The 230,686-nt window shown below is 64.5% G+C and carries 183 protein-coding genes, 1 tRNA gene, 3 pseudogenes and 1 riboswitch (2 of these 188 only partly in view); of the genes and pseudogenes, 104 read left to right on the plus strand and 83 right to left on the minus strand.

The window, feature by feature from the left end; genetic code table 11:
* Nucleotides 1-2,684, plus strand: the 3' portion of a protein-coding gene (gene ppc, locus CCUG20998_RS10760; protein ID WP_036455557.1) for a phosphoenolpyruvate carboxylase. The gene continues 124 nt to the left of window position 1, outside the view; 2,684 of the gene's 2,808 nt are visible here — the last part of the coding sequence; its start codon lies beyond the left edge, outside the window; the stop codon is at nucleotides 2,682-2,684.
* A gap of 23 nt (nucleotides 2,685-2,707) precedes the next feature.
* Here ppc and CCUG20998_RS10765 read toward each other — a convergent pair whose 3' ends face one another.
* From CCUG20998_RS10765 to tkt, 7 genes are all read right to left on the minus strand, one after another.
* A complete protein-coding gene (locus CCUG20998_RS10765; RefSeq protein ID WP_103653762.1) occupies nucleotides 2,708-4,024 on the minus strand; it encodes a PE family protein in 1,317 nt (438 codons plus the stop codon).
* Nucleotides 4,025-4,119: 95 nt separating this feature from the next.
* The gene (locus CCUG20998_RS10770; RefSeq protein ID WP_011739930.1) at nucleotides 4,120-4,518 is read right to left on the minus strand and encodes a hypothetical protein; all 399 of its coding nucleotides are present in this window, start codon (nucleotides 4,516-4,518) and stop codon (nucleotides 4,120-4,122) included.
* A gap of 49 nt (nucleotides 4,519-4,567) precedes the next feature.
* Entirely contained in the window at nucleotides 4,568-5,311 is a 744-nt protein-coding gene (gene pgl, locus CCUG20998_RS10775) for a 6-phosphogluconolactonase (protein ID WP_020728585.1), read from the minus strand.
* Entirely contained in the window at nucleotides 5,308-6,219 is a 912-nt protein-coding gene (gene opcA / locus CCUG20998_RS10780; RefSeq protein ID WP_020728586.1) for a glucose-6-phosphate dehydrogenase assembly protein OpcA, read from the minus strand. Before opcA ends, pgl begins: the two co-directional genes overlap by 4 nt.
* 49 nt (nucleotides 6,220-6,268) lie before the next feature.
* Nucleotides 6,269-7,822, minus strand: coding sequence for a glucose-6-phosphate dehydrogenase (zwf, locus tag CCUG20998_RS10785; protein ID WP_036455561.1), 1,554 nt, complete (start codon nucleotides 7,820-7,822; stop codon nucleotides 6,269-6,271).
* Complete coding sequence (tal, locus tag CCUG20998_RS10790) at nucleotides 7,819-8,940, minus strand: transaldolase (protein WP_036455563.1); 1,122 nt, start codon at nucleotides 8,938-8,940, stop codon at nucleotides 7,819-7,821. Before tal ends, zwf begins: the two co-directional genes overlap by 4 nt.
* Nucleotides 8,941-8,955: 15 nt before the next feature.
* Nucleotides 8,956-11,058, minus strand: coding sequence for a transketolase (tkt, locus tag CCUG20998_RS10795; protein WP_020728589.1), 2,103 nt, complete (start codon nucleotides 11,056-11,058; stop codon nucleotides 8,956-8,958).
* A gap of 287 nt (nucleotides 11,059-11,345) precedes the next feature.
* Between tkt and CCUG20998_RS10800 the strand changes: the two genes are divergently transcribed.
* Complete coding sequence (locus CCUG20998_RS10800; protein WP_081650998.1) at nucleotides 11,346-12,320, plus strand: heme o synthase; 975 nt, start codon at nucleotides 11,346-11,348, stop codon at nucleotides 12,318-12,320.
* A 78-nt stretch (nucleotides 12,321-12,398) separates the two neighbouring features.
* Here CCUG20998_RS10800 and CCUG20998_RS10805 read toward each other — a convergent pair whose 3' ends face one another.
* Nucleotides 12,399-13,766, minus strand: coding sequence for an FAD-dependent oxidoreductase (locus CCUG20998_RS10805; RefSeq protein ID WP_020728591.1), 1,368 nt, complete (start codon nucleotides 13,764-13,766; stop codon nucleotides 12,399-12,401).
* Nucleotides 13,767-14,175: 409 nt separating this feature from the next.
* Here CCUG20998_RS10805 and otsB point away from each other — a divergent pair, with 409 nt between their 5' ends.
* Together otsB and CCUG20998_RS10815 are read left to right on the plus strand one after the other, a co-directional pair.
* Nucleotides 14,176-17,832 (plus strand): trehalose-phosphatase, encoded by a 3,657-nt coding sequence (gene otsB, locus CCUG20998_RS10810; protein ID WP_020728592.1) that lies wholly within the window; start codon nucleotides 14,176-14,178, stop codon nucleotides 17,830-17,832.
* Nucleotides 17,833-18,024: 192 nt separating this feature from the next.
* The gene (locus CCUG20998_RS10815; RefSeq protein WP_036455566.1) at nucleotides 18,025-19,308 is read left to right on the plus strand and encodes an Rv1453 family transcriptional regulator; all 1,284 of its coding nucleotides are present in this window, start codon (nucleotides 18,025-18,027) and stop codon (nucleotides 19,306-19,308) included.
* Between the two features lie 54 nt (nucleotides 19,309-19,362).
* Here CCUG20998_RS10815 and CCUG20998_RS10820 read toward each other — a convergent pair whose 3' ends face one another.
* Nucleotides 19,363-20,352, minus strand: a complete 990-nt coding sequence (locus tag CCUG20998_RS10820; RefSeq protein ID WP_036455848.1) for a quinone oxidoreductase family protein — start codon at nucleotides 20,350-20,352, stop codon at nucleotides 19,363-19,365.
* A gap of 19 nt (nucleotides 20,353-20,371) precedes the next feature.
* Here CCUG20998_RS10820 and CCUG20998_RS10825 point away from each other — a divergent pair, with 19 nt between their 5' ends.
* Complete coding sequence (locus CCUG20998_RS10825; protein WP_036455569.1) at nucleotides 20,372-21,226, plus strand: ATP-grasp domain-containing protein; 855 nt, start codon at nucleotides 20,372-20,374, stop codon at nucleotides 21,224-21,226.
* On the opposite strand, the gene CCUG20998_RS10830 is transcribed toward CCUG20998_RS10825, so the two are convergent.
* The 4 genes from CCUG20998_RS10830 to mptB form a co-directional block, all read right to left on the minus strand.
* On the minus strand, nucleotides 21,176-22,105 hold the full coding sequence (locus CCUG20998_RS10830; RefSeq protein ID WP_172607276.1) for a COX15/CtaA family protein: 930 nt from the start codon (nucleotides 22,103-22,105) through the stop codon (nucleotides 21,176-21,178). The two genes, CCUG20998_RS10825 and CCUG20998_RS10830, sit on opposite strands and share 51 nt — an antisense overlap.
* Before the next feature lie 70 nt (nucleotides 22,106-22,175).
* On the minus strand, nucleotides 22,176-22,964 hold the full coding sequence (locus tag CCUG20998_RS10835; RefSeq protein ID WP_020728597.1) for an ABC transporter permease: 789 nt from the start codon (nucleotides 22,962-22,964) through the stop codon (nucleotides 22,176-22,178).
* A complete protein-coding gene (locus tag CCUG20998_RS10840) occupies nucleotides 22,961-23,920 on the minus strand; it encodes an ABC transporter ATP-binding protein (protein ID WP_020728598.1) in 960 nt (319 codons plus the stop codon). The genes CCUG20998_RS10835 and CCUG20998_RS10840 overlap by 4 nt, the downstream gene beginning before the upstream one ends.
* On the minus strand, nucleotides 23,917-25,734 hold the full coding sequence (gene mptB / locus CCUG20998_RS10845) for a polyprenol phosphomannose-dependent alpha 1,6 mannosyltransferase MptB (protein WP_020728599.1): 1,818 nt from the start codon (nucleotides 25,732-25,734) through the stop codon (nucleotides 23,917-23,919). The genes CCUG20998_RS10840 and mptB overlap by 4 nt, the downstream gene beginning before the upstream one ends.
* 79 nt (nucleotides 25,735-25,813) lie before the next feature.
* On the opposite strand from mptB, the gene CCUG20998_RS10850 reads away from it, so the two are divergent.
* The 8 genes from CCUG20998_RS10850 (at nucleotide 25,814) to CCUG20998_RS28915 (ending at nucleotide 33,759) form a co-directional block, all read left to right on the plus strand.
* Nucleotides 25,814-26,599 (plus strand): helix-turn-helix transcriptional regulator, encoded by a 786-nt coding sequence (locus tag CCUG20998_RS10850; protein WP_099052634.1) that lies wholly within the window; start codon nucleotides 25,814-25,816, stop codon nucleotides 26,597-26,599.
* Nucleotides 26,596-28,041 carry a Fe-S cluster assembly protein SufB gene (gene sufB, locus CCUG20998_RS10855; protein WP_020728601.1) on the plus strand — a complete coding sequence of 482 codons (1,446 nt, stop codon included), beginning with the start codon at nucleotides 26,596-26,598 and terminating at the stop codon, nucleotides 28,039-28,041. Before CCUG20998_RS10850 ends, sufB begins: the two co-directional genes overlap by 4 nt.
* Complete coding sequence (gene sufD / locus CCUG20998_RS10860) at nucleotides 28,038-29,237, plus strand: Fe-S cluster assembly protein SufD (protein ID WP_020728602.1); 1,200 nt, start codon at nucleotides 28,038-28,040, stop codon at nucleotides 29,235-29,237. The genes sufB and sufD overlap by 4 nt, the downstream gene beginning before the upstream one ends.
* Nucleotides 29,234-30,016, plus strand: coding sequence for a Fe-S cluster assembly ATPase SufC (sufC, locus tag CCUG20998_RS10865; protein ID WP_012394024.1), 783 nt, complete (start codon nucleotides 29,234-29,236; stop codon nucleotides 30,014-30,016). Before sufD ends, sufC begins: the two co-directional genes overlap by 4 nt.
* A 2-nt stretch (nucleotides 30,017-30,018) precedes the next feature.
* Entirely contained in the window at nucleotides 30,019-31,272 is a 1,254-nt protein-coding gene (locus tag CCUG20998_RS10870; RefSeq protein WP_036455571.1) for a cysteine desulfurase, read from the plus strand.
* Nucleotides 31,269-31,766 carry a Fe-S cluster assembly sulfur transfer protein SufU gene (gene sufU, locus CCUG20998_RS10875; RefSeq protein WP_085979812.1) on the plus strand — a complete coding sequence of 166 codons (498 nt, stop codon included), beginning with the start codon at nucleotides 31,269-31,271 and terminating at the stop codon, nucleotides 31,764-31,766. The genes CCUG20998_RS10870 and sufU overlap by 4 nt, the downstream gene beginning before the upstream one ends.
* Complete coding sequence (locus CCUG20998_RS10880) at nucleotides 31,759-32,106, plus strand: metal-sulfur cluster assembly factor (RefSeq protein ID WP_011739953.1); 348 nt, start codon at nucleotides 31,759-31,761, stop codon at nucleotides 32,104-32,106. The genes sufU and CCUG20998_RS10880 overlap by 8 nt, the downstream gene beginning before the upstream one ends.
* Before the next feature lie 183 nt (nucleotides 32,107-32,289).
* Nucleotides 32,290-33,759 carry a PecA family PE domain-processing aspartic protease gene (locus CCUG20998_RS28915; RefSeq protein ID WP_020728604.1) on the plus strand — a complete coding sequence of 490 codons (1,470 nt, stop codon included), beginning with the start codon at nucleotides 32,290-32,292 and terminating at the stop codon, nucleotides 33,757-33,759.
* Nucleotides 33,760-33,770: 11 nt separating this feature from the next.
* On the opposite strand, the gene CCUG20998_RS10890 is transcribed toward CCUG20998_RS28915, so the two are convergent.
* The gene (locus CCUG20998_RS10890) at nucleotides 33,771-35,600 is read right to left on the minus strand and encodes an acyl-CoA dehydrogenase (RefSeq protein WP_020728605.1); all 1,830 of its coding nucleotides are present in this window, start codon (nucleotides 35,598-35,600) and stop codon (nucleotides 33,771-33,773) included.
* Between the two features lie 105 nt (nucleotides 35,601-35,705).
* Nucleotides 35,706-36,803, minus strand: a complete 1,098-nt coding sequence (locus CCUG20998_RS10895) for a PE family protein (RefSeq protein WP_020728606.1) — start codon at nucleotides 36,801-36,803, stop codon at nucleotides 35,706-35,708.
* 348 nt (nucleotides 36,804-37,151) lie between these two features.
* Here CCUG20998_RS10895 and CCUG20998_RS10900 point away from each other — a divergent pair, with 348 nt between their 5' ends.
* The 6 genes and pseudogenes from CCUG20998_RS10900 to CCUG20998_RS10925 all read left to right on the plus strand — a co-directional run bounded on the left by CCUG20998_RS10900 (nucleotide 37,152) and on the right by CCUG20998_RS10925 (nucleotide 42,800).
* The gene (locus CCUG20998_RS10900) at nucleotides 37,152-39,131 is read left to right on the plus strand and encodes a heavy metal translocating P-type ATPase (RefSeq protein ID WP_020728607.1); all 1,980 of its coding nucleotides are present in this window, start codon (nucleotides 37,152-37,154) and stop codon (nucleotides 39,129-39,131) included.
* Between the two features lie 94 nt (nucleotides 39,132-39,225).
* Entirely contained in the window at nucleotides 39,226-39,582 is a 357-nt protein-coding gene (locus tag CCUG20998_RS10905; RefSeq protein WP_020728608.1) for a thioredoxin family protein, read from the plus strand.
* 65 nt (nucleotides 39,583-39,647) lie between these two features.
* A complete protein-coding gene (gene trxA, locus CCUG20998_RS10910) occupies nucleotides 39,648-39,977 on the plus strand; it encodes a thioredoxin (protein WP_020724990.1) in 330 nt (109 codons plus the stop codon).
* Between the two features lie 72 nt (nucleotides 39,978-40,049).
* Nucleotides 40,050-40,871: pseudogene (locus CCUG20998_RS10915) on the plus strand (enoyl-CoA hydratase); the annotation flags it as partial.
* Between the two features lie 24 nt (nucleotides 40,872-40,895).
* The gene (locus CCUG20998_RS10920) at nucleotides 40,896-42,524 is read left to right on the plus strand and encodes an ABC-F family ATP-binding cassette domain-containing protein (RefSeq protein WP_020728610.1); all 1,629 of its coding nucleotides are present in this window, start codon (nucleotides 40,896-40,898) and stop codon (nucleotides 42,522-42,524) included.
* 84 nt (nucleotides 42,525-42,608) lie between these two features.
* Complete coding sequence (locus CCUG20998_RS10925) at nucleotides 42,609-42,800, plus strand: helix-turn-helix domain-containing protein (RefSeq protein ID WP_011739624.1); 192 nt, start codon at nucleotides 42,609-42,611, stop codon at nucleotides 42,798-42,800.
* A gap of 1 nt (nucleotide 42,801) precedes the next feature.
* Here the strand turns inward: CCUG20998_RS10925 and CCUG20998_RS10930 are convergent, their stop codons facing one another.
* Both CCUG20998_RS10930 and CCUG20998_RS10935 read right to left on the minus strand, forming a co-directional pair.
* On the minus strand, nucleotides 42,802-43,365 hold the full coding sequence (locus CCUG20998_RS10930; RefSeq protein ID WP_011739625.1) for a TetR/AcrR family transcriptional regulator: 564 nt from the start codon (nucleotides 43,363-43,365) through the stop codon (nucleotides 42,802-42,804).
* Between the two features lie 9 nt (nucleotides 43,366-43,374).
* Nucleotides 43,375-46,194 (minus strand): aconitate hydratase, encoded by a 2,820-nt coding sequence (locus CCUG20998_RS10935; RefSeq protein WP_099052635.1) that lies wholly within the window; start codon nucleotides 46,192-46,194, stop codon nucleotides 43,375-43,377.
* A 302-nt stretch (nucleotides 46,195-46,496) separates the two neighbouring features.
* Between CCUG20998_RS10935 and CCUG20998_RS10940 the strand changes: the two genes are divergently transcribed.
* The 9 genes from CCUG20998_RS10940 to CCUG20998_RS10980 all read left to right on the plus strand — a co-directional run bounded on the left by CCUG20998_RS10940 (nucleotide 46,497) and on the right by CCUG20998_RS10980 (nucleotide 55,560).
* A complete protein-coding gene (locus CCUG20998_RS10940) occupies nucleotides 46,497-47,048 on the plus strand; it encodes an Rv1476 family membrane protein (RefSeq protein WP_020728612.1) in 552 nt (183 codons plus the stop codon).
* Nucleotides 47,049-47,279: 231 nt separating this feature from the next.
* Complete coding sequence (gene ripA, locus CCUG20998_RS10945) at nucleotides 47,280-48,689, plus strand: NlpC/P60 family peptidoglycan endopeptidase RipA (RefSeq protein WP_036455576.1); 1,410 nt, start codon at nucleotides 47,280-47,282, stop codon at nucleotides 48,687-48,689.
* A 25-nt stretch (nucleotides 48,690-48,714) separates the two neighbouring features.
* Nucleotides 48,715-49,434, plus strand: coding sequence for an NlpC/P60 family peptidoglycan endopeptidase RipB (ripB, locus tag CCUG20998_RS10950; protein ID WP_011739629.1), 720 nt, complete (start codon nucleotides 48,715-48,717; stop codon nucleotides 49,432-49,434).
* 198 nt (nucleotides 49,435-49,632) lie between these two features.
* On the plus strand, nucleotides 49,633-50,748 hold the full coding sequence (gene moxR1 / locus CCUG20998_RS10955) for a chaperone MoxR1 (protein WP_011739630.1): 1,116 nt from the start codon (nucleotides 49,633-49,635) through the stop codon (nucleotides 50,746-50,748).
* A gap of 59 nt (nucleotides 50,749-50,807) precedes the next feature.
* On the plus strand, nucleotides 50,808-51,719 hold the full coding sequence (locus CCUG20998_RS10960; protein ID WP_049785293.1) for a DUF58 domain-containing protein: 912 nt from the start codon (nucleotides 50,808-50,810) through the stop codon (nucleotides 51,717-51,719).
* A gap of 34 nt (nucleotides 51,720-51,753) precedes the next feature.
* On the plus strand, nucleotides 51,754-52,761 hold the full coding sequence (locus CCUG20998_RS10965; RefSeq protein WP_020728615.1) for a VWA domain-containing protein: 1,008 nt from the start codon (nucleotides 51,754-51,756) through the stop codon (nucleotides 52,759-52,761).
* Nucleotides 52,762-52,875: 114 nt separating this feature from the next.
* Nucleotides 52,876-53,643 (plus strand): 3-oxoacyl-ACP reductase FabG1, encoded by a 768-nt coding sequence (fabG1, locus tag CCUG20998_RS10970; protein WP_012394041.1) that lies wholly within the window; start codon nucleotides 52,876-52,878, stop codon nucleotides 53,641-53,643.
* Nucleotides 53,644-53,721: 78 nt separating this feature from the next.
* Complete coding sequence (inhA, locus tag CCUG20998_RS10975) at nucleotides 53,722-54,531, plus strand: NADH-dependent enoyl-ACP reductase InhA (RefSeq protein ID WP_020728616.1); 810 nt, start codon at nucleotides 53,722-53,724, stop codon at nucleotides 54,529-54,531.
* Nucleotides 54,532-54,537: 6 nt separating this feature from the next.
* On the plus strand, nucleotides 54,538-55,560 hold the full coding sequence (locus CCUG20998_RS10980) for a ferrochelatase (protein ID WP_020728617.1): 1,023 nt from the start codon (nucleotides 54,538-54,540) through the stop codon (nucleotides 55,558-55,560).
* Between the two features lie 6 nt (nucleotides 55,561-55,566).
* Here the strand turns inward: CCUG20998_RS10980 and CCUG20998_RS10985 are convergent, their stop codons facing one another.
* On the minus strand, nucleotides 55,567-56,517 hold the full coding sequence (locus tag CCUG20998_RS10985; RefSeq protein WP_020728618.1) for a hypothetical protein: 951 nt from the start codon (nucleotides 56,515-56,517) through the stop codon (nucleotides 55,567-55,569).
* 57 nt (nucleotides 56,518-56,574) lie between these two features.
* Between CCUG20998_RS10985 and CCUG20998_RS10990 the strand changes: the two genes are divergently transcribed.
* From CCUG20998_RS10990 to CCUG20998_RS11000, 3 genes are read left to right on the plus strand one after another with little or no spacing between them, the layout of a single operon-like run.
* A complete protein-coding gene (locus CCUG20998_RS10990; RefSeq protein WP_036427387.1) occupies nucleotides 56,575-57,009 on the plus strand; it encodes an NfeD family protein in 435 nt (144 codons plus the stop codon).
* A gap of 21 nt (nucleotides 57,010-57,030) precedes the next feature.
* Complete coding sequence (locus CCUG20998_RS10995; RefSeq protein ID WP_020724999.1) at nucleotides 57,031-58,185, plus strand: SPFH domain-containing protein; 1,155 nt, start codon at nucleotides 57,031-57,033, stop codon at nucleotides 58,183-58,185.
* Complete coding sequence (locus tag CCUG20998_RS11000; protein WP_020728619.1) at nucleotides 58,182-58,538, plus strand: DoxX family protein; 357 nt, start codon at nucleotides 58,182-58,184, stop codon at nucleotides 58,536-58,538. Before CCUG20998_RS10995 ends, CCUG20998_RS11000 begins: the two co-directional genes overlap by 4 nt.
* On the opposite strand, the gene CCUG20998_RS11005 is transcribed toward CCUG20998_RS11000, so the two are convergent.
* The 3 genes from CCUG20998_RS11005 to CCUG20998_RS11015 form a co-directional block, all read right to left on the minus strand.
* Nucleotides 58,535-59,002, minus strand: a complete 468-nt coding sequence (locus CCUG20998_RS11005) for a nitroreductase family deazaflavin-dependent oxidoreductase (protein ID WP_020725001.1) — start codon at nucleotides 59,000-59,002, stop codon at nucleotides 58,535-58,537. The two genes, CCUG20998_RS11000 and CCUG20998_RS11005, sit on opposite strands and share 4 nt — an antisense overlap.
* Before the next feature lie 32 nt (nucleotides 59,003-59,034).
* Nucleotides 59,035-59,649, minus strand: a complete 615-nt coding sequence (locus CCUG20998_RS11010) for a TetR/AcrR family transcriptional regulator (protein ID WP_020728620.1) — start codon at nucleotides 59,647-59,649, stop codon at nucleotides 59,035-59,037.
* 153 nt (nucleotides 59,650-59,802) lie between these two features.
* Nucleotides 59,803-60,525: a hypothetical protein gene (locus CCUG20998_RS11015; protein WP_116269105.1), complete on the minus strand. Its 723-nt coding sequence runs from the start codon at nucleotides 60,523-60,525 to the stop codon at nucleotides 59,803-59,805.
* Here CCUG20998_RS11015 and CCUG20998_RS11020 point away from each other — a divergent pair.
* Both CCUG20998_RS11020 and CCUG20998_RS11025 read left to right on the plus strand, forming a co-directional pair.
* Nucleotides 60,524-61,267, plus strand: coding sequence for a response regulator transcription factor (locus CCUG20998_RS11020; RefSeq protein WP_050674517.1), 744 nt, complete (start codon nucleotides 60,524-60,526; stop codon nucleotides 61,265-61,267). The genes CCUG20998_RS11015 and CCUG20998_RS11020 overlap by 2 nt on opposite strands.
* Nucleotides 61,267-62,787: a sensor histidine kinase gene (locus tag CCUG20998_RS11025; RefSeq protein WP_196809702.1), complete on the plus strand. Its 1,521-nt coding sequence runs from the start codon at nucleotides 61,267-61,269 to the stop codon at nucleotides 62,785-62,787. The genes CCUG20998_RS11020 and CCUG20998_RS11025 overlap by 1 nt, the downstream gene beginning before the upstream one ends.
* Before the next feature lie 4 nt (nucleotides 62,788-62,791).
* Here CCUG20998_RS11025 and CCUG20998_RS11030 read toward each other — a convergent pair whose 3' ends face one another.
* On the minus strand, nucleotides 62,792-63,763 hold the full coding sequence (locus CCUG20998_RS11030) for a S1 family peptidase (protein ID WP_020728622.1): 972 nt from the start codon (nucleotides 63,761-63,763) through the stop codon (nucleotides 62,792-62,794).
* Nucleotides 63,764-63,827: 64 nt separating this feature from the next.
* Nucleotides 63,828-64,601 carry a TVP38/TMEM64 family protein gene (locus tag CCUG20998_RS11035; protein WP_012394052.1) on the minus strand — a complete coding sequence of 258 codons (774 nt, stop codon included), beginning with the start codon at nucleotides 64,599-64,601 and terminating at the stop codon, nucleotides 63,828-63,830.
* A gap of 192 nt (nucleotides 64,602-64,793) precedes the next feature.
* Between CCUG20998_RS11035 and mutA the strand changes: the two genes are divergently transcribed.
* The 4 genes from mutA (at nucleotide 64,794) to lipL (ending at nucleotide 71,366) form a co-directional block, all read left to right on the plus strand.
* Nucleotides 64,794-66,671, plus strand: coding sequence for a methylmalonyl-CoA mutase small subunit (gene mutA, locus CCUG20998_RS11040; RefSeq protein ID WP_020728623.1), 1,878 nt, complete (start codon nucleotides 64,794-64,796; stop codon nucleotides 66,669-66,671).
* A 5-nt stretch (nucleotides 66,672-66,676) separates the two neighbouring features.
* A complete protein-coding gene (gene scpA / locus CCUG20998_RS11045) occupies nucleotides 66,677-68,938 on the plus strand; it encodes a methylmalonyl-CoA mutase (protein WP_020728624.1) in 2,262 nt (753 codons plus the stop codon).
* Nucleotides 68,939-69,026: 88 nt separating this feature from the next.
* Complete coding sequence (gene meaB, locus CCUG20998_RS11050) at nucleotides 69,027-70,016, plus strand: methylmalonyl Co-A mutase-associated GTPase MeaB (protein ID WP_036455852.1); 990 nt, start codon at nucleotides 69,027-69,029, stop codon at nucleotides 70,014-70,016.
* 63 nt (nucleotides 70,017-70,079) lie between these two features.
* A complete protein-coding gene (gene lipL, locus CCUG20998_RS11055; RefSeq protein ID WP_036455578.1) occupies nucleotides 70,080-71,366 on the plus strand; it encodes an esterase/beta-lactamase LipL in 1,287 nt (428 codons plus the stop codon).
* 19 nt (nucleotides 71,367-71,385) lie between these two features.
* Here the strand turns inward: lipL and CCUG20998_RS11060 are convergent, their stop codons facing one another.
* The 3 genes from CCUG20998_RS11060 to CCUG20998_RS11070 form a co-directional block, all read right to left on the minus strand.
* Entirely contained in the window at nucleotides 71,386-71,598 is a 213-nt protein-coding gene (locus tag CCUG20998_RS11060; protein WP_011739649.1) for a dodecin, read from the minus strand.
* Nucleotides 71,599-71,725: 127 nt separating this feature from the next.
* Complete coding sequence (locus CCUG20998_RS11065) at nucleotides 71,726-73,630, minus strand: hypothetical protein (RefSeq protein WP_020728626.1); 1,905 nt, start codon at nucleotides 73,628-73,630, stop codon at nucleotides 71,726-71,728.
* A gap of 19 nt (nucleotides 73,631-73,649) precedes the next feature.
* Nucleotides 73,650-74,174: a GtrA family protein gene (locus tag CCUG20998_RS11070; RefSeq protein ID WP_231389654.1), complete on the minus strand. Its 525-nt coding sequence runs from the start codon at nucleotides 74,172-74,174 to the stop codon at nucleotides 73,650-73,652.
* Nucleotides 74,175-74,464: 290 nt separating this feature from the next.
* Here CCUG20998_RS11070 and CCUG20998_RS11075 point away from each other — a divergent pair, with 290 nt between their 5' ends.
* The 10 genes from CCUG20998_RS11075 (at nucleotide 74,465) to CCUG20998_RS11120 (ending at nucleotide 85,297) form a co-directional block, all read left to right on the plus strand.
* On the plus strand, nucleotides 74,465-75,721 hold the full coding sequence (locus CCUG20998_RS11075) for a nucleotide sugar dehydrogenase (RefSeq protein WP_012394059.1): 1,257 nt from the start codon (nucleotides 74,465-74,467) through the stop codon (nucleotides 75,719-75,721).
* Nucleotides 75,718-76,737 (plus strand): NAD-dependent epimerase/dehydratase family protein, encoded by a 1,020-nt coding sequence (locus CCUG20998_RS11080; protein ID WP_012394060.1) that lies wholly within the window; start codon nucleotides 75,718-75,720, stop codon nucleotides 76,735-76,737. The genes CCUG20998_RS11075 and CCUG20998_RS11080 overlap by 4 nt, the downstream gene beginning before the upstream one ends.
* A gap of 29 nt (nucleotides 76,738-76,766) precedes the next feature.
* The gene (locus tag CCUG20998_RS11085; protein WP_020728628.1) at nucleotides 76,767-78,260 is read left to right on the plus strand and encodes a glycosyltransferase; all 1,494 of its coding nucleotides are present in this window, start codon (nucleotides 76,767-76,769) and stop codon (nucleotides 78,258-78,260) included.
* 85 nt (nucleotides 78,261-78,345) lie between these two features.
* Nucleotides 78,346-79,278: an NAD-dependent epimerase/dehydratase family protein gene (locus CCUG20998_RS11090; protein WP_020728629.1), complete on the plus strand. Its 933-nt coding sequence runs from the start codon at nucleotides 78,346-78,348 to the stop codon at nucleotides 79,276-79,278.
* 293 nt (nucleotides 79,279-79,571) lie between these two features.
* Nucleotides 79,572-80,606, plus strand: coding sequence for a glycosyltransferase LosA (gene losA, locus CCUG20998_RS11095; RefSeq protein WP_020728631.1), 1,035 nt, complete (start codon nucleotides 79,572-79,574; stop codon nucleotides 80,604-80,606).
* Nucleotides 80,603-81,424: a phytanoyl-CoA dioxygenase family protein gene (locus tag CCUG20998_RS11100; protein ID WP_020728632.1), complete on the plus strand. Its 822-nt coding sequence runs from the start codon at nucleotides 80,603-80,605 to the stop codon at nucleotides 81,422-81,424. Before losA ends, CCUG20998_RS11100 begins: the two co-directional genes overlap by 4 nt.
* Nucleotides 81,425-81,644: 220 nt before the next feature.
* Nucleotides 81,645-82,517, plus strand: coding sequence for a class I SAM-dependent methyltransferase (locus tag CCUG20998_RS11105; protein ID WP_020728634.1), 873 nt, complete (start codon nucleotides 81,645-81,647; stop codon nucleotides 82,515-82,517).
* 104 nt (nucleotides 82,518-82,621) lie between these two features.
* Complete coding sequence (locus CCUG20998_RS11110; protein ID WP_272893404.1) at nucleotides 82,622-83,278, plus strand: TetR/AcrR family transcriptional regulator; 657 nt, start codon at nucleotides 82,622-82,624, stop codon at nucleotides 83,276-83,278.
* 5 nt (nucleotides 83,279-83,283) lie between these two features.
* On the plus strand, nucleotides 83,284-84,129 hold the full coding sequence (locus CCUG20998_RS11115) for a class I SAM-dependent methyltransferase (protein WP_020728636.1): 846 nt from the start codon (nucleotides 83,284-83,286) through the stop codon (nucleotides 84,127-84,129).
* A 259-nt stretch (nucleotides 84,130-84,388) separates the two neighbouring features.
* Complete coding sequence (locus CCUG20998_RS11120; protein WP_012394068.1) at nucleotides 84,389-85,297, plus strand: mmar_2318 family lipooligosaccharide biosynthesis protein; 909 nt, start codon at nucleotides 84,389-84,391, stop codon at nucleotides 85,295-85,297.
* Nucleotides 85,298-85,329: 32 nt separating this feature from the next.
* On the opposite strand, the gene CCUG20998_RS11125 is transcribed toward CCUG20998_RS11120, so the two are convergent.
* From CCUG20998_RS11125 to CCUG20998_RS11145, 5 genes are all read right to left on the minus strand, one after another.
* On the minus strand, nucleotides 85,330-86,979 hold the full coding sequence (locus CCUG20998_RS11125) for a mmar_2319 family lipooligosaccharide biosynthesis protein (protein WP_020728637.1): 1,650 nt from the start codon (nucleotides 86,977-86,979) through the stop codon (nucleotides 85,330-85,332).
* Nucleotides 86,980-88,128 carry a dTDP-4-amino-4,6-dideoxygalactose transaminase gene (gene rffA, locus CCUG20998_RS11130; protein WP_012394070.1) on the minus strand — a complete coding sequence of 383 codons (1,149 nt, stop codon included), beginning with the start codon at nucleotides 88,126-88,128 and terminating at the stop codon, nucleotides 86,980-86,982.
* A gap of 141 nt (nucleotides 88,129-88,269) precedes the next feature.
* The gene (locus CCUG20998_RS11135; protein WP_012394071.1) at nucleotides 88,270-88,935 is read right to left on the minus strand and encodes an acetyltransferase; all 666 of its coding nucleotides are present in this window, start codon (nucleotides 88,933-88,935) and stop codon (nucleotides 88,270-88,272) included.
* A complete protein-coding gene (locus CCUG20998_RS11140; RefSeq protein ID WP_036455583.1) occupies nucleotides 88,932-89,567 on the minus strand; it encodes a class I SAM-dependent methyltransferase in 636 nt (211 codons plus the stop codon). The genes CCUG20998_RS11135 and CCUG20998_RS11140 overlap by 4 nt, the downstream gene beginning before the upstream one ends.
* A gap of 331 nt (nucleotides 89,568-89,898) precedes the next feature.
* On the minus strand, nucleotides 89,899-91,785 hold the full coding sequence (locus CCUG20998_RS11145; RefSeq protein ID WP_020728639.1) for a DCC1-like thiol-disulfide oxidoreductase family protein: 1,887 nt from the start codon (nucleotides 91,783-91,785) through the stop codon (nucleotides 89,899-89,901).
* Between the two features lie 219 nt (nucleotides 91,786-92,004).
* On the opposite strand from CCUG20998_RS11145, the pseudogene CCUG20998_RS11150 reads away from it, so the two are divergent.
* A pseudogene (locus CCUG20998_RS11150) lies at nucleotides 92,005-92,298 on the plus strand (antibiotic biosynthesis monooxygenase family protein).
* A 105-nt stretch (nucleotides 92,299-92,403) separates the two neighbouring features.
* Here CCUG20998_RS11150 and CCUG20998_RS11155 read toward each other — a convergent pair.
* On the minus strand, nucleotides 92,404-93,099 hold the full coding sequence (locus CCUG20998_RS11155) for a WbqC family protein (protein WP_036450817.1): 696 nt from the start codon (nucleotides 93,097-93,099) through the stop codon (nucleotides 92,404-92,406).
* A 521-nt stretch (nucleotides 93,100-93,620) separates the two neighbouring features.
* Here CCUG20998_RS11155 and CCUG20998_RS11160 point away from each other — a divergent pair.
* Nucleotides 93,621-95,189: a glycosyltransferase family 87 protein gene (locus tag CCUG20998_RS11160; RefSeq protein WP_036455585.1), complete on the plus strand. Its 1,569-nt coding sequence runs from the start codon at nucleotides 93,621-93,623 to the stop codon at nucleotides 95,187-95,189.
* Nucleotides 95,190-95,241: 52 nt separating this feature from the next.
* On the opposite strand, the gene CCUG20998_RS11165 is transcribed toward CCUG20998_RS11160, so the two are convergent.
* The 7 genes from CCUG20998_RS11165 to rfbF all read right to left on the minus strand — a co-directional run bounded on the left by CCUG20998_RS11165 (nucleotide 95,242) and on the right by rfbF (nucleotide 102,912).
* Nucleotides 95,242-96,519 carry an FGGY family carbohydrate kinase gene (locus CCUG20998_RS11165; protein WP_020728644.1) on the minus strand — a complete coding sequence of 426 codons (1,278 nt, stop codon included), beginning with the start codon at nucleotides 96,517-96,519 and terminating at the stop codon, nucleotides 95,242-95,244.
* Complete coding sequence (locus CCUG20998_RS11170) at nucleotides 96,491-97,579, minus strand: 3-dehydroquinate synthase (RefSeq protein ID WP_231389655.1); 1,089 nt, start codon at nucleotides 97,577-97,579, stop codon at nucleotides 96,491-96,493. Before CCUG20998_RS11170 ends, CCUG20998_RS11165 begins: the two co-directional genes overlap by 29 nt.
* Nucleotides 97,570-98,259: an SDR family NAD(P)-dependent oxidoreductase gene (locus CCUG20998_RS11175; RefSeq protein ID WP_020728646.1), complete on the minus strand. Its 690-nt coding sequence runs from the start codon at nucleotides 98,257-98,259 to the stop codon at nucleotides 97,570-97,572. The genes CCUG20998_RS11170 and CCUG20998_RS11175 overlap by 10 nt, the downstream gene beginning before the upstream one ends.
* Nucleotides 98,260-98,396: 137 nt before the next feature.
* Nucleotides 98,397-99,200, minus strand: coding sequence for an aldolase/citrate lyase family protein (locus CCUG20998_RS11180; RefSeq protein WP_223161481.1), 804 nt, complete (start codon nucleotides 99,198-99,200; stop codon nucleotides 98,397-98,399).
* Nucleotides 99,201-99,365: 165 nt separating this feature from the next.
* On the minus strand, nucleotides 99,366-101,186 hold the full coding sequence (locus CCUG20998_RS11185; RefSeq protein ID WP_020728647.1) for a thiamine pyrophosphate-binding protein: 1,821 nt from the start codon (nucleotides 101,184-101,186) through the stop codon (nucleotides 99,366-99,368).
* Complete coding sequence (locus CCUG20998_RS11190) at nucleotides 101,183-102,127, minus strand: glycosyltransferase family 2 protein (protein WP_020725027.1); 945 nt, start codon at nucleotides 102,125-102,127, stop codon at nucleotides 101,183-101,185. The genes CCUG20998_RS11185 and CCUG20998_RS11190 overlap by 4 nt, the downstream gene beginning before the upstream one ends.
* A gap of 8 nt (nucleotides 102,128-102,135) precedes the next feature.
* The gene (rfbF, locus tag CCUG20998_RS11195; RefSeq protein ID WP_015356050.1) at nucleotides 102,136-102,912 is read right to left on the minus strand and encodes a glucose-1-phosphate cytidylyltransferase; all 777 of its coding nucleotides are present in this window, start codon (nucleotides 102,910-102,912) and stop codon (nucleotides 102,136-102,138) included.
* 177 nt (nucleotides 102,913-103,089) lie between these two features.
* Here rfbF and rfbH point away from each other — a divergent pair, with 177 nt between their 5' ends.
* The 3 genes from rfbH to CCUG20998_RS11210 are packed head-to-tail and all read left to right on the plus strand — an operon-like array spanning nucleotide 103,090 to nucleotide 105,949.
* Nucleotides 103,090-104,433: a lipopolysaccharide biosynthesis protein RfbH gene (gene rfbH, locus CCUG20998_RS11200; RefSeq protein WP_012394085.1), complete on the plus strand. Its 1,344-nt coding sequence runs from the start codon at nucleotides 103,090-103,092 to the stop codon at nucleotides 104,431-104,433.
* 2 nt (nucleotides 104,434-104,435) lie between these two features.
* Nucleotides 104,436-105,452, plus strand: a complete 1,017-nt coding sequence (gene rfbG / locus CCUG20998_RS11205; RefSeq protein ID WP_020728649.1) for a CDP-glucose 4,6-dehydratase — start codon at nucleotides 104,436-104,438, stop codon at nucleotides 105,450-105,452.
* A complete protein-coding gene (locus CCUG20998_RS11210) occupies nucleotides 105,449-105,949 on the plus strand; it encodes a GtrA family protein (protein ID WP_020725029.1) in 501 nt (166 codons plus the stop codon). Before rfbG ends, CCUG20998_RS11210 begins: the two co-directional genes overlap by 4 nt.
* Here the strand turns inward: CCUG20998_RS11210 and CCUG20998_RS11215 are convergent.
* The 3 genes from CCUG20998_RS11215 to pks2 (CCUG20998_RS11225) all read right to left on the minus strand — a co-directional run bounded on the left by CCUG20998_RS11215 (nucleotide 105,916) and on the right by pks2 (CCUG20998_RS11225) (nucleotide 114,857).
* The gene (locus CCUG20998_RS11215; RefSeq protein ID WP_036455588.1) at nucleotides 105,916-107,535 is read right to left on the minus strand and encodes a hypothetical protein; all 1,620 of its coding nucleotides are present in this window, start codon (nucleotides 107,533-107,535) and stop codon (nucleotides 105,916-105,918) included. The genes CCUG20998_RS11210 and CCUG20998_RS11215 overlap by 34 nt on opposite strands.
* A gap of 339 nt (nucleotides 107,536-107,874) precedes the next feature.
* On the minus strand, nucleotides 107,875-108,531 hold the full coding sequence (locus tag CCUG20998_RS11220) for a class I SAM-dependent methyltransferase (protein WP_012394089.1): 657 nt from the start codon (nucleotides 108,529-108,531) through the stop codon (nucleotides 107,875-107,877).
* 53 nt (nucleotides 108,532-108,584) lie between these two features.
* On the minus strand, nucleotides 108,585-114,857 hold the full coding sequence (pks2, locus tag CCUG20998_RS11225; RefSeq protein ID WP_050674518.1) for a sulfolipid-1 biosynthesis phthioceranic/hydroxyphthioceranic acid synthase: 6,273 nt from the start codon (nucleotides 114,855-114,857) through the stop codon (nucleotides 108,585-108,587).
* Nucleotides 114,858-115,318: 461 nt separating this feature from the next.
* Between pks2 (CCUG20998_RS11225) and CCUG20998_RS11230 the strand changes: the two genes are divergently transcribed.
* The gene (locus CCUG20998_RS11230) at nucleotides 115,319-117,076 is read left to right on the plus strand and encodes an AMP-binding protein (protein ID WP_020728653.1); all 1,758 of its coding nucleotides are present in this window, start codon (nucleotides 115,319-115,321) and stop codon (nucleotides 117,074-117,076) included.
* 268 nt (nucleotides 117,077-117,344) lie between these two features.
* On the opposite strand, the gene CCUG20998_RS11235 is transcribed toward CCUG20998_RS11230, so the two are convergent.
* The 3 genes from CCUG20998_RS11235 to pks2 (CCUG20998_RS11245) all read right to left on the minus strand — a co-directional run bounded on the left by CCUG20998_RS11235 (nucleotide 117,345) and on the right by pks2 (CCUG20998_RS11245) (nucleotide 129,688).
* A complete protein-coding gene (locus CCUG20998_RS11235) occupies nucleotides 117,345-121,559 on the minus strand; it encodes an MMPL/RND family transporter (protein ID WP_020728654.1) in 4,215 nt (1,404 codons plus the stop codon).
* 385 nt (nucleotides 121,560-121,944) lie between these two features.
* Nucleotides 121,945-123,249, minus strand: coding sequence for a condensation domain-containing protein (locus CCUG20998_RS11240; protein WP_020728655.1), 1,305 nt, complete (start codon nucleotides 123,247-123,249; stop codon nucleotides 121,945-121,947).
* A 184-nt stretch (nucleotides 123,250-123,433) separates the two neighbouring features.
* Nucleotides 123,434-129,688: a sulfolipid-1 biosynthesis phthioceranic/hydroxyphthioceranic acid synthase gene (gene pks2, locus CCUG20998_RS11245; protein WP_038579497.1), complete on the minus strand. Its 6,255-nt coding sequence runs from the start codon at nucleotides 129,686-129,688 to the stop codon at nucleotides 123,434-123,436.
* 265 nt (nucleotides 129,689-129,953) lie between these two features.
* Here pks2 (CCUG20998_RS11245) and CCUG20998_RS11250 point away from each other — a divergent pair, with 265 nt between their 5' ends.
* The 4 genes from CCUG20998_RS11250 (at nucleotide 129,954) to CCUG20998_RS11265 (ending at nucleotide 133,675) form a co-directional block, all read left to right on the plus strand.
* Nucleotides 129,954-130,517 (plus strand): carboxymuconolactone decarboxylase family protein, encoded by a 564-nt coding sequence (locus CCUG20998_RS11250; RefSeq protein WP_020728657.1) that lies wholly within the window; start codon nucleotides 129,954-129,956, stop codon nucleotides 130,515-130,517.
* Nucleotides 130,518-130,649: 132 nt separating this feature from the next.
* Nucleotides 130,650-131,783 carry a nitronate monooxygenase gene (locus tag CCUG20998_RS11255; protein ID WP_036455590.1) on the plus strand — a complete coding sequence of 378 codons (1,134 nt, stop codon included), beginning with the start codon at nucleotides 130,650-130,652 and terminating at the stop codon, nucleotides 131,781-131,783.
* 177 nt (nucleotides 131,784-131,960) lie between these two features.
* A riboswitch (M-box (ykoK) riboswitch) is annotated at nucleotides 131,961-132,130 on the plus strand.
* A gap of 285 nt (nucleotides 132,131-132,415) precedes the next feature.
* The gene (locus CCUG20998_RS11260) at nucleotides 132,416-132,649 is read left to right on the plus strand and encodes an Rv1535 family protein (RefSeq protein WP_020728659.1); all 234 of its coding nucleotides are present in this window, start codon (nucleotides 132,416-132,418) and stop codon (nucleotides 132,647-132,649) included.
* A gap of 243 nt (nucleotides 132,650-132,892) precedes the next feature.
* On the plus strand, nucleotides 132,893-133,675 hold the full coding sequence (locus CCUG20998_RS11265) for a glycosyltransferase family protein (RefSeq protein ID WP_231389656.1): 783 nt from the start codon (nucleotides 132,893-132,895) through the stop codon (nucleotides 133,673-133,675).
* 45 nt (nucleotides 133,676-133,720) lie between these two features.
* Here CCUG20998_RS11265 and CCUG20998_RS11270 read toward each other — a convergent pair whose 3' ends face one another.
* Complete coding sequence (locus CCUG20998_RS11270; protein ID WP_020728661.1) at nucleotides 133,721-134,392, minus strand: class I SAM-dependent methyltransferase; 672 nt, start codon at nucleotides 134,390-134,392, stop codon at nucleotides 133,721-133,723.
* A 101-nt stretch (nucleotides 134,393-134,493) separates the two neighbouring features.
* On the opposite strand from CCUG20998_RS11270, the gene CCUG20998_RS11275 reads away from it, so the two are divergent.
* Nucleotides 134,494-135,243 (plus strand): glycosyltransferase family 2 protein, encoded by a 750-nt coding sequence (locus tag CCUG20998_RS11275; RefSeq protein ID WP_231389657.1) that lies wholly within the window; start codon nucleotides 134,494-134,496, stop codon nucleotides 135,241-135,243.
* 118 nt (nucleotides 135,244-135,361) lie between these two features.
* On the opposite strand, the gene CCUG20998_RS11280 is transcribed toward CCUG20998_RS11275, so the two are convergent.
* From CCUG20998_RS11280 to CCUG20998_RS11300, 5 genes are all read right to left on the minus strand, one after another.
* The gene (locus CCUG20998_RS11280; protein ID WP_012394101.1) at nucleotides 135,362-136,096 is read right to left on the minus strand and encodes a GAP family protein; all 735 of its coding nucleotides are present in this window, start codon (nucleotides 136,094-136,096) and stop codon (nucleotides 135,362-135,364) included.
* Nucleotides 136,097-136,120: 24 nt separating this feature from the next.
* A complete protein-coding gene (locus tag CCUG20998_RS11285; protein WP_020728663.1) occupies nucleotides 136,121-137,365 on the minus strand; it encodes a glycosyltransferase in 1,245 nt (414 codons plus the stop codon).
* 63 nt (nucleotides 137,366-137,428) lie between these two features.
* On the minus strand, nucleotides 137,429-138,802 hold the full coding sequence (locus CCUG20998_RS11290; RefSeq protein WP_020728664.1) for a hypothetical protein: 1,374 nt from the start codon (nucleotides 138,800-138,802) through the stop codon (nucleotides 137,429-137,431).
* A gap of 14 nt (nucleotides 138,803-138,816) precedes the next feature.
* Nucleotides 138,817-140,325, minus strand: a complete 1,509-nt coding sequence (locus tag CCUG20998_RS11295; RefSeq protein ID WP_036455592.1) for a condensation domain-containing protein — start codon at nucleotides 140,323-140,325, stop codon at nucleotides 138,817-138,819.
* A complete protein-coding gene (locus CCUG20998_RS11300; protein ID WP_015356035.1) occupies nucleotides 140,313-140,579 on the minus strand; it encodes a hypothetical protein in 267 nt (88 codons plus the stop codon). Before CCUG20998_RS11300 ends, CCUG20998_RS11295 begins: the two co-directional genes overlap by 13 nt.
* A 444-nt stretch (nucleotides 140,580-141,023) precedes the next feature.
* On the opposite strand from CCUG20998_RS11300, the gene ileS reads away from it, so the two are divergent.
* Nucleotides 141,024-144,224, plus strand: coding sequence for an isoleucine--tRNA ligase (gene ileS / locus CCUG20998_RS11305; RefSeq protein WP_020728666.1), 3,201 nt, complete (start codon nucleotides 141,024-141,026; stop codon nucleotides 144,222-144,224).
* A gap of 4 nt (nucleotides 144,225-144,228) precedes the next feature.
* On the opposite strand, the gene CCUG20998_RS11310 is transcribed toward ileS, so the two are convergent.
* Both CCUG20998_RS11310 and CCUG20998_RS11315 read right to left on the minus strand, forming a co-directional pair.
* On the minus strand, nucleotides 144,229-145,281 hold the full coding sequence (locus tag CCUG20998_RS11310) for a hypothetical protein (RefSeq protein ID WP_051173355.1): 1,053 nt from the start codon (nucleotides 145,279-145,281) through the stop codon (nucleotides 144,229-144,231).
* Between the two features lie 55 nt (nucleotides 145,282-145,336).
* Complete coding sequence (locus CCUG20998_RS11315) at nucleotides 145,337-145,909, minus strand: class I SAM-dependent methyltransferase (RefSeq protein WP_036455594.1); 573 nt, start codon at nucleotides 145,907-145,909, stop codon at nucleotides 145,337-145,339.
* Between the two features lie 66 nt (nucleotides 145,910-145,975).
* Between CCUG20998_RS11315 and CCUG20998_RS11320 the strand changes: the two genes are divergently transcribed.
* Nucleotides 145,976-147,388, plus strand: coding sequence for a DNA polymerase IV (locus tag CCUG20998_RS11320; protein WP_094360242.1), 1,413 nt, complete (start codon nucleotides 145,976-145,978; stop codon nucleotides 147,386-147,388).
* Here the strand turns inward: CCUG20998_RS11320 and CCUG20998_RS11325 are convergent.
* On the minus strand, nucleotides 147,353-148,309 hold the full coding sequence (locus CCUG20998_RS11325; RefSeq protein WP_036455857.1) for an asparaginase: 957 nt from the start codon (nucleotides 148,307-148,309) through the stop codon (nucleotides 147,353-147,355). The genes CCUG20998_RS11320 and CCUG20998_RS11325 overlap by 36 nt on opposite strands.
* A gap of 75 nt (nucleotides 148,310-148,384) precedes the next feature.
* Here CCUG20998_RS11325 and lspA point away from each other — a divergent pair, with 75 nt between their 5' ends.
* A complete protein-coding gene (gene lspA / locus CCUG20998_RS11330; RefSeq protein WP_012394110.1) occupies nucleotides 148,385-148,975 on the plus strand; it encodes a signal peptidase II in 591 nt (196 codons plus the stop codon).
* Nucleotides 148,976-148,989: 14 nt separating this feature from the next.
* Complete coding sequence (locus CCUG20998_RS11335; protein WP_020728671.1) at nucleotides 148,990-149,901, plus strand: RluA family pseudouridine synthase; 912 nt, start codon at nucleotides 148,990-148,992, stop codon at nucleotides 149,899-149,901.
* 8 nt (nucleotides 149,902-149,909) lie between these two features.
* On the opposite strand, the gene CCUG20998_RS11340 is transcribed toward CCUG20998_RS11335, so the two are convergent.
* The 3 genes from CCUG20998_RS11340 to CCUG20998_RS11350 all read right to left on the minus strand — a co-directional run bounded on the left by CCUG20998_RS11340 (nucleotide 149,910) and on the right by CCUG20998_RS11350 (nucleotide 152,103).
* Nucleotides 149,910-150,635 carry a class I SAM-dependent methyltransferase gene (locus CCUG20998_RS11340; RefSeq protein ID WP_050674681.1) on the minus strand — a complete coding sequence of 242 codons (726 nt, stop codon included), beginning with the start codon at nucleotides 150,633-150,635 and terminating at the stop codon, nucleotides 149,910-149,912.
* 338 nt (nucleotides 150,636-150,973) lie between these two features.
* Nucleotides 150,974-151,609 (minus strand): lysozyme inhibitor LprI family protein, encoded by a 636-nt coding sequence (locus CCUG20998_RS11345; RefSeq protein ID WP_020728673.1) that lies wholly within the window; start codon nucleotides 151,607-151,609, stop codon nucleotides 150,974-150,976.
* An 83-nt stretch (nucleotides 151,610-151,692) separates the two neighbouring features.
* Entirely contained in the window at nucleotides 151,693-152,103 is a 411-nt protein-coding gene (locus CCUG20998_RS11350; protein ID WP_012394114.1) for a group I truncated hemoglobin, read from the minus strand.
* Between the two features lie 238 nt (nucleotides 152,104-152,341).
* On the opposite strand from CCUG20998_RS11350, the gene CCUG20998_RS11355 reads away from it, so the two are divergent.
* The 6 genes from CCUG20998_RS11355 to CCUG20998_RS11380 all read left to right on the plus strand — a co-directional run bounded on the left by CCUG20998_RS11355 (nucleotide 152,342) and on the right by CCUG20998_RS11380 (nucleotide 162,169).
* Entirely contained in the window at nucleotides 152,342-153,358 is a 1,017-nt protein-coding gene (locus CCUG20998_RS11355; protein WP_020728674.1) for an SDR family NAD(P)-dependent oxidoreductase, read from the plus strand.
* Between the two features lie 4 nt (nucleotides 153,359-153,362).
* A complete protein-coding gene (locus tag CCUG20998_RS11360; RefSeq protein ID WP_020728675.1) occupies nucleotides 153,363-154,166 on the plus strand; it encodes an SDR family NAD(P)-dependent oxidoreductase in 804 nt (267 codons plus the stop codon).
* A 119-nt stretch (nucleotides 154,167-154,285) separates the two neighbouring features.
* The gene (locus CCUG20998_RS11365; protein WP_012394117.1) at nucleotides 154,286-154,717 is read left to right on the plus strand and encodes a type II toxin-antitoxin system Rv0910 family toxin; all 432 of its coding nucleotides are present in this window, start codon (nucleotides 154,286-154,288) and stop codon (nucleotides 154,715-154,717) included.
* Nucleotides 154,718-154,784: 67 nt separating this feature from the next.
* Entirely contained in the window at nucleotides 154,785-158,327 is a 3,543-nt protein-coding gene (gene dnaE / locus CCUG20998_RS11370) for a DNA polymerase III subunit alpha (RefSeq protein ID WP_020728676.1), read from the plus strand.
* Between the two features lie 126 nt (nucleotides 158,328-158,453).
* Nucleotides 158,454-160,280, plus strand: coding sequence for a fatty acid--CoA ligase FadD11 (fadD11, locus tag CCUG20998_RS11375; protein ID WP_020728677.1), 1,827 nt, complete (start codon nucleotides 158,454-158,456; stop codon nucleotides 160,278-160,280).
* A 14-nt stretch (nucleotides 160,281-160,294) separates the two neighbouring features.
* Nucleotides 160,295-162,169 carry a lysophospholipid acyltransferase gene (locus tag CCUG20998_RS11380; RefSeq protein WP_012394120.1) on the plus strand — a complete coding sequence of 625 codons (1,875 nt, stop codon included), beginning with the start codon at nucleotides 160,295-160,297 and terminating at the stop codon, nucleotides 162,167-162,169.
* Nucleotides 162,170-162,176: 7 nt separating this feature from the next.
* Here the strand turns inward: CCUG20998_RS11380 and CCUG20998_RS11385 are convergent, their stop codons facing one another.
* Nucleotides 162,177-162,407 (minus strand): hypothetical protein, encoded by a 231-nt coding sequence (locus tag CCUG20998_RS11385; protein ID WP_020728679.1) that lies wholly within the window; start codon nucleotides 162,405-162,407, stop codon nucleotides 162,177-162,179.
* A gap of 102 nt (nucleotides 162,408-162,509) precedes the next feature.
* On the opposite strand from CCUG20998_RS11385, the gene CCUG20998_RS11390 reads away from it, so the two are divergent.
* Together CCUG20998_RS11390 and ilvA are read left to right on the plus strand one after the other, a co-directional pair.
* Entirely contained in the window at nucleotides 162,510-162,947 is a 438-nt protein-coding gene (locus tag CCUG20998_RS11390) for a nitroreductase family deazaflavin-dependent oxidoreductase (RefSeq protein WP_036455597.1), read from the plus strand.
* Nucleotides 162,948-162,980: 33 nt separating this feature from the next.
* A complete protein-coding gene (gene ilvA, locus CCUG20998_RS11395) occupies nucleotides 162,981-164,261 on the plus strand; it encodes a threonine ammonia-lyase (RefSeq protein ID WP_020728681.1) in 1,281 nt (426 codons plus the stop codon).
* A 27-nt stretch (nucleotides 164,262-164,288) separates the two neighbouring features.
* On the opposite strand, the gene CCUG20998_RS11400 is transcribed toward ilvA, so the two are convergent.
* The gene (locus CCUG20998_RS11400) at nucleotides 164,289-164,933 is read right to left on the minus strand and encodes a pyridoxamine 5'-phosphate oxidase family protein (RefSeq protein WP_020725054.1); all 645 of its coding nucleotides are present in this window, start codon (nucleotides 164,931-164,933) and stop codon (nucleotides 164,289-164,291) included.
* A gap of 41 nt (nucleotides 164,934-164,974) precedes the next feature.
* On the opposite strand from CCUG20998_RS11400, the gene CCUG20998_RS11405 reads away from it, so the two are divergent.
* On the plus strand, nucleotides 164,975-166,300 hold the full coding sequence (locus CCUG20998_RS11405; RefSeq protein WP_020728682.1) for an aminotransferase class I/II-fold pyridoxal phosphate-dependent enzyme: 1,326 nt from the start codon (nucleotides 164,975-164,977) through the stop codon (nucleotides 166,298-166,300).
* A 12-nt stretch (nucleotides 166,301-166,312) separates the two neighbouring features.
* Here CCUG20998_RS11405 and treZ read toward each other — a convergent pair whose 3' ends face one another.
* From treZ to CCUG20998_RS28095, 6 genes are all read right to left on the minus strand, one after another.
* Nucleotides 166,313-168,076 (minus strand): malto-oligosyltrehalose trehalohydrolase, encoded by a 1,764-nt coding sequence (treZ, locus tag CCUG20998_RS11410; RefSeq protein WP_020728683.1) that lies wholly within the window; start codon nucleotides 168,074-168,076, stop codon nucleotides 166,313-166,315.
* Nucleotides 168,073-170,376 carry a malto-oligosyltrehalose synthase gene (gene treY, locus CCUG20998_RS11415; RefSeq protein WP_020728684.1) on the minus strand — a complete coding sequence of 768 codons (2,304 nt, stop codon included), beginning with the start codon at nucleotides 170,374-170,376 and terminating at the stop codon, nucleotides 168,073-168,075. The genes treZ and treY overlap by 4 nt, the downstream gene beginning before the upstream one ends.
* 3 nt (nucleotides 170,377-170,379) lie before the next feature.
* Nucleotides 170,380-172,557: a glycogen debranching protein GlgX gene (glgX, locus tag CCUG20998_RS11420; protein WP_020728685.1), complete on the minus strand. Its 2,178-nt coding sequence runs from the start codon at nucleotides 172,555-172,557 to the stop codon at nucleotides 170,380-170,382.
* 99 nt (nucleotides 172,558-172,656) lie between these two features.
* Nucleotides 172,657-174,822 (minus strand): acyltransferase family protein, encoded by a 2,166-nt coding sequence (locus tag CCUG20998_RS11425; protein WP_020728686.1) that lies wholly within the window; start codon nucleotides 174,820-174,822, stop codon nucleotides 172,657-172,659.
* A gap of 107 nt (nucleotides 174,823-174,929) precedes the next feature.
* Nucleotides 174,930-175,709 carry an NlpC/P60 family peptidoglycan-binding protein RipD gene (ripD, locus tag CCUG20998_RS11430; RefSeq protein WP_020728687.1) on the minus strand — a complete coding sequence of 260 codons (780 nt, stop codon included), beginning with the start codon at nucleotides 175,707-175,709 and terminating at the stop codon, nucleotides 174,930-174,932.
* A 345-nt stretch (nucleotides 175,710-176,054) separates the two neighbouring features.
* On the minus strand, nucleotides 176,055-176,498 hold the full coding sequence (locus tag CCUG20998_RS28095; protein WP_012394130.1) for a hypothetical protein: 444 nt from the start codon (nucleotides 176,496-176,498) through the stop codon (nucleotides 176,055-176,057).
* Nucleotides 176,499-176,591: 93 nt separating this feature from the next.
* Here CCUG20998_RS28095 and CCUG20998_RS11440 point away from each other — a divergent pair, with 93 nt between their 5' ends.
* The 7 genes from CCUG20998_RS11440 (at nucleotide 176,592) to CCUG20998_RS11470 (ending at nucleotide 182,409) form a co-directional block, all read left to right on the plus strand.
* The gene (locus tag CCUG20998_RS11440) at nucleotides 176,592-177,905 is read left to right on the plus strand and encodes an adenosylmethionine--8-amino-7-oxononanoate transaminase (RefSeq protein ID WP_012394131.1); all 1,314 of its coding nucleotides are present in this window, start codon (nucleotides 176,592-176,594) and stop codon (nucleotides 177,903-177,905) included.
* 6 nt (nucleotides 177,906-177,911) lie between these two features.
* Nucleotides 177,912-179,081 (plus strand): 8-amino-7-oxononanoate synthase, encoded by a 1,170-nt coding sequence (locus tag CCUG20998_RS11445; RefSeq protein WP_020728688.1) that lies wholly within the window; start codon nucleotides 177,912-177,914, stop codon nucleotides 179,079-179,081.
* A complete protein-coding gene (bioD, locus tag CCUG20998_RS11450; RefSeq protein WP_011739692.1) occupies nucleotides 179,078-179,758 on the plus strand; it encodes a dethiobiotin synthase in 681 nt (226 codons plus the stop codon). The genes CCUG20998_RS11445 and bioD overlap by 4 nt, the downstream gene beginning before the upstream one ends.
* Before the next feature lies 1 nt (nucleotide 179,759).
* The gene (locus CCUG20998_RS11455; protein WP_020728689.1) at nucleotides 179,760-180,269 is read left to right on the plus strand and encodes a 2'-5' RNA ligase family protein; all 510 of its coding nucleotides are present in this window, start codon (nucleotides 179,760-179,762) and stop codon (nucleotides 180,267-180,269) included.
* Between the two features lie 152 nt (nucleotides 180,270-180,421).
* Entirely contained in the window at nucleotides 180,422-181,471 is a 1,050-nt protein-coding gene (gene bioB / locus CCUG20998_RS11460; protein ID WP_012394135.1) for a biotin synthase BioB, read from the plus strand.
* Between the two features lie 3 nt (nucleotides 181,472-181,474).
* Entirely contained in the window at nucleotides 181,475-181,714 is a 240-nt protein-coding gene (bsaP, locus tag CCUG20998_RS11465) for a biotin synthase auxiliary protein BsaP (protein ID WP_085979814.1), read from the plus strand.
* A 122-nt stretch (nucleotides 181,715-181,836) separates the two neighbouring features.
* Complete coding sequence (locus CCUG20998_RS11470) at nucleotides 181,837-182,409, plus strand: DUF2567 domain-containing protein (protein ID WP_231389703.1); 573 nt, start codon at nucleotides 181,837-181,839, stop codon at nucleotides 182,407-182,409.
* A 45-nt stretch (nucleotides 182,410-182,454) separates the two neighbouring features.
* Here the strand turns inward: CCUG20998_RS11470 and CCUG20998_RS11475 are convergent, their stop codons facing one another.
* The gene (locus tag CCUG20998_RS11475; RefSeq protein WP_020728691.1) at nucleotides 182,455-183,795 is read right to left on the minus strand and encodes a lipase family protein; all 1,341 of its coding nucleotides are present in this window, start codon (nucleotides 183,793-183,795) and stop codon (nucleotides 182,455-182,457) included.
* A 356-nt stretch (nucleotides 183,796-184,151) separates the two neighbouring features.
* Nucleotides 184,152-184,859: an NUDIX hydrolase gene (locus CCUG20998_RS11480; protein WP_036455601.1), complete on the minus strand. Its 708-nt coding sequence runs from the start codon at nucleotides 184,857-184,859 to the stop codon at nucleotides 184,152-184,154.
* A gap of 47 nt (nucleotides 184,860-184,906) precedes the next feature.
* Here CCUG20998_RS11480 and nadA point away from each other — a divergent pair, with 47 nt between their 5' ends.
* The 3 genes from nadA to nadC are packed head-to-tail and all read left to right on the plus strand — an operon-like array spanning nucleotide 184,907 to nucleotide 188,393.
* Nucleotides 184,907-185,965 (plus strand): quinolinate synthase NadA, encoded by a 1,059-nt coding sequence (nadA, locus tag CCUG20998_RS11485; protein WP_036455859.1) that lies wholly within the window; start codon nucleotides 184,907-184,909, stop codon nucleotides 185,963-185,965.
* The gene (locus CCUG20998_RS11490) at nucleotides 185,962-187,536 is read left to right on the plus strand and encodes an L-aspartate oxidase (protein WP_020728694.1); all 1,575 of its coding nucleotides are present in this window, start codon (nucleotides 185,962-185,964) and stop codon (nucleotides 187,534-187,536) included. Before nadA ends, CCUG20998_RS11490 begins: the two co-directional genes overlap by 4 nt.
* The gene (gene nadC / locus CCUG20998_RS11495; protein ID WP_020728695.1) at nucleotides 187,536-188,393 is read left to right on the plus strand and encodes a carboxylating nicotinate-nucleotide diphosphorylase; all 858 of its coding nucleotides are present in this window, start codon (nucleotides 187,536-187,538) and stop codon (nucleotides 188,391-188,393) included. The genes CCUG20998_RS11490 and nadC overlap by 1 nt, the downstream gene beginning before the upstream one ends.
* A 61-nt stretch (nucleotides 188,394-188,454) precedes the next feature.
* On the opposite strand, the gene CCUG20998_RS11500 is transcribed toward nadC, so the two are convergent.
* Nucleotides 188,455-188,865, minus strand: coding sequence for a nitroreductase family deazaflavin-dependent oxidoreductase (locus CCUG20998_RS11500; protein ID WP_020725063.1), 411 nt, complete (start codon nucleotides 188,863-188,865; stop codon nucleotides 188,455-188,457).
* Between the two features lie 111 nt (nucleotides 188,866-188,976).
* On the opposite strand from CCUG20998_RS11500, the gene hisD reads away from it, so the two are divergent.
* The 8 genes from hisD to hisI are packed head-to-tail and all read left to right on the plus strand — an operon-like array spanning nucleotide 188,977 to nucleotide 195,380.
* A complete protein-coding gene (gene hisD, locus CCUG20998_RS11505) occupies nucleotides 188,977-190,293 on the plus strand; it encodes a histidinol dehydrogenase (RefSeq protein WP_103653972.1) in 1,317 nt (438 codons plus the stop codon).
* Entirely contained in the window at nucleotides 190,290-191,438 is a 1,149-nt protein-coding gene (locus CCUG20998_RS11510; RefSeq protein ID WP_020728697.1) for a histidinol-phosphate transaminase, read from the plus strand. The genes hisD and CCUG20998_RS11510 overlap by 4 nt, the downstream gene beginning before the upstream one ends.
* Nucleotides 191,435-192,067, plus strand: a complete 633-nt coding sequence (gene hisB, locus CCUG20998_RS11515; RefSeq protein ID WP_011739705.1) for an imidazoleglycerol-phosphate dehydratase HisB — start codon at nucleotides 191,435-191,437, stop codon at nucleotides 192,065-192,067. Before CCUG20998_RS11510 ends, hisB begins: the two co-directional genes overlap by 4 nt.
* Nucleotides 192,064-192,696 carry an imidazole glycerol phosphate synthase subunit HisH gene (gene hisH / locus CCUG20998_RS11520; RefSeq protein WP_012394145.1) on the plus strand — a complete coding sequence of 211 codons (633 nt, stop codon included), beginning with the start codon at nucleotides 192,064-192,066 and terminating at the stop codon, nucleotides 192,694-192,696. The genes hisB and hisH overlap by 4 nt, the downstream gene beginning before the upstream one ends.
* Before the next feature lie 11 nt (nucleotides 192,697-192,707).
* On the plus strand, nucleotides 192,708-193,442 hold the full coding sequence (gene priA / locus CCUG20998_RS11525) for a bifunctional 1-(5-phosphoribosyl)-5-((5-phosphoribosylamino)methylideneamino)imidazole-4-carboxamide isomerase/phosphoribosylanthranilate isomerase PriA (RefSeq protein ID WP_015356001.1): 735 nt from the start codon (nucleotides 192,708-192,710) through the stop codon (nucleotides 193,440-193,442).
* A 6-nt stretch (nucleotides 193,443-193,448) separates the two neighbouring features.
* Entirely contained in the window at nucleotides 193,449-194,261 is an 813-nt protein-coding gene (locus CCUG20998_RS11530) for an inositol monophosphatase family protein (protein WP_020728698.1), read from the plus strand.
* A 1-nt stretch (nucleotide 194,262) separates the two neighbouring features.
* On the plus strand, nucleotides 194,263-195,048 hold the full coding sequence (hisF, locus tag CCUG20998_RS11535; RefSeq protein ID WP_020728699.1) for an imidazole glycerol phosphate synthase subunit HisF: 786 nt from the start codon (nucleotides 194,263-194,265) through the stop codon (nucleotides 195,046-195,048).
* Nucleotides 195,045-195,380, plus strand: coding sequence for a phosphoribosyl-AMP cyclohydrolase (gene hisI / locus CCUG20998_RS11540; protein ID WP_011739710.1), 336 nt, complete (start codon nucleotides 195,045-195,047; stop codon nucleotides 195,378-195,380). The genes hisF and hisI overlap by 4 nt, the downstream gene beginning before the upstream one ends.
* A 122-nt stretch (nucleotides 195,381-195,502) precedes the next feature.
* Here hisI and CCUG20998_RS11545 read toward each other — a convergent pair whose 3' ends face one another.
* Genes CCUG20998_RS11545 through cphA form a run of 4 tightly spaced genes read right to left on the minus strand, consistent with a single transcriptional unit; the run spans nucleotide 195,503 to nucleotide 201,901 of the window.
* The gene (locus CCUG20998_RS11545; protein WP_020728700.1) at nucleotides 195,503-196,594 is read right to left on the minus strand and encodes a succinylglutamate desuccinylase/aspartoacylase family protein; all 1,092 of its coding nucleotides are present in this window, start codon (nucleotides 196,592-196,594) and stop codon (nucleotides 195,503-195,505) included.
* A gap of 4 nt (nucleotides 196,595-196,598) precedes the next feature.
* Nucleotides 196,599-196,943: a hypothetical protein gene (locus tag CCUG20998_RS11550; protein WP_012394151.1), complete on the minus strand. Its 345-nt coding sequence runs from the start codon at nucleotides 196,941-196,943 to the stop codon at nucleotides 196,599-196,601.
* Between the two features lie 21 nt (nucleotides 196,944-196,964).
* A complete protein-coding gene (locus tag CCUG20998_RS11555) occupies nucleotides 196,965-199,169 on the minus strand; it encodes a cyanophycinase (RefSeq protein WP_020728701.1) in 2,205 nt (734 codons plus the stop codon).
* Entirely contained in the window at nucleotides 199,166-201,901 is a 2,736-nt protein-coding gene (gene cphA, locus CCUG20998_RS11560) for a cyanophycin synthetase (RefSeq protein ID WP_036455605.1), read from the minus strand. The genes CCUG20998_RS11555 and cphA overlap by 4 nt, the downstream gene beginning before the upstream one ends.
* Nucleotides 201,902-202,494: 593 nt before the next feature.
* On the opposite strand from cphA, the gene CCUG20998_RS11565 reads away from it, so the two are divergent.
* Both CCUG20998_RS11565 and CCUG20998_RS11570 read left to right on the plus strand, forming a co-directional pair.
* Entirely contained in the window at nucleotides 202,495-203,988 is a 1,494-nt protein-coding gene (locus tag CCUG20998_RS11565; protein ID WP_103653973.1) for an amino acid permease, read from the plus strand.
* A gap of 121 nt (nucleotides 203,989-204,109) precedes the next feature.
* Nucleotides 204,110-204,294: pseudogene (locus CCUG20998_RS11570) on the plus strand (IS30 family transposase); the annotation flags it as partial.
* Nucleotides 204,295-204,299: 5 nt separating this feature from the next.
* On the opposite strand, the gene CCUG20998_RS11575 reads toward CCUG20998_RS11570, so the two are convergent.
* The gene (locus CCUG20998_RS11575; RefSeq protein ID WP_020725070.1) at nucleotides 204,300-205,814 is read right to left on the minus strand and encodes a serine/threonine-protein kinase; all 1,515 of its coding nucleotides are present in this window, start codon (nucleotides 205,812-205,814) and stop codon (nucleotides 204,300-204,302) included.
* A 243-nt stretch (nucleotides 205,815-206,057) separates the two neighbouring features.
* Between CCUG20998_RS11575 and CCUG20998_RS11580 the strand changes: the two genes are divergently transcribed.
* A complete protein-coding gene (locus tag CCUG20998_RS11580) occupies nucleotides 206,058-207,140 on the plus strand; it encodes a calcium:cation antiporter (protein ID WP_012394156.1) in 1,083 nt (360 codons plus the stop codon).
* Between the two features lie 26 nt (nucleotides 207,141-207,166).
* Here the strand turns inward: CCUG20998_RS11580 and CCUG20998_RS11585 are convergent, their stop codons facing one another.
* Nucleotides 207,167-207,625: a peroxiredoxin gene (locus CCUG20998_RS11585; RefSeq protein ID WP_011739714.1), complete on the minus strand. Its 459-nt coding sequence runs from the start codon at nucleotides 207,623-207,625 to the stop codon at nucleotides 207,167-207,169.
* A gap of 50 nt (nucleotides 207,626-207,675) precedes the next feature.
* On the opposite strand from CCUG20998_RS11585, the gene CCUG20998_RS11590 reads away from it, so the two are divergent.
* From CCUG20998_RS11590 to CCUG20998_RS11625, 8 genes are all read left to right on the plus strand, one after another.
* Complete coding sequence (locus CCUG20998_RS11590) at nucleotides 207,676-209,214, plus strand: anthranilate synthase component I (protein ID WP_036455607.1); 1,539 nt, start codon at nucleotides 207,676-207,678, stop codon at nucleotides 209,212-209,214.
* A 40-nt stretch (nucleotides 209,215-209,254) separates the two neighbouring features.
* Nucleotides 209,255-209,902 (plus strand): TIGR02234 family membrane protein, encoded by a 648-nt coding sequence (locus CCUG20998_RS11595; protein ID WP_020728707.1) that lies wholly within the window; start codon nucleotides 209,255-209,257, stop codon nucleotides 209,900-209,902.
* Between the two features lie 89 nt (nucleotides 209,903-209,991).
* Nucleotides 209,992-210,810 (plus strand): indole-3-glycerol phosphate synthase TrpC, encoded by an 819-nt coding sequence (gene trpC, locus CCUG20998_RS11600; protein ID WP_012394159.1) that lies wholly within the window; start codon nucleotides 209,992-209,994, stop codon nucleotides 210,808-210,810.
* A gap of 35 nt (nucleotides 210,811-210,845) precedes the next feature.
* The gene (gene trpB, locus CCUG20998_RS11605; protein ID WP_036455609.1) at nucleotides 210,846-212,123 is read left to right on the plus strand and encodes a tryptophan synthase subunit beta; all 1,278 of its coding nucleotides are present in this window, start codon (nucleotides 210,846-210,848) and stop codon (nucleotides 212,121-212,123) included.
* The gene (gene trpA / locus CCUG20998_RS11610; protein WP_036427377.1) at nucleotides 212,123-212,935 is read left to right on the plus strand and encodes a tryptophan synthase subunit alpha; all 813 of its coding nucleotides are present in this window, start codon (nucleotides 212,123-212,125) and stop codon (nucleotides 212,933-212,935) included. Before trpB ends, trpA begins: the two co-directional genes overlap by 1 nt.
* Nucleotides 212,932-215,157 carry a prolipoprotein diacylglyceryl transferase gene (locus CCUG20998_RS11615; protein ID WP_020728710.1) on the plus strand — a complete coding sequence of 742 codons (2,226 nt, stop codon included), beginning with the start codon at nucleotides 212,932-212,934 and terminating at the stop codon, nucleotides 215,155-215,157. Before trpA ends, CCUG20998_RS11615 begins: the two co-directional genes overlap by 4 nt.
* Before the next feature lie 63 nt (nucleotides 215,158-215,220).
* Complete coding sequence (locus CCUG20998_RS11620; protein WP_012394163.1) at nucleotides 215,221-215,616, plus strand: NINE protein; 396 nt, start codon at nucleotides 215,221-215,223, stop codon at nucleotides 215,614-215,616.
* Nucleotides 215,606-216,046, plus strand: a complete 441-nt coding sequence (locus CCUG20998_RS11625) for a DUF2752 domain-containing protein (RefSeq protein ID WP_231389659.1) — start codon at nucleotides 215,606-215,608, stop codon at nucleotides 216,044-216,046. Before CCUG20998_RS11620 ends, CCUG20998_RS11625 begins: the two co-directional genes overlap by 11 nt.
* A 21-nt stretch (nucleotides 216,047-216,067) precedes the next feature.
* Here CCUG20998_RS11625 and CCUG20998_RS11630 read toward each other — a convergent pair whose 3' ends face one another.
* Nucleotides 216,068-216,823, minus strand: coding sequence for a cutinase family protein (locus CCUG20998_RS11630; protein WP_020728714.1), 756 nt, complete (start codon nucleotides 216,821-216,823; stop codon nucleotides 216,068-216,070).
* Between the two features lie 404 nt (nucleotides 216,824-217,227).
* Between CCUG20998_RS11630 and pyk the strand changes: the two genes are divergently transcribed.
* The 3 genes from pyk to CCUG20998_RS11645 all read left to right on the plus strand — a co-directional run bounded on the left by pyk (nucleotide 217,228) and on the right by CCUG20998_RS11645 (nucleotide 221,183).
* Complete coding sequence (pyk, locus tag CCUG20998_RS11635) at nucleotides 217,228-218,646, plus strand: pyruvate kinase (RefSeq protein WP_036455864.1); 1,419 nt, start codon at nucleotides 217,228-217,230, stop codon at nucleotides 218,644-218,646.
* 99 nt (nucleotides 218,647-218,745) lie between these two features.
* Nucleotides 218,746-219,651 carry an acyl-CoA thioesterase II gene (locus tag CCUG20998_RS11640; protein ID WP_020728716.1) on the plus strand — a complete coding sequence of 302 codons (906 nt, stop codon included), beginning with the start codon at nucleotides 218,746-218,748 and terminating at the stop codon, nucleotides 219,649-219,651.
* Between the two features lie 131 nt (nucleotides 219,652-219,782).
* Complete coding sequence (locus CCUG20998_RS11645; RefSeq protein WP_020728717.1) at nucleotides 219,783-221,183, plus strand: bifunctional lysylphosphatidylglycerol flippase/synthetase MprF; 1,401 nt, start codon at nucleotides 219,783-219,785, stop codon at nucleotides 221,181-221,183.
* Here CCUG20998_RS11645 and cydC read toward each other — a convergent pair.
* The 7 genes from cydC to CCUG20998_RS11680 all read right to left on the minus strand — a co-directional run bounded on the left by cydC (nucleotide 221,145) and on the right by CCUG20998_RS11680 (nucleotide 229,316).
* Nucleotides 221,145-222,839, minus strand: coding sequence for a thiol reductant ABC exporter subunit CydC (cydC, locus tag CCUG20998_RS11650; RefSeq protein ID WP_050674522.1), 1,695 nt, complete (start codon nucleotides 222,837-222,839; stop codon nucleotides 221,145-221,147). The two genes, CCUG20998_RS11645 and cydC, sit on opposite strands and share 39 nt — an antisense overlap.
* Nucleotides 222,826-224,448, minus strand: a complete 1,623-nt coding sequence (gene cydD, locus CCUG20998_RS11655; RefSeq protein WP_020728719.1) for a thiol reductant ABC exporter subunit CydD — start codon at nucleotides 224,446-224,448, stop codon at nucleotides 222,826-222,828. Before cydD ends, cydC begins: the two co-directional genes overlap by 14 nt.
* A 62-nt stretch (nucleotides 224,449-224,510) precedes the next feature.
* On the minus strand, nucleotides 224,511-225,551 hold the full coding sequence (cydB, locus tag CCUG20998_RS11660; RefSeq protein WP_020728720.1) for a cytochrome d ubiquinol oxidase subunit II: 1,041 nt from the start codon (nucleotides 225,549-225,551) through the stop codon (nucleotides 224,511-224,513).
* Between the two features lie 47 nt (nucleotides 225,552-225,598).
* Nucleotides 225,599-227,056, minus strand: a complete 1,458-nt coding sequence (locus CCUG20998_RS11665) for a cytochrome ubiquinol oxidase subunit I (protein ID WP_012394172.1) — start codon at nucleotides 227,054-227,056, stop codon at nucleotides 225,599-225,601.
* Nucleotides 227,057-227,159: 103 nt separating this feature from the next.
* The gene (locus tag CCUG20998_RS11670) at nucleotides 227,160-227,738 is read right to left on the minus strand and encodes an HdeD family acid-resistance protein (RefSeq protein WP_011739729.1); all 579 of its coding nucleotides are present in this window, start codon (nucleotides 227,736-227,738) and stop codon (nucleotides 227,160-227,162) included.
* Between the two features lie 62 nt (nucleotides 227,739-227,800).
* Nucleotides 227,801-229,141, minus strand: a complete 1,341-nt coding sequence (locus tag CCUG20998_RS11675) for an adenylate/guanylate cyclase domain-containing protein (protein WP_020728721.1) — start codon at nucleotides 229,139-229,141, stop codon at nucleotides 227,801-227,803.
* Nucleotides 229,142-229,239: 98 nt separating this feature from the next.
* Nucleotides 229,240-229,316: transfer RNA gene (locus CCUG20998_RS11680), tRNA-Leu, on the minus strand.
* A 126-nt stretch (nucleotides 229,317-229,442) separates the two neighbouring features.
* Between CCUG20998_RS11680 and CCUG20998_RS11685 the strand changes: the two genes are divergently transcribed.
* Nucleotides 229,443-230,060, plus strand: coding sequence for an ANTAR domain-containing response regulator (locus CCUG20998_RS11685; RefSeq protein WP_036455613.1), 618 nt, complete (start codon nucleotides 229,443-229,445; stop codon nucleotides 230,058-230,060).
* A 44-nt stretch (nucleotides 230,061-230,104) separates the two neighbouring features.
* Here the strand turns inward: CCUG20998_RS11685 and CCUG20998_RS11690 are convergent, their stop codons facing one another.
* Nucleotides 230,105-230,686, minus strand: the end of a protein-coding gene (locus tag CCUG20998_RS11690; protein ID WP_012394175.1) for a lipid-transfer protein. Its footprint extends 621 nt past the window's final position; 582 of the gene's 1,203 nt are visible here — the last part of the coding sequence; its start codon lies beyond the right edge, outside the window; the stop codon is at nucleotides 230,105-230,107.

The raw sequence follows: 230,686 nt of genomic DNA on the forward strand, positions 1-230,686 counted from the left end.
CCGTGCGTGAGCAAAATGGTGACGAGGTCTTCGAGTTGGTGGAGCGGGCGCGGGTGGAGGCCTTTCGGGTGCGGCACTCCGAGATCGACCGCGCCGAGATGGCGCGCATGTTCGAGGGCATCGACATCCACCACGCCATCCCGATCATCCGCGCGTTCAGTCACTTCGCGTTGCTGGCCAATGTGGCCGAAGACATCCACCGGGAGCGCCGTCGCAGCATTCACGTCGCCGCCGGTGAGCCGCCGCAGGACAGCAGTCTGGCCGCCACGTATATGAAACTTGACGCGGCCCAGTTGGATTCGGCAACCATCGCCGAAGCGCTGAAGGGCGCACTAGTGTCTCCGGTCATCACCGCCCATCCGACCGAGACCCGGCGGCGCACCATTTTCGAGACCCAGCACCGGATCACCCAGTTGATGCGGTTGCACGCGGAAGGACACACCGAAACCGACGACGGGCGCGGCATCGAAGTCGAATTGCGTCGGCAGGTCTTGAGGCTGTGGCAGACCGCGCTGATCCGGCTGTTTCGGTTACAGATCTCCGACGAGATCGAGGTCGGGTTGCGGTACTACCCGGCGGCGCTCTTCGAGGTGATTCCGCAGGTGAACGCCGAGGTGCGGGATGCGTTGCGAGCCCGCTGGCCCGATGCCGACCTGCTTTCCGAACCCATTTTGCGGCCGGGCTCGTGGATCGGCGGGGACCGGGACGGAAACCCGAACGTCACCGCCGAGGTGGTTCGGCTGGCCACCGGCAGTGCCGCTTTCACCGCGCTGGCGCACTACCTGGCCGAACTGACGGCACTCGCGCAGGAGCTTTCGATGTCGGCGCGACTGATCACCGTCACCCCCGAATTGGCCACGCTGGCCGATGCCTGTCCGGCGGGTGCCCGCCCCGACGAGCCGTACCGGCGCGCCTTGCAGGTCGTGCGCGGCCGGCTCAGCGCCACCGCGGCCGAAATCCTGGACCAGCAACCGCAGCACACGCTGGAGTTGGGCTTGCCGCCATATGCCACCGCGGCCGAGCTGCGGGCCGATCTGGACACCATCGATGCCTCACTGCATAACCACGGCGCCGGGTTGTTGGCCGACGACCGGCTGGCCCGGCTGCGTGAAGCGGTGCGGGTCTTCGGATTTCATCTCTCCGGCCTGGACATGCGACAGAACTCCGACGTCCACGAGCAGGTGGTCGGAGAGCTGCTCGCGTGGGCGGGCGTGCACCCGGACTACACCTCGCTGGCCGAAGGGGAGCGGGTCGAGCTGTTGGCGGCCGAACTGAGCACCCGCCGGCCGCTGATCCGCGATGGTGCGCAGCTTTCCGATTTGGCTCGCAGCGAACTGGGCGTTCTGGCGGCCGCCGCCCACGCCGTCTGGACCTTTGGTCCCGCCGCGGTGCCCAACTACATCATCTCGATGTGCCGGTCGGTATCGGACATGCTGGAAGCCGCGGTCCTGCTCAAAGAGGTCGGCCTACTGGACGCTTCCGAGTCGGAACCCTATTGCCCGGTGGGTATCTCGCCGCTGTTCGAGACGATCGAGGACCTGCACAACGGGGCGGCCATTCTGCAGGCGATGTTGGATCTTCCGCTCTATCGCGCTTTGGTGACGGCCCGGGGCGGTTGCCAGGAGGTGATGCTCGGCTACTCGGACTCGAACAAGGACGGCGGGTATCTGGCCGCCAACTGGGCGGTGTATAGAGCCGAACTCGCGCTGGTGGAGACGGCGCGCAAGACCGGAATCCGGCTGCGGCTCTTCCATGGGCGTGGCGGCACGGTCGGCCGCGGTGGCGGACCCAGCTACCAGGCCATCCTGGCGCAGCCGCCGGGTGCGGTAAGCGGATCGTTGCGGCTCACCGAACAGGGTGAAGTGATCGCCGCCAAGTACGCCGAACCGCAGATGGCCCGACGCAATCTGGAGAGCCTGCTGGCCGCCACCCTGGAGTCGACGCTGCTGGACGTCGAGGGGTTGGGCGATACGGCGGCGCCGGCCTATGCGGTGCTCGACGAGGTGGCGGCATTGGCGCAACGTGCCTACGCCGAATTGGTGCACGAGACACCGGGTTTCGTCGAGTACTTCAAGGCTTCCACCCCAGTCAGCGAAATCGGGGCGCTGAACATCGGCAGCCGGCCGACCTCGCGCAAACCCACCGCTTCCATCGCCGACCTGCGGGCCATCCCGTGGGTGCTGGCTTGGAGCCAGTCGCGGGTGATGCTGCCCGGCTGGTACGGCACGGGCTCGGCATTCGAGCAATGGCTAGCGGCGGGTCCCGAAAGTGAGGCCGACCGGCTGCAGGTGCTGCACGACCTGTATCAGCGGTGGCCGTTTTTCCGCAGCGTGCTGTCCAACATGGCGCAGGTGATGGCCAAGAGCGACCTGGAACTGGCGGCCCGCTACTCCGAACTGGTGGCCGACGAAACGCTGCGGCGCCGGGTGTTCGACAAAATCGCCGACGAGCACCACCGCACCATCGCCATGTACAAGCGAATCACCGGACAAGACGACTTGCTTGCCGACAACCCGGCCCTGGCGCGCTCGGTGTTCAACCGGTTCCCCTACTTGGAACCGCTCAACCACCTTCAAGTCGAACTGCTCCGCCGTTACCGCAGCGGTGAGGACGACGAATCCGTGCAGCGCGGCATTCTGCTGACGATGAATGGGCTGGCCAGCGCGCTAAGAAACAGCGGCTGATCGCGGCTGGCCGCCCTGGACGGCTACCCGTGCATCCCGGGTGTGCCGAAGAGCAGTCCGCCGGTGCCGCCGTTGCCGCCGGTTCCGTCCGGTAAGCCGGTGCCACCGGCTCCGCCATTGCCCCCGTTCCCGATCAGCAGCGCGCTACCGCCGTCGCCGCCACCGCCACCCGCGCCGCGGCTGCTGTGGGGGCCAACGGACAAGCCGCCATCTCCGCCACCGCCGCCGTCGCCGGCGCTGCCGAGCAGGCGACCGCCGGTGCCGCCGGCTCCGCCGTTGCCGCCGTTGCCGCCGTCGGCATTGCCGCTGGACTGGCCACCGGAGCCCGCGGTGCCGCCGTGGCCACCTTCGCCGGCAATGCCGCCGTTGCCGACCAGCCAGCCGCCATTGCCGCCCGCGCCTGCATCGCCCCCGGCGCCGCCGTCGCCGCCGATGCCGCCGATGCCCAAGCCCTGACCGCCCGTGCCGCCTTTGCCGCCAGCACCGCCCGCCCCGCCGTCGCCGTACATCCACCCGCCGTCACCACCGGCGCCGCCGCTGCCCCCGATCCCGCCGAGGCTAGCGGTCGCGCCTGACGACCCGCCTTTGCCGCCGACACCACCGGAGCCGCCGTCGCCGCCGCTGCCGCATAGCCCGGTTCCGCCGCCGCTGCCGCCGTTGCCGCCCGCGCCGGCGCTTTGGCCGCCAGGGCTGGTGCCGCCAGCGCCGGCACCGCCGTCGCCGCCGTCGCCGCCACTGCCGAAGAGAGAGCCGCCGCGCCCGCCGATGCCGCCGGCTCCGCCGTTGGCGCCGGTGCCTGTGGCCGGGCTGTAGCCGGCGCCGCCGGCTCCGCCGTTGCCGATCAGTCCGGCGTTGCCGCCGTTGCCGCCGGCCGGGTGGGTGGCGTCGCCGGTTCCGCCGTTGCCGCCGTTGCCCCACAGCAGTCCGCCGTCGGCGCCGTTTTGGCCGGGCGCCCCGTTGGCGCCGTTGCCGATCAGGGGGCGGCCCAGCAGGGTTTGGGTGGGTGCGTTGATCGCGGCGAGTAGTTGCTGTTCGAGGGCTTGTAGTGGGTTGGCGTTGGCGGCTTCGGCGGCCGTGTAGGAGTTTGCGCTGCCGGTGAGGGCCTGCAGGAACTGCTGGTGAAAGCTGGCCACCTGGGTGCTGAGGTGTTGGTAGTCGCGGGCGTAGCCGCAGAACAGGGTTGCGATGGCCCCCGAGACCTCGTCGGTGCCGGCGGCCAGCACCGTGGTGGTCGGGGGCGCCGCGGCCGCGTTGGCCGCACCCAGTGACGAACCGATTCCCGCTATGTTCGCTGCCGCCGCGGTCAACGCCTCCGGGGCCACCGCTAGTGCTGCCGACATCGCCGCAGTGTATGCGGTTTTTCCCGGCCAAATGCCGAATTGTCGTGACCGGTCCGCACTAATTTGCCGGAACGGCCCAAACCTGGACGGTCGTTCTAGTACGCTGTTCTATTCCGCAGCTTGTCCAGGAATCCACGAACGGTGTGCTCGGTGATCGACAGCGGGGACATCACCGTTTCACCCAGGCTGACGATGTAGTCGATCCGATCGACGATGGCCTCCACCGGTTCCACCAGCACGATGAGGCGCTTGGCCAGCTCGTCCAGGCTGGACAGCGTGCCCTCCAGGTGATCCAGGCCGCCCTCCAGGCGTTCGACCGTGGCGTTGAGGGCCGATAACGAGCTGTTCAGCTCGTTCATGGTCTTACCCAATCCGTCGAGTACGTCTTCGACCTGTTCCACCGTCTTGTCGGCGTTCAACGCCGCCTGGGTAAGGGTCTTCATCCGCTGTCGAGCTGGCGTCGGGCGGCCGCCTCTGTCTGCCATAACGGTCATTATCACCCCTTGACAAGGGATAACTCACCGTGCGGCGACAGCCCTGATGCTAGCCAGGCAGCCTGGCCGCGGCATCGCGGTCCAGCAGCCAGCGCGTGCTTTCGCGCCCGATGGCACCCGCCGCCGGCAACAACACCGGGTCCGCACCGCCGATGGCAGCGGCCACCGCCTCCGCTTTGGTCCCACCGGAAACCATCAACCAGACTTCGCGTGAACGCTGAATTGCCGGAAGCGTCAGGGTGATTCGTTGTGGCGGTGGTTTGGGGGAGTCGCCGACCGGGACCACCAGACGGGTGGTCTCACGTACGGCCTGAGTGCCCGGGAAAAGCGAATTGATATGGCCCTCTGGCCCCATGCCCAAAAGGTGCACATCGAAGTCCGGCGCCCGGTTTCCGGGGACTGCACTGGCCGCCAGTACCTGTTCGTAGGCCAGGGCCGCGGCGTCCAGGTCGGCGCCGAACTCGCCGTCGCTGGCGGCCATCGGGTGCACCTGGCTCGCCGGTATGTCAACGTGATCGAGCAATGCCTCGCGCGCCTGCTTGTCGTTGCGCTCGTCGTCATCCTCGGGAACGTAGCGGTCGTCGCCCCAGAACAGATGAACCTTGGACCAGTCGATCTGCGAGCCTTGACTGCCCAGATACCGCAGCAGCCCAATACCGTTGCCGCCGCCGGTCAGCACGATCAGGGCTTGTCCACGCTCGGCTACCGCGCTGCCGATGGTCTGGATCAGGCGTTGTCCAGCGGCTCCGATCAGCATGTCGCTGTCAGGGAAGATCTCGACGTCCAGGCTCACACGTATTGCACTTTCTTGATGCCCTCCAGGGCGGCGAAGTAGATCTCGTCGGCGTCGAGCCGGCGCAGATCTTCGGCCAGACATTCCCCGACGACCCTGCGCGCCAACGGAACCAGGGCATCGGGCTTGGCGGTGCGGCTCAGGGTTGCGGTGATCCCTTCTTGCGGCCGGCTGAGCACGATGTTTTCGCTGGGGCGCTCCAACTCCACTCGGAGCTCGCCCACCGCGCGGCGCACCGGACCGTCGATCCGGCTGGCCAGCCAGCCGGCCAGGATGTCGAGCGCCGGCTCGGTCCGCAATCCGGAAACCAGCGCGGACACGATCGGCTCGTGCGGCGGCTGATCGACGGCCGAGGTCAACAGCGCCCGCCAATAGGTGATCCGACTCCAGGCCAGATCGGTGTCGCCCGCGGTGTATCCGGGCAACCGGCTCTTGATCGCCGACAGTGGGTCGATCCCGTTGGTCGCATCGGTGATGCGCCGAATCGCCAACTTGCCCAGTGGATCTTGCGCGGGCACGGCCGGGGCGATGTCAGGCCACCAGGCAACCACCGGGATGTCGGGCAGCAGGAACGGGATGACGACGCTTTCGGCATGGCCGGCCAGCGGCCCGGACAGCCGCAGCACCACGACCTCGCCGGACCCGGCGTCCCCACCCGCGCGCAATTGTGCGTCCAGACGCGGTTCGTCGGCGTATGGGTCGCCTCTCATCGTCACGATGATGCGGCTGGGATGCTCATGGCTGGCATCGTTGGCCGCGTCGATGGACTCTTCGACCATGGTCTCGCTGTCCGGCACGATGATCAGCGTCAAGACCCGCCCCATCGTGACGGCACCGATTTTTTCGCGAAGCTCATCGAGCTTCTTGTTGACCGCGGTGGTGGTGGTGTCGGGCAGGTCGACGATCATCTGCGCCGCTCCTTCTCATCGCTTCGCTCTGCATCGTCGCTGGCGCGGATCACGGCCGTCGCCATTCCCGGCCGGTGCGTCGCAGCATCTCGAATGCCGATTCCGGGCCCCAGGTGCCGGCTTCGTAGGGGTCGGGCTTGCCGCTGGAAGCCCAATTGTCCAGTGCCGGATCCAGGATCTCCCAGGCCAATTCGACCTCCGCGTTGACCGGGAAAAGGGACGGTTCGCCGAGCAGCACATCAAGGATCAGCCGTTCGTAGGCCTCCGGCGAGTCCTCGGCGAACGCTGAACCATAGGAGAAGTCCATATTGACGTCGCGGACTTCCATCGCGCTTCCCGGCACCTTCGAACCGAACCGCAGCGTCATTCCCTCATCCGGCTGCACGCGGATCACCAGCGCGTTGGTGCCCAACTCGTCGGTCATGGTGGCATCGAACGGTAGATGCGGAGCCCGCTTGAATACCAGTGCGATCTCGGTTACCCTGCGGCCCAGCCGTTTTCCGGTGCGAAGATAGAACGGAACGCCGGCCCAGCGGCGACTGTTCACCTCGAGCGTGATGGCGGCGAAGGTCTCGGTGGTCGAGGTCTTGGAAAACCCCTCCTCGTCGAGCAAACCGACCACCTTCTCGCCGCCCTGCCAACCGGCCGTGTATTGGCCGCGGCTGGTGGTCTCGTCGAGCGGCTCGGCAAGTTGAGTGGCGGAGAGCACCTTGATTTTCTCGGTCTGCAGGGCGATCGGATTGAAGCTGACCGGTTCTTCCATTGCGGTCAGCGCCAACAACTGCATCAGGTGGTTCTGAATGACATCGCGGGCGGCGCCGATGCCGTCGTAGTAACCGGCGCGTCCGCCCAGTCCGATGTCCTCGGCCATGGTGATTTGCACGTGGTCGACGTAGTGCGCGTTCCAGATCGGATCAAACAGCTGGTTGGCGAACCGCAGCGCCAAGATGTTCTGAACCGTCTCCTTGCCCAGGTAGTGGTCGATGCGGAAGACCGATTCCTCCGGGAACACCGCATTGACCGCCCTGTTCAGGTCGCGCGCGCTTTGCAGATCGTGGCCGAACGGCTTTTCGATGACGACCCGGCTCCACCTGTCGCCCTGTGGGCGCGCCAGCCCGGATTTGTGCAGTTGGCCGCAGACCACGGGAAAGGACTTGGGCGGAATCGCGAGGTAAAAGGCGTGATTGCCGCCGGTGCCGCGCTCGGTGTCGAGCTTCTCCAAGGTCTCGGCCAACCGGCCGAACGCTTCGTCGTCGTCGAAAGATCCTGAGACGAAACGGAATCCCTCGGCCAGCCGGTCCCAGTTTGCCTGCCGGAACGGGGTTCGGCAGTGCTCCTTGACCGCTTGGTAGACCACCTGGCCGAAATCTTCGGTATCCCAGTCCCGGCGGGCGAAGCCGACCAGTGCAAACGTGGGTGGTAGCAGCCCGCGGTTGGCCAGATCGTAGATGGCCGGCATCACCTTCTTGCGGGCCAGGTCGCCGGTGACACCGAAAATCACCATGCCGCAAGTGCCGGCGATGCGAGGCAGACGCTTATCCAGCTTGTCGCGCAATGGGTTCTGCCATTGCGCGACCCCGGGCTCAGAGTGGGGCGGGCTCATTTGGCGAGCGCGTCGAGCTGCGCCTGCGTTGCATCAAGCAGCTCTTTCCACGACGCCTCGAACTTCTCCACGCCTTCGCTCTCCAACACGTCAAACACGTCGGACAGATCGATGCCGATCGCCTCGAGCTTGTCGAATATCTGTTGGGCATCGCCGGCAGTGCCAGTGATCGAGTCTCCCTTGACCACACCATGATCGGCGACGGCGTCGAGGGTCTTCTCCGGCATCGTGTTGACCGTGTGCGGTGCAACCAACTCGGTGACATAGAGCGTGTCGGAGTAGTCGGGGTTCTTCACGCCGGTGGACGCCCACAGGGGGCGCTGAACCCGGGCACCACGTTCCTCGAGCGCTTGGTAGCGCGCATCGCCTTCGAACACCTCTTGGTAGGCCGCGTAGGCGAGTCGGGCGTTGGCAACACCGGCCTGACCGCGCAACGCGAGAGCCTCCGCGGAGCCGATCTGTTCCAGTCGGTTATCGATTTCGGTATCCACGCGGGAGACGAAAAACGATGCCACCGAATGAATCTTGGATAGATCGTGTCCGGCTTGGGCGGCCTTCTCCATGCCGGTCAAGTAGGCATCCATCACCCCGCGGTGGCGGTCGACGGAGAAGATGAGCGTGACGTTGACCGAGATCCCTTCGGCCAGAACGGCGGCAATAGCAGGCAAGCCGGCCTTGGTCGCCGGGATCTTGATGAGCAAGTTGGGCCGGTCAACGATCTTCCACAGCTCGACAGCCTGCTGGATTGTCTTGTCGGTCTCGTGCGCCAGCCGCGGGTCGACCTCGATCGACACCCGCCCGTCGACCCCCCCGGAAGCCTCCCACCGGGGGGCCAGCACATCGCAGGCGTTGCGTACGTCGTCGGTGGTGACGGTGCGGATGGTGGCGTCGACATCGGCGCCGCGCTCGGCGAGCTCGGCAACCTGGGCGTCGTAGTCGTGTCCTTCGGACAACGCCTTCTGGAAGATGGACGGGTTGGTGGTGACGCCGACGACACTCTTGGTGTCGATCAGCTCTTGCAGGTTGCCGGAGCGCAACCGGTCGCGGGACAAGTCATCGAGCCACACTGATACGCCCGCGGCACTGAGTGCGGCGAGGTTTGGGTTCTGACTGGCCATCTGAACCACCCTTTCTCAATTTTCCAATGCTCGTTCCGCGGCAGCGGCAACAGCTTCGGCGGTAAAGCCGTACTCGCGGAACAATGTCTTGTAGTCGGCCGACTCTCCGTAGTGCTCGATTGAAACGATTTCGCCGGTGTCACCGACCAGCTTGTGCCAGCACTGTGCGATGCCGGCCTCGACGGCCACTCGGGCCGAAACCGAGGGCGGCAGCACACTGTCGCGGTATTCCTCAGGCTGGGACTCAAACCACTCCACGCACGGCATCGATACCACTCGCGCGATGATGTCGTTATCCGCCAACAACTTCCGTGCTTCGACCGCAAGCTGCACCTCGGAACCGGTGGCGATCAAAACGACGTCGGGGCCTTCGGACGAGTCACCATCGGCGCCATCGCTGAGCACGTAGCCGCCGCGGGCAACGCCCTCGGCGTTGGTGCCCGCTAGCACCGGCAGTCCCTGCCGGGTCAGGATCAGCCCGACCGGACCGCTGGTGGCGCCCCGGGCCAGGATCGTGCTCCAGGCGTACGCCGTCTCATTGGCGTCGGCCGGGCGCACCACCGAGAGCCGGGGGATCGCGCGCAGCGCCGAAAGGTGCTCGATCGGCTGGTGGGTCGGGCCGTCTTCACCAAGTCCGATCGAATCGTGGGTCCAGACGTAGATGGGGTCGATGTCCATCAGTGCCGCCAGCCGCACTGCCGGGCGCATGTAATCGGAGAACTGCAGGAACGTGCCGCCGTAGGCGCGGGTGGGTCCGTGTAGCGCGATCCCGGAGAGGATGGCACCCATCGCGTGCTCGCGAACACCGAAGTGCAGCGTGCGGCCGTACCAGTGCGCGGTGTAGTCATCGGTAGAGATCGCTGGCGGGCCGAACGAGTCCGCGCCCTTGATGGTGGTGTTGTTGCTGCCGGCAAGGTCAGCCGAACCGCCCCACAACTCGGGGAGTTTGGGTCCGATCGCGGCCAGCACCTGTCCGGACGCTGCCCGGGTGGCCAGCGCTTTGGAACCGGGCTCCCAGCGCGGCATGTCGGCATCCCAGCCGTCGGGCAGCTGCTGGGCCGTCAGACGGTCTAGCAAGGCCTTGCGCTGCGGTTCTCGCTGTGCCCAAGCCTCAAAGTCGGCCTGCCAGCTTTCGTGCGCCTCCTTGCCGCGCGCCACCAACCCGCGGGTGTGGGTGATGACGTCTTCGCGCACTTCGAACGTCTTGTTGGGATCGAATCCGAGGACTGTCTTGACGGCCGCCACTTCCTCGTCGCCAAGCGCCGCACCATGCACCTTGCCCGTGTTCATCATGTTCGGCGCCGGGTAGCCGATGATGGTGCGCAGCGAGATGAACGATGGCCGATCGGTGACTGCCTTCGCGTTGGCGATCGCCTCCTCGATGCCGGTGACGTTTTCGCCGCCCTCCACCTCTTGCACGTGCCAGCCGTAGGCGCGGTAGCGAGCAGCGGTGTCTTCGCACAGTGCGATGTTGGTGTCGTCCTCGATCGAGATCTTGTTGTGGTCGTAGAAGACGATGAGGTTGCCGAGCTGCTGAACGGCCGCAAGGGACGACGCCTCGGAGGTGACTCCTTCTTCGATGTCACCGTCGGAGGCGATCACGTAAATGTGATGGTCGAAGGGGCTGGTTCCGGGTTCGGCGTCGGGGTCGAACAGGCCACGCTCATAGCGCGCCGCCATCGCCATGCCCACCGCTGAGGCCAGGCCCTGGCCCAGCGGACCGGTGGTGATCTCCACCCCGGCGGTGTGGCGGAACTCGGGATGGCCGGGAGTCTTGGATCCCCAGGTGCGCAGCGACTCGATGTCGGACAATTCAAGTCCGAAGCCGCCCAGGTAGAGCTGTATGTAGAGGGTCAGGCTGCTGTGCCCGCAGGACAGGACGAACCGGTCCCGGCCCAACCAAGTGGTGTCGCTGGGGTCGTGGCGCATCGCGCGCTGAAACAACGTGTAGGCCAGCGGGGCCAGGCTCATCGCCGTTCCCGGGTGCCCATTGCCGACCTTTTGCACGGCGTCGGCTGCCAGCACTCGGGCCGTGTCAACCGCAGCCGAATCGATCTCGGTCCAGTCGTCGGGATGGCGCGGTTGGGTGAGCGCAGAGATCTCTTCGAGAGTGGTCACAAATACAGTCCTCAGTTCTCAGGGTCATCAAACTGATCAACCCCACCCTAGTGTGGGATTGCAGGTGGTTGCAGGCCTCGATCCGGAGTACCCATCGGGCCTGTCGGGAAAAGCTCGGATAAGCACAGTGAAAATATCCTGCCGGCCACACCGGCGTTACAGACAGTGCCGTTCTGGCGGGGAAATTACTGTGAATCGACCCTGAGGCAGTGCTGCTGTGGTGGTGCCGTCTACCATCGTGCGTAGTAGAAGCTGTGCGCGGCTGCGAATCCTCGAGGAGTTATTGCGTGAGCGTTCACGGGCGCGTCGCGCCGGGCCAGGCATCTGGCACCGCCCGGCAGCGTAGCGAGCCGGGTACTGGCACGTGGAGGAGCCGCGTGCTCGGTACGGTGCTGGCCTATCTGGCGTTGACCAAGCCGCGGGTCATCGAACTGTTGTTGGTTACCGCGATCCCGGCGATGCTGCTGGCCGACCGCGGTGCCGTTCATCCGCTGATCATTGCGAACACGCTGATCGGCGGCATGATGGCTGCCGCTGGCGCCAACACGCTCAACTGTGTGGCCGACGCCGATATCGACAAGGTGATGAAGCGAACGGCGCGCCGCCCGCTCGCGCGAGCCGCGGTGCCGACCAGAAGCGCGCTGATCTTCGGTTTGGCGCTGACCGTGGTTTCGTTCTTCTGGCTGTGGTTGAATGCCAATCTGCTGTCCGGGCTGTTGGCCCTGGCCACCGTGGCGTTCTATGTGTTCGTCTACACGCTGTTGCTCAAGCGCCGCACGTCGCAAAACGTGGTGTGGGGCGGGGCCGCCGGGTGCATGCCGGTGATGATCGGTTGGTCCGCGGTCACGGGCACCCTGGCCTGGCCGGCGCTGGCGATGTTCGCGATCATCTTCTTCTGGACGCCGCCGCATACCTGGGCGTTGGCGATGCGGTACAAGGACGACTACAAAGAGGCCGGCGTGCCGATGCTGCCGGCTGTGGCGACCGAACGTCAGGTAACCAAGCAGATCCTGATCTATACCTGGCTGACCGTGTTGGCAACGTTGGCGCTGACGCCGGCGGCTGGGTGGCTTTATGCGGCGGTTGCCGTGGTGGCGGGGGCGTGGTTCTTGACCATGGCGCATCAGCTCTACGCCGGAGTGCGCGCCGGCGAGGCGGTCAAGCCGCTGCGGTTGTTCCTGCAATCCAACAATTACCTGGCGTTGGTGTTCTGCGCGCTGGCTGTCGACTCGGCGATCGGGCTGCCCACGCTGCTCGGCTAACCGTGCAGCGCGCCGGCGGCACCGGCCGGGCGCGGTGAATCTCAACCGGTATTTCCCGCCGCCTTCGGGGATCGATCGCTAGTTGCCCGAGCGGATTGCCGGGAAATGCTGGTCGGCCAGCCCGTAGCTGTAGGTGATCGTGTGCTCGAGACTCTCGAAACCCAGGGCGCCGCCGAGGTAGAAAATGTCGCCCTGGCCTTGCAGCGACTCCAGATCGTCGTAGAAGCCGTTCGCGATCGCGGATTGCGACACATGGGGGAAAAACTTCGGCCAGGCCTTCGTCAGAACGGTGGTCTTCAGTGTCACACCAACTTTTTCGAGTTGGGTATGTAATTCCTCCAGGGCCGCTTCCTGGCATCCCGGCTGCTCAGGTGATCCGTGGTAATAAAACACCCACCATGGGCTCTGTGGCCAGGGGCGCAACCCGATGTGTCCACCCGCAAGGCCAAGGTGTTGAGAGCCGAGCGACACGTAGCCGGACGCGTCGGGAAGGCCATCACCGTCGGCGATTGTCACGTAGTAGTCGGCGTAGCGGATCTCGCGCTTGACCCGTGCGCCGGTCTTCGTGATCGCGTTGTTGAGGGCGCTGCTTGCGCCGCTCGCATCGAGCAGATCGAACGCGTCATCCAACGGGGTTGCCAGCAGGACCGCATCGAAAGTCCCGAGTTCGCGCCCGTCGCCGGCGTAGATCCAGAGTCCTTCCTGCTTGCGTACGACCCGACTGACCGGAACTTCAGTGCGGACATGGCAATCCTTGGCCATCGCGATCGCCAGCGACTGGGCGCCCAGAGTGAAACTCAGCCGCTCGGCGCCGCCCTGCAATTTCTGCATGAGAAGGGAGCGAATGCCGTGGCGGGGAGTACACAACCGAAAGTAAATAAAATAGAGTGCAGCAACTTCGCTATATGGACCGTACCCCATATCCACAACCGGTTCCCACATGGACGCCAAAGGAGCTAACCGCAGTTTCTTTACCCATTGTTCCAAGGGCAGAGACAGTTCATCGCGTAGCCAGCCGAGTTCGGGGCAATGATTGAATGAGAATCCTGGTTTGTCGAAATATTTCCGATATCGCTTGATGTAACGCCGCACCTTGATTGCTGAGCCCAGGTAGGCGCGCGTTGAGTGCGCCGCCGCTATCGCGGCTTCCAGTCCGGTCCACTCGGCCGTGTCGAGGTCGACGGCCAGCATCGGCTCGCGCAGGAAGGTCTGCAGCCCGTATCGGCGGGCAAGAGCCCAAGTATTCGGGTATCGCTGCGGCACGACCACAACCCCGCCCAGGTCGTAGTAGCGCCCATCGACCTCCACCGAACACGCTTTGCCGCCAACCTGTGCGGAGCCCTCGAAGACCGTGACGTCGTCGTAGCCGCGCTCGCGCAGGCGCAGCGCCGCGCTCAACCCGGCAGTGCCGCCACCAACAATTGCGATGCGCTTGGGTTGATTCATGTGGCTGTGTTCCCTTCACGTTGCCATTCGGTGTCGGTCCGCGGTACTGTCTAAATTCATGGGGTGATGAATTATCAATGATTTCCCGGGATGTCCTCGCCGGGGCCAAACTGGCATCTGGCAATGCGGTAAAGATTCGATCATCTGACACGATAGTGGCTTGGCAAATTTTGTCAGGCAAAAAGATGGAATCTAGTTCTCGGCCCGCTGTCGACGGTACTTCGGAATCGCATCCCGGCGAGCCAACTAGCGGGTTAGAGGTAGCGCGCTCACCAGGATGAGGTCAGCGGCCGGGACTTTTGTCACCAATCCGTGGCCGAAGTGCTCCGATGGGTGCGAAGACGTTCATTTCGCTGCGGGAGCGCGCGACCATGGGGCGACAACATACTCGGGCTAGGGGATCGCCAAGATGAAGTCGTTCACGATCGATCCGCGTCGCCACGATGGAGTGATCTTCGTCCTCGACGGCGACGGACCCGAACAGTCGATCTGGGAGCCGACCGTCGCACTGGCCCGAAAGCTCTGGCAGGTCGGAGTGGGAACCGCCGTCTATTCGCCCGCCGATGAGAGCGTGAGAGTGCTCGAGGCGGCAGGGTTGTCCGAACCAGAGCGAGCCAGTGCACCGCCACAAGCCTCGCAGGCGAAGCCCTATTGCATCGGCCTCTCGGCTGCCGCCGCCAAGTTGGGGGCCGCTGTCGAACGGTTGGCAGTCGTGGCCGGCATGGATGGCGGGGTGGAGGCCGCCCGAGAGTGCGGCTTCGCCTTCGTCATCGGATTTGACCGGGACGGACGGGCCGAGGAACTCCTGCGCCGCGGCGCGGACGTCGTCGCTGCCGATCTTGCCGAAGTCACCGTGCGTACCGGCGACGAGCGCCTATCTCAATGCCCCAACGCGCTGGATTCCTACGGTCAGGTGATCGGGATGGTCGCCGGTCGGCAATTGTTCGTCTGTATGGACTACGACGGCACGCTGTCCGAAATCGTGTCGGATCCCGATGCCGCCACCCTGGTCGATGGCGCCGCCGAGGCGCTGGCGCACTTGTCGACGCAATGCCCGGTCGCAATTCTGTCCGGCCGCGATTTAACCGACATCCGTGACCGGGTAGGGGTACCGGGCATCTGGTACGCCGGCAGCCACGGCTTCGAACTGATCGCGCCCGACGGTACTCACCACCAGCATGAGGCGGCCGCCGCCGCGGTTGACGTGCTGGCGAGCGCGGCCGAGGACCTTCGCCACGAGTTGGCCCAGATCCCGGGCGCGAGTGTCGAACACAAGCGTTTTGCCGTCGCGGTGCACTATCGCAATGTCGCCCGTGAGCACGTGGCCCAGGTGATCGCGACCACCCACCGATACCGCCGCGAATATGGCCTTCGGGTGACCAGTGGCCGCAAGGTCGTCGAGCTGCGACCCGACATCGACTGGGACAAGGGTGCCGCGCTGGCCTGGATTCGCTCACTCATCTTCGAAAACTCGCGGGTACTGCCGATGTACGTGGGTGATGACCTCACCGATGAGGACGCGTTCGATGCGCTGCGGTTCAGCGGCGTGGGGATCGTGGTCCGTCACGACGAGGACGGTGACCGACCCACCGCCGCCAACTTCACGCTGCGCAACCCAAACGAAGTCCGTGACTTCGTTCGACGCGGCGCCGGGTGGCTGGCGCATGCGCACGAGACGCAATCGCGCGGTTGGACTTTCACATTCGAAGGCTACGATCCGCCCAACGAAAAGCTGCGCGAAGCGCTGTGCACCGTCGGCAACGGTTACTTCGCCACCCGTGGTGCCGCACCCGAATCGACGGCGGGGCAGGTCCACTATCCGGGAACATATGCCGGCGGCGTGTTCAACCGGCTGGACGACCTGATCGGGGGTACCAGGACAGCTCACGAAAGCCTGGTGAACCTACCCAACTGGCTGCCACTAACCTTCCGGATCGACGGCGGCGACTGGTTTGACGTCGACGCGGTGACGTTGTTGTCCTACCGTCAGACGCTTGACCTGCGTGGTGCGGTGCTGACCCGGGAACTGACCTTCCGTGACGACGCCGGGCGCACCACCTCGGTAACCCAGCACCGCTTCGTTTCGATGAACCAGGCGCATGTGGCGGCGCTGCAAACCACCATCGTCGGCCACGACTGGTCGGGGACGATCGAAATCCGGTCCACCATCGACGGCAACGTCCGCAATTCCGGGGTGGAGCGGTACCGAAATCTGGCCAGCAATCATCTGCAGGGTCTGGAAAAGGCTGTGCTGTCCGAGAATTCGGTGTCGATGGCCGTGGAGACCACGCAGTCGAAGATCCCGGTCGCGGTGGCAGCCAGGACCAGCCTATGGCGCGGGGACGAGCCGGTCGCGGCAACGTACCGGTTGCTCGACGAGGAATTCGAAGTCGGCCACAAGATCTTCACCGAGGCCAAACTGGGCCAGCCGTTGACCGTGGAGAAGATTGTCACCCTGGTGAGCGGGCTTGATGTGGCCACCTCACACCCGGCCATCGGAGCGGAGCGCCGACTCGGTCGCCAGGGACGGTTTGCCGAGATTTGTGACGCCCACCGGATTGCCTGGTCGCATCTGTGGGAACGGTTGTCGATCGAATTCTCCAACCACACCGAAGAGCTGCGCGTATTGCGCCTGCACCTGCTGCACCTGCTGCAGACGGTGTCCTACAACAGTGCGGATCTCGATGTCGGGGTCCCAGCCCGCGGGCTGCACGGTGAGGCCTACCGGGGACATATTTTCTGGGACGAGCTGTTCATCTTCCCGGTGCTGAACCTGCGCCTTCCCGCGGTGACCCGATCGCTGCTGCTGTATCGCTACCGGCGCCTGCTCGAGGCCCAGCGCGCGGCCAAACTGGCCGGCTATCGCGGTGCGATGTATCCGTGGCAGTCCGGCAGCGACGGGCGAGAGGAAAGCCCCGAGCAGCACCTGAACCCGCGGTCGGGCCGATGGATACCCGATGCCAGCCACCGTGCGCACCATATCGGCATCGCCGTCGCATACAACGTCTGGCAGTTTTACCAAGTCACCGGCGATCTCGCGTTCATGATCGATTACGGGACCGAGATGATGGCCGAGATAGCCCGGTTCTGGGTGAGTAGGGCGACTTATGACGCCGAGGGTGATCGGTACCACATCAAGGGCGTCATCGGACCCGATGAATTCCATTCCGGTTACCCCGACCGGCCCTACGACGGCGTGGACGACAACGCGTACACCAACGTGATGGCGGCCTGGGTGATCCTGCGGGCGATCGATGCGTTGCTGCTGATGCCGCTGCCGAACCGGTTGGACTTGTACGAAAAGCTGGCACTGACCGAAGCGGAGCTGGCTCAGTGGGACCACGTCAGCCGGCGCATGTTCGTCCCGTTCCACGACGGCGTGATCAGTCAGTTTGACGGATATGAGCAGTTGGCAGAACTGGATTGGGACGCCTACCGGCATCGATACGGCAACATCCAGCGGCTCGACCGCATCCTTGAAGCCGAGGACGACGATGTCAATCGCTATCGGGCGTCCAAGCAGGCCGACGCGCTGATGTTGCTCTATCTGTTGTCTGCGGACGAACTGGGGGAGCTGCTGGACCGGCTCGGCTACCACATGGAACGGGACCAGATCCCGGAGATGGTGGACTATTACATGGCGCGTACTTCCCATGGGTCGACGCTGAGCGCCGCGGTTCACGGATGGGTGCTGGCCCGCGCCAATCGGGATCGCGCCCTGGAGTTCTTTCAGCAGGTGCTCGAGTCCGACGTTGCCGACATCCAGGGCGGTACCACCGCGGAGGGTGTCCACCTGGCCGCGATGGCCGGCAGCGTGGACTTCGTGCAACGCTGCTTCACCGGACTGGAGATCCGTGCCGATCGAATCGTGTTGTCCCCGCACTGGCCGGAATACCTTGGTGCACTTGGATTTCCGATTCACTACCGCGGTAACCACCTACACCTGAGGGTAAGTGGGAAGGGCGCGGAGATCAGCGTCGAGCCGCGTGATGTGCCGCCCGTCGAAGTGGAATGCCATGGACGGGTGGAGCGGCTGTTGCCGGGAAGCACCGTTCGATTCAGCTAGCGGGCTGGCTAGGCCGGTATCGCCGTTACCGCTTCGGCACTGCCGCCGTTACCGAACAGCAGGGCGGTTACCGTCAACCCCGGCAGCGCCGTAATTCTTGTTCCGTTGCCGCCGTCGCGCCGGTGTCCCGCGAGTTGCTCTGTGCAGCACAAATAGCCGATGAATTTGACCCAAGTGACTTAATATCGTCCTGTGAAGTCACGCGAGTTATCGCCGCGGGTGCGTGACCTGATCCGTGAAGCGGCGCGGGTTGCGCTCAACCCCAGTCAACAATGGCTCGAAGAATTCGACCGTGCGACGCTGGCTGCAGCGCCGCCAATCGCCGAGAACCCGGATTTGGCGACCGTCATCAGCCGGGCAAATCGCGCCAATCTACGCCACTTCGCGGCGTCCAACCTGCGAAATCCGGGCGACCCGGTACCGGCGAACCTGGGTGCCGAGCCGCTGCGAATGGCCAGGGATTTGGTACGTCTCGGCCTTGACACGCTGGCTCTCGATGTCTACCGCGTCGGGCAAAACGTGGCCTGGCAGCGGTGGACCGACATTGTGTTCGGCCTCACCACCGACCCCCAGGAGCTGCGCGAACTGCTCGATGTGCCGTTTCGGTCGGCTGCGGCGTTCATCGACACCACGCTTGCGGGCATCGCCGCGCAAATGGAGCTCGAGCACCACGAGCTGTCGCGCAATATCTGCGCCGAGCGCCGCCGCATTGTCGAGCTTCTTCTCAATGGCGCACCCATCAGCCGCGATTCCGCCGAATCCCGGTTGGGTTACCCCCTGGATCGGTCGCATACCGCCGCCATCATTTGGAGTGACCGCTCCGACGGTGACCACCGCGACCTGGACCGAGCCGTGGACGCGTTCTGCAATGCCGTTGGGTGCGCAAGCTCGCTGGCCATCATGTCTGCCGCCACGACACGCTGGGTCTGGGTGCGTGACGTAGATGTCTTCGACTGCAGTCAGATTCGTCAGGTGATGCGCGAATTGCCGCACGTGCGCATCGCCATCGGAACCACCGAACCGGGAGTTGACGGGTTCCGTCGTAGCCACCGCGATGCGCTTACCGCCGCACGCATGTTGATCCGGCTGCGCTCACCCCAGCAAGTTGCCTTCTTCGGCGACGTCGAGATGATTGCCCTGCTCACCGAGAACCCGGACGGTGCGGATGAATTCATCAAGAACACGCTCGGCGACTTCGAGGAAGCCTCCCCGGCTCTGCAACACACCCTGCTGACCTTTATCAGCCAACAGTGCAATGCATCTCGTGCCGCGCGGCTGCTGTACACCCATCGCAACACGTTGATGCACCGACTCGAAACCGCGCAGCGCCTGCTTCCCAAGCCTCTCGAGGACACCACGGTTCGCGTTGCCGTCGCTCTCGAGGTTTTGCAGTGGCGCAGCAAGCAACCCGGCAATCCCGCCGCGAGTGGGGCAGGCAAACCAGACGACCGCACCCCGCCGGAACAGCGGCCCTGAGCCTGGGGGGCGTCCGGCGCTTCGGCAGTTGCTGCCCGAGTTGCCCCGAAATGGCTAGGGCAACAACACGACCGACCCAATAGTCTTGCGGGCTTCCAGATCTTGATGGGCCTTCATCGCATCGGCCAGCCGATACCGCCCGCCAACCTCGATGGTGATTACCGCGCTGCTGATCGCGTCGAAAAGTTCGCTGGCCCGCCAGCTGAATTCCTCGGCGGTGCGGATGAAGTGGAACAGCGACGGACGGGTGAGATACACCGAGCCGGCCGCATTGAGCCGTTGCGGATCGACTGGAGGAACGGGACCACTGGCGGCGCCGAACAATGCGAGCGTCCCGCGTACGGCCAGGCTGGCCAGGCTGGCGTCGAACGTCGTTGCCCCGACTCCGTCGTAGACGGCGGCCACACCGGCACCATCAGTCAGGGCGCGCACCTGTCCGCCAAACTGCCAAGCGTCGGTGGGGTAGTCCAGCACTTCGGCCGCGCCGGCATCCCTGGAGAGCTTGGCCTTTTCCGGAGTTGAGACGGTGCTGATCACCCGTGCCCCCAGGTGAGTAGCCCATTGCGTCAGAATCAGCCCGACGCCGCCGGCGCCGGCATGCACCAAGATGGCGTCGCCGTCGGCAACCGGGTACACCGACTTCAGGAGATAGTGCGCGGTGAGGCCCTTCAGCAGTGCCGATGCGGCCACTTCGGCGCTGACACCGTCGGGCACCTTGGCGGTCAGAGCCGCCGGTGCAGTGCAGAATTCGGCATAGCCGCCGTTCGCGGAGGCGCTGACCACGCGGTCGCCCACAGCAATCCCGCCGGCATCGGCCGCCGTGGCACCCGGGCCGAGGGCTACCACGGTTCCGCATACCTCCGAGCCGATGACGAACGGCAGCTCCCGTGGATAACTTCCCGACCGGAAGTAGGTGTCGATGAAGTTGACACCGATCGCCTCGGCCTTGATCACCAGCTCGCCATGACCGGGCTCGGGTTGCGGCCTCTCGACGTAGCTGAGGACTTCGGGACCGCCTGTTTGGCTGACTTCAATTGCGTGCACGCCGCTATCATGCCCGACCATGAAGTTGGCCCGGCCGGAAGTCTTCCATCCGCGCGTCGCCTTGGCGGGTTGGCCGCACCAACCCGCCGGTGATGGCGACGACGCCGGGCTGGTTGCGGCCCTGCGCCGCCGCGGGCTGCATGCGCATTGGTTGTCGTGGGACGATCCCGACGTCAGTCGGGCGGACCTGGTGATCCTGCGGGCTACCCGCGACTACGCCCGTCGGCTCGACGAGTTTGTGGCCTGGACCGGCGGCGTCCGCAATCTGCTCAACCCGCCCGCGGTGGTGGCCTGGAATGCACACCGGCGCTACTTGGACGACCTGGCGAACAGGGGCGTGCCGACGCTACCCAGCCATACGTGCCGGCCGGGGGAGCGGTTGCGGTCGCTGCCGGCTCCTCGGGTGTTCGTCGGCCCCGGCGTGGGTAGCGGCACTCGGCGTTTCAGTGATCACGCCAAGGCCGCGGAATATGTCGATGAACTCCACGCGGCAGGGCAGTCGGCGCTGGTGCAGATCGGTGATCCGGTTCCCGAGGCGGTGCTGATTTTTGTGGGTGGGCGGCCCTCGCACGCGTTCACCACCCAGGAACACGCGCTACGTCAGGGCGAGCCGGACTTCGAGATCTGGGATATCGGTGCTGCGGCGATGCGGGCCGCGGCCGCTGCGGCCGGCGTGCGGGTGGGGGAGCTGCTCTGCGCTCGGGCCCACCTGGTCGGTACTCGGCTGCTGGAACTGCAATTGATCGACCCGTCGTTGGGCTGGCGGCGCTTGGACACCGCCACCCGAGACCGGGCCCAGCGTGAGTTCGCGCTGAGCGTCCAGTCAGCTCTGGGGGGCCTCGGCCTGGGTCCGTTCTCGCATCGACGCCCATAGCGCCGCGGTCGCTGCGGTACAGGCCGCGGCCCCCGCCACGTGGACGGCAACCAGAGCGGCGGGCACTCCCGTGTAGTACTGCACGGTGCCCACACCGGCTTGGGCGAAAACCAACACCACCAGGACGGTCAGCCGCCGCAGGATCGCGTGGGTGGCGCCGACGGCCAGGAGCCCGAACCCCAGCCCGACCAATAACGCGAGGTAGGAAACCAGCAGCGATGAGTGCAGGTGCACCAGGTCGGTGATCTCGATTTTCAGTCGCGGCACCGTCCGGCTGGGGCTCTTGTCGCCCGCATGCGGGCCGGCGGCCGTCACCAGCGTGCCCGTTACCAGGACCGCGGCCAGATTCACCGCGCTGAGCACGGTGAGGGCGCGCAGCGGACTGGCCACCAGTTCGTGCGTAACGCCTTCGTCGGGCTGGCCGACTTTGACATAGAGCAACACCGACAGCCAGACCATCGTCATCGATGCCAGCAGATGGATGGCTACCGTCCACCACAGCAACCCGGTGCGCACCGTGATGCCACCGATCACGGCCTGCACCACCGTGGAGGCCGGCATCAGCCACGCGTAGACCAGTACCTCGGTGCGCCGCCGTGCCCGGGTGACGGCCAACACGGCCAGCGCCGCGGTGATGACCACCGCGAAGGTGATCATCCGATTACCGAACTCGACGGCCTGATGGATTCGGGGCACCTCGGCGACCGCCACCGGGGTGAAGCTGCCGGGAAAGCACTGTGGCCAGGTCGGACAACCCAGGCCCGAGGCCGTGACGCGGACGATTGCGCCGGTGACGGCGATACCGCCCTGGGTCAGGATGACGGCCGCGGCGATGATCCGCTGAACGCGCAGGCTCGGGTCGGGGAGCAGGTCAACCAACCGCAGCAAGACTCGTCCGAGGGCCACCGCCCGATCGTAGCGACAACTACGTCGCGTAGTAGAACGGGTATCAGGTGAAGCGGAACCAGCGTCGCGCCGCCAGCGCCGCCAGCGTTCCCCACGCGGCCAGCACAACCAGGCCGAACCAGTCCACCGACAGGACCATCGCCCGCGACAGCGCCTCGGTGAGCGCGCCCGACGGAGTGAGCCGCGCCGCCCACTTGACCGCGGTGGGAATCACATCGGTTTCGACCGTCAGCGCGCCGAAGCCGGCGAACACGAACCACATCAGGTTGGCGACCGCCAGCACGATCTCGGCCCGTAACGTGCCGCCGAGCAGCAGGCCGAGAGCCGCGAAACCGGCGGTACCCAGGGCAATCACCGCGCCACCCAGCGCCAGCGCGGCCAGCGCCGGGCGCCAGCCCAGGGCGAAGCCGATGGCGCCCAGCACGATTGCCTGCAGGAACACCACGGCGACGACGGCCAGCGACTTGCCGGCGATGATCCCCCAGACCGGCAGCGGGGTTGCTCCGAGCCGTTTGAGTGCCCCGTATCGGCGGTCGAATGCCACCGCGATGGCCTGCCCGGTGAATGCGGTGGAGATCACGGCCAGCGCCATGATCACCGGCACGAAGGTGGCGGCTCGGTGCTGGCCGAAAGAGCCGAGGGGCAGCAGTGTCAGACCAATCAGCAGGGTGATCGGGATGAACATGGTCAGTAGCAGCTGCTCACCGTTGCGCAGCAGCAGCTTCAGCTCCAGACCGAACTGAGCGGCCAGCATCCGGGGCACGGCACTCGGCCGTGGGTCCGGGGTGAAGGTGCCTACGGGAAAGGTGCCTTCGGTGTTGGTCTGCGTCACGATCGCAACTTTCTACCGGTGAGATCGAGGAACACGTCCTCGAGGCTGCGTTGCTCGACCCGCATGTCGGTGGCCAGCACGTCGATGCGCGCGCACCACGCCGTGACCGCTGCCAGCACCTGCGGATCGACGCTGCCTTCGACCAGGTATTCGCCCGGAGTTACCTCGGTGACCCGGTAATCCTCCGGCAGCGCCGACACCAACAACGACAGGTCTAGCCGCGGTGGCGCGGTGAACCTCAATTGGTCTTTGGCGCCGCTGCGCATCAACTCGCTTGGGGTTCCGGCAGCCACCGTGACGCCATGATCGATGATGACCAGCCGGTCGGCGAGTTCCTCGGCCTCCTTGAGTTGGTGGGTGGTCAGCACCACCGTCACCCCGTCGCGGCGCAGGGCGTCGATCAATTCCCACACCAACAGCCGGGCATGAGCGTCCATACCGGCGGTCGGCTCGTCCAGAAACACCAGCTCGGGCCGCCCCACCAGGGCGCAGGCCAGGGCGAGGCGCTGCTGTTGTCCCCCGGACAGGCGCCGGTAGGTGGTCCGCGCCGCATCGGTCAGTCCGAGGGTGTCCAACAACCAGCGTGGATCTAGCGGGTCGGCGGCGTAGGAAGCGACCAGGTTGAGCATCTCGCCGGCGCGTGCCGCCGGATAGCCGCCCCCGCCCTGCAGCATCACACCGATACGGGGCCGCAGACGTGCGTTATCGGCGATCGGGTCCAGCCCCAGCACCTCGATGCTGCCGGCATCCGGGCGCACGAAGCCCTCACACATCTCGACGGTTGTGGTCTTCCCGGCTCCGTTAGGCCCCAGCAGGGCCATCACCTCTGCGGCGCGCACCTCCAAGTCGAGGTTGGAGACCGCCGTCACAGAGCCGTACTGTTTGCCGACCCCGCGCAGCCTCACCACGATTTCGGTGCCCCGGCCTGCCGCGGGGTATTTGGGGTCCGAGCTCACGTCGAGTCAGCGTAGGCGTCGGTTGCCGACGTCGGTCGCCGGGTCACCGGAGTCTCGGCGGCCGGGTCCGCGGTCTCCTGCTGATCCGATTCGCCCTGTTGGTTTGGTTCGGCCTGCTGAGTCGCTTCCGCCGGTTGGGTCGCCTCTGCTGGTGGGGTCGAGTCGACCGGCAGTGCCCTCCATGGCAACCGGTGGTAGGTGAGGGCCATCAGCACCAGCACGATGATGGCGCTGGCCAGGGTGGCATCAACGATCTGGAATAGCGCGAAGCGATCGCCGTTGGCGGTGGGGCCGAAGATGCCGACGATGAGGGTGATGATGATGGTCGCCACCCGGAATCCGGTGCGGGTGGCCCAGGCGGCCATCGGAATGATCGCCCAGAGTAGGTACCAGGGCTGCACCACCGGAAACAACAGCACCGTGAGGCCCAGCGCGACGCCAAGCCCTCCGATCGGGTGCAGGCGGCCGCGGAACACGGCGAGCAGCAGCCAGCTGACCATCACCATGATGATCAAGACGCCCATGGCGCGCGTCAGCGACAGCACCGCGGTGGTGTGATCACCCAGCCGCAGCAGGATCCCGACCTGCCCGGTGCCCAGTGCCAGTAGCGTTGGCGGCGACATCCAGCTGCGCACCACGTTGGCGGTTCCCAGGGTGAACATCCAGCCGAACCCCAGCCCACTGGCCCAGCCGACCACGGCCATTACCGACACCGTCAACGCCGACATCGCGCTGCCACACACCAGCAGCGCCTTGATCGTGCCGCCATAGCGGTATGCCAATGCCATCGTGATAAAGCCCAGCGCCAGCAGCGACGGCAACTTCACCTGCGACGACAGCGCGATCAGGATCGCTCCGCCCGCCAGCATGCCCAGCGGTTCCCATGCGGTGGCACGAGCCTTGATTGCCCGGCTTCGCTCCGCGCTGCCGGCGCGCCTGAGCGCCGGACGGGGCCGACCGGAAAGTGGTATCAGCCGCGGCGCATCAAGACCTCGCAGCGCGAACTCGGCGCCGGTCAGCATCAGTCCGAGCATCAGCGCCTCGTTGTGGATACCGGCAACCAGATGCATGAACAGCAGCGGATTGGCTGCGCCCAGCCATAGCGCGCTGACCTCGGCCACCCCGCAGCGTTGGGCCAATCGTGGGGTAGCCCACACGATCAACGCCACGCCGATCAACACCACCAGTCGGTGGAAGAGCACCGCGGCGACGATGTTCTCGCCGGTCAAATCCGAGATTCCGCGGCCGATCCACAAGAACAGAGGGCCGTAGGGTGCCGGCGTTTCCCGCCACAAGCTGGGGACCGACAGCGTAAAGACGTGGCCCAGTCCCAGACCCGATGCCGGTCCCACCCGGTAGGGGTCCAGCCCGTCCCTCGAGATCTGGCTTTGGGCCAGGTAGGAGTAGACGTCCTTGCTGTACATCGGTGGTGCGATCAGCAGCGGCAGCATCCACAACACCAGCGTGCGGTCCAGTTCCCCGCGCGACATCCGCCGCTTGCCCAGCGCGAACCGGCCGAGCATCAGCCAAGCCAGCGTCATCATGACCGCACCGGTGGTCGTCATGGTCAATGACACCGTCTGTATTCGCGACGGAAGATTGAGTAACCGCACTCCGAACGTGGGGTCCTGGACTACTGGCCTGGCGCCGGCACCCAGCGCGCCGATGCTCATCAGGACGGTTCCGGTAGCTCCGAACAGGCGAGTTCGCGCCAGTGCGGTGAGTTCGGCGGCGTTTAGCGGCGAGCCCACCGCCTGCTCGTCGCCGTGCAAGCTGGCGATCGATGAGCTCAGCGTGTGGTGGCGGGCTGCCATCAGAGCAGCGTAGCGGCACACCAGGCGGTGCCGTCGCGTCACTCGGGTGTGACCAGCGCAACCCCTAGCCAGGGCATCCTTGCTAGACCGATGCCCGGAATTGCGTCACACTGGTGTTGTGAAAATCCAACCGGAGTTCAGTGCTGCGCACAGCGCAGCTCTCGTGGCCGGGTCGGATGGTCACACCCGCAGGGCCATCGTCCGGTTGCTCCTGGAATCCGGATCCATCACGGCCAGCGAGATCGGTGACCGGCTCGGGCTCTCGGCTGCCGGCGTACGTCGCCATCTCGATGCCTTGATCGACGCGGGTGACGCCGAATCCGCGCCTGCCGCCCCGTGGCAGCAGGCGGGACGTGGACGGCCCGCCAAGCGCTACCGCCTGACACCGGGAGGCCGGGCCAAGCTCGAGCACTCCTACGATGATCTGGCGGCGGCGGCGATACGCCAACTCCGTGAAATCGGTGGTGATGACGCGGTGCGCACGTTCGCCCGGCGCCGGATCGACGCCATTCTGGCCGGTGTGCCGGCCGCTGCCAGCCCAGACGACGCCGCGGTCGAAGCGGCGGCCGAGCGCGTCGCCAGCGCGCTGACCAAGGCGGGCTACGTCGCCACAACCACCCGGGTGGGCGGGCCCATCCACGGTGTGCAAATCTGCCAGCACCACTGCCCGGTGTCCCATGTAGCCGAGGAATTCCCGGAGTTGTGTGAAGCCGAGCAGCAGGCCATCGCGGAGGTGCTCGGCACTCACGTGCAGCGGTTGGCGACCATCGTCAACGGAGACTGTGCCTGCACCACCCACGTGCCCCTAACCCCGGCGCCCAGCCCGCGCCAACACCTGACGAGCACCGGAGGAGCGTCCGCATGACACTCACACCAGAAGCGAAGACCGCGGTCGAACCGCTGACCCAGGATGAGGCCATCGCCTCACTGGGCAACTATGGCTACGGCTGGTCGGACTCCGACGCGGCCGGCGCGGCCGCGCAGCGCGGGTTGTCCGAGGCCGTGGTCCGCGATATCTCCGCCAAGAAAAACGAGCCCGAATGGATGCTGCAAACTCGGCTCAAGGCGCTGCGCATCTTCGAGCGCAAGCCCATGCCGAATTGGGGTTCCAACCTCGGGGGCATCGACTTCGACAACATCAAGTACTTCGTGCGCTCTACCGAGAAGCAGGCTGCCAGCTGGGACGATCTGCCCGAAGACATTCGCAACACCTACGATCGCCTGGGCATTCCGGAAGCCGAGAAGCAGCGCCTGGTCGCCGGTGTGGCGGCCCAGTATGAGTCAGAGGTGGTCTACCACCAGATCCGCGAGGATCTGGAGGCCCAAGGCGTCATCTTCTTGGACACCGACACCGGTCTGCGCGAACACCCGGAGATCTTCAAGCAGTACTTCGGCACCGTGATCCCGGCCGGGGACAACAAGTTCTCCGCGCTGAACACCGCGGTGTGGTCGGGCGGAAGTTTCATCTACGTCCCGCCGGGCGTGCACGTCGATATCCCGCTGCAGGCCTACTTCCGGATCAACACCGAGAACATGGGTCAGTTCGAGCGGACGCTGATCATTGCCGACGAGGGTTCCTACGTGCACTACGTCGAGGGCTGCACCGCGCCGATCTACAAGTCGGACTCGCTGCACTCGGCCGTCGTCGAGATCATCGTGAAACCGCATGCGCGGGTGCGCTACACCACCATTCAGAACTGGTCGAACAACGTCTACAACCTGGTCACCAAGCGGGCCCGCGCCGAGGCCGGCGCCACCATGGAGTGGATCGACGGCAACATCGGATCCAAGGTCACCATGAAGTACCCGGCGGTGTGGATGACCGGCGAACACGCCAAGGGCGAAGTGCTGTCGGTGGCGTTCGCGGGCGAGGATCAGCACCAGGACACCGGCGCCAAGATGCTGCACCTGGCGCCGAACACGTCGAGCAACATCGTGTCCAAATCGGTCGCGCGCGGTGGCGGTCGCACCTCCTACCGGGGCCTGGTCCAGGTCAACAAGGGTGCGCACGGGTCACGGTCCAGTGTGAAATGTGATGCGCTGCTGGTCGATACGATCAGCCGCAGCGACACCTACCCCTACGTTGACATCCGCGAGGACGACGTCACGATGGGCCACGAGGCCACCGTGTCCAAGGTCAGCGAAAACCAGCTGTTCTATCTGATGAGCCGTGGGTTGACCGAGGACGAGGCGATGGCGATGGTGGTGCGCGGCTTTGTCGAGCCGATCGCCAAGGAACTGCCGATGGAGTACGCGCTCGAGCTCAACCGGCTAATCGAGCTGCAGATGGAGGGTGCGGTCGGATGACCGTTGAAAATCTGACGACGGCCGCTGCACTGAACAAGGGTGAGCTATTCGCATCTTTCGACGTCGACGCCTTCGAGGTTCCGCACGGCCGCGACGAGATTTGGCGGTTCACTCCGCTGAAGCGGTTGCGCGGTCTGCACGACGGCTCCGCACCTGCCTCGGGCAGCGCCCAGCTCACCGTCGGTGAACAGGCCGGTCTGCGGGTAGAGACGGTACGCCGCGGCGACGAGCGGTTGGGCCAGGGCGGTGTTCCCGCTGATCGTGTTGCCGCCCAGGCCTTCTCATCGTTCAACTCGGCAACGTTGGTCACCGTCGGGCGAGACACCCAGCTGGGCGAGCCGGTGAACATCACCGTCACCGGGCCGGGTGAAGGCGCGGTTGCCTACGGGCACCTGCAGATCAGGGTCGAGGAGCTGGGTGAAGCCGTCGTGGTGGTCGACCACCGGGGTGGTGGAACCTACGCCGACAATGTCGAGTTCGTCGTCGGCGACTGTGCCCGGCTCACCGTGGTGTGGATCGCGGACTGGGCTGACGACACCGTTCACCTGAGCGCGCATCACGCCAAGCTGGGTAAGGACGCGGTATTGCGGCACGTGACCGTGACATTGGGCGGCGAAGTGGTGCGGATGTCGGCCAACGTGCGCTTCACCGCACCCGGGGGCGATGCCGACCTGCTGGGCCTGTACTTCGCTGACGACGGCCAGCACCTGGAGTCGCGGCTGCTGGTGGATCACGCTCAGCCGGACTGCAAGTCCAACGTGCTGTACAAGGGTGCACTGCAAGGCGATCCGGAGTCGGCCCTGCCGGACGCGCACACCGTGTGGGTGGGCGACGTGCTGATCCGTGCCGCGGCCACCGGCACCGACACCTTCGAGGTGAACCGCAACCTGGTGCTCACCGACGGTGCGCGTGCGGACTCGGTGCCCAATCTGGAGATCGAGACCGGCGAGATTGCCGGCGCCGGCCACGCCAGTGCGACCGGGCGTTTCGACGACGAGCAACTGTTCTACCTGCGCTCTCGGGGCATCCCCGAAGAGCAGGCCCGCCGGTTGGTGATCCGTGGTTTCTTCGGCGAGATCATCTCCAAGATCGCGCTTCCCGAGGTGCGGGAACGCTTGACCGGCGCCATTGAACACGAACTGGAAATCACCGAATCACAGGCAACAGAGAAGACGGAAAATACAGCAGCCTCATGACCACATTGATTATCAAGGACCTGCACGTCAGCGTCGAGAATCCCAACGCAGCCGAGGGTGAGCGCGAGATTCCCATCCTCAAGGGCGTCGATCTCACCGTGAAATCCGGTGAGACACACGCTTTGATGGGCCCCAACGGCTCCGGCAAGTCCACGTTGTCCTATGCCATCGCCGGTCACCCCAAGTACCAGGTGACATCGGGGTCCATCACGCTAGACGGCGCCGACGTGCTGGAGATGAGTGTCGACGAGCGTGCCCGAGCCGGACTGTTTTTGGCCATGCAGTACCCCGTCGAGGTGCCCGGTGTCTCGGTGTCGAACTTCCTGCGTTCGGCTGCGACGGCCATCCGCGGCGAGGCGCCGAAGCTGCGGCACTGGGTCAAAGAGGTCAAGGCCGCGATGGCCGCCCTCGAGATCGACCCCGTGTTCGCCGAGCGCAGCGTCAACGAAGGCTTTTCCGGCGGCGAGAAGAAGCGCCATGAGATTCTGCAGCTGGAACTGCTCAAGCCCAAGATCGCCATTCTCGACGAGACCGACTCTGGCCTCGACGTTGACGCGTTGCGCGTGGTCAGCGAGGGGGTCAACCGCTACGCGGAGGCAGAACACGGCGGCATCTTGTTGATCACCCACTACACCCGCATTCTGCGCTACATCCGTCCAGAGTTTGTGCACGTGTTCGTCGGCGGACGTATCGCCGAATCCGGTGGGCCCGAGCTGGCCGACGAACTCGAGCAGAACGGGTACGTCCGCTTTACCCAAGCGGCGGCCGCAGGGGCCTGAAAATGACTGTCTCGGTGGCGCGTCTGGACCTCGCGGCGATCCGGGCCGACTTCCCGATCCTGCAGCGCGTCATGCGTAGCGGAAATCAGTTGGCCTACCTGGATTCCGGTGCCACATCGCAGCGTCCGCTGCAGGTGCTCGATGCGGAGCGGGAATTTCTCACCACGTGCAACGGCGCGGTGCATCGCGGGGCCCATCAGCTGATGGAAGAAGCCACCGACGCCTACGAGCAGGGCCGAGCCGACATTGCGGCTTTCGTTGGAGCCGAGCCCGACGAACTGGTGTTCACCAAGAATGCCACCGAGTCACTCAATCTGGTGTCATACGTGCTGGGGGACAGCCGGTTCGACCGAGCCATCGGCCCGGGTGACGTCATCGTCACCACCGAACTCGAACACCACGCCAACCTGATTCCGTGGCAGGAACTCGCCCGGCGTACCGGGGCAACGTTGCGTTGGTACTCGGTGACCGACGAGGGGCGTATCGACCTCGATTCACTGCAGCTCGATGAGCGCGTCAAAGTTGTTACCTTCACTCATCATTCGAATGTGACCGGTGCGTTGGCGCCGGTGGCCGAATTGGTGTCTCGCGCCAAGGCGGTGGGGGCGCTGACGGTTTTGGATGCCTGCCAGTCGGTGCCGCATCAGCCGGTCGACTTTCACAAACTTGATGTGGATTTCGCCGCCTTCTCTGGACACAAAATGCTGGGTCCCAACGGAATCGGTGTGCTCTATGGCCGTCGTGAGCTGTTGGCGGCGATGCCGCCGTTCCTGACCGGCGGTTCGATGATCGAAACGGTGACCATGGAGGCCAGCACGTACGCGCCCGCGCCCCAGCGCTTCGAGGCGGGCACCCCGATGACCTCCCAGGTGGTCGGATTGGCGGCAGCGGCGCGCTATCTGGATGCAATCGGTATGGATGTCATCGAAGCCCACGAGCGTGACCTGGTTGCCGCGGCCGTCGAGGGGCTGTCGGCCATCGGCGGCGTCCGCATCATCGGACCCACGTCGATGGAGAACCGCGGGTCGCCGGTGTCGTTCGTCGTTGATGGGGTGCACGCCCACGATGTCGGTCAGGTGCTCGATGACGAAGGCGTCGCGGTCCGGGTCGGGCATCACTGCGCATTGCCGCTGCACCGCAAGTTCGGCGTAGCCGCAACCGCGCGCGCGTCGTTCGCGGTGTACAACACCCGCGACGAGGTGAGCCGGCTGTTGGCCGGTGTGCAGCGGTCGCTGAATTTCTTTGGGAGAGGCTGAAGTTGCGACTGGAGCAGATGTATCAGGACGTGATCCTCGATCACTACAAGCACCCGCAGCACCGCGGATTGCGGGAGCCGTTCGCCACCCAGGTCAGCCACGTCAACCCGGTCTGCGGCGACGAAGTCACCCTGCGGGTCACACTGTCCAATGACGGGGCGACGATTGCAGACGTTTCCTATGACGGGCAAGGTTGTTCCATCAGCCAAGCCGCTACCTCGGTGCTCACCCAGCAGGTGATCGGGCAAACGGTGCCAGAGGCGCTCGAGACCGTCGACGCCTTCAGTCAAATGGTGTCCTCGCGCGGAACCGTGCAGGGCGACGAGGATGTCCTGGGCGACGGAGTTGCGTTTGCCGGCGTCGCGAAGTATCCGGCTCGGGTGAAGTGTGCCTTGCTCGGCTGGATGGCATTCAAAGACGCACTGGCCCAGGCTATTACCGCAAATGCGCTAGCCGAAGGCGGCGAACACGTGGAGGAGGTCAGCGATGAGTGAAACCACCGCTCCCAATGAAGAGATGCTCGCCGACATCGAGGAGGCGATGCGCGACGTCGTCGACCCCGAACTGGGCATCAATGTTGTCGATCTGGGGCTGGTCTACGGACTGAACCTGGCCGAAGGAGAGGACGGTACCGTCGCGCTGATCGACATGACGTTGACCTCGCCGGCCTGTCCGCTGACCGATGTCATCGAGGATCAGTCGCGCAGCGCGTTGGTCGGCAGCGGGCTGGTCAACGAGATGCAGATCAACTGGGTGTGGAACCCGCCGTGGGGGCCGGACAAGATCACCGAGGACGGGCGGGAGCAGCTGCGCGCCCTTGGTTTTACCGTCTGACTCGACGCTGCGTCGGCCCGCGCCGGCCGACGATCTGTCGCCATACAGTTGATCATTGACCTGTATGGTTTCTAGCCTATGCTCGGCCGCGGCCAACATCTAGACTGTGACTTCGACCACACTGTTCCAAGTCGAGTTACCGGCTAGGTGCGGCATCCGTCGCTGGCGAGTGAGGGGGCTTACGTGTCTCTTCTGGTGGTGGCGCCCGAGCTGGTGACTTCGGCGGCGGCCGACTTGCAGGGCATCGGTTCTTCGGTCAACGCGGCAAACGCGGCGGCGGCGATTTCGACCACCGAACTTACCGCCGCGGCCGCCGATGAGGTCTCTGCGGCCGCGGCAACACTGCTAGGGGGCTTCGGTCAGCAGTACCAAGCGCTGGCAGGTCAGTTGGCAACCGCCTATGACCAGTTGGCCAGCAAGCTCGCGACCGACGCGGCCGCATATCTCGGCGCCGAATCCGCCAACGCAAATCAGCTGCTCTCGAACGCAGTCAATGCATCGACCGCCCTGGTCAACGGGCCATTTCTGGAGTTGACTGGGCGTCCGCTGATCGGCAACGGTGCCAACGGCTATACCACCGCCCAAGGCATAGGGACACCCGGCGGAGCCGGTGGGTGGTTGTATGGCAACGGCGGAAGCGGTGGCAACAGCACGCATGCCGGCGTGGCTGGGGGCGCGGGCGGAAACGCGGGTCTGATCGGCAACGGCGGAATGGGCGGGGCCGGCCTGCGCGGCGGCGATGGCGGCACCGGTGGCCTGGGGGGCTGGCTGTGGGGCCAGGCCGGGGCCGCGGGCACCGGCACCCCGCTGCCCGCGAACGAAATCCTGATGCGGGTGGACCAATACGGCAACCCAGTGGTGACCATCTCGGTCGGCGGGGGCCCCGGCATCGCTGTGACGGTCGATACCGGAGCCAGTGGCCTGTTGGTCCGGCCGCAAGACGTCAATCTGCAATCTCTGGGCACCCCCACCGGTTCGGGCGCCGTCACCTACGGCAATAGCAGCTACGCGTTCAACACCGTGCAATATCAGACATATCAGACAACGGTGAATTTCGGGAATGGCATCGTCACCGATCCGACCAATGTTGCGGTCGCCACGTCGGCGACTCAGACAATCAATGGCGTCACCACTTCTATTCCGCTCTCGTCGCTACCCCTTTATTTGGGAATTGGGCCCAACAACGATTTCCCGCTGCCTGACCAGGTGACCGCCGCGCTGCCGGGTGACCTCAATCAAGGCGTGCTGATAAACACGAATCTGGGTTACCTGCAGTTTGGTGCCAACCCGCTGACCCCGGTCGCATCGGTCACCGGCTCGCCGGTCACTGACCTGCAGATACAGATCAACAACGGTCCGCTGCAGCCCGCTACCGGCTCGTTCATCGATTCGGGCGGATTATACGGCACCATTCCTTCCAGCCTCATTCCCGGCGTTCCGGTTGGCTATTCGGTGCCGGTGGGAACCACTATTACGGTCTATACCACCGACGGTGTGCAGTTGTACTCCCAGACGGTTACTGGTAGCACCAACGCGCCATTGGTCGTGCCGTCGAACAACCCATTCAATACCGGCAATTATCCCTTCCTGCTGGGGCCGATATACATCTCGAACAGCCCAACCGGGGGTGGGCAGACAATTTTTGACTTCTGACGTCAGGGGCCTCAGAAGGCTTCTTCGGAAATGCGCATGATCTCGTCGTCGATGGATTCGATGACGGCCCGCACTCCGGTCAGCTTCGGCAGCATGTTCTTGGCGAAAAAGGTCGCCACGGCGATCTTGCCTGTGTAGAAGGCCTCGTCGTCCTTGCTGGGGGAGTCGGCCAGCGCAGCGTGTGCGACGCCGGCCTGCACCAGCAGCCGCCAACCGATGATCAAGTCTCCGACCGCGAGCAGGTAGCGCACCGACCCGAGCCCCACCTTGTAGATGTCGGTCGGATGCTGGGCGGCCGACATCAGGTAGGTGGTCAGTGTGCCCGTCATCGCGGTGACGTCGTCGAGCGCGGTCTGTAGCAGCTCGGCTTGCGGTTTCAGCGACGGATCGACGTTGTCGATGGTCTGCGTGATCTGAGCCGTCACGAACTGCAGCGCCTGACCGTGGTCACGGACGATCTTGCGGAAGAAGAAGTCCAGTGACTGGATGGCGGTGGTGCCTTCGTAGAGGGAATCGATCTTGGCGTCGCGGATGTACTGCTCGATCGGATAGTCGGACAGGAAGCCGGAACCGCCCAGGGTCTGCAGCGACTCGGTGAGGATTTCGTAGGCCCGTTCCGACCCGACACCCTTGACCACCGGCAGCAGCAGATCGTCGACGCGGTGCGCCATGTCGTGGTCCGCGCCCGAAACCCGTTGCGCAACAGCGTCGTCCTGGTGCGCTGCGGCATACAGATACAGCGCCCGCAGCCCCTCGGCGTAGGCCTTCTGGGTCATCAGGCTACGGCGCACATCGGGGTGATGCATGATCGTGACCCGTGGCGCGGTCTTATCGGTCATCTGGGTCAGATCCGCGCCCTGCACCCGCTCCTTGGCATAGGCGAGTGCGTTGAGGTAGCCGGTGGACAGCGTCCCGGAGGACTTCACCCCGATCGTCATTCGCGCGTGCTCGATCACGGTGAACATCTGCGCGATCCCGTTGTGCACCCCGCCGACCAGGTAACCCACCGCGGGTACGTCGGTGGCGCCGAACGTCACCTCGCAGGTGGGGGAGGACTTCAGGCCCATCTTGTGCTCCAGGCCGGTCACGTAGACGCCGTTGCGCGGCCCGAGTTCCCCGGTGTCGGGATCGAACAAGTAGTTCGGGACGTAGAACAGACTCAGCCCTTTGGTGCCTGGACCGGCGCCCTCGGGACGGGCCAACACCAGATGGAAGATGTTCTCGCTCGTGTCGCCTACGTCACCACCGGAAATGAACCGCTTGACGCCTTCGATGTGCCAGGTGCCATCGGGTTGTTCGATGGCCTTGGCGCGGCCGGCGCCGACGTCAGAGCCCGCGTCGGGTTCGGTGAGCACCATGGTGGCCTGCCACCCACGCTCGATTCCCATTGCCGCCCATCGCCGTTGCTCCTCGTTGCCCTCGGCGTAGAGCGATTGCGCCATCGTCGGGCCCAGGATGAAGAAGCCCGCAGACGGGTTGGCACAGAAGATCATTTCGTTGACGGCCCAGGTCAGTGGCGGAGGGGCGGGCATCCCGCCGATCTCCTCGGCCAAGCCCAGGCGCCACCACTCGGCGTCTTTGATGGCCTGGACGGTCTTGACTAGCTCATCGGGCACGCTGATGGAGTGGGTGGCCGGGTCAAATACCGGTGGGTTGCGGTCCGCGGCGGCAAAGGTTTCGGCGACCGGGCCCTCGGCCAAGCGCGCCGCTTCGGACAGGATCGTACGAACGGTGTCGGCATCGAGTTCGCTGTACTTTCCGGTGCCGAGGACGGCGCCGACATCGAGAACCTCGAATAGGTTGAACTCGAGATCACGGACGTTGGCGATGTAGTGCCCCAATGCAGTTCCCTTCGACTCGGCTGATCGGCGCTTTCCGGGGCTTAGTCTCTCCGAGCGGGCAAAACGTACGCAACCGTAACCAGCCGCGGGCGGACTGACCTGCCACTAGCCGTTGGTGCCGTCCTGGCCGAACAGCAGCCCACGGGTTCCGCCGAGACCGTCGGTGCCGGTGCCACCGCCGGTGCCACCGTCGCCGCCATTGCCGATCAGCAGCGCGTTGCCACCGTTGCCGCCGTTGCCGCTGACTCCGCCGCCATCGCCACCGGCCCCGCCGTTGCCGATGAGCCCGGCCTGGCCGCCCACCCCGCCGTTGGCGTTCGAGCCGCCGGTGCCGCCAATACCGCCGTTGCCGACGAAGAAGCCGGCGTTGCCGCCATTGCCGGAGTTGCCCATGGAACTCGAGTCCCCGCCCGCGCCCCCGTTGCCCAGCAGCCAGGCCCTGCCACCGTTACCACCGCCGAAGACGCCGTTGCCGCCATCACCGGCGTTGCCGAACAGCAGCCCGCCATTGCCGCCGAGGCCACCGATCCCCGCCAGACCGCTGGTACCGCCGGCGCCGCCCATACCGATTAGCAAGGCAGAGCCGCCGGATCCGGCGGTACTACCGGTGCCGCCCATGCCGCCGGCCCCGCCGTTGCCGAGCAGCAGCCCTCCCGTGCCGCCGTTGCCGCCGAGCGCGCCCCCTCCGCCGGTTCCTCCGGCGCCACCACTGCCGAACAGGCCCGCGGCTCCACCGGATCCACCGGCCACCCCGGCGGTAGCTGACGAGAAGCCCTTGCCGCCATCGCCGATGAGCAGTCCGCCGGCCCCGCCGTTCGGGTTGGCGGCTGTCCCATCGGTGCCGTTACCGATCAGGGGACGGTTCAACAGCAACTGGGTGGGTGCGTTGATCACATCGAGCAGCGGCTGCAGAGGGTTGACGCTGGCAGCCTCCGCGGCGGTGTACGCCGCCGCGCCGCCGAACAGCGTTTGCACGAATCGCTCGTGAAACGCCGCAGCTTGCAGGCTCACGGCCTGGAAGCTCTGGCCGTGCGCACCGAACAAAGACGCGACCGCGGATGACACCTCATCGGCCGCCGCGGCCGTCACGGCGGTGGTTTGAGTCGCCGCCGCCGAGTTCGCCGTCTCGATCAGTGATCCGATGCGAGCCAGGCTCCCGGCTGCCTCCGACACCCACTGAGTATCTGCAATCACGAATGACATCGCGCACCTCCAGTATGAAGCGTCAGCGGCCGAAGAATTCTACCGCAGTTCTGCCGGGTTTGTTTGCCCATTGCGCATCCTTTCCTGACTGAAATTGCATGAACAAGGGCGCAATTCAGGCGGCATCTGAGGCCAGGAAGATGGGCGCGCGAGGTTGCCCTGAGTCCCCGGTTTCGGGCGCACGAAGGACGCCGGACATAAGCCGGCTTCGTTTACATTGCGGCTTGCCTTGTCGCAGTGACCAATTCAATCGCATACCGCAATGCAATCGAGATTTTCCCGGGTTCTCGGCGTCCCTAGACTCGGTTCATCCTGACGAACTCCCACCCCCTCTGTGAGGCCGCCGGAATGACTTTGACCGCGTTTGAAGTGAGTGCTGCCGAGGCTTCGTCAGATCGGTTGGATCGCATTCCAAGTACCAGCGTTCGACCGTTGACTTGGCGTGCCGCGCTGTGGTCGGTCATGTCGGTGCGTTGGGCGGGATTCGCGCTGGCGCTGTTCTTGACCGGGCTGGTGGCCCAGCTCAACGGCGCTGCGCAGCCGGTCTGGTGGACGCTGTATCTGGCCTGTTATCTGGCCGGTGGGTGGGGTTCGGCCTGGGCTGGCGCTCAGGCGCTGCGGAATCGGGCCCTGGACGTGGATCTGCTGATGATCGTGGCCGCGATCGGAGCCGTGGCAATCGGGCAGATCTTCGATGGGGCGCTGTTGATCGTGATCTTCGCGACCTCCGGCGCACTCGATGATGTCGCGACCAAGCACACCGCTGACTCGGTCAAAGGGTTGTTAGACCTGGCGCCGGAGCAGGCAACGGTCTTCGATGTCGATGGCAACGAGCAGGTGGTGGCGGCCAGTGAGTTGGTGGTCGGCGATCGGGTCGTGGTGCGTCCGGGCGAGCGCATACCGGCCGACGGTGCGGTGCTGTCGGGATGCTCCGAAGTCGACCAACGCTCTATCACCGGCGAGTCTATGCCGGCTGCCAAGGGCCGTGGTGATGAGGTGTTCGCCGGCACCGTCAACGGCTCGGGGGTCTTGCAGTTGCTGGTCACCCGCGATCCGTCGCAAACGGTAGTAGCCCGCATCGTCGAGCTGGTGTCCGAAGCTTCGGCGACCAAGGCCAAAACTCAACTGTTCATTGAAAAGATCGAACAGCGCTACTCCATAGGTGTAGTCATCGCCACCCTTGCGCTAATCGCCATTCCGCTGATGTTGGGTGTCCCGGTGCAGGTGGTTTTGTTGCGCGCGATGACATTTATGATCGTTGCCTCCCCGTGCGCAGTTGTGCTGGCGACCATGCCGCCGTTGCTTTCGGCGATCGCCAATGCCGGCCGGCACGGAGTGCTGGTCAAATCCGCGATTGTCGTGGAGCACCTTGCCGACACCGGAGTGGTCGCTTTGGACAAGACCGGAACATTGACATTTGGGCTGCCGCAATTGGCCATCGTCGAGCCGCTTAGTGCCGATGTCGGTATCAAGAAACTGCTTCAATTGGCAGCTGCCGCAGAACAATCCAGCGAGCATCCGTTGGGACGGGCGATCGTGGAGGAGGTGCGTCGGCGCGGTGTCACCATCCCGGGGGCCGAGGACTTCCGCGCCCTGCCCGGTCGCGGAGTCCGGGCCAGCGTCGGCCGTGATTTTGTCGAGGTGTGCAGCCCGCACAGCTATCGGGGCGCCCCGCTGCCCGAACTCGCCCCGATCCTGGAGGCTGGTGCCACCGCGGCCATCGTCTTGCGTAACGGCGTCGCCATCGGGGTGCTCGGACTCACCGACCAGGTTCGTGCGGATGCGGCACCGTCGGTTGCGGCCCTGACTGCCTTGACCTCGGCTCCGCCGGTGCTACTCACCGGCGACAACCCATGCGCGGCCCAACGAGTCGCACAGCACGCCGGGATCACCGATGTCCGCGCCGCACTGCTGCCCGAGCAGAAGGTCGAAGCCGTTCAGGCGCTGCAGGCCGGCGGTCATCGGGTGCTCGTTGTCGGCGACGGTGTCAACGACGCGCCCGCCATGGCTGCGGCGCACACATCGGTCGCCATGGGTGCCGGCGCGGATCTGACGTTGCAGACGGCCGACGGCGTCACGGTGCGCGACGAACTGCACACCATTCCGACCCTCATCGGACTGGCTCGTCAAGCCCGCCGTGTTGTCATCGCCAATCTGTTCATTGCGGGAACCTTCATCAGTGTGCTGGTGTTGTGGGATCTGTTCGGGCAGTTGCCGCTACCGCTGGGGGTAGCGGGTCACGAAGGGTCCACCGTGCTGGTGGCGCTGAACGGCATGCGGCTGCTGACCAACCGGTCCTGGCGAGCTGCGGCATCGCCGGTGCGTTAGGCGCTGGTGAGCCAAGCGGTCAAAGCGGACAAATCCGCGGTTGCCCGCGACGTAGGCTCGATGCCGGACCGACGCGCGATGGGTTAGGAAGCCAGTGGCCACCGAAGATCTGACGGCAGCGAACTTCAAGCGGACCGTCCACGGAAACGACAGTGTGTTGGTCTATGTGTGGGCGCCGCTGTGCGCACCGTGCGACGTTTTCGCTCCGACCTACGAGGGGTCCTCGGACAAGCACCCCGACATCGTGCACGGCAAGGTCAACTTTGAGACCGAGCAGGAGCTGGTCTCCGCCGCGGCGGTCAAACACCTGCCCACGCTGATGGCGTTCAAGAAGGGCAAGCTGGTGTTCAAACAAGCCGGCATAGCCAACCCCGCGGTCATGGACGATCTGGTGCGGCACCTACGGGAGTACCGGATCGAGCCGGCGGTAGCCCAGAAGGGCCTGCTCTAGCCCCGCTTGCGTTCGCCGCAGGCTCGACCGGAACAAACCCGCCTCACCGCGGCGTTGTGGCTGATATGGCTACCCAAGACTTGACAGCTGCAAAGTTCAGCGAAACCGTCAACGACAACGACATGGTGCTCGTCGACTTCTGGGCTTCCTGGTGCGGCCCGTGTCGCGCGTTCGCACCCACGTTCCAGGCGTCCTCGGAGGCTCACCCCGACGTCGTGTATGCCAAGGTTGACACCGAGGCCGAGCAGGAGCTGGCCGCGGCCGCTCAGATCCGGTCCATTCCTACGCTGATGGCCTTCAAGAAGGGCAAGCTGCTGTTCAACCAACCCGGCGCGCTGCCCGCGGCGGCTCTCGAGGACCTGGTGCAACAGCTCAAGTCCTACGAAGTCGTCTAACGGTGGTTTAACAGCCGGCCAGCCCCGGTGCGCTGATGGCGGCATTACGCGCGGTGCTATGGCCCTACGCGATACCGTTCACGGGTGTCTTTGGTCCTGTTAGAGCACCCGCGTCCAGACATTGCGCTGGTTACCCTCAACCGGCCCGAGCGGATGAACTCCATGGCCTTCGACGTCATGGTGCCGCTCAAGGAGGTGCTCGAGGAGGTCAGCTACGACAACTCGGTGCGGGTGGTGGTGCTGACCGGGGCTGGCCGGGGTTTCTCGTCTGGCGCTGATCACAAGTCAGCGGGCGCCGTTCCGAACGTTGGGGGATTGACCCGGCCGACATACGCGCTGCGGTCGATGGAGCTGCTCGACGAAGTCATCCTGATGCTCCGGCGTTTGCATCAGCCGGTGATCGCCGCGGTCAACGGGCCGGCCATCGGTGGGGGACTGTGCCTGGCGTTGGCCGCCGATGTCCGGGTGGCCGCGGCCAGCGCGTACTTCCGGGCCGCCGGCATCAACAATGGGCTGACCGCCAGCGAGCTGGGCCTGAGTTACTTGTTGCCCAGGGCCATCGGGTCCTCGCGCGCCTTCGAGATCATGTTGACCGGCCGCGATGTCACCGCGGAGGAAGCCGAGCGAATTGGTCTGGTGTCCTGCCGGGTGCCCGATGGCCAGCTACTGGACACCTGTTACGCGATCGCGGCACGAATGGCGGCCTTCTCCAGGCCGGGAATTGAGTTGACCAAACGCACACTGTGGAGTGGACTAGACGCCGCTAGCCTGGAGGGGCACATGCAGGCCGAGGGGCTGGGCCAGCTCTTCGTCCGCCTGCTGACCGCAAACTTTGAAGAAGCGGTGGCCGCACGCGCCGAGAAGCGGCCGGCGGTTTTCACCGATGACAAGTAACACCACAACGCAGGGAGAGAGATCGTGATCACGGCCACGGACCTGGAGGTCCGCGCTGGCGCGCGTATCCTGCTCTCGCCTGACGGCCCGGACTTGCGGGTGCAACCTGGCGATCGGATCGGTCTGGTCGGCCGCAACGGAGCGGGCAAGACGACAACCTTGCGCATCCTGGCGGGCGAGAGCGAACCGTACGCCGGTTCGGTCACCCGATCCGGTGAAATCGGATACCTGCCACAGGATCCGAAAGAGGGCGACCTCGAAGTGCTGGCTCGCGATCGAGTGCTGTCGGCCCGCGGCCTGGACGTGTTGCTCACCGACCTGGAGAAACAGCAGGCACTGATGGCCGAGGTGGCCGATGACGCTGCCCGCGACCGCGCCATCCGCCGCTACGGCCAGCTCGAGGAGCGGTTCGTGGCGCTGGGCGGTTACGGCGCCGAAAGCGAAGCCAGCCGCATCTGCGCCAGTCTCGGCCTGCCCGAACGGGTGCTCACCCAGCAGCTACGTACCTTGTCCGGGGGCCAGCGCCGCCGGGTGGAGCTGGCCCGCATCTTGTTCGCGGCATCGGACACCGGCGCGGGTTCGTCCACCGTTTTGCTGCTCGATGAGCCGACCAACCATCTCGACGCGGATTCGGTTGGCTGGCTCCGCGATTTCCTGCGAGCGCATACCGGTGGGCTGATCATCATCAGCCACAATGTGGAGCTGCTCGCCGATGTCGTCAACCGGGTGTGGTTCCTGGACGCCGTTCGGGGCGAGGTCGACGTCTACAACATGGGCTGGCACAAGTACCTCGATGCCCGCGCTACCGACGAGCAACGTCGCCGCCGGGAACGCGCCAACGCCGAACGTAAGGCCACCGCGCTGCGGACCCAGGCTGCCAAGATGGGCGCCAAGGCGACCAAAGCTGTTGCCGCCCAGAACATGTTGCGCCGGGCGGACCGGATGATGGCCGCGCTCGATGAGGAACGTGTGGCCGACAAGGTGGCCCGAATCAAGTTCCCCACTCCGGCCGCCTGCGGCCGGGTGCCGCTGGTGGTCAAGGGGCTGAGCAAGACCTACGGGTCGCTGGAAGTGTTCACCGGCGTCGACTTGGCGATCGACCGGGGGTCGCGGGTGGTCGTGCTCGGTCTCAACGGTGCCGGTAAGACCACGCTGCTGCGCTTGTTGGCCGGTGTGGAGCACCCCGATACCGGCGGGCTGGAACCTGGACATGGTTTGCGGATCGGCTATTTCGCGCAGGAGCATGACACGCTCGACAACGACGCGACTGTTTGGGAGAACATTCGCCACGCCGCACCCGAATCCGGCGAGCAGGAGTTGCGCGGGCTATTGGGTGCGTTCATGTTCACCGGTCCGCAGCTCGACCAACCGGCCGGCACGCTCTCCGGTGGGGAAAAGACCCGGTTGGCGCTGGCCGGCCTGGTGGCCTCCACCGCGAACGTCCTGCTGCTCGACGAACCGACCAACAATCTCGATCCCGCCTCGCGCGAGCAGGTCCTCGATGCGCTGCGCAGCTATCAGGGCGCGGTGGTGCTGGTGACACACGACCCCGGTGCGGCCGAGGCGCTCGACCCCCAGCGCGTGGTGCTGCTGCCCGACGCGACCGAGGACTACTGGTCCGACGAGTACCGGGACCTCATCGAGCTGGCCTGAATAGCCCCAGGCGATTTCGTCCAAAGTCGCCCTTTGGCGGCAGCGGGTTTCTACGCTAGGTGCCGGGGAGCGATGGAGGTGCCCATGCGAAAGTCAAAGAAGACGCGCGATCAGCTGCTGGATGAGTTGCGCCACGCCTACGAAGCCGGTGCCAGCATTCGCAATCTGGCTGCCAACACCGGCCGCTCGTACGGATCCGTTCACAGCATGCTGCGGGAATCCGGTACCACGATGCGCAGCCGCGGCGGGCCCAATCACCGTTCCCGGCCGCGCTAAATCAGCTGCGGCGCAACGAGTTCTCCACCAAGTCGAGAACGTCGGTGAGCCGTTGCGGATCCTCCCCGGATGCCAGTCGTGCAACCAGCCCGTCGAGAACCAGGTCCAGGTAGCACTGCAACACTTCGTTGGGAACGTCGTCGCGCACCCTGTTGGCCTGCTTCTGGCGACGTAGCCGATCGGTGGTCGCGGCCGCCAGCTCGGCGGAGCGCTCCGCCCACCCGCGGCTGAACTCCGGGTCGTTGCGCAGCTTGCGGGCGATCTCTAGCCGGGTGGCCAGCCAGTCGAACTGCTCTGGCGCGGCCAGCATGTCACGCATCACCTGGATGAGGCCTTCGCGGGATGCGACATCGGCCATCCGCTCGGCATCCTCATGTGCCAGCGCGAAAAACAGTGCGTCCTTGTCCCGGAAGTGGTGGAAGATCGCACCGCGCGACATGCCGATCGCCTGTTCCAGACGCCGGACCGTGGCCTTGTCGTAGCCGTACTCGGCAAAGCAACGGCGAGCGCCGTCGAGGATCTGGCGGCGGCGGGCCGCCAGATGGTCCTCGCTGACCTTGGGCACGGTTCGGGGCTAGCCCGACTTCAGCATGTTGCGCAGCACGTACTGCAGGATGCCGCCGTTGCGGTAGTAGTCGGCCTCACCCGGAGTGTCAATGCGCACCACCGCGTCGAACTCGATCGGGTCGGCACCGTCCTTGGTGGCCTTCACATGCACCGTCTTGGGCGTCTTGCCGGAGTTGAGCTCTTCAATACCGGTGACGTCGAAGGTCTCGGTGCCATCCAGGCCGAGCGACGATGCCGACTGCCCCGTGGGGAACTGCAGCGGAATGACGCCCATGCCGATCAAGTTGGAGCGGTGGATGCGCTCGAACGACTCGGCGATCACCACCCGCACGCCCAGCAGCAGCGTTCCCTTGGCCGCCCAGTCGCGAGACGAACCGGAACCATATTCCTTGCCGCCCAGCACCACCAGCGGAATGTTCTGTGCCGCATAGTTTTGCGCCGCGTCGTAGATGAAGGCCTGCGGCGCGCCATCCTGGGTGAAGTCGCGGGTGTAGCCGCCGGAGACATCGTCGAGCAACTGGTTGCGCAACCGGATGTTGGCGAACGTGCCGCGAATCATCACCTCGTGGTTTCCGCGTCGTGACCCGAAGGAGTTGTAGTCCTTGCGCGCCACGCCGTGCTCGTCGAGGTACTGGGCGGCCGGGGTGCCCGGCTTGATCGCGCCGGCGGGGGAGATGTGGTCGGTGGTCACCGAGTCGCCAAGCAACGCGAGCACCCGCGCGCCGGTGATGTCACTGACCGGAGCGGGGGCAGCGGCCATCCCCTCGAAGTACGGTGGCTTGCGCACGTAGGTCGAGCTCTGGTCCCAGTCAAAGGTGTTGCCGCTGGGGGTGGGCAGGTTGCGCCAGCGCTCGTCACCTTTGAACACGTCGGCGTAGTTCTTGGTGAACATCTCCTGGTTGATCGCCGAGGCGATGGTGTCGGCGACGTCTTGCTGTGACGGCCAGATGTCACGCAAGAAGACGTCTTTGTCTTCCTTGTCGGTGCCCAGCGGCTGGTTCTCGAAGTCGAAGTCCATGGTGCCGGCCAGCGCATAGGCGACGACCAACGGCGGCGAGGCCAGGTAGTTCATCTTGACGTCGGGGTTGATCCGGCCCTCGAAGTTCCGGTTGCCCGACAGCACCGCGGCCACCGAGAGGTCGTTGTCGTTGACGGCCTTCGAGATCTCTTCGGGCAGCGGCCCGGAGTTGCCGATGCACGTGGTGCAGCCGTAGCCGACCAGGTAGAAGCCCAACTTCTCCAGGTACGGCCACAACCCGGCCTTGTCGTAGTAGTCGTTGACCACCTGAGATCCGGGCGCCATGGTGGTCTTCACCCATGGCTTGGAGGTCAGCCCCTTGTCGACGGCGTTGCGGGCCAGCAGCGCGGCGCCCAGCATCACCTCGGGATTGGAGGTGTTGGTGCAGGAGGTGATTGCGGCGATCACCACCGCGCCGTGGTCGAGCACGAACTCGCCGAGTTCGTCGGAGCGCACCCGCACGGGCTTGCTCACCCGGCCATCGGCGTGCGCGGCCGCGGAGTGGACGGCGGCGACATCGTCGTTGGCGAAGGTCAGTTGCCCGGGGTCGCTGGCCGGGAAGGTTTCCTCTACTACCTCGTCTAGTTTCGAGTGTTGGTCGTGTGCGGAGGAGTCGTCGCTGACGTAGTGAGTGATCTGTTCGCGGAAGGTGCCTTTGGCCTCGGACAAGACGATTCGGTCTTGCGGGCGCTTGGGCCCGGCGATGGACGGCACCACGTCGGACAGGTTGAGTTCGAGGTACTCGGAGAACACCGGCTCGTGCTTGGGGTCGTGCCACATGCCCTGTTCCTTGGCGTAGGCCGCAACCAGCGCCACCTGCTCAGCGGAGCGACCGGTCAACTCGAGGTATTTGATGGTCTCCTCGTCGATCGGGAAAATTGCTGCGGTGGAACCGAATTCGGGGCTCATGTTGCCCAGCGTGGCGCGGTTGGCCAATGGCACCGCGGCCACGCCCTCGCCGTAGAACTCGACGAACTTGCCGACGACGCCGTGCTTGCGCAGCATCTCGGTGACGGTGAGCACCACGTCGGTGGCCGTGACGCCGGGCTGGATCTCGCCGGTCAGCTTGAACCCGACCACCCGCGGGATCAGCATCGACACCGGCTGGCCGAGCATCGCCGCCTCGGCTTCGATGCCGCCCACGCCCCAGCCCAGCACGCCGAGGCCGTTGACCATGGTGGTGTGCGAGTCGGTGCCCACGCAGGTGTCGGGATATGCCACGCCGTCACGGTCCATCACCACGCTGGCCAAGTATTCGATGTTGACCTGGTGCACGATGCCGGTGCCGGGAGGTACCACTTTGAAGTCGTCGAAAGAGCCTTGCCCCCAGCGCAAGAACTGGTAGCGCTCGCCGTTGCGCTGGTATTCGATCTCGACGTTGCGCTCGAAGGCGTCGGCCCGACCGAACAGGTCGGCGATCACTGAGTGGTCGATCACCAGGTCGGCGGGGGCCAGCGGGTTGACCTTGTCGGGCTGGCCGCCGAGATCTCCGATGGCTTCACGCATGGTTGCCAGGTCGACGATGCACGGCACCCCGGTGAAGTCCTGCATCACAACGCGGGCGGGGGTGTACTGGATTTCGATGCTGGGTTCCGCTTGCGGGTCCCAGTTCGCAATGGCCTCGATGTGATCCTTGGTGATGTTGCTGCCGTCCTCGTTGCGCAGCAGGTTCTCGGCGAGCACTTTGAGGCTGTAGGGAAGCTTTTTGGTGTTTGGGACGGCGTCGAGACGATAGATCTGGTAACTCTTGTCGCCGACCTCGAGGGTGTTGCGGGCTCCGAACGAGTTCACAGAATCTTTGCTGGTCACATCAACTCCCAAGGATTAAATTCTCCCGCCAACGGGCCGTGTCGACGGGGCTTCAAATGCGCAAAGCAACATTAACAGTACGCTTGTCCTGCATTGCGTTGGCACTCGCACTGTCAGTCTTGTCGCGCGGGGCGCGTGGCGGAACCCCATTTTTCGACTCGACCGCGGGAGGTGGCCCCACGACCTGCCTACTGTCAGGCTAGGGTGGCCGCGGTAGCCGGAATTCACCCGGGTGTGACGGCATCATCCGGCCGTCCGGCGCGCGAGCCGAACCCGTGGGCCAACGCGGCAGAAAGGACGTCATGAGCGGACCAGAAACTATCCCGTTTCTGCCGGCCTACATCCCGCAGGACGTCGACATGGCGGCGGTCAAGGCCGAGGTCGCCGCGATCGGCGTCAGCGCTCCACCCGAGGCACTGCCCGGACTGGTCGAGGTGGTCAGCCAAGCGCAGCACGACGGAATAAATCTCAAGATCGTGCTGATCGACCACAACCCTCCCAACGACACCCCGCTGCGGGACATCGCGACCGTCGTCGGCGCCGACTACCCGGATGTGACGGTGCTGGCGCTGAGCCCGAGCTATGTCGGCAGCTACAGCAAGGAGTTCCCTCGCGTCACCCTGGAGGCGGGGGAGGACCATTCCAAGACGGGCAACGCCGTCCAGTCCGCACAGAACTTTTTGAACGAGCTCGATACACCCGAGTTTCCCTGGACCGGGTTGACAATCTTTTTGCTGATTGGGGTGCTCGCGGCAGCGGTCGGAACCCGGTTCATGCAGCTGCGCGCCAGGCGATCAGCAACCTCCCCCGAGGTTGCCCAAGCGGTGGCCGAGCCGGCTGACCCAGGGGTTTAGCCAGCTAGAAGGGCATTTCTGGCATTTGCGCGGATCTACTCCGTCTGCCGGTGGCAAACGCGCTAGATAACCGTTCGGTCACATTAAATGCACGTAGCGGGCGCACTTTGTGACATACGTTTCCTTTGCGTCAAGTGTGACGTACGGTGCGAATGGTGATTGTGATGTTTTTGGCGCTTTCCGTACCAACAGGCGCCGTCCGTCCGGTTTAAGCCATAGGAGACCTGACCAATGAGACGGACCCGCCGTAGCTCAGCTTCGAGATCGGCAGCAAGACTTGTCCGACCGGCCATTCCCTCGGTGGTCAGTGTTGCCCTGCTGGTAACGGTTCCAGCGGTGGCCAATGCTGATTCCCGAACCGACTCCATCGCCGCGCTGATCGCCGACGTCGCACGGGCGAACCAGCGGCTGGACGACCTGAGCGCCACCGTTGAGCTCGAGCAGGAGGGCGTCAACAAGGCGATGGTCGCCGTGGAGACGGCCCGGGATGAGGCCGCCGCCGCCGAGCACGAACTCGAGGCCAGTCAGCAAGCGGTCAAAGATGCCAATGCGGCCATCGCCGCGGCCCAGCACCGGTTCGATAGGTTCGCGGCCGCCACCTATATGAATGGCCCGTCGGACAGCTACCTGACCGCGACCAGTCCCGACGAAATCATCGCGGCGGCGACCGCCGCCAAGACCCTGGCCGCGAGTGCGCAGACCGTCATGGCGAATCTGGAGCGGGCACGGACCCGGCAGGTCAACAAGGAATCGGCCTCGCGGCTGGCCAAGCAGAAGGCCGACAAGGCCGCCGAGGACGCCAAGACCAGCCAGGACGCGGCCGTGACGGCGCTCACCGATACCCAACGCAAGTTCGACCAACAGCGCGAGGAAGTCAATCGCCTGGCCGCCGAACGCGATGAAGCGGAAGCCAAGCTGCAGGCCGCCAGGCTGGTTGCCTGGTCCTCGGCTGGTGCAGAAGGTCCGCAGCCGGGGGCGATGTGGGATCCCGGGGCAAGACCGGGCAACGGGCGCCGGTGGGACGGCTGGGACCCCACGCTACCTCAGATACCCAGTGCCAACATCCCCGGCGACCCGATCGCCGTGGTTAACCAGGTGCTGGGCATCTCGGCAACATCTGCGCAGGTCACGGCCAACATGGGGCGAAACTTCCTGCAGCAGTTGGGCATCCTCAAGCCCACCGACACCGGAATCACCAACGCCGCAACGGGCGCTACCCGGATTCCGCGGGTCTATGGGCGACAGGCCTCCGAATACGTGATCCGTCGCGGAATGGCGCAGATCGGAGTGCCCTACTCCTGGGGCGGCGGTAATGCTGCGGGACCCAGTAAAGGAATCGACTCCGGGGCGGGTATCACCGGCTTCGACTGTTCGGGCCTGGTGCTCTACTCGTTCGCCGGGGTGGGAATCAAGCTGCCGCACTACTCGGGTTCGCAGTACAACCTGGGCCGCAAGATCCCAACCTCGCAGATGCGCCGCGGCGACGTCATCTTCTACGGACCCGGCGGCAGCCAGCACGTCACCCTTTATCTGGGCAACGGTCAGATGCTCGAAGCCCCCGACATCGGGTTGAAAGTACGGGTTGCGCCGGTGCGCACCAGCGGCATGACGCCCTTCGTGGTCCGCTACATCGAGTACTAGCACGATGAGTAGTTATCGAGGTCCCATGCGATACAAGCGATTTCGCCTACTCGGTTTGGCCTGGATAACCCTGGCGGTGGCAGCCCTGATGGTCGTGGTGTCAGCACCGGCTGACGCCGATCCGGGCGGATGGGATCCCACCTTGCCGGCGACCGCCAGCGCGGGTGCACCCGGGGACGCGCTTGCCATGGCAAATGCTTCGCTGCAGGCCACCGCCCAGGCCACCCAGACCACTTTGGACTTGGGCCGGCAGTTTCTCGGCGGGCTCGGGATCAATCTGGGCGGTAGTCCCGCGCCCAGTGCGGCCAATACCGGAGCAAACCGGATTCCGCGGGTTTACGGCCGGCAGGCGCTCGAGTACGTGATCCGTCGGGGCGGATCGCAGATGGGGGTCCCGTATTCCTGGGGCGGCGGCAGCCTGCAGGGCCCCAGCAAGGGCGTCGACTCCGGTGCCAACACCGTCGGTTTCGACTGCTCGGGTTTGATGCGTTACGCCTTTGCCGGGGTGGGCGTGCTGATCCCGCGCTATTCCGGTGACCAGTACAACGCCGGCCGGCATATTTCTCCTGATCAGGCGCGGCGCGGCGACCTGATCTTCTACGGCCCGGGGGGCAGCCAGCACGTGACCATGTATCTGGGCAACGGCCAAATGCTGGAGGCATCCGGAAGCGCGGGCAAAGTCACGGTGAGCCCGGTGCGCAAGGCCGGCATGACCCCCTTCGTGACTAGGATCATCGAGTACTGAGTCAGGTGTGCCGCCCGGTTAGCGGGCCCGGGCGCCTGAGGCGGAGCGGGGCGTGGTGCGCCGGTTACGGTTGCCGGTCGGCAACCGCGGCGTCGACGGAATCCAGGAGGCCTGGAATAGTTGAACGCGGGCACGTCGCTGCCCCGCGAATTTAGTCGTGTCAGCAGTCGTGTCTGATCGAGCGGTGGAGGGTTGTTGATGACATCAGCAGGTGGCGGTTACTCGGGTCCGGGTGGGCATTCGGCCCCACCGGCCCATGAGGCGCCTTCGGGTGGCCCGGACGGGCTGGCCGCCGAGGTACACACCCTCGAGCGGGCAATTTTCGAGGTCAAGCGGATCATCGTCGGCCAGGACCAGCTGGTGGAGCGGATGCTGGTCGGCCTGCTGGCCAAAGGGCATGTGCTGCTCGAGGGTGTTCCCGGGGTAGCCAAGACGCTGGCGGTGGAGACCTTCGCCCGAGTGGTCGGCGGGTCGTTCGCGCGTATCCAGTTCACGCCCGACCTGGTGCCGACCGACATCGTCGGTACCCGTATCTACCGGCAGGGCAAGGAGGAGTTCGACACCGAACTGGGCCCCGTGGTGGCCAACTTCCTGCTTGCCGACGAGATCAACCGGGCGCCGGCGAAGGTCCAGTCGGCTCTGCTGGAGGTCATGGCCGAGCGGCACGTGTCGATCGGCGGGAAGACTTTCCCGATGCCCAACCCCTTCCTGGTGATGGCGACCCAGAACCCGATCGAGCAGGAGGGTGTCTACCCGCTGCCCGAGGCGCAGCGCGACCGCTTCCTGTTCAAGATCAACGTCGGTTACCCGACGCCCGAGGAAGAGCGGGAGATCATCTACCGGATGGGCGTCACCCCGCCGCAGCCCAAGCAAATCCTGGGCACCGGTGACCTACTGCGGCTCCAGGACATCGCCGCCAACAACTTCGTACACCACGCTTTGGTCGACTACGTCGTCCGCGTGGTGATGGCAACGCGACAGCCCGAGCAGCTGGGCATGAACGATGTCAAGACCTGGATCGCGTTCGGGGCTTCACCGCGCGCGTCGCTGGGCATCATCGCCGCGTCCCGGGCGCTGGCGCTGGTCCGGGGCCGCGATTACGTGATCCCGCAAGACATTATCGAGGTGGTTCCCGACGTGCTGCGGCACCGCCTGGTGCTGACCTACGACGCACTCGCCGACGAGATTTCGCCTGAGATCGTGATCAACCGCGTCCTGCAGACGGTTGCCCTGCCGCAGGTGAATGCGGTACCGCAGCAAGGTCATTCGGTGCCACCGGTGATGCAGGCCGCCGCGGCGGCTGGCGGTCGGTGAGCGATTCGGTCCCGGTGGCTCAAGAGGCGGTTGGGCCACGTGTCGTCAACCCGCCGTCGATGCAGCGCGGGGACATCAATGACCCCAAGCTGGCGGCGGCGCTGAAAACGCTCGAGCTGGCCGTCCGCCACAAGCTGGACGGCGTGCTGCATGGCGACTACCTGGGCCTGCTCCCGGGGCCGGGGAGCGAGCCGGGCGAATCCCGCATCTACCAGCCCGGCGACGACGTACGGCGGATGGACTGGTCGGTTACCGCCCGCACCACCACACCGCACGTACGGCAGATGATTGCCGACCGGGAGTTGGAGACCTGGTTGGTGGTCGACATGTCGGCCAGCCTGGACTTCGGTACCGCCGTGTGCGAGAAGCGTGACCTTGCGGTAGCGGCGGCCGCGGCCATCTCGTTCCTCAACAGCGGTGGCGGCAACCGGCTTGGCGCCCTGATTTCCAACGGCGCCACGCTCACTCGAGTGCCGGCGCGGTCCGGGCGCCAGCATCTGCAGACGATGTTGCGCACCATCGCGACCACACCCAAGGCGCCGGTCGGGGTGCGCGGCGACTTGGCCGTCGCCATCGATGCGCTGCGCCGTCCGGAGCGCCGTCGCGGGATGGCGGTGATCATCAGCGACTTCCTGGGGCCGATCAATTGGATGCGCCCGCTGCGGGCGATTTCTGCTCGGCACGAGGTACTGGCCATCGAAGTGCTCGATCCCCGCGATGTCGAACTGCCCGACATCGGCGACGTGGTGCTGCAAGACGCCGAAACCGGGGTGACCCGTGAGTTCACCATCGATGCCCAGCTGCAGAACGATTTCGCCCGGGCGGCCGCGGCGCACCGGGCCGACGTGGTCCGCACCATCCGCGGTTGCGGGGCACCGGTCATGTCGCTTCGCACCGACCGCGATTGGATCGCCGACATCGTCCGTTTCGTCACCTCCCGCCGGCGTGGGGCAATCGCGGGGCGCCGGTGACACCAACGCTCATGCACGTTGAGACAGGTCTGTTATGACATTGCCGTTGCTGGGGCCGATGACGCTGTCCGGCTTTGCACACTCTTGGTTCTTCCTATTCCTCTTGGTCGTCGCCGGGTTGATCGCGGTCTACGTCGTGCTGCAACTGGCGCGCCAGAAGCGGATGCTGCGGTTCGCCAACATGGAGCTGTTGGAGAGCGTGGCCCCCCAGCGGCCCTCGCGCTACCGTCACATTCCGGCGATGCTGCTGGCCCTATCGTTGGTGCTGTTCACCGTCGCCATGGCCGGGCCGACGCACGACGTCCGGATTCCACGCAACCGCGCGGTGGTCATGCTGGTGATCGACGTATCGCAGTCGATGCGGGCCACCGACGTCGAGCCCAACCGCATGGTCGCGGCGCAAGAGGCCGCCAAACAGTTCGCCGACGAGCTGACCCCCGGGATCAACCTTGGGCTGATCGCCTACGCCGGCACCGCGACGGTCCTGGTCTCGCCGACGACCAATCGGGCGGCGACCAAGGCCGCGCTCGACAAGCTGCAGTTCGCCGACCGCACCGCCACCGGGGAAGCGATCTTCACGGCCCTGCAGGCCATCGCCACCGTCGGAGCGGTGATCGGTGGTGGCGACACACCACCGCCGGCTCGCATCGTGCTGTTCTCCGACGGCAAGGAGACGATGCCGACCAATCCGGACAACCCCAAGGGCGCCTATACCGCCGCACGCACGGCCAAGGACCAGGGTGTTCCGATCTCGACGATCTCCTTCGGCACCCCGTACGGCTTTGTCGAGATCAACGATCAGCGCCAGCCGGTGCCCGTCGACGACGAGACGATGAAGAAAGTCGCCCAGCTCTCCGGCGGAAACTCCTACAACGCCGCGACCCTGGCCGAGTTGAACTCGGTCTACGCCTCGCTGCAGCAGCAGATCGGGTACGAGACGATCAGAGGCGACGCCAGCATGGGTTGGCTGCGTCTGGGCGCGCTCGTCTTGGTGGCAGCGGCACTGGCCGCGCTGCTCATCAACCGCCGGTTGCCGACCTAGCTCTGGCGCGCGAACGTAGCGCAGGGCACAATCCGGGGCAGAAAATGCGCCGGGGCGTCTCGTTGGCGACCAGCCGGTTACAGGCTTGCGGTGGTGAGGCGCTAGGTTGGCGGGGTGACTGATACGGCCACCGAGCAAAACACCGAAAGTGCCGCCGACGGCGGCAAACCCGCATTCGTATCCCGCTCAGTCCTGGTGACGGGCGGAAACCGGGGGATAGGTCTGGCGATCGCGCAGCGACTGGCCGCCGATGGTCACAGGGTGGCCGTCACGCACCGCGGATCCGGGGCACCCGAGGGGCTGTTCGGCGTCGAGTGTGACGTCACCGACAACGACGCCGTCGACCGCGCGTTCAAAGAGGTCGAGGAGCACCAGGGCCCGGTCGAGGTGCTGGTGTCCAACGCCGGCCTGTCCGCGGACGCCTTTCTCATTCGGATGACCGAGGAGAGGTTCGAAAAGGTCATCGATGCCAACCTCACCGGGGCATTCCGGGTGGCTCAGCGCGCATCTCGCAGCATGCAGCGCAAGAAGTTCGGCCGGCTGATCTTCATCGGTTCGGTCTCCGGTAGCTGGGGGATTGGCAACCAGGCCAATTACGCCGCCTCCAAGGCAGGTGTGATCGGGATGGCGCGCTCGATCGCCCGCGAGCTGTCGAAGGTCAATGTGACCGCCAATGTGGTGGCGCCGGGCTACATCGACACCGATATGACCCGCGCGCTGGATGAGCGGATTCAGGAGGGGGCGCTGCAGTTCATCCCGGCCAAGCGGGTCGGCACCGCCGCCGAGGTCGCCGGGGTGGTCAGCTTCCTGGCCTCCGAGGATGCGAGCTACATCTCCGGTGCGGTCATCCCCGTCGATGGCGGCATGGGTATGGGCCACTGAGTCCACCCATGAGGCGAAGGCTTCGGCCACGACCTGAAGGAATCACGACCTAACCGAACCACAACACGAAGGACGGACATGGCAGGACTGCTGGAAGGCAAACGGATCCTGGTCTCCGGGATCATCACCGACTCCTCGATCGCGTTTCACATCGCCCGGGTGGCCCAGGAACAGGGTGCCCAACTGGTGTTGACCGGTTTCGACCGGATGCGGCTGATCCAGCGCATCGTGGACCGGTTGCCGCAGAAGGCTCCGCTGATCGAACTCGACGTGCAAAACGAAGAGCATCTGGCCAGCCTGGCGGGTCGGGTCACCGAGGTGATCGGGGAGGGCAACAAGCTCGACGGAGTGGTGCACTCGATCGGCTTCATGCCGCAAAGCGGAATGGGCATCAACCCGTTCTTTGATGCGCCCTACGAGGACGTCTCCAAGGGCATCCACATTTCCGCGTATTCCTATGCTTCGCTGGCCAAGGCGCTGCTGCCGATCATGAATCCCGGCGGTTCCATCGTCGGTATGGACTTCGATCCCACTCGGGCGATGCCGGCCTATAACTGGATGACGGTTGCCAAGAGTGCGCTGGAGTCGGTCAACCGCTTTGTCGCGCGTGAGGCTGGCAAGTACGGCGTTCGTTCGAATCTGGTTGCAGCAGGACCGATCCGGACCCTGGCAATGAGCGCGATCGTCGGCGGTGCGCTCGGCGAGGAAGCCGGCGCACAGATTCAGCTGCTCGAAGATGGCTGGGATCAACGAGCTCCGGTCGGATGGAACATGAAGGATCCCACGCCGGTCGCCAAGACGGTGTGTGCGGTGCTGTCCGAATGGCTCCCGGCGACCACGGGCGACATCATCTTCGCCGATGGTGGCGCACACACTCAATTGCTGTAGCGGGCAATGGAATTTGATGCCGTCCTGCTGCTGTCCTTCGGTGGGCCGGAAGGTCCGGAGCAGGTGCGGCCGTTCCTGGAGAACGTGACCCGCGGCCGCGGAGTGCCGCCCGAGCGGCTCGACGCGGTGGCGGAGCACTATATGCATTTCGGTGGGGTGTCGCCGATCAACGGCATCAACCGGGCGCTAGTCACCGAGCTGCGCGCCGAAGTCGGCCTGCCAGTGTATTTCGGCAACCGCAACTGGGAGCCCTACGTCGAGGACACCGTTATGGCGATGCGCGACAACGGTGTTAAACGAGCGGCGGTTTTCGCCACCTCGGCCTGGAGCGGGTATTCCGGCTGCACTCAGTACGTCGAGGACATTGCCCGAGCGCGTCGGGCCGCCGGGCCGGATGCACCCGAACTGGTGAAGCTCAGAAGCTATTTCGATCATCCGTTGTTTGTCGAGATGTTCGCCGAGGCCATTGCGGCTGCTGCGGCAACGGTGCCGAAAGGCGCCCGCTTGGTGTTCACCGCGCACTCGATTCCGGTGGCCGCGGATCGGCGCTGTGGGCCCGGGCTCTACAGCCGCCAAGTTGCCTATGCCGCAAGCCTGGTCGCCGCGGCGGCGGGATATGACGACTATGATCTGGCCTGGCAGTCGAGATCAGGACCGCCCCAGGTTCCGTGGCTCGAGCCCGATGTCGCTGACCATCTCGAGATGCTGCGCGCCGGCGGCGTCAAAGCCGTGATCGTCTGTCCCATTGGATTTGTCGCCGATCACATCGAAGTGGTGTGGGATCTCGACGCTGAGTTGCGGGCTCAGGCGCAGGATGCCGGGATCGCACTTGCCCGGGCCGCCACGCCGAATGCCGATCGCCGATTCGCGCGGCTGGCCCGGGGCTTGATCGAGGAACTTCGCAGCGGTGGTGAGCTGGCCCGAGTCGGCGGCCCGGATCCCGTGTCCGGATGTCTGGCCGGCGTCAACGGTGAGCCGTGCCGCCCACCACATTGCGCCGCGCGGGAAACAGCACCTCAGGGGGCCTGATTGCGGTCAGTCAGACCAGGCTGAGTGCAGGATCGCGCTGATCGCGGCCATCCGTGCCGAACGCACCACGGCGTTGAGCGGCCGCAGCGCGTCGGTGGCGATCTGAACCTCCGACGAGGATTGCGTTCCCACCGGCTCCAGCCCGGCCACCATCCGGTGTGCCATGTGTTCCGGGGCGGAGTCGGGCAGTCGGCTGAGCCCGGAACTGACTGCGATGATCGCGTCGACATGGGCGGCGTTCTCCAGCACCCGCAGCGCTCTCGACGGTGCGTGGTCGGGGATGCGGTGTTGCCGTGATGATTCCAGCATCTGCTCAACCAAACCGCGTGGATTGGCCACGTCGCTGGCTGCCGATCCCAATCCGATGGCACTCAATGCGTCGGCAGCTGAACGCACAGCCGAACGCAGTGCATATTCGGCGTCGGCGAGTTCGTAGTGATCGAAGGCCGGGGCTCCCGGTAGCGAATACACCGTCCAGGCCAGTGCAGACAATTCGGGTGTCCCCGTCTCGTCATCTCCGGCTTCATCCGCATCGCTGTAGGAGAACTCAGGGACCAGTCCGATAGCGGTGCCGGGATCGTCGGGATTGCTGACGATCAGCGCTTCGCCGGAGGCCAGCGCGTCACGCGCGAATTGCGTTCCAGCCGAAAGTCCCCGTACATCACCCGGTACCGGCAGCACCACGTTGATGGTCCCGAACAACCCGCCGGGCGTCGACGGCGCCGCCGCCGTTGACCTGCCCACCGCGGCACGCAGTGTCTGCAGCAGCGACACCGTACCCACATTGTGCACGTCCGGCCACGGCAATCCGGTATGGCCCGCCGCGACGGCATCATACGCGGTAACCGATTGTGTTGGCGCCCAGAGTGATAACGCGTCCAAAAGATCGTCGGGCGCGGCCTTGCCCGCGAGCCAGGCATTGGCCCACATCGACAGCGAAACACTCGGACACCACATGGTCTCGCAGTGTAGTTGTTCGCCGCGGCTAGGGCGGATCACGCGTATCCTGTGGCCATGCCTGTCGCGCTGATCTGGCTGATTGCAGCGTTGGTGCTCGCCGGAGCCGAGGCGTTGACCGGCGACATGTTTTTGCTGATGCTCAGTGGTGGCGCTTTGGCTGCTTCGGGAATCAGCTGGCTGACGGACTGGCCGCTGTGGGCCGATGGGGCGGTTTTCCTCATCGTTTCGGTTTTGCTGCTTGCCCTGGTTCGGCCCGCGCTGCGGCGTAAGCTGGCTCCCGCCAAAGCCCTGCAGCTGGGGATCAAGGCGCTCGAGGGCAAGAACGCGCTGGTGCTGGATCGGGTTGCTCGCGACAACGGGCAGGTGAAAATTGAGGGCGAGGTGTGGACGGCGCGCCCGCTGAACGACGGCGATGTGTTTGAGCCGGGTGATTCGGTGACGGTAGTGCACATCGAGGGTGCTACCGCCGTGGTCTTCAGGGACGTATAGCGACTCGAGAGAGGTATGCCAATGGACGATGCGGTTGTTGGCCTGGTGTTTTTAGCTGTTCTGGTGATATTCGCCATCATCGTGGTCGCCAAGTCGGTTGCGCTGATCCCTCAGGCTGAGGCCGCCGTGATCGAACGGCTGGGTCGATACAGCCGCACGGTCAGTGGTCAGCTGACGTTGCTGGTGCCATTCATTGATCGCGTCCGCGCCCGCGTGGATCTGCGCGAGCGGGTGGTGTCCTTTCCGCCGCAGCCGGTGATCACCGAGGACAACCTGACGCTCAACATCGACACCGTGGTGTATTTCCAGGTCACGGTTCCGCAGGCCGCGGTGTATGAGATCAGCAACTACATCGTGGGCGTCGAACAGCTCGCCACGACGACGCTGCGTAACGTCGTCGGCGGGATGACGCTCGAGCAGACGCTGACCTCTCGTGACCAGATCAATGGCCAGTTGCGCGGGGTGCTCGACGAGGCGACCGGCCGTTGGGGCCTGCGGGTGGCGCGCGTCGAACTGCGCAGCATCGACCCACCGCCGTCCATTCAGGCGTCGATGGAAAAGCAGATGAAGGCCGACCGGGAGAAGCGCGCGATGATCCTGACCGCCGAAGGCACCCGGGAGGCGGCCATCAAACAAGCCGAAGGGCAGAAGCAGTCCCAGATCCTGGCGGCCGAGGGCGCCAAGCAGGCCGCGATCCTGGCAGCTGAGGCCGACCGGCAATCACGGATGCTGCGTGCTCAGGGTGAACGTGCCGCGGCTTACTTGCGGGCGCAGGGTGAGGCCAAGGCCATCCAGAAGACATTCGCCGCGATCAAGGCCGGGCGGCCCACCCCGGAGATGCTGGCCTACCAGTATCTGCAGACGCTGCCGGAGATGGCGCGCGGCGACGCCAACAAGGTCTGGGTGGTGCCCAGTGACTTCAACGCGGCGCTGCAAGGTTTCACCAGAATGTTGGGTAAGCCGGGGGAGGACGGGGTGTTCCGCTTCGAGGCCTCCCCGGTCGAGGACCTGCCCAAGCATGCGACAGACGGCGACGACGACGAAGTCTCGGATTGGTTCTCCACCGAAACCGACCCGGCGATCGCGCAAGCGGTCGCCAAGGCCGAGGCCATAGCGCGCAAGCCCGTGGAGGGCCCAGTGGGCTCGCCGCCCGAACTGGGGCCATACAACCGATGAGCGTCGTGACGTCACCGAAGGCCTATGCGGTGCTGGGCGTGTTCCAGGCCGGAGATGCCGTGGCGTGCGCGATTCCGTTGCCCCCGATCGCCAAGATCCTCGATGACCTGGGCGTTCCCGAAGCGGTGCGCCCGGTTTTTCCGGTAGTCAAGGCCGCCGCGGCGGTCGGTCTGTTCTCGGTCACCCGATTTCCCGCCTTGGCCAGGCTGACCACAGCGATGTTGACCCTATATTTCGTGCTGGCTGTGGCGGCCCACGTTCGGGTGCGGGACAAGATCGTCAACATCATCCCCGCGGCCTCGTTTCTGGCCACCTTCGCGGTAATGACGGTCAAAGGGCCCGACCAGGCTTAGTCGAGGCGCAGTTCCACCATCGGCAGTGCCGTGTCGGTGTCGGTGATCGGGCTGCCGAGCGTTTCCTCGATCACCTGCTTGAGGTTCTCCCACGCCGCCGGGTGGTGGCTGCGGTAGGAGGCTAGCGCCTGGTCGGCTTCGGCTTGTTCGAGAACGCGTGCGGTGGCGGGTGCGGCGCGGTGGCTGCCGACGTAAACCCGAACCCGGGGGTTGGCCACGATATTGCGGTACCACTGGGAGTTCTTCCCGAACCCGGAAGCGATGACGTAGGTGTCCGGCGCCGGGTGATCGACGACCTCCAGCACGGCGTTGCGCGGCGTGCCGGATTTGCGGCCGATGTGTTCGAGCATCAGCATCCGCGACCCGAAAACGGCGCCTGCCCGCGCCCGATAAATCCAGATGGGCGCGCGCATGAGCGTGCGGGAGCGCATCAGCCGTGCACCGGTCTTGGCTACTAGTGACATCCTTGCCTCCATTTCCTCTTCTTTTTGCTGCGTCAATCGCTGACCAGGCCGTCGCGATAGACGGCGAACACCTCGCCGGCCCAGCGCCGCATTCCGGCGTCGGTGAGCGGATCGACACCGAGGACTTCGATGAGCCGTGGCCGCAGTGTCAGCACCGCTAGATCGTTGACCAGCAAGAACGCCGCCCGCACCGCGGGATCGGCACCAGGACTGGCGGTTCCCGCGGCAACCATCGCGTTCAGCGTGTCTTGGCTGAGCCGGAACAGCCGCGCGAACAACCCTGGTCCGGCCGTACCGCCGCTAATCAACATTCGGCTCAGGTATGCCGGGACCGCTGAGTCGGGCGGTAGGTGCGTGGCGAGGCCGTCGAGCAGGCCTCCCACGGCGGCCTGGCCGAGCCCGACGGCCTCGGTTTCTCGGGTGGCTTCGGTCAGCAGCACTTCAAATATGGCGATGACGTGGTTGTCGACGGCCTCGATCAGCCCGTCTTTGGAGCCGTAGTGGCGGATGAGCAAAGCGGGCGAGACCCCCGCGGCGGTCGCGATGTCTCGCACGGTGACCGCGTCGGGGCCGCGCTCGGCGAATAGTCGCAGTGCTTCGTCGCGGATCCTTGCCCGCGCGGTTCGATCATCGGTCGCTAAATGCACGTTTACAATTGTAAACAATTGTTTAGCAGTTGGTGCGCCGGGGGTACTACGACGAACCCCGCCCCGGTCGCAGATGTCGTGCATCGCGACCGGGGCGGGGACACCGGTTTGCGGCCAATGATCACCCGCTAGGACGTCGTTGTCCCGCCACCCTCAGGCATGCGCACCTGGTGTTGCGGGTGCTGGTGTCGGCGCAGGCGATTGCGGGCCGCCCGGCAACTGCCCGGGCGCGGGTGGTTTTGGTGCCCCGGGGAGTTGCCCGGGCCCCGGTGCCCCCGGCGGCGGACCGCCCCGGAAGGCGTGGCCCGCCGGCGGCACCGGCATCGGGGGCGGTCCCCCGGGCATCGGACCCCGCAGCGCGCCCGGTCCGGGCGGAGGCGCTTGGTGCCATCCCATGGACGGGCCCCCGCCGCCTGGCCCCGGGGGCGGGGGAGGTCCGAAGGCAAACGCCCAAAGAAACAGCGCCGCGCCCGCGGTTCCCACCGCACCAACGAGTAGGCCCAGCAGGCCCGAGCCCACCAGCATCCCCGTCGAGAAGCGGCGCTGCTGATGTCCGGGCGGGGCGGGCGGCACCGGCGCGGCCGGGGCGGGCGGTGTGGGTGGCGGGGCGGCGCCCTGGCCTGGCGCCTGGGCGCCGATGTTTGGGGTCGTGTTGCTGTCTTGTGCACTCATGGCGATCTCCACTTCGTCGTTGTCGGTGATCGCGACGCTAATTTCCGAACTTGAAGTGGAACTGAAGAATGCCGAACGCGCCGCACCGCCGAGACCGGACCGGGTGGTTGCGGCAGTCGGATCGGCACCCAGATTGTCGGTTATCGCAAGAAACGTGCGGCGCTTCAGATTGATCTCAGGACCACGCGTTAACAATGGGGCCATGACCGATCGTTCGCGAACCGACCACACCGGCAATCGCCAGGTTGCGAGCCGCACGGACCAATTCAGTGTCGGCGCGCCGAGAGTGCTGGTGGTCGAGGATTCCGAGACCATCCGCGAAATGGTCAACGAGGCCCTGGCCGACGTCGGCTACCACACCGACACCCGCTCCGATGGAGAAGGACTGGAAGAAGTTCTGCAGGGCCTACGGCCCGACCTGGTGGTACTCGACGTGATGCTGCCGGGTCGGGACGGATTTGCCCTCATCGACGTCATCCGCGAGTGGGGCGATATAGGCATCGTCTTGATCACCGCCCGCGACGGTCTGCCCGACCGGCTGCGCGGTCTCGACGGAGGTGCCGACGACTATGTGGTCAAACCGTTCGAGCTCGCCGAACTCGTGTCGCGGGTGGGCGCGGTTCTGCGCCGCCGGGGTCGGCTGCCCCGGGTGGTTCAGGTCGGCGATCTGATGCTGGACAGCGAGGCTGGGGTCGCTGCACGCGACGGCCACCAGCTGGACCTGACCGCCACCGAACTCCGACTGCTCGACTTCCTGGTACAACAACGCGGCCGCATCGTGAGCGCCACGCAGATCCTCAATGCCGTGTGGGGCTACGACGCCTACGACGCCAACCTGGTGCAGGTGCATGTCAGCAGCTTGCGCCGCAAGCTCGAAGCGCATGGCCCACGAATTGTGCAGACCGTCCGAGGCATCGGCTACCGGTTGCAGCCGCCGAGGTCATGATGGCCGAGGAGCTCGAATCCCCGGGCGATCCCGAAACCCCCACACCGTCGCTGCAGCGACGGGTGATTCTGCTGGTGGTGGCCTTGCTGGCGGTGCTATTGGTGGTGCTGGGTGTGACCATCGACGTCAGCCTGGGCTTGCAGGCTCGGCGGAATCTGCACGATCTGCTGCTGGCGGCCACCTCGCGCGCCGACGCGCTGGCGTCGGTGGGCACCTCTCCGGAACTGATCGCCGCCGAGATCAACGGCGGCAGCGTGCGCGCGCTGCTGGTGACAGCCGACGGTGCTACCTACGGGGACCCTAACATCAGCCCGGACACCACCGCGGGCCCCGCCGTCCCGGCGCTGCCCGGCCCTCCGCCCCTGATTCCGCCCGGGGGGCACCAGGGTCCTCATGGCCCCCCGCCGCCGCCTCCCCCTCCACCTGGGGGACCGCCGCCCGGACCGCCGCCGGATGCGACCGCCACGGCGGCGGTACACACCTTGCCGGATGGTTCGCGACTGATCCTGGTCGCCGACACCACGCAGACCACTCAAGTGACTCGCCAGCTGCGCCAGCTGATGATCGGTGCCGGGCTGGTGACCCTGGTAGTGGCGGCACTGCTACTGGTACTGGTCAGCCGGGCGGCATTGGCGCCGCTGGATCGGCTCGCGGCGTTGGCCAAGGACATCACCACCGGAGATCGCGGTCGCCGGCTGCGCCCCAGCCGCGCCGATACCGAACTCGGCCGGGCCGCGAGCGCTTTCGACGGAATGCTGGATGCGCTGGAAGACTCAGAGCTGCGTGCCCAGCAGGCCGCTACGGCCGCGCAGCGCGCCGAGAACGCGACGCGGCAGTTTCTCGTCGACGCCGCCCACGAACTGCGCACTCCGATCGCGGGGATGCAGGTCGCCGCCGAACAACTCGCCAGCAGCGCCGGGCAGCAGCAGGAAGATCCCGCAGCGCGCGGCCAGTACCGCCGCGCCAGTCTGCTGCTCTCTGATGCGCGTCGCGCGGGACGGCTCGTCGCCGACATGCTGGATCTGAGCCGTATCGACGCGGGGCTGCCGCTGGACCGCCACGACACCGACCTGGCCGAGATCGTCGACGCCGAAAGCCAGCGAACCACGATGCTGGCGCCGCAGATCACCGTGACCCGGTCCGGGCTTGGCACGCTTACCGTTGCGGCCGACCCGACTCGGGTGGCGCAGATCCTGTCCAACTTGCTCGACAACGCGCGCAGGTACACCCCGGCCGGGGGAGCCATCGCCATCGATCTGCGGGCCGGCCAAGGAGTGGCCACGGTGACCGTCACCGACACCGGCCCGGGCATCCCCGACAACGAGCGCAACCGAATCTTCGAGCGCTTGGTGCGCCTCGATGCCGCACGCACCCGCGACCATGGTGGTGCGGGCCTGGGTTTGCCGATCGCGCGGGCGCTGGCCCGGGCCCACGGGGGCGAGCTGGTTTGTCTACCGCACCAGGGCGGTGCACGATTCCGGCTCACCTTGCCGCTGGCGGTGGCCGGTGGCGTTGAGTGAACGCTCAGGGGGAACCCGATTCGGTGATGGCGGTCAGGCTCCACCGGTCCAGCCAGGGGCGCACCAGCTCGGCGATTGAGAATGTGGCCGGTGTCGAGCATCCGGGATGTGGGTCGTTGGCATGGCCGGCCCGAATGAGAATGCCGACCGCCACCGCGGTGCCATCGTCGTCCAGGCGGTAGACGGGGCCCCCGGAATCGCCGCATTCGCTGGCCGCCAGAAAAGCCACCTTGCTCGCACTGATGTCGGTGACTTGCCCACATTCCGCTCGGCCCGTCTTCATCCCGAACTTGCAGAGCAGTTGCCCCACCTTCAGATCGGTGGCTATGCCGGTGACCGGAACAGCCGCCTTGATCGCCGGGGACTGCGGGATCTTTCCGGAATCCAGCGTGATCAGTCCGATGTCGTGGGCTTCCCCGCTGAGGCCCTCGCTGACCGACTGGCTGAAGGTACCGATGTTCACGTATCCGCCGCCCGTGGAGTAGTTGATGCTGACCTTGCTCGCTTCGCCTTCCTTATTGCAGTGGCCGGCGGTGAGTATCCCGGTCCGGCCGGCGTTGGTGCGTACCAAGAACCCAGCGGTGCAGCCCATTCCCCCTGACCCGTCGGCGTAGGTGACGGCGATGCCGGTGCCCGGGGCAATGGCACTGGCGCCTGGCAGGGCAACCAGTGGTCGCGCCATCGTGCTCTTGCTTGGCAGCCAGATAGCCGCGACGAATCCGGCCGCGCAGATCAGCGCGGCAATCGTCAGTCGCCCACCGTCGGACCGCCGCCGCTGCGGTGGCGCGGAGTAGGGCACATTCGTGCCGGCGAACATCTGCTCTTGTGTCTCGGGGTGCTGCCTGCGGCGCTGGCTCAGCACCGGCCAAGCTGCCACCGACAGACACAGCAGCGCTCCGGCCAACAACAACGCGGTGCGAGCCAGGGACGACGGCGAGCCCAGATTCGCGAGCGCGTGGGCACTGACGCCGACCATTGGGTAGATCTTTCAGGCAAAACGGTTTGAGATTCAATACCGGTCTACGACCGGCAGCTGACGGTCAGACGCCCAGCGGCTCGCAAGCCGGCTCGAGAACGGGTCCGTGGTCCGATGGCGCCTGGTGGCGATGGTGCCGTCGATATTGGCGGACCTCGAAGACCAGCCCGCTCATGCCCAGGGCCGCCGTGCATACCGACACCAGAACCAGCAATGGGCTGCCGTCACCGGCGAGCGCACTGCCCAGAATCACCACCGCGACGGTGCCGGGGAGCAAGCCCGCCAGCGTGGACAGCGTGTAGGGGACCACCCGCACCGCCGATGCGCCGGCGCCATAGTTGAGCGCCGCAAACGGCACGGCGGGGATCAGCCGCAGCGACAAGATCGCCAGCCAGCCCCGTTCCCGCAGACGCTCATCGAGCCGGTCGACCGCACCGTGCGGCACCAGCCGGTTCAGCCGCCACCCGGCCGCGCGCACCAGCAGCAGCGCAATCACCGCGCTCGCCGTACTGGCCGTCACCGCAATCACGATGCCCAAGACCGGTCCGAACAGCAGGCCGCCGGCAACGGTGAATGCGGTACGGGGAAAGGGTGGCACCGTGACGACGATGTGGACCAGCAGAAACACCAGGGGTAACCATGGCCCCACCGATGATGCCCAGTCCCGCATCTGCACCGCGGTAGGCAGCGGAACCAGCAATGCCACCGCCACCAGTAGTGTGATTCCTGCCACGGTGCTGACCTTGCGCAGTCGTGACATCTGCCGTGCGGCCGTCCGGAGCGCGAGAGCGATGCCGCGCACCGTATCGGTGGTTTTGCACAGGACAGAGGCTGTCACAATCACCCAGAGTACGGGGCGAAGGTGAATATATCGTTTCTCCCGGCTGGCGTTTCTGGTCACACTGTGAGCGGTAAGGCTGCACCTGGTCACCTAGCCCCCGGCTCCAATCAACTAGCCTTATTAGTTTAGTGGCAGGCCAAGAGCAACCGGAAACAAAGTTGTCAATTGCTGCGTAAATAGGAGCAGTCGGTGTCCATTGATGTACCCGAGCTCGCCGAGCTAGAACAGGTTCGCGAGCGTTGGCGCAGTGCGGTCGCCGGTGTTCTTTCCAAGACCGCGCGGCCGGATTCTGCCGGGTTCGGCGATCAACCCGAACGGCTGCTGAACACTCCCACCTACGACGGAATCGCCATCCGGGCGCTCTACAGTGCCTTCGACGAGTTGCCGGAACCACCGCTGCCGGGCGAGTGGCCCTACGTCCGGGGCGGCGACGCGTTGCGCGACGTCAACTCGGGCTGGAAGGTCGTCGAGGCGGTACCGCAGCCGGATGCGTCCGTGGTGGACACCAACCAGGCGCTGCTGGGCATGTTGGGTGACGGTGTCAGCGCGCTGCTGGTCCGGGTGGGGGACCACGGCGTGGCGCCTGACCAGCTCGAAGGGCTGCTCGCGGGTGTGTATCTGAACCTGGCGCCGGTGATTGTGGATGCCGGTGCCCAGTACCGGGCGGCCAGCGAGGCGATGCTGCGGTTGGCGGCTGGGCTGGATACCGACCAGCGCGCGACGATGTCGATCGATCTGGGCGCCGATCCGTTGACCGCGACGCTGAGCGGGCGTCCCGCCCCCTCGATTGACGATGTACTCGCGATCGCGGGACGGGTGGCCGGTGATCGAGGCGTGCGCACGATCACGGTCGACGGGCCGGCGTTTCACAATCTGGGCGCGACTGCGGCCTGGGAACTCGCGGCCACCATTGGCGCGGCGGTGGCCTATCTCCGGCTGCTCACCGAATCCGGTCTCTCGATCGGCGACGCGCTGGCACAGATCGGCCTCCGGCTGGCCGCCGATGACGACCAGTTCATGACACTGGCCAAGATGCGAGCCGCGCGCCGGTTGTGGGCCCGGGTCGCCGAGGTCGCCGGTGACCCGGATGGCGGGGCGGCGACGTTGCACGCGGAGACTTCGCTGCCGATGATGACCCAACGCGACCCGTGGGTGAACATGCTGCGTTGCACGCTGGCCGCCTTCGGCGCGGGTGTCGGCGGTGCGGACACCGTGCTGGTTCATCCCTTCGATGTCGCGATTGCGGGTGGCTTTCCGGGTACGGCCACCAGCTTTGCGCGCCGGATCGCCCGCAATACCCAACTGTTGCTGTTGGAGGAGTCCCACGTGGGGCGCGTGTTGGACCCGGCCGGTGGGTCGTGGTTCGTCGAGGACCTCACCGAAGAACTGGCCCAACACGCCTGGCAGCATTTCCAGGCCATCGAGGCGCGTGGCGGATTTGCCAACGCCCATGACTACGTCGCCGGGCAGATCGCCGAGCTCGCCGCACGCCGCGCCGACGACATCGCGCATCGGCGGATTGCGATCACCGGGGTCAACGAATTTCCCAACCTCGACGAACCTGCTCTGCCGCAACCGGATCGCGGTTTCTCGCCCGACGGCTGCGGAAAGCTGTTGCGCTACGGCGCCGAATTCGAGACATTGCGCGATCGATCGGATGCCTACTTGTCCGACACCGGGGCGCGACCGCGGGCGCTGTTGCTGCCACTGGGTCCGCTGGCTGAACACAACATTCGGGCGACTTTCGCATCGAATCTCTTGGCCTCGGGTGGCGTCGAGGCGCTCAATCCGGGAACCGTCGACGCGCAAGGCGTCGCAACGGCGGTAGCTGAGGCGGGTTCGCCGACGGTCGCGGTCATCTGCGGCACCGACCGCCGTTATCGGGACGAGGCGCCCGCCGTGGTCGAGGCGGCAAGATCGGCCGGCATCTCCCGGGTCTACCTGGCCGGACCGCCGGGCGCACTGGACGAGGCGGTTGACGTCGCGAGTCGGCCTGACGAATTCTTGACCGCGAAAATCAATGCGGTGCAAGCCCTGTCCGATCTGCTCACGCGGTTGGGAGCGTAGCCACGATGACTACCACTGCATCGGCCATCGGCAGTTTCGCTGACGTACCACTTCATGGCGAGCGCGCTGTGGCGTCGGCCACCGAAGCGTCGGTGGAGAAACAAGTCGCAGCGACCGCTGCTGCGCACGGGTACGCAACCGATCAACTTCGATGGCAGACGCCGGAAGGTATTGAGGTCAAACCCGTTTACATCGGTGCCGACCGCAGGGCAGCGCAGGCCGACGGCTATCCGGTGAACAGCTTTCCTGGGGAGCCGCCCTATGTGCGGGGCCCGTATCCGACGATGTACGTCAACCAGCCATGGACCATTCGCCAGTACGCCGGCTTCTCCACCGCTGCCGACTCCAATGCGTTCTACCGTCGCAATCTGGCCGCTGGCCAGAAGGGGCTGTCCGTCGCCTTTGATCTGGCGACCCACCGCGGCTACGACTCCGATCACCCCCGTGTTCAGGGCGACGTTGGAATGGCGGGCGTAGCAATCGATTCCATTCTCGACATGAGGCAGTTATTCGACGGTATCGACCTATCGTCGGTCTCGGTGTCGATGACCATGAACGGCGCCGTGCTGCCGATCTTGGCGTTGTACGTGGTCGCGGCCGAGGAACAGGGCGTGCCGCCGGAGAAACTGGCCGGCACCATCCAAAACGACATCCTCAAAGAGTTCATGGTGCGCAACACCTACATCTATCCGCCCAAGCCGTCCATGCGGATCATCTCCGACATCTTCGCCTACACCAGCGTGAAAATGCCCAAGTTCAACTCCATCTCGATCTCCGGATATCACATCCAAGAAGCCGGAGCCACAGCGGATTTGGAGCTGGCATATACCCTTGCCGACGGTGTCGACTACATCAAAGCGGGCCTGGATGCGGGCCTGGACATCGATAAGTTCGCGCCCCGGCTGTCCTTCTTCTGGGGCATCGGGATGAACTTCTTCATGGAGGTCGCCAAACTGCGTGCCGGCCGGTTGTTGTGGAGTGAGCTGGTGGCGAAGTTCGAGCCGAAGAACTCCAAATCGCTGTCGCTGCGTACCCATTCGCAGACTTCAGGCTGGTCGCTGACGGCGCAGGACGTCTTCAACAACGTCGCCCGCACCTGTATCGAGGCGATGGCCGCCACCCAGGGGCACACCCAGTCGTTGCACACCAATGCACTTGACGAGGCGCTGGCGCTGCCCACCGACTTCTCCGCACGCATCGCGCGCAACACTCAGCTGCTGCTGCAGCAGGAGTCGGGTACCACGCGCCCGATTGACCCCTGGGCGGGCTCGTATTACGTGGAGTGGCTGACGCACCAGCTTGCGCAGCGGGCACGTGCTCACATCAACGAGGTTGCCGAACTCGGCGGCATGGCGGCGGCCATCAGCGAGGGGATTCCCAAGCTGCGCATCGAAGAGGCGGCCGCGCGCACCCAAGCGCGCATCGACTCCGGCCAGCAGCCGGTCATCGGGGTGAACAAGTACCAAGTCGACGAGGACCAGCAGATCGAGGTACTCAAGGTCGAAAACAGCCGGGTACGTGCCGAGCAGCTGGCCAAACTGCAAGAACTGCGGGCCGGCCGCGACCAGGCGGCGGTCGATGCCGCCCTGGCCGAGCTCACCCGCGCCGCCGCCGCCCACGGTCGGGCCGGCGATGACGGGTTGGGTAATAATCTGCTGGCGCTGGCCATCGACGCGGCCCGCGCCAAGGCCACCGTCGGAGAGATCTCCGATGCGCTGGAACAGGTGTATGGCCGCCATCAGGCGGAGATCCGCACCATCGCCGGCGTCTACCGGGACGAAGTTCAAGGAGGCGGCAACATCACCCCGCTTTCCAAAGCGACCGAGCTTGTCGAGAAGTTCGCCGAGGCGGACGGCCGTCGCCCCCGCATCCTGGTCGCCAAAATGGGCCAGGACGGCCACGACCGTGGCCAGAAGGTGATCGCGACGGCGTTTGCCGACATCGGGTTCGACGTGGACGTCGGCTCACTGTTCTCCACGCCCGAGGAGGTGGCCCGCGAGGCCGCCGACAACGACGTGCACGTCGTGGGCGTGTCGTCGCTGGCCGCTGGCCACCTGACGTTGGTGCCGGCGTTGCGGGACGCGCTGGCCAAGGTGGGACGGCCGGACATCATGGTCGTGGTCGGTGGTGTCATCCCGCCGGGCGACTTCGACGAGTTGTACGCCGCCGGGGCCACGGCCATCTATCCGCCCGGCACCGTGATCGCCGACGCCGCCATCGGCCTGTTGCACAAGCTGGCCGAGCGGCTGGGATACCCGCTGGACTAGTGGCCGGTAAAACTACTCGCGTGAGTGTGACGCCATCGCGCATTCCGCCGCGCATCTGCACCAGGGCGTGTCCGATGAGGTGGGGCCGGTGACCTCCCCGGACGACGCCAAGGTCGAGCAACTGGCCGCCGCCGTGCGCAATGGCGACCGTGCCGCGCTGCCACGGGCGATCACGCTGCTGGAGTCCACCCGCGCCGACCATCGGCGGCAGGCCCAAGAGCTGTTGCTGGCACTGCTCCCCGAATCCGGGAAGGCCCATCGGGTGGGTATTACCGGCGTCCCGGGAGTGGGGAAGTCCACCACGATCGAGGCCCTGGGCATGTACCTCATCGAGCAGGGCCACAAGGTGGCCGTGCTGGCGGTGGACCCCTCGTCGACGCGTACCGGCGGATCGATTCTGGGCGACAAGACGCGGATGGCGCGGTTGGCAATGCACCCGGATGCCTACGTCCGGCCCTCTCCGACGTCGGGAACTCTGGGCGGCGTAGCAAAGGCGACGCGGGAATCGGTGGTGCTCTTGGAAGCCGCCGGCTTCGACGTGGTTCTGATCGAAACGGTCGGCGTCGGCCAGTCCGAAGTGGCCGTCGCAAACATGGTCGACACCTTCGTCTTGCTGACTTTGGCGCGCACCGGCGACCAACTACAGGGCATCAAGAAAGGTGTGCTGGAGCTGGCCGACATCGTGGTCGTGAACAAGGCCGATGGGGAACATCTGCGCGATGCGCGGTTGGCCGCCAGGGAGCTGTCCGGCGCTATCAGGCTGATCTACCCACGCGAAACAATCTGGCGGCCACCGGTTCTCACGATGAGCGCGGTGGAAGGAACCGGTCTGACACAGCTGTGGGAAGCTGTCGAGCGCCATCACCAAGTGCTCACCGAGGCCGGTGAGTTCGAAGCGCGCCGACGCGAACAGCAAGTGGACTGGACATGGCAGATGGTGCGAGATGCGGTGCTGGACCGAGTGCTGTCCAACCCGGACGTGCGCAAGATCCGAGCCGACGTCGAGCGCCGGGTTCGGGCGGGGGAGCTGACTCCCGCTCTGGCCGCCCAGCAAATTTTGGATACCGCGCAGGCCTAACGGAATGGTAAATTAATTCCGGGTTTGACACTGGGCTCTATGAAATCCAAGTAAATTCAAGATGTGACGATAGACATCGGAGTCAATCGCCGCGCGGTTTCTTCCGACGGTGACCCTGACGCAGGCCATCGTGTATCCGGCGCTGCGGACTCTCAATTTGCGTGCGTCGTTCGAATGTTCTCCAGCATGTTTCCCGCTCGCCGGTTTGGTGGGGGAGCGTTGGCGGTCTACCTGGACGGCCAGCCCGTCGTGGACGTGTGGAAAGGGTGGGCGGACCGCAAGGGCGAGGTCCCATGGTCAGCGGACTCGGCCCCGATGGTGTTCTCGGCCACCAAGGGCATGGCCGCCACCGTGATCCACCGGCTTGCCGATCGGGGGCTGATCGATTACGAGGCGCCGGTCGCGCAGTACTGGCCGGAGTTCGCGGCCAACGGCAAGGAGAAGCTCACCGTCCGCGAGGTGATGCGGCACGCGGCGGGCTTGTCGGGACTGCGCGGTGCCAGCCAGGAAGACCTGCTGGATCACGTCGTGATGGAGGAGCGGCTGGCGGCGGCGGCTCCGGGAAGGCTGCTCGGCAAACCGGCCTATCACGCGCTTACCTTCGGTTGGTTGATGTCCGGCCTGGCCAGGGCCGTGACCGGCAAGGACATGCGCGTCCTGTTCCGCGAGGAGCTCGCCGAGCCACTGGACACCGACGGTTTTCATCTGGGCCGGCCGCCGGCGGGCTCGCCCACGCAGGTCGCCCAGATCATCATGCCGCAGGACATCGCCGCCAACCCGCTGGTCACCTTTGCGGCGCACAAGATCGCCAACCAGTTCTCCAGCGGATTCCGTTCGATGTACTTTCCGGGCGTCATCGCGACGGTTCAGGGCGAAACCCCCATGCTGGACGCCGAGATTCCGGCCGCCAACGGAGTCGTCACCGCCCGCGCGCTGGCGCGGATGTACGGCGCGATCGCCAACGGCGGCGAGATTGACGGCACCCAGTTCCTGTCGCGGGAGCTGGTGGCGGGGCTGACCGGCGAGCGGCGGCTGCAGCCGGATCGCAATCTCTTCATGCCGATGGCTTTTCACCTGGGCTACCACAGTCTGCCCATCGGCAACGTGATGCCGGGGTTCGGTCACGTCGGGATGGGCGGGTCCGTCGGATGGACAGATCCGGAGACCGGCGTGGCGTTCGCGCTGGTGCACAATCGGCTGTTGACTCCGCTGGTGGCCACCGACCACGCCGGTTTCGTCGCCATCTATGCCCTGATCCGGCAGGCGGCCGCCAAGGCCCGCGAGCGTGGCTACCAGCCGGTCACGGGCATCGGGGCGCCGTACTCGGAGCCGGGAGCCGTCGCGGGCTGAGCCCAGGGGCGTTCTAGCGCTAAGAATCTTCGAGCCGGAAGCCCACCTTCATGGTCACCTGAAAGTGGCCGACGGCGCCGTCAACCAGATGGCCGCGCACTGATTCGACTTCGAACCAGTCCAGGGCGCGCATGGTCTGGGCGGCCCGGGTCAAACCGTTGCGGATTGCCGCGTCGACTCCGTCGGCCGAGCTTCCGACGATCTCGATTACCCGGTAGGTGTGATCGCTCATTTCGTCCCCTTATCTTTGAGTGTTGACGTCCCAAGAGGGTCCGAAGAATCATCTTGCGCCGGTGGTCGGCGCCGGATGAGGCCCGACACGCAGCTGGCTCGGTGCAAATGACCAAGCGCGTCCAGCGTCAGGGGCTGACGTGCATCTCGTAAAAGCGCAGCCGCGCCGTGGGCTTGCCCTGGCCCAGCGACCGGCTCCGGTCAACACCGATTGTGCGGGAGTCGATCTCGAGATTGGTGGCGCTGACGGAATCGGGCGTCTTGATCAGAAACGGCTCCGCGGCGTTGCCGGCGATGAGGCGATAGCCGACGCCGTCCAGGTTCACCGTGAAAGAGGTCAGGGGAACGAGCGATCCCATGAAAAGCCGGTCGATGAAGGTTGGCTCCAGATCAACGCCGACCAGGACGGCCACGTCGGGTCCGCTTGGTTTGGGCACCGTGACGGGCTTGCCGTCGTGGACAACGACTTCTGAGATCGGGGTGAGCGGTCCGCACCGGGGCTGGGTATGGGTGAACAGCGCCCAATGGTCTTCCACCGCGCTGCGGCGGAAATCGCACAGCAGTGCGCGCGAATACAGCGGGTTCTCCTGCACGCCGAGCCGTCCGTTGATACCGGTGGCGGGCGAGGTCGCCGATCGCAGCGACAGGACGAACTGCGGCCCGGCCGCGAGCGTGTCGCGGTTTAGCTTGTCCAGCGCCGGTGTGTAGACCGAGTAGGTCTGGAATATCGGCGCCGGGTGCCAGGCGAAGTCGTAGGCCCACACGGCTGAGGTTTCATCCGGGTCGATGTGAACCGGATCCGGCCCGATCGTCTTGACGAAGCGGCTGGGAATGTCATAGAGCCGACGCTGGCGTGCCTTGGCCTCCTCGATATGGCTGCGGGCGTGACCTGGTACGGCGACGGTTGCCAATCGGTCGAGTGCGCGCACTGGTGCCTGTATCACCCCGAGGGGGCGCAGTTCGATCGCCACCACGCCGGCAACAAAGATCACGACGACGGCGACGACGACGAACTTGGCTGCCCGAGGAAGTATTTCGAACACACCCCCCACCGCCATCGCAACGACCATCAGTCCGAGCAGAGCGGCGAAGTGAATCGTGTCGTAGCGTCCGAACGCACTCTTGGCGACAAGCACGGTTGTCACCCCGACCAGCACCACATACTTGCGTGGGATCTGCGGGCTGCCGCGAAAGAACATGACGAAAAGCGCAACGAACCAGACCAGGGTCAAGGTGACGGCGCCGCCGGCATCCAAGGGGATCGGCACTGATTGCGCATCGATGTACCCGGACACGATCTCCGAGCTGAGCCGCAGCCACGTTGGCAGGTTGCCCAGTGGTTGCCCCATGAGCAGCCAGCAGACCGGAACGGTGGCGGCGAACGCGGCGACGGTAGCGCAGTGCCGCCACAGTGCTTTCCAATCCAGCAGCAGCGACATGCCCAGGGCGATGGCCAAGACCACCGGGCCGGTGTTGAACTTGACCAGCAGCTCAAATCCCGCCACCACGCCGAGCGCGGTGGCGGTGATGAAGACCGTCGACCGTTGCGGGTCGGACCGCAACAGGGGAACACTGGCCCACGCCAAGGCCGCCAGCACGACCATTTCGGGGTACATGGTCCCCATCGCGATGGCGGTGACGCCGGTGGTCACGAACGCCAATGCGAGCGATGTCATCGGTGGGTGTCGTTGGCGCAGCGCCGCGGCGATACCCAGGAACAGCGCTGCCACGACGATTACCTGATAGATCGTCGACAGCACGGCCTGAAGCGGTGAGTAGTAGGAACTGTCCTGCAGAAAGGCCAGCGGTCCGTAGGTGAAGACGATTTGGGGTCCCCACGCGAGGTGGCGGATTTGGCCCAGCGCCACCGCGGCCTGCCAGGACGGGTCTACCCCGGTTGGTGCTTCGACGGGTACCTGAGGCCAGAAAAAGACCACGGCAACAAGTGCGGCCAGGCAACGCTGCCAGCGTGCGGAGCCCCATGTCGTCTCCGAAAACCAGGAGCTGGCGCGCTCCGACTGCGTTGAAAGCATGCGTGCAAGTTATCCCGGATCAGGCCCGCATCTCGCTGAAGACCAGGTGGGTGTGTCCGGCCGTGTGTTGGTCGAGCCTGAAGAGCCACCTGTCCAGGAGTAAGAAGCGGCCGACCCATACGACACCGAAGCCAAGCACCTGGGCGAAGAATACGGCGAGGCCGTGCACCGGCGTTGGCTCAGCGGCCATCGCGCGGTCGACGAGGTAGGTGAAGCTGGTGGCCAGAACGACGGCAAGCATCACCATCGTCCAGAACAACAGCACCTGCTTGTGCAGATCGCCCCCCGACGTTGCCCGCCAAACGAAGTGCTTGTTGGCGAAGAAGTTGGGAATGGTGGCCACGCCCGCGGCCAGCAGCGAGGCGATGGTGTAGTTGTGCAGCCACGGGCCCAGCACCTGGATGAGGCCCTGTCCGATGGGCAGAAACACCAGCGCTACCGCGCCATAACGCAGCTTTCTGCGCGCTGCTTCGCTGCTGGTGTGCATGATCCAGCCCCCCGCCGGCCCCATGGTCAGCCAAGTTACCTGCAACCAAGTAGGCACGGGCCAGAACTCGAGAATCCGGGCGGGCCGGCGCGGCCGGAATCCGGATCTTCACCATTCAAAAGACAAGCTCGCGGCGCACGTGAAATGCTGTAGCGAAAGGCTGCCGCCGTCAACGGAGCCGCGGGGAGGACCGGCCTTGTTGGTTCGCGAGAAATGCCGCAGGCTCTGGCGGTGATCTCGTAGGCTCCAACACCATCCATATAGACCTAGATAGACAAACGACCGGCCCTTGTTATGGTCCAACCCCTTAACGAGGCCGAGAGCATGAAGGGGAGGCGGCGGTTCGCGTGACAACTCAACCGTCCGAACGGATCTGTATTGTCGGGGGCGCCGGCCACGTCGGGCTTCCGCTGGCGCTGGTGCTTGCCGACGAGGGGTACAACGTTGACATCCTCGACACCAACGCCGAAGCCTTGGAAACCATCATGGCCGGGCGGATGCCCTTCATCGAGACCGGAGCCGAGGATCTCCTCAAGCGGCTGCTGCCAACCGGGCGGATCAGCGGTAGCACCGACTCGCAGGTGGTCCGCAACTCCGACATCGTGATCTGTGTGGTGGGGACTCCGGTCGACGAATACCTAACGCCCCAGGCGCACACGTTCTTTCGGGTGATCGATGAGATCAGCCCGTACTTCCACGATGGGCAGACCCTGATCCTGCGAAGCACCGTCTACCCGGGACTGAGCCAGCGGGTCCACGACATGTTCTCCGAACGTGGGATTGGCGTTCACGTCACCTTCTGTCCGGAGCGCATCGCCCAAGGACATTCGATCCGGGAATTGCGGATCATCCCGCAGATCATCAGCGGATTCGACGCCGAGGGACTTCGGGTGGTCCGCGAGCTCTTCTCCGGGATAGCCAGTGAGATCATCGAGGTCGAGCCGCAAGAAGCTGAGCTGGCCAAGCTCTTCTGCAACAGCTACCGCTACATCCAGTTCGCGGTCGCCAACCAGTTTTACCTGCTCAGTCGCGAGGCGGGGCTCGATTTCGACCGAGTTCACCATGCCGCGACCTACAAGAACAGCCGCGTCGACAGCCTGCCGAGGGCCGGACTTGCGGCCGGCCCGTGCTTGCTCAAGGACACCATGCAGCTCGCCGCGTTCAGCAACAACAACTTCATGCTCGGGCATTCGGCCATGCTGATCAACGAAGGCCAGCCGCAGTTCATCGTCAACATGCTCAAGCGCCGGGTTAATCTGCGTGACAAGACGGTTGGCATACTCGGTATGACGTTCAAGGCCGACTGCGACGACACGCGCGACTCGCTCAGCTTTAAACTCAGGCACCTGCTGATGCTGGAAGCAAAGGAAGTGATCTTGCACGACCCATTCCTCGAGGGCAAGGATTACCACCCGCTGCAGACCGTGGTGGACCGGTCCGACGTCATTGTTGTAGGCGTGCCCCACTCCGCCTATCGGGGCCTTCGGGTCCCGCGCGGCAAAGTGGTTGAGGACGTCTGGGGGTGTCTGGACGTCACCGAGCTCGACGTTGACCCGTGCAACGGGGCGAACCTGGCGGAGCTGGGGACGGCGGCGGCCCGGTGAAGGTACTGGTAACCGGCAGCGCAGGATTCATCAACGGGTACGTCGTACAAGAGCTGTTGCAGGCTGGGCACGAAGTGGTCGGCATCGACAACTATTCCAAGTACGGCAAGGTAACGAAGAGCTACGACGACCACCCCAACTACCACTTCGTCGAGGGCGACGTCAAAGACGTTGACCTGATGTTTGAGCTGGTCGAGGGTTGCGAGCAGATGGTGGCCAGCGCTGCCCGCATCGGTGGCATCACCTATTTTCACGAGTACGCCTACGACTTGCTGGCCGAGAACGAGCGAATTGCGGCTGCCCACTTTGACACAGCCATCTATGCATACCGCAAGGGTTGGCTGAAGAAGATCAACGTGATCAGTTCTTCCATGGTGTTCGAGAACGCCAGCATCTTCCCGACGCCGGAAAAGCACATCACCGAATGCCCGCCTCCAACAAGCACTTACGGCTTCCAGAAGCTTGCCTGCGAGTACTTCGCCCATGGTGCCTACGAGCAGTACGGGCTGCCGTACACCATCATTCGGCCCTTCAACTGTGTCGGAACCGGTGAACAACGCGCGCTTGGTGGCCGTGAAATCCCAAGCGGAAATGTCAAACTCGCGATGAGCCACGTCGTGCCAGACCTGGTCCAGAAGGTCGTCAAGGGCCAAGACCCGCTGCACATCCTGGGGGACGGTAGCCAGGTACGGCACTACACCTACGGTGGGGACCTGGCCCGGGGGATTCGCACCTGCATGGAGCACCCCGCGGCGCTCAACGGCGACTTCAACCTGTCGACCCCGGAAGCCACCACCGTGCTGGAACTGGCAGAAGTGATCTGGCGCAAGATGCGCCCTGACACTCCCTTCCGTTACGAAAGTGATCCGCCATTCGAGCACGACGTGCAGCTGCGCTCTCCCGACGTTCACAAAGCGACCCAGGTACTCGGCTTCGAGGCGACGACTACGCTTGACGCCATGCTCGACGAAGTCATCCCGTGGATCGTGAACGCGGTTGAGGCCGGGACGATCTGACGTGTATTGGTGCTACCCACGAGGACGCCATGCGCATCGCAGGTGAACCCGACCTGCAGCAGCTCTATCGCAATCGCTTTGGCCACGCCCGCGAATCGCGTGCCGCCATTTGGGCCGTACTAGTTCGCGATTTCTTTCAAGCGTGGGTCAGGCGCAGCGACACGGTGCTCGATCTCGGCTGTGGTTACGGCGAGTTCCTCAATCATGTCTGCGCCGCACGTCGGATCGGTGTCGATCTGAATCCCGACAGCGCCGACATGCTCGAGCCCGGCATCGAGTTCCACGGCGGGCGGGCCGATGATCTCAGCTTCTTGGCCGACGAGTCGGTGGATGTGGTTTTCACCAGCAACCTGCTCGAGCACCTGCAGAGCAAGGCCGAGGTGGAGCGCACCATCGCTGAGGCACACCGCGTGCTCAAGCCCGGGGGGCACCTCATAGCGATGGGGCCCAATATTCGCTTTCTCGGTGGCGACTATTGGGATTTCTGGGACCACACGGTGCCGATCAGCGACCGTTCGCTCATTGAGGTGCTCGAATCCCAGCATCTGAGGATCGTCGACGACTACGACCGGTTCTTGCCCTATACGACGAGGTCGCCCTGGCCGCAGGCGCCAATCTTGGTGCGGCAGTACCTGCGTTCCCGGGCGGCGTGGCCGATTTTCGGCAAGCAGTTCGTGATTCGCGCCCGCAAAGAACGAACCGACCTCGACGACGAGCGCCTGATCAGCGTGGTGATCCCGGTCTACAACGAGGGCGAGAACATTCAAGTCTGCGTCCGCAGATTGACCGAGGCGTTGTCGGACGTGCCCCACGAATTACTCGTCTGCTACGACTTCGACGAGGACACGACGTTACCGGCGCTCGCGGCGATGCCCGACAAGCCGGGGACGCTGCGGTTGGTCCGCAACTCCATCGGCAAGGGCGTGGCCAATGCCCTGATCGCCGGCTTTGCGGCGGCCCGTGGGGACGTCGTCGTGACCAGCATGGCCGACCTGTCTGATCCGCCGTCGGTGATTCCATTGATGGCAGCCAAGATTCGCGACGAGGGAGCCGACATCGTCAGCGGTTCGCGGTACATGCCCGGCGGCTCGCAGACCGGCGGGCCCCGGTTGAAGACGCTGATGTCGAGGACGGCCGGGCTCAGCCTGCATTACGTGGGCAGGGTGCCCACCCATGATGCGACGACCAACTTCCGCGGATACAGCCGGCGTTTCCTCGATGAAGTTCCAGTGGAGAGCATCAAGGGGTTTGAGGTGGGTTTGGAACTCACCACGAAGGCGCACTTGATGGGCTTTCGCGTCGATGAGGTGCCCAGCAGCTGGGAAGACCGGACCGCCGGCACCAGCAAGTTCGACCTGGTCGGCTGGTTGCCCTCGTATCTGCACTGGTACGGGTTGGCGATGCGGGGTCCGGTGTTGCGCGGGACCACCGGCTCGCTGGCCGCGCTCGGGGCCCTGTGGCTCGCGCGCCGGCGCCGCTGTGTTGATGCTCAGCAGAGCCGAAAGACATTGCCGTCGAAGTGAATCGGAGTACGCAGGAATGCGGGCCCGTGCGGCCGCAGGCTCCTGGCCGTGCGCACCTGTACTGCTCCACGGGTGGACCTGCTCCGTGACGACATTGGTGAATGCGAGCGCGCGCGAACTGGCGGCGCGGGCGCTTGGCGAGGACCGAGTGCTTGTCACCGGCGCATCGGGCTGGTTCGGGCGCACCGCACTGGATCTGCTGGCCCCGCTGGGCCTGCCCACGCTGGCCCTGGCCAGCCGGGCCCGGACCATTCGGGTCGGGGATCGCGACATCGATTGCCGGGTATGGGACGAGCGGGAAGTGGCCGCCTTTGCGCCCACGGTCGTGCTGGACTGTGCGTTTCTTACGCGCGACCGAGTCGCAGGCATGCCGCTGGGCGAATATGTTGGCGCCAACCGTGCCCTCACCGAGCGCCTGGTCTACGCGACACAGCTACCCGACGTCCGGCTCGCGCTCACGGTCTCCAGCGGTGCGGCCGTTTATCCGCGGGACGCGCTGATGGACCCGATCGAGGACAACCCGTATGGCTACCTCAAGCGTGAGGCCGAGCAGCGCCTGGCACAGGCCGCCGCCGAGGCCGGGACGGTGCCCGTGGTCGTGCGGGCCTGGAGTATCTCGGGTGCTCACGTGCAGAAGCCGGAGGCCTACGCGCTGGGGTCGATGATCCGGGCAGCCAGTTCGGGGGCGATCCGGATCACCGCCCGCCGCCCGGTGTTCCGTCGGTATTCCCTAGCTGAAGAGCTGCTGGCGGTGGCGATCGCCGAGGGCGGGATCGGCCCGGTCACCATCGACAGCGGCGGCGAGCTGGTGGAGATGGCCGAGCTTGCCGCGCGGGTCGCCGCGGTGGTGCGCCCCGATGCGGTGATCAGCCGCGACGAGATCGATCCCCGCAATCCGGATCAATACCATTCTGACGGCCGGGATTGGCAGCGGCTGTGCCAGAAGTGGGATTTGGCTAGCGCACCCCTTGATCGTCAGATCGAGATCACCGCCCGCGGAGTGCTTGGTATGGCCTAAGCAGTTCCGGCGCAGAGTTGGCGAGATTGCCGGGTGTGGTCACTTTTTCGATTATGCAATGTGTGGCGTGTTCGATTGCCTGCGCCGGCGGCGAGGAGCTGAAATATCTTCAGCGGGGGCATTTTTCGGGTAATCCGCCAATGCTCGATATCGAGACCGGCAAATGCGGCCGGTCAAAGTGATCATCGGGCTCTCGATCGGCGAATCCAACGAGTCCAAAACCGCCGCCATGCCCGTGTGCCCTCGGTATGATCCCCGGGAAAGATGCTCTGCAGCGGTGGATTGGATTGGCAATGCGTCTCTCGATCGTAACGACCCTGTACATGTCCGAGCCGTATGTGCTCGAGTTCTACCGGCGAGTTCGCGCGGCGGCGGACAAGATTACGAGCGACGTCGAGATGATCTTCGTCGATGACGGCTCGCCGGACGGATCGCTTGATCAGGCGGTTTCGTTGCTCGGTAAAGATCCCAGCGTGCGGGTGATTCAGCTGTCACGAAACTTCGGTCATCACAAGGCGATGATGACCGGCTTGGCGCATGCCACCGGTGATCTCGTTTTTCTGATCGACTCAGATCTGGAGGAGGATCCCGCCCTCCTCGAACAGTTCTACGAGAAGCTGATAGCGACCGACGCTGACGTGGTATTTGGTTGCCAGGCGCAGCGCCCTGGCAGCTGGTGGAAGAACTTTGGCCCCAAGATGCACTATCGCGCGTCCGCGATGCTGTGCAACCCACCGCTGCACGAAAACGTCCTCACCGTCCGGTTGATGAGAGCCGATTATGTGCGCTGTCTGGTCCAGCACCAGGAGCGAGAACTCTCGATCGCCGGCCTGTGGCAGATTACGGGTTTCAATCAGATTCCGATGTCTGTGCACAAGGCGTCGAAGGGAACAACCACATATACCTTCGCGCACAAGGTCAAGGCGTTGGTCGACAATGTCACATCATTTAGCAACAAACCCCTGGTCTTCATTTTCTATCTCGGTGCTGTAATTTTCATGATTTCCAGCTTGGCCGCGGGATACTTGATCGTCGATCGGCTTTTCTTCCGGGTCTTGCTCGGTGGTTGGCCGTCATTGATTGTCTCCATCTGGATGCTGGGTGGGCTGACGATTTTCTGCCTGGGGCTGATTGGAATCTATATTTCGAAGATTTTCACCGAAACCAAGCAGCGGCCGTACACGATAATCCGAAGAATCTACGGGCCGAACTTCACGTCCCAGGGGCCGGCGTCGCTTGAGGCCGCTTTCCGCGCCATGCCCCCGGCGAGCTGGGAACGCTTCGGCGCGGATCCGGTTCGTTCGCCGCGGGGCGATCGAGGGCTATGACAGCCGTCGAGTGTGATGCCAGTCCATGGCTGGTCCAGCTGCAGGACGCGCTGCACTGCGTAGGCTTCGCAGTTGTCGAAGATGTGCTTGATGCGGGGTTTCTCGCCACAACCCGCGATCGTATGTACCTGGTGCAGGAGCGAATTCTCAGCGAGATCGGCCAGGAGCGGCTCTCGATAGCCGGTGAACTCGGCGTTCTCCGGCTCATGATGAAATACGATCCGCATTTTTTTGCATTTCTCGAAATCCCCGAAGTTCTAAATGTTGTGGATCGCGTGCTCTCCGACACCGCGATCCTTCATCTGCAAAACGGCTTCATCCTTCCGTCGTTCCCGTCTGTTGCCACGCCCGAGGTGTTCCAGAACGCATTTCACCAGGACTTTCCCCGGGTGCTGTCGGGCTACGTTGCCTCGGTGAATGTGATGTTCGCTATCGATCCCTTCACCCGGGACAATGGGGCGACGCTCGTAGTGCCAGGAACACACCAGCGTGCGGAGAAGCCGGACGCCAGCTACCTCACCCGCAACGCGGTTGCAGTCGAGTGCCCCGCCGGCGCGATGCTCGTTTTTGACTCCACTTTGTGGCATGCGGCCGGACAGAACATCTCCGGTAAAGACCGCCTAGCGATCAATCACCAATTCAGCCGCTCGTTTTTCAAGCAGCAGATCGATTACGTCCGCGCGTTGGGCGATACGGTGATCTTGGATCAGCCCGCGCGAACCCAGCAACTGCTCGGGTGGTACACCCGCGTGGTGACCAGTCTCGACGAGTATTACCAGCCGCCGGGGCGGCGCTTGTATCGGAAGGGTCAGGGTTAATTTATTTGGCGGATGCCGGTGCCGCCCACTTGAACGCCGGATGCGCAGCGGGATGTTGCTGCCAGATATTCCGGTGCCGTGACGGCCGCATCATTGGCCCGCGCCGGCGCTGGTGAAACAACTGGGTGAAACAACGGAGCCAAGCTTTGCGATACGGTGACAGGAGCGACTACCTAAGATAAAGTATTGGCGCGTCCGCCGCTATGGAGCGGATCTTCCAATGGAGCGTTTTTGGTTTTATCCATGCGCGAATAACTCCTATCAAACAAAAGGGCCCATGCGCGACACAGTTCGAACAAAAAATAGGGTGGTCTACCCACCGGGGACGATTCTGCAACATCTGTACCTGAAGGAGCGCAGTGCGGCTTGGACTCCGGGCTCCTTTGTTGAGGTTGGTGTCGGATCGGGCCACGTCTCAAACCTGTTGCTATCGCGCGGCTGGTCGGGCGTGGGCTATGAGTTGAATGAGGAGGCGCTCGCGCGTGCCTCGAGTGTCAACCAAGACTTCATAGACTCTGGTCGCTTTGCGGTCCACAACTCCGACTGGCTGGCGGGTGCCGGTGAGCTGGCCCCGGTTGATCTCGTGATTTCCTCAATGGTGCTAGAGCATCTCGACGAGCCGCTGGTCACCGAGTACTTCGAGCGTGCCGCACAGCAGTTGCTGCCTGGCGGACGGGCCGTCTTCTTCGTTCCGGGCTCGCCTCGGCATTGGGGAGTCGAGGATGAGATAGCAGGGCACTACCGGCGCTACACGATCGACAGCCTCAGCAATGCGGCGCGCCAGCACGGATGGTCGCCGATGCACGTTGTCGGTCTGACCTACCCACTCAGCAATCTTCTGCTCGGGGTGTCGAACGCACTGGTGCGCCGCGCAGAGGCCGACAAGCAAGCGCTCTCGTTGCAGGAACGAACCGAACAATCCGGGAACCGCGATGTCGAGTGGAAGACCGACTTTCCCGGCTGGACGGGCATGTTTCTCAACGAGACCGCGCTGCGGCCGGCGCATTGGTTGCAGAAGCGCAAGCGGGCCCAAAGCTCAAAGGATGCTCTGGTGATCTATGCCGAGTGCGCTCCGCCCGCCGGCCTCGGCTAGGGAGTAGCTAGCCACCCACTGGTAGGACGAGGCTTCGCTACCTGGGGGCGTCGTGCGATGTGGGTGCCGACTCCTGCTTGCCGCTCGCTGAGTCCAGACTTAGGATGCTGAGTGTGTGCTCAGCCGACCTGACGGCCAAGGCACGGATCCGCAACGCGGCCGTTGCTCGCTTCGCGCGCGACGGTTTCCAGAAGGTGAATCTGCGTGCCATCGCCACATCGGCGGGTGTCAGCGAGGCGTTGATCTTTCACCATTTCGGCAGCAAAGACGGGCTTCGGGCGGCCTGCGACGAGTACGTACTGAACCTCCTTGTCGGGCGAGCCCGCACCGCGGGGCGTCCCACCGCAATGGCGGATCTGCTCGGCGTCTACCTGTCGAACCCCGAGGAGTACCGGCTCCAGGTGCAATACATGGCTCGGGCAATCGAGGACGACGCGCCGGCCGCCGGCACGTTCGTCGACACGATGGTGGAGGAATCCGAGGCGATCTTCCGGGCAGGTGCCGCCGAGGGCAGCATGCGCCCGTCCTCGGACCCACGGGCACTGGCGGTGCTGAATCTCCTTGTTGTCCTTGGCCTATTGACGATGGCACCTCCCATGGCGCGTGCACTCGGTCATGAGCACTTCGGTCCCGAGGTGCTGCAGCGCATGGCGGTGCCAGCCCTTGAGCTCTACACCCGCGGGCTCTACACCGACGACACACTGGCGAAGGCCGCCCAGGATGCCTGGGCGGCCAGGCGTGCGCCGCAGCAGGAGGGCTAACCGGTATGAGCATCGCGATGCCCGCGTTTTCGCCGGCGCAGGAGAGCCTATTTCTGACGCTGGGTGGTAGAGCGCTCGACAGCCGCTTGCCGCATCCATTCCTCGGGGACACGATCGCCGATGAGATCCTCGGCGAAACTGGCTACGATCTCGGCAAGTTCCCGTCGCTGACAACAAGGCTCATCGACGCCAGGACGAAGGTCTTCGATATCGCGGTGCGGGCCAAGCGACTTGACGAGGTAGCCGGCCGCTTCATCGAGCGCCACCCGGACGCCATCGGGCTGGATCTGGGTGCGGGTTTGGACAGCCGAGTACTGCGCATCAACCCGCCATCCACGGTCGGCTGGTATGACGTCGACTTTCCACAGATCGTCGACCTCCGTCGCCGGCTACTGCCGGCACAGGTCGGCGCGCACAACATCGGCGTTGACCTGACCGATCCGAACTGGCTTGACGAGGTACCCGCCGACCGTCCAGCCGTGATCATCGCCGACGGCCTGGTCGCCTTCCTGCGCCAGCATGACTTTGCGGCGCTGCTGAGTCGACTCACAAACCACTTTGCCAGCGGCGAGATTGCGTTCAATCTCTACACCACCCAAGCCATCTGGGTGACCAAGCATTTGGCTAGCCTCGCCGCGATCAGCGCCGGGGTGGTCAACCCCGGGTTTAACGACCCTCGCCAACCCGAACGCTGGGTTGCAGGTCTCGAGCTGGCCGAGGAAATCTTGCTCACCCGAGCACCCGAGGTCGCCGAACTCCCGTTGGTCACCCGGCTGACGTCGCGCCTGGTGGCTCCCAGCGCAGCGGTGTCCCGCATGATCGGTACCACCCTGGTGCGCTACAAGTTCTAAACCCGGACGCCATTTCCCGTCTGGCAGACCCGCCCGCACAAATGAGACTATTTGTCCATCGAAAAGGTCTGAATGTCGCCATCACATGGGTTCGGAAGAAGCTCAAATGCAAGGCGTTAGCTACGTGTCGTCCCATTGCAGTTGAAATGCACTGCTGATGCGATGCTCGCTATTTGGGTTCGCTTCCCGGCATGCGGCGCGCACGGGCCCGGCCGCGCAGATGGTACAGTCGCGTAATGAGCAGCCTGAATGAGCATTGATGCCCTGGCGAAAGCTCGGCAGAATCTTTGTTCCGTCAGGCGAACTTGACTGGGCGCGCACTCACGCGTCGCAGCCTGTTGCTGAGTGGGTCGACGGCGATATTTTCCGGATCTATTTCAGCACCCGCGATGATCAGAATCGGTCCAGTATCGGCAGTGTCGTAGTGGACTTGGCTGCGGGAGGCAAGGTTCTGGAGATATCGCCAGAACCGGTCTTGGGGCCGGGCGCTCTCGGGATGTTTGATGACTGCGGGGTATCGATGGGTTCGATTGTGCCCGTGGGCGATACGCGATTCCTGTACTACATGGGCTGGAATCTTGCCGTCACTGTACCCTGGAAAAATGCCATTGGCCTTGCCATTAGCCAAGCGGGCGGGCCGTTCAAGCGTTGGTCCACATTCCCGGTTGTTCCGCTGGACGAGGGGGATCCGTACTCAATTTCGTATCCCTGGGTAATCCGGGATGACGACAAATATCGCATGTGGTATGGCTCGAATGTGCGTTGGGAACAGAAGACAAAAAACATGGACGGACTTCCGCACGTGATTAAGAGTGCGGAGTCGATCGATGCCATCCACTGGGAGAAACAAGAACTGGTCGCTATTGATACAGCCGGATGTGATGACATCGCTGCCGCCCGGCCCTGCGTCGTCCGCGATCCCGGGTTGTACAGAATGTGGTATTGCGCGCGTGGCGCACAATACAGCATTTATCACGCGGTGTCGGAGGACGGCGTGATATGGACGCAACTCGGTAAAGACAACGGTATTGATGCCTCGCCTGGCGAGTGGGACGCTAATTCGGTCGGGTACCCTTGCGTCTTCGACCATAAAGGACAGCGTTTTCTGATTTATTCAGGCGATGGCTACGGTCGCACAGGATTCGGTCTAGCAGTTCTGGATGATTAGCGTGTGATGGATGGCGGCTGCGGCGCCCGGATCTAGCCGAACGTGTAACAGCAGACGTCCCCGGTTCTACCCTGTGGCGCAACACCCAAGACGTCAAAGTCGGGGCAGCGCAGGATCGCATAGTTGGCCTTCATCTCGATAGCGGCGTCGTGGGCGCTGATGCCAACAAGATTTGCCTGCAGATGAAGGTAGGTCAGCGGAATGGTCATTGGCCTGGAGTAAACGCCCGCCTGGGTGAGATCGTCGACGATGATACGGCCCCGCCCTAGGTCCATTTTGCACACCCGCGCCAGTTCGGCGGTGTCGCGCGATACTTGCGGCCACCTGCGCAGGACGGATAGCGACGGGCCCTCATACCCGTTCGCCAACGGCCGTACGAACAGGAATGCGTTGAATATCAACGAGGCCCCGACCACGATTCCAACGAGGACGCTAGCGCCCTTGGTGAAGCGGAGAGCGAGGGGACCGGAGACCGACGCGAGAATCAGGCAAGCGGCGACCGACGTCAAGTGGTTCAAGTAGAAATTTCTATAGAAGGCGTGCTGTGCGTCGTAGACAAAGAGAATTGCTACGGGAAGCGTGATCAGTGCCGCGATGACGACCGGCTGATTCTTCTCGAACCGTTCGGGAAACGTGGTGTCCCTAGAGCGGAACCGGATCGACTTGCCGCAGCGAATGGACGCCATCGTCAGGAGGTAAAGGACAAGCCCCGCCAAGAGGACGACGACCACCGAGATGAGCAGGTTCATCACGGTGATCGGGCCGCTCGGGGCATCGACGCCAGGGAGAAAACGGATTGGAAAAAGTGGCGCATAGACAAAGCTGCCAACATAGGAGCGTGCGGTGTTGGCCAGCGCCACAGCCAAATTCCGTGCGCCGAGGTCGGAGCCATCAAAAGCCAGGCTCCGCCAGAACGCCTCAATCTCGGGGTGCTCAGTGCAGACCGAATGGTGCAGCTTCATGGCCGGAGGAACGAACAGCACGAACGGAACGGCGGCCGCCAGCAATCCCACGGACCCGAACCGGCGCACGGCTAGGCGAGCCAAGAGGTAGGCGGTGAGGGGCAGAAACAGTAATCCCTGGACATGGGACCACACCGACAGCGCGGCAGCCAGGAGCAATCCGATGGCAACGCCTAGGTCTCCCGCCACGCCGGTTCGTCTACTCGTCAGCCGTGCCGCGGCAACGAGACAGGACAGGAGTTGGAGTTCCAGCGCAAATTCATATCGAACGAAGATCAGACCGGCCCCGGCCACCCCCACGAACGAAGCCAGAACCAAGTAGCCGGCAGCTGGATTCCGATTGCTGGCCGCTTGGCGGACTGCCATGAACACCACGGCCAACACGGCTGCGAAAGACAGGATGCGCATTTCAAGCGGCGACAGAATGCGCATGGTTTGGCCGAGCAGCCAGGCGACCGGTTCCAAAACGAGCGGAACCGTTTTTATGTTGGACGGGCACATCTCATAGAGGCCATAGATGACCCCATGGTCGGGGATGATGCGCCCAAACTGTTGGCGATAGGCGATCTCGTCGGGATAGATCGGCGACAGTGCCCAGATGCCCAGGCAGAAGAACGCGGCTGCCGTTGCCTTCAGAGCGCGACGACGAGCCGTCGATGGCCCAGTTTCCTCGGCAGGCTCGGCGGCGGGAGGAGAGGAGTCTGTCACTTCACCGCTCATTCACGCGCCGAACGTCAAGATGCGCGTCAAGGCGTCGACGACCCGGTTCTGATCGGCCTCCTGCAGTCCGACCCACATCGGCAGACGGATCAGCCGGGAAGACGAGTCGTTCGTGACGGTCAGGTCACCGCTGGTACGGCCGTAGCGACGGCCGGCCGGCGAATCGTGCAGGGGCACGTAGTGAAAGACGGCGTTTATGTCTTCCTTTGCCAGCGCGGCGAGCACACCCGCGCGATCGGTGCCCGGTGCCAGCAGCACGTAGTACATGTGGGCGTTGTGAGAGCAGCCTTCGGGGATGATCGGGCGGCGTAGGAGCCCGCGTTGCTCCAATGATTCGAAACCTGCGTGATAGTAGTTCCACAGGTCCAACCTGGAGCGGGTGATCCGCTCGGCGTCCTCGAACTGTGCCCACAGAAAGGCCGCGATCAGCTCGCTCGACAGGTACGAAGAACCCTTGTCCTGCCACGTGTACTTGTCCACCTCCTTGCGCAGGAAGCGGCTGCGATTGGTCCCTTTGTCCCGGAGAATCTCTGCCCGATATATGTACTCTTCGGAGTTCACCAGCAAAGCGCCTCCCTCACCCGAAATCACGTTCTTGGTTTCATGAAATGAGAGGGCTCCGAGGTCGCCGATACTGCCGAGCGCCCGCCCGCGGTAGTAGGCCATCGTGCCTTGGGCTGCGTCTTCGACCACGGCTAGCTTGTGGCGCCTGGCGATCGACATGATCGTGTCCATTTCACAGGCCACGCCGGCATAGTGAACAGGGACGATGGCCCTGGTTCGAGGCGTAATGGCTGCTTCGATGAGGGTTTCATCAACGTTGAGGGTGTCGGGCCGGATATCGACAAAGACCGGCACGCCGCCGCGCAGCACAAAAGCGTTGGCCGTCGAGACAAAAGTGAATGACGGCAGGATGACTTCGTCCCCCTCCTCTATCTCGAGAAGCAGGGCCATCATCTCCAATGCGGCGGTGCAGGAGGGGGTGAGCAGCGCCTTGCGGCAACCGGTCTGCTGTTCGAGCCAGGCGTGGCACCGATAGGTGAACGGGCCGTCGCCGGCCAGGTGGCCGCAAGAGTGGGCCTCGGCAATGTAGTTGAGCTCTTGGCCGGTCATGTACGGGCGATTGAAAGGAATCTTGTGCTCCACCATCTGCGCCAACTCTCAATCACCAAGGGGTTGGGCATGTTTGGTGGCGGACACGATCGCGCGCCTGACCATGCTGGGCAGTTCCCGTTGTCGTCTAACGATCAGTAGCCTTTCGCCGTATTGATGCATCTCCACCGGGTTCTTTCAGATCTTCCGTAACCCCGTACTCGGCACCGGACGGCGCTCCGTCGCGGGCCCAATATAGAGGCCATCGGGGGCGGCATCGCCGAGCAGCAGGACGCCCGCTCCGATCACGCACTGCGAACCAACGGTGATGTGGTCACGCAGCGTTGCATTGACGCCGATGAAGCACTGCTCCTCAATTGTCACCCCGCCGGATACGACGATATGCGAAGCCAGAAAACTGTGATCGCGAATCGTCGAATGATGGCCGATGTGATTACCGCTCCACAACGTGACATTGTTTCCGATGGTCACGAATGGCTGAATGGTGTTGTCTTCGAGTAGGAAGACGTTATCGCCGATCCGCCCGTCGTTCAACACGGTGGCGTGGGAGCTGATGTAGCTGGCGAGTTCGTAGCCCAGAGCCTTGGCGGCAAGATATTTTTCCTTGCGCACGCCGTTGAGTTTGGCATAGGCAAGCGCCACGAACATGGCGTGAGATTCCGGCGGGAAGCGTTGGGTGACCTCGTCAAAGGCCACCAAGGGTAGGCCGCAGAACTCGGACTCGCTCGCGTAGTCCCGGTCGACGGTGAAGGCTACGACCTCGTATTCGGAGTCTCTCGTGAAATAGTAGTGGGCGAGCTGGGCGATATCACCACTCCCGAAAATCACCAATGGTTTCTTCATGGTGCCTTCCTAACCAGAATCGTGAATTCATAGAGCCCATAGTCGTGAAGAAGCGCGACGTTCTTCGAATAGCGACGCTTGCAAAGATCGAATAGGGCGCAGGGATCGGCATAGTAGAGGTCGTCACGCATTTTCGACGCGTCGGAATAGGATGTCAGGCAGTTGAAGGCGAAGCCGCGGCGGCTGGCCGCATCCAGCAGGTCCAGCGTCGCCTTGAGGTAGTCGCGCCATTCGGCGTCCGAGCGTTCGAGTCGCACATTGAAGATCCCACTCGCGACGCTGTAGTCCGCTTCCCGGTCGACGCTAGTGGTGCAGATGAAGTCTGCATCCGTCCGGCCTTGGAAGCGTCTTGCCCCTGCGCGTGCCATTTCAGGGGAGACGTCGATGCCGGTGTAGTCCGCTTCGAGGCCACGCGCGTCGAGGTAGTCCAGCAGTGCCCCATAGCCACAACCCAGATCAATGATCGAGAATCGGCCTGCCACATCGACTATGCGCAACAGTTGGTCGAAGCGCAGAGTCTGACTTGCCTCGCCGTTCCAATCGACGCCGCGCGCCGTGGTGCCATGTTCTTCGAGCTTGGATGCGTAGTAGCGAGCCACATCGCCGAGCATGGTCGTTGCGTCTTCCGCCATGAACCTCCCTCACGAGTGCGTAGGGTTCGCTGCTTGGTTTCGGAATATACCTTCGACAGATACGCGGTGATGACGACTCCGGCGAAGAAAATGACCATCCCGCAAACCAGCCGGATGGAGCTCTCCGGTTGCTCGCTGCGCTGAACCGGTGCGATCGAGCTCACCAATTGACGCGAAGGTGGTAGATGTCCACTCCGGTGCGGCCAACTTTCACCACCGACAATGTGACCTCGAGCGGACGAACACCCCTCGCCGAGCTGTCCGCGTCATCACGCAGCGGGCAACTTGCGCGGCAGGTGTGCTGGTTGCTGGCGTGCCGGAGCCAGGCCGCTTAGGGCCACTTCACCGAAAAGACTTCAGTGCAACGCATCTCGCGCGGCTGGCGCGCGTACTCGTTTCGGGTGATCAAGGCGGGAGCCGGCAGGGGCTCGAAGTACTGCCGATAGCGCACCCGGTACTCGCCCGCCGGGAGATCCTGTTTGCGTAGATAGATACTTACCAGATAACGCATCTCGGCCTGATCTTCCGTGAAGAAGCAGCCCGACTGGCCGATATGGCGTCGACGCCATTGCGCGGTCTTCCCAAAATAGACACGATCTGACGCGTGGTAGCCCAGTCGCGATCCATCCTCGGCCAAGACGGGGATCAGCGTCTCGCCGTGGTCGGTCAGCAGCGACAAAGTAAACCAGTTCTCGGCCAAGCGCAGATCATTTTCGTTGAACACGTTGATGGGTGCCATGCCGTAGATGTGTGCGCCCTCGGCCAGCGGGTTGGGTCGGCCCTGATGTCCGATGTAGGGAGCGGGGATGGCAACCACAAAGAACACGGCCAGAAAACTGGCGTGCAGCAGCATGGCGCGTGTGACGGTCAGCTGCGAAAAGTCATCGCTGGCAGCGTCGAGTGAACGCGCGGGCCGTTTACCGGATGGCTTCGTGTAGGCACCCAACAGCGTGTGTCGACGCCCAGCGATCCAGCCGTACGTGGTGGTTCCGAGGCGAAACCACTTGCCGAAGAGCAGAATGGGGTACGCCGGCCAAAGCAGAACCACGTTTCGGGTCACCCTGGTGCAGCAGTCGTACCCCGAGACCACGCCGCCGGTGACTTCATCGATACCGTGCGGATCTGCCAGCGCCCGCTCATCGCTGATGCCGTGCGACTGAAGCAGTTCCAGGTTCTCACTGGCGTTCACCAGCTTGACGCGGTCGAAGATGTCGACCGCCCGTACCGCCTGAACCGTTCGGTCACACAGCTTGCTCTTGTCATCGAAGACCACCGAGAGTTGTCCCGGTGCGGTGATTCCCGCTCGTGACCAGAAGATCCCCGCCCAAAGCAGAAGCTCGATCTGGGGGAGCCAACCGAGTTTCAGCAATACCAGGCTGAAGATGAAAAACGATAAGCCCCAGACGATTGCATAGACGCGGGCGAGGGACCCGATCAGCACGCACGGTACCAGCAGGGCATACCACGGCAACATCGACCACAAAGCCATCCGCGCGAAGAACACGGCCCACTGGTTGTCGGCGAAGAGATGGGCCATGAGTTCGTGCGGGCCGGTCATGAAATTGTTGGTGAACAGCAGGGGACCGGCGGTGCCGGTCTTCCAGGCGGGTTCATTCAGGTGCACCGCAAGCGAATAGAGGCAGACGAGCCAGAAGGAGAAGAGCGCCAGCCATTTTGCGGTCGTGATGCTCGCAGGCGTTGGTCGGCTGGCGTAGTAGAGCAATGCAGCGCGCAGTCTTGGGAAGCGCTTGATGATCCACCCGTCTACCGAGAAGGTCCGACCGCTGTTGACCAGCAGTAACAGCACGGCGAGGATCGCTGCGACGTCGTTTCCCAGCGTGCTGGTACCGAGCACAAGTTCACCGTGGTGCCATTGAATGACCACGAGGAAGATCAGAGTGTATTGGCATAGGACGCCTAGCAGGACGGCGATGCCCGCGGCGAGATTCAGGATGGCGAACAGCAGAATCTGCGGATCGCGGTAGTCAGCCGGGGCGAGATGTAACAACACTTCGGTTGCGCGCCAGGACAGAACGACCCCGAAACCTACCCGAATCATCGCGAACTTCGGTTCCTCTCCCGCGCTCGACGGAAGTGCTTTGCGCCCGACCCTTGCGATCCAGGCATCGAGCGGTACTGCCACCGGTCGGCAGAACCGCACCAGCAGGAAAGCGCCGATCAGCGTGAGGAAGAAGAGCGCGTAGACGTAGGGAGTCATGGATAAGAGTTTTACTCGATTCTCATATGTGGTTCTTCAGTACTGGCGAATCGCCATTGGCGAGTCCAGCCGAGCCAGAGCCGGGTGCGGCCGAGCGCGGGTTGCTCTGTCGGCGTGTGGGTGCCGATGACCGATCGCGCCTCGAGACGACCATCGTCTGATCCGCAGTTCAGCTACGGTCCCATTGGGATTGACGGCGTGGGTGAGACTGTGTCGGTGATGTTGGAGCATGCGGTGCTGAACGTAATACCTGGCCACGAAGCGGAGTTCGAGTCGGCATTTGGGTCAGCCAAGTCGGTCATTTCTCGGTTGCCGGGATTCCAATAGCTCAGCCTGTCGCGCTGTGTGGAGCATCGGGGCAGATATCTACTGCTGGTGCAGTGGGACACGCTGGAACACCACACCGAGGGGTTCCGGAAATCGGCTGAGTACGCGCAGTGGCGCTCGATGCTGCATGGCTTCTATGACCCGTTTCCCGCCGTGGAGCACTACGAGCAGATCGATACGGCATAAGCCGAGCAGTGCTCGGCGCGTAAACCGTTGTTTCTCAGTGCTTTCTGCTTTCTGCTGACCGCAACCGGGTTCGCCGTGCTCGTGACCGCGCCGACGATGGGCGGTTTACCTGCGGCAATACCGCAGATAGTCGGGAGCCTCGGGCCCCATGTTGAAGAGTAGATCCAGAATCGTTACGGCCGGCTCGAACGCGCCCCACAATTGCGTGTAGTCGCGGTAGCCCTCGTAGTCGAACCACGTGAGTTGAATGCCAAGCTCGTCGAAAACGTGCTCATCGACATAAGAGCGGGCTGCAGGCCCTGATACGTATTCTGTCGCTTCGGCTTGTTGGCAGAGGTCGGCCAACCTTTCCGTCTTACCCTCGGCCAATGTGTAGTCCCACGAATTCGTCAGACGTGTCACGATCCCGAGATAACCGCAAATCGCCTCCAAGAGACGCCGGTTGAGTGACGAGAGGTCCTCATACCGTTCATCGAGATAAATTGGCGCAAGCCAGTCGGCGATCTCTGCGTAATGGGGGGCCGCGCCATAATTGAACTCCAGAGCCCGCCAGTGTGCCTTCGCCCAGTCGGTGCCATCGATCAGCGTTTCCCGAATCTTCTGGTGAAAACGTCCCTTGACCTGCACGGGTACCGTTATCCACTGCAGGCCCTGGCTCGTCTTGATTCGGTTCCTGTTCCTCCAGTCCCGCTTCGTATATTGCATATCATCGTAGATGATGAACTCATCTACAAATGCGATCATGTCAAAATATCCTCGCCACGGAACATAATTCGACTGGACAATCGCGACTTTCTTCAACGAAGTTTCTCCAAGGTAAAACAGGGAAAAGGCTACCGAGTCCGAAAATTTCGGGAAAGTATACCACCGAGCCATGCCTTCTACAATGTGGGGTGCGAAAAGTGGTGATGTGGTTCGTCTTTTCGGCTCCCGGCGATGAAGCTTTGTGTTACGTCATTCGCCATTTTTTATGCACCTATTTGGGAAGTGCTGTATACCCGGGTTTCGGATCGAATTTTCCTGGATTTTCCGCGGTGGGTGGCTCGGCACCCATCGGTCGCAGTGCGTCGTGTTCCTCGGGGTGCGTTGTTCGGGGCGGTAGCGCATCGCCATTGCGGCGGCATTGCACCGGCGTTGCACGGCGATTGCACCGTCGACGTGCATGACATCGTCGGAGCGGTGACTGCCAACATGGCTGCTACACCGCAACAAGATTTGCCCAATCCTCCGCGGCAGCACAACGTGCGCACTAGCCTACCGATTAGGGGGGTGCGTTGGGCACCCGCTCTTGCGGAGTTTTCGGATCCGAATGGAGAGCACACGTGAGTCGACCTGTGGAGGTTCCGCGGGACCTGATCACGGCGTTCCGGCAGCAGATCCACGGACTGACGGAGCAGTCTGAGCGCACGCTCCTGCTCGGCATCGTGCTGTGGACATCGGTGGTGTCGCTGGTGACGGGGTTCATCTACGTCCAGTACTTCTCTATCGACGTGTTCAGCTCGCTGCTCTATGTTCCGCAGGACTGCTGGCTTGATTGGGACATGAACGTCGGCCGGCACTGCTTCAGTGATTATGCGTGGCAAGCGACCGCTGCGCTCCGGCCAGACCCTTGGGAACATCTGGGGCCACCGAACTGGCCGGGCAACCCCTACCCGCCAGCGGCCATGGTGCCATTCCTGATTTTCGGGCTCCTCGGTAAGTGGTTGCACTGGCCGCAGCTGGGACTGTTCTGCTACCTGATGACTTTGGTGGTCGCGGTTCTCACCCCAGCCCTGTGGGCCGTCCGAGGCGCGCGTGGTCTCGAGCGCCTGGTGACGTTTTTGGCGTTGGGTGTGGCCGCGATCCCGGCATGGGTCGCCGTCGATCGGGGCAACTCCACCGGGTTCCTGGCGCCGATCGCACTGGTTTTCCTGGTGGCGCTATGCCGCCAGCGCTGGGGCCTGGTCACGGGGATGGTGATTCTGGCTGCCCTGCTCAAACCGCAGCTCGTTGTGCTCGCCGTCGTGCTGTTCGCGGCACGAAAGTGGCGGTTGGGTGGGATCGCGGTGGTCGGTGCCGTGGTAGCGAACCTGAGCGCGTATCTGCTGTGGCCGAGTAACTTCCCGGGGACGATCACACAGTCGATCCACAATGCCCTGGGCTACGGCGCCTTTAGCGAGGCAATCAGCGTCGGAAATGTGTCCTTCGGCAAGGCCCTGTTGTGGATCCCCGACGGGTTGAAGGTTCTCGAGACCGGCGGCACCTTGCCGGATGGCTACCTTGGCGGTCTGCGTGGCCTGATCGGGTATGGCGTTCTGGCGCTGGTCGTCGGGGCGGTGATGGTCCTCGGGCGGCGCATTCCGCCGGTCATGGTGGGCATCGTGCTGTTGGCCGCCGCCTCACTTTTCCCAGCCGTGACGTACCGCTACTACCTGGTGTTCGTCTTGGCGGTCGCAGCGCTGATCGTCCGGGACCCCGAGGGGCCGCCTGGGGCGGGAATTTTCGATCGCATCGGCAACGGTCGTCGGGCCGTCGGTGTCAGCGTCAGCGTCGCTGCGGCCTTCAGCATTGCCCACATCGCCGTGCCCGGCCCATCTTTCCCAGTGCCGGTTGCGGGCGAGCCCGGAGTGCTCACGGCGTTTGGCACAAGTCCGGTCATCACGACCACGGCGGTGGTCACGCCGGCTTTGTGGTTGCTCGCGTGCGCGGTGATCATTGTGTCGTACGCGCGCAGACCGGTTCGCGACGTCTCCGAAGATCCGTCCCCCGTATCGGTGTCGGAGGAAATCGGGCCGGTGGTATCGGCCCGAGAAGCGGCGGAAAATGCGAATGAGACTGTGAGCGACGCTCAAAAGATTTCTGCCATCGCCAGAAATCTTCAATCCGCTTCGGAGGCTAGGCAACTGCGGTAGCTACCGTGGGCGCGCCGGGGCGTTTGCCGGGCGTGCCGATATTTCCGGATCCCTAGATTCGACCGGCAAGTACGGCCAACCCACGCAGGGCCATGTCACCTTCGGGGGCAACCCGCGCCGGCCGTTGCAGGGACGTCTGAATTGCCGCGCGCAGGGGAGCGAAACGTTGCGCTACTCCGCCGCAGAACAGAAGCTCATCGGTCGGTTGGAATCCGACATCGACTGCCCCCTCGACGTATGGCGAGGCGACCGCGGCGACGAGTGCCCGGACCAGGTCCTCGGGGCTGGTTGCGTCAGTGATACCCGACCAGCCGCCCCCGGCGACGGTATGGAACGAGGGGTGAGCGCGGGGAAGTTCGGTTCGGGCAGGCGCGGCGGCGGCGTTGGCGGCCCAACGCCAGGCCTCGTCGTCCGCACGACCGCGTGACAGCAACGCAATACCGTGGGTCAACGCACGCCCGGCCGGCAGATGTGTCCTCGTGTGCAGCAACATTCCGTCGAAGTAGGGCCTGGTCTGGCACCGGCCACCGGCATGTGCGCAGGCAAGCCGGGCGACCTGCCCCCCAGTCGCAATATTGCAGGCTGTGACGCCGGCGCGCAGTCCTGCCCCCAGGAACGCGGCCTGCTGGTCACCCACCGGGGTGTAGACGGTGGCACCCGAACGTTCGTGGACGCCGACCGCTTCCAATGACGATGACACGCGAGGTAAGAGCATGCGTGAGCCGCCGACGGACGTAGTGAGCTGCTCCGACCACGATCCGGTGGTCAGGTCGAACATTCCGGACGCGGCGGCATCGGTGACATGCACTACGAAGTCCGGCTTCTTGGTCAGCGCTGCGGCCACCCAGGACAGCAGGCTATGCACGCGGACACGACCGTCGAAAGCCGAAAGATCGGTTGCGAAAATGCCCGCCACGGGTAGGCCGGAGCGCAGTTCGTTGCCGACCGCATGCCAGACGTCCGGCGCAAAGCTTTGCCGCAACCGATCCAGCTGCGCAATCCCGTTGTGGACACGTAGTGCTCGGTTGTCCTGCCAGGTGATCAGCGGAAGGTGTGGGACGTTGTGTTCATCAGTCAACGTCCAACCGTGCATCTGGCCGCTTAGCAGGATCCGTTGCGGGGTGGCGGCCGGCGGCACCCCTGAGGCGATCGCCGCCTCGACCGCGGCAAGGACCTCTGCGGGGTCGACGGTGCGGTACGGCCCGTCGAGCGACGTGAACGGGGGAAACGGGTACCTGCGCTCCGCGACGACGCCCTCGTCGGGGCGCAGCACCGCGACCTTGACGTAGGTGGCGCCGAGGTCAACGAGCAGCGAAAAGGGGGTCGCCATCCAGGTATTCCGCGACCTCGGCGACAAGTGCCTCGTCGAGCGGCTTCGGCACGATCCGCAGATCGCCCTCGTCGTGCAACACGGCGAAATACATGACGCCCTTGCGCACCTTCTTGTCGCGTTTGAGCGTGTCGACCAACTCGCGGGCCGACGGGATGGCGCCAATCGCGTAGTCGGTGTTGGCGTCAAGGACAGTGCGCACCCGGGCTGCAGTCGCGGGACTGGTCAATCCCCATTTCACCCCGAGAAAGTTGATCAGATCCATGCCCCACATCACCGCGAGTCCGTGCGGAACCTCGTTGTGGGTGAGCGCTTCGAGTGCATGGCCGAAGCTGTGGCCGTAGTTGAGCACCCGTCGCAGATCGGACTCGTGCTCGTCCTGTTCGATGACGAGCCGCTTGCTTTCCAGGGCGTTGCGGATCATTTCCAGCACCCGCGGGTTGCGGTGGCCGCCATGGGTCAGGGCCTCGGCGAGCTGGTCGAAGAAGGCGCCCTCATTGGTGAGCGCGAGCTTGTAGATCTCTCCGTAGCCGGAGTCGACCTCGATCTGCGGCAGGCTCGTCAAGAACTCTGAGCAAACAATCACGTGGCTGGGGGAGTGGAACACCCCGAGCTGGTTCTTCAGGGGGAGCACGTTGATGCTGGATTTGGCTCCGATGCAACTGTCCGCCTGGCTGAGCAGGGTGGTCGGAACGAATGTCCATCCCACACCGCGGTAGTAGATGTGGCAGGCGAAGGTAGCGATGTCCTGGATGACGCCACCACCGATCGCGACGACGTGGGCGGACCGGGTTGCCTTGTTCTCCAGCAGCCAGTCGACGAAAAGGCTTACGCCAGAAAGGGTTTTGCTCTCCTCGTCGGCTGCCACTCGATAGGTCGGGCGTTCCGACAACGGCCCCAAATCGTCGCCGTAGAGGTCCACCAGCGCTTCGTCGATGATCACCAGGGTTTCCGGGCCGACATCGATGAGCTCGGGAACCAGCTTGACTTTCCCGACGAAATCCACAGGATAATCACCCTGCTCGGACTTGATGATCATCCGATCCTGGGTCACACGCACAAGAAACCTCCGTCAATCGTTATCGACTGGCCAGTGATGTAGGAGTTCTCCGCGGACACCAGCCAGGAAATGAAAACAGCAATCTCCTCGGGTTCGGCTAACCGGCGCACCGGAACACGTTCGGCCAGGGCTTGGAGTTGTTTGGCGTCGTTGTTCTGATAGGTGAGGTCGGTGAGCACGAAGCCCGGAGCGACACAGTTGGCCAGCACTCCGTAGGGGCCGTACTCGACCGCAACCGACCGCACCACTTCCTCGATCGCGGCCTTGGAGGCGCTGTAGGCCACCCGGCCGGTGCGGGCCCGATGTGCATAGACGCTCGACACGGCGACGACTCTGCCGAACCCGGCGGCCGCCATCCGGGGGAGCAGCCCCTGCAGGAGCAGCAGATTGGCGGTGACGTTGACCTGCTGCGTGCTCGACCAGTTGTCGGCCGACAGGGTCTGCAATGGTTCGGGATTGTTGATGCCGGCGTTGAGCACCAGGATGTCGACCACTTGGTCCAGGCCGGTGAGGTAGTCGGTAACCGATTCCGGTATCGACAGATCGAGTTCCTGACGGCCAGGCCTGAGGACCGTGATTCCTTTGGACTCGAGGGTGTCGGCAACGCTGCGGCCGATTCCCCGCGCGGCGCCGGTAACCAGGGCCCTGGACGGACCCCCGGCAGAGGACCTAGAAATCACGCGTTGTCACAATCCGCTGGCACGCAAAGGAAAGCGCAGCCGGGCCGGACTCGGTCACGCTCGCTTTCCCTTTCCGGCACGCGCCCAAAACCGTTGGCCTCCCGTTGCCTGCCAATCGTGATCGCCGCAAGGGTGCCTCAGTGGTGATTGAGGACCTTCCAGCGTGCGTCGAGCATCTCGATGCGCTTGGCGTCCTCATCGGTGATGTGACCGTAGTAGTCGCGCTTGTTGAGCAGCCACAGCAACTCGAAGTGGACCGCGTTGAGCAGGCCGTCGGAGATCGATGCGAGCGTGCCGGCCGAGCCGTCGAACACGACCTTGCGGGTTTCGAACCGGGTCAGGTGCACGTTGGCGACCTCGCGGATGGTGTCCAGGGTGTCGCTGGATATCGCGCCGCCCAGGACCAGGTCCAGACCCGCCTGCTTCGCCTTCTCGGCAACGGTGGTCACATACTTGGTGATCTCGGGTGAGTTGATGGTCTCGCGGGTCTGTCCGAGCGATCCGGTGAAGTCCACCCGGCCGAAGACGATGCCATGCACGCCGCGGCCCTTGTTGGCCAGCGCAAGCATCTCGTCGAGGTTGTTGTAACCCGTGATCGTCTCCAGGTTGAACAAGAAGTCGGTGTCGAGTTCCTCGTCCTCGTCATAGACGGCGTTCTTGGCGGCGATGTATTTCGACAGCGCGTAGGCGGACTCCACCATGGGCGCGACGATGTAGCGCACACCGATCTGCTTGGCCTCCAACAGGTCACGCATGGCCTCGCAACCGCCGACCTTGACCGTCAGCGGCAGACCCGCCGAGCGGGCGATGTCGACCAGACGAAGCAACTCGTCGATGCGAGTGCCTTCGGCCTCGAACTCCGCCTTGACGCTCACTACGCCGTGTTTTTCCTTACCCACGCGCAGAATTTCGGCCATCTGCCGTTCGGTCTTGTTCACCATGCCTCCCCTGGTAAAGCCTCGCGTTGAGTGTGCAGAGTATAACTGCCGGTCACGCAGCCTCGTGGGCATTTGCGCAGGAAAACCCGCCTCGGAGCGGGCAATTGAGCTCAGTTTTGTGCGGCGGCGGATACAAGTATTTACCCTTCGGTCGCATGCGGTGGTGGTTCAGGCTTGCGGTAGCACCGCGCCCAGGTGCACGGTTACCCGCTCCTCGACGTCAGCGGGAAGGTCCGGGCTCATCCGGTGCAGTGGGTTCGACTTCATCGAGCCGTCCGCCTGCACGGCCGAACTGATCTTGGGATAGTAGGTCTGATCGGGGTCGATCGGAACTTCGATGAGCGCCGGACCGTCCGCGTCCAGCAGCGATCGGATGGACGGATCATCGAGTCCACCGGCGGCATCGAGTCGTGCGAACGGAATCCGGTAGGCCCGCGCCAGGTCCGCCCAGTCCGGCAGGCCCAACCCGGTTTGCCCATCGCAGCCGATCCAGGCGCCGCCGAAGTAGTTCCGTTGCGTCATCCGGATCGACGCGTACCCGTTGTTGTTGAGTACGAAGACCTTGACCTTGGCGCCCGTTGCCGCAAGCGTGCCCAGTTCTTGGAGGTTCTGCGCGAACCCGCCGTCTCCCTCGGTCAACAACACCTGGCGGCCCGGGTTGGCCAGGGCCGCCCCGAGCGCCCCGGACAGCCCGTAGCCCATGGCCGCTATCGACTTGTTCGAGACCAGCTTTTGGTTGGCCCGCTGCTGTAGCGCCTGCATGGCGACGGTGAACGAGCCGCCACTACTGCAGGGCAGCACGATGGCATCCGGTTCGGCGACTTCGGCCAGCCGCATCGCGAATTCGTAGGGCTTGACGTATCCGAGTGCCGTGACGTTCTGCGGGTCGTTCAGCGGCAACTCGGCGCGCACCGACGCGATGAATTCCCGCCACGGCTGCCACCGGTCGGGATCACCCAGATCGGCGGAGTACAGGGCGTCCAGGAACCGGTCGGCGTCGCCATGCAACGCAACGTCGACCCGTGGATGTCCTTTGGTCAGTTCGGCGGCGTCGATGTCAACCTGCACCAGCCGCCCGATCGGCACGAATTCTTCCCAGGCGAATCCGGTCTGCTGTAGCCCCAATCGGGTGCCGATGGCGATCACCAGATCGGCTTGCTGCACGAGAAGATTGGCGGCGCGCTGTCCCCAGGTGTTCGGGCGTCCGGAATACCTGGGGTGTTCGCTAGGAACCCGGTCCGCCCCATGCCATGTGGTCATGATGGGGATGCCGGCGGCCGCCGTGCGTTCACCCAGTGCGCGGACCGCATCACGGCTCACGCCGCCGCCGACCAAGACGACGGGGCGCTGCGACTCGCGCACCAACTCGACGACGTGTTCGACGTCGGTCGCGGGAACCTCTGGTACGGCGTCCGCCTCCGGGACGGCAATCGCATCCTGCCCAGCCAAGGGGAGCGCCGCCTGGGTGTCCAGGCAGACTTCGAGGAAGACCGGGCCCTGCCGCGGCGTGCGCCCGTCGAGCACGGCGTCCAAAATGACATCGCGGCCAACCGGGCGCTCGATCCGCAGCGCACGCTTGGTGACGCTGCTAACCAGTTCCACGCCGTCGATTTCCTGGATCCCGCGCTGGCGCACCGCGCCACGGCTCAGATCGCTGCTCTTGACCTGCCCGCCCAACACCAACAGCTCGCGACTCTCCTGCCAGGCACCGGCAATGCCGGTCACTGCATTGGTGAGGCCGGGGCCGGCCGTCACCAGAGCCAGGGCGCGGCCGCTTCCCTCGTCGCGAGAGGCGTTGAAGTACTCCACGGCGATCGCGGCGGCCACCTCGTGCACGAACGGTACGCACACCATCCGGGTGCGTACCGAGTTCAGTAGGTGCATGATGTTGCCGCCCGCGACAAAGAAGCAGTGCGTGTAGCCGGCACCCACCAGCCAGTCGACCAGCTGGTCGGAATACTTGGCGGGTTCCGCGGGGGCTGGGCTCACATGCCCACCTTTCGAGTGACGACGAAGTTGGGGCGCTGCTTGACCTCCTCGTAGATGAGCGCGAGGTACTCGCCGACAACCCCTAAGAGCAGGGTAATCACCCCGAAGCCGACCAGCATCAGACTTACCAGCGAACCGAAGCCGGGGAAGGGGACGCCGTAGAAGACGAAGCGCACCGCGAGCACGAACACCGCGATAGCGGCAACGGCACTCAAGAGGAAACCGGTAAGGGTGATGAGTCTCAGCGGCACGTAGGAGTGCGCGAGAATTCCCTTGCCGGCCAGGTCCATCACCTTGAAGGTGTAGGCCTTGGACTCGCCGGCGAAGCGGGGCGCCCGCTTCATCGGCAGCCCAATCGATTTGAAGCCGACCCACGAGAAAAGCCCCCGGACGAACCGGTTGCGCTCGTCCATCAACCGGACCGCCTCGTACACTTTCCGGTCAACGAGGCGAAAATCGCTGGCGTTACTGGTAATTCGATCGTCGGTGAGTCTGCCGGCCAGCCAGTAGAACAGCTGGGAGTTCATCCGGCGGATGGGTCCGACACCACCGCGCTCGGTGACCACGCCGTAGACGTTCTCGTAACCCTGCTCCCACGCCCGGATCATGTCCGGGATGAAGTCGGGTGGGTCCTGCAGGTCGGCGGTCATCAGCACAACCGCGTCGGCGTCAACCACGTTGAGGCCAGCGGTCAATCCGCCGTCCATCCGGAAGTTGCGCGCCAGTTGCAGGATCTTGAACCGAGGGTCGGCCGCGTTGATGGCGAGCAGCTTTTCCATCGTGTCGTCGGTCGAGCCGTTTTCGACGATGATCGCCTCGAAATCGTATGCGGGCTCGGAATCGAACACGGCGGCCAGTTGGCGCGCCAGCTCCTCGACGCATTCGCTCTCGTTGTAAGCAGGGGCTATGACGGCGATCTTTTTCTTCGTTCCCGCACCCACTCCCACGCTCACTCCCATACTTTCCACGGCGGATTCCCGCTGTTCCAGAGGTTGTTCAGCAGTTGTGACTCCCTAAAGGTATCCATCGGCTGCCAGAAGCCGTGGTGCGGGAACGCGGCGATCTGGCGGTCTTCGGCCAGGCGCCGCAACGGCTGGTCCTCGAGTACCGTTTCGTCGCCTTCGAGGTAGTCGAAGACTCCGCGCTCGAAAATGAAGTAGCCGATATTGATCCAGTCTTCGGTCTTGGGCTTCTCCCGGAACTTGGCCACCGCGCCGTCCTGCTCCAGGTCGATGACCCCGAACCGACTCATCGGCTGGGTGGCTGTCACCGTGGCGATCTTGCCGTGTGAGCGGTGGAACTTCAGCAGTGCGGGGATGTCGACGTCGGCGATACCGTCTCCGTAGGTGCACAGGAACGGCTCATCGCCAACGTACTTGTGTATCCGTTTGATTCGGCCGCCGGTCATCGTGCTCAAGCCGGTGTCTGCCACCGTCACGCGCCAGTTGAATTCGTCGTGCGAGCCGTGATACTTGATGCTCGACTGGTCGCCGAGGGTGATGGTGAAGTCCAGATTGGACACCCCATAGTTGGAGAAGTAGTCCTTGATGTACTCGCTCTTGTAGCCGGTGCAGACAACAAAGTCGGAGATTCCGTGGTGCCCCAGGACTTTCATGATGTGCCACAGCACCGGCCGGCCACCTACCTCGACCATGGGCTTAGGTCGGAACTCGGTCTCCTCACGCATACGAGTTCCGAGACCACCCGCGAGGAGCACGGCTTTCATGATGGATCTTCCAATCTCAAAGTAAGCATTCCCCCGAAGCGGTTTCGCTGACGCAGCGTCGCGCAGGTGACACACTAGCAATGTCGCGAGACGCAGGGTGGCGTTTCGAGGTCGCGACGTACGGTATGAATTCCAAACGCTCGAGGAGATCTCATTTCAAGACTCGATACCGATGGGTTGGGGGACAACGGGCTCGAGGAGGATCGTGCCGATATCCTCGCGGCCGTTCGTGGCTACGCAAAGCGCAAGCTCGCGACGTCGGAGTTCGTGGCAGGGACCACGCCGGTCCCCGTGTCGGGCAAGGTGCTCGACCCCGAGGACTTCGCTGCACTTGTTGACGCGTCCCTGGACGGCTGGCTGACCGCGGGCCGGTTCCATCCGCTCTTCGAACGGGCGCTGTCCCGCTACGTGGGCGCCCGTGACGCCGTCTTCGTCAATAGTGGCTCAAGCGCCAACCTGTGTGCCCTGAGCGCCCTGACCAGCCCAAAGCTGGGGAAGAACAAGAAGCGGTTCGGAAAGCGGCCGCTGGAGCCCGGCGACGAGGTGCTGACGGTGGCCTCCGGATTTCCCACCACGGTCAACCCGATCATCCAGAACGGGCTGCGGCCCGTTGTTGTCGACATTGAGCTGGGCACCTACGACGCTATCCCGGAGCGCCTGCGCGAAGCGGTCGGGCCGAAGACTCGGGCGATCATGATGGCCCACACGCTGGGTAATCCGTTCGATCTGGACACCGTCCAAGAGCTGTGCGACAAGCACGGTCTGTGGCTGGTCGAGGATTCCTGCGACGCGCTCGGCTCGACCTATGACGGCAAACGCACCGGAAGCTTCGGCGACACGGCGACCGTGAGCTTCTATCCCGCACACCACATCACCACCGGCGAGGGCGGTGCGGTGTTCGTCAAGTCGGCGTTGGTCCGCAAGCAGGTCGAGTCCTTCCGCGACTGGGGGCGCGACTGTTACTGCGCGCCGGGAAACGACAACACCTGCCAGAAGCGGTTCGAATGGCAGCTTGGCGATCTGCCCAAGGGCTACGACCACAAATACATCTACAGCCATATCGGGTACAACCTGAAAGCCACCGACATGCAGGCCGCGCTGGGGCTGTCTCAGCTAGCAAAGCTCGACGGATTCGTGCAGGCGCGTAAGGAGAACTTCGATTACCTGAGCGCGCGACTGTCCGGCGTCGAAGGTCTGATCCTGCCGGTGGCCACGCCGAATTCGGATCCGTCGTGGTTCGGTTTCCCGATTACTCTTGATCCCGCGCACCCGGTGGAACGCACCAAGTTCATGCGCTTCCTCGATGAGCGCAAGATCGGTTTCCGTCAGCTGTTCGCCGGTAACCTCGTGAAGCAGCCGGCGTATCGCAATGTTGACTTCAGGATCGTCGGCGACCTGACCAACACCGACATCGTGATGAATCGGACCTTCTGGGTGGGCACTTTCCCGGGTCTGACCAAGCCGATGCTGGATTTTGTGGCGGACTCGATCCGCGAGTACATGGCCGAGGCCGCGCGATAGCCGTGCATTACCTGATTACTGGCCATACCGGGTTCAAGGGACCCTGGCTGGCGTTGCTCCTTCTGAGTCGCGGCCACCAGGTCTCCGGTCTGGCACTCGATTCCGAGCAGGCCGGCCTGTTCAAGCGCGCGGGCCTTGCCGACCAGCTTGTCTCCGATTTGCGGGTGGACATTCGCGAGTCGGAGGCCACCACGGCAGCGTTGCAGGCGGTCGCGCCGGACGTCGTGATCCACCTGGCCGCCCAGTCGCTGGTCCGTGAGTCCTACCGCAACCCGCGCTACACCTATGAGACCAACGCCATGGGCACTCTCAACGTGCTCGAGGCCGTGGGCGCCACCCCTTCGGTGCGTGCGCATGTCGTCATCACCACCGACAAGGTCTACCGCAACGTCAACCAGGAGGCCGGCTATGTCGAAACCGACCCTCTGGGTGGAGACGATCCCTACAGCGCGTCGAAAGCCATGGCGGATCTGCTGACCCAGTCTTGGGTTCGTAGTTTCCCCAATTGCCCCACAGCCATTGCGCGTGCCGGCAATGTGATCGGTGGGGGCGACATCAGTCGCGACCGCCTGTTCCCAGACCTGGTGGACGCTTACGCGCGGGGGCAGGCTCCGCGCCTGAGATTCCCCCGCGCCGTGCGGCCATGGCAGCACGTACTCGACTGCCTCAATGGCTACCTGACCCTCGCCGACGCGCTGCTGGCCGGATCCGGTCTGGGCCAATGGAATTTTGGGCCGGGCCGCGACAGCTTCGTAGAGGTAGGCCAGGTGGCCTCGTTGGCTGCCGAACTATGGGGCGGCGGCGCACACTGGGATCTCGACGACGGAGATCACCCACACGAGGCGAATCTGCTGGCCCTCGATGCCGCCAAGGCGCAGGCGGAGCTGGGCTGGCGCAATCGGCTAGGTTTCCGCGATGCGGTGGCCTGGACAATCGACTGGGAGCGCCAGGTGGATGGCGGTGCCGATCCGCTCGCCGTCACCCGAGACCAGATCGCCGCATTCGAAAGCCTGGAATGACCGAATTCGACCTGCCACCGGAACCGGCGCCGCCCGGGCCGTTGATCCGGCTCTTCCGCGACCAGCGAGTGGCCTTCCTGGTGGTGGGCGGAATCAACACGGTCGTCGGATTTGCGATCTTCGTCGCCTGCTCGGAGAGCGTGGGCCAATTCGTCGACCACAGGTTCGGCAAGGTCGCAGGCTCGTTGGTGACACTTGGCATTACGCATGTCTTGAGCGTGCTGTTCGCCTTCGTGATGCATCGGCGATTCGTGTTCCACGTGCGCGGACATGTGCTGCGCGATCTGGCGCGTTTCGAAAGCGTGTATCTCACGTCGCTGGGCATGAACGCTGTGGCCCTACCGGTGCTGGTCGAGATGGGCATCCCACGCATCACGGCGCAGGCAGTCATCATCGCGGTGAGCACCTTCCTCAGCTATTTCGGCCACCGGCACTTCTCGTTTCGCCGCAGTGCCGCCGACACTCAGGACGACGCCTCGAATGCGGAGCGCACATAGAACGTGCACCCGTCACAGCCATCGATGATGGGGACGGTGTGAAACTGTTGGCGCACCAGTTCGGATAGTTGCGGATAGATTCGCGCCAGCGTCACCGTCGGCGGAAGGCAGTAACCCAGCGGGTGCTCGGAGCGCAGGGGTGGGCATTGGGGGCGTTTGACGTTGGTGGCGTCGACGACGCAACTTGCCTGGTCGATTCCGGCGCGCATGATCGGCTCGGCGGAGTCGCGAATGGCGGGGTTGATCGCCATCCCGAGCACGTTGGGATAGGGGACGGTGTTCTGCCAGTCCTGTTCGACGAAAATCTCGGGCGCCCAGCCCCAAACCAGAGCGGACGAGCCGGGCGGGCAGGCACGGGCCATGCTGGAATTGCGGTGGACCGAATTCGCGGAGAACGCGGCGGCCGCCTGTTGCGGCGACAGCGGTCGCCACCGATCCATGGCATAGCCGACCACGAGCATGACGACCGTGACCACGGCCACCGCGCTGGCCACTAGAGCTGGTGACAAACGCTGCGGAACCAGTTGTGCGCCAGGCTTGATTGGCATTGTTGTGGCCAGGCCGAGGGCTCCGAAAAGCAGAATCAGGTAGTGGGGGAAGCCCATGCCGCCGATCAGAGTGCACACCAGTCCGCCCCCGATCACGACGATGCGGGCCAGTTTCGACCGCCTGTCGCTGTGCCGGCCCAGCCAGATCACTACGGCGAGCAGCACCAGCATGTAGCCCGCCGGCCAGGTGAACGTGTCCCAGGTGTGCAGAAGTTTCTGCATCGCGGTGGGGCCGCCCGCATAGGACCCCAAAAAGGACAGGGTCTGATCGACGAGGACCCAATTGGTCGCGGGAGAAACCACGATCGTCAGTACGATCGCCGCAAGTGGCAACACCGCGCCCGCCGCCCACCAAACCATCGATACGACCGTGCGCTTGGTGTGGGTGTGCAGCACCATCATTTGTGCCGCGGCGAATGCGACGGCTAAGGGCGCGACCTGGAACTTTGAGCCGACCGCGACGCCGGCTAGCGCGCCGACAACGGCGAACAGCCAGGGCCGCGCCGCTAATTGTTCGCGTCTCACCAGTGCCGATGTGACGACGAGCAATGTCGGTAGGTATTCGGTGGCGAGCGCGCCGAAGTCCAATGGGTCGCCCACCGGGAAAATCACGGCGAAGGGAAACCACCACAAGGCAGTGACCACCCACGCGGGACCGAATCCGATGACGCGGGAAGCGGCGACGAGAAGGGCGGCGGCGGTGAGCCCCAGCAATGCTGCGGCCAAGAAATGGGCGAAGGTGAGGGTCAACGGTGCACCGAAGACAGCAAGACCGGTGAGGAACAACGTCCAATACGGGCCGGTGGTCCCGGTTATCCAGGTACTGAACGGAACTGGTGAGTGACGTGCTGCGCGTGCCTGAACCAACAGCTCGGCTTCATCGGGGTTGAGGTAATTCCATTCGCTGATCTGCTGGCCACGCAGGACCGCTGTGGCTAGTACGAACCCCACCGCAATGGCGATGTACAAGAGGGCTGACCGTACGCGGACGCTGCTGATGATCTGCTCCTTCGGGAGGTGGTCGTCGGTGCCTGTCATGGCGTCGGATCCGCAGCGACGTCGCGCCTAGACCACGGTCACGCGAAATGCTTCGCTAGGAACTCTGACAGCGCCGGCAAAACCGGCTCGACACCGACGGATTCGGTGCGCCTGAACCGGGAGCTGGTCATGCCGCTACGCCGGCCCGATGACGTGCGCACCGAACGAGTTCATCGGTTCATCTGTGTCGTCGCTGGGCGGCACAGCGTGATTCATGGTCCGAGCATACGTTTTTGAGCGCGGAGTCGGATGCGATCTTGCTGTGCTTGGAGCAAACCATCTCCCGGACAACACCGTCCGGCGTGTACACATCGGCCCAGTCGAAAATCTCATCCACACTCAAGAGGCTGGAGTAGCCACACACGCGTACTGCAGAAAGACCCCATCGGCGAAGTGCCCCAGGCTCAAAGCGACGAACAACGCACCAAAAGGCCCCAGGAAAGGATTGATGCCTTTGATGCGTTGCATCGAAAACCCAGCGTCCTCAAACATTCGCACCATGCTGCTGCGGGTGAAGAAGCGCAGGTGCGTGCGGTCGAAGATGCCGAAATCCTCCTGCGGGAAGTCCCTTCGGAAAACTACTTTGCCCAGCGCGGGCAAGTAGCGGATGTTCGGGATCGAGGCGACAACGACGCCATCGGGCTTGAGTTTGGGTCTGAGCCGCTTGAGCGTGTCCAGCGGATCCACCAAGTGCTCCAACACGTCGTTACAGACGACCGCATCAAAGTAGTTGTCGGGTAGCTCGGCAATTCGGGTGCTGGCGTCGCCGGCAAGGACATGGTCGAGCAGTTCGCCGGCACGCTGGGCTGCCTCTTCGTTGTACTCGAGGCCCCATACTTCCGCGCCGGTGCTCTGCTTCACGATGGCACCGAACACGCCCTCACCACAACCGAGTTCGAGCACGCATTGCGCGTCGGCCGGTAGGAATCGCAACATCTCCGGCCGCTTGTGACCGTAGTACTCGGTGACGCTCGTTGTCTCCGGCAAGATACGCATGACTTATCCGTCCCGAAGGGCGAATAGCCCTGATTCGCATCTACTTTCAGTGCTCATTGTGACGATGCTGCGGCTTCTTCCGGCGCCAACTGGGCAAACAGGTGGTCCGCTAGGCCTCGTACGGTGGTGATGTCGGTGGAGCTGATCCGTATTCCGGTCTCGGACTGCACCCGGGTGCGCAGCTCGAGGTTGCCCAGGGAGTCGAGCCCGTACTCGGAGAGCTGACGGTCCGGATCGATGGTGCGGCGCAGGATCAGGCTGACCTGCTCAGCCACCATTCGCCGCAGCTGCCCGGGCCACTCATCCAACGGCAGCGCGTCCAACTCGCTACGGAATTTGCTGGACCCCGAACGGCCTTGCTCCAAGGCCTTGAACGCCTCGGCGAACTTGCTGCGTTCGGCAAAGGCGGTCACCCACGGTGCACCAATGATCGGAGCGTATCCGGTGTAGGTGCGGTTGTGGCGGAGCAGGGTTTGGAAGGCGTAGGCGCCTTCGTCGGGGGCGATGGCGGCGTCGCTGCTTTCGGCCAGGGCGATGGCGCGGCCGATTTCGGCCCAGGGGCCCCAGGCGATGGCGGTGGCGGGCTGGTTTTGGTTGTGGCGCCAGTGGGTGAAGGCGTCGAGCCAGCTGTTGGCGGCGGCGTAGGCGCCTTGGCCTGGTGAGCCGAGCATGGCTGCTGCGGAGGAGAAGGAGCAGAACCAGTCCAGGGGTTGGTCGGTGGTGGCTTGGTGGAGGTGCCAGGCGCCGTAGACCTTGGGGGCCCAGTCGCGGTCGAGGAGTTCGTCGGTGATGTTGGCCAAGGTGGCGTCTTCGACGACCGCGGCGGCGTGGAGCACTCCGCGTAGGGGCAGGTTGGTGGCGGTGGCGTTGGCGACCAGCCGTGCTGCGGTGGCGGGTTGGGCGATGTCGCCGCATTCGACCACGACATCGGAGCCGATCGAGCGGATCAGTTCGATGGTTTCGAGGGCTTTTTGGCTCGGTGCTGAGCGGGAACTGAGCACGATGCGTCCGGCCCCGGCGGTGGCCATTTTTTCGGCCAGGAACAGTCCCAGCCCGCCCAGGCCGCCGGTGATGATGTAGGAGCCATCGGCGCGCAAGACCGGTACCTGTTCGGGGGGCAGGACCACCGCACTGCGTCCGCTGCGGGGGATGTCGAGCAGCAGTTTGCCGGTGTGGTCGGCGGCGCCCATCACCCGGATCGCGGTGGCCGCCTCGGCCAGCGGGTAGTGGGTGTCTTGGGGCATGGGTAACACGCCCTCGGCGGTGTGCTGATAGACCGTGGTCAACAGCTCGCGGATCAGTCGGGGGTGGGTGATCGAGAGCATCCCCAGATCGACACCGTAAAACGACAGGTTGCGCCGGAACGGGAACAGGCCCATCTTGGTGTCGCCGTAGATGTCGCGTTTGCCGATCTCGACGAACCGCCCGCCCCAGGCCAGCAACTCCAGCCCGGCGCGCTGGGCGGCGCCGGTCAGCGAGTTGAGCACGATATCGACCCCGTAGCCGTCGGTGTCGGCGCGGATGGCCTCGGCGAACTCGATACTGCGTGAGTCATAGACATGCTCAATGCCCATGTCGCGTAACACTTGGCGACGCTTGGGACTGCCCGCGGTGGCATAGATTTCGGCTCCGGCCGCGCGCGCGATCGCGATCGCGGCCTGGCCCACCCCACCGGTTCCGGAATGGATGAGCACCTTGTCACCAGCACGGATACGGCCCAGATCATGCAAGCCATACCAGGCGGTCGCGTGCGCGGTGGTCACCGCGGCCGCTTGCGCGTCGGTCAGACCCGCCGGGATCGGGGTAGCCAGCGCGCCATCACAGGTGACAAAAGTGGCCCAACAACCATGCGGGGACATCCCACCGACTCGATCACCAACCTGATGATCGGTGACATCGGGACCCACCGCGGTCACCACACCGGCGAAATCGGTACCCAACTGCGGCATCTGCCCATCGGGGGAGTTATACCGACCGAAACTGACCAACACATCCGCGAAGTTGATACTGGAGGTGCTGACCGCGACCTCGATCTGACCCGGCCCCGGCGCGACCCGATCAAAAGCCACAAACTCCATCGTCTGCAAATCCCCAGGCGTGCGGATCTGCAACCGCATCCCCTCAGTGTCATGCTCAACCACCGTGGTCTTGCGCTCTTCGGGACGCAACGGCATCGGCGACAACCGCGCCGTATACCACTGGCCACAACGCCACGCCGTCTCGTCTTCCTCAGAGCCCGACAACAACTGACGCGCAACCACCTCAGAACCACTGTGCTCATCAACATCAACATGAGTGGTATGCAAATGCGGATACTCAGCACCAATCACCCGCAACAAACCACGCAACCCAGCCTGCTCCAAATTGGCACTCTCACCACCCAACACCGTCTGCGCACCCCGCGTCACCACAAACAACCGCGGCGCCTCACCCATAATCTCGGGCAACTCCCGAACAACACGCACCACATGCCGAACACACTCGACGCCTTCGACGCCGCTGTTCTCGTCGCGGTTGCCGCTGTCCGGCTTGAGCAGGATCACAGCATTGTGGAATCCACCGGCATTGAGCTGGTTTCGTAGCCGCTCGGCACTGGCCGCGTGATCGGCGGCGTTCTCGTGCCAGCTTGTGGTTGCGCACTGCGCGCTGTGCAGCTTCAACGCGTCGGTTAGCTCCGCTGCCAACATGTCGGCGCCGTCGGAGGTGCTGATCAACAGCCACGCTCCGGCCTCTGCGGCGTCCACCTCGGGCAGTTCACGCTGCTGCCACTCGACCGTCAGGAGTCGCTCGTTGAGGACGCGATCGCGGTTGCCCTCCTCGGAAACCCCTGTGCCGAGCTGCAATCCACGAACGGCCACCAGTACGGTTCCATGCTCGTCGAGCACGTCCAGGTCGGCCTCGACCGCGGATGTGTCGACACTTGTCACCCGTGCGTAGCAGTAGTGGGCATTGCGCGTGGATGCGTAAGCACGGATCTGGCGCACTCCCAGCGGCAACATCAGACCACCGTTACCGGCGACCTGGACGTCCGGGTGCGCACCGACGGCCTGGAAGCAGGCATCCAACAGAGCCGGATGAATCGCGTAGGCACGCTGCTGTGACCGCATGGCACCGGGTAGCGCGACTTCAGCCACAACCGAGCTGACCGCCCCATCTGCGATATGTGCGTTACCGAGTCCGGTGAAGGCAGGGCCGTATTGCACGCCGTGCTCGTCGAATCGTGCCCGCAGTTCCTCGCCGTCCTCGGTGCGGGAATGCTCGGCCAGCAGTGCGGGAATGTCATAGGCCGGCAGTTGGTCGTCGTCTTCCACGGCATGTAGCACCGCTCCGCCGCGGCGGACCGCTCCACCGTCCTGGAAGGTCTCCACCACGAAGTCGACGATCCCCGGCGACTTCACCGATCCCACTGCCGATAGCGGGGTTTCATCATCGAGCAACAGCATCTGCTCGAAACGAACATCGCGCACCTCGGCCGCGTCGCCGAGGATGGTGCGGGCCGCAACCAGCGCCATCTCGCAGTATGCGGCTCCGGGAAGTGCAGGGGCACTGTGAATTTGGTGATCGGCCAGCCACGGCAGTGCCTCGGTGCCGACGTCGGACTGCCAGACGTGGCGCTCCGGTTCCTCCGGCAGCAGCACGTGCGAGCCCAGCAGCGGATGCACAACCACCGATGAGCCGCCTTGAGCCTGGTGGTCCTGACCGGCCCGGTTCAACAACAACGACTGGTGCGTCCAAGCCGGCAGCGGTGCGTCAACCAGCTCCCCAGCGGGGTACAGGACGGAGAAGTCCACCGCCGCACCGGCGCTGTGCAGGTCGGCGAGCAACCCACGCAGCCCGTGCGGCAGCGGCTGTTCGCGCCGCATACCGGCCAGCGCCGCCACCGGCATGTCCAGGCCCTCGGCCGTCTTCTCGACGGCGCGGGTCAGCAGCGGATGCGGTGCCAACTCGGCGAAGACCCGGTAGCCATCCTCGAGCGCAGCCTGCACCGCGGCCCCGAAGCGCACCGTGTGGCGAAGGTTGTCCACCCAGTAGCTGCCATCGCAGTAGGGCTCCTCGCGCGGGTCGAACAGCGTCGCGGAGTAGTAGGGGACCTCGGGCGTCAACGGCTCGAGGTCGGCCAGCACGTCATACAGATCGTCGAGGATCGGGTCCACCTGCGGTGAGTGTGATGCCACGTCGACGGCCACCTCACGAGCCATCACCTCGCGCTGCTCCCACGCGGCGACCAGCTCACGAACGGTATCGGTGGCCCCACCGATCACCGTGGACTGCGGCGAAGCCACCACCGCAACCACGACATCGTTGATACCGCGAGCCATCAGCTCGGATAGCACCTGCTGGGCAGGCAGTTCCACCGATGCCATCGCACCGGAGCCGGAGATCCGGGTCATCAGCCGGGAGCGGCGGCAAATAACCTTTGCGCCGTCCTCGAGGGACAGCGCGCCGGCCGCGACGGCGGCCGCGGACTCACCGAGGGAGTGCCCGATGATGGCACCGGGGCGTACCCCGTAGGACTTCATGGTGGCAGCCAGTGCCACCTGCATGGTGAAAATGGTCGGTTGCACACGGTCGATGCCGGTCACCGTCTCGATCGCCGTCATCGCCTCGGTCACCGAAAAGCCGGACTCGGCGGCAATCAGCGGCTCGAGCTCGGCAACGGTAGCGGCGAAAACCGGTTCATTGGCCAGCAGGTCGGCGCCCATGGCCTTCCACTGCGAACCCTGACCGGAGAACACCCACACCGGCCCGCGGTCGTCGCGGCCGACGGCTGCTTGGTAAGGAGTCTCGTCGTCAGCGATTTCGTGCAAACCGGCCGACAGTTCGCTGACGTTGTCGGCCAGCACAGCCGTCCGCACCGGGCGGTGTCCTCGCCGGCGTGCCAGCGTGTACGCCAGATCCGAGGTCGCCAATTCCGGCCCCTGGGCGTCGACCCAGTCCGCAAGCCGCTTGGCTGTTTGGCGCAATCCGTCCGCGGACGTCGCGGACAGCGGGAAGATCAGCGCGCCTTCGATTGCCGGGCTGACCGGCTCGGCGTCTTGAGTCGCTGTCTCAGGTGCTTGTTCAAGAATGGCGTGGACGTTCGTCCCAGATATCCCGTACGACGACACCGCCGCGGTCCGCGTCTGTTCCCCGTTGGTTGGCCACTGCGTGATCTCCTGGGGCACAAAGAGTCCCGACTTGATCTGAGCCATCTCGTCGGGCAGGCGGCTGAAGTGGATGTTGGGCGGGATCACGCCATGTTGGAGGGCGAGGATCGCCTTCATCAGTCCGAGGACTCCGGCACCGGCCTGCATGTGGCCGAAATTGGGCTTGGCCGATGTCAGAGCGCAGGGCCGGTCGATGCCGTAAACCCGAGCCAGGCTCTCGAATTCGATTGGGTCACCCACTGGGGTACCGGTGCCGTGGGCCTCGACCAGGCCAACGCTGGCCCCGTCGACGCCGGCCGTGGCCAGTGCGGCGCGATACACCGCGGACTGCGCCTCTACCGACGGCGTGGCGATGTTGACGGTGTGGCCGTCCTGGTTGGCGGCCGTTCCGCGCATTACGGCCAAAATCCGATCGCCGTCTCGCTGCGCATCCGCGAGCCGCTTGAGTAGCAGCACCACCGAACCCTCGCCCGACACAAACCCGTCGGCATCCACATCGAAGGCGTGGCAATGACCGGTGGGGGACAACATGTTCTGCGCGGAGCCCGAGGCGAATCTGCGAGGCTCCAGCATCACGTAGACGCCAGCGGCGAAGGCGAGATCGCTTTCGCCCTCGCTGAGGCTGTTGCAGGCTAGGTGGGTTGCGTAAAGGCTGGAGGAGCACGCGGTGTCCACGGTGACCGCCGGGCCGTGCAACCGCATGGCGTACGAAATCCGTCCTGAGGCAAAGCAGGAGTTGGTTCCGGTGTTCCCGTACGGACCGTCGAAAGTGTTCGCATCGACGTGCACGAACTGGTAGTCCCCGTGGTTGAGGCCCACGAACACACCGGTCAGTGACTCGGCCATCTGCTCCGGCGTCAGTCCGCCGTGTTCCATGGCCTCCCAGGCGGTTTCCAGCAGCATGCGGTGCTGCGGATCGATCGCGATGGCTTCTTTTTCGGTGATGCCGAAGAACTCAGGGTCGAAGTCACCAACGTTGTCCAGGAACGCGCCCCACTTGCACACGGTGCGTCCCGGCACACCCGGCTCCGGGTCGTAATACTCGTCGGCGTCCCAGCGGTCGGCGGGGATCTCGGTGACCAAGTCATCGCCCCGGAGCAGTGCTTCCCAAAGCTCTTCTGGAGAGCCGATGCCACCCGGAAGCCGGCATGCCATGCCGATTACCGCAACGGGCGTCATACGTGGGTCATTCACGGCCACATCACCTCTTCTAATCCCCCTGTTTGAGGAGACTTCGTCGAATTTTGATCCGGGCTGGGATGCCGCTGCATCGCACACCGAGCCACGGTCCCCCTTGCCGAATCCGACTTCTACTTAGTCAGGTGATCAGCAGCGTAGCTTGTTGGCACCGCGCGCGTGGAAAAATAGTGCGGACGTACAAAAAAAATCGCCTGGCGTGTTCACGGCTGGGCTGGCCAGGGCGAATGAACTGGCAGCAGGTCGTATTGCCCAGCCCCGACTATACCGCTGGCACGTAGATGCGGGCCGTTTCCCGACTCTGGCTGTGAAACAAGAACGACGGCAGATGAGACGCCGGCGTCCTAGTACTCGGTGGGGTATGGACCCGGACCGTATGCGAAGCGGCACAGGCTAGTCCTGTTTGCCGTTTGTGGACAGACCTTCCGATGTAGGGTGAGCGCGTGGTTGAGTCTTCGCTTCCGGCCGTATTGCGCGAGCGTGCCAGTTTGGTGCCTAACCAGACGGCGCTGACGTTCGTCGACTATGAGCACGAGTGGGATGGCGTCGAAAAGACGCTGACGTGGGCGCAGTTGTACCGGAAGGTAATCAACGTTGCCGAACACCTCCGCCAGCATGCCTCGGTCGGTGACCGAGCGGTGATCCTCGCGCCGCAGGGACTCGAGTACATCGTGGGTTTCCTGGGCGCGTTGCAGGCCGGCATCATCGCGGTTCCGCTATCGGTTCCATATGGCGGCGTCCACGATGAGCGCACCGTTTCGGTCGTGGGTGATACAACGCCTTCCGTCATTCTCACGACGTCTTCGGTGATCGACTACGTCCGCGGTTATGGCGAGGCGCAGCCTGGACAATCGGCGCCCTCGATCGTCGAACTCGATCTACTGGATCTGGATTCTCGCAGGGGTTCGTCGGGCCGGCCAGGTGCCCGCTCGGCCGCTGACGACGGGTCCAATCCCCTTTATCTGCAGTACACCTCGGGTTCCACCCGCACGCCCGCGGGGGTCGTTGTCTCGAACAAGAACCTCTTTGCCAATTTTGAGCAAATCATGGACGGGTACTACCGGGCTTTCGGGAATGTTGCCCCGCCGGATACCACCGTCGTTTCGTGGCTGCCGTTCTACCACGATATGGGCTTCATCTTGGGGATCGTGTTTCCGGTACTTGCGGGGGTTCCCGCGGTCCTGACGAGCCCGGTGGGATTCTTGCAGCGACCGGCGCGCTGGATGCACCTACTGGCAAGTAACACGCGGGCATTCAGCGCAGCGCCCAACTTCGCCTTCGATTTGGCGGCGCGCAAAACTACCGATGCGGACCTGGCCGGGTATGACCTCGGGGGAGTGCTGCATATTCTCAATGGCAGTGAGCGGGTGCAACCCGTCACGCTCAAGCGCTTCGCGGATCGATTTGCCCCGTTTAACCTTGATCCCAGGGTGATTCGGCCTTCATATGGCATGGCAGAGGCCACCGTGTATGTGGCAACGCGTGCACCGGGTGAACCGCCGAAGATCGTTTCGTTCGACTCGGACAAGCTGCCGGCCGGCGAGGCGAGGCCGAGCCCAGGCGGCACCCCGCTGGTCAGCTACGGCATTCCCGAGCAACAGACGGTGCGCATCGTGGATCCGGAGACCGCAACAGAGTGTCCGCAGGGCGCGGTCGGCGAGATCTGGGTGCAAGGCCGAAACGTTGGACTCGGCTATTGGGGTAGGCCTGAGGTATCCGAGGAGATCTTCCGTGCGCGGATAGTCAATCCTCCGGAGGGCACACCCGAGGGGCCGTGGCTGCGAACAGGGGACTCCGGCTTCTTTTACGACGGAGAGCTTTTCATCATCGGCCGTATCAAGGATCTCTTGATTGTCTACGGTCGCAACCACTCTCCCGATGACATCGAGGCGACAATCCAAGAGGTCACGCCAGGCCGGTGCGCCGCCATTGCGGTTCCGGGCAGAGGCGCAGGAGCCGAAAAGCTGGTTGCGATCATCGAACTCAAGAAGCGGGGCGACTCCGATGAGGACGCGACCGACAGTCTGAATGTGGTGAAGCGCGAGGTTATTTCGGCTATCTCGAAGTCGCACGGGCTAAGCGTCGCCGATCTGGTCTTGGTCTCGCCCGGATCGATTCCGATCACAACGAGCGGCAAGGTCAGACGGGCGCAGTGCGTTGAGCTCTACCGGCAGGATGAGTTCACTCGTCTAGACGCGTAGCCGCCGGACCGGAAGTGCCATCGGGGAGGACTACCTGTCTGCCCCTGATGGCGCCGCGCTTTGCCTGCTATTCGGTATACCGCGACGGGAGCGCTATCGCGCCGACGGGCTAATGGGTAGTTCGGCGGATCAGCTGCGCCTTGCCCGTCAGGCCAATTGAGGTGTGGCTGCTAGGCCGAATCTTAGGCCTGGAACGACTTTGGATCGGTCTCGGATCGGCCGGCTCTTGCTTTGGCAGTTGTCAGGATCGCTTGTGCGAGCGTGACATTCACCGCTTGATCAGCAGGTCACGCTGATTGGACGGCCCGAAAAGCGGTAGCGCGTGGCCTTCGTCAGCATCGTCAATGTCGCCGCTGGTGGATCCGTTGGTGGCGCCGTTGGTGCCGTGCTCGTTGGTGGCTCCGTTGGCGCCGTTGGTGGCTCCGTTACTCGCGCCGTTGGTGGCTCCGTTGGTGCCGTTGCCGTTGCCGTTGCCGTTGGTGTGGCCGTTGGTGCCGTGCCCGTTGGTGGCTCCGTTGGTGCCGTGGCCGTTGGTGCCATTGGTGGAGCCGTTCCCGTTGGTGCCGTTGGTGGAGCCATTGCCGTTGGTGTGGCCGTTGGTGCCGTTTGTGGCTCCGTTACTCGCGCCGTTGGTGGCTCCGTTGGTGCCGTTGCCGTTGCCGTTGGTGTGGCCGTTGGTGCCGTGCCCGTTGGTGGCTCCGTTGGTGCCGTGGCCGTTGGTGCCGTTGGTGTGGCCGTTCCCGTTGGTGCCGTTGGTGGAGCCATTGCCGTTGGTGCCGTTGGTGGTGCCGTTGGTGCCGTGGCCATTGGTGCCGTTGGTGCCGTTCGTGCCGTTGGTGTGGCCGTTGCCGTTGGTGCCGTTGGTGCCGTTGGTGCCGTGGCCGTTCGTGCCGTTGGTGTGGCCGTTCCCGTTGGTGTGGCCGCTCCCGTTGGTGTGGCCGTTCCCGTTGGTGTGGCCGTTCCCGTTGGTGTGGCCGTTCCCGTTGGTGTGGCCGTTCCCATTGCCATTGGTGGTGCCGTTGGGCACCCGGAACTCCGTGGTGTCGCCGAGCCCGATCAGCTGTAGTTGCTTGCAGTCCGCGCCCGAACCGTTTGTGGTCCCGTCACCGTTACTTGTGGCGCCGTCACCGTTGTGCAGTGCTGGATCGATCGGTGTCAGCTCGCGCGGTAGCCGAATCGAGCCAAACAAGGGCAGCGCGTGCTCCTGCAGACTCTCGTAGTCATCGTTGGTGATCGGAATGTCCGGCCACGCGGGCTTCCTGACGCGCTTCCTAGTGCCCGGCTTCGACACGAGTTCGCCGCGCTTCTTGACCGCGGTCGATGGGCGCTTGGTAGTCGTCGTTGAGGCCTTCGCAGTGACGGCGGCACGTTGCTTGGCGGGCCCGAGGCTCTTGAGCCGGTTGAGCAGGTTGGGCTTGCGACTGCCGGCCCGTTGGTAGACCCGCCGTCGAGTTGAACTTGCTCCGATCTTCGAAGGCCACCAGTTGGCTTGTCCCAGCATCGCAGCCATTGCCGGGACGGTGACGCTGCGCACCAGGAAGGTGTCGATCAAGATGCCCGACCCGATGATGAAGCCGGCTTCGACCATGGTGGTGATACTGGCAGCGAGCAGCCCGAACATCGACGCGGCGAAGATGAGGCCTGCCGAGGTGATGACACCGCCAGTCGAGCCCACTGTGCGGATAACGCCCACCCGAACACCGTGTGGTGATTCGTCACGTATTCGGGAAATGAGCAGCATGTTGTAGTCGGCGCCGACCGCGACCAACAAGATGAAGGAGAGCCCGGGCAGGCTCCAGTGCAGATCCTTGCCAAGGATCAGCTGGAAGACGATGACGCCCAAGCCCAACGCGGACAAGAACGAAACCAGCACTGAACCGATGAGATACAGCGGCGCGACGATCGCACGCAGCAGAATGACCAGGATCAAGAAGACGATGAGGATGGTCGCGAAGACGATGAACTGAATGTCGTGGTTGTAGTAGTCGCGGGTGTCGCTGAGGCCGGTCGGAATCCCAACCATCGAGATCGTGGCGTCCGACAGCTCGGAGTTCGGTTGGGCATCGTGGGCCACGTCGAGGATCTCGTCGACCTGATCCATTGCCGCGGTCGTGAATGGATTGAGCGCGCTTTGGACGAGATACCGTGCCCCATGCCCGTCGGGCGAAATGAAAATTTGTGCGGCCTTCTTGAACTCGTCTTTGGCCAGGGCCTCGGGCGGGATGTTGAAACCGGCCATCGAGGGCTTGTTGGCATCGTGCTTCATCTGCAACAAGAAGTCCGAGGCCTCGTCGAGCCCGGTACCCATCCTCTTGGTCTGCTTGACCAGCTCGTTGACGCCCTGAGCGATTGCCCGGCTGCCCTGGGCAAGAGCGCTAGCGCCTTGCTGCATCTGATTCAGCTGGTTTTGCATGCCGTCAATGGAGCGCAACAGCTTGACGGCTTGATTGAGGTTGGTCTCCAGTTTGGCGATCGTCTGGGCAACGGTTTGGAACTCTTGAGTCTGCTGCAGGGTGCGACCGAGCGCGGTGATGCTGCTCAGACTCCCGCTGGTCTGCGCGGCGACTAGTGCTTGCAGCTGCGAACGGGCGGCCGCGCAGGCCGGATCCGCGTTGCACTGTGGGCTAGCATTCAGCGCCGAGACGATTGGGCCAACCCAGGCGACCACATTGGATACGTCGACCATATTGGAGGTAAGCGCGTCGCCGAGGGCGCGCATGCGGCCCACCAGCTTGGCCGTTTGGTCCAAAGCGTTGAGCGTCTTGTCGCCGCCAATGAGCTTCTTCATTGTCACGAGAAGATCGACCAACGCGCCCGCGTTGGCGACCGACTCGGTGACCTCATCGCGCACTCCCGCGAGGGCGTCGGCCAGCTGGTTGGAACCGTCGGCCAACTGGTCTAGCTCGCCCCCGTGGTCCTCGATCGCGGAAGACGCTTCGTCGAGTTTGCTGCCGACTTCACCGGCCTGGTAGGAGACCTTGGTTTGCTCGAGCGGCTCTCCATTGGGCCGGGTCAGACCGCGGATCGCGATGATGTTGGGCAGCTGGCTTACCCGGCTGACCATCAATTCCAGGTCGGCAAGGGCCGTTGGGCTCCGCAAATCGTGTGGTGACTTGATGAACAGCATCATCGGAGTCATCATGTTCTGCGGAAAGTGGCGATCCATCGCGTTGTATCCGGCGACGCTATCGACGTCCTCCGGCAATGCTTTGAGATCGTCATAGTTGAAGCGCACCAGCAACGTGCTGCTGGCCAGAATTGCCAGCACGATCAGGCTGCCGATCAGGTGGACCCGGGGCCGCCGCACAATTCGCGTTCCCAGAATCCGCCAGAACCGATGGGTCAGGTCGCGGCGCGGCTTGATCCAACCACGCCGCCCGATGAGCACCAATATGGACGGCAGCAGCGTGATCGCGGCAACGAACGCGATGATGATTGAGATGGAAATAGCCGGCCCGATACTTGCGAAAATGGCCAGCTTGGAGAAAACCATCGCAAGAAACGTGACCGCGACCGTGGCCGCCGACGCGGCGATCACCTTGCCGATGGACATCATGGCGTTCTTGACCGCGAGGTCCGAGTCCTGGCCTTTACGCACGTAATCGTGATAGCGGCTGATCAGAAAGACGGCGTAGTCCGTTCCGGCGCCGATCATGACGGCGGTCATGAACACGATGGTCTGCATCTGCACGTCCAGGCCGATTTTTGACAGGCCGGACAAGACGCCCTGCGCAGTCGCAAGGGACAGGCCGATAGTCGCCAGTGGTACCAGCATCGTGACGATATTTCGGTAAACCATCAACAGAATGACGAGCACGCTGACTGCGGTACCGATTTCGATTATGTGTGTGTCTTCTTGCCCAATAGTGACAAGGTCGGCCACGGTGGCCACCGCTCCGGCATAGTGGGCGGTCAACGTGGATCCGGCAAGAGCCTCTTTGACGAGTTCCTTGATTTTCTTATACGCCGACTGAGTGGCGGGATCGTCCTGGCTCGTCTTGAACATGACGGGCAAGTTCCAGGCTTTGTTGTCCTTGCTCGCCAGCACTTCGCGCAGCGGCGGATTACTGATGAAGTCCTGCACCGAATACTTCTCGGCCCGCAGCTTTTCGACCAGCTTTGTGTACGCGGCCAAGTCGCCCGGACCAAGGCCATTTTCGTCGGTCAGGATCACCAACAGCTGCGAGCCGTCGCTGGGGTCTTCCTTGGGTTTGCTGCCCGGCTTGGCCTTGGCGTCTTTCTTGGTGCTCTTCCCCTCGAACGTCTTGGCCATTTCTTTGCTGGCCACCATCGTCGGGGCGTCGTCGGGAAGGGCCGCCGAGTTGTTCTTTCCGGCGGCAGCCTCCATCAGCGGTGGGAACATCAGCGCGGGTATCGCCGCGAGCGAGATCCAGATCGCGATGACAACGAACGGCTTTTGGATGACAAACCTGCTCAGTTTGTCGAAAAAGCCTCCTGCCCGGGCAGCTTCGGAGTCACTCATGGTCGGTCGCACCCGTGAGACGGACAGGCCGGTACCGCCGCACCGTGACGGTGGCGGCGACCATCAGCAAACGTCGTGGCACGTACGTTTGACTGCCCCACCGCGGTGGGGCTCAGGTGGTGAATCCTGAACCATCGCACGTAGACCCACAGCCCCCCAACATTCATGCCCAATCCCTAATTCAGCAAGTGAGCAACAGACTATCGGGTTGGGTTGGCGGATGTAGGAAAATCGTGCGGACGTACAAAAAAATTATCTGTCGGCCCTACCAACTTCGGCTGGTCAGGATACGCCCACCAGCATCGGAGTGCCACGATGTGACCGGGGGAAGGCGACTGGGTGGGCTATGGCAAACGGGCCGTTGCGGCCCCCTACTAGCGAACTGTCACAAGACCTGCGCGATTGCGTCCCAGCGTGCTCCTTCCGCGATCCGCAGATACACCGATTTCATCGTGTCCAGATAGCGCGCCACCGAGTCATACGCGATCGGATTGTTGGGGAACGACGCCGTTACGGTGGTCTCCTCCTGGAATTTGTTAACCCAGATACAAACTCGCGCGGCGACCCTGCCGTCGCTGAATGCTCTGGCATTGATCCGGTCCAGCTGCATCGCGACGACACCCGAAAGTGGTGGTACGCCTCCATCTAGGAACGACACCATTGGAAAGCCGCCCCGAGGGGGCGGCTTTTTGAGCCAGGGGGCCAGTTCCAATACCCGCTCAAACGGCACGTTTGCCAGATGCGCGCTTGCGTCGAAATTGGCCTGGGCGCCGCGCACCGTCTCATCGAAGGACGAAGCGACCGCGACGGTGAAGGGAATGTGGCCGACGAACCAGCCGGTGGTCATGAACTCCGCGGGAGTGCTGCGGGTGCTGGTGGGAGTTACCGCGTAATAGGTGCGTGAGCCGGTGAGTTCGTATTCGGCCAGCGCCGCGCACGCGAATACGCCGCCGCTGAAGCGCGCGCCGGCGCTGGTGCAGGCGGCTTCGAAACGGGCGGTCTGACCTGCGTCCATCAGTTGCAGCGAGAGCAACTCGCCCGTATCGACCAGTGATAGGTCACCGAGTGGCAGCGGGAAGGACGGCAGCGCCCCGTCGTTGCTCTCAAAGAAGTCGATCCACTGTCGTACCTCGGGGGATTCCAGGGTCAAGGCTGAGGTGTACGCATGCTCGCGCAGGCAGTACTCGCCGTAACTGCCGGCCTCGGGCAGCGAGATCGGCGCTCCGCCGTCGGCCAGCGTGTTGTACATCGCCTCGATCTCCCAGAACACGGCGCTGATAAACATGGCGTCGACGTTGAGATGGTCGACACTGACGCAAAAGGTGAAGTGATCGTCACGCTGAATGATTGCGAATCGGAAGCAATCCCATTCCAGCGGTCCCGGTGTGGCCAAAATGTAATCTTGCCATTGTTTTGGCGACATGTCGCCGTGTTCGATCGGCGTTAGCTCGATATCGTTCGGATCGGTGAGGGTATGCCGGGCGATGCGGTTTGATTCGGTGAATTCGAACCAACTGCGATAAGTGTCGTGGCGACGAAGATGGGAGTTGATGACGTAGGTCATCGCGCGGATATCGCATTCGCCCGGGATGTCCATGGCCGCGACCACCAGTCGCGACATGTCGTGACCACGAGCGGTCTGCTCGGCGAAGCCGCGCAGGTGGCGGGCTTGGATATGGCTCGGCGGCACGGTGCTGACGGGTGCTTGCCGTACTTTTTCGAGCGTTGCCGACGAAGGTTGCCAACGCCAAACTAATCCCGGAGCCGGGACCCAATTACTTACGGTCTCCAGCCCCACATTGCCCAAGACGACCAATTTCACTCCGGTGGGTTTTAGGGTAGGGCCCAGGATATTTCACGGAGCCCGCAAAACCTCACATTGTCGCCGGGGCGTCTTCTGCGGGTGCGAGTTTTTTGCAGAGGTGGTCCGCTAGGCCTCGTACGGTGGTGATGTCGGTGGAGCTGATCCGTATCCCGGTCTCGGTTTCGATGCGGGTGCGCAGCTCGAGGTTGCCCAGGGAGTCGAGCCCGTAGTCGGTGAGCGGACGGTCCGGATCGATGGTGCGGCGCAGGATCAGGCTGACCTGCTCGGAAATCAACCGCCTGAGTCGAGTGGGCCACTCGTCGAGTGGTAGCTCGGCCAATTCCGCGCGCAGTTGGCTGCGCTCGGAGCGTTGCACCCCGTTGTATCGAAACGCCTCGGCGAACCGGCTTCGCCGTGCGAGGTTGGCGATCCACGGTGTTCCGAGAATCGGGGTGTATCCGGTGTAGGTGCGGTTGTGGCGGAGCAGGGTTTGGAAGGCGTAGGCGCCTTCGTCGGGGGCGATGGCGGCGTCGCTGCTTTCGGCCAGGGCGATGGCGCGGCCGATTTCGGCCCAGGGGCCCCAGGCGATGGCGGTGGCGGGCTGGTTTTGGTTGTGGCGCCAGTGGGTGAAGGCGTCGAGCCAGCTGTTGGCGGCGGCGTAGGCGCCTTGGCCTGGTGAGCCGAGCATGGCTGCTGCGGAGGAGAAGGAGCAGAACCAGTCCAGGGGTTGGTCGGTGGTGGCTTGGTGGAGGTGCCAGGCGCCGTAGACCTTGGGGGCCCAGTCGCGGTCGAGGAGTTCGTCGGTGATGTTGGCCAAGGTGGCGTCTTCGACGACCGCGGCGGCGTGGAGCACTCCGCGTAGGGGCAGGTTGGTGGCGGTGGCGTTGGCGACCAGCCGTGCTGCGGTGGCGGGTTGGGCGATGTCGCCGCATTCGACCACGACATCGGAGCCGATCGAGCGGATCAGTTCGATGGTTTCGAGGGCTTTTTGGCTCGGTGCTGAGCGGGAACTGAGCACGATGCGTCCGGCCCCGGCGGTGGCCATTTTTTCGGCCAGGAACAGTCCCAGCCCGCCCAGGCCGCCGGTGATGATGTAGGAGCCATCGGCGCGCAAGACCGGTACCTGTTCGGGGGGCAGGACCACCGCACTGCGTCCGCTGCGGGGGATGTCGAGCAGCAGTTTGCCGGTGTGGTCGGCGGCGCCCATCACCCGGATCGCGGTGGCCGCCTCGGCCAGCGGGTAGTGGGTGTCTTGGGGCATGGGTAACACGCCCTCGGCGGTGTGCTGATAGACCGTGGTCAACAGCTCGCGGATCAGTCGGGGGTGGGTGATCGAGAGCATCCCCAGATCGACACCGTAAAACGACAGGTTGCGCCGGAACGGGAACAGGCCCATCTTGGTGTCGCCGTAGATGTCGCGTTTGCCGATCTCGACGAACCGCCCGCCCCAGGCCAGCAACTCCAGCCCGGCGCGCTGGGCGGCGCCGGTCAGCGAGTTGAGCACGATATCGACCCCGTAGCCGTCGGTGTCGGCGCGGATGGCCTCGGCGAACTCGATACTGCGTGAGTCATAGACATGCTCAATGCCCATGTCGCGTAACACTTGGCGACGCTTGGGACTGCCCGCGGTGGCATAGATTTCGGCTCCGGCCGCGCGCGCGATCGCGATCGCGGCCTGGCCCACCCCACCGGTTCCGGAATGGATGAGCACCTTGTCACCAGCACGGATACGGCCCAGATCATGCAAGCCATACCAGGCGGTCGCGTGCGCGGTGGTCACCGCGGCCGCTTGCGCGTCGGTCAGACCCGCCGGGATCGGGGTAGCCAGCGCGCCATCACAGGTGACAAAAGTGGCCCAACAACCATGCGGGGACATCCCACCGACTCGATCACCAACCTGATGATCGGTGACATCGGGACCCACCGCGGTCACCACACCGGCGAAATCGGTACCCAACTGCGGCATCTGCCCATCGGGGGAGTTATACCGACCGAAACTGACCAACACATCCGCGAAGTTGATACTGGAGGTGCTGACCGCGACCTCGATCTGACCCGGCCCCGGCGCGACCCGATCAAAAGCCACAAACTCCATCGTCTGCAAATCCCCAGGCGTGCGGATCTGCAACCGCATCCCCTCAGTGTCATGCTCAACCACCGTGGTCTTGCGCTCTTCGGGACGCAACGGCATCGGCGACAACCGCGCCGTATACCACTGGCCACAACGCCACGCCGTCTCGTCTTCCTCAGAGCCCGACAACAACTGACGCGCAACCACCTCAGAACCACTGTGCTCATCAACATCAACATGAGTGGTATGCAAATGCGGATACTCAGCACCAATCACCCGCAACAAACCACGCAACCCAGCCTGCTCCAAATTGGCACTCTCACCACCCAACACCGTCTGCGCACCCCGCGTCACCACAAACAACCGCGGCGCCTCACCCATAATCTCGGGCAACTCCCGAACAACACGCACCACATGCCGAACGTAATCGCTGGTCACGGGGCTGCTGCAGCCCGTCCCGGTCATGACGACCACGCCCGCGAACCGGTGGTCGCGCAGCTGATCGCGGAACCGCTCAGCGTCGGTGATGTGGTCGGCCTGCAGGTGCCAGCTCGTCGTGATGCAGTCGGTGCCAAGCGACTTCAGCGCCTCGGCGAGCCGCGTCGTGAGTCGATCGGCGGTTTCTGAAATCCCGACCAGCAGCCAACTTTCGGGGCTTGGCGCTTGGGGCTGGGGCAGCTCGCGCTGCTGCCATTCCGTGCCCAGCAGGTGGCTACTCATCAAGCGATCCTGGTCGGCCAGCTCCGATAGCCCCGTACCCATCAGCAGGCCGCGCACCGCCAGTAGCACGGTCCCATGCTCGTCCAAGACGTCGATGTCGGCTTCGGCGTCATGGCCGCAGGCGGTCACTCGCGTGTAGCAGAAGCGTGCGTTGCGGGTCGATGCATGGGAACGCAGCCGACGCACACCCAACGGCAACAGCAAGCCGCCGTTGCCCATTTCCCGCACAACCGGGTGCGCGAGAACCGACTGGAAGCAGGCGTCCAACAATGCCGGGTGGACCAGATAGCCGGCCTGTTGGGTGCGCATCGAACCCGGCAAGCTGATCTCGGCGAGCACCGCATCGCTGCCGCGTTCACAGACATGCGCCGCGGCCAGGCCCGTGAACGCGGGGCCATAGTGAATTCCGGTCTTGCCGAACCATTCCCGCAGTTCGTCTCCGTCCAGACGGCAGGCATGGGCGGCTAGCAGCGCCTCGATGTCATAGCCCGCCGGTTGCGAGTCGCGCTCGACCGCACGCAGTAGTGCGGTACTGCGGCGCACCTTTTCGCCGCCGCGAACTGTGTCCACAGCGAAGCTGGCGATCCCGGGTGCCTCGAGCAAAGCGACAGCGCCTGCCGCGGTTTCATCGTCGAGTAGCAGCATCTCGTGGAAGCCGATGTCGCCGACCTCCGACAGATCGCCGAATACCGTATTGGCAGCCGTGAGCGCCATTTCGCAGTATGCGGCCCCCGGCAGCGCGGCCACACTGTTCACCTGGTGATCGCCCAACCAGGGGAGCGTGGCGGTGCCGATTTCGGACTGCCACGCGTGCCGCTCCGGTTCCTCCAGTAGATCGACGTGCGCCCCTAAAAGAGGGTGCGCTGCAACGCTGTTGGCGCATCCGTGTCGCCTGGTATCCGCCGCTGTGAGCAGGAGACGACGATTCGCCCACACAGGTAGCGGAGCATCCACCAATTGCCCGTCGGGGCATAGCGTTGCGAAGTCCACCGCGGCGCCCGCGCTGTGCAGGTCGGCCACCAAGCCGCGCAACCCGTGGGGCAGCGGCTGGTTGCGTCGCATCGCCGGCAGGGCTGCGGCGGGGATATCCAGGCTTGCCGCGGTCTGCTCGACAGCGCGGGTCAGCAGCGGGTGCGGTGACAACTCGCCGAAAACACGGTAGCCGTCGTCAAGTGCCGCGCGCACCGCTGCCGAAAAACGCACCGCATGACGCAGGTTGTCGACCCAGTAGCGGGCGTCGCAGCGCGGCCGTTCGCGCGGGTCGAAGGAGGTCGCCGAGTAGTACGGGACCTGCGGCGCCAGCGGCTCGACATCCGCCAGTAGTTCGGAAAGTTCGCCGAGGATCGGCTCGACCTGCGGGGTGTGAGATGCCACGTCGACGGCCACCTCACGAGCCATCACCTCGCGCTCTTCCCAGGCTGCGACCAGCTCGCGCACGGTGTCGGTGGCCCCGCCGATCACCGTGGACTGCGGCGAAGCCACCACCGCAACCACAACGTCCTTGGCCCGATGACGGACCAGGTCTTCGCGTACTCGTGCGGCGGGCAGCTCCACCGACGCCATCGCGCCGCTACCCGCGAGCCGGGTGCACAGCCGGGAGCGGCGACAAATGACCTTCACCCCATCGGCCAGCGATAACGCCCCGGCCACGACGGCAGCCGCCACCTCGCCGAGGGAGTGGCCGATGACCGCCCCGGGATGGACCCCGTATGACCTCATTGCCTGTGCCAGCGCTACCTGTATGGCAAATAGCGTTGGTTGCACCCGGTCGATGCCGGTCACCGTCTCCATCGCCGTCATCGCCTCGGTCACCGAAAAGCCGGACTCGGCGGCGATCAGCGGCTCGAGCTCGGCCACGGTAGCGGCGAAAACCGGTTCATTGGCCAGCAAGCTCGTACCCATGGTCGCCCACTGCGAACCCTGCCCGGAGAACACCCACACCGGGCCGAGATCGTCGCGGCCGACGGCGGCCGGATAGGGGGTATCGCCGGCGGCTGCCTCGCGTAATCGGTGGGCCAACTCGGTTCGGTCGCCGGCGATGAGTCCGGCTCGCACCGGTTGATGGGACCGTCGGCGTGCCAGGGTGTAGGCCAAATCCGACGGCGATACTTCGTGATTGTCGATCCAGTCGGCGAGCCGGTCGGCGGTCTGCCGCAACGCCTCTGTCGAGCTGGCGGACACCGTGAACAGCAACGCATCGCCCAACCCGGCTGCGCCGTTGCGGTAAACGGCCGGCTCGGGGGCTTGCTCGAGGATGACATGAACGTTGCTGCCCGACATGCCATACGACGACACCGCCGCCCGCCGAGGTGTCCGGCCGTTGCCTTCCGGCCAAGGCGTAATCGCTTGTGGCACAAACAGTGCGCTTTCGATTTCGGCTAGCTCATCGGGGAGCCGGGTGTGATGCACCATCGGCGGTACCAGGCCATGTTGGAGGGAAAGGACGGCCTTGATGATCCCCACCGCCCCGGCGGCGGCCTCGGTGTGGCCCACACTGCTCTTGGCCGATCCGACCGCGCACGGGTTCCCGTTGCTGCCGTAGACCTGTGCCAGGCTGCTGAATTCGATCGGATCACCAACCGGCGTTCCGGTGCCGTGCGCCTCGACCATGCCAACGGTATCGGCGTCGACGCCGGCGACAGCCAGCGCCGCTCGGTAGGCCGCGACCTGGGCGTCGGGCGAGGGGGTCGAGATGTTGTCGGTGCGTCCGTCTTGGTTGGTTGCCGTGCCGCGCAGCACGGCAAGGACTCGATCGCCGTCGCGCACGGCATCGGGAAGCCGCTTGAGCACCAACATGGCGCAGCCCTCGGAGCGGACAAACCCATCGGCGGAGGCATCGAAGGTGCGGCAACGGCCGGTCGGGGAGAGCATGCCTTGCGCGGATGCCGAGCTGAACACATCCGGTTCGAGCATGAGCATGCAGCCACCCGCCAGAGCAAGGTCACTCTCACCCCCGTCCAGACTGCGACAGGCCATATGCACCGCAAGCAAACTCGACGAACAGGCCGTATCCACCGTCATGGCTGGACCGCGCAGGCCCAGGGCATAGGACACCCGACCGGAAGCCATGCTGAACGCGGTTCCCGTGAACGCGTAGGCATCACCCAGCGCGCCGGCATCGTCGGTGACAAATGCGTAGTCGTCATGACACATCCCGACGAACACCCCGGTCAGCGAGCCGCTCAGCGACATCGGTGGCATGCCGGCATGCTCGATGGCTTCCCATGACGTCTGCAACAGCAAGCGGTGCTGGGGATCTATCGCGATGGCTTCACGCTCGCTGATCCCGAAGAACTCCGGATCAAAACCGGCCACATCGTCGAGGAATCCGCCCCAGCGCGACACCGAGTGGTCCGGCACGCCCGGTTCGGGGTCGTAGTACTCGTCGGCGTCCCAGCGGTCGGCGGGAATCTCGGTGATCAGGTCGTCCCCGCGCAGCAACGCCGTCCAGAACTTCTCCGGAGAGTCGATGCCCTTGGGGAGCCGGCACGCCATTCCGATCACCGCTACGGGGGTGACATGTGATTTAGCCACAGACCGATCTCTACATCTATTGAAGTAAGTCTCTTGACGTCTATTGGAGTTGGCAGCATCCGCAGCGTAGCCGGTTCGGCCGCCCAGCCACGCAAAGCGAGCGTCTTGGGAAATGCGTGTCGCGGGACCTGTCCAATGCCGCGCCATCGCGCAGTTTGTCATGTGATGGCCGTTTTGTGCTGCGCCGCAACGAGTCTGCAATTGACTCGCGAGTTGATAGTTCATAGTGTGCTGGTAGTCGGCGAGCCCAACGGAGTGACAGACTATGACTATTCCCCGCGTGCCACTACTGCCGGTCAACGAGGCCAAGGCCGCCGCCGACGAAGCGGGCGTGCCCAACTACATGGCTGAGCTCAGCATCTTTCAGGCGTTACTGAACCATCCGCGGCTGGCCCGGACCTTCAACGACCTGCTCGCGACCATGCTCTGGCATGGCGCCCTCGACCCTCGGCTGCGCGAATTGGTGATCATGCGGATCGGGTGGCTTACCGCGTGCGACTACGAATGGACCCAGCACTGGCGCGTTGCCTCCGGCCTGGGGGTCTCCGCCCAGGACCTACTCGGGGTGCGTGATTGGCGCCAATACAACGGATTCGGTCCGACCGAGCGTGCTGTGTTGGCAGCGACCGACGACATCGTGCGCGACGGCGCGGTGAGTGCCTCGAGCTGGGCGGAGTGTGAGCGCGAATTGCATGGGGACGTAACGATTCTTACCGAACTCGTCACCGCGATCAGTGCGTGGCGCATGGTTGCCTCGATCCTGCACAGCCTCAAGGTTCCGTTGGAGGATGGCGTGGCGAGCTGGCCGCCCGATGGCTGTTCGCCCTAGCGGCAACGTCGCCGCAGTTGCGGAACAGCACGGGTGAATTCTTCGGCCAAGTTCGCGAAGGCTGAACACGTAACGCGTTGAGTGTCATGCGATTCGATTGACATATCGGTCTGGGATTCTTAGCGTCGGGAAATGCGAACCAGAGTGGCCGAAATGCTCGGCGTCGAGTTTCCCATCTGCGCTTTTAGCCACTGCCGAGACGTGGTCGCCGCGGTGACCAACGCGGGCGGTTTCGGGATTCTGGGTGCCACCGCTCACAGCCCGAAACGGCTGGAGAGCGAGCTGACCTGGATCGAGGAGCAAACGCGCGGAAAGCCCTACGGAGTTGACCTGTTGTTGCCGCCCAAATACGTCGGGGCGGAGCAGGGAGGAATCGACCCGGGGCAGGCTCGCGAGTTGGTGCCCGAAGCGCATCGGGCGTTCGTCGAGGAACTGCTGGCCCGCTACGGCATCGCACCGTCCCCGGAAGCCGGAGCGGAGCGGACTTCGCGATCCGGGGGAGGGCTCAACATCTCGCCGAAAGGCTACGAGCCGCTGTTAGACGTGGCCTTCAGCCACGGCATCCGCCTGATTGCCAGTGCGCTGGGGCCGCCTCCGAACGATCTCGTCGAGCGGGCTCACAAGAAGGAAGTGCTGGTAGCGGCCCTGGCCGGGACCACCCAACACGCGCGACGACACGCGGCGGCCGGTGTCGACCTGATCGTCGCGCAGGGCACCGAGGCCGGCGGTCATACCGGCGAGGTGGCCACGATGGTGCTGGTTCCCGAGGTGGTGGATGCGGTTGCGCCGACACCCGTACTGGCCGCCGGCGGTATCGCCCGCGGCCGCCAGATCGCCGCCGCACTGGCCCTTGGAGCCGAAGGCGTGTGGTGCGGGTCGGTTTGGTTGACCACCGAGGAAGCCGAGACGGTCCCGGCGGTCAAGGACAAGTTCTTGGCGGCGACCTCCTCGGATACTGTGCGTTCGCGGTCGATGACGGGCAAACCGGCACGGATGCTGCGCACCGCCTGGACCGACGAATGGGCCCGCCCCGATACCCCCGAACCCCTTGGTATGCCGCTGCAGACCACGCTGATCACCGAGTCGCAGATCCGAATCAACCAGGCTGCCGTCCAACCCGGAGCCAAGGCACGGGAACTGGCCACCTATTTCGTGGGTCAGGTTGTCGGTTCGCTTGACCGTGTGCGGCCGACTCGGTCGGTGGTGCTGGAGATGGTCGAGGAGTTCATCGACACCATCGGGCGGCTGGAGCGACTCGCCGATTGATCGTCGGCATCTGATTCAAAGCCATCTCAAATACATCGGCTTCGGTATCAAAAGCCCAGTTCAGAAGCGTCTAACCTGGCGAAAAGCTGTCAGCGTGCCGGGGGAAAGCGTAAAGAATCGGACACGGGCACCGGTTCACGTTGACCCGCGCAGCCCGGTCATGCATGATCGGTCAGGCAAGCACCTCGTTAGGTGAGGCGGCTACACGAACATAGGCCACTGACCCCGAACGTCGAAAGACGCCCCGGGTCAGGACAGCTCCTCCCGGCTTAAGGGTTGAGCCCAGGTGGCTTCCGGTTTACCGGACACGTCGTGTGGTGCCAAAGCTTTGACGAGTGGGGTGCGGATTCTCCGACGTTCGTCGGGCTTCTGTACTCCTTTGCGCATGGAAATCGTGCGGGTATCCGCACGAGTCGTGGTTGTGAGGAGGTGAGGGACGCATGAGTTCCAGTGGCAGTCCGGGTCGATATCCGGGCTATGTTTCGTCCCGATCCGGCCCCAAGCGCGACGTCCTCAGCTGAATCTGCCCACGCAGATGGTCTGCGGACCAAACGCTCTTGGATCGGAATCGCTACGGGACGGGACATATCAGTCCAATTCATTCTCGTTTCGAACCTGTCCGGGAGGGCATCATGACCGTAGCTGTTTTCGACGAAGTGGTAACCGCATCGCCCGCGCCGCGGCTGACGGTAGTACGCGATGGAACGCCACCTCCGGTTCCGGCGGCCAAGAAGAAGTCGGCCAACCGCAGCGACTTCGTCGGGGGCGACCCGCTGGTCGCCGGCGCGGCTCGGTTGCTGAGCGTTCCGGTGCGCCACGTCTACGCAGCACTCTGGCGCGTTGGATTGCTCGAAGTCCAGGCGTGAGCCATGGATTGCGAACATCGCAGCCTTGCGAGCGCGTCCGTAGCTGACGCACGGTTCCAAGGGGTTGCCACGCCACAGACGTAGACGTCTGTGTTCTGTGGCTTGGCAACCCCTTGGAACTATTGGCGCACAACAACCGCATCCGCGCGCCGGGCTGATGCAATCGGCGTTGGGCGGCGGCCCCGCCCTTGGCCGTCGACTGCGGCGCTGGTTCCGGAATGGACTTGGGCGCCGACCCGGTCAGTGTACGGTCAACTCATGTCCGTACTGATTATTGTCCCGGTGTTCGGGCAGCATGAGTACACGCATGCATTGGTCGGTGACTTGGAGCGCGAGAGCGCGGAGTATCTGATCGTCGACAACCGGGGCGACTACCCCAAGATCGGCAATGAACGCGTTGTCACGCCGCGTGAAAACCTGGGCTGGGCTGGGGGGAGTGATCTCGGATTCCGAATTGCGTTCTCGGAAGGGCACTCCTACGCGATGACACTCAACAACGACACCCGGATCTCAAAGGGATTCGTTGCCGGCCTGCTCGATCCGCGCCTGCCCGCCGATACCGGAATCGTTGGGCCGATGATCGATCACGGGTTCCCGTGCGCGGAAGATGACCAGAAACCCGAGGCCGCGAACTACATTCCCCGACCGCGATATCGGACGGTAAGTGCGGTCGAGGGAACCGCACTTGCGTTGTCTCGAGAATGCTGGCGGTCGGTCGGAGGCATGGACCTGCGCACCTTCGGCCGCTACGGGTGGGGCGTGGACCTTGATCTAGCCCTGCGTGCTCGCGATGCTGAGTTCGGTTTGTACACAACCGAGATGGCGTACATCAACCATTTCGGCCGCGGAACGGCCAACAAGCATTTCGGGAAGCTTCGGTACTTGATCGGCGCCAACTCCGCCATGGAGCGGGCAATGCGGCGCGTTCATGGCCGTAAGTGGCGCAAGCTATTTCCCCCCGGGACGCTGCCGCAAGCGGCGCCGGGAAGCCCGATCGCGTACACGACCCACCAGCTCGAGCAGTGACTTCGGCCGCTTCCTCAATCTGACGACAACCCCTCGGGATAACTCTCAGGAGGTGGGCTTTGAAGCTGATGGTGACGCGATGCAGGCGTATTGCAGGTATCGGCCGTCGGCGAAGTATCCGAGGGTCAGGACGGCCAGCGCTACGCCAATGGTCCCGTTCCAGGCGTTGATTCCCTCGATCCGGCGTACCCCGAAGCCTGACGTCTTGAACAACCGCACCAGGCTCCTGCGGGTAAAGAAGCGAATGTAGGTGCGGTCGAAGGTGCCAAAATCCTCCTGCGGGAAATCCTTTCGAAACAGCACCTTGCTCAGAGCCGGTAGGAAGCGGATGTTAGGGACCGCCGCGAGGACGACGCCCTCGGACGTGAGCTTGCGCCGAAGCTGTTTCAGCGTCGCAGTCGGGTCGACCAGGCGCTCCAAGACGTCGTTACAGACGATCACGTCAAAGTGGTTGTCCGGCAGCTCCGCGATCCGCTCGGCTACGGTGCCGACGAGTACCCGGTCGATAGCCGCGCTGGCCTGTTGGGCCGCTTGTGAGTCGGACTCGATGCCCCAGACCTCTGCGCCAGTACGCTCTTTGAGCGTTGCCCCGAGCGTGCCCTGCTCGCAGTGGAGGTCAAGGATCCGCTGTGCGGTTGTTGGAACGAACCGCAGTATCTCCGTCTGCGTTGGGCGGTAATATTCAGTAACACTTTTCGATTCTCTGGCGATGTGCATGGCTGCTATTCCGTCCTGTAAAGCGAAGCGCCCCCGAGCATAGCCCCGTTGCGCCGGTCGTTATCGGGGTTCCAGCAACCAGATCCTGCTAGGATCGCTTCGTGTTGGGTGAGGCCTCAACCGGGGGGAATACCGATATGGCCGGCTCTCGGGAGCTGCGTTTCTCTATCGTCATTCCCGCACACAATGAAGAGGAATACATCGCTTCCACCCTCGAACACGCCAGTAGCCTTTCATATCCCACCGAGTCCTTTGAAGTAATCGTGGTGGAGAACGGCTCCTCGGACCGCACCCTCGATGTCGCAAGACAGTTCGAGGGCCCCAACGTCCGCGTCTTCAGCAGCGACACGGCCGGAGTATCGGCAGCAAAGAACTTCGGTATCGACCGGCTGTCGCCGCGCAGCGACTGGGTGGTCTTCTTGGATGCGGACACGATCCTGAAGCCCAATTTCCTCCTCGATCTCGATGCGCAGTTGCGAGCATCACGCAAGCCGCTCTCCGTGGGTACCACGAAGGTTCTGCCGCTCGGTGGCGGCCGGCACGCGCGCGCCTGGTTCGCCTGTTATGACCTACTGCACCGGTTGGGTGGCTCATATGCCATCCAGATAGCCAAGCGTTCGCTGTTTCCGGAGCTCAGATTCGACGAGCATCTCATCATGGGGGAGGACCTGCTGCTGATCAAGCAGGCCCGTAAGCTCGGCAAGTTCTTCTATGTGCCAACGGACACGGTCTATACCTCGACCCGCCGGTTCGACACCGTCGGGTACTGGCGGCTCTATTTCCAGTGGGCCTCGTTCGAAATATTGCCGCGGCGGCTACAAAAGCGCCGTGGCTACAAAGTAATCCGATAGATCGCTTTCCTACCGGGGAGTATTGGCCGCCCGGACGCCGGCGGCACAGTCTTGGACTGTTAGTCGACCATCGGGTCCGAAAGCATCCTGAATGGAGCCACGCCGTGCGGGCCGGTGCTCAGATGGTGCCCATACCGTTTGTGACCAGGGCAATACCTGCCAAGCCGACAGCAACGGCGATGATCTGGCGCCGGTGGGCTCGCAACCAGTTGCGCAGCCACAGCATGGTTGCCTCGGTGCGGCCGGGGTGCACCAGGTAGCTGATCAGCGGGATCTCGATGATCGCAAGCATTACCAGCAGATAGACGAAGGTCGCGCTGAGCTGCGTGCCCATTGCGGCCCCTGAGGCCCCGATGGCCGTGAGCGCCACCAGGTATTCGACCGGCGGTGGGCCGGCCGAGCTGAGGCCAACCACGAAGGCGGCCCAGGGGAACCCACCTTCGAGAGCGCCCTGAGCGCTCGCCATCAACCGGGAGAAGCGGGTCGGGGTCTCCGCGACCATCAGCGTCGACGAGTCTCCGGCGCCGGAAGCGACCAGCGCCGGTGAGCGCACCGAGAACCCCGTCGCGACCAGGGCAGCGACCAGCAGCGCGACGACGCCCAAGCCGACTTGTAGGTGCCCGACAACCGACGTTGCCGCCAGCGACGAGACGTTGTCGACAATGGCGTTGGCGAGGTCACCCAGCAGCAGTAGAACGGCCAGCGCGACGCCGATCCCGGTCGCCATACCGCCGAACCAGAATGCGAGCAGGTTCACCATCGGACGCGGCTTGGAGACCAGGAAGATGGCAACCCCGAGACGCACCGGCTCGGTCGCCGTCATCACCGCCAGGATCAATACCGTGGTCCACATCTTCCCCTCCTTCCCCTCGCCGACTCAGCTAACCGACACCTCATTTTCCAGAAGATCTGCTGCCCGCGTGGCGCTTTCGCCAGGTTTGCTCATCTCATTTGCAATCGTGCGGGCGCGAGCGACGTAATCGGGACCCAAAATGCAGCGGAGATCGCTGACCAATGTCTCTTTTGTGGTCGACGCCAAACGACGTCCAGAGCCAATTTTTAGCCGTTTGATCTGCGCCAACCAGATCGGTTGTTCTATCCAGATCCAAAGGATCAGGGTCGGGATGCCAGCCCGCATACCCGCTGCGGTTGTTCCGGCCCCGCCGTGGTGCACGACTGCGCGACACGCCGGAAATACCGCGGCGTGCGATACCCCGGAGACCAACTTCACGTTTTCGGGGGCTTGCAAGCCGCCCAGATCATTCGAACCCGTGCAAATTAATGCACGTTCACCCAACTGCGCACACGCCGCGCTGATCATGGCGATTGTTGCGGCGGGCGATTCCACCGGCATGCTGCCGAAGCCGAAGTAGATCGGCGGCGTTCCGGAAGCGATCCACGACAGCACCTCGTTGTCGGAATCTGTCGGCATTTCCAGGGTCAGGGCACCGACAAACGGTCGGCGATCGCCCCATTCCGCCCACTCAGCGGCCAGCCCGGGAAAGCAAAGCTCGTCATAGGCTTGGATCTCGAGTGAGCGGCCTTTCAGAATTCGCGAAGTCGAGGATGAGGACGCCTTGGCCATACCAAGCTCGCGTCGTTGCGCTTCCTCGGGGTTTTTGGTCACGCGCCAATGCACCCACCACAGCGCTGAGATGACCGAGCGGTTCAAGCGCGGCGACAAGATCGGTATGACCCGGCTGTTCACCCGCGACGGGAGGAAGTGCATCGTTGCTAGCGGAATCCCGTAATACTCCGCGGCGTTCAAGGCGATGCCCTGGTGGATCATGCCGGTCAGGACCAGGTCGGCGCCGTCTGCCAGCGTTTTCAGGGTTGTCGCCATGTCGGACCAGGCCTGGCGCAGATCCGATATGCCCTCGCGCACCAACTTGATCGAAGTTTGCGGCTTCCAGAATTCCTGGAGGTTGTCCTCGTCGTTGAGCAGCTCGTCGGTGTCGGGGCCGTAGGGCACCGCCTCCAAGCCCGCTGCCGCGGCCAGGCCGGTCAGGTTGGGGGGTACTGCGACGCGTACTTCGTGGCCTCGGCGCGATAGCTCCCGCCCGAGTGCAGCGCACGGTTCGACATCGCCTCGCGTGCCGTTTATCGCCAGTGCAAATTTCATCAGCGGCCCCCAACCACTTCTTCCGTCCTTAAAACCCCAATCGACCCAGCTATCCGGCCCCAGTCATCCGAGTATCTCCGCCTTGAGCGAATAGTCGGCAAGTGTTTGCTCCACCAGTCCTCTGAGGTACTGGTTCGAGTTCTCGGCGCCGGGTTGGTAAGCCGATACGCTGATGAATACCGAGTTTTCGAGCCGCCCGGAAAACAGATATAGCTCGCCGCTTTCCCGTTCAAAGCGTTGTCTGGTGGCTCCCCGGTTGAACATGCGCGCGGAGGAATACCGGGCCCCGGTTCCGTCGACCCGGGTCAGAGCCTGACTGAGCTCGCCAAGATTGGAACAACCCACCGGCAGATCCGACGTTGCCATCGCCAGCACTTCCATTTTCCGGGCCAACCATTTCGGTGTGTAGGGCACCAGTGGAAGAGGCTTGAGCAGCTCGTTAGGGGTGTCTTTCAGCGCGGACAGGCTTTGTTTCGTTTCGTTGCGGATGAACTGCAAATCGGTTCGCGCGCGATCGGGGTCGAGATCGAAGGTGATTGCCGTGACAGCATTCGCCCGAGTGTCATCGTTGGTGCGTTCGCTGACCGGCATGATTATCGTGACGGCGCCATCTGTCGCCCGCACCCGGCCCATGAGTTGGGCAAGTCGGGTAGCAAAGGACACGAACAGCGAACCACTGGACCCGCTCAGATCGAGAGCACAGGAATCCCAGGTCTCCAGATCGCAGAACGCCGTCACCGATGGAGTCACGATCGGTTCATCGGCGCCGTCCGACACGGTCGGCGGCTTGCCGGGTTGGCCTGCTGCTCCGGTATCGCGTCTGAGCACGATGAGGATCAACGCGAGCAGGGCCCGGAAGACCTCTGGCAATCCACGAAGGGCATCCCATAGATCGACGAGCAGGCCTTCCGTCCGGCCGCGCGATCCCGGCGGCGGATATCCGAAGTCCCGGGTGATGCCGTTGATGGCCTCGAAGACGGCGAGGCCACCGGCGACACCGTCCACCACCGAGTGGGTGATGACCACGCTGACCGCCGTGCCGCCGTCCTGCAGCGGAAGGACCCCCAGATGCCAGCAGGGCCCATACTCGGGGTCAACTGGAATCTGTGCGCGTTCGTCCAACCACGCCGTAATTTCGCTTCGCGGCCGGGGCGTCGCGGCGACGTCGATGTCAGGCGCTTCGTGGTGGGCGACCCATCGAGGACGACCGAAAGGCAACGGAGAGCGCTCGATCCGGCGCCCCAGTAGCCCATAGCCAAGGTTCTCGTTGAACCGCCGCAACCCGTCCATGTCCGCTTCGCGGTCATAAATCCACAAAGTCTGACCGACCGTTTCGAAACCGGTAGCCCGCAGCCTCAGGAAAGCCGCCTGGTCGAGAAAGGCGATCCTGTTATCCGTCATGGCCGACGAGCTGCGGGTCCGAGACTCGTTGAGCACCCCTTGTTTTCCGCCTAGCCGGTACGCCATGACGTCAAAGGGGACACCGTCGCAGGGGGTTCGTAGGTACGCCGGCTGTAGGCGAGGTGCAGCTGACTGCCGGTGCGCGAGCGCGCCGGCATCACGTCGCGTCCTTCGGCCACCCGAACAAACGCGGACTTCAGCGCCTCGACGTAGCGGGTAACCGACTCACGGGCCACCGGGTTGTTCGGGAACAACACCGTCAGCTGGGTCTCTTTCTCGAGCCGGTTCACCCGGATGTCAATCTGACCCATCATGCCGCCGTCGTGGCAGAGGCGGGCGCGCAAACCTTCCACATGGGAGTTCGCCATGGCTGACAGCGGCGGAATGCCGGCGTCCAAGTAGAACAGCAAGGGTGCTCCCCACTGCCCCTCACGCAGCCACGGCACCAGCTCCATCACGCAGTCCAAGGGCACCTCCGCCAGGTCGCGACCGGAGTCGAAGGATTCCTGGGCTGCCTTGACGATCTCGCCGAACGACGATCCCACGGTCGGAACGGTGATCGGCACGAAGCCGGTGAACCATCCGGTCGTCATGAAGTCTTCTTCGGTGCGGCGGATGTCGATTGGGACAATCGCGTAGTACTCGTCGGCTCCGGTCAATTCGTGCTGGACCACGGCCGAGATTGCGAACACGCCCCCGCAGAACCGGGCCCCCGCCGACATGCAGGCGGCTTCGAAAGCCAGGGTCTGGCGCTCGTCCATCAGCCGGACGCCCATCATTTCGCACTGCGCGGAGGTATCGCCAAGCGGCAGTGGGAATTTGGGAAGGGAGCCGTCGTTGTTGTCGAAGAATTCGGTCCACTTGCTCATGACCGGGGAATCCAGGGTGAGACCGGAGATGTGCTCACGCTGCCGGTTGCAGTAGTTGTCGTAGCTGCCCGGTTCGGCCAACCGCAGCGGAGCTCCGCCGCTGACGAGGGCCAGGTACATCAGGTGAATTTCGGCAAACACCACGCCGACGAACATCGCGTCACAGTGAAGGTGGTCAATGGCCACGCAGAAGGTGAAGTGGTCCGCACGCTGAATGATCGAGAAGCGCACGCACCCCCACTCCAGCGGACTCGGGGTGGCCAACAGATGCTCGCGCCATTGACTCTGGGTGGTCAGCTCACCGTGTTCGACGGCGACGAACTGAATGTCGTTGGGCCGCTCGAGGGTCCGGCGCACGAAGTGATCGCCCTCGGTGTGCTCGAACCAGCTGCGGAAGGTGTCGTGACGGCGCATGTGTGCGTTGACGACGTGCGTCATGGTGCGGATGTCGCAAATTCCGGGGATGTCCCAGGAGGAAATGAGCAACCGCGACATTTCCAGTCCGCGCTCGCGGTAGGACCGGAAGTTGCGAAGGTGATGGGCCTGCATGTAGCTGGGCGGCACCGGGCTTATCGGCGCTTTGGCGGCCTTGGCGAGCGAGCCACGCGATGGCTGCCACGACACCAACGTGCCCGGCTCAGGATGCCAGTCGCTGATTGTCCCAGCTTCGACCTTCCCTACTCTGACCATTTCTCCTCCAAGTCGCCCAGCAGGTTGCGGTGCACCGGAGAGCTGCAGGTGGTCCACAAAACCTGAAACGGTTGTGATGTTTGCAGGGGCCCCGTTGAGCCGGGCTTCAGATAGCGGCTTTGGTCGCTTGGGCTCGAGTCGGTGTTGCCACGCTGCAACATCACCCGCGACGTGTCGGTTTGGCCGGCCCCCAATACCGGCCAACCGACTGGGGTGGTGACGGCACTCGACGTGCCAGGTAATGTGGTGTTCACATGCCCCCTCTTAGTTGGCTGCGCCTTTGCAAAGGCACGACCACTCTGCCGTCGGTATAACTACGCCGACGCTGTGACGACCCTTCATCTGGGTATTTACTTGTTAAACGCTGGTAGAGCAGAGCCTAGTTGATAGGCGGGCGTTAGATTTCGGTTTTCGCTGCATTGGGATTGAACTGGGTGCCAAGTGCGGGGATTTATGCGTCGGGCCCAGCATCGGCGCGCCTGCGACCAGGTAGTATTGCCGCAACAGCGTTGATCCGGCTATCACCGGTTAGCTTTCGGAAGAACAGCCTAAAAGCCCAGTAGAACCGAACGGTTGGGTCCGTTACAGCCCAAATTGAGCGGCCGCACTCAGGTGCGGCAAGCGGGGTGGTACCGCGGCGCTCGCGCACTGAGCGCGTCGTCGTCCCCGTGCCGTGTGATTTCTGGCACAGGAGACCGATGACTGACAGCACTTATCCGCGCAGCAACCTGGGCGCCGACCACCGTGGCGGCTCTCCGGACTTTCCGGAACTGGAAACCCAGGTGCTTGATTACTGGGCACGTGACGAAACTTTCCGGGCCAGTATCGAGCGCCGCGACGGCGCGCCCGAGTATGTCTTCTACGACGGGCCCCCATTTGCTAACGGCCTGCCCCACTACGGTCACCTGCTCACCGGTTACGTCAAGGACATCGTTCCGAGGTACCGAACCATGCGTGGATTCAAAGTGGAGCGCCGTTTCGGCTGGGACACCCACGGGCTGCCGGCCGAACTCGAGGTCGAGCGTCAGCTGGGAATTACCGACAAATCCCAGATCGACACGATGGGGATTGCCGCGTTCAACGATGCCTGCCGCGCGTCGGTTTTGCGCTATACCGGCGAATGGCAGCAGTACGTTACTCGCCAGGCTCGGTGGGTCGACTTCGACAACGACTACAAAACGCTCGATCTCGGCTACATGGAGTCGGTGATCTGGGCGTTCCGGCAACTTTGGGACAAGGGGCTGGCCTACGAGGGCTACCGGGTGTTGCCCTACTGCTGGCGTGACGAAACCCCGTTGTCCAATCACGAGCTCCGGATGGATGACGACGTCTACCAAAGCCGCCAGGATCCGGCGCTTACGGTTGGATTCAAGGTGGTTGACGGCGAACCGCAGGGGGAGCTGGCCGGGGCCTACCTGCTGGTGTGGACGACCACGCCGTGGACTCTGCCGTCGAACCTCGCCGTGGCCGTGCACCCGGATGTGACGTATGTGCAGGTACGCGTGGGGGATCGCCGCCTTGTGCTGGCCGAGGCGCGTCTAGCGGCCTACACGCGCGAACTCGGCGAAGAGCCGGAGGTGATTGGCAGCTATCGTGGCGCCGACCTCTTGGGCATGCGCTATCTGCCGCCGTTTGCGTATTTCATGGATTCGCCAAACGCGTTTGCGGTGTTGGCGGGCGAATTCGTGACCACCGAAGACGGTACGGGCATCGTGCACATGGCACCCGCCTATGGTGAGGACGACATGGCGGTTACCAGCCCGGTCGGCATCGAGCCGGTGACACCTGTGGATGCCAAGGGCCGCTTCGACTCCTCAGTGCCCGATTACCAAGGGCAACACGTTTTCGATGCCAACGCCCAGATCATCCGTGACTTGAAGAATCAGAGCGGTCCGGCGGCGGCCAACGGTGCGGTGCTGATCCGCCATGAGACCTACGAGCACCCGTATCCGCATTGCTGGCGGTGTCGCAACCCGCTGATCTATCGCGCCGTGTCCTCGTGGTTCGTCACAGTGACTAAATTCCGGGAGCGGATGGTTGAACTCAACCAGCAGATCACCTGGTACCCGGAGCACGTCAAAGACGGTCAGTTCGGTAAGTGGTTGCAGGGTGCCCGGGACTGGTCCATCTCACGAAACCGGTATTGGGGCACTCCGATCCCGGTCTGGAAGTCCGATGATCCCGCGTATCCCAGGATCGATGTATACGGCAGCCTGGATGAGTTGGAGCGCGACTTCGGCGTTCGGCCCACCAACTTGCACCGGCCCTACATCGACGAACTCACCCGTCCCAATCCCGACGATCCCACCGGGCAGAGCACGATGCGACGCATCCCTGACGTGCTCGACGTGTGGTTCGACTCGGGATCGATGCCGTACGCACAGGTGCACTACCCGTTCGAGAATGGGGACTGGTTCTTGGGCGGGGCGGCCGGTGACGCCGGCGCCCACTACCCGGGCGATTTCATCGTCGAGTACATCGGACAGACGCGCGGCTGGTTCTACACCCTGCACGTGCTGGCCACCGCGTTGTTTGATCGCCCGGCGTTCAAAACCTGTGTGGCGCATGGCATTGTGCTGGGTTCTGACGGCCAAAAAATGAGCAAGTCGTTGCGCAACTACCCAGACGTCGCCGAAGTGTTCCACCGGGATGGTTCCGACGCCATGCGGTGGTTCCTGATGGCATCGCCGATTCTGCGCGGCGGCAATCTGATCGTCACCGAACAGGGCATCCGCGAGGGCGTACGGCAAGTGCTGCTGCCATTCTGGAATGCCTATAGTTTCTTGGCTCTGTACGCACCGAAAGTCGGTACCTGGCGCACCGATTCGGATCATGTGCTGGATCGCTACATCCTGGCCAAGCTCGCGGTGCTGCGCGATGACCTCACCCAGGCCATGGAGGTCTGCGACATTTCGGGGGCTTGTGAACAGCTGCGCCAGTTCACCGAGGCTTTGACGAATTGGTATGTCCGAAGGTCGCGTTCGCGGTTCTGGCAGGAAGATGTCGATGCCATCGACACACTGCACACCGTGCTGGAGATCACCGCGAGGTTGGCGGCACCACTGCTGCCGCTAGTCACCGAGGTGATCTGGCGTGGGCTAACCGGCGAGCGCTCAGTGCATTTGACGGACTGGCCGCAGGCTGGCGAGGTCCCCGCGGACGCGGAACTGGTGGCCGCGATGGACCAGGTCCGTGAAGTGTGCTCGGCCGCGTCTTCGCTGCGCAAGGCCAAGAAGCTGCGGGTACGTTTGCCGCTGCCAAAATTGACCGTGGCCGTCGAGAATCCGCAGGCGCTAAAGCCGTTCACCGACCTGATCGCCGACGAACTCAACGTCAAGCAGGTCGAGTTGACAGATGCGATCGGCACCTACGGCCGGTTCGAACTGACCGTCAACGCTCGGGTTGCCGGTCCCCGGCTGGGCAAGGACGTGCAAGCTGCCATCAAGGCGGTCAAAGCCGGCGAAGGGGTTGTCAACTCCGACGGCACCCTGACGGCGGGTCCGGCGGTGTTGCAGTCCGAGGAGTACAGCTCCCGGCTAGTGGCCGCCGACCCGGAATTCACGGCGGCCTTGCCGGGCGGTGCGGGCCTAGTGGTGCTGGACGGAACCGTCACACCCGAACTCGAGGCCGAGGGCTGGGCCAAGGACCGCATCCGGGAATTGCAGGAGCTGCGCAAGTCCACCGGGCTCGACGTTTCCGACCGTATCCAGGTGCTGATCTCGGTACCGGGGGAGCGCGCCGAGTGGGCGCGCACTCACCGCGATCTGATTGCCGGCGAAATCCTGGCCACCACTTTCGAATTCGGTGAACCCGACGATGGCGTCGAGATCGGAGACGGGGTGCGGGTGGCAATCGCGAAATCTGGCGGAGCAGGGGTGTCCGGGCGCGAGCAGGCCTAAGACGTCAGCCGGCGCTGGTTGGCCCGCGCCCTGTGATCGCTACCCGATCCATCAGGGCGCGGGCGGACCGGATCGTCGAGCGGACCTCCTGCAGCAGTTTGGCCGGATGCTGTTGGTCCAGGTTGCTGAGCCGGTTGTAGCGGTCGATGCCGAACCCCGCTGACTCCAGGTGAATCCGCAACGGTAGAGCCAGCGTGCGGAGCCCCTCGAAGTGCAGGTAGGGCACCACCGGCTGGCCGGTCACCAGCAGGCAAGTCGACTGGTGCATGCGTGCCGTTTGGGCGGCGAAGGTGTAGGTATCGGCGGAGTTGGCTCGACGGTTGTCCGGGTCGGGCGACGGGGTTTCCAACAACATGACCGGCACGCCGAGGTCGTTGCCCTCCGGTGGAAAACGCCACACCGCCCGGTCGCGTTGCGGGTTATCCACCCGTTGTCGTATGTGCGCGGTCACCTCACCGGTGTCCAGCCCCAGTACGTCCTTTGCTGCTGCCACCAGGAGCTCGAACTCCGTGCGTGCCCCCGGCGCGCAGACGGCTACCGCATCCAGTTCGGATTCCAGTAGCTGGCGTGATGCTGCCGCCAGCACCACCTGGCCGATGCGCCGGCCGGTAGCCATCTCTCTTGCGTAGCCCACCCGCAGCTGGTTGGTATAGCGTCCACCGCCGATCACCAAGATGTGATCGAAGTCCGCGCCCTCGGGCGTGGTGGCTGTGACCAGACCCAGTTCGCTGGCCAACGCCGTGATCTGTTCCAGTTGGGTGGCGGGCAGGTCCAGGCGCGGGATCAGCCATCTGACCGCGCCAGCCGCGTCCTGACTGTGTAACCGGCCGGTGGCGGCGGCCCGGGCCCGCCCCCGGTAGTCCCACACCTTGCTGAATTCGTCGAGCAGCGCAAGTCGAGTCGGGAGGTCGCCGGTGGGTGGGGAGCCGCCGAACATTTCGACCAATTCCGTCAGAGCGGGCTGAGTGCTCCAGGCATGGACCTGCTGACAAATTCCTGCCACGAAGTCATCACCGGACCGGCCGAAGGCAGTTGACTCGCTATCGGACGGACACACCGTGGTTCCTTACCGTTCCTCAATACCCTTATTTGACATATCTTTTCGAGAAAAGTCAGGCTTTGGGTTTCTGTGCACGCCAGCGTTGCCTGCCGGCCTGAACCTCAACTTCGACATCGTGAAATCCCGCTGCGCGCAGGCGATCCGGGAGGTCCGCCGGTGGAATCGGATTGCAGGTGTCGCGAAAGTGCAAGATGCTGAACAGTAATGAAGGAATCCCGTCGCTCCCGGCGAAGACACCACCGGGACGCAGCACACGATAAGCCTCGGCGAACAGTTCATCCTGCAGTTCCGTGGTAGGGACGTGATGCAGCATGGTGAAAGACACCACCGAGCTGAACTCTTCGGCAGGCAGCCCGGTGTCGGTGCCGTCGCTGTTGATGATGCGTGCCTGCTCGCCATAGCGCTCTTGTAGGCGCCGCGCCATGGCTGGGTCGATTTCGACCGCTGTGAGCTTTGGCGTCTTGTCCACCAGCACCCGAAGAAAGGCTCCGTAGCCCGGCCCGATCTCGAGGGCGTTGTCGCCGAGGTCCACATCGGCGAGAACCCAGGGCAATACCTGGCCCTTGACCTCTTTTGCCCAGCGGTCAGAGTCGCAGCACAACCTATGCACAAGGTTCATTGCCATACTGACCGACGTTAGTCGAGATCGCCTCCGGCGAGCCCCGACTAGCCCCGAATAGTATTGCCGGTTGTGGAGTCCCGTTGGGTGCTGCACCTGGACATGGACGCGTTCTTCGCCTCGGTTGAGCAGCTCACCCGACCAACCTTGATGGGCCGGCCGGTGCTGGTGGGTGGTATGGGTGGGCGCGGTGTGGTCGCCGGCGCCAGCTATGAGGCGCGCGTTTTCGGGGCCCGTTCGGCCATGCCGATGCACCAGGCTCGGCGGTTGATCGGTGTGACCGCGGTGGTGTTGCCGCCGCGCGGCGCCGTGTACGGGGTGGCCAGTCGCCGGGTGTTCGACACCGTGCGAGGCCTGGTTCCCGTCGTCGAGCAGCTGTCGTTCGACGAGGCCTTCGGGGAACCACCACAACTCGGTGGGGCCGCTACGGCGGAGGTAGAACAGTTCTGCGAAGACTTGCGGCGACGGGTGCGCGACGAAACCGGCCTGATCGCCTCGGTCGGTGCCGGCTCGGGTAAGCAAATTGCCAAGATCGCCTCCGGACTGGCCAAGCCCGACGGCATCCGGGTGGTCGCCCGTCAGGAAGAACAGCTGCTGCTGGGCGGCTTGCCGGTGCGCCGGTTGTGGGGCATTGGTCCAGTTGCCGAGGAGAAGCTGCATCGCCTTGGGATCGAGACGGTCGGACAGTTGGCGGCGCTGGCCGACGCTGAAGTGGCCAACATCCTTGGCGCGACCGTCGGGCCCGCGCTGCACCGGCTGGCGCGCGGCATCGACGACCGGCCGGTTGCCGAGCGCGCGGAAGCCAAGCAGATCAGCGCGGAGTCGACCTTTGCCATCGATCTGACCACCCTCGATCAGCTCCGCAACGCGCTTGATCCGATTGCCGAGCACGCTCATCAGCGGTTGCTGCGCGACGGTCGCGGGTCTCGCACCGTCACGGTGAAGCTGAAGAAGGCCGACATGAGCACGTTGACCCGCTCGGCGACCTTGCCCTATGCGACAACCGATGTGGGAGCACTGTTGGCGCTGGCCCGCCGGCTGCTGCTGGATCCGGTCCAGATCGGGCCCATTCGCCTGCTGGGCGTGGGTTTCTCGGGGCTGAGCGAGGTACGCCAGGAATCGCTGTTCCCGGATCTGGACCTGGCGGCGGAGACGTCAGAAGAAGCCCATCAGGACTTTCACCCCTCGCATGGTGCGTTGTCGAGCACCCCAGCCGGCGCCGTGTGGCGAATCGGCGACGACGTCACCCACCGGGAGCTTGGTCACGGCTGGGTACAAGGAGCGGGTCACGGAGTGGTCACCGTGAGGTTCGAGACTCGCGGTTCAGGCCCCGGGCCAGCGCGGACCTTTCCCATCGAGACCAGCGACATCACCGCCGCCAACCCGGTGGACAGCCTGGATTGGCCGGATTTTGTCGGCCAGTTGCGGGTCGAGAATGCCGCTGACACCTCAACCCCAGCGGTCGATGACCTCGACGATGGGTAGCTCGGCTGTCAGCGCTGCCATCAGCAGCACCCGCGCCTGCGACGGCGGCAGCCGTGGCACCATCACCGCGCCCGCGGCCACCAGATCATGGCCAGGGCCGTAGCCGGCGCCGACCCGAGCGCCGGCAACACGGGTGGAAACCGCTATCACCACCCCGTTGCCACAATGCCGCCGCACCCCGTCGATCACGCCCGCGCCGGCATTGCCCGACCCCAGGGCCTCCAGCACGATGGCGCGCGCGCCGGCGGCCACACACGCGTCCAGTGCTACAGCGTCGCTTCCGGGATAGACCGCGACGATGTCGACCCGGGGTGCATCGGCGGCCAGAACGTCGCCGAGATATGGCCGCGATTTCGCGCGCCGCAGCGTCACCTCGTCCGTGACGGTGCCCAGAAGTTCGCCCGCGAATCCGCTCAGATCATCGGTTGCCGCCTTGCGAAGTCCTAGCGGCTCGAGCACCCGACCTGCAAAACACACCAATACCCCACAGTCGCGTACCGCGGGATCGCCGGCCACGATAAGCGCGTCACGCAGGTTGGCTGGACCATCGGCATCGGCGGCATCGGAGCTGCGCATGGCCCCGGTCAACACCACCGGGGTGCTGCCGGAATAGGTGAGGTCCAACCACAGCGCGGTCTCTTCAAGCGTGTCTGTGCCGTGGGTGATAACCACCCCATCGGGCCCATTGGGGCGGTCGGCGCCGCGCCCGGTGATGGCGTGCAGGGCGGCGCGGATGCGATCCCAGTCCGCCGGCACCAGCTGCGAGCTGTCCAGCGCCATCAAGTCGATGATTTCGACATCCAGATCCCCGCTCACGGCAGCGGTGAGCTGCGCACCGTTACGAGACGGTCGGCGCACTCCGTCGGTGCCCGTGCTGGTCGAGATCGTTCCTCCGGTGGTGATAACGGTGAGGCGGCCCATGCTGGGATCATCTCGCACCCATGTCATCGGCATCCGCATGTGGGTACCGGTACAAAGCTGAGGGATGATGGGGGAGTGTCTGACGAACCAACCGGATCAGCCGATCCACTGACGACAGCGGGAGAGACCGGGGTGACTGAGGAACCCAAGGTTTCCGCGCCGGAGCCGCCGCCACGGCGGCTGCGGCTATTGCTGTCGGTCGCGGCGGTGGTGCTGGCGCTGGACGTTGTGACGAAGGTGCTCGCCGTCAAGCTGCTGCCTCCCGGCCAACCGGTATCGATCATCGGTGACACAGTGACCTGGACATTGGTGCGCAATTCGGGTGCCGCCTTCTCGATGGCGACCGGCTACACCTGGGTTTTGACCTTGATCGCGACGGGCGTGGTGGTCGGAATCTTCTGGATGGGCCGGCGGCTGGTGTCGCCCTGGTGGGCCGTGGGGCTCGGGATGATCCTGGGCGGCGCAATGGGCAACCTGGTCGACCGCTTCTTCCGGGCACCCGGGCCGCTGCGCGGGCACGTCGTCGATTTCTTTTCGGTCGGTTGGTGGCCGGTGTTCAACGTCGCTGATCCGTCGGTGGTCGGTGGCGCCATCCTGCTGGTAATCCTGTCGATCTTCGGCTTCGACTTCGACACCGTGGGCCGGCGAAAGGCCGATGAGCGTTGACGGGCGATCGCTCGATGCCGGTTCCGGAGGGATTGGCAGGAATGCGTGTTGATGCGGGGCTGGCCCGTCTGCTGGGTCTGTCCCGCAGCGCGGTGGCCGTCATCGCCGAGAACGGTGGTGTCGAGCTCGACGGTGTGCCGGCGGGCAAATCCGATCGGCTGACCGCGGGGGCCTGGCTGCACGTCCAGCTGCCTGAGGCGCCGCCGCCGCCGGAGAACACCCCCGTCGAGATCGAGGGCATGACGATCCTGTACTCCGACGACGACATTGTCGCCGTCGACAAGCCGGCCGCGGTGGCAGCACATGCGTCGGTGGGCTGGACGGGGCCCACGGTGCTCGGTGGCCTGGCGGCGGCCGGCTACCGGATCAGCACGTCCGGCGTACATGAGCGGCAGGGCATTGTCCATCGCCTGGACGTCGGGACGTCCGGGGTGATGGTGGTTGCGCTGTCCGAACGCGCCTACACGGTTCTCAAGCGGGCCTTCAAACAACGCACCGTCGACAAGCGCTATCACGCTCTGGTGCAAGGACATCCAGATCCATCCAGCGGAACCATCGACGCACCGATCGGTCGGCATCCCGGCGGCGAGTGGAAGTTTGCGGTCACCAAGAACGGCCGGCACAGCCTCACCCACTACGACACCGTCGAGGCCTTCGTGGCGGCCAGCTTGCTCGACGTGCATTTGGAAACCGGGCGCACTCATCAGATCCGGGTGCATTTCGCGGCATTGCATCATCCGTGCTGTGGTGACCTCGTTTATGGGGCCGACCCGAAACTGGCCAAACGGTTGGGTCTGCAACGTCAATGGCTGCATGCGAGATCGCTGGCCTTCGCGCATCCCGCCGATGGCCGGCAGGTGGAGATTGTCAGTCCGTATCCGCCAGATCTGCAGCACGCCCTGGATGTGCTCCGCGACGAGGGGTGAGCGATAGCTCACTCGGTCGGCTTTCGCGCTTCCACCAACACCCGCGTCGGGTGGGTGACGAAGCGTCCGTCGACCTGGATGCGTTCATGCAACTCGACCAGCCGCTGAAAGTACGGCTCTGCCGTGAAATCCGGCACCGTCCAAATCAGCTTGCGCAGGAAGTACACCACCGCGCCGATGTCGAAGAATTCAGCCCTGAGCCGCTCCATGCGCATCTCCACGATCTGTAACCCGGCCGCCTGGGCCTGGGCACGCTGAGCCGCGGGCTCTAGCCGCTCCCACAGCTGGGGCTGCGGTCCGATGACGTGTCCCACGAGTTCGGCTACCGTCGCCGGCCCGGGGTGCTGCGCGAGGTAGGTGCCGCCGGGACGCAACACCCGGGCAATCTCACTCCACCACACGGTGATGGGATGGCGACTGATCACCAGGTCGAACGCTTCATCGGCGAACGGCAGCGGCGGCTCATCGCGCGTTGCGACCACCACCACGCCGCGCGGGCGCAACCGCTGGGTGGCTAGCGCCGCATTCGGCGGCCACGATTCGGTCGCGGCCATGGTCGGTGGAAACTTCGGCGCGCCGGACAGCACCTCGCCGCCACCGGTATGGATGTCGAGGGCGGCCGACGCGCGGGCCAATCGTTGGCTCATCAGCCGCTGGTACCCCCACGACGGTCGTTCTTCTGTCGCTCGGCCTTCTAGCCAGGAGAAATCCCATCCCACGACCGGCGCCGCCATGGCTTCGGCCACGAGCTCCTCAAATGAGCGTTGGGCGGCCGTCACCGGGGCCGCCGTTGCGGCATGCGGGCCTCGACGAGCGTGCCGCGCGGATGCCGGCGTCTGGATGCCAGCGCGGCATGCGGTGGCCACGATTCGACGGCGGCGCACGGGCGTCCGTGCGGGCGGGAGAAATCCCGGTCGGGCACGGGGGCCCGCCCGGCCTCTGCCGCCGGGACTTTGAATGCACGGCGCATGCTAGGCATTTTCGCCGCAAGCAACCCGTGCCGTCGACCACGAGCGGTGATCCGGATCGGGCGCCCGGCCCGCCCGCGGCCTAGCGCCGGGCGTGAGGGGCCTCAGGTCGTGGTGCAGACAAATTTGGTGCCGTGGAAATCGAGCTGCACTTCGCCCTGGTGCTCCCAGTACTCGACGCCTTGACGGCCGTACCGGGCACCACTGCCCGATAGCTGCACGAAAAGGATGTACTGGTCGCCTCGCCAGGTCAGCACCGCCGTCTTGGGATCGAGTTCGTTGTAGAACTGTGCAGTCAATGGGCCGTCCTCCGCGGGGCACCGGTAGCTGATCACGGGCGGAGCCGCGGTGGCCGGGTCCGCGATGGCCAACTGCGCCAACCGGGTCTGGTAGGACTCCTGCAGACAGGTGCGCATGTCAGGGTTCTGCGCACATTGGTCACGCGTCTCCGCCCAGTGACCTTGGGCCAGCGTCAGCGCCGCATTGTCGGTGCCGGGACGGTCCAGCGCCTGCTGGTAGGCGGTGTCGAGCCGGCGATCGAGTTCGGTCAACTGGGGGTCGTTGCAGACCAGTCGCTGGGTGTCATCTTCGGGGTTGGTGCAGTCGAGCAGCGGTGCGGCCGTCGATGTCGGCTGCGAGCCGCTCGTGGTGCCGGCCGGCGAATCGGGAGTCGAATGCGTTGTTGCTGAACTGCAGGCGCTCAACGCCAAGGCGGCCCCGATGAGGGCGATAAGTCTCATATGTGCTGACTACCGGCTTGCGGAGGGCGTGCAAAGCGCGACACGCCAGACCGGGCGCAATTCCTGCGGGCTCCGGCGGGGGATCAGACTCCCGCGGTCGTGGTCTCGCCCGAGGCGATGTCTGTGGCCAACGGTGCCACGAGCTTGAGAATGTCGGTGACGGTCTCAGAAGGGACCCCTGCTGCGGTCAGTGAGTCGCCCAGATGCCCGGCTACCAAGCTGAAGTGCGCCATGGTGATTCCGCGGCCCTGGTGGACCTGTTTCATCGGTGCGCCGGTGTAGGGCTCGGGTCCGCCGAGGGCTGCCGCAAAGAACTCGGCCTGTTTGCCTTTGAGGCGGTTCATATTCGTTCCGGTGAAGAAGCCGCCGAGTTGATCGTCGGCGAGCACACGTACATAGAAGTCTTCGACGACGGCTTCGATCGCCTCATACCCGCCGATCTTGTCGTAGATGCTGACCGGCGCACGTTTACGAAAGCGTGACAGTAGTCCCATGTTGCAAGGGCAGCATGGGGCAGTTGCGCATCGATTAGAGTGCCGTCACGCGCGCATTGCCTCGGGTAACAAGCAGATTGCTCATCGACCGCGGATCCAGGCGTTTGCTGGGTCTCGGCGGGCCGGCCCGTGGCGGCGCTCGCGTCACGGCAAGTCGTATCTATTCGAGGATGGATGTCCTAGGTTTGCTTTATGACCCACGTCACACTATCCACACCGCCCTCAGGAGCAACTTCACATGAAGCTAGGTGACCTCACCAACCTGGTCGAGAAGCCGTTCGCGGCGATGTCGAACATCGTCAACACGCCCAACTCGGCGGGGCGCTATCGGCCCTTCTATTTAAGGAATTTGCTCGACGTCGTCCAGGGCCGCAAACTCAGCGACGCGGTAGAGGGCAAGGTCGTGCTCATCACCGGTGGGTCATCGGGGATCGGCGAGGCGGCCGCGCACAAGATCGCCGAAGCGGGCGGCACGGTGGTGCTGGTCGCGCGCACCAGGGAAAACCTGGAAAAGGTGGCCGATGACGTTCGGGCCGGTGGCGGTGCGGCCCATGTCTACCCGTGCGATCTGTCCGACATGGACGCCATCGCGGCGATGGCCGATCAGGTGCTGGCCGATCTGGGCGGTGTAGACATCCTGATCAACAACGCGGGCCGCTCGATTCGACGCTCGCTGGAGCTGTCCTACGACCGGATTCACGACTATCAGCGGACCATGCAGCTGAACTACCTCGGTGCGGTGCAGCTCATCCTCAAGTTCATCCCCGGGATGCGGGAACGCGGGTTCGGGCACATCGTCAACGTCTCCTCGGTCGGTGTGCAGACCCGCGCACCGCGCTTTGGCGCCTACATCGCGAGCAAGGCGGCATTGGACAGCCTCTGCGACGCGCTGCAGGCCGAGACCATCAATGAAGGGGTTCGCTTCACCACCGTGCACATGGCGCTGGTGCGGACGCCGATGATCAGCCCGACGACGATCTACGACAAATTCCCGACCCTGACGCCCGAGCAGGCCGCCGGGGTCATCACCGACGCGATCGTGCATCGGCCGCGGCGGGCCAGCTCGCCGTTCGGGCAATTCGCGGCCGTGGCAGACGCCGTCAACCCGGCCGTCATGGACCGGGTGCGCAACCGCGCGTTCGGCATGTTCAGTGACTCCTCTGCCGCCAAGGGCAGTGAATCGCAGTCTGGTACAACAGAACTCGATAAGAGAAGCGAAACATTCGTCCAGGCGACCCGAGGGATACATTGGTGAGACTATGAGCCTTCCGAAACCAAACAAACAGGCCACTGTCGTAATAACCGGCGCCTCATCCGGCATCGGTGTCGAGTTGGCCCGCGGCCTTGCCGGCCGGGGCTTTCCGCTAATGCTGGTCGCGCGGCGCCGTGAGCGCCTCGAGGAACTGGCCGACGATCTACGGGACAAGTTCTCGATCGCCGTTGAGGTGTTGCCCCTCGATCTGTCCGATGCGCAAGCCAGAACTCAGCTCGCTGACCGGCTCCGCAGCGATTCGGTCGCCGGTTTGTGTAACAGCGCCGGCTTCGGCACCAGCGGCCGTTTCTGCGAGCTGCCACCCGAACGCGAAAGCGAGCAGGTCACGCTCAACGCGCTGGCCCTCATGGAGTTCACCCGCGCGGCGTTACCCGGCATGGTGGAGCGCGGTGCCGGTGCGGTGCTCAACATCGCATCCATTGCCGGCTTCCAGCCCATTCCCTTCATGGCGGTGTACTCGGCCTCCAAGGCCTTCGTGCTCACCTTCTCCGAAGCCGTTCAGGAGGAGTTGCACGGTACGGGAGTTTCGGTCACCGCGCTGTGCCCGGGACCGGTGCCCACCGAGTGGGCCGAGATCGCCAGTGCCGAGCGGTTCAGCATTCCCTTGGCGCAGGTGTCTCCGCACGACGTCGCCGAAGCCGCGATCGAGGGGATGCTGACCGGCAAGCGCACCGTCGTGCCCGGCGTGGTGCCCAAGTTCGTCAGCACCAGCGGCAGGTACCTACCACGCAGCGTGCTGCTGCCCGCGATCCGGATCGGGAACAAACTGCGCGGCGGTCCCAGCCACTGACCGCCGTGTCGACGGCCCCGCGGTGTTGGTTGCGGCACGCCAATGCCCGGGGCGCCGGCGCGCTTTGCGCGGGTGGTGCTTCGCGCGGCCGTGCCTTGCCGCACGGCTAGGCTCATGCGATGGCTTCCGTTGAGATGACCGCCGATGTCCCGATCCCTCCGCAGGACACCTGGGACCATGTTTCGGATCTGTCGGAGTTGGGCGAATGGCTCGTGATCCACGAGGGGTGGCGAAGCGAGCTGCCCGAGCAGCTCAGTGAGGGCGTCGAGATCGAGGGTGTGGCCCGTGCCAAGGGCATGCGCAACCGGGTGACGTGGACGGTGACGAAGTGGGATCCGCCGCGCGAGGTCACGATGTCAGGATCGGGCAAGGGCGGAGCCAAGTACGGCGTAAGCCTCACCGTCGAGCCAAACGCGGACGGGTCCACCCTCGGGTTGCGCCTCGAGCTGGGCGGGCGCGCGTTGTTCGGTCCGCTCGGGTCGGCTGCGGCGCGCGCCGTCAAGGGAGATGTCGAGCAGTCGCTGAAGCAGTTTGTCGAGCTGTATGGATAGCTGCCACACGACACGTTTGGCGACACGCCCGAACGCTGTCGGTGGTCGGTCCTAGACTGGCGTGCCTATGAGCGGTTCTTCTTCGCGGTCCTTTGTGCACCTGCACAACCACACCGAGTACTCGATGCTGGATGGTGCGGCGAAGATCACCCCCATGCTGGCCGAGGTGGAACGGCTGGACATGCCCGCGATCGGGATGACCGACCACGGAAACATGTTCGGCGCCAGCGAGTTCTACAACTCGGCAACCAAGGCCGGGGTGAAGCCGATCATCGGCGTCGAGGCGTATGTAGCTCCCGGCTCTCGTTTCGATACCCGTCGCATCACCTGGGGTGATCCCAGCCAGAAGGGCGACGACGTATCCGGTAGCGGCTCTTACACCCACCTGACGATGGTGGCCGAGAACGCGACCGGCCTGCGCAACCTGTTCAAGCTGTCGTCACTGGCCTCGTTCGAGGGTCAGCTCGGTAAGTGGTCGCGCATGGATGCCGAACTTGTCGCCGAGCACGCCGAGGGCATCATCGCCACCACCGGCTGCCCCTCCGGTGAGGTGCAGACCCGGCTGCGGCTGGGCCATGACCGCGAAGCGCTGGAATCGGCCGCCAAGTGGCGGGAGATTTTCGGCGCCGACAACTACTTCCTCGAGTTGATGGATCACGGACTGTCCATCGAACGCCGCGTCCGTGCGGGTCTGATCGAGATAGGCCGCAAGCTCGACATTCCGCCGCTGGCCACCAACGACTGCCATTACGTCACTCGCGACGCCGCGCACAACCACGAGGCGCTGCTGTGTGTTCAGACCGGCAAGACGCTCTCGGACCCCAATCGGTTCAAGTTCGACGGTGACGGGTACTACCTCAAGTCCGCCGCCGAGATGCGCCAACTCTGGGACGACGACATCCCGGGCGCCTGCGACTCCACCCTGCTGATCGCGGAGCGAGTGCAGTCCTATGCCGACGTATGGACCCCGCGTGACCGGATGCCGATCTTCCCGGTGCCCGAGGGGCACGATCCGGCGTCGTGGCTGCATCACGAGGTAATGGCCGGCCTGCGGCGACGTTTCCCGTCCGGTCTCGGCCAGGACTACATCGATCGGGCTGAGTACGAGATCAAGGTGATCTGCGACAAGGGTTTCCCGTCGTACTTCCTGATCGTGGCCGACCTGATCAACTATGCGCGGTCGGTCGACATTCGAGTGGGACCGGGGCGTGGTTCGGCGGCCGGATCGCTGGTGGCCTACGCGATGGGCATCACCAACATCGACCCGATACCGCACGGTCTGCTGTTTGAGCGGTTCCTCAACCCGGAGCGCCCGTCAGCGCCCGATATCGATATCGACTTCGACGACCGCCGTCGCGGCGAGATGGTGCGCTACGCCGCCGACAAGTGGGGCCAGGATCGAGTCGCCCAGGTCATCACCTTCGGCACCATTAAGACCAAGGCGGCGCTGAAGGATTCCGCGCGTATCCACTACGGCCAGCCCGGGTTTGCGATCGCCGACCGAATCACCAAGGCGTTGCCGCCGCCGATCATGGCCAAGGACATTCCGCTGTCCGGCATCACCGACCCGGCCCACGAGCGGTTCAAGGAGGCCGCGGAGGTTCGTGGCCTCATCGAGACCGACCCCGACGTCCGCACCATCTACCAGACCGCGCGCGGGCTGGAAGGTCTGATCCGTAATGCGGGCGTGCACGCGTGTGCGGTGATCATGAGCAGCGAACCCTTGACGGAGGCCATTCCGCTGTGGAAGCGGCCTCAAGACGGGGCCATCATCACCGGCTGGGACTACCCGTCGTGTGAGGCGATCGGCCTGTTGAAGATGGACTTCTTGGGCCTGCGAAACCTGACGATCATCGGCGACGCGATCGAGAACATCAAGGCAAACCGGGGAATCGACCTCGACCTGGAATCGCTGCCGCTCGACGACAAGCCCACCTACGAGCTGTTGGGACGCGGTGAGACGCTGGGCGTTTTCCAGCTCGACGGCGGGCCGATGCGCGACCTGCTGCGTCGCATGCAACCCACCGAGTTCAATGACATCGTCGCCGTCCTGGCGCTGTACCGGCCAGGCCCGATGGGCATGAACGCCCACAACGACTATGCCGACCGGAAGAACAATCGCCAAGCGGTCAAGCCGATTCACCCCGAGCTGGAGGAGCCGCTGCGCGAAATCCTCTCGGAGACCTACGGTCTGATCGTCTATCAAGAGCAGATCATGTTCATCGCCCAAAAGGTCGCCTCCTACACGATGGGTAAGGCCGACGCGCTGCGCAAGGCGATGGGCAAGAAGAAGCTCGAGGTGCTCGAGGCGGAATACAAGGGCTTCTACGAAGGCATGACCGCCAACGGATTCTCCGAAAAAGCGGTCAAGGCGCTGTGGGACACCATCCTGCCGTTCGCCGGATACGCCTTCAACAAGTCGCACGCCGCGGGCTACGGTCTGGTCTCGTATTGGACCGCCTATCTGAAGGCCAACTACCCGGCCGAGTACATGGCCGGGTTGCTGACCTCGGTCGGTGACGACAAGGACAAGGCCGCGGTCTACCTGGCCGATTGCCGCAAGCTGGGCATCACCGTGCTACCGCCCGATGTCAACGAGTCATTGGTGAACTTCGCCTCGGTCGGGCAGGACATCCGCTTCGGGTTGGGTGCGGTGCGCAATGTCGGGGCCAACGTCGTCGGTTCGTTGATCGGTACCCGCAGCGGCAAAGGCAAATTCACCGACTTCTCCGACTACCTGAACAAGATCGACATCTCGGCCTGCAACAAGAAAGTCACCGAGTCGCTGATCAAGGCGGGGGCGTTCGACTCGCTCGGGCACCCGCGCAAAGGCCTCTTCCTGGTGCACACCGACGCCGTGGACTCGGTGCTGGGTACCAAGAAGGCCGAGGCGATGGGACAGTTCGATCTCTTCGGCGGCAGCGACTCGGGTGCCGACGCGGTGTTCACCATCAAGGTTCCCGAGGACGAGTGGGAAGACAAACACAAACTCGCACTGGAACGCGAGATGCTGGGCCTGTACGTGTCGGGGCATCCACTCAACGGGGTGGCACATCTGTTGGCCGCCCAGGTTGATACCGCGATCCCGGCAATCCTGGATGGTGATGTCTCCAACGATGCTCAGGTGCGGGTGGGCGGCATCCTGGCGGCCGTGAACCGGCGGGTCAACAAGAACGGGATGCCCTGGGCATCAGCTCAATTGGAAGATCTCACCGGTGGTATCGAGGTGATGTTCTTCCCGCACACCTACTCCAACTATGGCGCCGATATCGCCGACGACGCCGTGGTGCTGGTCAACGCCAAGGTCGCGATTCGCGACGACCGCATCAGCTTGATCGCCAACGAGCTCGTGGTGCCCGATTTTTCCAATGCCCAGGCGGATCGGCCGCTGGCCGTGAGCCTGCCCACCCGGCAGTGCACCATCGATAAGGTCACCGCACTCAAACAGGTGCTGGCTCGGCACCCGGGTACGTCTCAGGTGCATCTGCGGCTGATCAGTGGGGATCGGATCACCACGCTGGAGCTCGACCAGTCACTACGGGTCACGCCATCGCCGGCGTTGATGGGCGATCTGAAAGAGCTGCTCGGTCCCGGCTGCCTGGGCAGCTGACGGCGGGCTGGCGCCCAGCGTCAGGCTAGCGTGACGCTCGTTTTTGGGCGCAACACCAGCGTGACGCTTGGTGTGTCGCGGACGTAGGCTCAGCGATGGAGCGCCGGTCGATCAAGGAGGACGGAAATGACCCCAACCGAGCGTCCGACCACCATGTGCGAGGCGTTCCAGCGCAGCGCCGCGATCGATCCGGATGCCATCGCACTCCGGACGCCGGGGGGCGCCCAGACGCTGACCTGGAGAGAGTATGCCGACCAGGTGCGGCAGGTAGCCGGCGGCCTCGCGGGGCTGGGGGTGGGACGCGGGGACACCGTTTCGCTGATGATGGCCAACCGGGTCGAGTTCTACCCACTCGAAGTCGGCGCGCAACACGTTGGCGCCACGTCGTTCTCGGTGTACAACACGTTGCCCGCCGAACAGTTGACCTATGTGTTCGACAACGCTGGCACCAAGGTCGTGATCTGCGAGGAGCAATACGTCGACCGCATCCGTGCTAGCGGCGCACCCATCGAGCACATCGTCTGCATCGACGGCGCGCCGGAGGGCACCATGTCGGTGCAGGAGCTGTACGCGGCCGCGCCGGACGACTTCGATTTCGAGGCGACATGGGCAGCAGTGCAGCCCGATGACGTGGTGACCCTGATCTACACGTCCGGTACCACCGGGAACCCCAAAGGGGTCGAGATGACCCACGCCAACCTGCTGTTCGAGGGGTTCGCCATCGAGGAGGTGTTCGGCATTCAGTTCGGTGACCGGGTTACCTCCTTCCTCCCGACCGCGCACATCGCCGACCGGATGACCGGCCTGTATCTGCAGGAGATGTTCGGCACCCAGGTCACCGCGGTGGCCGACGGACGGGCGATCGTCTCCGCCCTGCCCGATGTGCGACCCACCGTGTGGGGCGCGGTGCCGCGGGTCTGGGAGAAGCTCAAGGCCGGCATCGAATTCACGATCAGCCACGAGACCGATGAGATGAAGAAACAGGCCCTGATCTGGGCGATGTCAGTGGCCGCCAAGCGCGCAGAGGCCATGCTTGCCGATGAACCGATGTCAGCCGAGGTGGTCGACGAATGGGCCAAGGCCGACGAGTTGGTGCTGTCGAAGTTGCGCGAGCGGCTGGGATTCGGTGAACTCCGGTGGGCGGTCTCGGGAGCGGCGCCGATCCCCAAGGAGACTTTGGGATTCTTCTGCGGTATCGGCATTCCGATAACGGAGATCTGGGGAATGTCCGAGCTGAGTTGCGTTGCCACCGCCAGCCATCCGCGCGATGCGCGACTGGGTACCGTCGGCAAGCTGCTGCCCGGATTGGAAGGCAAGATCGCCGATGACGGCGAGTACCTGGTTCGCGGTCCGCTAGTGATGAAGGGCTACCGCAAAGAAGCCGCCAAGACCGCGGAGGCCATCGACGAGGATGGCTGGTTGCACACCGGTGACATCTTCGATGTCGATGCGGACGGCTACCTGCGGGTGGTGGATCGCAAGAAGGAGCTGATCATCAACGCGGCCGGAAAGAACATGTCGCCGGCAAACATTGAGAACACCATCTTGGCGGCCTGTCCGATGGTGGGCGTGCTGATCGCGATCGGTGACGGTCGTCCGTACAACACTGCGCTGCTGGTCTTCGATGCCGACTCGGTGGGGCCCTACGCGGCCCAGCACGGGATTTCGGATGCGTCGCCGGCCGCGCTTGCCGCTGACCCAGCAGTGATTGCCCGGATCGCCGCGGGCGTGGTCGAAGGCAACGCCAAACTATCGCGGGTGGAACAGATCAAGCGCTTCCGCATATTGCCGACACTGTGGGAACCCGGGGGAGACGAGATAACGCTGACCATGAAGCTCAAGCGCCGGCCGATCGTGACGAAATACGCGGCCGAGATCGAAGAACTCTATGCGGCCAAGCCGGGACCTCACGTCCACGAACCCGCGTCCGCGGCAACGGTACAACCGGCGTGATGAAGGGGCCACTGATGACTGCGCGCGAGGTTGGTCGGGTCGGAGCGCGAAAGCTGTTGCAGCGCAGTGGGATTATCGATGAATCGATATCGCCGCTGTCGACTGACGCGGCCGAGGTCGCTGAGCTGATGAGTGCCCCATGGTATGACGAGCGGCTTGCCAAGCTGGCCGCCGAACTCGGGCGTGATCCCGACGGGGTGCGTGCGGAGGCCGCGGGGTATCTCCGCGAGATGGCGGCCACGCTCGATGAGCGCGCGGTGCAGGCCTGGCGCGGTTTCAGTCGTTGGCTGATGCGGGCCTACGACGTCCTGGTCGACGAAGATCAGATCGCCCAGCTGCGCAAGCTGGACCGCAAGGCGACGTTGGCGTTCGCCTTCTCGCATCGCTCCTACCTGGACGGCATGCTGCTTCCGGAAGTGATTCAGGCCAATCGGCTCTCGCCGGCGCTGACGTTCGGTGGTGCGAATCTGAACTTCTTTCCAATGGGTGCCTGGGCCAAGCGGACCGGTGCGATTTTCATCCGGCGCCAGACCAAAGACATTCCGGTTTATCGCTTTGTGCTGCGGGCCTACGCCGCACAGTTGGTGCAGAACCATGCGAATCTGACCTGGTCGATCGAGGGTGGGCGGACCAGGACGGGCAAGTTGCGGCCGCCGGTATTCGGCATCCTGCGCTACATCGCCGACGCGGTCGATGAAATTGACGGTCCCGAGGTGTATTTGGTGCCCACGTCCATCGTGTACGACCAGTTGCACGAGGTTGAGGCCATGACGACCGAGGCCTACGGTGCGGTGAAGCGGCCCGAAGACCTGCGATTCCTGGTCCGGTTGGCTCGCCAGCAGGGGGAGCGCCTCGGACGTGCGTACCTGGACTTCGGTGAGCCATTGCCGCTGCGCAAGCGGCTGGAAGAACTGCGTACCGACGAATCGGGGACCGGGACCGAAATAGAACGCATTGCCCTAGATGTGGAGCACCGGATCAACCGGGCCACCCCGGTGACACCCACCGCGGTGGTAAGTCTCGCGCTGTTGGGCGCGGATCGGTCATTGTCGATCAGCGAAGTGCTGGCCACGGTGCGCCCGCTGGCGAGCTACATCGCCGCCCGCAACTGGGCGGTGGCCGGTGCGGCCGACCTGACCAACCGTTCGACGATCCGATGGACCTTGCACCAGATGGTGGCCTCCGGGGTCGTGCGGGTTTATGACGCTGGTACCGAAGCCGTGTGGGGTATCGGCGAAGATCAACACCTCGTCGCCGCGTTCTATCGCAACACCGCGATCCACATTCTGGTTGATCGCGCCATCGCTGAGATGGCGTTGCTTGCCGCCGCCGAGATATCGGTGATGTCGGCGGATAGCTCGGTTGCACCGGCGACGGTGCGCGACGAGGCGTTGCGGCTGCGTGAGTTGCTGAAGTTCGAGTTCTTGTTCTCGGCGCGCGCGCAGTTCGAGAAGGACCTGGCCGACGAGGTGCGCCTGATCGGGCCGGTGGAAGACATCACCAAGGCCGTCAACACGGCCGATGTCCGCGAACTGCTGGAATCGGCCGACTTGCTGCTGGCGCATTTGGTGTTGCGTCCGTTCCTGGACGCCTATCACATCGTCGCCGATCGACTGGCCGCCCTCGAGGATGAGTCGTTCGACGAAGAGGCCTTCCTGGCCGAATGTCTGGATGTCGGTAAGCAGTGGGAGTTGCAGCGCCGCATCGCCAACGCCGAGTCGAGGTCGATGGAACTTTTCAAGACCGCGCTGCGGCTTGCTCGTCATCGCGAGCTGGTGGATGGGGCCGATTTTGCGGACATTTCTCGGCGCCGGCGACAGTTCGCGGACGAGGTCGCTACGGCGACACGACGGGTTAACACGATCGCCGAGTTGGCCAGGACGCGCTGAACCGCGACTAGTCGATGTCCTTGGCGATCATCTTGAGCGCCACCGCAACGATGACCCCGACGGCGGTCGCACCCAGAACGGACGGTGCCGCGCTGCTGGTGATCGCGCCGACAAGCACGAAGGTGACCAGCCCTGCTATCACGGCAAACAGCTTGTGCCGAGGCCAGGGCACGCCCGCGATCAGCACATCGCCTCGGTTCGCGGCGGCGAACGTCGAGAATCGTTCTGCCGTGGTCATGGATTCAGCCTACCCCACTCTGATTTTCGGGTAACCGAAGATTCGGTGTGGGTGGCGCTGATCGCGGCGGGGTGCGGGGGCGCACGGCCTAGAGTGGTGCGTATGCCGCTAGAAGGTGAATACGCACCCAGCCCACTCGACTGGTCTCGTGAACAGGCCGACAAATACTTGGAATCGGGTGGTACCGAGGGCACACAGTTACAAGGGAAACCGGTAGTGCTGCTGACTACCGTCGGGGCCAAGAGCGGCAAACTGCGCAAGACCCCGCTGATGCGCATCGAGCACAACGGGGAGTATGCGATCGTCGCATCGCTGGGTGGGGCCCCCAAAAACCCGGTTTGGTACTACAACATCGTGCAGAATCCTCGAGTCGAGCTTCAGGACGGCACTGTCATCCGCGACTATGACGCTCGTGAGGTGTTCGATCACGAGAAGTCGATTTGGTGGGAACGGGCTGTAGGGGTGTGGCCGGACTACGCCGAATACCAGAAAAAGACCGACCGTCAGATTCCAGTTTTTGTGCTGACGCCGGTGAGCTGAGTTGCTTATTGGTCGGCATGGCACCATTGACCGGTGTCCGCCGAACTGAGTCAGACTCCAAGCAGGTCGCCGCTGTCTGCGGCTGATATCGACAACGCTGCTGAGCGGATCGCCCCCGTCATTACCCCCACCCCGCTGCAGCTGTGCGAGCGGTTGTCCGACATCACCGGCGCGACGGTCTACCTCAAGCGCGAAGACCTGCAGATCGTACGGTCCTACAAGTTGCGCGGCGCCTATAACCTGCTGGTTCAGCTAGCGGCCGAGGAGCTGGCCGCGGGCGTGGTGTGCTCTTCGGCGGGCAACCACGCACAAGGCTTCGCTTTCGCCTGCAAAACCCTGGGTGTGCACGGTCGGGTTTATGTACCGGCCAAGACGCCCAAACAGAAGCGGGATCGCATCCGCTACCACGGTGGAGAGTTCATCGACCTGATCGTTGGTGGGGAGACCTACGATCTTGCCGCCGCCGCGGCTCGCGAGGATGTCGAACGTACCGGTGCGACTCTCGTGCCGCCCTACGATGACCTGCGCACGATGGCCGGACAGGGCACCATCGCCGTCGAGCTGCTCGCCGAACTCGATGCGGAGCCCGACCTGGTGGTGGTCCCGGTCGGTGGTGGCGGCTGCATCGCCGGCATCACCTCCTACCTGGCCGAGCGGACGACCAAGACGGCGGTGCTGGGCATCGAGCCCGCTGGGGCCGCCGCAATGATGGCTGCGCTGGCAGCGGGTGAACCGGTCACACTGGACCATGTTGACCAATTCGTCGACGGCGCGGCGGTGAATCGGGCGGGGGCGCTGCCCTATGCGGCATTGTCCGCGGCCGGCGACATGGTGTCGATCACCACCGTTGACGAAGGTGCGGTCTGCACGGCGATGCTTGACCTCTATCAGCACGAGGGCATCATCGCCGAACCCGCGGGAGCATTGTCGGTCGCGGGATTGCTGGAAGCCGATATCGAACCCGGATCGACCGTGGTGTGCCTGATCTCGGGGGGCAACAACGACGTCTCCCGCTACGGGGAGATCCTGGAGCGCTCGCTGGTGCACCTGGGCCTCAAGCACTACTTCTTGGTGGACTTCCCACAAGAACCCGGCGCGTTGCGACGATTCCTCGACGAGGTGCTTGGTCCCAACGACGACATCACCTTGTTCGAGTACGTCAAGCGCAACAACCGGGAAACCGGTGAGGCGCTGGTCGGTGTCGAGCTGGGGTCTGCGGCGAATCTCGATGGCCTGTTGGCTCGGATGCGTGAGACCGAAGTTCACGTGGAACCCCTTGCCCCCGGTTCGCCGGCATACCGGTACCTCCTGTAACCGCAGCCCGGCGCGGGGGTGGCGTGGTCACCGCAAATAGGCCGGCAGTGGGGTAGCGGGGTCTAGATCCGCGGCGGGCTCCGGGGTTCCGGCCCTGAGCGCGAGAGGTACCACGCCCGCCCAATGCGGCAGGGCATGGTCTTGCGGATCGTCGACCGGGCCGCCGCTGCGCACCTTGGCCGAGGCTTCGGCGAGATCGAGGGCAAGCACTGTGGTGGCGGCTAGTTCACGCGGGTTCGGGCCCCGGCAGTCCGCGGCGCGCCCGGCTTGGATGTGGTCGAGTAGCGCATGCAAGGCCAGCAGCTTCTCGTCCGGGTCTTCCACCACACGCGCGGTGCCCAACACCATCACCGAGCGGTAGTTCAGGGAATGGTGCATTGCCGAGCGGGCCAGCACCAGCCCGTCCACGAGGGTGACGGTGATGCAGAGGGGCAGTTCGGCGACCCTTGCCGCGAGCATTGGGCCGCTGCCGGTGGACCCATGGATGTAGAGCGTTTCACCGCGGCGTGTGTGGGTGGTTGGCAAGACCACCGGCTCGCCGTCCCGGATGTATCCCAAGTGGCAGATCAAGGCCTCATCGAGGATTCGATGGACGGTCTCGCTGTCGTAGCGTGCTCGCTCCCGGTAGCGGGTGGGAGTGGTGCGTGCCGTCGGGCCGTAGGAAGTGGTCATGTGGTTGCCCGTTCAATATGTACTAGTACATACTAGTAACTATGCCAGTACAATATAGGATAGCGGGTGGTGGCGCCGAGTCCATAGCGGCCAGCATTGAATCGGCCATCTCCCAGGGCGGCTTGGCGCCCGGCGACGCTCTGCCGTCGATCCGCGAAGTCGCCGGTCAGCTGGGTGTGAATCCCAACACCGTGGCGGCGGCCTACCGCCTGCTGCGCGATCGCGGGACGGTCGAAACCGCGGGACGGCGCGGGACCAGGGTGCGAGACCGGCCGGCATCCACGCCCCGGTCCTCGCTTGACCTTGGGGTGCCTGCCGGCGCGCGAGATCTCTCGACCGGCAACCCGGCCCCCGAGCTACTGCCGCTGGCCGCCGTCGGATGGCCGGACGGTTCGGTGCCGCCGTTGCTCTACGGTGATCCGGCAATGTCAGCGGAGCTGGTCGACCACGCTCGAGCCGCTTTGGCCGCCGACGGTGTAGCCGCCGACCATCTCGCGGTGACCAACGGTGCGCTGGACGGTATCGAGCGAGCGCTGAGCGCGAATCTGCGCCCGGGGGACCGGGTTGCCGTCGAGGACCCGGGCTGGGCAAACCTCCTGGATCTCCTTGCCGCGCTTGGGCTTCCCGTTGAGCCGATGGGCGTCGACGATGACGGTCCGCTGGTTGCTGACCTGCAGCGGGCGCTGGGCCGCGGGGTGAGGGCGGTCGTGGTCACCAGTCGCGCGCAAAACCCAACCGGAGCGGCGCTGTCGGCGGCCCGGGCCGAGGAGCTGCGTGAGGTGTTGAGCCAGGGTGCTGAGGAGGTGCTGCTGGTTGAGGACGATCATTGCGCCGGCATCGCCGGCGTACCCCTGCACACCCTGGCCGGGGTGACGCAGCACTGGGCCTTCGTCCGGTCGGCGGCCAAGGCCTATGGGCCGGATCTACGGCTTGCCGTGTTGGCCGGGGACCAGCGCACGGTCGAGCGGGTGCACGGGCGGCTGCGCCTAGGGCCGGGCTGGGTGAGCCACATTCTGCAGGATCTCGCCGTGCGGCTCTTCGCTGACGATGTCGCTACCGGGCTGATTCGCCAGGCGCAGGAGCGCTACGCAGACGCCCGCGGCCGGTTGTGCGCCGCGCTGTCCGCCCGTGGTGTCGCCGCACATGGCCGGTCCGGGCTCAATGTCTGGATTCCCGTCCCCGACGAAACCGCGGCGATTACCCGCCTGCTGAACCGGGGTTGGGCCGCTGCGCCGGGCGCGCGGTTCCGGATCCGTAGCGCGCCGGGGATGCGGGTCACCATTGCGGGTCTAAGCGCCGAAGAGATCGAGCCTCTTGCCGATGCGATTGCCGAGGCGATACAGCGCACCGGGCGACCCACCGTCTAGCGGCGACGACGCTCAGGCGGGCTCGGCGGGCGCGGTCAATTGGTCACAGCGCAGCACCGCAACCGAATGCCCGGCTAGTTCGGTGCCGGCGTCGCTGGTGTTCGGCTCACCCCAACCCAGCACCAGCGCACCGGATAGCGGCACCGTCGTCGCCTCGGTACCGAGATTGCACGCAATGCCAAACCGGCCGCGGCGCATGATGATCCAGCTCTGCTGCTCGTCATAGTCGATCACCAGGTGGTCCAGCCACGGATCGGCCAGGTCGGTCTCGTGGTGTCGCAACTCGATCAGATCGCGGTAGAAGCGCAGCAGCTGGGCATGCTCGCCTGAGTCGCCTTCGCCCCAAACCAGTTTGGAGCGCAGAAAAGTCTGCGGATCTTGGGGATCGGGGATCTCGTCGGCATCCCATCCGTGCTCGGCGAACTCCGCTTTGCGTCCCTGCGCGGTGGCAACCGCCAGCTCGGGCTCGGGGTGCGAGCTGAAGAACTGAAAAGGACTGCTGGCCCCCCATTCCTCGCCCATGAACAGCATCGCCGTGTAGGGCGAACCGAGTACCAATGCGGCTTTGATGGCCAGCTGGCCGCTGGTCAGGTTTTGTGAAGGGCGGTCGCCAAGCGCACGATTGCCGACCTGATCATGGGTGCAGGTGTAGGCGAGCAGACGGGTGGCCGGAATCGTGGCCGTGTCCAGCGGACGTCCGTGGCGGCGGCGCCGGAACGACGAATAGGTACCGGCGTGGAAGAAGCCCCGACGAAGTGTGTGTGCCAGCGTGGCCATCGAATCGGAATTGGCGCCGAAGTCCGCGTAGTAACCCTGGCGTTCCCCGGAAACCGCTGTGTGAATCGCGTGATGGATGTCGTCGTCCCATTGCGCGGTGATCCCGTAGCCACCACCATCGCGCGGGGTGATCAGCCGCGGATCGTTGAGGTCGCTCTCGGCGACCAGCGACAGCGGGCGACCGACTTGCTTTGACAGCCAGTCGGTCTCGGTGGCCAGTTCTTCGAGGATGGGTACCGCGGTGGTGTCCACCAACGCGTGGACGGCGTCCAGCCGCAGACCGTCGGCATGGAATTCGCGCATCCAGCGCAGCGCGGCGCCGATGATGTAGCGGCGAACCTCGTCCGAGTCGGCGTCGGCGATATTGATGCCTTCCCCCCACGGGTTGCTCGCCGAGGACAGGTAAGGCCCGAATCGGGGCAGATAATTTCCCGAAGGCCCGAGATGGTTGAACACCGCATCGATCAGCACTCCCAGACCGCGCGTATGGCACGCGTCGACGAACCGGACCAGGCCGGCGGGGCCGCCGTAGGGCTCGTGGACGCTGTACCAGAGCACACCGTCATATCCCCAGCCGTGAGTGCCGGCAAAGGAGTTCACCGGCATCAGCTCGACGAAGTCGATCCCGAGATCGACCAGGTAGTCCAGCTTCTCGATGGCGGAGTCAAATGTGCCCGCGGCGGTGAAGGTGCCGACATGCAGCTCGTAGATCACCGCGCCGGTCACGGAGCGACCGGTCCAGGCGTCGTCGGTCCAGGTGGCCGCGGCGGGGTTCCACAGCTGGGAGCGGGCATGCACCCCATCGGGCTGGCGGGCAGATCTGGGGTCGGGCAGCACCTTGGGGTCATCGTCGAGCAGAAATCCGTAGCGGGCAGCTGGCGCAGTCTCGATCGCGGTGTGCCACCAGCCGTCGTCGGTGCGCCTCATCGGGTACACGCCGCCCTCGACATCTAGCCGCACCAATTCGGGTTTGGGCGCCCACACCCGGAATTCAGTCATGCTTGGCGCTCCAACAGGACGACCGGCAGCTCAGAGAACAGTTCGGCGGCGGATGCCGGCCCGCTTGCCAAGGCGCCGGTGAGAGTGTCGGTCCAGGACCCCTCGGGCAACGGCAATACCGTGTCACCCCAGCCATTTTCTTGCAGTCCTACCGTCCAGCGGGTCACCGCGACCAGGATGTCCTCGCCACGGCGAAACGCCACGATGTGATCTTCGGCGGTGCCACTGGCAAGCACCGGAATGTAGGCGCCGCGCAGGAAGCACTCCGGGCGGGAACGCCGCATTCGAAGGGCCGTGCTTACGACCCGGATCTTGGGATGCCGCAACTCTCGCAGCGCGGCTCGGCGGACGGCGTAGTCGACGGGGCGCCGGTTGTCCGGATCGACCAGGCTGTCCTCCCACAGCTCGGTGCCCTGATAAACGTCGGGTATCCCGGGCACGGTCAGCGCGAGCAGCTTCTGGCCCAGCGCGTCACTGGCGGCGTGGGGATTGAGGCGATCCACGAGTTGGGTCAGCTGCCCGGCCACCGGACCATCCAGGACGACGTCCAGCCACCGGTGTACCGCGTCTTCGAAAGTGGAGTCCGGGTCGTTCCAGCTGGTATGCCAAGCCGCTTCCCGAATCGCCTTCTCCGCGTAGCCGTGCAGCCGGTCGCGCAGCTGCTCGCTGACTTCCCCGGTGACCGGCCAGACGCCGAAGATGTTCTGCCACAGGAACTGTCCCGTTGCCCGGTCAGGGGAGGGGGCTTGGCTTTCGGCGCGGGCGACGAATTCCGCCCATAGTGAAGGAACCTGGGACAACACGCTGATTCTCGCTCGCACGTCTTCGCCGCGCTTGGTGTCGTGGGTGGTCAACGTCGTCATGGTCTGCGGCCACATCCGGGCGCGGGTGGCCGCACTGTGATGAAACTCTGCGGCGCTGACTCCAAACCGGTGCGGCTCGCCACCCACCTCGTTGAGTGACACCAGCCGGGCGTCTCGGTAGAACAAGCAGTCCTCGACGGCCTTGGCGGTCACCGCGCCGCACAGTTGCTGCAGCCGGCCGGCGGGTTCGCCGCCGTGGGCCAAAGCCGTCGCCACCAGCTGCAGCGGCGGGCCTAATTCGGTTGCCGCAATACAGGTTTCGGCGATCGCGGTCGGCATGATCGAGGCCAGCCCGGGGTAATCGCAGCGGTAGACGCCGATATGGGTAAGCAACGCGGCCACCGCCTCACCCAGCAGCGGATGATCCCGGCCGGCCGTCGCGGCAATGCTTCGTCTCAACCGGCTCAATTCGCTGGACAGGGTGTCGGTTGTCGCCCGGATCTTGAGATCGGCCAACAGTGCCGCCATGGCCTGGTAGTCCACGTCGCTGGACTCGACCAGCGCGGTGAGCTCTGCCGCTCCCGCCGGGTCGACGAAGAGTCCGCCGAGCTCTCGTAGCACGTCATAGCCCGTTGTGCCGGCCACCGGCAGCGTGGGCTCCAACGCCTCGTCGGCGGCCAGGATCTTCTCGATCACAATCCAGGCCTGCTGGCCGACCAGTTCGCGCAGCCATTGAAGATAGCCGCAGGGATCGGACAGCCCATCGGGGTGGTCGATACGAAGACCATCGACGAGTCCGTCGGCGAACCAACGTGCGATCTCGACATGGCTGGCATCGAAAACCGTGCGATCCTCTTGGCGTAGCCCGGCCAACGAGGTGATCGAGAAAAACCGGCGATAACCGCACAGTCCGCGTCGCCAGCCCACCAATCGGTAGTGCTGGCGCTCATGCACCTCGGCTCCGGTGCCGGTACCGGTACCGGTACCCGCAGCGATGGGGAATGCCAGCGAGCCCAGCCGCAGCAGGTCCCCGTCGACCAACAGGTCGGCCACGTCTGCGTCAGAACCCAGCACCGGCAGCACGATTCGACCGTGCTCGTCGAGATCCCAGTCGATGTCGAAATACCCCGCATACTCGGAGTTGCGGCCGTGACGCAGCACATCCCACCACCACATGTTCTGTTGCGGCCGATCGACACCCACGTGGTTGGGCACGATGTCCACAATCAGGCCCATGCCGCGAGCCCGCGCCGCCGCGGATAGCCGCGCCAAGCCGTCGGGGCCGCCGATCTCGGCTGACACCGTGGTCGGGTCGGTGACGTCATAGCCGTGGGAGGACCCCGCTACGGCGGTCAGGATAGGGGACAGGTAAAGATGGGAAACACCAAGCTCGCTGAGGTAATCCAGCACATTCTCGGCGTCTGCGAAAGTAAATCCGAATCCGCTTGATGGGCCGCGCAGCTGTAGTCGGTAGGTGGACAGGACGGGAAAGCCCATGGGCTACGCGGTCTTACGCAGCAAGATCAGCGAACGGCCGGGCACAGATACGGTGTCTTCGGCCTTCACCACCGCGTCGGCATCGCCGGCTGGATGGTTGGTGTCCAGCTCCACCGTCCATTCGTTGGCATAGTCATCGTGCGGCATGACGAACTCCACCGTTTCGTCATGGGCGTTGAAGCACAACAGAAATGAGTCGTCAACGACTCGTTCACCGCGGGCGTTGGGTGCGGTGATCGCCTCACCGTTGAGGAACACCGCAACGCACTTGTGGAAGCTGCGGTTCCAATCGTCGTGCAACATCTCCTGGCCGCTCGGGGACAGCCAGGCGATGTCTCGCACCTCGTCGCCGGTTCGGATCGGCTCACCCTCGAAAAACCGTCGCCGACGAAAGACCGGATGGTTTCGGCGCAACGTGGTCGCCTTGCGGGCGAATGCCAGCAGGTCGGCATTCGCTTCAACCAATGACCAGTCCATCCACGATATTTCGGAGTCCTGGCAGTAGACATTGTTGTTGCCCTGTTGGGTGCGCCCGATTTCGTCGCCATGGGCAATCATCGGTGTGCCCTGGCTGACCATCAAGGTGGCCCAGAAGTTGCGCATTTGGCGGTAGCGCAGCGCCACGATGTCGGGATCGTCGGTGGGGCCCTCGATGCCGCAGTTCCAGGAGCGGTTGTGACTTTCCCCGTCACGATTGTCTTCGCCGTTGGCGCTGTTGTGCTTTTCGTTGTAAGAGACCAGGTCGTTGAGGGTGAACCCATCATGAGCGGTGACGAAGTTGATGCTGGCGCTCGGCCGTCGACCGGTCGCCTCATAGAGATCCGACGACCCGGTCAGCCGGGAAGCGAATTCGCCAAGGGTTGCGGGCTCGCCCCGCCAGTAGTCACGCACAGTATCGCGGTATTTCCCGTTCCACTCCGTCCACAAACCGGGAAAGTTGCCGACCTGGTAGCCGCCTTCGCCGACGTCCCACGGCTCGGCGATCAACTTGACCTGGCTGACCACCGGATCCTGCTGCACCAGGTCGAAAAACGCGCTCAGTCGGTCCACGTCGTGCAACTCGCGGGCCAAAGTCGCGGCCAGGTCGAAGCGGAATCCGTCGACGTGCATCTCGATCACCCAGTAGCGCAGCGAGTCCATGATCAGCTGCAGCACGTGGGGGTGGCGGGCGTTGAGGCTGTTGCCGGTGCCGGTGTAGTCCTTGTACCAGCGCAGGTCGGAGTCAACCAGCCGGTAGTACGCGGAGTTGTCGATACCGCGGAAGTTGATCGTTGGGCCGAGGCGATTGCCTTCGGCGGTGTGGTTGTACACGACGTCGAGGATGACCTCGATGCCTGCTTCGTGCAGGCTGCGCACCATGGACTTGAACTCTCCCACCGCGCTGCCGGCTTGGCGGTTGGCTGCGTATTGGTTGTGCGGGGCGAAGAATCCAAAGGTGTTGTAGCCCCAGTAGTTCCGTAGGCCTAGGTCCAGCAGTCGCGAGTCGTGCATGAATTGGTGCACCGGCATCAGTTCGATGGTGGTGACATTGAGGGACTTCAGGTGGTCGATGATCGCCGGGTGGGCCAGCCCAGCGTAGGTGCCGCGAAGTTCCTCGGGGATGTCCGGATGGGTCTGGGTCATGCCTTTGACGTGGGCTTCGTAGATGACGGTCTCGTGGTAGGGAATCATCGGAGCCCGGTCATAACCCCAGTCGAAGAACGGGTTGATCACCACACTTGTCATGGTGGAGCCCAGGGAGTCGACCATGGGAGGGATACCGGGGTCGGCCGAGCCCAGGTCGACAGTCTTCATGTCATAGGAGAACAGCGCCTGCCCGAAGGTGAAATCGCCGTCGAACGCCTTCCCGTACGGGTCGAGCAGCAGCTTGCTCGGGTCACAGCGGTGCCCGGCCGCGGGGTCGAATGGCCCGTAGACCCGAAAGCCGTAGCGCTGGCCGGGGCTGATGTTGGGGAGATAGGCGTGCCAGACGTATCCGTCGACCTCCTCGAGAGAGATCCGCGATTCGCTATCGTCGTCGGCGATCAGGCAGAGCTCGACCCGGTCGGCGATTTCGGAAAAGAGCGAAAAGTTGGTGCCGGCGCCGTCATAGGTGGCTCCCAGTGGATACGCGCTGCCCGGCCATACGGTGGGCAGCGGAGGTGGCGTTACGCCAGAGTCCACGGCGTTGTTCGGCGACATCGTATGACCTTATCCGCGTTGGGGGTTGGTCCGCGTATTTCGCGCTGACAAGCCCGGCGCCCTGTCGGGCCGGCGCGGCCGGACAGGCGAGGGCGGATCTCACCACCAGCCGGTGATTGCTGCGATCTGCCGCCCGAGTTCGGGGGCCATGGTGCGGGCATAGGTGGGTGTCATGTGGTGAGCGTCACGGTAGATCAGCACATTTCCCTCGACCGCGCGACAGTAGTCGGGCCGACATATCGCGTCTGACATGTCGATCGGTTTGAGGTTCGGGAACCGGTCTACGAAATCCAACGTGGTGTTGTAGTCCGACAGCAGTTCAGAGCGCTTGATTCCGCAGGACTGCGCATCGCCCCCCTTGGCCAGGCAGTCCGCCGGTTTGAACGGCTGGCCGTCCTTGACCATCCAGGGAGTGTCCCGAACCGCGAGGACGGGAATGTTGTTGTCGGCAAATGTTTGCCAGATACCGATGTAGGTGGCCGGCATGACGTCGCCCGGCTTGATGTTCCACGGCCGTGTCGACGTGGTGAACACATAGTCGGGACGGTCGGTGACCAGTTTCTCCATCGTCTTCTGCACCCACTCGCGGCACTGCGGGTACGGGGCGTTGTTGCCCATGATCAGCGGGACTTCTTCGGTGGACAGCGGGCAGCCCATCTTGAGGTACGTCACCACCTTGAAGTGATGCAGACGCCCGAGCAGATCCAGTGCCGGAAGCCAATGTTCGGCGTGCGAACCTCCGGCGAGCGCGATGGTCCGGGAAGCGTCCACATCGCCGTAGGTGCAATTGACCAGCGCCGGATTGACGAAGTCACTGATGCAGCCGTCTCGAGTGGAAGCGGGAAAGTCGCCTTTGGCTTCGAACACGGTGGGGCGCATCCGCAGTTTGGGCACCCGGACATGGTCGGTCAGGGCACGTGCTCCGGGATAGTCGTTGGCGCTGAGTCCCCGGAGCTCTTTGCCGGAGGCGCGTTCGACGATCACGTGCTCTCGCCAGGTGAACGACGTAGCGGTCAGGGTGACGCCCAGCAACACCACGACCGACCCCATCGCGATGGTCGGCCGGCGCAACCGGAGCTGCCAGGGAATCGCTTGCGTCTTGACTGCGGCGGCGGTGCCCGACGGCGCGCGATACCGCAATGGGTCTTCGACGTGGCGAGTGGTCAGAAATGCCAGTACTCCCGATACCAGCAGTATCGCTGCACCCTCGATGAAGTTTGCGTGCCGGTGGCCGGTGTAGGAGAGCCAGAAGATCAGCAGCGGCCAGTGCCATAGGTACAGCGAGTAGGCCATCGCGCCGAGCGTCACCAGTGGCCCGGCGGCCAGCAGTCGATTGGGTAGCGGAAGACGGTCGCGGGTGCTCGGATGGGCCTGCCGGTTGGCCCCAGCCATGATCATCAGCATCGCCGCGCCGACTGGTACCAACGCCCATGGGCCAGGAAATTCTTGGACGCCGTTGATCAGGGCGCCGCACGACAGGACTATCGCCAACCCCACGGTGGCCGCGATGGTGCGCAGCCACATCGGCCAGCGAATGTAGGGCACCAGCGCACCCACCAGCGCCCCCAGGAGCAGCTCCCAGGCCCGCGCAAAGCTGTTGTAGTACGCGGTCGGCTGGTAGGCCTGGTGGGCGATGATCGCATAAACAAAGGACGCGATCGTGAGCGCGCTGAGCAGCACCACGAACATGGTCCGCAGATGGGTGCCGAGCAGACGCCGGAACAAAAAGGTGCACCCGGCGATCAAAAGCAGGAAGGCCAGATAGAACTGGCCCTGCACCGACATCGACCAGATGTGCTGTAGCGGGCTGACCGCTTCGCCGGCGCGCAGGTAGTCCGCGGCAGAGTTGGCCAGTTCCCAGTTCTGGTAGTAGCCCAGACTGGCCAGGCTCTGGTCGGCGAACGCTTCCCATCGGGTCTGCGGTTGAACCAGGATGGTGAGCAACGCACAGGCGGCTAGGACCACGACCATGGCCGGCAGCAGCCGGCGGATCAGCCGGATCAGCTCAGTTACCGGTGAGAGCTTCAGACTCGGATTCAGGGCGGTGCGCAGAATCTTGCCGCCGAAAAAGAACCCCGATAGCGCCAAGAAGACGTCCACTCCGCCGGAAACCCGGCCGAACCAAACGTGGAATATGGCTACGAGGGCGATCGCGATACCGCGCAAACCGTCCAGATCATGGCGGTAAAAGCCGGTTTTTCGGGTCCCCATAGCGACCGGCGCCGCGGCGGCGGTCGGTGATGTGGGCGGTGTCAGCGTCTGCATGGTCGACTGACAATTTACCGAAAAGCCACCTGCTTCCCTCGCTGAGCAGCGATGTCAGCGAGAGATGCAGGTGGCGTGGGTTGGGAACTACCCCGGTTGACGGTCGGTTACCGCGCGGTGGTGGCCGGAGCCGGCTGCAGCGGCACCAACTGTGTCGGTGCCTGCTGAACTGGGGATTGCTGGGTCGGCAGCTGTTGTAGGGGGACTTGTTGGGTCGGCGCCTGGCGGGTCGGTGCCTGCAGCGGTGCCTGCTGAGTCGGCAACTGTTGGGCGGGTGCCTGTTGCAGCGGTGCCTGCTGAGTCGGCACCTGCTGAGTCGGCACCTGCTGCAGCGGTGCCTGTCGAAGCGGGGTCTGCGGCAGCGGTGTCTGCTGCAACGGCGCTTGCGAAGCGCCGAGGATCCGGACCAGGTAAGGCATCATGTCGGTGGTGCGTACCGGCGAGACCTGCACGACGTCGCCCACCTCCAACATCTGCCCGTTTCCGAGGTACATCGCCACGCTCTGGGTGCCCTCGGGGCCGTAGAAGAGCAGGTCGGCCTTGCGGGCCTGCTGCGGCAGGACCTTCTGGCCGACTTTGTACATCTCACCGGAGGAGCGCGGCAGCTTGATCCCAGCGCCGGCGTAGGCGTATTGGATCAACCCCGACGCGTCGAATCCGACGGTGTAGATGCCCGTCCCCTTGCCGCGGGACGGACCCGTGATACCGCCGCCGGCCCAGGAGAACGGCACGCCGCGCTGCGAAAGTCCGCGCGCGACCACGACGTCGGTTGCCTGCTGGTAGTCCACCGGCCGGACACTGGGGTCGGCGGCCGCGATGCCCGGGGCGGCCGCCATCGGGGCCGCCATCATCACCAAACCGATCGCGAAGGCGTAGATGCGTTTCATCGGGATTCCAATCTCCTAGGCTCTCCCAGGCCCTCTGGTGGGCCTCCTGTGCCTCAGCGCGGTGACTTCGCGCGTCCGCCGCTGTTCCATGACTCACGCGATGGCCGCTACGTCGAGACCTAACGCCGTTGCATGACAGTTGGAAACGTGAACCAGTCGGTTAGGTCGCTGTATTCACATCAGTCACTACAGCCACTTTGACAACGGATGTGTTCGCTCGCCAGGTCCCCAGGTCATTTTTTGTCTTAACGTGACCGGACAGTGACTGTGCTGGTCAGTGGCCTATCGGCGGTTGTGATTTCGGTCTCAGCAGCCGTGCTGGCCGCGCTCGGGGAGCCGTGTCGATCAGTGCCAGTAGGTTTCACTGAAGCCGGTCAGCGCGTACCCGATCACCGAAGTGACCGTGATGACGGCGATGGCGATGATCGGCCAGAAGGACATGTACCAGCCCTTCACCATGGAAACCAGCGGGCCGATCACGGCTGCGGCCACGGCCGCGCCGATGCCGCCCCACATGACCGGATAGATGTAGTAGTTGACGGCGAATGGCACAGGGGGGCAGTCCTCGGAAATGCACACGTTCTGGGAGAAGGCGAATAGCTGCGACGGCCAACTGGTCGTGGTCACCACAACCAGTAGCGCGCCCAAGAACGCGACCGTGAGGATCACATCCAGTGGAGCAATGCGCAGCGTGAGGATCTGCGGTGGCCGATCCTCGGTGTGGTCGGGGATCGGCGTTGCGTCGGTGTCTGAACCGGTCGTGTGGTCGTGCTGGTTCGGCAAAGCCATGTCATGCATGCTTCCCGATGTCCGGGCTTTGTGCGACCCGCAGCCGCGCGGGCCCAGGTACGGCCGCGTTCGGCTCGGTTACCCTCGGATTCCATGTCTGCCGCCGACACATCGAGGGGCGGTTTGACGCCCGAGCAAATCGGTGCGATCGATGCCGCCCACGTGTGGCACCCCTACAGCACCATTGGCACCACGGCCGCACCCAACCTGGTAGTGGTCTCGGCTCGCGGCGCCTGGCTGACCTTGATCCACGATGGCCAGCCGATCGAGGTGCTCGACGCGATGAGCTCCTGGTGGACCTCGGTCCACGGGCATGGGCACCCAGTGCTGGACGCGGCCGTGAGCGCCCAGGTGGGCACGATGAGCCACGTCATGTTCGGTGGGTTGACCCACGAACCGGCGGCCAGGCTGGCCAAACTGCTCGTCGATATCACCCCGGCCGGTTTGGAAACGGTCTTTTTCAGCGACTCCGGATCGGTGGCGGTGGAAGTCGCGGTGAAGATGGCGTTGCAGTATTGGCGCAGTCGTGGCCGGCCGGGAAAGCACCGCCTGATGACCTGGCGCGGCGGCTACCACGGCGACACTTTCACGCCGATGAGCGTCTGCGACCCCGAGGGCGGGATGCACTCGCTATGGACCGACATCCTGGCCCGGCAAGTGTTCGCGCCGCACGTGCCACACGATTACGACCCCGCCTACAGCGCGGCGTTCGAAGCGCAACTGGCACAGCATGCCGCCGAATTGGCGGCCGTCGTCGTCGAACCGGTGGTGCAAGGAGCGGGCGGGATGCGCTTCCACGACCCGCGCTATCTGGCTGACCTGCGAGATTTCTGTCGGCGCCATGAGGTGCTCTTGATCTTCGACGAGATCGCCACCGGCTTCGGCCGCACCGGCGAACTCTTCGCTGCCGACCATGCCGGGGTGAGCCCGGACATCATGTGCGTCGGCAAGGCGCTCACCGGTGGTTATCTCAGTCTGGCCGCCACGTTGTGCACGACGGACATCGCGCACACCATCAGCGCCGGTGCGGCCGGCGCGCTGATGCACGGACCGACCTTCATGGCGAATCCGCTGGCCTGCGCGGTGTCGGTGGCCAGCGTCGAGCTGCTGCTCGAACAGGACTGGCGAGGCACGGTCGCCGGGATCGCTTCCGGTTTGACCACCGGACTCGAACCCGCTCGGGCATTGCCAGGGGTGACCGACGTGCGGGTACGCGGCGCGATCGGCGTGATCGAATGCGACCGACCGGTCAATTTGTCTGTCGCCACCCCAGTTGCCCTAGAGCACGGTGTCTGGCTGCGTCCGTTTCGCAACCTGGTCTACGCGATGCCGCCATACATCTGCGCCCCGGATGAGATCGCGCAGATCAGCTCCGCGATGGTCGAGGTCGCGCGTCTCGTAGGCTGAAGGCTCATGGGCGCCCCCACACAGATTCCGATTGAGACGTCGCCGCTGGCCTGGCTGGACGCTGTCGAACGGCAGCGCCGCGATGCTGGGCTGCGTCGCTCGCTGCGCCCGCGTCCTCCCGTCGGTACCGAGTTGGACCTTGCGTCCAACGATTACCTGGGGCTGTCCCAGCACCCCGACGTGATTGAAGGCGGTGTCCAGGCACTGCGCATCTGGGGCGCAGGCGCCACCGGTTCGCGCCTGGTCACCGGCGACACCGAGCTGCACCAGCAGTTGGAAGCCGAACTCGCCGAATACGTCGGCGCTGCCGCGGGCCTGTTGTTTTCGTCGGGTTACACGGCGAACTTGGGAGCCGTCGTCGGCCTGTCCGGGCCGGGTTCGCTCTTGGTCTCCGATGCGTACTCGCACGCGTCCCTGGTGGACGCCTGCCGCCTTTCGCGCGCTCGGGTGGTCGTGACGCCGCACCGCGACGTTGCTGCGGTGGACGCGGCGCTGGCCTCGCGCGACGAGCAACGGGCCATGGTCATCACCGACTCGGTGTTCAGCGCCGACGGCACCTTGGCCCCGCTTCGTGAGTTGCTCGCCGCCTGCCGCCGGCACCGGGCCCTGCTCGTCATCGACGAGGCGCACGGACTGGGCGTTCGCGGTGGCGGGCGCGGGCTGTTGCACGAGCTGGGGCTGGCGGGTGCGCCCGATGTGGTGCTGACCACGACGCTGTCGAAAGCTCTCGGCAGCCAGGGCGGTGCCGTTCTGGGGCCGGCCGCGGTGCGTGCGCACCTCATCGATGCGGCCCGGCCGTTCATCTTCGACACCGGTTTGGCGCCGGCCGCAGTGGGCGCGGCGCGGGCCGCGCTGGGTGTGCTCAAGGCCGAACAGTGGCGGCCCGACGCGGTGTTGCAGAACGCCCGTGAACTTGCCGACATCTGCGACGTGCCCGAGACGCCGCAGTCCGCGGTGGTGTCCGTGCTGCTGGGCGACCCGGAGGTGGCGCTGGCCGCCGCGACGGCCTGTCTGGACGCCGGTGTCAAAGTGGGGTGCTTCCGGCCCCCGACGGTGCCCGCCGGGACATCACGGCTGAGACTGACGGCGCGCGCGTCGTTGAGTCCTGACGAGATGGAGCTGGCCCGGCGGGTGCTGACCGACGTTCTTCTCGGCCCTGCCGCGGCACGCCGTTGACCGTCCTGTGCGTCACCGGCACCTGCACCGGGGTCGGCAAGACGGTCGTCACCGCGGCGCTGGCGTCCCAGGCGAACCAAGCGGGTATCGACGTGGTTGTGTGCAAACCCGTTCAGACTGGCACCGGCAACGGCGACGACGATCTGGCCGAGATAGGTCGGCTATCCGGGGTAACCGAGCTGGTCGGCTTGGCGCGTTACCCGTTGCCGATGGCGCCTGTCGCGGCGGCGGAGCAGGCCGGGCAGCCGCTGCCCAGCCGCGATCAGTTGGTGCAGCACATTCGGGGTCTGGACCGTCCGGGCCGGTTGACGCTCGTCGAAGGTGCAGGCGGATTGCTCGTCGAGCTCGCCGACTCCGGCGGCACGCTGCGGGACCTCGCGGTCGATCTGGGTGCCGCCATGCTGGTGGTGGTCGCCGCGGGACTGGGCACGCTCAATCACACCGCATTGACCCTGGAAGCGCTTGCGGCGCAGAAGGTTTCATGCGCCGGTCTGGTGCTCGGCAGTTGGCCGGCGCATCCCGGATTGGTGGAATCCTCGAATCGGGACGCCCTGGCTCGCTTGGCTCCCATGCGGGCCGTGCTTTCCGCCGGAGCCGCGCAGCTCAGCGTTGCGGACTTCGCGGTCATGAGTGCGGGCGCGTTCGACCGCGAATGGGTAGCCACGTTGGTCGGTTGAGATGGTGCATTCGATCGAGCTGGTCTTTGACCGCGACACCGAGGCCGCGGTCCGCCGCATCTGGGAGGAGCTGGCCGGTGCCGGGATCCCCAGCCAGGCGCCGGCGAGCCGTCCGCACGTGACAATGGCCGTCGCCGATCGGATCAGCTCCGAGGTGGACGAGCTGCTGAGCCCGGTTGCCGCAACACTTCCCCTGAGTTGTGCGATCGGTGCGCCGGTCTTGTTCGGCCGGGCAAGCGTGGTCTTCGCACGCCTGGTGGTGCCAACAGCCGAGCTGTTGGCACTGCACTCCGAGGTACACCGGTTGTGTGCTCCCTATCTGGACCCGGCGCCGATGCCGAATAGCCTGCCCGGGCATTGGACCGGCCATGTCACCCTGGCCCGGCGGGTCGGTGGGGCCCAGCTGGGGCGGGCACTGCGGATTGCCGGCCGCCCCGCACAAATCAATGGCAGTTTCGCCGGCCTGCGCCGCTGGGACGGGAACAAACGCGCTGAGCAACCGATCACATGACGGTGCTCAGCAAGGTGAAATCACAGCACAGCGCGCGGTGGGCTACCGCGTCAGGTTTGTGCAGCCGTGCACGGCTACCCTAAGTTGGCAGTTCTGTGCTCGACAGGCTCGGGCCAGACCACAGATTTTGACGAAGACCAGGGGAGTACTTGGTGACTCAGGCGGCTACTCGACCCAGCAATGACGCCGGCCAGGATGGCGTGACCGAACCAGACATTCTGGCCGTGGCGCGGCAGCAGGTGCTGGAGCGTGGGGAGGGCTTGAATCAGGAGCAGGTCCTGCAGGTCCTGCAGCTATCGGAGGACCGCCTGGAAGAACTGCTGGCGCTGGCCCATGACGTCCGGATGCGCTGGTGCGGCCCCGAGGTCGAGGTCGAGGGCATCATCAGCCTAAAGACCGGTGGCTGCCCGGAGGATTGCCACTTCTGCTCGCAATCGGGCCTGTTCAGCTCGCCGGTACGCAGCGCCTGGTTGGACATCCCCAGCCTGGTCGAGGCGGCCAAGCAGACGGCCAAGTCCGGCGCTACCGAATTTTGCATCGTGGCGGCGGTCCGCGGTCCCGATGCCAGGCTGCTGTCCCAGGTCGCCGCGGGCATCGAGGCGATTCGAAACGAAGTCGAAATCAACGTCGCCTGCTCGCTGGGCATGCTGACCGCCGAGCAGGTGGAACAGCTCGCGGCGATGGGTGTGCATCGCTACAACCACAACCTGGAGACCGCTCGCTCGTACTTCACCAACGTCGTTACGACGCACACGTGGGAGGAGCGCTGGCAGACGCTCACGATGGTGCGCGACGCCGGCATGGAGGTGTGTTGCGGCGGCATCCTCGGTATGGGGGAGACGCTGGAGCAGCGCGCCGAATTCGCCGCCAACCTGGCCGAGCTGGACCCCGACGAGGTCCCGTTGAACTTCCTCAACCCCCGCCCCGGCACCCCCTTCGGTGACCTCGAGGTGCTGCCGGCCGGCGAAGCGCTCAAGGCGGTTGGTGCGTTCCGATTGGCGCTACCGCGCACGATGCTGCGCTTTGCCGGTGGCCGCGAGATCACCCTCGGCGACCTGGGCGCCAAGCGTGGGATCCTGGGCGGCATCAACGCGGTGATCGTCGGAAACTACCTGACCACGCTCGGCCGTCCGGCCGAAGCTGACCTGGAACTGTTGGAAGACCTACAGATGCCGTTGAAGGCGCTCAACGCAAGTTTGTAGGAAATCAAGGACATTGTGGTGGGAAGTCTCGGTGCTCCGGTCACTGCCGGCGTCTACAACGTCTACACCGGCGAACTGGCGGGTACGACCACGCCCACAGCGGCCCAGTTAGGTCTGGAGCCGCCGCGGTTCTGTGCCGAATGCGGACGGCGGATGATCGTGCAGATTCGTCCCGATGGTTGGTGGGCGCGATGCTCGCGGCACGGGCAGGTGGACTCTTCGGAGTTGGAGACGCGTCGGTGACCGAGGAATCGGTGCCTGCTGTTCCCACCACGTCCCACGAGGCGCAGCCGCCCGTCGACGCGGTGGGGCTGCCGGATTCCGGTGGCCCTCGAACGTCGCGAACCCGCGCAATCACCACCGTGATGCTCGGTCTTACCGCGGTTGGCCTGTTGGTTGGCGGACTTTGGGCCTGGGTGGCTCCGGCCGTTCATGCCGTGGTCGCCGTCACCCGGACGGGCGAGCGTGTGCACGATTACTTGGGTAGCGAGTCAGAGAATTTCTTTGTCGCACCGTTCTTGATGCTCGGGCTGTTGGGTGTGGTGGCCGTGGTGGCGGCGGTGCTGATCTGGCAGTGGCGTGAACACAGAGGGCCCGCGATGGTGGCCGCCTTTGCGGCCGGGCTGGTGGGCGCCGCGGCGGCGGCAACCGCCGTCGGTGCGTTGCTGGTGTACTGGCGCTATGGCGCGTTGGATTTCGACACGGTGCCGCTGGCCAGCGGCGATCACTCGTTGACATACGTGATTGAGGCGCCGCCGGTGTTTTTCGCCCGCCACGCGTCTTTGATAGCGGCCACCCTGTTGTTGCCCGCGGCCGTCGGGTCACTGGTGTACGCACTGATGGCGGCCGGAACCGTGCGTGATGATCTGGGCGGCTACCCGCCGGTCGAGCCCCGGCCGGCCGCACCCGCAAAAGCCCCCGAAGCGCCGGTGCCGTAACGGATTTCGGTGCGGCTCAAAGTGGACAATCCACGGTGGGCGGCCTTACAGCGGGCGGCGATGAATCTTGCGTCCGGTGATCATCTTGGCGGCGATGACGGCCAATCGTGCCATGCCCGCATAGGTCATCGGGTTGAACATCGTCGGCCACGTGGTTCGAATGACGTGTTCGGTCAGCGGCAGGCCTGCGAATCGGTCGGTGAGCCAGCGCAGCGTCATCGGGGCGGACAGCGGGTGCAACATCATGTGCTCGTTGAAGGCATCCCGGTGGTAGGTAACCCTGGCACCACCCGTCGAATAGGACTCGGCCAGCGTGTCGATGTCATCGACGGAGATGAGATAGTCGTGGACGGCCTGCACGATCAACACCGGGGGTGCCGGCACGGCGGCGCCCAGTTTGATGTCGTCGAAGACGTGCACAACTTCTGGTGTGGACAGAACATCGTCGAGCGGCTCGTCCAGGTAGTGGCCCAAGTCGTTGTTGGCCATCCGGATGACCGCTTCGGCGGTGGTCATCTGCTCGAGCCGCTCGAGCAACTCGATCCCATCTTCGTTGGCATGTTGTTTGATCACCCGGTCCAGCCCCGGGTAGGCGTGTCCGAGGGCGGCCACCACCATTGCGGGCAGGCCCGCAAGCAGGGTTCCGTTGAGCCGACGGAAGGTATTACCCAGGTCGCCGACCGGCGAACCCAGCACGGCTCCGACGATGTTGAGCTCAGGCGCGTACTCGCCGCACATTTCGGCAGCCCATGCGCTGGCCAGGCCCCCGCCCGAGTAGCCCCACAATCCGATCGGCGCCGATTGCGGCAGCGCCAGACGTTCGGCGCTCAGGGCCGCCCGGATACCGTCCAGGACCCGGTAGCCCGGCTCGTAGGGCGTTCCCCAAAGCCCCCGGACACCTTCGTGGTCAGGTACTGAGACCGCCCACCCCTCGGCAACGGCGGCGGTGATCAGCAGCAGCTCCAACTGGGTCAATGAGCCGATCGCTTTGGCTCCGCGGCGCAGCGCGTAGGAGGGAAAGCAGCGCGAGGACATGGCGTCGATCGCGCACTGGTAGGAGAGCAGCGGGTAGGTCTGTCCGGGCGCAACTTCGGCGGGAAGAATCACCGTGGTCACGGTGGCCTCGGGATTGCCGTACATGTCCGTGGTCCGGTACAGCAGTTGAGTGCCGGTGATGGACTGCGGGATCAAGCCCAGAAACGCCAGCTCGACCTCGCGCGAGCGCAACACCGTACCCGGTTCGGCATGGTGGTAGCCGGCGGGCGGGTCATAAAACGGATCGTCACTCGGCAGCAGGGGACGTACCTTGCGCTGCAGTTCCTCATGCGGCGGCCGGCCGATCCATTCGGCGGCGCGCGCGTCTGCCAGACTGCCGAGCTTCACCATTAAGGCTCCCTTCATGGCCTTCGGCATTCTCGCGCACGATCCATCCCGAACCAGATGGGATGGCAGCGCAGTAAGCCAGTTACGGTTCTGTGCCGGCAGCCGAACGGCGCCAGCATCTCTTAACGAGCTCTTAGTAGTCTCATACAAGCTACAGGATTCAACCGCGAAATTGACATTGACATGGCGTGGTCCCGGTCACAATTTGCACCGGGCTTGGATCGGCAATGTCGATTGTTTCGCAACGGCACCCTAGGGCCCGCCAAAATGCCACTACAGGCTGGGTATTCGGAATCGAGCTCGGGTATTTGGCGGTGACGAAAAAATGGTGGTTGATCGCTATCTGAACCCGGCCGGCCTCAGCCTGGAGGGCGCAGCGCCGCGAACTCGTCGGTGACTCTGAGCTGGGAATCGGTAAACCTGTACATCGCGGCGGGGCGGCCGCCGCTGCGGCCGGACTGCGCGAAGGTGCCGGTCTGGGTGATCACCTTTCGGCGGCCCAGGACCCGTTGCAGATTCGTCGTATCGACCTGATAGCCCAGTGTCGCCCCGTAGATGTCACGCAACGTGGAGAGTGCGAATTCTTTAGGTGTCAAGGCAAATCCGATATTGGTATACGACATTTTCGCCGCCAGTCGAGCGTGGGCGTGGGTCACCATCGGGCCGTGATCGAATGCCATCGGGGGCAGTGCATTCACTGGATGCCAGCGCGTGTCGGCCGGCAGCTCGGGAGTGGCCGGGGAGGGGACCAGGCCGAGGAATGTCGACGCGATGACGCGGGTGTCGCCCGGCACCCGGTGCGGATCCGAGAACACCGCGAGTTGCTCTAGGTGGGACAACTCGCGCAGATCAACCTTCTCCGCGAGCTGGCGACGCACCGAGGTGGTCAAGTCCTCGTCGCTGCGCAGCCGCCCGCCCGGTAGTGACCAGGCGCCTTTCTGTGGATCTTGCGCACGTTGCCATAACAGCACGTTAAGCTGCGGTTTCCCCCCTCGAGATGCCGCTGTGATCTGGCGAACCTGAAAGACCGCAGCCAGAACTTCATGAGCGGTGTTACTATTGGGCATGTTTTCGATTGTAAGTCGAAAACCTCCTGGGCGTGAAAGGAGCCGCCGTGACGGTCTTGAATCGCATGGACACGCTCGCTTGTGACGTGAGTGGTATGACCGACCGCATCAGCGATTCGCCGCTGGGCTACGTCGGGGTCGACGGTGACCAACAGTGGGCCGCGGAAGTTCGCCGGTTGGCGCGGTTACGAGGAGCTACGCTGCTGGCGCACAACTACCAGCTGCCGGCCATCCAAGACGTAGCCGACCATGTGGGGGACTCGCTGGCGCTGTCGCGCATCGCTGCCGAGGCGCCCGAAGGCACCATCGTGTTCTGCGGGGTGCACTTCATGGCCGAGACCGCGAAAATCCTGAGCCCGAACAAGACGGTATTGATTCCCGATCAACGAGCCGGCTGTTCATTGGCCGACTCCATTAGTCCCGACGAATTGCGGGCCTGGAAAGCCGAGCACCCGGGCGCTGTCGTTGTCTCTTACGTCAATACCACCGCGGAAGTGAAAGCGCTCACCGACATTTGCTGCACCTCGTCGAACGCCGTCGACGTGGTCGCGTCTATCGATCCGGACCGCGAGGTGCTGTTCTGCCCCGACCAGTTCCTGGGCGCCCACGTGCGGCGCGAGACCGGCCGCGGAAACCTGCACGTCTGGGCCGGTGAATGTCATGTACACGCCGGGATCAACGGCGATGAACTCAGTGAGCAAGCTCGCGCCAACCCCGAGGCTGAACTGTTTGTGCACCCCGAGTGTGGGTGCGCCACCTCTGCGCTCTACCTGGCCGGAGAAGGTGCCGTCCCCGCGGAGCGGGTAAAGATCCTGTCCACCGGTGGGATGCTCGACGCGGCGCACGAGACCCGCGCGCGCAAGGTGCTGGTGGCCACCGAGGTCGGGATGCTCCATCAACTGCGCCGGGCCGCACCGCAGGTCGACTTCCAAGCGGTTAACGACCGGGCGTCGTGCAAGTACATGAAGATGATCACTCCCGCGGCCTTGCTGCGTTGCCTGCTCGAAGGGGCCGACGAAGTTCATGTCGATCCCGACGTGGCGGCGGCGGGCCGGCTCAGTGTCCAGCGGATGATCGAAATCGGCCAGCCCGGTGGTGGCGAATGAGGACGAGTCCCACTTGGCGGGATGCGGCCGACGTCGTCGTAATCGGCACCGGTGTGGCCGGTCTGGCCGCCGCACTGTCCGCTCATCGCGCTGGCCGCAGCGTCGTCCTGCTCAACAAGGCCGCCGACACCGTTGGAGCCACCGCAACCCACTACGCGCAGGGCGGTATAGCGGTGGTACTGCCGGGCGGCGACGATTCGGTCGATGCGCACGTGGCCGACACCGTGACCGCGGGTGCCGGGCTGTGCGATCTCGAAGCCGTGTACTCGATCGTCGCTGACGGGTTCCGCGCGGTGACCGACCTGGTCGGCGATGGCGCGAAGTTCGACGAAACATCAACCGGTCGTTGGGCTCTCACGCGTGAAGGTGGGCACTCGCGGCGGCGCATCGTGCATGCCGGAGGCGACGCGACCGGTGCCGAAGTCCAGCGCGCACTCGATCAAGCCGCTGGTCTGCTGGACATCCGCGCCAGCCACGTGGCGCTGCGAATACTGCACGACGACACCGCGGTAACGGGAGTGTTGGTGCTCAACCCGAACGGTGTGGGCATCATCAGCGCGCCGTCGGTGATCTTGGCCACCGGTGGGCTGGGGCAGTTGTACAGCGCGACCACCAACCCCGATGGCGCCACCGGTGACGGAATCGCGCTGGCGCTATGGGCCGGCGTCGCGGTCAGCGATCTCGAATTCATCCAATTCCACCCGACCATGCTGTTCGACGGGAGCAGTGGTGGCCGTCGTCCGCTGATCACCGAGGCAATTCGCGGAGAAGGCGCGAGATTGCTTGACCGGCAGGGCCGGTCGATTACCGCCGGTGTTCACCCGCTGGGAGACTTGGCGCCTCGTGATGTGGTGGCGGCGGCCATTGACGCGCGGATGAAGGCCAACGGAGATCCATGCGCCTACCTGGACGCGCGTAGTATCAAGGGTTTCGAGTCGCGGTTCCCGACCGTCACCGCCTCGTGTCGGGCGGCTGGCATCGATCCCGTTCGGCAGCCGATACCGGTGGTCCCGGGAGCCCATTACAGTTGCGGCGGCGTCATTACCGATGTGTACGGAAACACCGAGCTGCCAGGCTTGTTCGCGGCAGGTGAGGTGGCCCGCACCGGCATGCACGGTGCCAACCGGCTGGCGTCCAACAGCTTGCTCGAAGGACTGGTGGTCGGTGGCCGGGCCGGCAAGGGCGCGGCCGCGCATGCGGCGGCCGCCGGGCTTGCGCATGCGACGATGCCCGAGCCGATTGCGCATACCGCGCCCCGCCGTGATGACCTGCAGCGGGCGATGAGTCGCGACGCGTCGGTGGTTCGCGATGCCGCCGGGTTGCACCGGCTGGCCGAGATGCTGGACGGGCCGACTCGTGGCATTGCCGACCGCAATGACTTCGAAGATGTGGCCCTGGCGCTCGCCGCCCGCGTCGTGGGTGCTGGTGCCCTGGCGCGCAACGAAAGTCGCGGTTGCCACCACCGCGCCGAGTACCCGGACGTGGTGCCTGAGCAGGGACGCGGCATCGTGGTCCGATTGGCTGGCGACCAGGACTCGGTTTGTGTGGAGGCGTTGGCGGCGGTGGGCTGATGACGCTTACCGATCAAGAACGCGACGCGGTCCGAGAGACCATTCGGCGCGGCCTCGACGAGGATCTCTGCTACGGGCCCGATGTCACCACGATCGCGACGGTGCCGGCTGATGCGACCGCGACGGCGTCAATGGTTCCCCGGGAGGCCGGAGTGATCGCCGGGGTGGACGTCGCGCTGATGGTGCTCGATGAGGTCATCGGTAAAGACGGCTATCAGGTGCTCGGCCGTGTCGACGATGGCGCCCGGTTGCAGACCGGCGAGCCGGTGCTGACGATCCGGGCGCAAACGCGAGGTCTGCTGACCGCCGAACGCACCATGTTGAACCTGGTCTGCCACTTGTCGGGGATCGCGACGGCAACGGCAGCCTGGGTAGAGGCGGTGCACGGAACGAAGGCCAGGATTCGCGACACCCGCAAAACCCTGCCCGGCCTGCGGGCCTTGCAGAAGTACGCGGTTCGCGTTGGCGGCGGAGTCAACCACCGGCTCGGTCTCGGTGATGCCGCGCTGATCAAAGACAATCATGTCGCCGCCGCCGGATCGGTGCTTGAAGCATTGCGGGCCGTGCGGGCTGCGGCGCCCGATCTGCCCTGTGAAGTCGAGGTTGACTCCCTCGAACAGCTTGACGAGGTACTGCCCGAGAAGCCCGAACTGATCCTGCTGGACAATTTCCCGGTTTGGCAGACCCAGACGGCGGTGCAGCGGCGGGATTCGCGGGCGCCCACCGTCTTGCTCGAGTCCTCGGGCGGGCTCAGCCTTGACACCGCGGCGACCTATGCGGCGACAGGTGTGGACTACCTCGCAGTCGGTGCGCTGACCCATTCGGTGCGGGTGCTCGACATCGGTTTGGACATGTGAGCCCTGGCTGACGGGATCATCCGCGTGCCGACGCTGCCGTTGCTGTGGCAGCGTGCGGGCCTCAGGCGATATCCGCGACGAATACTCCGATGCGGCGCAATTGCACACGCGCCATCATCGGCAGCTCATCGCTTTGGGAGCCGGCCGGCAGAATTCGCGGATTGACGATGTGCACCTGACGGCGGGTAAAGAAAACATCGGCTTCGCCCGCGGCCAGAACGTTTTTCACCCAGTCGGTTTTTCCGTGACCCAGCGCAATGGCCAACACATTGCCCTTGCGGTACACCGTCACGATTGTCTTGTAGGGTTTGCCGGATTTGCGGCCCTGGTGGGTGATGGTGGCCGTACCCGGAAGGTAGCGCGCAATGGGTTTGAGTGCGGGATTGATGTATTTGATCTGGAAACGCTCGAACCAGGGCGGGAACACCATCGGCACGCCGGGAGCGTTGTTCGGGTGGTCCTTTGCCGACATGTTGGCTCCCTTTCGCAAGTGCGTACCTGGGCGGCTCTACCGGCACTGTACCGGTCGGAATTCGACTTGAGTTGCTCTGGGACAATGGTTGGCGTGAGTACACCGCGTTCACTGTTGGCCCGTGTTGACCTACGGGGAGCGGAGTTGACTGCCGCCGGGTTGCGGGCCGCTCTACCGCGTGGCGGAGCCGACGTGGAGGCGGTCTTGCCGAAGGTCCGGCCGATTGTGGCGGCGGTGGCCGAACGCGGGGCGCAGGCCGCGCTGGAATTCTGCGAGTCGTTCGACGGGGTGCGGCCCGCGGCCGTCCGGGTGCCCCAGGCCGCGCTGGCAGCGGCGCTGGACGAGCTCAGCCCAGACGTTCGCGACGCGCTGCAGGTGATGATTGAGCGGACCCGGACGGTGCACGCCGATCAGCGCCGAACCGATGTCGTCACGACGCTCGGCCCGGGAGCTACCGTGACCGAGCGTTGGATCCCCGTCGAGCGAGTCGGTTTGTATGTGCCGGGGGGCAACGCGGTCTACCCGTCCAGTGTGGTGATGAACGTGGTGCCCGCGCAGGCGGCGGGGGTGGATTCGCTCGTGGTCGCCAGCCCGCCCCAGGCCAGCCATGGCGGGCTGCCGCATCCGACCATTCTGGCCGCGGCCCGCCTGTTGGGAGTCGACGAGGTATGGGCGGTCGGAGGGGCGCAGGCGGTTGCGTTGCTGGCCTATGGCGGCACCGACGTCGACGGTCACGAGTTGGCGCCGGTGGACATGATCACCGGGCCGGGCAACATCTACGTCACGGCCGCAAAGCGGCTGTGCCGTTCGCAGGTAGGCATTGACGCCGAAGCGGGGCCGACCGAAATCGCGATCCTGGCCGACCACACAGCCGACCCCGCGCACGTGGCCGCGGATCTGATCAGTCAGGCCGAGCACGATGAGATGGCTGCCAGTGTGCTGGTTACTCCGAGTGAGCACCTCGCCGATGCCACCGATGCCGAACTGGCTGCTCAGTTGGCGACGACGGTGCATCACGAGCGAGTGACAACCGCGTTGGGGGGTCGCCAGTCGGCGATCATCTTGGTCGACGATCTCGATGCCGGCGTCAAGGTGGTGAATGCCTATGCGGCTGAGCACCTCGAGATCCAGACCGCAGACGCGCCACAAGTCGCCAGCCGGATCCGTTCGGCCGGCGCCATCTTCGTTGGGCCGTGGGCGCCGGTGAGCCTCGGTGACTACTGCGCGGGGTCCAACCATGTGCTGCCGACCGCGGGATTCGCGCGGCATTCCAGCGGCCTGTCGGTGCAGACCTTCCTGCGTGGCATCCACGTTGTCGACTACACCGAGGCGGCTCTCAAAGACGTGTCGGGGCATGTGCTTACCCTCGCCAAGGCCGAAGATCTGCCGGCGCACGGGGAAGCGGTAAGGCGGAGGTTCGAACGATGACCAGCGCACCCCGGCCACGGCCCACCCTGGACGATCTGCCCTTGCGTGAGGATCTGCGCGGCAAGTCGCCTTACGGAGCGCCACAACTGGCGGTTCCGGTACGTCTGAACACCAACGAGAACCCGCACCCGCCCACTCAGGCGCTCGTTGACGATGTGGTGCGTTCGGTGGGGGAGGCGGCGGTCGACTTGCACCGTTATCCCGACCGCGACGCCGTCGCCCTGCGTACCGACCTCGCCAATTACCTGACCGCCCAGACCGGTATCCGCATCGGCTTCGAGAACGTCTGGGCCGCAAACGGTTCCAACGAGATTCTGCAGCAACTTCTGCAGGCATTCGGCGGGCCGGGCCGCACCGCCATCGGTTTCGTCCCCTCGTACTCGATGCACCCGATCATCTCCGACGGCACTCACACGGAATGGGTCGAGACAGTCAGGGCCGATGGCTTTGGCCTTGACATCGACGCTGCCATCGCCGTCGTGTCCGACCGCAGACCGGATGTCGTATTTATTACCAGTCCCAACAACCCCACTGGACAGAGCGTTTCGCTGACGGAACTGCGCAGGCTGCTCGACGTGGTCCCGGGCATTCTGATTGTCGACGAGGCCTACGGCGAGTTTTCCTCGCAGCCCAGCGCGGTGGGATTGATCGAGGAGTACCCGACCCGGCTAGTCGTCACCCGCACCATGAGCAAGGCGTTCGCGTTCGCCGGCGGGCGGCTCGGCTACCTGGTGGCTACGCCGGCATTGATTGATGCCTTACTGCTGGTGAGGCTGCCTTACCACTTGTCGTCGGTAACTCAGGTGGCAGCGCGAGCCGCGCTACGGCACGCCCAGGACACCCTGGGCAGTGTCGCGACGTTGATCGCCGAGCGTGAGCGTGTGTCAAAGAAGTTGGCCGGCATGGGCTTTAGGGTGATACCAAGCGATGCAAACTTTGTGCTGTTCGGCGAATTCGCCGATGCCCCGGCCGCCTGGCAGCGATACCTCGACCAGGGTGTCTTGATCCGTGACGTCGGGATACCCGGCTACTTGCGGGCAACTACCGGGTTGGCCGACGAAAACGATGCGTTTCTGCGGGCGAGTGCGCGGATCGCTGCCACCGACCTGGCCCCAGCTGCCGCAAGCCCCGTAGGAGCACCATGACAGCCACCGAAACAGGCACCGCCGTCCGTCGGGCGCGCATCGAGCGGCGCACCCGCGAATCCGACATCGTCATCGACCTGGATCTGGATGGCACCGGACAAGTCGACGTCGACACCGGTGTGCCGTTCTTCGACCACATGCTCACGGCGCTGGGCAGTCACGCCAGCTTCGATCTGACGGTGCGTACCAAGGGTGATGTTGAGATCGAGGCGCATCACACCGTCGAGGACACCGCGATTGCGCTGGGCCAGGCGCTCGGGCAGGCCCTGGGTGACAAGAAAGGCATCCGGCGGTTCGGAGACGCCTTCATTCCGATGGACGAGACACTGGCCCACGCCGCGGTGGATGTGTCCGGCCGCCCGTACTGTGTGCACACCGGAGAGCCGGATCACCTGCAGCACACCACTATTGCCGGGAATTCGGTGCCTTACCACACCGTGATCAACCGGCACGTGTTCGAGTCGCTGGCCATGAATGCCCGCATCGCGCTGCACGTTCGGGTGCTCTACGGTCGCGATCCACACCACATCACTGAAGCGCAGTACAAGGCTGTTGCCCGGGCGTTGCGCCAAGCCGTCGAGCCGGATCCTCGGGTATCGGGCGTGCCGTCCACCAAAGGCGTTCTATGAGCGGCACGCCGCGGCCAAAATCGGTGGTCGTGCTCGACTACGGTTCCGGCAATCTGCGGTCGGCGCAGCGCGCCTTGCAGCGGGTTGGTGCCGACACCGTCGTGACCGCCGACGAGAAGGCTGCGATGGCCGCGGACGGACTGGTGGTGCCGGGGGTTGGCGCGTTCGAGGCTTGCATGACCGGTCTGCGCAAGATCGGCGGTGAACGCATCATCGCCGCGCGGGTTGCCGCGGGGCGTCCGGTGCTCGGAGTCTGCGTCGGCATGCAGATTCTGTTCGCCCGCGGGGTGGAGTTCGGGGTGGAAACTCAGGGGTGTGGCCTGTGGCCGGGTGCCGTTACCCGGCTGGACGCCCCGGTGATCCCGCACATGGGCTGGAACGTCGTGACCGCTCCCGCGGACAGTGTGCTGTTCAAAGGCCTGGAGCCCAAGGCCCGGTTTTATTTCGTGCACTCCTACGCCGCGCAGCGCTGGGAAGGGTCGTCCGGAGCCCGATTGACATGGGCCACCCATCAGGTACCTTTCCTGGCCGCGGTCGAGGATGGCCCGCTGGCCGCAACCCAGTTCCACCCGGAGAAGAGCGGGGACGCCGGTGCGGCCGTACTGAGCAACTGGGTAGAAAACTTGTGAAGGAAGAGACTGTGCCATTGATATTGTTGCCCGCTGTCGACGTGGTCGAGGGTCGCGCCGTGCGATTGGTCCAAGGCAAGGCCGGCAGTGAAACGGAATACGGCTCGGCGCTGGATGCCGCGCTGGGTTGGCAGCGCGACGGCGCGGAGTGGATTCACCTGGTCGACCTCGACGCCGCATTCGGCAGAGGGAGCAACCGCGAACTACTCGCGGAGGTGGTGGGCAAACTCGACGTTGCGGTAGAGCTATCCGGGGGTATTCGCGACGACGACTCGCTGGCCGCGGCACTGGCAACCGGTTGCGCCAGGGTGAACCTGGGTACCGCGGCGCTGGAAAACCCACAATGGTGCGCCCGGATGATCGCCGAGCATGGTGAGAAGGTGGCGGTCGGACTCGACGTCCAAATCGTGGACGGCAAGCATCGACTGCGCGGCCGGGGGTGGGAAACCGACGGCGGTGATCTGTGGGAGGTGCTGCAGCGCCTGGATAGCGAAGGATGTTCACGCTACGTCGTCACCGACGTGACCAAAGATGGCACGTTGGCAGGCCCCAATCTCGAACTGCTGGCAGGTGTGGCCGGTCGTACCGAGGCGCCGGTGATCGCATCCGGCGGTGTTTCCAGCCTGGATGACTTACGTGCGATCGCAACCCTGACGGGCCAGGGGGTCGAGGGTGCCATCGTGGGTAAAGCGCTCTACGCCGGAAGGTTCACCTTGCCGCAGGCGCTGACCGCGGTACGGGAGTAGACCGCAATGGATTTGGCTGCACGGTTGGTCACCTTGGTTGAGCAGGCGTCGGCAATTTTGGATGCCGCGGTGCCGAGGTTCCTCGGCGGCCACCGTGCCGATTCGGCAGTTCCCAAGAAGGGCAACGACTTTGCCACAGAGGTGGATCTCGCGATTGAGCGACAAGTCGTTGCGGCGCTGGAAGCTGCTACCGGAATCGGGGTACACGGCGAAGAATTCGGTGGTACCGATGTGGATTCGCCCTGGGTTTGGGTGCTCGACCCGGTCGACGGCACTTTCAACTATGCCGCCGGCTCGCCGATGGCCGCCATATTGCTCGGCCTGCTGCACGAAGGTGAACCGGTGGCCGGCCTGACCTGGTTACCGTTCATCGGCGAGCGCTACACCGCGGTGGCAGGTGGCCCGTTGCTGAGAAATGGCCTCCCGCAGGCATCGCTGGCTCCCGCGAAGTTGTCGGAGAGCCTCATGGGTGTAGGCACATTCAGCGTCGACTCCCGGGGCCGTTTTCCGGGGCGTTATCGGCTTGCGGTGCTGGAGAACCTCAGTCGGGTGTCATCGCGGTTGCGTATCCATGGGTCCACCGGCATCGACCTTGTTTATGTAGCCGACGGGATCCTAGGCGGTGCAATTAGTTTCGGCGGTCAGGTTTGGGATCATGCTGCGGGAGTCGCGCAGGTGCGGGCCGCGGGAGGCACCGTCACGACCTTGACCGGTGATCCGTGGACCCCAACCTCGCGTTCGGTGCTGGCCGCGGCGCCGGGAGTCCACGAAGAGATCCTTGAGATCGTACGTAAGACAGGCGACCCGGAGGACTACTGATATGTACACGGATACCGGCCTTGCGGTGCGCGTCATCCCGTGCCTGGATGTTGACGCCGGACGGGTGGTCAAGGGGGTCAATTTCGAGAATCTGCGGGATGCGGGCGATCCTGTGGAACTTGCGGCCGCATATGACGCCGAGGGAGCCGACGAACTTACCTTTCTCGACGTCACCGCGTCGTCGTCGGGCAGGGCCACCATGTTGGAAGTGGTGCGCCACACCGCGGAGCAAGTGTTCATTCCGCTCACGGTTGGCGGCGGGGTGCGTACCGTGGCTGATGTCGATCTATTGCTACGTGCGGGGGCCGACAAGGTTTCGGTGAACACGGCCGCGATCGCTCGCCCTGACCTGCTGGCCGACATGGCAACGCAATTCGGGTCCCAATGCATCGTGTTGTCCGTGGATGCGCGCAAGGTGCCGGTTGGCTGCGCCCCGACACCTTCGGGCTGGGAGGTCACTACTCACGGCGGCCGCCGTGGCACCGGTATCGATGCCGTGGAATGGGCCGCCCGCGGCGCCGACCTTGGAGTAGGGGAGATCTTGTTGAATTCCATGGATGCTGACGGCACCAAGGCGGGATTCGACCTGGCAATGTTGCGCGCGGTTCGCGCGGCGGTCACGGTTCCGGTGATCGCCAGCGGCGGCGCCGGGAACGTGGACCATTTTGCTCCCGCTGTTGCCGCCGGCGCTGACGCGGTATTGGCGGCCAGTGTCTTTCACTTCCGGGAGCTGACGATCGGCCAGGTCAAGGCCGCGATGGCCGCAGAAGGGATCACCGTGCGATGACTCTTGACCCAAACGTCGCCGCCCGCCTGAAGCGCAACGCCGACGGATTGTTCACCGCCGTGGTCCAGGAGCGTGGCAGCGGGGACGTGTTGATGGTCGCCTGGATGGATGACGATGCTTTGGATCGAACCTTGAAAACCCGTGAAGCGACCTACTATTCGCGATCTCGCGGCGAACAGTGGGTCAAGGGAGCGACCTCTGGACACACCCAGTATGTGCACTCCGTGCGGTTGGACTGCGACGGTGACACGGTGCTGCTCACCGTCGATCAGGTGGGTGGGGCCTGCCACACGGGTGACCACACCTGCTTCGACGCCACCGTGCTGCTTTGAACGGGGAAGGTGCCGCCGAGCCGAAACAGCACCGGCCAGCCTTCCGGCGAACAGTGAAGTGACGCAAGGGAAGTGAAGGACCGCCGGATCGGGCTGCCGCGACACATTCCGCGCGACCTGCATCAATCCGAAAGTAAATTGCCCTTTCTGCCCTCCAGCGGAATCTCGCCCGCGATCTTGCCGATCACCCGTCCCGGCCAGGCATAAGGCTGGCTATGGCGAGCAAAGAGCCGCCCGTCGGTCTCGGCCCGCAATTCCGTCTCCTCGCCAAGCGGGTCGATCACCGTGGCGACGAGATCGCCCTTGCGGACCAGATCTCCCAGCCGGCGGCGATAGGCGACGAGCCCCGTGACCGGCGAGCGCAGCTGCGCCATGGCCGTCAACGCCGTGGCGCGGCAGGACAAAGCCGGCTGCCCGCCCGGCCCATCGACAAAGCCGCGTCCGGCCAACATGCGCAGCAGCGCCATGGCTTGATCGGCGGCACGTTCGGGATCGACATCGTCATTGCATCCCATTTCCAGCGTGGCGGCCAGGCAGGCCGGCGGAATGGGCAGACCGGGATGGTTCGCGGCCAGCGCCCACCACGGACCGGCGCAGGCCTCATCGAAGGGGCGACCGCCCGACACCTCTGCCAGAAGCACCGCTCGCGCATCGATCGCGGCGGCGATGTCCTTGGCCGCCGGCCACAGCGCCGGGCCGACATACATGTGCGGCTCAGCCTCGTTGTCGGCGTGAAGATCGAGCACGAGGTCGGCGTCATGGGCGAGCGTCAGCAATCTGTGGCGCAGCTGCGCCAAGGCTCCATCCGGGGGCATCGCCGCAAGCCGCGCGGACATCGCGGCCCGGATCGTCTCGACGTTCGCCGCCGCGTCCGGTCCCAGCGACAGGCTTGGAAGGTCTGACAGATCGGCATAGTTCCGGTTGAAGTTTTCCCCGGTGCCGCTTTCGAGCCGACCGAACAGGAAGCTGGTTTCGGTCTGTGTCAGGCCGATCGGGTTTGCCTGCGGCACCAGCAGGATTTCACCATGGAGCGCGCCGCGAGCTTCCGCTTCGGCCAGATGCCCGGCCAGAATGCGCAAGACCAGCATGCCGGGCAACTCGTCGGCATGCAGGCCGGCCTGCAAATAGGCTTTCCTGCCCGTACCCGCCGCACCGAAGCTGAGCACAGTCAGTCGATGTGGCGAGCCCGGCAGTTCGTGGGTCTGGCGCAGCACGTTCTCACTCCGTCGGCGGAGCAGCCGGCTCACCGGCCGGAAGCACGAACACCTCTGTCTCGAAATAGGCCGCGCAGGCGGCATGCAGGCGATCGTTCAGCTTGCCTTCCGTCGCCAGCGCCCCTGCGATCAAACGATGACCGGGGGGCATGTCGCGCAGTTCGATTCCCTGCACATCGAGAAAGTTCGTCACGCCGGCCTCACCCAATTCCGGCAGCTCCATGGCGGCCTCGATGACGGCGAGCGCCGAGGTGTAGCGCGGCCCTGCGGCGGCAATGACGGGGGCGTTTGCAGCCGCTTTCTCCGTATCGGAAAGCAGTGTGGTCAGGGTGGTCCCATCGAAATACATGTCTGTCCTTTCTATTGATTTTCATCCGTGCCGATCACGGATGCTTTCGATATCGAGATGGCCGGTGCCATCATCGTGTGAGCGATAGCGCAAGGCAATATGCGCTTCGTGTGTGGCACCGGGCGCGGTTACCGGGCCGGCATCGCCAACGCAATCCTTGATCAGTGCGTCCACCAGCGTGTCCAGCGCGGCGGCGGACGCGGTGGCCGGCGCCGCCCGGGTGACGGTCCCGGTCACCATATCGATGACATCCCCTGGACCGGCAAAACACAGCTTGGTGTCGGGCGCGATGAAATCGTCCCCAGCCAGCTCGGTCTTGAGCGGATCGAGCTCGACCAGGACGGCGCCGCGCGCGCCGATCGCGGTGAGCTGGGTGTTGTCGTGGTTGGCGATGACCCCGCTGTCTTCGAGAAGACCGAGCCCGAAGCGCACGCTTTCCTCGGCGCAGGCGACGGCGAGGCGGCCGAGACGAAGCGAGGACGACAGTTTCTGGTCGACGATGGCGGCGCCGAAAAACCCCAACCCTTCCTGGATCACCAATCCGTGCCGTCCCATATCCGAGGCGATGCCGAAGCGCAGCGCCTCGTAGGACGTGCCGCCTCCGATCATGAAACCGGACAGCGCCGAGGCGGCACCGCCGACCCCGACGATCATGGCGCCGGCGGCCCGCGCCCGCGCAATGGCGGTCAGCAGCGGCGTGACATCGCCACGGTAGAGCAAGGATTCCACCAGCCTGATCTGGTTACCGCCGGTCAGGATGATGGTGCGCAGGGCGGCGATCTGCTCGACCAACGCTTCCTCGCGCATCTGGCGATCAACATTGTCGATGGTGACGCGCAGATCGGTGGCCTCGACGCCGTGGCCGCGCAAGGCGCCGATGTACTCGCGCGCGGCCGCGTTGGGCTCGGCGGACGCGGCGGCAAGCACACCGACCGGCCCCTCACACTGCGCCGCCAGTTCCGCAAGCAGCGGACTGCCGCGGTCGAGTGGCGCCGAGCCCAGCATCATCATGCGCGCCTGCTGTCCCGGCTTCATACCGTAGTCGCGGGACAGCGCCGCCCACCGGTTCTCCGCCAGTTGCGCCGCATTGAGCTGGCGGGTGCGCATGCTGGCCCGAAAATCCACCGCCGTCATGCGGAAATCACGCCCGGCTCCGGGAATGTAGGCGGCCGCACGGCCGCCCTGGCGGGATATTTCGACGCTGGTGGCGCAACCCGCCTTGGGCTCTATCGCGCGCGCCCGATCCGCCGGATAGGCCTCGGGGTCCCCCAGCACCAGCCGCGCCGTGAGGTCGTAGAGGGTATAGGCGGCGAAGACGTTGCGAAGCGAGCGGGCTGGGGCCCGGTAGGTGATGTCGCGCTGGGTCACCGGCCGCTTGCCCGGACCGGGGAGGACCTCACCCGTTTCCAGGTCATAGCTGTCACCGTCGTCGGCATAGCTGAAACCGATGTTTTCGATCAGCTTGCGGCGGCGATCGACTTTCGCCTCCTCGAGATGGAGCACGAAGGCGCCATATTCGCCGATCACCCGCGCACTCGTGCCCTCGATGAACAACGCGGTGTTTTCGTCTATGCCGAAGCCGCGCTTGGCGCCGGACGCCTGCATGCCGACGACCAACCGGCCGAATCGGCCGCGTTTGATGAAATGCTGGTCGACCATGCCCCAGGGAAAGAAGCCGAGCCCCGGCTCCAGCAGCATTCCGGGCTCGTCCGGGTCATCGACGACACCGTAGGTCGCAGCTTCCAGCGATGTGCCGCCGGAGATCATCACATCGGACATCATGGCGGCCCCAGCACTCGACCCGGCGACCATCGCACCGTTGAGCTGCGCTGTGCGGATCGCCTTCAGCACCCGGCTTTCCGTGCCCTTCGGCGCCAGCGCCCCGGTGATCAGGGCCTGGTCGCCGCCGGTGAAATAGACGCTGCCATAGTCCTCGACGAGATCGGCGATCGCCGTGTCCTGCGCGGCCGCCGCCGCCCCGGCGCCGTAAACCCCGGCCAGGGCGGCATCGAAACCATAGGCGCGAAACACACCGACCGCTTCGGCTCCGACCTCATCGGGCACCGACGAGGCCGTCGGGAAGACGACGATCCTTCCGCCTGCCAGACGGTGCATCTCGTGATAGACGGCGGCATTGTCGTCCTCCAGTCGGCCGCCGATGATTGCCAGTTTCGGGGTGGCGCTCCCACAGTCAGTGAGTGAGATTCTGCTGATCTGCCGTGTCATTTCGCCGGAACGATCAGCACACCTCGATCATCCGACGTGAGAGCGAAGCCATCGGGAACGTCGAATATGGACGTCGCCAGACGCTTTGCGACGGACTCCGGTTCGGGCGCGGTGAATTTCGGGGTGAAGTGGATGATCTGCTTCCAGCAGCGCGTTATCGCCTCGCAGAAGTACAGCACCAAATCGTCGGGCTGCGCCTGCTCGAGCGCCGCGTCGAGGGCCTTTTCTTCCTCACCGATGATGCTGATCGCGTCGGGCGCGACGCCCTCGGCGATCAGGGCGTCGCGCAACAGCTCGGGCACTTCGTCTGGCTCGCGATCGCGCAGATTGTCGTCGCGGTGGCAGATATAGGTGTCGAAATGGCCGGCGACCTTCGCCGCAATCGCCGTCGCGTCCTCGTCGCGCCGGTCGCCCGGGCAGGTGAGGCCGACGATCCGGCGCCCGCGCGGCTTGAGCCGGTCGACCAGGTCGACCATGGCCCCTACTGCCGCCTCGTTGTGCCCGTAGTCGAGGATCACCCGGAATCCGTGTTCATCGAAGACATTCATCCGGCCTGGGCTCTGGAAGAAGCTGTTGTCGAAGGTGCGCAATCCGGCGCTGATCTGATCCAGTGTCTTGCCGAGCGCATAGGCCATGCCGGTGGCGAACATGGCGTTTTCGACGTTGTGTAGTGCCTTGCCCTCCAGTGTCGCCGGGATGAGCTGGGTCCACATCAGCGGCATTTGGGTGCCGTTGTCGTAGATCACGATCTGGTCGCCGTTCACGCCCTGCTCGAGAACGACCGCAAGCTTGCCGAGCCGGATATGTTCGCGCACCAGTTCATGCTCCGGGTTGCGTGTCACATACATGACCTGCCTGGCGGGCGAGAAGGCCGCCATTTTCAGCGTCTGTTCGTCGTCGGCGTTCAGCACCACCGTGCCGCGCGTGACTTCGGCGACGACGCGTTTCACCCGGGCCAGGTCATCCAGCGTGTCGACGCCGCCGAGCCCCAGATGATCGGACGCGACGTTCAGCACCGCGCCTACATCGCAAAAGTTGTAGCCCAGGCCGGAGCGGACGATGCCGCCGCGCGCCGTCTCCAGGACTGCGATGTCGACCGAGGGATCCCGCAGCACCATCTTGGCGGAGACGGGCCCGGTCATGTCGCCTTTGACGGTCACGTTGCCGTCGATCAGCACGGCGTCGGTCGAGGTCTGCCCCACGACATGACCCGCCATTTTCAGGATGTGCGCCAGCATGCGCGAGCACGTGGTCTTGCCGTTCGTTCCGGTCAAGGCGGCGATGGGAACGCGCGCCTGGGTTCCGGGCGGGAAGAGCATGTCCATGATCGCCCCGCCCACGTCGCGCGGCGTGCCCTCGGAGGGCGCGATATGCATGCGCAGGCCTGGTCCCGCATTGATCTCGCAGATGCCGCCGCCGGTCTCGCGATAGCTCTTGGTGATATCGGTGGTCAGGAAATCTACGGCGCCGACATCGAGCCCGATTGCTCGGATTGCCCGCTCGGCCATCAGCTTGTTGTCGGGATGGATCGTGTCGGTGACATCCACCGCCGTTCCACCCGTCGAAATATTTGCGGTCTTGCGCAGATGCACTTCCTCGCCCTCGGCGGGGACCGTCTCTGCGGTATAGCCCTTTTCCTCGAGCAAGCGCGTCGCCTGGTCATCGAGTTCGAGCCGGGTCAGCACGTTTTCATGCCCGACGCCACGGCGAGGGTCCTGATTGACGATATTCACCAGCTCGGCAACGGTGTGGCGCCCGTCGCCCTTCACATGACCCGGCACCCGGCGCGCGGCGGCGGCGAGCTGGCCATTGACCACCAGAAGCCGGTGGTCGTCGCCGCGCAGCATGGTCTCCACCAACACGGCCGATCCCTCGGCATCGGCGGTCTCGAAGGCCTCGGCGATGCCGTCCTCGGACGTGATGTTGACGGTGACGCCCCGGCCATGATTGCCGTCGAGCGGCTTGATAACCACGGGATAGCCGATGCGTTCGGCCGCCCCCACTGCCTCGTCCACGCTGTAGACCAGCTTCTGCCTCGGCGCGGGCAGACCGAGATCGGCAAGGAGGTTGTTGGCGAGATTCTTGTCAGAGGCGATTTCGACGGCGATATGCGAGGTCTTCGACGTCAGCGCCGCCTCGATTCGCTGCTGGTACTTGCCCTGGCCGATCTGGATCAGGCTGGCGTCGTTGAGCCGGTAGACCGGAATGTCGCGGGCCTGGGCCGCACGCACCAATTCCATGGCGGAGGGCCCCAGAGAACGCCTGTCGGCATAGGTCAGGAAATCCTCGACGTTCTTGTCGAGGTCGGGAGCCTCTTGATCATCGGAGTCGGCGCGGGCAATGGCCGCGAGCATGTCGCAGGCAACCTCGCCGGCCTCGATACCGATGTCTTCATTGCCATAGCTGTAGAACACCTCGACAATATCGGGATCGTCCGTCGATCTCGACCACGCCAGTGTGCCGTCAATGCCAGCGGCATGCTCGAGCGCCAAAGCCAGCCTTGCGACCAGATCGCCGATGGAAAGCCCCGCGCCGGCGTGCAATGCGGCACCCCACTCGGCATGTTCGAGCGCAAGCCCCGGCAACACCGCTGCCAGTCTGTCGATCACGCCCGCCCCCAGGCCCCTGAGGGTTTCCGCATAGCTCGGCTTGACGTCCACTTGGAGCCGGATTACCGCCTCCAGCGCATGAACGTTCGGACCGACATAGACCGAAATGGAATCGATATTCAATGGGGCATCCTCATCAAGCGTCGGGTGTCTGCACACGAGAACGCGGTCAGACAGAGCCGCGCAACGCAGTGGAGCATAGTCCAACATGCGGAACGCTCATCCGCAGAACCGGAGCATCACAGGGAACCTGGCTCCTTATGGGTGAGGGGAGAGGGTGACCGGCCAACGCCGGCAACCCGACCGGACCGGGGCCGAGTGTTGGCCCGGTGGTCGCCGCCCGGAGAGTCTGGGGCACGGCTGTGGCCGTATTCCCGCGCTAGCACTGGCAGGTCGCTACAGCGGTTATTGCGGTATCTGGATCGATAACGCCGATCAAACGTGCTCGCTAGTTTTTGCTCGGAAATCCCGACATCGTGGCCCCGCGCATTCTTGTGTATTGCCTGCGCGAGTCTTGCCATCGGCTTGGCGGCGGCAGATTTCATCGCAGGAACCGCCGGTCCTGCTGCGCGGCTTAACTGGGTTAGCCCACGAACCATTCCATTCGACTGTTTCAATTAGTCGGGCCTTCGCGGGTGGGTTGAGCGCAATCGTTCGACAGGCAAGCGTAGCGGTTAGGGCCGACAATCAGCTTGGACCCAATCAAGGAGGAGCGCATGGCGGCCCCGACAATCGGCCTGATCCAGCAGATGCTGCGCCGACGGCCCGTGATCGGGGCGCCCGTGGCTCACGGCGCCTCCGATCAACTGAAACGCAGTATCGGCACGTTCCAACTCACGCTGTTTGGGGTAGGTGCCACCGTCGGCACAGGCATCTTCTTCGTGCTGTCCGAGGCGGTTCCAGAAGCCGGTCCTGGGGTTGTTGCCTCATTTGTGATCGCCGGAATCGCGGCAGGACTTACCGCGGTCTGTTATGCCGAACTCGCCTCAGCCGTACCGGTTTCGGGGTCAACCTACTCCTACGCCTACACCACTCTCGGCGAGCTGGTCGCAATGGGTGTGGCGGCCTGCCTGCTGCTCGAATACGGCGTGTCCACCGCCGCGGTTGCGGTGGGTTGGAGTCAGTACGTCAACAAGCTGCTTGACAATTTCTTCGGCCATCATCTGCCCCAGGCGCTTTCCGCTGCGCCGTGGGGTGACGCATCCCCGGGAATCATCAACCTTCCCGCTGTCGTATTGGTCGGGTTGTGCGCCGTCCTTCTCATCCGCGGAGCCAGCGAGTCGGCGAAGGTCAACACCATCATGGTGCTGATCAAGCTGAGCGTTCTGGTGATGTTCGCCGTCATCGCCTTAACGGCCTTCGACGCCGATCGGTTCGCTGAGTTCGCGCCCTTCGGTGTCGCCGGAATCGGCGCGGCGGCAGGCACGATCTTCTTCTCGTACATCGGCCTGGATGCGGTGTCCACCGCCGGTGACGAAGTCAAGGATCCTCAGAAGACCATGCCTTTGGCGATCATGGCCGCGTTGGTGACCGTGACAACGGTCTACGTGGTGGTTACCGTGGCCGCACTCGGCGCGCAGCCCTGGCGGGATTTCGAGGGCCAGCAAGCTGGCCTGGCCACCGTCCTCGACAGAGTCGTCTCAGGCCACTACTGGGGCACGGTGTTGGCAGCCGGCGCAGTGATCTCCATATTCTCGGTCACACTTGTGGTCCTGTACGGCCAGACTCGAATCCTGTTCGCCATGGGCCGGGACGGTCTTCTGCCCCCAGTGTTCGCCAAGGTCCGCCCACCCAACATGACACCGGTGTACAACACCATCATCGTCGCGGTGGTGATCTGCATTCTTGCTGGCTTCGTCCCGCTGAGCTATCTGGCGGACGTGGTGTCCATCGGCACCCTGGTCGCGTTCATCGTCGTGTCCGTCGGTGTCGTCATCCTGCGGGTGCGTGAACCCGATCTCCCGCGTGGATTCAAGGTGCCCCTCTACCCCGTGACACCGGTGTTGTCGGTCCTGGCGTGTGGGTACATCCTGTTCAGCCTGCCCTGGTACACCTGGTTGGCGTTCTCCATATGGGTCTCGGTGGTGCTGGTGTTCTACTTCGTCTGGGGCCGCCATCACAGTGCGTTGAACGATGGCGGTGACGGCGTGATCGGTGCCATGCCAGCCGATGCCGACGACAGTGACGTTCTGGCGCAGCGGGAGCACTAACGACGGTGAGGGTGTGGCGCTAGCCGACAGCCGCCCTCGACGCAAGGAAGATCTGTACAGGCTTCCACGGGCCTTGACCTGTCCAGCCGCCAGGTTATGGCCGTGCGGGCGGCGGTGAGGTGGCACCAATGAGAACACCAACGGCGCACTGCGCCAGTACTTCCCGAAGGCTCCGATCTATCCCGATGGTCCGCTGAAGACATCGAAGCAGTCGTTCACGCCCACAACATCAGGCCCAGAAAGACACTCGGCTGGAAAACGTCGGCCGAAGCCCGCAACCCACACGCGCGCGCTTTTTGCGGCTGAAGTAGCTAGGGGGAAAGGTTGGCGAGGCCTTCGGCTGCGGCCAGCGCCGCGCGAGTCCATTCGCGCTGGGACACGGCCGGTTCGATGCGCTGACGGCGGATCACCTCGATAGCAACCACCCGTCCGGAACTGACCGCGGCCGGGACCCGGAAGGAGAATTCCGGCGTCTCGGTGGCCACCGCGAGCATCGCCTCAGTGTCGGCAAAGCCGTTGGCGCGCATGGTGTTCTCGACCCACTTCGCTGGCGTGAGGCCGCCGAAATCCTTGACGTAGACCACCCAGAGGCCGATGCCGCGCTGGTTGTAGAGCTTGGTGACCGCTCGCGCGATGACCACGCGCTCGGCCGGAGTCAATACCGCCGACTGGTCGGTGACGTGGTCAGACAACTGAAGGGTTGGCTTTGACGGCGGTGTCGCGCCGACGCCCGGGGGTGCCGATGAGGATGCGGCACCGCGATCCGCACTGCTGGATCGGTCGCTCAACAGCTGAATACCGAGTACCGCCGCGACCGCGACCAATGCGACGGCGACCAGCCCGGCAATCAGGGTCGCGGGCTTGATTCGCCTCCCGTGTGCGGTCGGCGCCGCTGCAGGTGGTGTCGCGATCACCTGTGTCGGCGCGGACCCGAATGCGACGGGGTTCGGCGCGACTGGTGGGGCTAAAGGGTGCTGACCGGCCAGCGCGGCCGCGAAATCCGAGCACGTGGGGTAACGCTCTGCGGGGTTCTTGGCCAGAGCTCTGGCAATGACGCCATCGAGATGTGCCAATTCGGGGCGGCGCGCACTGATTAGTGGCGGTGGTGCGGACAGATGCTGGGTGATGATCACCGCCGGATTGGTGTGTTGGAATGGGGCAGAACCGGCCAGCAGGTGAAACGCGGTGCAGCCGAGTGCATACTGATCGGCGCGTCCATCCAGAGGCGCGCCCTGCAATTGTTCGGGGGCGCAGTATGCGGTGGTTCCCATCAACATATTGGTCGCGGTCAGCCCACTGATCGCGCCGACTTCGCGAGCGATCCCAAAATCGGCAAGCACGATTCGGCGTCGGTGATTGGCTTCGCCCAGCAGAATGTTGGCCGGCTTTACGTCGCGGTGGAGCAAGCCCTGTGAATGGGCGTAATCAAGCGCGTCGGCCACCGCCGCGATGATTTCCACCACCTCGGCATACGGCATTCCGGTCGGGTACTGGGTGTTCAGTAGTCGAGCGGCGTCGGTTCCCTCCACGTAGTCCATGGAGATCCAGAGTTGTCCGTGGAATTCGCCGCGATCGTGGATGCCGACTATGTGCTGGTTGTACAAGGTTGCGGCGAGGTCGGCCTCGCGGTTGAAGCGCTGACGGAACTCCTGGCTGGAGGTGAACTCGGCGGGCAGGATCTTGAGTGCGTCGCGCCGGGGCAGTCGGGGGTGCTGCGCCAGGTACACCTCACCCATTCCGCCCGCACCTAACCGGCGCACGATGGTGTACCCGGCGAACAGCTCACCTTCTTGGAGGCCTTCGCTGTGGCCAGCGCTTGTCGGCATGTGAGCATGCTACTGATCGCGCCGAGGCGGCCATCGGGAAACTACCCAGAGCAGTGGTGACTCCCAGGCCGGGGCTGTGGCTGCCGGCCAGAAGCCGGATAGCAATCTTGAAGTTCACCAATCACGTTGGTGCCCCGATGCTCGGGGGGTGTCGCGTCGCAGCACAATACACAGGCTGCGGAGTTGACCAGCGGCCTTGGGGGGTGCTCGGCCGTTTGGAGCCCTCAGCGACAATGGCAGTTGATGTGGAAACGCCTGTCGTGGACCGTGGTGGCCCCGCTGCTTGCGCTTGTCGCGTTGGTACTTTCCTGGGGCCAGCACATCGGCCCCGTGGTGGGTCTGCTGGAAGCAGTGCTGCTCGCAGGGGCGGTGCTGGCCGCCGTGCATCACGCCGAGGTTGTCGCGCACCGGGTCGGTGAGCCATTCGGTTCACTGGTGCTCGCGGTCGCGGTAACGGTCATTGAAGTGGCTCTGATTGTCACCCTGATGGCTTCTGGCGGGCACCAGGCGGCCACACTGGCACGCGACACTGTGTTTGCTGCGGTGATGATCACTACTAATGGGATTGCTGGGCTGTCATTGCTGCTTGGTTCGCAGCGCTACGGCGTGACGTTGTTCAACGCCCATGGCAGCGGCACCGCGCTCGCCACGGTGACTACCTTGGCGACCCTGAGCCTGGTGCTGCCCACGTTCACCACTAGTCAGCCGGGTCCCGAGTTTTCACCTGGCCAGCTCGGTTTTGCCGCGGTCGCCTCGCTGGCGCTTTATCTGCTGTTTGTTTTCACCCAAACCGTCCGCCATAGGGACTTCTTCCTGCCGGTGGCGCAAAAAGGCGCCGTCGACGATGACCGGCACGCCGATCCGCCGAGTACTCGGGCGGCGATGACGAGTCTTGCGCTTTTGTTGGTTGCCTTGGTCGCCGTGGTCGGACTGGCCAAAATGGAGTCGCCCATCATCGAGCGGATGGTGGTGGCGGCTGGTTTTCCGCAGTCCTTCGTCGGCGTGATCATCGCAACGTTGGTGCTGCTGCCGGAGACGCTTGCCGCCGGGCGCGCGGCGCGTCAGGGGAGGCTCCAGATCAGCCTGAACCTGGCGTACGGCTCTGCAATGGCCAGCATCGGTCTCACCATTCCGACCATCGCGCTGGCTTCCATCTGGCTTAGCGGCCCGCTCTTGCTGGGCCTGGGAGCTCTGCAGCTGGTGCTGTTGGTGCTGACCGTTGTCGTCAGTGCGCTCACCGTCTTGCCTGGTCGGGCGACGCGGCTACAGGGCGAACTGCATCTGGTGGTGTTGGCCGCATACATCTTTCTTGCGGTCAGCCCCTGAGAGCGCGTGGGCGCGTCGCCGGGGCGTTATGCGCGGGCGCGGAGGGTCTCTAGAGCCTTGTCCGCGTGGGTGTCCATGCTGAATTCGCTGGAGATCACGTTGAGAACTTTGCGATCGGTGTCGATGACAAACGTCGTGCGTTTGACCGGCATCAATTTGCCGAGCAGTCCGCGCTTGACGCCGAACTGGCCGGCGACGGTGCCTTCGGCATCTGACAGCAGGGGATAGTCGAAATGCTGCATGTCGGCGAACTTGGCCTGCTTTTGCACGGAGTCGGCGCTGATACCGACGCGGCTCGCGCCGACTGCGGTGAATTCGGCGGCCAAATCGCGGAAATGACAGGCTTCCTTAGTGCACCCCGGGGTCATCGCCGCGGGGTAGAAGAATAGAACCACCGGCCCGTCGGAAAGTAGAGCGCTGAGCTTGCGTTGTTTTCCCGTCTGATCGGGAAGCTCGAAGTCGGCCACGGTGTCACCAATTTTCATGGCCGTCAGGCTACGCTCGGGCCGGACGGCGCGTCTGATTGGATAGGCCGATGCGCGCAGACCTTGCAACCACGATTACTCGTGAAAATTTCCGCTCATTGGCCGCGGAACATCGGGTGGTTCCCGTCACGCGCAAGGTGTTGGCCGACAGTGAAACTCCGCTGTCGGCGTACCGGAAGCTGGCTGACGGCCGGCCGGGAACTTTCTTACTCGAGTCGGCGGAGAATGGCCGGTCGTGGTCGCGGTGGTCGTTCATCGGTGCCGGGGCGCCAACAGCATTGACCGTGCGGGACGGCGAAGCGGTGTGGCTGGGTACCGCGCCCGAGGGCGCTCCGACCGGTGGGGACCCGCTGCGCGCCTTGCAGTCCACCTTGGAGGTGCTTGCCACGGGCGCGATGCCGGGGCTTCCTCCGCTGTCCGGCGGCATGGTCGGGTTCTTCGCCTACGACATGGTGCGCCGGCTCGAGCGTCTGCCGAACCTGGCCGTGGATGATTTGCAGCTTCCCGAGATGCTGTTGTTGCTGGCCACAGATTTGGCGGCGGTCGACCACCACGAAGGCACGATCACGCTGATCGCCAATGCGGTGAATTGGGATGGCACCGACGAGCGAGTCGATTGGGCCTATGACGATGCCATCGCCCGGCTGGATGTGATGACCGCTGCCCTGAGTCAGCCTTTGCCGTCGTCCGTGGCCACTTTTAGCCGACCGGAGCCCCACTACCGTGCTCAGCGCACCGTCGAGGAGTACGGCGCGATCGTCGAGCACCTGGTGGAAGAGATTGCTGCCGGCGAAGCTTTTCAGGTGGTGCCGTCGCAGCGTTTTGAGATGGACACCACGGTGGACCCGATCGACGTCTACCGAATCCTGCGGGTCACCAATCCGAGTCCCTACATGTACTTGATTCAGGTTCCGAATGACCATGGCTCGGTTGAGTTTTCGATTGTTGGGTCAAGCCCAGAGGCGTTGGTCACCGTTCATGACAGCTGCGCAACGACTCACCCGATCGCCGGAACCCGCTGGCGTGGTGAGACCGACGAAGAGGATCAGCTCCTGGAGAAGGAGTTGCTGGCCGACCAGAAAGAACTGGCTGAGCACCTGATGCTGGTCGATCTGGGGCGCAACGACCTTGGACGGGTGTGTATACCGGGCACGGTTCGCGTTGAGGACTACAGCCACATCGAGCGTTATAGCCACGTCATGCACCTGGTCTCCACCGTGACAGGTCTGCTCGATGCGGGCCACAGCGCTTTGGATGCGGTGACCGCGTGCTTCCCGGCCGGGACGCTGTCTGGTGCTCCCAAAGTCCGGGCCATGGAGCTGATCGAAGAGATGGAGAAAACTCGCCGTGGTTTGTACGGCGGTGTGGTCGGCTACCTCGATTTCGCCGGGAATGCTGATTTCGCAATCGCTATCCGCACCGCGCTGATGCGTAACGGCACGGCGTACGTCCAAGCCGGTGGTGGTGTCGTGGCCGACTCCAACGGGCCCTACGAATACAACGAAGCGCGAAACAAAGCGCGGGCGGTACTGAATGCGATTGCGGCCGCTGAGACCCTGGCCCGTCCGGATGCGGCGTGCAGTGACTGATACCGGGAATGACCACCGGGCGCGGCGGAACAGCCGACTGATGATCGGGATCGCCCAGTTGTTGCTGGTGATCTCGGCCGGCGTGCTGTGGATTGCTTCGCGGTTGGGGTGGGTTGTCATCCGGTCATTCGACGGACTCGGCCCGCCCAAGGAGGTGACCCTGTCGGGCGCGACGTGGTCCACCGCGCTGCTGCCCATGGCGCTTCTGATGTTGGCCGCCGCGGTCGCGGCGCTGGCAGTGCGTGGCTGGCCCCTGCGGGGGCTAGCGGCCTTGCTGGCGATAGTGAGCCTCGCGGTCGGATATCTCGGTGTCAGTTTGTGGGTGATTCCCGATGTCGCACTGCGTGGGGCCGAGCTCGCTCAAGTCTCGGTGATCACGTTGGTGGGCAGCGGGAGGCACTACGTGGGGGCGGGACTCGCGGTGGGCGCTGCCGTGTGCACTCTGGCCGCCGCAGCGTTGTTGATGCGCTCGGCATCGATCGTCGAATCACTCGGCGACGACGCCACAAAGTACGCGTCGCCCGCTTCCCGTCGTTCCGTGGCGCGTGCCCAGGACGCGGCTATGGCGACGGAAAAGGCGTCGAAGAGCGCGGAATTGGACGTGTCGGAGCGCACGATCTGGGATGCTCTGGACGAGGGCCGGGACCCTACCGATCGGCCGCCTGAGCCAGACACCGAGGGTCGGTGAACAAGGGTGCGTCGACGGTCGCTACCCTTCATGGACGTCGTCGTAAATCGGCTGTAGAGCCTGGTTTAAATCGGAAGGAAACGACAGGCATGAGTCCGGCAACAGTGCTTGACTCCATTCTCGAGGGAGTCCGGGCCGACGTTGCCGCGCGCGAGGCGCTTGTCGGCATGACCGAGATCAAGGCCGCCGCCGCGGCGGCGCCGCCGCCACTGGACGTGATGGCCGCCCTGCGTCAGCCGGGTATTGGTGTCATCGCCGAGGTGAAGCGTGCCAGCCCATCTGCTGGCTCGTTGGCGCCCATCACCGACCCCGCCAAGCTGGCGCGTGCCTATGAGGATGGCGGCGCGCGCATCATCAGTGTGTTGACCGAGGGCCGGCGTTTTCAGGGTTCGCTCGACGATCTCGATGCGGTGCGCGCGGCAGTCTCTATTCCGTTATTGCGCAAAGACTTTGTGGTTCAGCCCTATCAGATCCATGAGGCGCGGGCGCACGGTGCGGACATGCTGCTGCTCATCGTCGCCGCGTTGGACCAGTCGGCGCTGGTGTCCATGCTGGACCGGACCGAATCGCTGGGGATGACCGCGCTTGTCGAGGTGCACACCGAGCAGGAGGCGGACCGGGCATTGAAGGCTGGGGCCAAGGTCATCGGCGTCAATGCGCGCGATCTCACCACCTTGGAGGTGGACCGGGACTGCTTCGCGCGAATCGCTCCGGGATTACCCAGCAACGTGATCAGGATTGCCGAGTCCGGCGTGCGCGGCACCAATGATCTGCTGGCGTATGCCGGTGCTGGCGCAGACGCCGTGTTGGTCGGCGAAGGGCTGGTCAAGAGTGGTGACCCACGGGCGGCGGTTGCTGATCTGGTCACCGCAGGCACCCATCCGTCCTGCCCAAAACCAGCCCGCTAACCGGGGATGACAACCGTGCCCGTTGAGCTTCGGTGATGGCTGACTTATCTCGCCCGGACCTGCCGCGGACCAGTTCCGCGATTGCAGAACGGACCTCCCACGATCCCGATTCAGGCGGGCATTTCGGCGCCTACGGTGGCCGTTACGTCCCAGAGGCGCTCATGGCGGTGATCGAAGAGGTCACCGTCGCGTACGAGAAAGAGCGGGTAAACCAGGACTTCCTGGACACGCTCGATCGGCTGCAAACGCACTACGCCGGTCGGCCGTCGCCGCTGTACGAAGCCACCAGGCTCAGCGAGCACGCTGGCTCAGCTCGAATCTTCCTGAAGCGAGAAGACCTAAACCACACCGGCTCTCACAAAATCAACAATGTGCTCGGTCAGGCATTGCTGGCCCGCCGGATGGGGAAGACCCGGGTGATCGCCGAGACCGGCGCCGGACAGCATGGTGTGGCTACGGCCACCGCGTGTGCGCTGCTGGGCCTGGAATGTGTCATCTACATGGGGGCCGTTGACACCGCGCGTCAGGCGCTCAACGTAGCCAGGATGCGGCTGCTCGGAGCCGAGGTCGTCGCCGTGGAAACCGGTTCAAAAACCCTCAAAGACGCCATCAATGAGGCATTCCGGGATTGGGTCACCAACGCCGATCGCACCTACTACTGCTTTGGTACCGCGGCTGGGCCCCATCCCTTCCCGACCATGGTTCGCGATTTTCAGCGGATCATCGGCATGGAGGCTCGTGTGCAGATCCAAGGTCAGGCGGGCAAGCTGCCTGATGCGGTCGTGGCATGCGTCGGCGGAGGATCCAATGCAATCGGGATCTTTCATGCATTTCTCGACGATCCCGATGTTCGATTGGTGGGATTTGAGGCGGCAGGCGACGGCGTCGAGACGGGTCGGCACGCGGCGACGTTTGCCGGTGGTTCGCCCGGAGCATTCCAGGGCTCCTTCTCCTACTTGCTGCAGGACGAAGACGGTCAAACCATCGAATCCCATTCGATCTCAGCGGGTCTGGACTATCCCGGGGTCGGCCCCGAACATGCCTGGCTCAAGGACATCGGGCGCGTCACTTACCAGCCGATTACCGATTCCGAGGCGATGGAGGCATTCGGCCTGCTATGCCGGTTGGAAGGCATCATCCCCGCCATCGAATCCGCCCATGCGGTGGCCGGTGCTCTCAAGCTGGGTCGTGAGCTGGGAAAGGGTGCGGTGATTGTGGTGAATTTGTCGGGGCGGGGCGACAAGGATGTCGAAACGGCCGCCAAATGGTTCGGTCTGCTGACGCCTGGCGGCAGCGCGAACAAGTCGGTTTGATCATGACTGTTGAACAACGCGAAGCCAGCAGGCTGGGACCGCTTTTCGATTCGTGCCGCGCGGAAAATCGCGCGGCGTTGATCGGATATCTGCCCACCGGTTACCCCGACGTGAACACATCGGTGCGAGCGATGACTGAGCTCGTCGAATCAGGTTGCGACATAGTCGAAGTCGGCGTTCCCTACTCGGATCCGGGCATGGATGGCCCGACTATCCAGCGGGCTACCGAGGCGGCGCTGAGCGGGGGAGTGCGAGTCCGGGACGCGTTGACCGCGGTCGAATCGATAAGCAAGGCCGGCGGGCGTGCCGTTGTGATGACGTACTGGAACCCGGTGCTGCGGTACGGGGTCGATGCATTCGCACGGGATCTGGCGGCCGCCGGCGGGCACGGGCTGATTACTCCCGACCTCATCCCCGACGAGGCCCAACAGTGGCTTGCCGCCTCCGATGAGCACGGGCTGGACCGCATCTTTCTGGTGGCGCCGTCGTCAACACCCGAACGCTTGGCCAACACCGTCGCGGCGTCACGCGGGTTTGTATATGCCGCGTCGACCATGGGGGTGACCGGCGCGCGCGACGCTGTGTCGAACGCTGCGCCCGATCTGGTGGCGAGGGTCAAGGCGGTGTCTGACATACCCGTCGGTGTTGGTTTGGGGGTGCGGTCGCGGGAACAGGCCGCCGAGATCGGCCGCTACGCCGACGGTGTCATCGTGGGATCGGCGTTGGTATCGGCGTTGGGCGACGGATTGCCGAGTTTGCGCTCACTGACGGAGGAACTTGCCGCTGGCGTTCGCCAGAGGAACTCGCCATGACGGCGACCGTACTTGCGTATTTCCCCAGTCCGCCGCGTGGCGTCTGGCATCTCGGGCCACTGCCGATTCGCGCGTACGCATTCTTCATCATCATCGGGATCGTTATGGGCCTGATGATCGGTGACCGGCGTTTCGCCGCACGCGGCGGTGAGCGCGGGGTGATCTACGACATCGCTTTGTGGATGGTCCCGTTTGGTTTGATCGGCGGGCGTCTGTACCACCTGAGCACCGACTGGCAGACATACTTTGGCGAAGGCGGCGCCGGGTTGGGCGCGGCGCTGCGCATCTGGGATGGCGGCCTCGGTATCTGGGGTGCAGTGACCCTGGGCACCGTTGGAGCCTGGATCGGCTGTCGTCGTCGCGGAATTCCACTGCCTGCCTTCTTGGACGCGGTCGCACCAGGCGTGGTGATGGGCCAAGCGATCGGTCGGCTCGGGAATTACTTCAACCAGGAGCTGTACGGCCGCGAGACCACGGTGCCGTGGGGCCTGGAGATTTTCTATCGTCGGGATCCCTCCGGATTCGTCGACGTTCATTCGCTCGACGGCGTCTCGACCGGGCAGGTCGCGGTCGTGGTGCAACCGACGTTCCTCTACGAGTTGATTTGGAACCTGCTGGTATTCGCCGCGTTGATCTATCTGGACCGCCGCTTCACAATCGGTCACGGTCGATTGTTCGCGTCCTATGTGGCCTTGTATTGCGTCGGGCGGTTCTGCGTCGAGTTGTTGCGCGACGACACCGCCACACACATCGCCGGCATCCGAATCAACTCTTTCACGTCGACGTTCGTGTTCATCGGCGCAGTCGTCTACATCATCTTGGCGCCCAAAGGCCGCGAGGATCCGGCGAGCGTGCGTGGTACGACCGCCGCTGCTGACGAAGTGCCCGAACCCGAACCTGCCGGCGAGGTCGCGACCGCTGACTCGACGGCCGCTGCGCTAGCTGGCGATAGGGAAGGCGACGAGCCAACCGGACTGGCAGAAACGGCCGAGGCGGCCGAAGTCGCCGAACCAGAAACCGTTGGTTCGGCGGTCGCTGGAGATGAGTCGACAGCCGATACCGAAGCGTCCGACGCGGTCGAGGGTGAGGTTGGCGAGGCTGCTGAGGCTGAGGCGCCTGAGGCTGAGGTGCCTGAGGTGGGTGAGGTAGAGGCTGCTGAGGAGGTCGCTGAGGCGGTCGACGGTGAGGTCGAGGCGGCTGAGGCGGGCGAGGTAGAGGTTGCTGAGGCGGTCGAGGGTGAGGTTGAGGCGGCTGAGGCGGGCGAGGTAGAGGTTGCTGAGGCGGTCGAGGGTGAGGTTGAGGCGGCTGCTGAGGCTGAGATGCCTGAGCTGGGTGAGGTAGAAGCTGCTGAGGAGGCCGATGAGGCGGGTGAGGGTGAGGTAGAAGCGGTTGAGGAGGCGGCTGAGGCCGAGGCACCCGAGGTGGGTGAGGTAGAGGTTGCTGAGGCGGTCGACGGTGAGGTTGAGGAGGCGGCTGAGCCTGAAGAGGCTGAGGTTGAGGAGGCGGCTGAGCCTGAAGAGGCTGAGGCGGGTGAGGTAGAGGTTGCTGAGGCGATCGAGGGTGGGGTCGACGAGGCCGCTGAGGCCGAAGAGGCTGAGGCGGGCGAGGACGAGCCAAAAGAGGCAGCAGAGGTCGCTGAGGCCGAGGGGTCTGAGGCCGAGGACAAGACAGCGCAGGCCATAGATGGTGGCCAAACGGGGGTTGACGACGCAGACGAGGCCGATGCTGAGCCAGACGACGACTCCACCGCGGCAGAACCCGAGGTCGTGGTCGAGCAAGCAGATATCGAAGAGATCGAACCCCAAGAGCCCGAAGCGGAGGCATTGGCGGCCGCTGAAGCGACGGACGCCGACGAGGGTGATGGCGAGCCCGCCGAGCCGGCGAGCGACGATCTCGACGCTGTCGCGGCCGAGGACGCTGACGCCACGGCAACCGAAGCCGAAGAATCCGGCGATGAGTCGCCCGAGCCCGCCGCAGACTCCGAGGAGCCCGGAGCCGACGAGTCCGCACCGGAGGACTCAGCCGAGGACACTTCGTCCGGTGAATCCGACACCCAAAGTGAGCTGGAGCAGAGCCAAACTATCGAGCAGGGCTCCGACCAAACCTCGGCTGGAGACGGCGAGGGCCCGCCTCCGAGCGCGGCGGTGGACGGCGATACCGGCCCAACCCGGCAAGGTTGGCGTGGCCGGCTGAGGAACCGGATGCGTCGTTCGGGCCGGTAGCCGTCAGGCCGCCAAGTTCGGCGAGCGGCTCGGGCACCAGCTCATCGGATCTGGCATGCTGAAATGGTGACTGACCAGTCGTGGGCCGGCGGCGGCGCTGGTCCCGGACAGCAACCGGGATACCCACCGCCATTTCCTCCGCCGTACTATCCGGACTACTCGGCGCCCCGCAGTTACTACGACCCAGCGGCGCCTTTTGGCCGGCATCCCGTTACCGGCCAGCCGTTTTCAGACAAATCGAAGACGGTTGCGGGGTTGCTGCAGCTACTGGGGCTGTTCGGAATCGCGGGCATCGGCCGGATCTACATGGGTCACACCGGGATGGGTATCGCGCAATTACTTGTGGGCTGGTTGACGTGTGGCCTAGGCGCCTTGGTCTGGGGTGTCATTGACGCGGTGCTGATATTGACCGACAAAGTCAGCGACCCGTGGGGTCGCCCGTTGCGTGATGGAACCTAGTCAGGGCTCCGCTGAGCCGGGGCGGCGCGATGTACATAGCCAGCGCCCCGGCCGCTATGGCGCCGTAGCGTCGGCCGGATTGTTGGCCGCGGCCCTTGGCTACATCGGTTTGGTCGACCCGCACGGCGCGAATTCGGCCTACCCAGCGTGTCCGTTCAAGTGGCTCACCGGTTGGGATTGTCCCGCCTGTGGCGGCCTACGGATGGTGCATGACCTGTTGCACGGTGACCTGGTGGCCAGCATCAACGACAACGTCTTCCTGCTTGTCGGGATCCCTGTGCTGGGAGCGTGGGCCCTGCTGCGCCGACGCCGGGGCCGCACATCGCTGCCGCTAGCGGCGATGATCGTGGTCGGGGTAGCGATGATCGTATGGACGGTGCTGCGCAACCTGCCCGGATTTCCGCTGGTGCCCGCCGTCTATGGTCCTTGACCGCGGTCGAGGGCACTGTCCTCAGTTGCCGAAACCGGACGACGGAGCCGGCACCGGCCCGCCTGGGTCTCCACCGAGTCGGCTGGCGGCAAACGCCACCCCCTGATCGACCACGGCCCCGTCGTCGGCGTAGGCATTATGCGCGGCGAAATTGAGGCCGTCGGAACAAACCGGATCCTCGGGGACGCAGACCTTGATGGTCTTCGCCTGGTAGGCAGGGCCGATTTCGACGGCGGGTTCACCCAGAAAGTCCATGGCCCGCACATTCGGCATGCCGAACAGGACCACCGCAGCGACGTGCTCAGCCACATCCGGTTGCAGCGGCTTGGGGACGGTCGCGGGATCGACTCCCGCTGGCACCGCAGCAGAGGTGACAAAGCCCATCACCGCCGCGCCCTGTGAATAGCCGCCCAGCACCATCTTGGTCTGGGGGCATTGTCCCGCCATCGAAACGACATGAGTGCCCGCATCTCTGATGCCGTCCAGGCCGGTGTCCCAGTTGTCGCTGGCCGGATAGTTGACCGGGTACACGTCGAGTGATCGCCCACCGATGTGCGAACGCAGAGAGTCGACGAATGCCTGGCCGGTGGGGCCAAGGCCGGGCGGTTCGCCGGTGCCGCGGGCAAAAACCACCTCGACATCGGGGCATGGCTCGGCGGATGCAGACGGAATGGCGACGGCAGAAAACACGGAAGCGCTGAGGCCGCAAGCCGTTATCACCGCCGGCCCCAGGAAACGGACGACGTGAGATGCATTCATGCCGCTGTAGTTGCCCATGTGACCAGTTTCTCAAACTGGCAATTGTTCGGCACCTTTTCCAAGAGGCGTGTCCGGCATCTCGGCCGGACCCGCGCACGCCCTTGCCCGCGAGGCCGTTGAGATGAAACTCGCGTTCAGCTGGCGGAAGCCCCGCGCGTGCGTCTACCCGCGCCACGCTGGCCCGGATCCCAAAGTTGCCCGGGCAGCGCAGACTTCCAGCGCCCCACCAGCCCCGCATCCGAGGTTGGCGGAGGTGGACGCGGTGACGATGTGCCTTGGTCACCGCGCGTTTTGGTGCCCCGCCAGAGGACTCCGTTGCACTAGCGGTGAGCGAAGCCACGGTTGATGATCCGCGGATCCAATCCGGGCCGATATCAGTGCGAAACACCGGCGACTCACAACCACGACTATGCTTTGACGGCGTGACTAGACGCGGAAAGATCGTCTGCACCCTCGGGCCGGCTACGCAACAGGACGACTTGGTCAAAGAGCTGGTCGAAGCCGGAATGGACGTCGCCCGAATGAACTTCAGCCACGGCGACTACCCGGATCACGAAGCCGCATATGAGCGCGTGCGTGCTGCCTCTGACGCCACGGGGCGCGCGGTCGGCGTGCTCGCCGATCTGCAAGGCCCGAAGATCAGGTTGGGCCGCTTCGCTGATGGCCCGACCTATTGGGCTGACGGGGACACGGTCCGGATCACGGTCGAGGAGTGTGAAGGGTGCCGTGACCGGGTATCTACCACCTACAAGAGGCTGGCCCAGGATGCCGTGGCCGGTGACCGGGTGCTCGTTGATGACGGCAAGGTCGGATTGATCGTCGATCACATCGACGGCAACGACGTGGTCTGCACAGTCGTAGAAGGCGGCCCGGTCAGCAACAACAAGGGAATCTCCCTGCCGGGGATGAATGTATCTGCGCCGGCGCTCTCGGGGAAGGACATCGACGACCTCACGTTCGCGCTCAATCTGGGTGTCGACATGGTCGCGCTGTCCTTCGTGCGGTCGCCTTCGGACGTGGAACTCGTGCATGAGGTGATGGACCGGATCGGCCGGCGAGTTCCGGTGATCGCGAAGCTGGAAAAGCCCGAAGCGATCGACAATCTCGAAGCCATCGTGTTGGCATTCGACGCCGTCATGGTGGCCCGCGGCGATCTGGGGGTAGAGCTGCCGCTGGAAGAGGTCCCGCTGGTACAGAAGCGGGCCATCCAGATCGCCCGGGAGAACGCCAAACCGGTGATCGTGGCGACCCAGATGCTCGACTCGATGATCGAGAACTCGCGGCCCACCCGTGCCGAGGCCTCTGACGTCGCCAACGCCGTGCTTGACGGCGCCGATGCCCTGATGCTGTCCGGTGAGACCTCGGTGGGCAAGTACCCACTTGCTGCGGTCCGGACGATGTCGCGCATCGTCTGCGCGGTTGAAGAGAACTCGACGGCGGCCCCGCCGTTGACCCATGTGCCGCGCACCAAGCGGGGAGTGATCTCCTATGCGGCCCGCGACATCGGTGAACGACTCGACGCCAAGGCGTTGGTCGCCTTCACTCAGTCCGGCGATACCGTGCGACGGCTTGCTCGGCTGCATACCCCATTGCCGCTGCTGGCCTTCACCGCTTGGCCCGAGGTGCGCAGTCAGCTCGCGATGACCTGGGGCACCGAGACTTTCATCGTCCCGGAGATGGACTCGACTGACGGCATGATCCGGCAGGTCGACAAATCGCTGCTAGAACTCGGCCGCTACAAGCGTGGTGATCTGGTGGTCATCGTCGCGGGTGCACCGCCGGGGACCGTGGGTTCGACCAATCTGATTCACGTGCACCGGATCGGTGAGGACGACGTCTAACCTGGCCCAGGAGCCGGGGAATTGAGTCCCACCCAGGAATCCGCGCGACCGCGAAGCGCCGCCTGAGCTGGGCCACCGAATCTGGAGGAGAGCGAGCCCATGCCGGCCGGCGATGAGCCCAACGTGCGAGACGAAGCCAAGTCGGACTTCGAGGAACTGCTCGCGGTCCTAGACCTCAAACGCGTCGCGGATGATCGGTTCATCGGGGCCCATCCCAGCAAGAACCCGATGCGAACATTCGGTGGGCTGCTGATGGCTCAGTCATTTGTTGCCAGCAGCCGCACGTTGCTTCGAGACGATCTACCGCCCAGCGCGCTCTCGGTGCACTTCATCAACGGTGGCGACACGACGAAAGACATCGAATTCCAGGTGGTGCGGCTGCGCGACGAGCGTCGTTTCGCCAATCGACGGATCGACGCGGTGCAGAATGAGACGCTGCTGTCCTCGGCGATGATCTCCTACATGTCGGGCGGGCGTGGGCTCGAGCATGGTGTCGAGCCGCCGCCGGTGGCCGATCCAGAAACTCGCCCGCCCATTGGCGAGCTGCTGCGCGGCTACGAGGAGACCGTTCCGCACTTCGTAAACGCGCTGCAGCCGATCGAATGGCGCTACACCAACGATCCGTCCTGGGTGATGCGTGACAAGGGGGAGCGGCTTCACTACAACCGGGTCTGGGTAAAGGCTTTGGGTAAACTGCCCGACGATCCGATCCTGCACACCGCGACGATGCTGTATTCCTCGGATACCACCGTGCTGGACTCGGTGATCACCACCCACGGCCTGTCCTGGGGGTTTGACCGCATTTTCGCCGCCTCGGCCAACCATTCGGTGTGGTTTCACCGGCAGGTCGACTTCAACGATTGGGTGCTGTATTCCACATCGTCACCGGTGGCGGCAGACTCACGCGGCCTGGGCACTGGGCACTTCTTCAATCGCGCCGGCCAGCCGGTGGCGACGGTGGTGCAGGAAGGCGTGCTGAAGTATTTCCCCGCCGCACGACGATAGACCCCGCGCGAGGATGCGCGCAGCGGCGACGACAAGCACCTGAACCTGGGCCGGTCCGGCTCTGCTCAGGCGTAACGTTCCTGGTAGTAGGCGCACCGCCCAGCTGAGAATCGCGCTGTCGGGAGGTGAGTGTGGACGGATCGTCGGTCGAGGTTGTGCCGCGCGTTCGGGCACGCGAACGCGTTGTCGTCAACGTCGACTCTGTCACCGCCCGCTGCGTTGGGGCACTGGCGGTGTTCTGCGCGGCCTGCTGGCTCATTGCGTTGCTGGCCCGAAACTACCGGCACGAGGATTGGCAGGCCGCTGGCCGGCTGAGCTGGTCGTTGACGGTGCTGGCCGCGGTGGCGCTGATCGCGCGAGGCATCTTCCTGGGGCGCCCGGTGACTGCGATGCATGCGATTGTGGCCGCCTTGATCCTGGTCCTTGGCCTGGGCGCGCATGTGTTGTCTTTTAGTCTGGCCGGTGAACTATTGATCGCCGGATCGGGACTGGTGCTGATGTGGCCAACGTCGGCGCATCCGCGGCCCGGGGACCTACCGCGAGTGTGGGCCTTGATCAACGCCACCAGTGCGGATCCGTTGGCGCCGTTCGCGATGCAGGCGGGCAAGTGCTATCACTTCAGCGCGGCCGGCACCGCGGCGCTGGCATATCGGACGCGGATGGGTTTTGCGGTCGTCGCCGGCGACCCGATTGGTGCGGAATCGCAGTTTCCGCAACTGATCGCCGACTTCGCCGCCATGTGTCACACCCACGGCTGGCGGATCGCGGTCTTGGCTTGCAGCGAGCGGCGGCTCGACCTATGGGCTGACCGTGCGGTGGTCGGCCAATCCCTGCGCGCGGTTCCCATCGGTTGCGATGTCGTCATCGACGTGCGGAGCTTCGCCATGGTGGGCCGAAAGTTCCGCAACCTGCGTCAGGCCGTCAAGCGCACCCGCAACGCGGGCATCACCACCGAAATCGTGGCCGAGCAGGAGCTCGACGACACACGGCGGGCAGAGCTGGCCGAGATGCTGCTGGCATCACCCAAAGGGGCCCGAAACGACCGTGGCTTCTGCATGAGTCTGGACGGCGTGCTCGAAGGTACATACCCCGGGGTGCAGCTGATCATTGCTCGCGATGTTTCCGGGCGGGTACAGGGATTTGACCGGTTCACGACGGCCGGGCGCGGTAGCGACTATTCCCTGGATGTGCCGTGGCGTCGGAGTGGGGCCCCGAACGGGATCGACGAACGGCTCAGCGTCGACATGATCATTGCTGCCAAAGACGCGGGGGCGCAGCGACTGTCACTGGCATTCGCGGCGTTTCCGGAAATCTTCGACGAGTGTCACCGTAGCCGGCCGCAGCGCCTGTTCTACCTGTTGATCCACTTGCTTGACCCCTTGATCTCCCTCGAGTCGCTATACCGCTACCTGTGCAAGTTCCACGCGCTCGACCAGCGGCGGTATGCGTTGATCACCGTGACTCAGGTCATTCCGCTGCTGGTCGTACTGCTCTCACTGGAGTTCATGCCGCGTCGGCGTCACCTTCGGTGAGACCTCTTGCCGGGAAGGGATGTTCATCCGGTCACACCGAATGTTTTCGGAGAGGTGGTGGGTGGCCACCACGACGGTCTTGGCGACGGGTAGCAGACCGGTCTCCGAGGACAGGAGGTCACGAAGAATGCGATCGGCGTCGGTTGCGTCGAGGTGCTCGGTGGGTTCGTCGAGCAACACGATCTGGGCGGGCGAAAGCGCTGCGCGGGCGAGCAGGAGCCGTCGGCGCTGGCCCGCGGAGACCGCCTGCGCGCCACCGATCAAGACCGTCGACAGGCCGTGGGGAAGACCGGCGAGCCACGCGCCGAGGCCGACCCTATCCAGGGTGGTCACCAGCTCGTCATCGGTGCAATCTCCGCGGACAACCAGCAAGTTGTCGCGCACGGTAGTCGCGAAGATGTGCGCGTCTTCAGCGAAAAACCCAATGGTGCTGCGTAATTCGGCGTCATCGAACCGGGTCAGACTGATTCCGTTCAATAGCACCTGCCCCTGCAGCGGCGATAGCAGCCCGGCCAGGGTCATTAGTAGGGTCGTCTTTCCGGAGCCGCTGGGGCCCGTGACGGCCAGCCGAGCCCCCGGTGACAGCTCGATCGTGGTCCGGGTGGCGTGGGCCCGCCAATGGCCGGAATAGATATCCGCTGACAGCTGGCCGAGCGTGGGGGATTCCAGCGTTGCGATCGCGGTATCGGTCGGCGGGTTGACGTCGCGCCCAGCGAGTTCGATCAACCGGTGCAACGCGATTCGGGACCGGGTCAGCTGAACTGCAGCGGCCGGGAGAGCGTTGGTGGCCTCGAAGGCAGACAGGGGCAGCAACATCAGGACCGCCAGGGTGGTGGGCGCGACGGTGGGGGCCATGAGGATTCCGGCCACCACCGCTCCGAGCACGCTTGTTCCGATTGCCGCTGTCGGTACGGCTTCGGCGATCGCGGCGGGACGCGCCGCCGCATCCATGGCCTCGCCCCAGGCATGTTGTTGCCGTTGTGATTTCGTGATCACTGCAGGTAGCACGCCGCCGACCCGGAGTTCGGGGGCATGTTCGAGGGCGACCATCGCCGACTCATCCCGGCCGGCATGATGCTGGCGGGCCAGCGCTTCCTGTGATTGCGCCGCTCTGCGGGCAAGCGACGGCGCAACTATCCCGGCCACGATGAAGCACATCGTCAATACGGCAGCTGCCGGCAGTGATATGACCGCGACCACCCCGATCGCAGCCGGTGCCAGCACCGCCGCCACGCCCACCGGAACCAGGGCGCGCACCAGCACGTCAGCCAAGGTGTCAACGTCGCTACCGACGCGCGCCACCAGGTCGCCGCTGGATAACCGGAATGCCGCTGATACCGGTCCTTCGGCTAGTCGCTGATAGATCCGGGCACGCGCGGTGCCTGCCGCGCGTAGCGCGATGTCGTGGGTGGCCAGTCGCTCGCAATAGTGCAGAACGCCCCGCGAGATCGCGAACGTCCGCACCGCGACGACGGCGATCGATAGGTCAAGCACCGGCGGCATCTGCGATGCCCGGGTTATCAGCCAGGCCGACACGCCGGCCAGTGCCAGGGCGCTGCCCAGGGACAACACCCCCAGGGCGATCGCGGCGAGCACCCGGGGCAGCCTCGGACGCAACAGGTCGCATGCGGCCGATAGGGAATCAGACCGGGACATAGCCGGCCTGAGTATCGAGTCCGTCGCGGGTTACCTCGACTACCTGGTCGCCGATGGCAACCACCGGTTCGCGATGTCCGACCACCACCACGGTCGCACCGGTGCGGGCCCGTTCGGCGATGGCCTGCAGCACTTGCTCCTCGGTGTGCGAGTCCAGGTGTGCGGTGGGCTCGTCGAGTAGCAGCACCGGGGAAGGCGATCCCAGGACGCGGGCCAGGGCCAAACGTTGTCGCTGCCCGAGCGACAAACCGACGCCGTCTCGGCCCAGCACCGTGTCCAATCCGTCCGGGAGCTCAGCCAGGACCGCGTCGAAGCCCGACGCCGCGCAGGCGCTGTCCAAATCGGCCAGCTCACCAAGTAGCACCAGGTTGTCACGGACCGTTCCGGGGACCAGCACCGAACGCTGCGGCAACCAGGACAACTGGCGCCACCAGTCGACGGGATCCAGCTCGCTGATGTCGATTCCAGCGACGGTAAGCCGCCCGTTTGACGGCGTGGTGAGCCCCGCGATCAGCTGCAGTGTGGTGCTCTTGCCCGCGCCGTTTTGTCCGGTCAGCACCGTCACCTGGCCGGGTTCGATGGTGGCGGTCAAGTTGTGTGGTGATCGGCCGTCGCGTCCGGTGACGCTGAGATTTTGGAGGTGGATCGTCGCCCCACGGGCGGTTACCGCTCGTCGAGCCGGTGGGGTGCAAGCCGTTTCGCCGATGAGCGTGAATGCCTGGTCGGCCGCGGATTTCCCGTCCTGGGCGGCGTGAAACTCCACGCCAATGCGGCGCAGCGGCCAGTACACGTCCGGGGCCAGCAGTAACACCGTGAGACCGGCGGTCAGTGTCATTTCACCGAACACCAGGCGCAGTCCGATGCTGACGGCAATCACAGCCACGCCCAGAGTCGCCAGCAGTTCGAGCACCAGAGCTGACAAGAAGGCAATTCGCAGTGTCGCCAGGGCCGAGCGCCGATGCGCGGCGCTGAGCTCGGCGATGCGTTGTTCAGGGCCGGAGGCTCGGCCCAGCGCCCGCAGGGTGGGGATTCCGGCGATCAGATCCAGCAATCGGGCCTGCAAGGTGGCCATTGCGGCCAGAGCCGCCGCTGACCGCTCAGCGGTAGCCAACCCGATCAAGACCATGAAGACCGGGATCAGTGGAAGGGTGATCACCGCGATCAGCGCCGACTTCACGTCGTAGACCGCGATCATCACCACGGTGGCCGGGGTCAGGATCGCCGCAAGAAACAGCGTGGGCAGGTAGCCGGTGAAATAGGGTCGCAAGCCGTCCAGTCCGCGGGTTACCACCACCGCGGCGGCATCGCGTTGTGCCGCCAATTCGTTGGGCTGGCGGGCCGTCACCGACTCCAGCACCTGCCCACTGAGCTCGGCGATCACCGCGCTGGCCCCTCGCTGGCCCAGGCGCGCCTGCAGCCAGTGCGTCACCGCGCGCAACGCCCACAGCGCCGACAACATCAACAGCGAGCCCAGCCAGCAGCGTAAACACCGTGCCGAGGGGTCGCTGGCGACGCGCGCGACCATGCTCGCCAGCACGATCGCCGAGGCAATGGCACAGCCCGAGATGACCACTCCGCAGGTCACCGAGGCGATCAGATAGCACCGCAACGCGGCCGACGCCCGCCACAGCCGCGGGTCCAGTGGCGCGCGGGTGGTCGAGGCCCTTGCGGTCAGGAGGGGCGCCTAGCCAGACCTATCGACGGCGGTATCCGCTCGGCCGAAATCCGCTGCCGGAAGACCCAGTACGTCCAGGCCTGGTAGACCACCGTCAGCGGGGCGAACAACGCGGTAACCCAGGTCATGATCTTGAGCGTGTAGGGCGTCGAGGAGGCGTTGTAGATCGTTACGTTCCATCGCTCGTTGAGCGTCGACGGCACCAGATTCGGGTATAGGGCACCGAACAGCAGGAGCACCACGGCCGCCACTACCACCGCGATGCAGAGGAACGCCCAGCCATCGGATACGCGTCGCCAGACCAGCAGCACCGCCGCCAGCTGCGCAACCACGGCCACCCCCAGCAAGGCCCAGGTCCACTGCTTGCCATAAGCCAACTGGGTCCAAACCCCAAATCCGGCGACCAGGACCGTGACGGGAAGCGACAACAAGACGGCAAACCGGTATGCGTCGTCGCGAATCGGGCCCGCCGTCTTCAAGGCGACAAACACCGCCCCGTAGAACAGAAACAGGCCGGCGGTGGCCAATCCGCCCAACAGGGTGTACGCGTTGAGCACATCGCCGATTGACAGGGCCACGTGACCGTTGGCATCGACGGGCAGGCCTCGCACCAGGATGGCGAATGCGACGCCCCAGAGTATGGCCGGCAACCAGGACCCGGCTGCAATGCCGAAGTCGGCCAGCGCCCGCCACTTTGGGTCATCGACCTTGCCGCGCCACTCGATGGCCACCGAGCGCACGATCATGCCGAACAAGATGGCCAGCAGCGGCAAGTACAGCGTGGAGAACACCGTGGCGTACCAGCCGGGAAATGCGGCGAACATGGCCGCGCCGCCGGTGATCAGCCACACCTCGTTGCCGTCCCAAACCGGTCCAATGGTGTTGAGAGCGGTGCGCCGGTGGATCTCCGGATCACCCGTGCCGAAATGTGCGAAGGGTGCCATCAGCATGCCTACGCCGAAGTCGAATCCCTCGAGGATGAAGAATCCAAGGAACAGCACCGCGATGACAGCGAACCACAACTCTTGGAGTCCCAACGGTCAGCTCCCTTCTCTTGAGTTGGTGGCTTGGGCCTTGCCCGGTCTCAATAGGCGAACGACAGAGGTGCTACCTCGTCGTCGTCGGGTGCGCGTGGCGGAGCAGGCTCGGCGTCGTGTTCCAGCGGGCCCTCGACTATGTAGCGTTTGAGCAGCCAAAACCAGATGACCGCGAGCACCGCGTAGACAAGCGTGAATGTCACCAGGGAGGTGACGACCGTGGCGGTGGTCAGGTTGGACACCGCGGTTGCGACGGTGAGCCGAACGTTGGGGTCACCGGTTGGGTTCGGAGCCACGATCCAGGGCTGGCGGCCCATCTCGGTGAACACCCACCCGGAGATGTTGGCCAGGAACGGAGTCGGAATCGTCAGCAGCGCAAACCATCCGAACCAACGCTTGTCCGGGATGCGTCCACCGCGAGTCAGCCACAGCGCAAGCAACGCGAACAGGACTGGGATTGCCAGGAATCCGATCATGGCGCGAAACGACCAGTAGGTGACGAAGAGATTGGGGCGGTAGTCATTTGGACCGAATCGCTGTTGGTAGTCCCGTTGCAGGTCACGCACGCCTTGCAGGGTGACGTTGGTCGGCCTGCCCTGCGCCAGGATCGGTAATACGTAGGGCACCTCGATGACTCGGGTGAGGCCATCGCAGTTGTTCTGCCGACCCACCGTGAGGATGGAGAAGTTCGGATCGGTTTGGGTGTCGCACAATGACTCTGCCGAAGCCATCTTCATCGGCTGCTGCTGAAACATCAGCTTGCCTTGGTAGTCGCCGCTGAAGAACAGGCCGACCGTGGCGATCAACGCCACCCAACACCCCAAGATGGTCGCCGGACGGTACATGGCCCGGGTACCAGGCGGTACGGGGGAATTCTTGGAACGCACCAGCCACCAGGCGCTCACGGCGGCGACGAACGTCCCGGCGGTGAGGAATGCGCCCGTGACCGTGTGGGCAAATGCGGTTCGTCCGGTGTTGTTGGTGAGCAAGGCCACGATGCTGTTCAGTTCGGCGCGGTGGGTTTCGGGGTTGTAGTGCGCACCGACCGGGTGTTGCATGAACGAATTCGCCGTGATGATGAAGAACGCGGACACGTTCACGCTGATCGCGACTATCCAGATGCAGGCCAGGTGGACAAGGCGGGGCAACCTGCTCCAGCCGAAGATCCACAATCCGATGAAGGTGGATTCGAAGAAGAAGGCCATCAGGCCCTCCATGGCCAGGGGGGCGCCGAAGATGTCGCCGACGAACCGTGAGTACTCGCTCCAGTTCATTCCGAACTGGAATTCCTGGACGATCCCCGTCGCCACGCCGATGGCGAAGTTGATCAGGAACAACTTCCCGAAGAACTTGGTCAGTCGGTACCACGCGGGGTTGTCGGTGATTACCCAGGCCGTCTGCATGATGGCCAGCAGGGGAGCAAGGCCGATCGTGAGCGGTACGAAAATAAAGTGGTAGACGGTGGTGATACCGAACTGCCAACGCGAAACATCGACGACATTCATGTGCCATCTCCCGGGCCTGCGGGTGGTCTTACCGTGCTACGACGAAGTGTAGTAGGCCGGGCGGCTCCGACGCTAGCGTCAATTGAGCCACCCGGCCCGAGGGTCAGAGCCCTAGCGACTTAGATGCCTTGCGGATACCGAAGGACGACACGACTTCGAACGCGCCGATGACCACCAGCCACACGCCCACGACGATGGCCAGGGTGATGATCGACTCGAACGGCGCGCCCATCACCACCACGCCGGCGATCAGGCTGATGACACCGATGAAAATCGACCATCCGCGACCCGGCAGGGTGGGGTCGCTGATTGCCGACACCGTGGTGGCGACGCCGCGGAAGATGAATCCGATGCCGATCCAGATGGCCAGCAGCAAGACCGCATTGCCGAAGTGGCGGAAGGCCAGCACGGCCAGGATCAGCGAAGCCGCGCCGCTGATGAACAGCAGGATTCGACTGCCCGCCGACACATGCAGGCTGAACGCGAACATGACCTGCGCGATCCCGGTCAGGATGAGGTAGACGCCGAAGGCGACGGCAGCAACCAAGACCGAAATTCCTGGCCAGGCCAGGATTAACGCGCCAAGGATCAGCGACAGGATTCCCGATGTCAGCGTTGACTTCCACAGATGCGGTAACAAGCTTGGGACAGGTGAGGTTTCCATGGCCGCAGTGTGACACATGTGACGGTCCTGGCAAAGGGGCAAAGGGTTGTGTCTAGTGGGCCGACCGGACGTGTCGAAAACTAGACGCGCGCGGCGTTCGGCTCATCGGCGGGCACGGCGGTGGGTTCGTCGATCGGCTTGTGGCCGATCAGATACCAGGTGCGCATCACACCTTTTCCTTTGACATTGATGTGTCCGCGCTCCTGGAGCACAAAGTCTTTGTTGAGCCGCTCGTAGACCTCATCCGGCACCTGGATCTTGCCCACCGAGTCGGTGGATTCCATCCGGGACGCAACGTTGACGGCGTCGCCCCAAACGTCATAGAAGAACCTGCGTGAGCCCACCACACCCGCGACGACGGGGCCGGTGGCCAGGCCGACCCGTAGCGGCACTGAGCGGTTGTGCGGATCTTTCATGCCGGCGGCGACATCAACCATATCGAGCGCAAAATCTGCCAACGCCTGCACATGATCGGGCCGTGGCCGTGGCACTCCGCTGACCACCATGTAGGAGTCGCCGCTGACCTTGATCTTTTCCAGCCCGTATTTGTCCACCAGGGCGTCGAAAGCGCTGTAGAGACGGTCTAGGAATCGAACCAGATCGGCCGGCGCGGTCGAGCTCGCGCGCTCGGTGAAGCCGACGATGTCGGCGAACAGCACGGAGGCCTCTTCGTATTTGTCGGCGATGATGTTTCGCTCGGGCTCCTTGAGCCGGTCCGCCACACTCACCGGCAGCATGTTGGCCAACAGCGCCTCTGAACGGTCGTACTGCGCCTCCATGACGGCCTCGGCGCGCGCGGTGTCTCGGAGGGCAAACCACACCGTGACGAACACCAGGAGGCACGCGGAGACGGTGGTGATGATGAAGCCGAGGGATTGGAGCCATGCCGACTGGGCGCCGGTGTTACGCGGAACCACGAATTCCACGGTGATGATCAGGGCGGCGGCGAGCGCCGCGAGGCCGCTCGCCAGCACCACGTGTTCAATGCCCAGCACCAGCACGACCAGGCAGGCACCCACCAGGAAGAACATCTGAGCTCCCGACCCGGTGCCCACATTCCAGCAGCTGGCGAAAACCGAGACATAGGCTGCGCCGACAAACGTCAGCGGCGCCACCAGCTCCCCGAAGCGGTGCAGCATCGGGACGGTCGCAAAGACCAACGTTGCGGCGATGTTGATCAGGGTGATCTGCCAGATCCACGCCTGTGTGAGGAATTGCACCAGGATGAAGCTGCTGCTGATCAGCACCGCCAACAAGGCGGCGATGCTCAGGACCCGGGCACGGCGCGCCGCACTGTGGGCGTAGTGCTGATTGAGGTCACGGGTTTGCTCGCGGACGGCCGCGACCGAGTCCGGGCGGGGCAAGCCCTCAGACGATCGCCGTGCGGTACGACACTTCTTAGCCGATTTCTTGGCCGGCACGGCTCAAAGCCTACCGGTGCGCTCGTTGTCTACCCAGTCGAACGACCACCTCCCGGCGCGTTTTGGCTGCTTGCTGCGCCGGTAGTTCGCTGCTGAGCTGGTGCCCTCGGTGAGATTCGAACTCACACTGGACGGGTTTTGAATCCGTTTCCTCTGCCAGTTGGGATACGAGGGCCTGTCGCTTGTCCGTTGCGGCTTACTACCTTAGATGAGCCTCAAACCATAGTGGATTTGACTCCTCGTCCCGACTCACCGCCCCCCAAGGTTCCTGATTCCAGCCGCTCACGTCACAATGTCCGTCATGACCGGCCCCACCACCGATGCCGATGCCGCGAAGACACGCCGAGTCCTGATCGCGGAAGACGAAGCGCTCATCCGCATGGACTTGGCCGAAATGCTGCGAGAGGAGGGTTACGACATCGTCGGCGAGGCCGGCGACGGCCAGGAAGCCGTCGAGCTTGCCGAGCTGCACAAGCCCGATCTGGTGATCATGGATGTGAAGATGCCGCGCCGCGACGGCATCGACGCCGCGTCGGAGATCGCCAGTAAACGCATTGCGCCGATCGTGGTGCTGACCGCGTTCAGTCAGCGCGATCTGGTCGAACGCGCTCGCGATGCCGGGGCGATGGCGTACCTGGTGAAGCCTTTCACCGTCAGTGACCTGGTTCCGGCGATTGAACTGGCGGTGAGCCGGTTCAGCGAGATCAGTGCGCTGGAAAACGAAGTCGCCACACTGTCGGACCGTCTGGAAACGCGCAAGCTCGTTGAGCGCGCCAAAGGCTTGCTGCAGGCCAAACAAGGGATGACCGAGCCAGAGGCCTTCAAGTGGATCCAGCGGGCCGCCATGGACCGGCGGACCACCATGAAGCGGGTGGCTGAGGTGGTCCTGGAAACCCTGGATACCCCCGACGAGGCCTAGTCCCGGGCGCGCCGACCCGTCACGCCAGACACAGCGCGTCGCCGCTAGCGCGCCACGATCACCGAGGAACCGTGCCCGAACAGGCCCTGGTTCGCCGTCACGCCCACCCTGGCGTTCTCCACTTGCCGGCCGGTGGCCTGACCGCGCAGCTGCCAGTTCAACTCGCAGACTTGGGCAATGGCCTGAGCGGGGATTGCCTCGCCGAAGCAGGCCAGCCCACCGGACGGGTTGACCGGCACCCTGCCGCCGATGGTCGTCGCTCCGCTGCGCAGCAGCGCCTCGGCTTCACCTTTCGGGCACAGACCCAGGTGCTCGTACCAGTCAAGTTCTAGCGCGGTGGACAGGTCGTACACCTCAGCCAGGCTCAGGTCCTCGGGGCCTATGCCGGCTTCGGTATAGGCCGCATCGAGGATCTGATCCTTGAACACTCGCTCCGGTGCGGGGACTACCGCCGTGGAATCCGTTGCGATGTCCGGCAATTCGGGCAGATGTTGTGGGTAGCGCGGGGTCACGGTGCTGACCGCGCGCACCGATGGCACCCCGTCGAGCGAGCCCAGGTGTTCGCGAGCGAACTTTGCGCTGGCCACGATCAAGGCCGCCGCGCCGTCGGAGGTGGCGCAGATATC

This window comes from Mycobacterium marinum (assembly GCF_003391395.1).
In the GTDB taxonomy this organism is placed as follows: Bacteria; Actinomycetota; Actinomycetes; order Mycobacteriales; family Mycobacteriaceae; genus Mycobacterium; species Mycobacterium marinum.

Excerpts from the sequence above, each read along its gene's own strand:
- CCUG20998_RS10990 (WP_036427387.1), top strand. The coding sequence starts at position 56,575 with ATGCCTGTCGCGCTGATCTGGCTGATTGCAGCGTTGGTGCTCGCCGGA.
- moxR1 (WP_011739630.1), top strand. The coding sequence starts at position 49,633 with ATGACATCAGCAGGTGGCGGTTACTCGGGTCCGGGTGGGCATTCGGCC.
- CCUG20998_RS10870 (WP_036455571.1), top strand. The coding sequence starts at position 30,019 with ATGACTGTCTCGGTGGCGCGTCTGGACCTCGCGGCGATCCGGGCCGAC.
- CCUG20998_RS10765 (WP_103653762.1), bottom strand. The coding sequence starts at position 4,024 with ATGTCGGCAGCACTAGCGGTGGCCCCGGAGGCGTTGACCGCGGCGGCA.
- CCUG20998_RS10900 (WP_020728607.1), top strand. The coding sequence starts at position 37,152 with ATGACTTTGACCGCGTTTGAAGTGAGTGCTGCCGAGGCTTCGTCAGAT.
- ripB (WP_011739629.1), top strand. The coding sequence starts at position 48,715 with ATGCGATACAAGCGATTTCGCCTACTCGGTTTGGCCTGGATAACCCTG.
- treY (WP_020728684.1), bottom strand. The coding sequence starts at position 170,376 with ATGGGCTTTCCCGTCCTGTCCACCTACCGACTACAGCTGCGCGGCCCA.
- hisB (WP_011739705.1), top strand. The coding sequence starts at position 191,435 with ATGACAGCCACCGAAACAGGCACCGCCGTCCGTCGGGCGCGCATCGAG.
- CCUG20998_RS11220 (WP_012394089.1), bottom strand. The coding sequence starts at position 108,531 with ATGCGTATCTTGCCGGAGACAACGAGCGTCACCGAGTACTACGGTCAC.
- CCUG20998_RS11365 (WP_012394117.1), top strand. The coding sequence starts at position 154,286 with ATGGCTTCCGTTGAGATGACCGCCGATGTCCCGATCCCTCCGCAGGAC.
- CCUG20998_RS28095 (WP_012394130.1), bottom strand. The coding sequence starts at position 176,498 with ATGGCTTTGCCGAACCAGCACGACCACACGACCGGTTCAGACACCGAC.
- hisF (WP_020728699.1), top strand. The coding sequence starts at position 194,263 with ATGTACACGGATACCGGCCTTGCGGTGCGCGTCATCCCGTGCCTGGAT.
- CCUG20998_RS11575 (WP_020725070.1), bottom strand. The coding sequence starts at position 205,814 with ATGCCGACAAGCGCTGGCCACAGCGAAGGCCTCCAAGAAGGTGAGCTG.
- CCUG20998_RS10895 (WP_020728606.1), bottom strand. The coding sequence starts at position 36,803 with ATGTCATTCGTGATTGCAGATACTCAGTGGGTGTCGGAGGCAGCCGGG.
- CCUG20998_RS11020 (WP_050674517.1), top strand. The coding sequence starts at position 60,524 with ATGACCGATCGTTCGCGAACCGACCACACCGGCAATCGCCAGGTTGCG.
- CCUG20998_RS11625 (WP_231389659.1), top strand. The coding sequence starts at position 215,606 with ATGGAACCTAGTCAGGGCTCCGCTGAGCCGGGGCGGCGCGATGTACAT.
- ileS (WP_020728666.1), top strand. The coding sequence starts at position 141,024 with ATGACTGACAGCACTTATCCGCGCAGCAACCTGGGCGCCGACCACCGT.
- CCUG20998_RS11355 (WP_020728674.1), top strand. The coding sequence starts at position 152,342 with ATGAAGCTAGGTGACCTCACCAACCTGGTCGAGAAGCCGTTCGCGGCG.
- CCUG20998_RS11665 (WP_012394172.1), bottom strand. The coding sequence starts at position 227,056 with ATGAATGTCGTCGATGTTTCGCGTTGGCAGTTCGGTATCACCACCGTC.
- CCUG20998_RS11235 (WP_020728654.1), bottom strand. The coding sequence starts at position 121,559 with ATGAGTGACTCCGAAGCTGCCCGGGCAGGAGGCTTTTTCGACAAACTG.
- CCUG20998_RS10770 (WP_011739930.1), bottom strand. The coding sequence starts at position 4,518 with ATGACCGTTATGGCAGACAGAGGCGGCCGCCCGACGCCAGCTCGACAG.
- CCUG20998_RS11640 (WP_020728716.1), top strand. The coding sequence starts at position 218,746 with ATGCCGGCCGGCGATGAGCCCAACGTGCGAGACGAAGCCAAGTCGGAC.
- CCUG20998_RS11105 (WP_020728634.1), top strand. The coding sequence starts at position 81,645 with ATGGAGCGTTTTTGGTTTTATCCATGCGCGAATAACTCCTATCAAACA.
- CCUG20998_RS11340 (WP_050674681.1), bottom strand. The coding sequence starts at position 150,635 with ATGGCGGCGCCGGTCGTGGGATGGGATTTCTCCTGGCTAGAAGGCCGA.
- CCUG20998_RS11000 (WP_020728619.1), top strand. The coding sequence starts at position 58,182 with ATGAGCGTCGTGACGTCACCGAAGGCCTATGCGGTGCTGGGCGTGTTC.
- CCUG20998_RS10995 (WP_020724999.1), top strand. The coding sequence starts at position 57,031 with ATGGACGATGCGGTTGTTGGCCTGGTGTTTTTAGCTGTTCTGGTGATA.
- CCUG20998_RS11260 (WP_020728659.1), top strand. The coding sequence starts at position 132,416 with ATGACCGTAGCTGTTTTCGACGAAGTGGTAACCGCATCGCCCGCGCCG.
- CCUG20998_RS11490 (WP_020728694.1), top strand. The coding sequence starts at position 185,962 with ATGAGGACGAGTCCCACTTGGCGGGATGCGGCCGACGTCGTCGTAATC.
- trxA (WP_020724990.1), top strand. The coding sequence starts at position 39,648 with ATGGCTACCCAAGACTTGACAGCTGCAAAGTTCAGCGAAACCGTCAAC.
- CCUG20998_RS11180 (WP_223161481.1), bottom strand. The coding sequence starts at position 99,200 with ATGGTGAACAAGACCGAACGGCAGATGGCCGAAATTCTGCGCGTGGGT.
- CCUG20998_RS11120 (WP_012394068.1), top strand. The coding sequence starts at position 84,389 with ATGCCCTGGCGAAAGCTCGGCAGAATCTTTGTTCCGTCAGGCGAACTT.
- hisI (WP_011739710.1), top strand. The coding sequence starts at position 195,045 with ATGACTCTTGACCCAAACGTCGCCGCCCGCCTGAAGCGCAACGCCGAC.
- CCUG20998_RS11345 (WP_020728673.1), bottom strand. The coding sequence starts at position 151,609 with ATGAGACTTATCGCCCTCATCGGGGCCGCCTTGGCGTTGAGCGCCTGC.
- glgX (WP_020728685.1), bottom strand. The coding sequence starts at position 172,557 with ATGTCGCCGAACAACGCCGTGGACTCTGGCGTAACGCCACCTCCGCTG.
- rfbF (WP_015356050.1), bottom strand. The coding sequence starts at position 102,912 with ATGAAAGCCGTGCTCCTCGCGGGTGGTCTCGGAACTCGTATGCGTGAG.
- CCUG20998_RS10965 (WP_020728615.1), top strand. The coding sequence starts at position 51,754 with ATGACATTGCCGTTGCTGGGGCCGATGACGCTGTCCGGCTTTGCACAC.
- CCUG20998_RS11335 (WP_020728671.1), top strand. The coding sequence starts at position 148,990 with ATGCCGGTTCCGGAGGGATTGGCAGGAATGCGTGTTGATGCGGGGCTG.
- CCUG20998_RS10940 (WP_020728612.1), top strand. The coding sequence starts at position 46,497 with ATGAGCGGACCAGAAACTATCCCGTTTCTGCCGGCCTACATCCCGCAG.
- rffA (WP_012394070.1), bottom strand. The coding sequence starts at position 88,128 with ATGGTGGAGCACAAGATTCCTTTCAATCGCCCGTACATGACCGGCCAA.
- sufD (WP_020728602.1), top strand. The coding sequence starts at position 28,038 with ATGACCGTTGAAAATCTGACGACGGCCGCTGCACTGAACAAGGGTGAG.
- CCUG20998_RS11595 (WP_020728707.1), top strand. The coding sequence starts at position 209,255 with ATGATCGGGATCGCCCAGTTGTTGCTGGTGATCTCGGCCGGCGTGCTG.
- CCUG20998_RS10925 (WP_011739624.1), top strand. The coding sequence starts at position 42,609 with ATGCGAAAGTCAAAGAAGACGCGCGATCAGCTGCTGGATGAGTTGCGC.
- trpB (WP_036455609.1), top strand. The coding sequence starts at position 210,846 with ATGGCTGACTTATCTCGCCCGGACCTGCCGCGGACCAGTTCCGCGATT.
- cydC (WP_050674522.1), bottom strand. The coding sequence starts at position 222,839 with ATGTCCCGGTCTGATTCCCTATCGGCCGCATGCGACCTGTTGCGTCCG.
- sufC (WP_012394024.1), top strand. The coding sequence starts at position 29,234 with ATGACCACATTGATTATCAAGGACCTGCACGTCAGCGTCGAGAATCCC.
- CCUG20998_RS11590 (WP_036455607.1), top strand. The coding sequence starts at position 207,676 with ATGCGCGCAGACCTTGCAACCACGATTACTCGTGAAAATTTCCGCTCA.
- CCUG20998_RS11015 (WP_116269105.1), bottom strand. The coding sequence starts at position 60,525 with ATGGCCCCATTGTTAACGCGTGGTCCTGAGATCAATCTGAAGCGCCGC.
- pks2 (WP_050674518.1), bottom strand. The coding sequence starts at position 114,857 with ATGACGCCCGTTGCGGTAATCGGCATGGCATGCCGGCTTCCGGGTGGC.
- CCUG20998_RS10805 (WP_020728591.1), bottom strand. The coding sequence starts at position 13,766 with ATGAATCAACCCAAGCGCATCGCAATTGTTGGTGGCGGCACTGCCGGG.
- CCUG20998_RS11475 (WP_020728691.1), bottom strand. The coding sequence starts at position 183,795 with ATGGTGAAGCTCGGCAGTCTGGCAGACGCGCGCGCCGCCGAATGGATC.
- CCUG20998_RS11110 (WP_272893404.1), top strand. The coding sequence starts at position 82,622 with ATGCTGAGTGTGTGCTCAGCCGACCTGACGGCCAAGGCACGGATCCGC.
- CCUG20998_RS11585 (WP_011739714.1), bottom strand. The coding sequence starts at position 207,625 with ATGAAAATTGGTGACACCGTGGCCGACTTCGAGCTTCCCGATCAGACG.
- CCUG20998_RS11550 (WP_012394151.1), bottom strand. The coding sequence starts at position 196,943 with ATGTATTTCGATGGGACCACCCTGACCACACTGCTTTCCGATACGGAG.
- CCUG20998_RS11210 (WP_020725029.1), top strand. The coding sequence starts at position 105,449 with ATGACCGAATTCGACCTGCCACCGGAACCGGCGCCGCCCGGGCCGTTG.
- CCUG20998_RS11255 (WP_036455590.1), top strand. The coding sequence starts at position 130,650 with ATGCGAACCAGAGTGGCCGAAATGCTCGGCGTCGAGTTTCCCATCTGC.
- CCUG20998_RS11250 (WP_020728657.1), top strand. The coding sequence starts at position 129,954 with ATGACTATTCCCCGCGTGCCACTACTGCCGGTCAACGAGGCCAAGGCC.
- CCUG20998_RS11285 (WP_020728663.1), bottom strand. The coding sequence starts at position 137,365 with ATGAAATTTGCACTGGCGATAAACGGCACGCGAGGCGATGTCGAACCG.
- CCUG20998_RS11140 (WP_036455583.1), bottom strand. The coding sequence starts at position 89,567 with ATGGCGGAAGACGCAACGACCATGCTCGGCGATGTGGCTCGCTACTAC.
- CCUG20998_RS10880 (WP_011739953.1), top strand. The coding sequence starts at position 31,759 with ATGAGTGAAACCACCGCTCCCAATGAAGAGATGCTCGCCGACATCGAG.
- ripD (WP_020728687.1), bottom strand. The coding sequence starts at position 175,709 with ATGAAACGCATCTACGCCTTCGCGATCGGTTTGGTGATGATGGCGGCC.
- CCUG20998_RS11315 (WP_036455594.1), bottom strand. The coding sequence starts at position 145,909 with ATGGCAATGAACCTTGTGCATAGGTTGTGCTGCGACTCTGACCGCTGG.
- ripA (WP_036455576.1), top strand. The coding sequence starts at position 47,280 with ATGAGACGGACCCGCCGTAGCTCAGCTTCGAGATCGGCAGCAAGACTT.
- fadD11 (WP_020728677.1), top strand. The coding sequence starts at position 158,454 with ATGACCCCAACCGAGCGTCCGACCACCATGTGCGAGGCGTTCCAGCGC.
- CCUG20998_RS11115 (WP_020728636.1), top strand. The coding sequence starts at position 83,284 with ATGAGCATCGCGATGCCCGCGTTTTCGCCGGCGCAGGAGAGCCTATTT.
- CCUG20998_RS11405 (WP_020728682.1), top strand. The coding sequence starts at position 164,975 with ATGCCAGTACAATATAGGATAGCGGGTGGTGGCGCCGAGTCCATAGCG.
- CCUG20998_RS11400 (WP_020725054.1), bottom strand. The coding sequence starts at position 164,933 with ATGACCACTTCCTACGGCCCGACGGCACGCACCACTCCCACCCGCTAC.
- CCUG20998_RS11380 (WP_012394120.1), top strand. The coding sequence starts at position 160,295 with ATGACTGCGCGCGAGGTTGGTCGGGTCGGAGCGCGAAAGCTGTTGCAG.
- nadC (WP_020728695.1), top strand. The coding sequence starts at position 187,536 with ATGACGCTTACCGATCAAGAACGCGACGCGGTCCGAGAGACCATTCGG.
- CCUG20998_RS11385 (WP_020728679.1), bottom strand. The coding sequence starts at position 162,407 with ATGACCACGGCAGAACGATTCTCGACGTTCGCCGCCGCGAACCGAGGC.
- scpA (WP_020728624.1), top strand. The coding sequence starts at position 66,677 with ATGACTACCACTGCATCGGCCATCGGCAGTTTCGCTGACGTACCACTT.
- CCUG20998_RS11295 (WP_036455592.1), bottom strand. The coding sequence starts at position 140,325 with ATGGTCAGAGTAGGGAAGGTCGAAGCTGGGACAATCAGCGACTGGCAT.
- CCUG20998_RS11500 (WP_020725063.1), bottom strand. The coding sequence starts at position 188,865 with ATGTCGGCAAAGGACCACCCGAACAACGCTCCCGGCGTGCCGATGGTG.
- CCUG20998_RS11510 (WP_020728697.1), top strand. The coding sequence starts at position 190,290 with ATGACCAGCGCACCCCGGCCACGGCCCACCCTGGACGATCTGCCCTTG.
- CCUG20998_RS11555 (WP_020728701.1), bottom strand. The coding sequence starts at position 199,169 with ATGACACGGCAGATCAGCAGAATCTCACTCACTGACTGTGGGAGCGCC.
- CCUG20998_RS11565 (WP_103653973.1), top strand. The coding sequence starts at position 202,495 with ATGGCGGCCCCGACAATCGGCCTGATCCAGCAGATGCTGCGCCGACGG.
- CCUG20998_RS11085 (WP_020728628.1), top strand. The coding sequence starts at position 76,767 with ATGCGCATCGCAGGTGAACCCGACCTGCAGCAGCTCTATCGCAATCGC.
- opcA (WP_020728586.1), bottom strand. The coding sequence starts at position 6,219 with ATGATCGTCGACCTGCCCGACACCACCACCACCGCGGTCAACAAGAAG.
- CCUG20998_RS11030 (WP_020728622.1), bottom strand. The coding sequence starts at position 63,763 with ATGGTCGGCGTCAGTGCCCACGCGCTCGCGAATCTGGGCTCGCCGTCG.
- CCUG20998_RS11125 (WP_020728637.1), bottom strand. The coding sequence starts at position 86,979 with ATGAGCGGTGAAGTGACAGACTCCTCTCCTCCCGCCGCCGAGCCTGCC.
- CCUG20998_RS11215 (WP_036455588.1), bottom strand. The coding sequence starts at position 107,535 with ATGACAGGCACCGACGACCACCTCCCGAAGGAGCAGATCATCAGCAGC.
- CCUG20998_RS11025 (WP_196809702.1), top strand. The coding sequence starts at position 61,267 with ATGGCCGAGGAGCTCGAATCCCCGGGCGATCCCGAAACCCCCACACCG.
- CCUG20998_RS11165 (WP_020728644.1), bottom strand. The coding sequence starts at position 96,519 with ATGGCGACCCCCTTTTCGCTGCTCGTTGACCTCGGCGCCACCTACGTC.
- CCUG20998_RS10985 (WP_020728618.1), bottom strand. The coding sequence starts at position 56,517 with ATGTGGTGTCCGAGTGTTTCGCTGTCGATGTGGGCCAATGCCTGGCTC.
- CCUG20998_RS11390 (WP_036455597.1), top strand. The coding sequence starts at position 162,510 with ATGCCGCTAGAAGGTGAATACGCACCCAGCCCACTCGACTGGTCTCGT.
- CCUG20998_RS11060 (WP_011739649.1), bottom strand. The coding sequence starts at position 71,598 with ATGAGCGATCACACCTACCGGGTAATCGAGATCGTCGGAAGCTCGGCC.
- CCUG20998_RS11455 (WP_020728689.1), top strand. The coding sequence starts at position 179,760 with ATGGTGCATTCGATCGAGCTGGTCTTTGACCGCGACACCGAGGCCGCG.
- CCUG20998_RS11615 (WP_020728710.1), top strand. The coding sequence starts at position 212,932 with ATGACGGCGACCGTACTTGCGTATTTCCCCAGTCCGCCGCGTGGCGTC.
- CCUG20998_RS11325 (WP_036455857.1), bottom strand. The coding sequence starts at position 148,309 with ATGGGCCGCCTCACCGTTATCACCACCGGAGGAACGATCTCGACCAGC.
- CCUG20998_RS11580 (WP_012394156.1), top strand. The coding sequence starts at position 206,058 with ATGTGGAAACGCCTGTCGTGGACCGTGGTGGCCCCGCTGCTTGCGCTT.
- CCUG20998_RS10960 (WP_049785293.1), top strand. The coding sequence starts at position 50,808 with ATGCAGCGCGGGGACATCAATGACCCCAAGCTGGCGGCGGCGCTGAAA.
- CCUG20998_RS11005 (WP_020725001.1), bottom strand. The coding sequence starts at position 59,002 with ATGTCACTAGTAGCCAAGACCGGTGCACGGCTGATGCGCTCCCGCACG.
- tal (WP_036455563.1), bottom strand. The coding sequence starts at position 8,940 with ATGGCCAGTCAGAACCCAAACCTCGCCGCACTCAGTGCCGCGGGCGTA.
- CCUG20998_RS11280 (WP_012394101.1), bottom strand. The coding sequence starts at position 136,096 with ATGTGGACCACGGTATTGATCCTGGCGGTGATGACGGCGACCGAGCCG.
- inhA (WP_020728616.1), top strand. The coding sequence starts at position 53,722 with ATGGCAGGACTGCTGGAAGGCAAACGGATCCTGGTCTCCGGGATCATC.
- CCUG20998_RS11270 (WP_020728661.1), bottom strand. The coding sequence starts at position 134,392 with ATGCACATCGCCAGAGAATCGAAAAGTGTTACTGAATATTACCGCCCA.
- CCUG20998_RS11425 (WP_020728686.1), bottom strand. The coding sequence starts at position 174,822 with ATGCAGACGCTGACACCGCCCACATCACCGACCGCCGCCGCGGCGCCG.
- CCUG20998_RS11630 (WP_020728714.1), bottom strand. The coding sequence starts at position 216,823 with ATGGGCAACTACAGCGGCATGAATGCATCTCACGTCGTCCGTTTCCTG.
- treZ (WP_020728683.1), bottom strand. The coding sequence starts at position 168,076 with ATGACTGAATTCCGGGTGTGGGCGCCCAAACCCGAATTGGTGCGGCTA.
- hisH (WP_012394145.1), top strand. The coding sequence starts at position 192,064 with ATGAGCGGCACGCCGCGGCCAAAATCGGTGGTCGTGCTCGACTACGGT.
- CCUG20998_RS11670 (WP_011739729.1), bottom strand. The coding sequence starts at position 227,738 with ATGTGTCACACTGCGGCCATGGAAACCTCACCTGTCCCAAGCTTGTTA.
- CCUG20998_RS11135 (WP_012394071.1), bottom strand. The coding sequence starts at position 88,935 with ATGAAGAAACCATTGGTGATTTTCGGGAGTGGTGATATCGCCCAGCTC.
- CCUG20998_RS11685 (WP_036455613.1), top strand. The coding sequence starts at position 229,443 with ATGACCGGCCCCACCACCGATGCCGATGCCGCGAAGACACGCCGAGTC.
- CCUG20998_RS11145 (WP_020728639.1), bottom strand. The coding sequence starts at position 91,785 with ATGACTCCCTACGTCTACGCGCTCTTCTTCCTCACGCTGATCGGCGCT.
- mptB (WP_020728599.1), bottom strand. The coding sequence starts at position 25,734 with ATGGCAGCCCGCCACCACACGCTGAGCTCATCGATCGCCAGCTTGCAC.
- CCUG20998_RS11100 (WP_020728632.1), top strand. The coding sequence starts at position 80,603 with ATGACAGCCGTCGAGTGTGATGCCAGTCCATGGCTGGTCCAGCTGCAG.
- CCUG20998_RS11440 (WP_012394131.1), top strand. The coding sequence starts at position 176,592 with ATGTCTGCCGCCGACACATCGAGGGGCGGTTTGACGCCCGAGCAAATC.
- dnaE (WP_020728676.1), top strand. The coding sequence starts at position 154,785 with ATGAGCGGTTCTTCTTCGCGGTCCTTTGTGCACCTGCACAACCACACC.
- sufB (WP_020728601.1), top strand. The coding sequence starts at position 26,596 with ATGACACTCACACCAGAAGCGAAGACCGCGGTCGAACCGCTGACCCAG.
- CCUG20998_RS11620 (WP_012394163.1), top strand. The coding sequence starts at position 215,221 with ATGGTGACTGACCAGTCGTGGGCCGGCGGCGGCGCTGGTCCCGGACAG.
- CCUG20998_RS10825 (WP_036455569.1), top strand. The coding sequence starts at position 20,372 with ATGAAGTTGGCCCGGCCGGAAGTCTTCCATCCGCGCGTCGCCTTGGCG.
- CCUG20998_RS10980 (WP_020728617.1), top strand. The coding sequence starts at position 54,538 with ATGGAATTTGATGCCGTCCTGCTGCTGTCCTTCGGTGGGCCGGAAGGT.
- CCUG20998_RS11360 (WP_020728675.1), top strand. The coding sequence starts at position 153,363 with ATGAGCCTTCCGAAACCAAACAAACAGGCCACTGTCGTAATAACCGGC.
- CCUG20998_RS11065 (WP_020728626.1), bottom strand. The coding sequence starts at position 73,630 with ATGCTTTCAACGCAGTCGGAGCGCGCCAGCTCCTGGTTTTCGGAGACG.
- trpC (WP_012394159.1), top strand. The coding sequence starts at position 209,992 with ATGAGTCCGGCAACAGTGCTTGACTCCATTCTCGAGGGAGTCCGGGCC.
- CCUG20998_RS11470 (WP_231389703.1), top strand. The coding sequence starts at position 181,837 with ATGCTCGGTCTTACCGCGGTTGGCCTGTTGGTTGGCGGACTTTGGGCC.
- CCUG20998_RS11350 (WP_012394114.1), bottom strand. The coding sequence starts at position 152,103 with ATGGGACTACTGTCACGCTTTCGTAAACGTGCGCCGGTCAGCATCTAC.
- CCUG20998_RS11530 (WP_020728698.1), top strand. The coding sequence starts at position 193,449 with ATGGATTTGGCTGCACGGTTGGTCACCTTGGTTGAGCAGGCGTCGGCA.
- otsB (WP_020728592.1), top strand. The coding sequence starts at position 14,176 with ATGAAGTCGTTCACGATCGATCCGCGTCGCCACGATGGAGTGATCTTC.
- CCUG20998_RS11445 (WP_020728688.1), top strand. The coding sequence starts at position 177,912 with ATGGGCGCCCCCACACAGATTCCGATTGAGACGTCGCCGCTGGCCTGG.
- CCUG20998_RS11480 (WP_036455601.1), bottom strand. The coding sequence starts at position 184,859 with ATGCCCAATAGTAACACCGCTCATGAAGTTCTGGCTGCGGTCTTTCAG.
- zwf (WP_036455561.1), bottom strand. The coding sequence starts at position 7,822 with ATGAGCCCGCCCCACTCTGAGCCCGGGGTCGCGCAATGGCAGAACCCA.
- losA (WP_020728631.1), top strand. The coding sequence starts at position 79,572 with ATGCGTCTCTCGATCGTAACGACCCTGTACATGTCCGAGCCGTATGTG.